The sequence below is a fragment of the Oxalobacteraceae bacterium OTU3CINTB1 genome (genome assembly GCA_024123955.1).
In the GTDB taxonomy this organism is placed as follows: domain Bacteria; phylum Pseudomonadota; class Gammaproteobacteria; order Burkholderiales; family Burkholderiaceae_D; genus Rugamonas.
Window position 1 is genome coordinate 4,434,020 of record CP099652.1, and the last position, 230,686, is coordinate 4,664,705.

The following is a 230,686-nucleotide window of genomic DNA, read 5'->3' on the forward strand; positions in this document are numbered from 1 at the left end:
GGCCTGCACCAGGTCCGCTTCGGCGATGCCAAGCGACCAATAACTCGCTTGCAGCCCCCGATTATTCAACAGCGCGATATGCACCGCTTCGTCGACAGCCAGTGGCTGCCCCAGTTTTTTGTCGATGACGGCGGCCAGCGCACGGGCGTCGTCGTCGTTGCGCGGCAGGCGGCCGGCGACGCTGGCGCTCAGGCCCGTACGTTGTTCGCTGACGCCGGCGGCGGCGCCGAAGCCGCCGTCGCCGGACAGCGACGCGCAGCCGCCGAGCAGCAGCGCCATGCTGGCGCCACCGGCGAGTTTATGCAGACAATTCATGTCCAACACCTCAGGTTAATGTAGAAATGGGATGCGTTGCGCAGCTCGTGGACGGAGCTGTCGCGGGGTCAGACGAAATTGCCTTGAGGGGGACGTTCGGGGTGGGCCAGATCGACCGCGCGGGGGAACTCGGAGTGGAACGGAATGGCGGAGGATACCGCCGGCAGCACCGGCACGGTGATCGTCTGCGCCATGAACGGCGCGCCGGCGACGCAGCAGGCCGCGCCGCCGCATTTGATGCCGCCGTGATTGTGGCCGGCATGACTCGACTGGTCCGGCTGGTCGGGCGATATTTGCCGCTCCTGATCATGCATGGCTGCCATCATCGCCGCGTGGTCGTGCGGACCGGAAGGCATCGCCGTGTGCCCTGCCGCCGACACTGCGGGAGCGGCGGGCGCGCACAGCATCATCGATGCGGACGCGTATCCCTGATAAGGGAGCGCCAGCATCATCAGCCATACGATCAGAGTGCGGAACAGGGTCATGCACCCATGGTATCACACGCCGCCCGGGATGCTAAGTGCGGCCGGGGGGCCGCTAAGCCCCCCTTAAGCCAGTCGCACCAGCGGGTTGGCGATGATATTGTCGATTTGCCGGATGGCCTCGTCGCAGGCGGCGGCGATGGCTTCGTCCTCGCTGTCGCGGACGAATTGCATCGTCGCGCCCTCGAACACTTCCACGCCGTTGGCGTTGGCACGTTCGATGTCGCAGCTGGCGCTCCATTTGTGGTCGCTGGTTGGCAGGGCCGTTGGAATGATTTCCCAGCCTTTGTAGTGAATTTTATCCATGACTGACTCCTTGATTTCGGACAGACTATCATGAAGAGATACCGCTTACGCGCACGCCTGCGCATCTTTCAGCGAAAAAACATTCGGCGAGGGTAGTCGTTATGATTTTTTATTATAATGAACGCATGAAGCCACTTATACAAGCCTCCCACGACAAAAACACGGGCACCGTCACCTATGTCGTGTACGAAAACGACGGCAGCGACTGCGCGATCATCGACTCGGTGCTCGATTTCGACCCCAAATCGGGCCGCACCTCCACCGCGTCCGCCGACCTGGTGGTCGACTTCGTGCGCGCGCACCGCCTCAACGTCGTCTGGATGCTGGAGACGCACGCCCACGCCGACCACCTGTCGGCCGCGCCGTACCTTGCGCGGCAGTTGGGCGGGCGCACCGGCATCGGCGCCGAAATCGCCGTCGTGCAGCAAGCCTTCGCGCGGGTTTTCCCCCAGCGGGCGGGCATCGAGCGCAGCTTCGACCACCTGTTCCAGCCCGACGAGATGTTCGCCATCGGCGCCTTGCAGGCGCGCGCGCTGCATGTGCCGGGCCACACGCCGGCCGACATGGCCTACCAGATCGGCGACGCCGTCTTCGTCGGCGACACCATGTTCATGCCGGACGTGGGCACGGCGCGCTGCGACTTCCCCGGCGGCTGCGCGGCCACGTTGTACCGCTCCGTGCGCAGGCTGCTCGACCTGCCGCCGCAAACGCGTTTGTTCATGTGCCACGACTATCCGCCGGCCGGCCGCGAGGCGCGCTGGGAGGTGACGGTGGCCGAGCAAAGCGAAAAGAACATCCACATCCGCGCGGGCGTGACCGAGGAACAGTTCGTGGAGATGCGCACCAGGCGCGATGCGACCCTGGACATGCCGATGCTGATCCTACCGGCGATCCAGGTCAATATCAGCGCCGGGCAGCTGCCCGAGGCCGAGGAGAACGGCGTGCGGTATCTGAAGATACCGCTCAACGCCTTTTGATGTCGGGATGCCGGCGCGGCTTTAATCGTCGCGCTTCGGCGTGCGCCCGATGTTCTCATCCATATTGGCCAGATACCACGTCAATCCCGTCATCACCGCCACGTGGCGCTTCAACTCCAGCGGATCGACCTTGTCCAGCGTGTCCGCCGGCGTGTGGTGGTAGCTGAAATAGCTGCTGGAATCGACCAGCGGCATGAACACCGGCACCCCGGCGCGTTCCAGCGGCCCCGTATCGGCGGCCCCGGTCACATCACGGCGGTCGAACATCGAAGCGCCGATCGGCTCCAGCGATTTTTGCAGCGGCGCGAAGTACTTCACCACCGAGGGCCGCACGCTGCCGATCACGCCGAACGGACGGCCACCGCCGCTGTCCGACTCGATCGCGGCGAAGTGCCGTTCCACCTTGTCCTTGTTGGCCTCGAAGTAGCCCTTGCCACCACGGGTGCCGTTTTCCTCGTTCATCCAGGCGATCACGCGGATCGTGCGGCGCGGCTTCAGGTTCAGCTTTTTCAGCGTGTCGATCACCGCCATCGCGGCGGCGACGCCGGTGCCGTCGTCATGGGCGCCGGTGGCCAGGTCCCACGAATCGAGGTGGCCAGAGACGATCACCACCTCGTCGGCCTTGTCGCTGCCCGGCAGGTCGGCGATGACGTTGTAGCTGTCGGCATCCGGCAGATTCTGCGGCGTCAACGTCAAGTGCATCTTGACTGGACCGCGCGCCGACAAGCGCGTTATCAGCATCGCGTCTTCGGCCGTGACGGCGGCCGCCGGAATGCGCGCGCCGTCCACCAGGCCGGTGACGCCGGTGTGCGGAATGCGGTAGTCGGCGCCGCCGACAGAACGCACCAGCGCGGCCGCCGCGCCCATCTCCGCCGCCACCTTGGGACCGTTGACGCGGAAGTTGGAGCCGCGCCCGTAGGCCTGACCGGCGTGTCCACGCTCGGCCATCTCCTGGTCGAAGGCGACGTCGAACAGCACGATGCTGCCCTTGACCTGCGCCGCGCGCGCCTTCAACTCGTCGAAATCGCGCACCACGATCACCGGCGCGGTCAGGCCGGCGGCGGGGGTGGCGCCCGATCCGCCCAGCGCCGTCAGCACCACCTTCTGCGTGACGCCGGCCGGACGCCCGGTGTAATCGACCAGCTCCGCCGTCTCCGCGCCGCGCACCCAATGCGGTACCTTGACCGGCTGCAGCGTCACCTTGGCGCCGATCTTGCGCATCGCCTCGGCCACCTGCTCGACGGCCGCCGCCGCGCCGGCGGAACCGGACAGGCGCGGGCCCACCAGATCGGTCAGGTCGGCCAGGCGCGCATAGGCCCAATCCTCCTTCATCGCGCTGTCGCGGATCTGAGCCAGGGTCGCGGGGTCGTTGGCGGGGGCGGCGATGGCGCCGGCGCTCAACATGCAGCCGGCAAGGATGGTCAGGGACAGTTTGAACGGAAAGGCGGATTTCATGCGGGTCCTGTATAAGAGTGAGTGAATTGCAAGAACGAATCAGACGATAACCGATCGTGGCGCGCTTGTCATCCATATTGATTTGTCATCGACGCTGCACTACCATGTACCCTCACACCTCCAGAAAGCGCCTATGCTCAAGGGTCGAATTTGCACGGTGCGCCACCTGGTCAGCACCGATCTGAACACCTTCATCGCGCTGGTCAACGACCTGCCCTCGCGCGGCGACCATTTCTCGCTGCATTTCAAATCGCCCGAGACGCTGCGCAAGGAGTTCATGCAGAACAGCTTCGTCACCGACGACAGCGAACTGTTTGTCATCGAGGACAGCCTGCATCACATCGTCGGCGTCATCACGCACTTCAAAAGCCGCACGCCGGTCACGCGGGAAATCGGCTACCGCCTGTTCGACGCCAAGCTGTCCGGGCGCGGTTATGTCACCGAGGCGTGCGGGCTGCTGATCGATTATCTGTTCAACGTCCACCAGTACCACCGGCTCGAGCTGCTCTCCACGCCGGAGAACGTGGCCTCGATCCGGGTCGCGCAAAAATGCGGCTTCACCGCCGAAGGCATGATGCGCCAGAGCTTCTTCATCAACGGCCGCTATCAAGACGTGCAGATATTCAGCCTGTTGCGGCCCGAGTGGGAAGCGCGGCGCCTTGAAGGTTAGCGTTTAAATGTTACAAGCCATTACCAAAACGCCCCCTTTGTAAGGATGTGTATAACAAATAGCGGTTTTTTCCCGGACGTTTATAGTGAGATCACTGGCTAACGAATCATTCCGATCCGGAGCCGCAGCAAGGGGAATCACCATGTTGAGTAAAAAATTTATGGCTGTAGCGTTGGTGGCCGCAGCGACAGTGTCATCGTCGGTCTACGCAAGCGACCGTGGGTTCAACACGGTGGCCGGTGCTGTGGTGGGAGCGGCCATCGGCAACAGCGCGGGCGGCCGTGACGGCGCCATCGTCGGCGGCCTGGTTGGCGCGGCGGTCGGCAACAGCATCAGCTCGGGCGACCGTCATCGCGGCTACCGCGATGATCGCGGCGGCCGTTACGTCGAAACGCGCGTGTATTCGCAGCCAGCGCCGGTCTACTACGAGCCGGCCCCGGTGTACTACGCGCCGCCACCGCGCTACTACGCGCCGCCGCCACGGGTGGTGTATGTGGAACCGGCCCGCCCGTACTACCGCGAATCGCGCCGAGACTACTACTACGGCGACCGCTACGACCGTGGCCACCGCCATGACCGCTACGACCGTTAATTCGTAGCCAATATAGAAAGCCTGTCGCCCGACAGGCTTTTTTTTGCCTTTGTTTTTCGTCTCCCTCCGCTAGCCAACCGTAACGGCTGGCGCCGAGGGGAAATCATGACGACAACAGACGCAATCATCGCTTTGGAACTGGGACACTACCGCTTGCGCGAGCAGATCGGCGGTTCCGCCTACGGCATCATCTGGCGCGCCAGTGGTCCTGGCCCCACCGGCGACGTGGCGATCAAGTTGATCAACCGGGAGCAGATGGCGCGCGCCCTGCCCGCCCAGCGCGACCGCTGGGTGGACTGCGCGAACAACGAGATCGCGTTCCTGCAGTCGCTGGAGCCCTGGGACGAGCGCCATATCGTGCGCTTACTCGATAGCGGCTGGCATGAAGGCTTGCCGGTGCTCGCGCTGGAGTTGATGACGACGGATCTGGGCCAGCACATGGCCGCCCTCAAGAGCGCCGAAGACACCGTGCCGCTGCCCATGGCGCTCGGCTGGATCGCCCAAATCAATCAGGCGCTGGCCAAGGTGCACCAATATGGCTGGCGTTATCTCGACCTGAAACCGGCCAACGTCCTGCTGGACCGGCATCTGCACACGGTCAAGCTGGCCGATTTCGGCACCAATCGCCATCTCGGCAGCCTGCAAGCCCACTCGTATGCCGGCACCGCCAACTGGCAGGCGCCGGAACAGTTTTTCCCTGCCGATGGCGGCGGCTATGCGACCGGTCCGCGCAGCGATTATTTTTCGCTGGGCGCGATGTTTTACTTCATGGTCACCGGCGGCCTACCGTTGCGCTTTTGCGCCGACTGCGGCCAGGCCTACCGCGAACACCACACCGCCGGCGCCGACCTGCTGCGCCAGATGCACGGCGGCGCGATTCCGGGCGCCCTGCTGCCAGAGGAGGAGGCGCGCTTCGCCCTCGCCATACCGGTTGAGGCACGCGATCCGGCGCTGGAGCTGTTACGCGCCCTGCTGAACATCGATCCGGCCAAACGGCCGCGCCATGCGATCCAGATCAGCCGCATGCTCAACGCGATCCAGGGCGTGAAGCCAGCGCGGGGCGCCTTCAATCCGGCGGATCCGATTCATGCCATGCGTCGTCCCAGCGCCAGCAACGGCTGGCGCCATATCCAGGGGGCATGATGGCGACTCCACTGCGTTTGCACAAGGCCCCGGCACGCGGGACGCCAGGCGCGAGATCGCCGCTGTTACGGCTGCCCGGTTGGCCCTCCGGCAGGATCCTCGCCGATGCCGCCGCATGGCTGGCACGCTTCGCCGCGCAAAACGTGGGCCTGGCCGCCACCCTCGCCCTGCTGGCCGCCCTTTTCGGCTTGCAGGCGCTGGCCCTTCTGCGCGCGCCCGCAAGCTGGCTGCCGGCTGCCATCGGCATCACATTGACACCCGGAGCGACCATCACGCTGGGCCAACGTGAACTGGCCGCGCCGCAGACCGACCGCAGCCACCTGTCGCTACGCCGCGATCCACAGGACGGCTGGATGCTGCGCAATATCAGCCCGTCCAAGCAGGTGATCCTGCTGCGCGACAGCGGCGAGCAGCGCATGGGCAGCGTGGCGCTGCGCGCGCGGCAAAGCTTCCAGATCGACGGTGCCGTCTTCAACGTCTCCGCTTCGGAGGCGGACACCATCGTCTTTACCCGCGACGGCCATGAATGGCGCTACGACGGCGCCGTGTTATACCGCGACGGCCACGCGCAATCCAGCTGCCCCGACGCGCGCCTGTCCGGGCAAGCGCTGTCGCTATGGAACCGCGCCATGCCGATGATGCTCACCATCGCCCGTCCGCTGTCCTTCGGTGGCAATCTGCATTGCGGCAATCGCCTTGGACTGGCGCAGACCACGCCCGGCGCAGCGCAACTGGCAAAGACCAACGGGCGGCTGGAGCTATCGGCCGGCAATCCCGATGGCGACCGCGCCTCGGTACTGGTGCGCAGCAACGGCGTGCAGACCGATTTGCGTCGCCAGGAGTTGTCGCTGGCCGGGGTCAACGCGATGATCGTCGGCCACACACGTTTTCAGCTTGCGCCAGCAGGCGACCAGCTCATATTGACGCCAAGCCGTCATGTCAGCCTGTTCAGCGTGCCGGATCTGAAACTGCCGGACAACGTCAATTGGCAGTGGCAACAGCGTTCGCTGTGGAATAGCGGCCATGCCAACGCCCTGTGGTTCGCCATCGCCGGCTGCCTGGCCTGCGTCGCCATCGGCGCGGTGTGCGCGGTGTCGCCGGCCAGCTTGTGGATGCGCCGCGCCGCGGCTGGCGCCAAGCTGCTGGGCGCGACGATCGTGCTGATTGCCGGCATCGTCGCCTTGATTTCGCAACGCGCGGGACTTTCGCCCAGCGCCACGTTATCGATGCTGCTCGGCGCCTGCGCGCTGCTGCTTTGGCTGGCCTTCCCCGGCCGTCTCACGCTGTTGACCGCCGCCGGCGTCGTGCTGCTGGCCACCGGCTTGCTGGCGCAGTTGGAACTCGGCCTGGGCGCGCCGCAAACCTCGTGGCTGCGCTACTACCAGAAAAGCGCCGCCATGCTGGCGATCGGCGCCGGCCTTGGCGGCATGCTGCGCCTGTGGGCGCAGTATCAGGCGGCGCGTGCCGCGCATCTGCAACAGCGCACCATCGAATGGATACTGGCGGTGTTCGCCATCGTCGCGCTGGCGGCGCTGGCCGCGCAGGTGTTGTGGGGCGACGAAACCGGCGTCTTCGACCTGCAACCGGTGGAACTGGCCAAGCTTGCCCTGACCGCGCTGACCGCGCACTGCCTGGCGCTGCGCTTCGGCTGGCATAGCGAGACGCGTCATCCCGCCGACCACCGCGCCCGCTGGCTGCAACTGATCGCGCCGGCCCTGCTCTTCATCGCGCTACTCGGCCTGTCGCTGGTGCAGATCGACGACTTCTCGCCGTTGATACTACTGCTGGTGTGGAGCACCGCCATGGCCTTCGCCTACGCGCTCGCGGCCGGCCATCGCCTGCTGACGATCGCGCTGATCGTTTTAGCGTTGATCGCCGTGGGGGCGGTAGTTTATCTGCGCCTGGCCGGAACGGACGATTTGATACGCTGGGGCTTCTACGCCGATCGCTTCCTGGTCTGGCTCAATCCCGCCGAGCATCCGCACACCGGCCAGCAGCTGCTGCTCGGCGCCCGCGCCATCGGCGAGGGCGGGTGGCTGGGGGCGGACCACTGGCTAGGCCTGCGCGCGCTCGGTCAATCGGCCGGCGGCGTGGTGCAGATCCCCGCCGTGCAGGACGACTTCGCGGCCACCTTTTTCATCAACCGCCACGGCCTGGCCGGCGCGCTGCTGCTCTGGGGCGTGCAGGCGGCCTTCCTGACCGGGATCGTGCTCACCGCGCTGCGCGCCCACCACGCCGGCGCCACGGCGCGCAACTTCCGCCAGGCCTGGTCCGGCCGCTTCCGCTATTTCGCATTGTGCGGCGGCGGCGCCTTCGTGCTCGGTCACTTCCTGCTGTCGTGGGGCACCAACCTGGCGATCTTCCCGATCATGGGGCAGCCGATGAGTTTTCTGTCCGCCGGCGGCAGCCATCTGCTGTTTTTCCTCTGCCCCCTGCTAGCGTTTAGTGCCATCAGCGCGCAATCTTTAGGAGACTGAATCATGCCGATCTATGTCCAACACGAAGTCCTGGGCCGTATTCCCGACGTTTTCAACGGCGAGGCGATCTGGCAGGCTCCCGGTCTGGCGCTGTTTTCGCGCCGTCCACTGCTGCGCGACCTGCTGGAACGCAGCCCGCGCGAGCACAAAGGCCGCGCCGCCACCCGCTGCTTCTCCCATGTGACGCTGATGCTGCCGCAGGAAGACGTCGACGACGACTACCACCTCACGCGCGGCGCCCGTGCCCGCGACCTGGCGCAGACCTTGACGGTATTGCATCAAAAGGACTTCGGCGATCTGCTGGGCGGCGACCAGGTGCGCTACGACGTCGTCGGCACCGAGGCGCTGTCGCCCGGCGAGATCGAGGTCAAGTTCGGCCATGCCGTGTATTTGCCGGCGGCCGACGAAAAAATCCTTTTCAACGTCAGCGTCTCGCGCGACAGTGCGATCTGGCATCCGGTCTGCCCGATCTATCCGAACCAGCGCCTGGCGCTGATCGGCGGCGAAGGCGGCGCGGCCAGCGTGACCGCCAGCGGCTGGCCGTTCGGCCCCGAAGGCGCGATCCTGATCATCAACGACGGTCCCGATGCCGCACCGGTGGTGCAGATGCGCCCCAAGGATGCCTTCGAATGCCGTTTCGATCCGCGCAGCGGCTACCACACCATCAAATCCCTGCGCGAGCCGCCGGGCGGCAGTCCGCGTCTAATGCTCAAGATCACCCGCGCCTCGGGCGCACCGGTTGGCATGCAGTCCGCCGCCACCGAGGACATCTGCATCAATCCTGCGCCCATGCAGGCGCCGGCGCCTGCCGGCCACGCCACCCCGGCCACGCCGGCCAGGCCTGCGGTATGGCAAAGCCGCGCCGATGGCGCTCCGCTGGAGCTGACCGCCGTACCGGTCAGCCACAAGCCGGTCAACAAGCCGGGAGAGAGCGACGCCACCTACGCGCCGGTCTCCCAGCAACGCGTCAGTCTGGTTGCGCTGGCCCTGCCCCGTCTGAGCCGCTACCGCGACACCGGCGCGCAGACGCTGGAACTGCCTTTCGACCGCACGCTGGCCTTGTCCGCCGACGCGGCGCAGGTGATCAGTTTCGTGGTCGATGCGGCCGACGAACTGTATGCCTGCACCGCCGAAGGTCGCCAGCGCATCAACGCGCCTTCCACGTTCTCTCCGGTCGACGGGCGCGCGATCCGGCTGCTGCCGGCGGCGCCGGAAATGGCCGACCGCTATCGCGCCCTGCTCTGTCTCGCGCAGCCAGTCGGCGCGGCGGTGGCCGGCGGCGCGCGCTTTACCTTCGGACGCAACTCGCCGATGCTGTCGGCCCTGCGTTTGCTCGATTCGCCCCGCTTCATCAAGCGCGCCGACGGCGTCAACGCCGCCAGCGCCGATCGCATCGGCCTGTCGCGCAACGCTTTCAGCTTTGAAGCGACGTCGGAGGGCTACAAGATCGGCAGACTGACCGCCACCCAGGGCCTGTACCATTTGAACGAGAAGATGGAGTTCGTCGCCAGCATCGGCGATACGGGCACGGACGCGCCGTACCTGCTGCCGGCCGGCCATCATCTCGTGGCAGGCCACTACGTGCTGCGCTTCGACGCCTGAGGGGGCCTGCGATGGAAACGGCAAAACTCTACGCGGTGTGCGCGTTCCCGGCGGGACTGGTGATCACACTGTTCCTCGCAGCCTACCTGACGCCCAATCAATGGTGGCGCCGCGCCAACGCGCGCGCGCTGCTGATCATGGTGGTCGGCGCCTGGGGTTTCGGTAGCCTGATCCTCTACGCGGCCCAAGGTACGCGGCCGGTTGCGGCGGGCACGCTGGACAACAGCGCGAACCAGGCATCGGCAATCGAGTCGTTGCCCGCGCCCCGGTCGCCGGAACTCATCGCCGGCCGCCCCTTCCAGGTGCACCGCGACCTGAACCTGCGCACGGCCGCAGGGGTGCACGCTGCGCGCCTGATCACCGTGCCGGTGGGCGCCACCGTCACGCCCACAGGCGCGCGCGAAGGCGACTGGTGGCAGGTCACCGCCAGCGCCAACGGCCATGAACAAACGGGCTGGGTCAGCAGCTTGTGGCTGCGCCGGGGCGGCGAATGACGCATCCGCGCAGCGAGCCCTCGTCGCAGTCCACGCACACTTCATCGCCCGCTTCCGCAGGCGCCGGTTTTTCAGCTAAGCTGTGGCCTTTCGGACTCCGCGCCGCGCCGCCCGCCACGATGACAAGAATCACGGACATGCTGGACTTCGGCCCCGGGCTCGATATCGCGGCCCGCAGCAGCGCCAGCATCAGCAAACTGCAAGTGCCGGAAAACCAGGACAATCTGCTGGTCGTCGACGCCACCGGACGCGCGGTCTTCCTGCGCGACCAAACGGGCCGGTCGGCCATCATCAAGGATTGGCCACAGGGGCATGTACGACTCGCCGTCATGGACGGCATGGGCGGCCACGGTCACGGACGCGAGGCCGCCGAGGCGGTCGCCGACGGCCTGCTGCGCGTGCCCGCATGCGGCACGCTGGAAGAACTGGGCGCCCACCTGGACCGCCTGCACGACGAACTCCAGCAACGCTTCCGCCAACCCGGCGATACCGACAGCTTCCGCCGTCCCGGCACCACGCTCACACTCGTGGAAATCGCGCCCGGCCAGGCGCCGATGCTGTATCACGTCGGCGATTCGCGGCTATACGAGATCACCGCGCAAGCCGTCCTGCCGCTGACGGTGGACCATGTGCCGGCCACCTGCTTCGCGATGCACGGGTTGCTGGGCGAGGAAGAATGGTGGCAGCAGGTGCACGGGGAGCACCGGCCGCAAATCTCCCAGGCCTACATCCTCGGCAACGCCTTCGCCAATCCGCAGGTTCTGGAGGACGGTCTGCTGCCGCTGGACGCGGCCAACCTGCCGCCGTTCCTGCGGCACCTGTCCGACCGCCGCGCGGTGACGGTCCGCGCCGACGCCACCTATTTACTGGCCAGCGACGGCTTCTGGTCATGCGGCCGCCCGCTGCCCTGGACAGCGCGCTGGCCGGCGCTGATGGTGCGGCCCGGCCACTCCGCCGGCGCGGCGCTCGACGCGTTGTTCAATGATTATGCCGACCATCCGCCGGCCAACCTCCACATCGACAACGTCACCGCCATCGTGATGCGATTTGCACAAGCCGCGCCGGCGCGGGAGACCCGCAATCTTGACGAAACGGCACTACCGGCAGCATCAATCCCACCGCAGTTTTGAGCCTTGACGAGGGGAAGTGTTGCGTCTTGATCGCCGCATGTGCCTTGGGGCAAAAATATGCCGATCAGATGCGCGTTTAATTGCCAAGGACAGCGTAAACCGCATAAACTGACAGGTATTCCATCGGTCGGTACGCCATGAAAAAATGCAGTAATGCCCAGCATCCGCATTGCACCTACTGGGTCATGTCTGGAGAACAAGCTTGCGAAGGCGGTCACGCCCAAGCCGAGCCGTCCAGCTATGACCTGCTGAGTGCTGCGCGCAGCGCCCGCGCCGGTGACCCGGCGCCGACGCCGGCTGCCGCGCCGGCGGGATATGCCCGTCCGCTGCAACGCGCCCAATCGGAACGCCCGCAGCTGCATATCAGCGGCTTCGACCCGCGCGCCGCCGGCGGCCGTCAAACGCTGAAGATGGAACTGCGCGGCATGCCCGACGCCTGCGCGCCGCAACTGACGCTGCAGCTGCAATCGGACCTGATCCCCAACGGCGCCGCGCGCCAGCAGTTCGTGCGCGCGACAAACGGCGAATGGCGTCCGGTGTTCGTCGAGTTTTCGTCGCGCGGCAAGGAGCACGGCCAATACCAGATCAGCATCGAGCTGCTTAGCCAGCACACCGGCATGGCTGCCCGCAAATGGGTGTGCACCTTCGTCATCCTGGTGCCGCGCCTCGACGCCACCCTGACGGAAATCCACCGCATCTTCCTGAGCACCCACAAGAACGTGCGCGTGATGGCGGACGACGCCTCGATCGCCCGCGTCAGCGCGCAAGGCGGCGACAGCCTCGATATCGACGTCACCGCCCGCAACGCCGGCATCGCGCATCTGGACCTGAACGCGCCGGCCGGCAAAGTGGACCTGGGCTTCACGACCATCGCCTGGGACGAGGATCTGATCGAGATCGACATCCCGGTCACCAATGCCGTCCATCCGCATGCCAGCCGCGCGGCCAGCTTTGTCAACGCTGCCCCGGAGAGCGGCGCGCAGCGTCAGATCCGCCTCTTCGCCATGGAAGAATGCGTGCTGGGACGCTTTGAACTGGTCGATCCGGAATCCGACGTGATGCTGACCCATTACACCGCCGACGGCCAGGACACCAACGGGCTGACGCGACGCCTCTCCGGCCGCCATGCGGTGATCCGCCGCTGTGGCCAGGGCTTCGAGATCGAAGACGTGTCCCGCTACGGCATCCTGCTCGACGGCGTCTGGCCGGGCAAGCACAAACCGACCACGCTGCGCCTCGGCATGCGCATTGAACTGAGCGCCAGCATCAAGGGCATCGTCGTGCTGTCGGTGTCGGCCATCATGCCGCACGGCGTGATCCTGCACCGCATCGACCAGGGCGCGAACGCCGAATGCTTCTACGTGCTGATGCCGGAAACCCATCCCGGTTATCCGGTCAAATCGTTTGCGGCCGCGCCGCACGCGGCCGCGCTGCCGCTGCTGCTGCATCGCGACGGCGGCTTCTGGCATCTCGACCAGTTGACCGGCAAGGAAACGGCGCTGGCGCCGGGCGTGTCGCTGGATAAGCTGAGCCGCATCCCGCGGCATAGCCGTTTCGCCAGCGATCCGTATCCGGAGCACTGGATCATCCGCACCGGCGCCGCCGACATGTACAACACCGTTGCCGCGCGCGACATGCATACCGCCTAACGTATTTTCAGCGTCGTCTTCAACTGATCGAGCAGCGCCGCGACCTTGGGCGACATCGGGCGCGCCAGCGGCCAGACGATGTGCAGCGGCAGCCCGTCGATCGCCCGCTCCGCCATCACCTCCACCACCGCGCCCGACGCCAGATGCTCGCGCACCAGCCACGTCGCCAGCTGCGCCACGCCCATATCCGCCAGCACCGCCGTCATCTGCGCCTCGCCGTCGCCGGCCATGATGCGGTGCTCCATGGTGCGGCGCTCGGTCTGCCCGCCGGTGGAGGCGAACAGCCATGGACTCGCGGTGCCGTCGGCGCGTCCGTAAACGACGCAGTCGTGCTGCGTGAGGTCGGCGATGGAGTGCGGCGTGCCGCGTAGCGCCAGATAGGCCGGGGTGGCGCAGAAAATCAGGCGTTCGTCGCCCAGATGGACGTGTCCCAGCGACGCCGGCCAGTGGGCTGGCCCGCCGATGCGCACCGCCAGATCCAGCCCCTCCTCCTGCACGTCGACAAATCGGTCGGTGAAGGTGACCTGCGGCCGCAGATTCGGATACTGCCCGCAAAAGCGCAGCAGCTCGGGCATGACGCGCATGCGGCCGAAGGTGGCCGGCAAGCCGAGTACCAGACGGCCGGCCGGCTCGGCGTCCTGCGCCAGCGCTGCTTCGGTCTCGCCCAGCTCCATCAGCACGCGCCGGCAGGTCTCGTGGTATTTGCGGCCGGCGTCGGTCAGGGTCAGGCTGCGGGTGCTGCGCTCGAACAGCTTGACGCCGAGCCGCGCCTCGAGCCGCGCGAGGCTTTTGCTGACCGCGGAGCTGCTCAGTTGCAGCCGGGCGGCGGCCAAGGTGAAGCTGCCGGCGTCGGCGGCCTGCACGAAATAAGCGATGTCCTTGAGGTGGTCTGAAGCGTGCATTTGGTCGGCTTGGCGGAATAAATTTCAGGAATTGATTGAAATCTTATCGTAAATACGAATTTGCTTCGCGATTATCATTCCTTATCGCTTAATTGAAGGAGTCCGCATGAAAAATACCGCATTGATCGTTGGCGCCAGCGGCGTCACGGGTAGCGCGCTGGCCGGGCGGCTGCTGGGTAATGGCTGGTCGGTCCTTGGCCTGTCACGCGGCCGCACGCCGCTGCTCGATGGCGTCGAACCGATACGCGCGGACCTGACCTCGCGCGATGAGGTGGCGCGGGCGCTGGCCGGGCGCGCCGTCACGCATGTGTTCTTCACCGCGTGGGCGCGCCAGGCCAACGAAAAAGAGAATATCCGCGTCAATGGCGCGATGGTGAGCAATGTGCTCGACGCCTTGCATGACGCGGCGACCTTGAAGCACGCGGCGCTGGTGACGGGTTTGAAGCATTACCTCGGTCCTTTCGAGGCGTATGCGACCGGCGCGGTTCCCGAGACGCCGTTCCGGGAGGAGCAAGGACGCAAGCCGGTCGACAATTTCTATTATGAGCAGGAGGACCGCTTGTTCGCGGCGGCGCAGCGCGGCGGCTATAGCTGGAGCGTACATCGGCCGCATACGGTGATCGGTTACGCGGTGGCCAATGCGATGAATATGGGTTTAACGCTGGCCGCCTATGCGACGCTGTGCAAGGAGTCCGGGACGCCGTTCGTGTTCCCTGGATCGGCGGCGCAGTGGAACGGGTTGACGGATATGACCGACGCGCGGCTGCTGGCGGCGCATCTGGAATGGGCGGCGACCAGCGCGGCGGGCGCCAACGAGGACTTCAACGTCGTCAACGGGGATGTGTTCAGGTGGAAGTGGCTGTGGCCGAAGCTGGCGGAATATTTTGGTATCGAGGCGGCGCCGTTCGACGGGGTTGTCCAGCCGCTCGAGGGCAGGATGGGCGATGCGCCGCGCGCGTGGGCGGAGATCGCGGCCAGGCACGGACTGGCGGAAGCGGATATCGGCAAGCTGGCGTCGTGGTGGCATACCGACGCGGATCTGGGCCGGCCGATGGAAGTCCTCGCGGACATGACCAAGAGCCGCAAGGCGGGTTTCTTGGCGTATCAAAGCACGCCGGATGCGTTCTTTGATTTGTTCGAGCGGCTCAAGGCGGAGCGTATCATTCCGGGCGGTTGACCAGGACGACGCTCCGCGCGGCTCTTGACTTACAGGTACTGCCCGCCCGCCGGCTTCTTGACCGGCAGCGGTATCCACTCCGTCTCGCCGGGCACCTTGTCGAAGCGTTGCGCCTCCCAATCTTCGCCCGCCTTCACAATGCGCTCCTTGCTCGACGAGACGAAATTCCACGACATGAAGCGCCGCCCATCCAGCGGCTCGCCGCCGATCACCACAAAGTGCGCTTCCGACGCCGCTTTCACCCGCTGCGTGCTGCCCGTATCGACCAGCGCCATATTGTTCTTCTCCAGCGGCGTGCCGTCGATCTCCAGATCGCCGTCAATCGGATAGATCGCCGCTTCCTCCGGCAGTCCGCTCAAGGCCAGCTCCTGCCCCGCCTTCAACATCACATCCAGATACAAGGTGCGGCTAAAGGTCTTGACCGGCGAGGTTTTGCCGAAGGCGGTGCCGATCAACACGCGCACCCGGGCGCCATCGACCGTCAGCTCCGGAATATCGGCGGAAGGCGTGTGGCAAAAACCCGGCTCGTCCTCCTCGTGCGCCACCGGCAGCGCGGCCCACAGCTGCAGGCCGTGCGTGCGGTGCGGCTTGCCGACCAAATCCTTCGGCGTGCGCTCGGAATGGACGATGCCGCGCCCCGCCGTCATCCAGTTGATCGCACCCGGTTCGATGCGCTGGAAGGTGCCGATGCTGTCGCGGTGATCCATCGCTCCCTCGAACAGATAGGTCACCGTCGCCAGCCCGATATGCGGATGCGGACGCACGTCGTGGTCGGCATCGAGCGGCACATCGACCGGACCGAAATGGTCGAAGAAAATAAACGGGCCGACGGCCTGCTTGATGGCGGACGGCAGATAGCGGCGCACGACGAAGCCGCCGCCCAGATCCTTTTCATGGCCCTTCAACAGATTCGAGATCGTCATCGGCTTATCCCAGAACGGTGGTGACTTCGGTGGTCACGGACGTCATCAGTTTGTGGATCGGGCATTTCTGCGCGGCGGCCAGCAGCTCGGCGCGTTGGGTCTCGCTCAGATTACCCGTCAGGTGCAAGGTGGCGGCCAGGCGGTAGACGCCCTGGCGCTCCTCGCTGGCGTCGCGCTCCATGCTCACTTCCACATGTTCGAGCGGGATGTTCTTGCGCTTGGCGAACCAGACCACCGTGAGCGCCTTGCAGGCGCTCAGCGCCGCGTCGTACAGGTCGTGCGGCGACGGACCGGCGTCGTTGCCGCCCTCTTCAACCGAACCGTCGGTCGATACGATGTGGTTGCGCACATGGATGATGTGGCGCATCTGCAGCGATTGATCGCGCAGTACTTTGATAGTCATTCCGTGTTCCTTGTGGGCGGTAATCAGAACCCACAATTTACACCGTTTAGTAGAGTTTTGCCTCCCCTGAATGGGGAAGCGTCACACCACTTTCTTGACGAATTCCGTCTTCAGGCTCATGGCGCCGAAGCCTTCGATCTTGCAGTCGATATCGTGGTCGCTGTCGACCAGGCGGATGTTCTTGACTTTGGTGCCGACTTTGACGGTGCCGCCGCCGCCCTTGAGCTTCAGGTCCTTGATGACGGTGACGGTATCGCCATCCTGCAGAATGTTCCCGACCGCGTCGCGGTAGACGCGCGCGCCTTCGTCGGCGGCATCGGCGGCGGTTGCGCTCCACTCGTGCGCGCATTCCGGGCACACCAGCTGGGCGCCATCTTCGTAGGTGAATTCGGAATTACATTTCGGGCATGGGGGCAAAGCGCTCATCGTGGGTCCTGGTGGTTGTACTGCAAAAGGCGGCAGTATACACCTACCTGCGCGCCTCGCCCCACCCCTAGACCAGTTTGCGGGCGACGCGGAAGCCGACAATATCGTTGGCCAGCACCGCAGAGAAACCATTGCGCACCGAGGAGCGCAGGTAGCGCGGGTTGTACAGCCATGAGCCGCCGCGCAGTATCCGCCGCACCGGATCGCCGCCCTCTTCCCACGCGCTGCCGTCGACCGGCGCGCCCACGTAGCTGTCGTGGACCACGTCCTGCGTCCATTCCCACACGTTGCCGTGCATGTCGAACAGGCCCCATGGATTGGGCGGGAAGGTGCCGGCCTTGCTGGTCCCCTGGCGGAAGGCGCCGCGCGCGCTGCCGTTATAGGTGTAGTTGCCGTCGTAGTTGGCCTGCTCGGGGGTGATGCTGTCGCCGAAGCTGAAGGCGGTCTTGGTGCCGGCCCGGCATGCGTACTCCCATTCCGATTCGCTGGGCAAGCGATAGGTCTGGCCGGTCTTTTCGGACAGCCAGCGCAAATACAGCTGCACGTCCATCCAGCTGACGCCGATCACCGGATGGTCGTCGTCCTGCGCGAAACCCGGCGCGCGCCAATCGGTGTCGGATTGCGATTCCCAACCGGTGGCGCGGACGAACTGGCGCCACTGCCCCACCGTCACCGGAAAGCGTCCCATCGCGATCGGCTGCTCAATGCCGACCCAGTGCTGCGGCGTCTCGCGGTCCAGCCAGTTTTTTTGCGCCCCCGCCTTGATCGCGACCGCGTGTTCGTGTTCGTGGGACCCCATCTGAAAACGCCCGGTGGGGATCAGCACCAGGTCGGGACCAACCCCGGTGCCGTCGATGAAGCGGTCGCGCAGCACGCCACTTGGATCTGCGACGGGACTGCCCGCTGTCGGCATCAACGCCGCAAGTTCGGCGGCATTGCGTTCGGCCAGCTGCTTGCGGTGACGCTCCTGTTCCGAGCGATACGCCGCTTCCGCCTTCAGCTGCGCGGCCTTGCGTTGCAGTTCCTCGCGCTCGTCGCGGGCCTTCTTGGCATCGGCGTCGCGGCGCGCCTGCAATTGCTCGCGCAAGGTTTGCTTGCGCGCCAGCGCGGCGGCTTCCGCTTCCGCGCGCTGCTTGGCCTCCAGCGCGCGGCGTTGCTGGTCGAGCCGCACCTTTTCCAGCGCGGCCGCCTTGGCCTCGGCCTCGCGGCGCGCGGCCATTTCCACCGCCTGCGCCTGACGCTTCTGTTCCGTCAGGCGGGCTTGTTCGGCCTGCGCCGCCAGCTCCTTTTTGCGCTGCCGCTCACGCTCCAGCTGTTCCTGTTGGTCCTTCTCCTGTTGCGCGGCCTTCTGCGCGGCCTGCGCGGCCAGTTCCTCGTCGGTCGGGCCGGTGGCCCGCAGCAGCTGCGCCAACAGCTCGTTGACCGACGCCGGGCGCCGTTCCTGCTGGTAGGCGAAGCCGGTTTGCAGCACCTGCCATTGGCGCTCGTTCAAGCCGTGCGGCGGCGATGGATGAAAGTCGGCCGGCCGCATATCGTCGAACGGCATGCGGCCTTCCAGCAGCTGGTAGATCATCACGGCCACCGCGTACACATCGAGCTTGGGCGCGGGCTGGCGCTGATGCGTGCCCGCTTCCGGCGCGCGATAACCCACCGTGCCGGCGTTCGGCGTCTGCAAACCGAGGCTGCTGCCGGCGCTGCGCGCGCGCGAGGCGATGCCGAAATCGAGCAGCTTGATTTCGTTGCGCTGGGTCAGGAAGACGTTGCCGGGTTTAATGTCGCGGTGAACCAGCTTGTGCTTCTCCCACGCGTATTGCAGCGCGTCGCCGACCGGCGACAACAGCTTGAAGACCGCCTCCAGCGGCAGCGGCCCTTGAGCGGCCAGGTAGCCATCCAGGTCCTGGCCTTCCAGGTACTCCATGATGATGAAGTAGCTGGAGGTGGCCGGGTCCTGCGCCCATTCGTAGACGCGGACGATGTTCTCGTGCGCCAGCTTGCGCGCCTGGGTGGCTTCCTCGATCAGCAGCTTGGCGTGGGTGGCGCTTTGGGTGAGCTGCGGCGGCAGGATCTTCAGCGCGACCATCTCGCTGTGGCCCAGCTCCGCGTGCGTGGCCAGGTCGGTGGCCTGCCACACCTGTCCCATGCCGCCCATGCCGATCAGGCGCTCGAGCCGGTAACGGCGGTTTTGCGGGCCGATTTCCTGGCCAGACATCAGACCCAGTTCCGTGCCCTGGCGCACCGGCATCGGCGCAGCCGTGACGCTGCCTCCCGGCGGCGCGTACTCCGCATCCAGGATGGCGTTCTTGCGACGGTCGAACTCTTGGAGGCTCAACAAACCGTCATCATGTAAGGCCCGCAGTTCGCGGATCTTGTCTCTTGCCGTTTGCATCATTGACTGAAGTGTAACCGTTCCTGCTGTTTGGCGTTTTAGGTCAGTGGGACGCCGCATTGGGCGCAGAACTTGTCGTGGGGGTGGTCTATCCGCGTCGGGTGGCCGTTGACGCAGTAGCCCACGCTTTTCGGCGTCGCCGGCAAAGGCACGCCTGCGCGCGCGACGCCGATGCCCAACTGGCTCTGGGTCGTCAGCGCGCTGGCGCTCGCGGCGTTCTGCACGTTGAGCAGGTCGAGCTGATGGCGGCGGTCCTTGTCCAGTTCCGCGTCGCGATGCGCGCGTTCCTCGAGCACCCGCTCGTGGGCCTGCTGCTGCGCTTCGGCCGGCGTCATGCCATGTTCGGCGGCCACCACGTGGGCCAACGCCTGTATCTGCTCGGCCGACATGCCGCCCTGGATCTGCATTTTCATGATCTGCGACAGCGCCTGCGCATTGGGCTCGGCGGCGGTGGCTACCTTGCCGCTGTCGCTCAAACCGCCGATGGTTTCGATGCGCTTGATCTCATGCGATTGCTGCGCCAGCAGCACGTCGTACTCGCCCTTCCAGCGCGCGAACTTCTCTTCGCGCTCGTGCTCCAGCTTTTTCAGTTCGCGCTGCCATTCGGCCTCCTGATCCTTTTGCTTGAGGATCTGGCGCTGCTCGTCGACCGCCAACTGGTCCAGCAAGGCCTGTTTGCTGTTGGCCTGGTTCTGCCGCGCGTGGATGCCGTCCGCCTCGATCGTGCGCAGCAGCTTTTCGTATTGCGCGATGGAGTCGGCCTGCGCGCCGGCGCGCTTCAATTCCTCGATCTTCTGGTTGATCTCGGCCACCTGCACGGCGTTGGCGGCGTCCTTGACGGCGTCGCCGCGCAGCAGCTCGCGCTGACGCGCCAGCGCAAGCTGGTCTTCCCATTCCTGCACCCGCTCGGCCTCGCGGCGACGGGCGGCGCCGGCCAGGGTCATGCCCTGGATGCGCGCCTCGTGGGCTTCCGACTCCACCTGCAGTTCGCGCGCCTTCTCGTCCTTTTCGCGCTGGCGCAACGCCGCCAGCTCGTTGCGGCGGTGCGACTCGTCCTCGATCAGCAGCGCCTGGGCGATCTGGTTCTCGATCGCCTGCTGGCGCAACTGGTGCGATAGCCGCTGCTGCGCCAACTGGCGCTGCTCGGCGGCGGTCTGCTGCAGCACTTCCAGCTCGGTGCGCATCTTGATTTGCGCCAGCTGGCGCACGTGTTCCCAGTCGGCCTGCTCGCCGGCGCGCTGCGACTTGCCCTTCGCCAGTTCGTGCTCAAGGTCGGCCAAAATGGTGCCGGCGCCCTTGTCCAGCGCCACCTTGCGGGTTTTCGATTCCATGACGCGGCTGTAAAGCTCCACCTCGCGCGCCCGCAGCGACTGTATCCGCTCGCTTTCCTTCAAGGTCAGTTCGGCCTTGTTGACGCTGGCGTCCTGGCGCAGCTCCGCGCGGCGGAAGTCGGAGCGCATCTTCTGCTCCTCGCGCCAGATGGCCTGCCATTCCTCCTCGTCGTAAATCTGGTCGAGCTGCTTGACATGTTCGAGCTGCACGTGGCGCTCGTCAGCCACCAGCCACAGGGTGCCGATGCGCTCGCGGTTATGGTCGAATTTATCGTGGCGCAGCGCCGCCGTCTCGACCCGCTCCACCGCCAGGCCGTAGGCGGCAAGCCGCAGTTTGAGGGCGGCCTGCAGCCGTTCGTCCAGTTGCAGGCGCAGATCGGCGTTTTGCGCCATGTCGCGCATCGAACGGCCGCCGACAAATTCGGCCGCCAGCTGGCGCACCGATGGCGACAGCAATTCGTGCAGGTGCAAGGTGCTGACGACGCCGGGCACGGTCATGAAGTGCTGTGCGAAGGCCGGCACGTTCTCGATGCGGATGGCGACGGTGAAGCGCGCCGATATCTTCAGGTGTTCGGCCGTTTGCAGGTCGCTGAACGAAAACTCGACCGGCAACGGCGCGCTGCGGGTGATGAGGATTTCGGCGTTCTGGTTGCGCAGCAGGTGATTGAGGCGGGTGAAGAAGCCTTCGATCTCGTATTCACCCTGCGGCACTTCGGTCGCCTTGTCGGCTTGCAGGATGTAGGCGCGCGAGGTCGCCGGCACGCGCAGCGTTTTGGTGAAGATGCCCGACAAGGCGCTGACGCCGAAATAGACCGCCAGCTCGTCGTCGCCGGGAATCCAGCGGTTGTCGCGCAGGACCGGCTCGTTGCGCGGCGCGCCCAGGGTCAAACCGCAATGCTTGCAGTAGCCCGACTGGTCATCGTTTTTGTGCTCGCAACGCGGGCATTTAACGCCGCCAAAACCAAACATTTGGAACATGTCAGACTCCTTCTTCGATTCATCTTCCGTGCCACCCTGTCATCCGCCGATTTTAGCAGGGCAAGCCGGTTTCATTCTTGCGCACGATTCAGCCCCAGCTTAAATCATGCCGATGCGGTCTATACAGGCCAAACTCGCGCCTTTTTGGCGCAAATCGGCCCTGAATCCGGGTAGCAGCGCGTCCTCCCAGGCCTTGGGCAGCAGCACCCGGTCGCCCGCGTTGACTTGACTAAGTATCAACTCCAGTTTCGGTTCGCGTCCCTCTACGCTGTCCACGCGGCCTGCGTGCCACGCGCTCGAGCAGCCGGTGGCGATGATGCGCCCGCGCGGCACGAATTCCCGGCCGCGCGCCAAGCGGTCGGCCATCACCAGCGCCAGTTGGTACGATCCGCCCTGGAAGCGCGGCTGGCCGAAACGCACCACGCTGCGCCAGCGGCCCAGCCCTTTGCCGTCGAAGTGGCGCGCGCCGGCCAGCGTCTGGCGGATGTCCTGCTGCGCGCCCAGGTCCAGTCCCGGTGCGGCGATGCTGTCTTCTTCGCTGTTGGCGGCGGCGGTATGCGTGGCGTTGGCCGATGCATCGACGGGCACCGGGTCCGCGTCGATCGGGAACACGCTGACCTCGACCCATGCCAGTTCATCGTTGACGCCCCCGCTGTGAAGCGGGAACCAGGTACGCACCGTCGACACGGCGGCCGACAGATCGGCGTGGCCGGTCAGGGCGCCCAGGTGGGTGACTTGCATGGTGCCGACGGATGCGGCGCCGCCATCGGCACGGCCGCCCAGTTGGCCGAGGTGCCAACTGTCGGACCAGCCATGGGCGACTGTTTGCACGCCCGCCGCAGGCTGGAACAGGCCGCGCACGGAGCGGTCGGCCAGCACGGCCGCCAATTCCCAGTCGCGCTCCCCGTCGCCAGGCGCGATATCCATGCTGAGGACCACCTGGTCGCGGCTATCGAAACGCACTTCGGTATGCCGCGCCAGGCGGACCACCTCCCGCATACGCTCGGCGACCGCCGGCGCGCCCGGGACGCTGCATTTAACCTCGGCGCGGTTGGCGCGGGGACGGCGGCTGGCGGTGATGGTGAGCACGCGGCCGTCCGCCAGGATGCTGCGGCATTCGGCGATGGTTGGCGCGACGGTGATGGACAGGATGTTCATAGCGATGGCTCCACCCGTTGCGCGTGCGGCGCGCGGCGCAGCGACAGGCCGGTTTCCAGGTTGGCGCAGATGCGGTCCGCTTCGTCCAGCAGTTGCGGCCATTGTTCGTCGCCCGCCAGTTGAAGGCGCGCCAGCAGCGACCAGGCTTCATCCAGCGCGTCGCGGGCGACCAGCGTGTGGCGGCTGCGGCGATTCTGGTCGTCTTCGGCCAGCGGCTGGTCCGGCGCGGCCCAGGCCAGGGCCGGCATGGTGGTGACGTTCAGGCTCGCCATCCCCAGGCGCAGCAGCAACGCCTGCTGCCGTTCGAAGACCGGCAGGCCTTCGGGCAGCTGCAGCAATCGCAGCTCGCGGCTCACGGCGGGCAATTCCAGGAACAGTCGTCGTAAGGCTTGCGCATCGTTCTGCGCGACAGGCAGCGACTGCCGCGGTGGCGCGGCGGCCGGCGCGGAAGGCAGGCCGGACGCCGGCTCTGCCAGCATATGGCGCTCGACGTGCGCCGAAGAATCGATAGCCGCAACCGACGCCTCGATGGCGGCAAGGCGCTCCGCTTCGGCCGCGCGTATGGCGCGGGCTTTGAGTATGTCGGCGAAATCGACTTGTTCACCCAGATCGGCCGGCACGCAGTCGTCGACGGTCACGCCGTAGCGTGTGTACATCAGCTGATTCAGCCCGGCGCGGAACGCATGCCATTCGTCGAGCGAGGTGCAAGGCGGCAGATCCAGCGCGCCCTGCGCCAACTCCGCCTGCAACGCCGCCTCCACCGAGGCGCCGAAGCCCGCCAGTTGCAAACGCCCCGATGTCTCGCTGTACAAATACAGGTCGAAGCGCTGCTGCGACACGCGCGGATTGGCCGCGTCGACCACAAAACGCAAACGCAGGCCCAACTCGGGCGCTGCGGCGAATGGCACCAGGTCCACCGTGTAGGGTCCGGGATGGAAACAGAACACCGATTCGCCGTGCTCGCACGCCACCTTGCCCGGCGCCGCGCGCCGCGCATGGCCGGCCGCATCGAAGACCACGACCGTGCTGTCGGCCGGCGCGGCGTCGCCGTCGTCGAGCCGCAGCGCGATCAGGCTCACGCCCAGTCCATCGGTATCGGTGGACTGTTTGCGGCGGCGCGAAAAAAAACCCATGATCGGTTAAGCGACCGGCTCGACGGCGAAACCGGCGCCGTACATCTGAAAATGCGGCGCCGGGGCGGTGTCGAACGGCCAGGCGCGTTCGCACTCGCCGTCGGCATCGAGCCGGCCTTGCAGCACGATGGCGCCGCCGCCGTCGATCACACGCAACTGCGGCTGTTCGCTCAATAGCCGCGCGGCGAAAGGCGCCTGGGCCGATAGCGACAGAATGACCTGCCAGCCGCCGTCTTGCGGGAGAAAGTGCAGCGTCCAGTAATTGTCGTCGGTGACCAGCGCCTCCAGCGCCGCGGCGCTGGAGGCCGCGCGCAGCATGCCGGTGCTGCCGCTCCACTGCGCGTCGTTGGCCGCAGGGGCGACCGCCGCGCGGCGTTCCAGCGACAGTTGACGGAAGCGGCGCAGCGTCAGCGGCGAGTTAGCCAGCGCTTGGCGCTCGTTCGGCGTCAGCGCCTGGCTGCCATCGAGCGCCGCCAGCAGCGTAGGGTCGGCCAGCATCAGCCGGTCGTCAGGTGCGGCGCGGGCCAGCAGCGCGCGTTCGCGCAGCCGCGCCTCCAGCGCCTTGGCGTCCTGCTTATCTTGTGCTGAATTCAATTCGTTCTCCTTCATTTCACCGCACCGGCGGCGTGCAGCTTGTCGATCGCTTCGTTGCGGCGCTTGCGCAGCGTCGGCATCGAAATCCGGTCCAGCGCGGCCAACTGCTGCAATGTCGGTAGTTCGCCGGTGGCCGGGTCCAGCCAGGCATCCGGATAGGTATCGTCGGCGGCGCCCAGCAGCTTGTGGTACACGGCCAGGCGTATCGGCAGCGACTCGTCGCACAGAACGCGCAGCATCCAGCTACCGGTTTGCTGCGCGGCGCGCGCCAATGCCATGTAGCGGGGGGGCAGGGAAAGCGCGCCGGCCGCCTCCTGCTCAGCCGCTTGCTCCGCCGCCGGAACGGCCGGTTCGGGGATCGGCGAGCCGCCATCGTCACCCACCGGACTGGCGTCCCCGCCCTCCTCTTCCGCCGCGTATCCGTCCGGCGCGGGAGCGGCCAGTATGCGATCGTCGTCGAACACCCCGCCCTGCGCCTCCAGCCGCTCCGATTCGCCGACTACGCGCCAGTAGTCTTCCAGCCATGCCGCCGCCTCGCCGGCCTCGCCCTGCCAGTCGTCGACACGGTCCATATTCGACGACAGTTCCTCATAATCGCCGATTTCGGCCAGCATCGCCGCGATTTTATCCGGACTGTTTTTCAGGCTGGCGAAACGCTTGGAGCGGGTATGCAGCGGACCGGGAGAGCCGCCGAAGCGCTCCAGCGATTCGCTCCAGCGGATGATCCACTCGGCCTTGCAGCCGCCGATGGACTTCATCTGCCGCACTTCGATAGGGCTGCCTTCCAGCGTGCGGCCCAGTATCGCGCCCACCTGCGCGTCATTTTCCTGCCAGGCGGCGAACACGGTGGCGATCTCGCGATAGGCCGTGTCCAGCATCCGGTACGTGTAGATCTTGTTGGGCGAGCAGTCGCGCCCAGTGGTGACAATGTAATTGTCGGCATCGACCTTGTCGCGCAGGCCGGCGTACATGTCGTTGACCTTTTTGCGCATCACGCCATCGGCCGCCGCGTCGAGCCAGAATGCGCCGCTGCGCGCGTGTTCGACGGCCACGGTGGCCACGAAGGCTTGCCAGAAGCCGGGATGCGCCTGCAGTTCATACAACAAACCGAGCGACAGCTCGTAGACGCTTTCGCCATAGCTATTGCCTTCCGCCTCGCCACGGGCCGACCGCGCGCCCGCGTGCAGGGCCGCCGCCACCGCCTCGGTATAGCTGTCGAGCAGCTCCGCGTGCGGACTTGGGTCGAGCATCCGGTGCATCTCAATTTGCCGGAACGCCTGCAGCGAGCAGTGTCCCAACAGCTTGCGCACTTGTTCCCAGCCGTGCTCCTGATACCGGGTTCCTGGCAACCGCATAAGGTCCTGTAAATTAATGGAAAAACAAAAATGGGCGCTATGGCTCACGCTTGTAAATGATGCCATAGTCGGAGCACTTTCATTATCCCGTTTACAAACCTATTTCCCCTTCTGTTCCCGCTTCTGCCCCGCCAGCGTGGACAGCACCGCCGCGACCACCGGCGCCGCGTGCGCGCCGCCGGTGACGTTGGAGTGACTGACGAAAGCCGCCATCGCCAGCCGGTGGGTCTGCGCGGGCAAGCTGCCCGGTTCCAGCCAGCCGGTGAACCAGACGGTGGCGGTGTCGTCGCCGGTGGGCGCGGTGCCGGTTTTACCGTACAAGCCTGGACGCACGCCGGCCAGCGCCGCGCCGCCGAAGGCGCCGGCGCCGGTGCCGACATCGACCACGCCCTTCATGCCGGCCTTGATGCGGTCCAGGCGGACGCCGACCGGCTTCATGGCCGGCACCGTGCTATCCGTGCCATCGAGCGACAGCAACATGCGCGGCGCCACCACCTTGCCCTGCCCGACCGCCGCCGACGCCAGTGCCATTTGCAGCGGAGTGACCTGCATGCGCAGGCCGATCGCCATCTGCCGCAGCTCGTGGCGGGTGTGGATGGTGTCGATGTGGGCCGGCGTGGCTTGCAGCGCATCCCAGCTACGCCAGTTGAAATCCGCCGGCAGCAACCCGCCATCCAGGCGCATGGCCTGCTCGAAGCCGAGGCGGTGCGCGGCCGCCACGATCGGCCGCACGCTATCGAGGGCGTCCGCGTCCAGCGCCTGCAAGTCGGGCGCACCGCCGTCGGCACGGCCGAACAGGCTACGGTCGCTCAATTCGCCGGACCAGGCGAACCAGGTATTGAGGCTGTAGGTGAGCGCCTGAGCCAGTCCCAGACGTCCCTCCTGCGCGCGCCGGTCCAGGCTTTGTTCGCGATAGTTGGTGATGTGCGCCGCCTTGGGATTGAGCGGATAGGTGGCGGCGTCGGTCTGGAAGCCGAAGCCCCGTTGCGATGCCAGGCGGTTGATGGCGGGCAGCGGCATGCCGCCCAACAGCGCATCGATCTGCGGATCGGTCCTGGCGGCCATTTCCAGTCCAAGCGCGCTGACGACCTTGAAGGTGGAACCGGGACTCTGATGGGCGCCGCCGTCGTGCTGCAAAGCAGGCAGGCGCAGGGGGCTGCGCGCGGGGCTGGTGCGGTCGAAATCGCGCACCTCGGCCCAGTTGCCGCTGTTAAGCTCTCCCGCGCCGGCACCGGCGGCTGCCAACACGTCACCGGTTTCGGTATCGAGGATCACAAGTCCCGCGTGACGGCCTTCCGGTGCGGCCTGGCCGCCGACGCAACCCTTGCCATCCCAGCGCCCCTGGCGCATGCCGACGCAATCGAGGATGCGCTGGCCCAGCGCCTGCAACGGCAGGTCGAGCGTGAGCCTGGCGGCCACCTGCGCGCCCGCCGACGGCAGCCGCGCCAGCATGCCGGCGACGCTGTTGGCGTGTTCCGGACCGACGCCCAGCAACGGCGCCAGCCCGGCATCGATGGCCGGCTGCGTTGGCGCACCGTCATTCCACAGCGGCGTGCCGTTGCGGTCCTCCAGCGTGACTGGCGCTGGCGCCGCGGCTTGGGAAGGACCGGCTGCGCGGTCGTTCAAAGCGAGCGCCTGCCAGCCAACCCGGCCGCCGGCGACGCGCAGGTGGCGGTATTTCTGGTCTTCCGGCGCGTTGAAATCGAGCGGCCGCAGCTCGAGCGACACGTTGCGGGCGCCGGCTTGCAGTGCCAGCGTCAGTTCCTGCACGTCGCCCTTGGCCGCGCACGCGCGGCCGGTGCAGGCGGCCGCCGTTTGCGCGCTGGCGCCGGAGACGCCGCCTTCAACCCGCCCCGCCACCATCATCCGCAGCACTTCGCCGCCGGTCGCGGGACGCGGCAGCGCCAGCGTCAGACGCAGCAGCGGCCTGCCGCCGGGCGTCTCGCCCGCCTGCGGCCAGCGGGCGACACGGGTCCACGGCTGCCAGCCCTGCGGCAGCGACGCGAACAGGCGCGAGGCGGCGACCGGCATCTGGCTCGTGACGGCCACCATCACGGGGGCGCCGCCGGCGCCCGACGGCCCGGCCACGCTGGCGTTCCAGTCCAGCGCCATGCCGGCAGGCGCCTTGACACGCCAGGCCAGCAGCCGGCGCTCGCTATTGTAGATGTCGATTTGCTGGCGGACGTAGGCGCCGTCGGCCTGGTGGTAGAGGCGCTTGAATAATTTGGTGGTGGCCGCATCGGCTTTGACTTGCTTCCAGTCCGACAGCTCCGCTGCGCGCGCGGGCGCGTTGGCGGCGAGCCATTGCGGCAGGTCGCGCGGCGCCAGTTCGATGGTGCCGGCGGCGTTCAGCCGCACGAGCCCATGCTCCTGCAGCGCCAGGAACAGCGCCTGGTCTTCCAGCGCGCCGGGCGCCGATGCGGGCACCTGATAGCGCCCTGCCGCCAGATACGCGCCGACCGCCTTGCCGCGTGCCGGGAACGCAGTCACCAGCGCGGAATCCGCGCCGGCGGCAGTATCAGCCGCCGGCCGGTACATCTGCACCAGCAGCTCGCCGGCCTGCGGACACATGACGTTGGCCCGCCGTTCGATGCGCAAGGCCGACGCCGCGCCCCACAGCAGCCAACCTTGCTGGCGCAGCGCGACCTGGCCGCTGGCGCCCTGTTCGACCTGGCCCAGACTGGCGTCGCTCAGCCAGCGCACGTCGGCCCGGCGGCTGTTCCATTTCAATTGCAGCGGTTCGCCGAGGGGATCGGTGAAGTCGGCGCGCGCGGTGCCCTCGATTTGCACTTCCGGCATCGCGTTCGCGCCCGCGCCGCTGTCGGACACCAGCAGCACGTTGCGCAGCGCGATGTGCACGTCGGCCTCCTGATTGCGCGCGACCCAGCGCTTGACGTCGTCGAAGCGGTAACCGATCCGCAGCGGCAGCAGCCGCCCGTCTTTCCCGGTGGGGTCGCGCAGCTGGCTGCACAAGTCCACCCGCACCGCCGGCGAGGCTTGCATGCCCGCAGCCACCAGCAACACGCCACCCGGGTGAAGGCTGGTGGCGATGCCCGGCTGCGACGGCACGGTGAAGGCGATTCCGGGCAGGACGGATTGATAGGCGTTGGCGGCGCGTACGTTGTTGGCCGCCTCCGGCGTGCTGGCGGTGGCGGCCGCCAAATGCCGCGCGTGGCCGGCAATCACCGCGCCGCCACCGGCGGCGATGCCGGCGGCGGCGACCACGATCCAGACGGCGCGGCGCGACCCCGGCTTGGGACCAGTGGGAGCCCTATCGGCATCGGAACGGATCAGCTTTAGCGCCGGGCGGCCCTGGTTGGCCGAGTCGCCACGGGCGCCGGCGCGCAGGTTGGCCCGCCGGCGGCGCGCGCGGTGGCGCTCGGCCCAAGCTTGCAGAAAAGTGCTGATGAATGGCGGCATATGCCCCTCGCGCTGGTGGACGGTCTCTCCCCAGCCTTAGCGGAGGGCCGGCGAAAACTGGCGGCCTCAACGGGCTCATCGCGCCTATTCGCAGTTCGCGCCGCGAAAAACGCGGCTCGTCGCAATCCCATGGCGCCTTGACGGCGCTTTGCATAAAGTGAGCACATCGAAACACACTTTTAACCACCGAAAGGAAGCAAAATGAACGTCCTGAAAAACTTCGAAGCCGTTTTCATCATCACCCTTGGCCTGGTCTTCGCCGCCGACTATGCGTTGCAACCTCCGGTGCAAGAGCCGGTGGCGGCACAGGAAATGCAAGTGGTCGTCGTCAGCGCCAAGCGCTTGACACCAGAGCAAAAACAGCAAATGCTCATCGACGAAAACAACACCAAGCTTGCCGCCGACGTCACCACGTCGACCAAGATTTGAACCCGCGCCACCCCTTCGCCTGTTCGCGCATTCCCACCGACGCGTAACAGGCGAAGCCGGCCAACTCCACGCCCCCCGCCGCCGCCCCCTCTCCACGTCCCTTCCTATCCGTACGCCAGCGTACAAATCGCCTCCGGATCTTTGTGTCATATGTAAAAAGTTGCATCATTCGGCGCCCCCGTCATCGACGCTTGATATAGTTCGTCCATGCGCCGCAATCGACGCACGCAATCGACGCAGCCCAGGAGAACATCATGATCAAACGCTCGCACACTATTTTTGCCGCCGCCATGCTCGCGCTGAGCGCAGCCGCTTTCGCTCCCGCCACCGCGTCCGCGCAGGTCGGCCTGAGCATCGTCATCGGGGACGCCCCGCCGCCACCGCGCTTCGAAAGCGTGCCGGTCGCCCGGCGCGGTTATGTGTGGGCGCCCGGTTACTGGAACTGGGACGGTCATCGCCACGTGTGGGCCGCCGGCCGCTGGGAAGCCGAACGCCGTGGCGCGCAATACCGCCGCGCCGAATGGATACGCGACAATGGCGGCTGGCGCCTCGACCAGGGCGGCTGGGTCACCGTGGACTCGCGTCCGGTGCAGGTCGATTACATCACCGTCGCACCGCCGCCGCCGCGCTATGAAGTCGTGCCTCCGCCGCGCGCCGGCTATGTCTGGACGCCAGGTTATTGGGACTGGCGCGGCAACCGCCATATCTGGGTGGGCGGTAATTGGGTCGGCGCCCGCCCCGGTTACGTCTACACCCAGCCACGCTGGATCGAACATGGCGGCCGCTGGGAACGACAGGACGGCCGCTGGGAGCGCGGTCCGAACGGCGACCGCGATCATGACGGCATCCCGAACCGCTACGACCGTCACGACAACCGCGACTACCGTGGCGACCATCGGGGCGACCACCGCAACGATTACCGCAACGGCGGCCGTGGCGACCGCGATCGCGATGGGGTGCCGAACCGGTATGACCGCGACCGCGATGGCGACGGGGTACCGAACCGCTTCGACCACCGTCCCGACAATCCGCGTCGCGACTGATCGACGTGCCGATGAGCGAAACCGGCTTTGAACAGCTGGCCACGGCCGCCTACAAGGGCGAGCGCGTGGCCGCTCGTCGTTTGGCGGCGCGGATGCGGTTGACGGAAGCCGACGCCCTGCGCCAGGTGTTGACCGGGGTCGCGGGCGTGGCGGGTTTGCCTCGTTTGCTGGACGAACGGGCGCAGGCGCGTCAGCGCGACGCATCGCTGCGCGCCGCCAGGACGCGGGAGAAGGCGCAGAAAGAGGCGCATCGCCTGGCGCGCATGCAGCCGGCGGGCGATGCCTGGCGCGGGTGGTTCGACGGTTCGGCGCATCCCAATCCGGGACAGATCGGTATCGGCGCGCTGCTATGCGGGCCTGCGGGGGAGCGGTTGGAGATCAGCCGCCGCGCAGGTCATGGCAATAGCGGCGAGGCGGAGTATCTGGCGCTGGCCGCGCTGCTGGAGGCGGCGCTGCGATTGGGCGCGACGGATTTGGTGGTGTACGGCGATAGCCGGGTGGTGGTCGACGACGTCAATCTCAGCGTCGAGGCGATTGCCGCCGGACGTGGCGCCAAGGGGCTGGAGGCGTACCGGATGCGGGTGATGGATTTATTGGGGCCACTGGGAGCTGTGAGCTTGCGGTGGGTGCCGCGTCACCGGAATGGGGACGCGGACCGGTTGTCGCAGTTGGCCGTAGCCGGCGCGCTGTGATCGGCCGATGTATGCGCCGGTGTGGCGCATGCATTGGCGGATTACGCTGCGCTAATCCGCCCTACGGGGTTTAGACGGCGTGCGGGGACCGTGGCCTTGATCGGCTGGTACGGCCTTGCCGAGTCGTTGACCTTGAATACGCTGACGATTTGCGCCAGCGCCGCCGCCTGCTGTTGCATCGATTCGGCGGCGGCCGCCGCTTCCTCGACCAGCGCGGCGTTCTGCTGCGTGACCGCGTCCATCGAACCGATCGCCTGATTGACTTCGTTGATGCCGGCGCTTTGCTCGGTGCTGGCGGCGGTGATCTCGGAGATGATGTCGCTGACGCGGTGCACGCTGCTGACGATTTCCTCCATCGTCACGCCGGCGTTGGCCACCAGGCGGCTACCCTGGTTGACCTTGTCGACCGAGTCGCCGATCAGCGCCTTGATCTCCTTGGCGGCTGACGCCGAACGCTGCGCCAGGTTGCGCACTTCCGACGCCACCACGGCGAAGCCGCGTCCCTGCTCGCCGGCGCGCGCCGCTTCGACAGCCGCGTTCAAGGCCAGGATATTGGTTTGGAAGGCGATGCCGTCGATGACCGAGATGATGTCGACGATGCGCTTGGACGACTCGTTGATCGAATCCATGGTGCCGACCACCTCGGCCACCACGGCGCCGCCCTTGACGGCGACCTGCGCGGCCGACGCGGCCAACTGGTTGGCCTGGCGGGCGTTGTCGGCGTTATGCTTGACGGTCGACGTCAGCTCCTCCATCGACGACGCGGTTTCCTCCAGCGCCCCGGCCTGCTGCTCGGTGCGGCGCGACAGGTCCTGGTTGCCGGCTGCGATCTCGCTCGACGAGGTGGTGATATGGTCGGTGCCGCTGCGCACCTCGGTGACGATGCCGAGCAGGCTGGCGTTCATTTCCTTCAGCGCGGCCAGCAACTGGCCGGTTTCGTCCTTGGCGCTGGCGTCGATATGGCCGGTCAGGTCGCCGCTGGCGACACGCCGCGCCGCCACCACCGCTTCGCGCAGCGGACGGGTGATACCGGTGGTCAGCAACCATGCGCACACCACGCCGAAGGTCAGCACCAGCGCGGCCAGCACGTACAGCAAATTGCGGCTGCTGGCGGCGACGGCGTCGATGTGGGCGGCGGTGGCGTCGATTTTCGCGCGCTGCATCTTCAACAGATCGGCGACCAGCGCCTGATAAGCGACGGTGCAGGGACGGAACACGGTCTCGAAGACCTTGTTGGATTCCTCAAGCTCGCCGGCCGCCTTCAACTTGGTCAGCTTCTCGCGCGAGGACAGGTAGATCTTGCGTTGCTCGCCGATGCGCGCGAACAGTTCCTTCTCGTCGGCGTCGACGATCAAGGCCTCGATCTTCTTCTGGTAATCGCTCGACTTGGCCGACGACGCTTTGGCTTCGTCCGCAAAATAGGGACCGAGCGTGGTGTCGGTGCTGCGCGCGATCGCGGTGGTGCGTCGGATAGCGCTATCAATATTGCTCGACCAATCGCCGATCATGCGCTCCTTGGCCAGCGGCACCTGCATCATGTCGGCGGTGGCCGAGGCCACGCCCTGCAGGCGCCAGACGCTGATGCCGGTGATCAGCATCGCGAACGCCAGGATAACGGTGAAGCCGAACGCCAGTCGTTTGCCGATGCTGATGTTTTCCAACATGTTCATTCTTGTCCCTTTTGATCAAAACTATCGTGCGAATTGGGTCAGCATCGGGCGTGCCCGCGTTGAGGAAGATCGATTACGCGGCCAGCGCGGTGTTTTCGATCAGGCCCATGTCGGCGCTCGACATCAGCTTGTCGATATCGACCAGGATCAGCATGCGCTCGTCCAAGGTGCCCAGGCCGACGATATGGTCGGTGTTGAGCGCCGAGCCGATTTCCGGCGCCGGCTTGATTTGTTCGGGCAGCAGCGTGGTCACGTCGGAGACGCGGTCCACCACCATGCCGACCACGCGGTGGCCGATGTTCAGGATGATGACGACGGTGAATTGATCATAGGTCGGGGTGCCGAGGTTGAACTTGATGCGCATGTCGACGATCGGCACGATGATGCCGCGCAGGTTGACGACGCCCTTGACGAATTCCGGCGCATTAGCGATGCGCGTGGGTGTCTCGTAGCTGCGGATTTCGCTGACTTTTTGTATATCGATGCCGTACTCTTCTTGACCAAGAGTAAAGGCCAGATACTCGCTGGCGGTGATGTTGGCGCGCAATTCGCTGACGTTGCTGGACATTTGGGTTCCTTCATTGCTAAAGTTATTGCCCCAATGTTACCTCAAGTCAAGATATATAGCAGCAATAAAATGCGGCAAGGCAACAAATAAGACAGTTGCTTTTTCAAAATTAGATTTCTTGTAAGTATGGTGACTACTTGGCAAGCAAACAATTTTTGTCCTGGACCCCGTTCGGCTGCACAACCATGGCGGCAGGCTGTATGATTAAAAAATCAATCGTCTGATACGTCACGGGAGAACGATGAATAGCTTGCTGAACAGCTGGCACCCGCGCCTGGTCGCTTTGGCCAGCGCCGCCCAGGGGGCCGATGGAGCGCACGACACCAACCACCTGCACCGCGTCTGGCGCAACGCCACCCTGCTGCTGGACGATTATCCCGAGGCCGATCCGCTGATCGTGCTGGCCGGCTGCTACCTGCACGATCTGGTCAACCTGCCCAAGAACGATCCCGAACGCCACCTGGCCTCGCGCAAGGCGGCGCTGCTGGCGAGCCGCCAGCTGGCGGAACTCGACTTCCCGCCGAATAAACTGGCAGCCGTCGCCCACACCATCGAGAGCCACAGTTTTTCGGCCGGCATCCGCCCCGAGACCATCGAAGCGAAGATCGTGCAGGACGCCGACCGCCTCGACGCCCTCGGCGCGGTCGGCCTGGCGCGGCTGTTTTATACGGCCGGCCGCATGGGCACCGCGCTGGCGCACGCCGACGACCCGATGGCGCTGCACCGCGAGCTCGATGAAAAAGCCTATGCGCTGGACCACATCGACACCAAGCTGGCCACCCTGCCCGGCAAGATGCAGACCGCCGCCGGCCGCCGCTTGGCGCAAACGCGCCTGAACGAGCTGACGGCCTTCCGCGACAACTTCATCGCCGAATGGGCCGCCAGTCCGGCGGCGCCCTGACCTTGCGTCCCCCCCCCCTCTTTCGTGACCATGCTTCATGACTTTGCGCTCCGACTTCGCGTCGTCCCATGCTTATGACCTACCCTGACTCGGCCACGCCCGCCGCGCCCACCGCCGCGACGCCGCCGGCGCCGGGCAATCTGAACTTCGTCCTCATTTGCGTTTTCATCGACATGCTGGGCATCGGCCTGATCGTGCCGGTGCTGCCGCTGCTGGTGGGCGAATTCACCGGCTCGCGCGACGACCAGTCCTACTGGTTCGGCATCCTGAGCGCCACCTTCGGCCTGATGCAGTTCATCTTCATGCCGATGCTGGGCGCCTTCAGCGACCGTGTCGGACGCCGTCCCGTGCTGCTGTATTCGATGGCCGGCATGTGCGTCAACTTCCTGGCCACGGCGTGGGCGCCCAACCTGGCCTGCCTGTTCATCGGCCGCGTCATCGGCGGCATGTCGTCGGCCAGCATGTCGGTGGCGTCGGCCTATGCCTCCGACATCTCGACGCCGGACAACCGCGCCAAAAGCTTCGGCAAGGTCGGCGCCGCGTTCGGCCTGGGCTTCATCTGCGGACCGATGCTGGGCGGCCTGCTGGGCAGCGTCGACCTGCACCTGCCGTTCTACGTCGCCGCCGCGCTGTCGGCGGCCAATTTCGCCTACGGTTACTTCGCCGTGCCCGAGTCGCTGCCGCCGTCGCGCCGCGCGCCGTTCAGCATCGCCAAAATCAATCCCTTCACCGCGCTGGTCAAGCTGGCGCGCCGCCGGGACATCCGCGGCCTGATCGTCACCTTCGCGCTGGTCACCTGCGCGCAGATGATGCTGCAGACCACCTGGGTGCTGTACACCACCTTCCGCTTCGGCTGGACGCCGGGCCAGAACGGCGCGGCGCTGTTCTGCGTCGGCGTCACCGCGGCCGTGGTGCAGGCCGGCCTGCTGGGGGTGTTGATCAAACGCCTGGGCGAAATCCGCCTGTCGTTGCTGGGACTGACCTCGGGCTGCGTGACCTATCTGCTGTACGGCCTGGCCACCCACGGCTGGATGATGTATGTGCTGATCCTGTGTAATGTGCTGGCGTTCGCCGTCGGCCCGGCGCTGCAGGCCATCATCTCCAAACAAACGCCGCACGACCAGCAGGGCGAGTTGATGGGATCCCTGCAGTCGATCAGCAGCATCGGCGTGATCTTCATGCCGCTGATCGGCGCCGCCATCCTCGGCAAAGTCAGCCACCTCGCGGCCGGCGACTGGCGCATCGGCACCACCTTCTTCGTCTGCGCGGCGATGCAGGCGGCGGCGATCGTGGTGGCGCGGCGCTACTTCGGCAGCCACCGCATGGAGAGCAAATCATGACGAGGCGTTTGCTCGCGGCCACGTTGGCCGTGCTGTTGCCTGCGCTGCTGCCGCCGCACGCGGCCGCCGGCTGCTCGCGCGATATCGCCGTTCCCGTTTCGGCCAGCGGCTCGGGCGTGATCGTCGAGGGGCCGGCGATCAAAGGCATCTTTCCCGATCTGCTGCGCGAGATGTCGCGCAAAAGCGGCTGCAAATTCGTCTTCACCGTGGTGCCGCGCGCGCGCCTGGTGGCGCTGTACCGGGTCGGCCAGGCCGACATCCTGCTGCCGGCGACGCGCACCCCGGAACGCGACAAGCTTGGCACCTTCGTCCCGATGATTAACAACCGCCCCATGCTCATCTCCATCGCCGGCGACCGCGCGCCCATCGCCAGCGGCCGCGAGCTGCTGGCGCGGCGCGAGCTGCGGGTGGCCGTGGTGCGCGGTTTCGACTACGGCGAGGAATACACCGCGCTGGTCACGGAATTGGGCAAGCAGGGACGTTTGTTCAGCGAGGTCGATACCACGGCGGTGGCGCGGCTGCTGCACGCGGGCGCGGTCGACCTGACCATCCTGGGGCCGACGCTGATCGCCGGCGCCATCCGCGGCGAACCGCGCGTGCAAGGCATGGAGCAGCGGCTGCGCGTGGAGGCGATCCCGGAACTGCCATGGAAACACAGCGGCGCCTACATCTCGCGCGCGTTGGACAAGGACGACCAGCGCACGCTGCACGAGGCGCTGGAGAAGATGGCCAAGTCCAGCCAGGTGATGGATACCTACCTGCGCTACTTCAGCGCGGAGCTATTGAACGGCAACGTGCGTCCGCGCTAGCGCGGGGCGCGTTGCCCGCGCTTACTTCTCCTCCACCACCGGCAGTTCGATCGCGCTGGCTTGCGCGCCGGCGTGGTACACCTTCAGTGTCGCCTTTTTGTAGTCGCCCGCCTTGGCGTGGAAGATGTTCGGCACATAGGTTTGCGGATTGCGGTCGTACAGCGGGAACCAGCTCGACTGGATCTGCACCATCACCCGGTGGCCCGGCAGGAAAACGTGGTTGGCGTTCGGCAGCGCGAAGCGGTACCTCTCGACGGCGTTGGCGGTGATCGGCGACGGGTTTTCCAGGCTATTGCGGTAGCGGCCACGGAAGATGTCCATCGCGATGCCCAGCTGGTAGCCACCCAGCTCCGGCTGCGACGGCACCTCGTCCGGATAGACGTCGATCAGCTTGACCACCCAGTCGGCGTCGGTGCCGGTGGTCGAGGCGAACAGGTTGACCATGGCCGCGCCGGCGATCCGCAGCGGCGCCTTGAGCGGTTCGGTGACGTAGCTGAGCACATCGGTGCGGTCGGAGAAGCCGCGCTGGTCGCTGACCAGCCATGGGCGCCAGACGTTGGCGTCGCCCATGCGCACCGGACGCGCGACGAACGGCACCGGCTTGGCCGGGTCGGACACGTATTCGTCGTAGGCGCCTGGCTTGTCGCCGCCCGCGCCCGACGGCGCATCGAAGCCCAGTTTGAAATCCGCCTTCAGATAGATCGGCTTGAGCGGCGCCGCGCAGCCTTCGGCGCAGGCCAGCGGCCATTGCTGCAAACGCTGCCAGCGATTGACGCCGGTCTGGTAGAACAGCACCGGCGGCGTGTCGGCGGCCGGCGCGCCGTCCTTCAGGTATTGGTCGAGGAAAGGCAGCATGACGTCGCGGCGGAATTCCAGTGCCGTGTCGCCGGTGAATTTGAGCGCGCCCAGGCTCGAACCCTCGTAATTGACGCCGCTGTGGCGCCACGGCCCGACCACCAGGAAGTTTTTGTTGTTTGCCTTGTCCTGCGGTTCGACCGCCGCGTAGGTGGCGTAGGCGCCGTAGATATCCTCCTGGTCCCAGTAGCCGACCACCGTCATCGTGGGCACCTTGAGCGCGCGCTTGGCGAGGATCTTGTCCAGCGCCTGGTGCTGCCAGTAGCTGTCGTAGGCCGGGTGCTCGAACAGCTTGCGCGTGTAGTTCAGTTTATCGAGGCCGAACTGTTTCGCGTAGTCGGCCGCCGAGCCGGCGCGCAGCACGCCTTCGTAGTCGTCGTAGACGCCGGTGGCCAGAGCCTTGCCGCTGCCCTTGGCGCTGGTCTGGCTGGCGATGTAACTCAGGTTGGGCATGCGGAAGGCGCCGTTGTGGAACCAGTCGTCGCCGCGCCAGCCGTCGACCATGGGGCTCATCGGCACGGCCACCTTCAGCGCGGGGTGTGGGTCGGTCAACGCCATCAGCACGGTGAAGCCCTCGTACGAGGAGCCGATCATGCCGACCTTGCCGTTGGTCTCCGGGATGTTTTTGACCAGCCATTCGATGGTGTCCCAGGCGTCGGTCGCGTGGTCGGTGCGGGTGTCGTTGAGCGGGCCTTTGAGGGGCCGGGTCATGACGTAGTCGCCTTCCGAGCCGTACTTGCCGCGCACGTCCTGGAACACGCGGATATAGCCGGCGTCCACCATCACCTCGTCGCCCTGGCCGACGGTGGCCGTGATGCTCGGGCTGATGTTGCGCTGGGCGCGGCCGCTGGCGTTGTACGGGGTGCGGGTCAGGACGATGGGCGCGTGCTGCGCGCCTTTGGGGATGACGATGACGGTGTGGAGTTTGACGCCGTCGCGCATCGGGATCATGACGTCGCGCTTGACGTAGTCGGCGTCGGGGATGACGGCTTCGAATTTGGCGGGAATATCGGGGGCCATCGGTGCCGTTTGCGCCACCGCGGCGGGAACGATCAGGGAGGACAACAACGCGGACAATACGGCAACGACGGGACGACGCATGGAGACTCCAAAAAGGGATTGCCTTGTGAGATGGGCAATACTACCTGATGGAATGCGGATTCCGCAATGAAACAGCCTTCAGTGCAGGAATTTGAACAGCACAGCGGTGACGCCAGTTTGTACAATGAGGATGGTGAACATCCATTGTATTAACTCTGACTTGAGCTGGGCGAGCTCGGCGCGAAATTCGGCGCGGAGCTCGGTGAGCCTCATGTCCAGATAACTCTTAGTAACGAGATGACTGTCTATTAGCTGAAACATCGCCGATGCCAGCGCCTTCGCTTGCTTGTCGGGGAAGCCGCCCTCAATTAACGTGTCCATAAACTCAACCGAATCGAAGTTGTTCGCCATGCTCTTCCCCTTTTTAGCTTAGACCAGCCCCGCTGCTGTTTGGTTCCCGGCCGGACCTTGACAGACCGCCGCCGAACTGCAACCATACGCGCATGATTTTTTCCACCACACCACACGCCCGCCTGACTTGGCGCCGCTCCTAGCGCGCGGCCACTGTCTACCCATAGTGATGTGATATTTTTATCAACGCCGCCCTCTTCTGGTGGCGTTTTTTATTCGTCGCGCCGGAGGGGGCAACGTAAAGGAACCCTCTGATGAGTCTGCCTGACCAGTCCCAAGTTATCGCCTCGGCGCCAGCCGCCACCGCCGCCAAGGGTCCCACCGTGATCCTGACCGGCGACCGCCCGACCGGCCCCCTGCACCTGGGCCACTTCGTCGGCAGCCTGCGCAACCGCGTCGCCTACCAGCACGACTACAAGCAGTTCATCATGCTGGCCGACGCCCAGGCGCTGACCGACAACATGGACGACACCAACAAGGTGCACCGCAACGTGGTGGAAGTGGCGCTGGACTACCTGGCGGTCGGCATCGACCCAACCAAATCGACGATCCTGATCCAGTCGCAGATCCCGGAACTGGCCGAACTGACCTTCTACTACCTGAACATGGTCACCGTGGCGCGCCTCGAGCGCAACCCGACCGTCAAGACCGAAATCGCTCTGCGCGGCTTCGAGCGCGACATCCCGGCCGGCTTCCTGACCTACCCGGCCTCGCAGGCGGCCGACATCTCGGCGTTCAAGGCCTCCATCGTGCCGGTCGGCGAAGACCAGATCCCGATGATCGAACAGACCAACGAAATCGTGCGCCGCTTTAACCGCATCGCCAACAAGGACATCCTGGTCGAGTGCAAGGCCCTGGTGCCGGAGATCGGCCGCCTGCCGGGCACCGACGGCAAGGCGAAGATGAGCAAATCGCTCGGCAACACGATCAACCTGGGCGCCACCGCCGCCGAGATCACCGCCGCCGTCAAAAAGGTATATACCGATCCGCTGCACCTGCGGGTCGAAGATCCGGGCCACCTGGAGGGCAACGTCGCCTTCATCTACCTGGACGCCTTCGATCCCGAAAAGGACAAGCTCGAGGAAATGAAAGCCCACTATGTGCGTGGCGGCCTGGGTGACTCGATCGTCAAGAAGCGCCTGGAAGTGGTGCTGCAGGAGATGCTGGCGCCGATCCGCGCGCGCCGCGAGGAACTGGCCAAGGACCACGGCTACATCATGCAGATGCTGAAGGAAGGCACGATGCGCGCGCGCGAAGTGGCCGCGCAGACCGCCGATGAAGTCAAGGCCGCCCTCGGCCTGCGCTACTTCTGATCCCGGTGACGCCGGACGGCGCGTCCTTCGCGCCTCCCATGCTGCCGATGCTGTTGCTTTGGCTGGCGTCGGTGTACGGCGTCGCCAGCGTGGTGTGCTTCATCGTCTATGCCGCCGATAAATCGGCCGCGGTCGAACGGCGCCGCCGCGTATCGGAGCGCACCTTGCTGCTAATGGGGCTGGCCTGCGGCTGGCCGGGCGGCCTGCTGGCGCAGCGCTGGCTGCGCCATAAAACCGCCAAGACCTCGTTCCAGATCGCCTTCTGGTGCAGCGTCGCCGTCAACGTGGCCGCCGCCTGGTGGCTCTGCACTCTCTACTGACGAACAAAAGGAGCCAAGCGATGTGGCAAGGCGTCTTATGCGGTTTGCTGGCCGGGGCGATGTGGGGCATGGTGTTCATCGTGCCGGCGTTCCTGACGTCCTTCACCGCGCTGGAAATGGCCTGCGGGCGCTACATCGCCTACGGCGTCATCGCCGCCGGGCTGATGCTGCCACGTCTGCCCGCGCTGCTGCGCCGCCTCGATCGCGGCGACATCGTCGCGATGATCAAGCACGCATTGGCCGGTAACATCGTCTACTACATGCTGCTCGCGCTGGGCGTGCAGCTGGCCGGCGTGTCGGCGACCTCGCTGATCATCGGCGTGCTGCCGATATCGGTCACCCTGATGGGACAAAAGGATCACGGCGCGGTGCCGCTCAAGCAGCTGATGCTGCCCTTGCTGCTGGTGGCGGCGGGCATCGCCTGCATCAACGTCGACGTCTTCACCCACGACCCCGGCCACGGCGCTCCGCTGGCCGACAAGCTGCTCGGCGTATTATGCGCGGTCGGCGCGCTGCTATGCTGGACCTGGTATTCGGTCGACAACGCGCGCTACCTGAAGCGCAATCCGCATTTCAGCAGCGGCGAGTGGTCGGCGCTGTATGGCGTATCGAGCGGCTTGATCGCGCTGGTCATCGCGCTGCCGATGCTGGCCGTGTTCCATGCCGACGTCACCGGCGCCGGCGCGGTGGCCAGTGGGCGCGACTGGACGCTGTTCTGGATCGTCAACGGACTGCTCGCGCTGGGGGCGTCGGTGATTGGCAACCACCTGTGGAATGTCGCCAGCCGAAAGGTGCCGCTGACGTTGTCGGGCCAGTTGATCCTGTTCGAGACGCTGTTCGCGCTGTTGTACGGGTTTATCTACAAGCAGCAGCCGCCGCGCGGCTTGGAGGTCGCGGCGATGGTGCTGCTGGCCGTCGGTGTCATGTGGTCGGTGCGCATCCACGCGCTGGACGACGCCAGCGGGGCCCACGCCGGCTAGCCTGGGTGGCTCAGGCCTTGGCGATGCGCTCGGCGACCAACGACGCCATCGCGCCATCCGAGCGCTCCCGCAATCCCTCCACCACGCCGCGCCGATCCGGCTCGCCGCGATTCTGGCTGACTTTCCATTTGCCGATCAAACTGTCGATGGCTATCTCGATACCGACGATGGCCTTCATGTTCGCGGCCAAAAAATCGGCCGGGGCATCGGACGGTTTCCACGGCGCCGGCATGCCGCCCTCCTGCGACGCGGTCAGGTCATCGAGCTGGCGCCGCAGCCACGCTGCATCATCCACTACGCGAGCCTCGCCGCGCGCCTGAACCACCGCGTAGTTCCAGGTCGGGACGACCTTGTGGGTGGTGCGTTTGGTCTCATACCAGGTCGGGCTGATGTAGCTGTCCGGCCCCTGGAACATGACCAGGCACCGGGCGCCCGCCTCCAGCTTGCGCCAAAGCGGATTGGCGCGGGCGACGTGGGCGCGCAGCACCCCGAGTCCATGCGCGCCCTCGCCGGCGTACAGCATGAAGGGAATCAGGTCGGCGGTGACGCCGTCGGCGTCGGCCAGGATGAGGGTGGCGAGCGGATAGGCGCGCATCAAGCCGTGGCGGACTTCAAGGCGGTCTTCGGCAAAGGCGGCGGGCAAATACATGGGCGTGGCTGCTGGGCGGATGGACAATGCCCGAGTGTAGCAGCGGCGGCGCGGTGCCGACAGATCCAGACCCGCACCGGGCGATGGAGCCATCGGCGACCGAATCAGTCCAGCAGGCCGTTCTCGCTCAACACGTCCTGGATCAGCTCCAGCCGCAGCACCGGGTTTTCCTGCAGCAGTAAGCGCTGCTTCTCCTCCAGATCGAGCCGCAGCAGCTCGCACCAGCGATTGGCGACCCAGCCGGCTTCGTCGAGCCGGTATGGCGGCGCCAGCGGCATCTTGGCGGTCGATATCTGTTTCTTTTGCAGCGAGCGGATCAGCGCGCCAAGCGCGTTGGCGACATCCTGCTGCTCAGTGGGCACGGGCACCACCATGTCCTCGGCGACGGTGTCGACTTCCGCCATCCACAAGCCGTGCTTGAGCTGCTCGGCCGACTTGACCTGGAAGCGCGTGGTGCCGATGCACGATATTTGCAGCAGTCCCGGCAACGGCGCGGTCCAGTCGACGATGCGCGCCATCGTGCCGGCGTCGGACAAGGTCTCCTGCTTGTCCGGCACCCGGATTTCGGTTCCCTCTACCAGCGAAACAACGCCGAACTCTTCGCCACGGGCGATGCAGCGCTTGATCATATCGAGATAGCGCACTTCGAACACTTGCAATGGCAAATGTCCATCCGGAAACAGGATTGTATTCAGCGGGAATAAGGGAATTGACGACATGCCATTATCATCTCACGAAACAGCCGGGGTCGGCAGGCATGACTTGCGGGAAGCGTGAAAGACCGGAGAAACCAGCGCTACTTTCATCACAAAAGCAACGCGCGCGCGGGTGGCGATGGTTGTTTTCGGGGCCGGCGATCGAGTGACAACGGCGAAACATGGCTGGTGACGACGGCTGAGTATTCGTGCGGCGCCGCAATGGCATCCCTTATGCCAGTCGGGCGTATCCGAAAACAAAAGCCGGTGTGGGTTTATCGGAGATAAACCTCAAACACCGACTTCCGACGAATTACTTAATCAGATACTGATTTTTGTCTTTGCCTTCGAGCCATTTCGGCGCGCGGCCGCGGCCGGTCCAGGTCTGGCCGGTGGCGTCGTCACGGTATTTGGTCGGCACCGGCGCGCGGGTTTTGATCGGCTTGACCTTGGTCACAGCGCCCAGATCGGCCACGGTCAGACCATACTCGCGCATGATCGCGGTGACTTGCTCTTTCGCCTTGGCGATTTCGTTTTTGCGAGCGGTTTCCGCCAGGTTTTCGAGCTCGGCGATCTTGGCTTTGTATTCTTGGTAAGTCGTCATCTTGTTCCTCTTATCGGCAGGTTAGTTACTAAAAAACCACATGTGAGAATGTGTGAGAATTTTATAAAACGCAATTTACCATAACTTTGACTTAATTCTCCAGACATATGCGTGAGAAATACCAATATAACGATAAAAATGAATAATTTCCACAACTGCGCAATCGAAACGCGACCGATATCACGCGTCCCGGCGGATAACCGGATCGACAGTCCAGTAATAAAGAATAGTGACGGCATGCCGCCGTCATTACCATTGCCCGAGTCCGGACAATGGTAATCCGGCGTGAATGCGGCCGAATACGGCAGTGGGAATAAACCGGCAAGGAATGGTGACCGAGCGCTTGCCCGATTAAATGTTCACGCCACGCTCATGCGCACAGCGGCCGTGATTCGATGCCTTCGGCCACCACCTTGCGTATCAGATTGGCGAGCCTGCACGCGGCCGGACCGGCCGCCTCCGGATTGGCGACGATCAGCGACAACGACAGCTTGCGGCGCTGCCCCACCCGCAGCGGCAGCGGTTTGAGCTGGCCTTGCGCCAGCTGCGCCTGGATTTTGTGGTCGGCCAGCCAGCCGAAGCCGATACCGTTGCAGATCATCTCCATGCGGGTTTGCGGATTGGTCACGCTCCAGCGCTGATCCGTGTTGAGCCAGCCGTGGTCGCGCGGATTCAAGGTGCCCGAATCGCGCACCACGATTTGCAGGTTGCGGGTCAGGTCGTCCATCTCCAGCTCGCGGCCGAGCATGTGCAGGGGGTGACAGGGATGGGCGACGGCGACAAACTCGATATCCATCAAGGCATCGCCGAGGAAGCCGACCGGAATGCGGCTGGCGATGGCGATGTCGACGCGCTTTTCCACCAGCGCGTCTTCGGAGCCGGACAGGACGGTTTCTTCCAGGTTGACGCGCGTGTGCCGGGCCCACGGCTCGAACTCGCGCAGCACCTGCACCAGCAGTTGGACCGGAAACAGGCTGTCGACGGCGATGCTGACCTGCGGCTCCCAGCCCTCGGCCAGGCTGGCGGCGAGTTGCTCGAGCTGAAAGGCGCCGCCGAGCAGCTCGCGCGCCTTGTTCAGCAGCGCCTTGCCATTGGGCGTGAGGCGGGCGCGGCGGCCGTCGATTTCCAGCAGTTCCACGCCCAGCTGCTCCTGCAACTTGGCCACCATGTAGCTGACCGACGACTGGCTGCGGTGCAAGGCCTCGGCCGCCTGCGCGTAGCCGCCGCATTCGACGATCGCTTGCAACACCTGCCATTGTTCCAGTGTGCTCTTGGGGATTTTCATCGGTGTTTCCGCGCCTGAAGTTCAGCGAAGAATCATACCACCGGCCCTGGCGCCCGGATCAGAAGCGCCGCTCCACCGTCACCCGGAACTGGGTCTCGCCGTCGGCCACCGACGCGCGGTTGAGCGTGCCGCGGGCGTCGGCATACACGCTTTCGGTCGTGTAGTCCTGCGCCAGCAAATTGGACACGGCAAAGCGCAGACTGTTTTGCGCGTCCAGCTTGACGAGGGCATAGACGTCGAGGTCGCGCCGCACCGAGTTGTAGGCGCTCTGCGTTTCGCTCAGGCGCGCCAGGCCGCCGTTGCGGAAGCTCAGGCTGCTGCCGGTGCTGAGCATGCCGTCCGGGCTCTTGTAGTCGACGCCGAGCGTGGCGCTCAGCGGCACCTGCTGGTCCAGGCGGTTGTCCGGACCGGGCACGCTGTCCACCTCCGACCAGTTTCGGCTGATACTGGCGCGCAGATCGATTCCCGGGGCGTTGTCCATCACCGCGCGCAACGGGAACTTGACCTCCAGCTCGATGCCGCGCGTTTCGGCGCGGCCGTCGTTGATCATGGTCGACACCCAGCGGTCGCCCTCCTGCACCAGGCCCTGGTGCATATAATCCTCGATGCGGCGGACCGACGCGCTCGCGCTCAGCATGCCGCCGTCGCCCCAATAGTGCTCGAACGAGGCGTCGATGCCCAGCGCCACTTCCGGCGTCAGGCGCGGATTGCCGCGGCGGTCCGGGTCCAGACGGCTGTTGTTGGCCGAGGTGAAGCGACGCGGCACCAGGTTGGCCGTCGTCGGCGCCTTGTAGGTGCGGGTCAGCGCCAGGCGCACCTGGTCCTTTTTGTTCGGCAGCTTGAACAGCGTCTGGAACAACGGACTGAGCACGCTCGAGCGCTGGGTGACGCGCTCGAGATTGGCGCCCTCGATCTCCGTCTGCAACCCTTCCCAGCGCACGCCGGTGTAAATCGACCATTGCGGCGTGACGTTCCATTCGTCTTGCCCGTAGAAAGCCAGCCGGGTGGCCCGGGCGGAAAAATCCTCGTCGTTGTTGTCGGGCGGCAGACTGCCCGCGATCGGCAGCTCGCGCTGGATGCGGGTATCGTCGCGGTCGACAACGCCTGCGTCCCAGCCCAGCGCCAGCGCGTGCTCGGTCGGCGCTTCGTCCGATCCCTCGGCCTGCGTGCCGAAGGTCAGCGGCGTCGAGTACTTGCCCTGCGTGCTGAATCCCGTTTCGCCGCTGTGCGACGCCACGGTGCGGTACAGGTTCGGCGATCCGTCGCGGTTGCCGCCCAGTTGCAGCGACATGCCGGTGTTGCGGTTCCTGGAGACGCCGACCTTCATGTCCAGCTTGGCGCCCTCGGCCATCTTGTGCACCCAGTTCAGATCGGTGCGGCCGTAGCCGTTGTGGCTGCTGAAGGTGTTGTCGATGCGGTCGTAGTTCGGACCTTCGTCGCCGGCCAGGTTCACCGTGGTGCGGCCGTGGCTGTTGCTGTCGAACTTGTTCAGATTGATGAAGGTCTGCGAGGTCAGCGTGTCGCCGCCGGCCAAGGTCCAATTGATGCGCGGCGACAAATTCATGCCGTCCGAGCGGCCCTGGTCCTGCCAGGTGGCGGAACGGTCCACGTTCGGCATGCCGGCGGCATCGGTGCCGGTCTCGATCGACGGCGTCAGGCGGTTGTACATATAGCGCCACGCATTGGCGCCAACCGAGTAGGACATGTTGTCGTCCTTGCCGGACATCTGGATGCTGGCGCTCGGCGAGCTGAATTTACTGCCCTTGGCGCCGCTGATTTTGAGCACGTGCTGATCGATCTTGACGTTCTTTTTCAGCACGATGTTGATGGTGCCGGCGATCGATTGCGTGCTGAACTCGGCGCTGGCCGCGCGCAGGACCTCGATGCGCTCGATCACGTCGGGCGCCAGGTTGTCGATGGAAAAGCCGGCCGGCGCGCGTTCGCCGTTGATCAGGATTTGGGTATACCCCGCGCCCAGGCCGCGCATGCGGATTTCCCCGCCCGAGCGCCCCGCCGCGCCGCCGATGGTGATCCCGGGCAGCCGCTTGAGGACGTCGTTGACCGAGGTGTCGCCGTATTTCTGGATCTCCTCGCTGCCGACGACGATCTTGCTAGCGGTATCATCGCGGCGCGCGTCGTAGCTGGCGGCGCTGCCTTTGATGCGCACCGTCTGCATCGGCACGGTAGTGGCTTGAATGGCCGCCGGCTTGCCGTCGGCCGCGACTGGCGCGTCGCTGCTTTCGGCGGCGGAGGACACGATGTCGGCATGGGCGCCGGCGGCGAGACACAAGGATAGGACGGCCGCAGCGGTCTGCGTCAAACGGAGTTGGCGGGCAGGCATCATAAAATGGCGATCGGGAGACTGAGGGGAGCGGGTATTATGCCTTGGTTTGGCTAAAAGTTTCCTTAACCCAAGATAACTTGTGAACGTTTAGCGAAATTTCATAAACATAAATAGTGAAAAAATGAATAGCTCCGAATTGGCAGGAATAGGCTGATCGCGCCGATGGTGGCGCTATAATGCTCGATTGCTATTTTTTGTATGGATCTCATCGTGTCCGACCGCCTTGCCGTTCTGCCGCAATACCTGCTTCCCAAGGGAGCGTTGACCAACTTCGCCGGCCGCGTGGCGGGGGCCAAGGGTGGCGCCATGACCACACGCCTGATCCGCTGGTTCGTCGGCAAATACGACGTCAATATGGGCGAAGCGCTCAACCCGGACATTGCCAGCTATGCCAGCTTCAACGAGTTTTTCACCCGCGCGCTGCGCCCGGACGCCCGCCCGCTTGCCGACGCCGACTTCATCTGTCCGGTCGACGGCCGCATCAGCCAGTTCGGCGCGATCGACGATGACCAGATCTTCCAGGCCAAAGGCCACAAATTCAGCACCACCGCGCTGGTCGGCGGCGACGCCGCGCTGGCCGCCAAGTTCCAGCACGGCAGCTTCGCCAACCTGTATCTGAGCCCGCGCGACTACCACCGCATCCACATGCCGTGCGACGGCAAGCTGACGCGCATGATCTACGTCCCGGGCGAGCTGTTCTCGGTGAATCCGACCACCGCGCGCGGCATTCCGGGCTTGTTCGCCCGCAACGAGCGCGTCGTGTGCGTGTTCGACACCGTCAACGGCCCGTTCGTCATGACCCTGGTCGGCGCCACCATCGTCGGCAGCATGGCCACGGTCTGGCACGGCGTCGTCAACCCACCGCGCGCGCCGCAGATTTGCGAGTGGAAGTACGACGATCAGAACATTTTGCTGAAAAAAGGCGATGAACTGGGCCGATTCCTGCTGGGATCGACCGTGGTCATGCTTTTCCCGAAGGACACAATGAGCTTCAATCCCGCGTGGCAGCCGGCCGGTCCGGTCAAGCTTGGCGAGATGATGGCCAATTTGAAGTAATTGGCGCTATCAGGGTAGCTGCCGGTCGAACGCCTCCTCCAGCATATCCAGAAACACCCGGGTCTTGGCCGGCATCAAGCGCCGGCCCGGGAACACCGCCCACCCCGTCACCTCGGGGAACGACCATTCCGGCAACACCCGCACCAACGTCCCCGCTTTCAAAAACGGCGCCGCGATCGCCTCGGTCGAGACGCCGATGCCCACCCCGTTGCTGACCATGCGCACGATCATCTCCGGCGAGTTGCCCAGCAACCTGACCGGCAGCTCGCGCTCCCAGCGCACCTTGGCGCGCAACAGCGTCCACCGGATCAGGCCGTTGGCCATCGGCGGCAAACTCAATAAATCGTGTTTGAATAAATCGTCCGGATGCTCGGGCAGCCCGCGCACGCTGGTGTAGCGCGGCGAGGCATACAGCGCCAGCGAACTGAAGGTGATGCGCCGCGCGGCCAGCGAGGCATCGTCCGGCAGATTGCCCATGCGGATCGCCAAGTCGAAATTCTCGGCCACCAGGTCCACCCGGCGCGGCGACAAGTCGAGCTCCAGCGAGATGGCCGGATAGCGGTGCATGAATTGCGCCAGCATTTCGCTGACGCCGACGTTGGCGAAATCCGCCGGCATCGATACCCGCAGCAAGCCGCTCGGCGCGCCTTGACGGTGCTGCGCCAGCGCACCGGCCGCCTCGGTCTCGTCGGCCACCTTGCGCGCGTGCTCCAGCAGGCTGGCGCCGAACTCGGTCAGCACCAGCTTGCGCGTGGTGCGCTGAAGCAGGCGCTCGCCCAGATGGGCCTCCAGCAGCGAAATCCGGCGTGACACCGTCGACTTCGGCAACTGCACCCGCTCGGCCGCCAGGCTGAAGCTGCCGCATTCGACGATGCGGGCGAATAACAACAGGTCGCCAGGATCTATTTCCACACTATGCTCCTCGATTGTTCCATCAATGGATTAATGTTATCCATTTTAACGGCTTCCGCATCGGTTTTGAAACGATTAAAGTAACTCCATCGCAGCAAACAAACCAACAACCACGCAACAACAACATTCAGGAGCAACACCATGAACATCTTGCAAATCAACTCCAGCGCCCGCAGCACCGGTTCCGAATCGACCCGCATGGCCGACAGCATCGTCGCCAAACTGCAAGCCGGCAATCCCGGCGCGACGGTGGTGCGTCGCGATCTGGCGGCCAACCCGCATCCGGTGCTGGACGAGCCGACCTTGCAAGCGCTGTTCACCCCGGCCGACCAACGCAGCGCCGAGCAAACCGCCCGCGTGGCCCTGGACGACGCCCTGATCGCCCAGGTGCAAGCGGCCGACGCCATCGTCATCGGTTCGCCGATGTACAACTTCGGCGTGACCGTGCAGCTGAAATCGTGGTTCGACGCGATCGCCCGTGCCGGCGTGACGTTCAAGTATGGTCCGACCGGCCCGGTCGGCCTGCTGACCGGCAAAAAAGTCTACGTCGCCGTGGCGCGTGGCGGCCTGCACAAGGATGGTCCGAACGATGTCCAGCTGGCGCACCTGAAGACTTTCCTGGGCTTTGTCGGCCTGACCGACGTCCAGTTCTTCTTCGCCGAAGGCATGGGCATGGGCCCGGACGCGGTCGCCAAGGCGCAAGCCCTGGCCGATGCCGACATCGATTCGGTACTGGTATAAATTCATCGATCGCGCCGGGTGGCGCGGTCCGTAAAGGAGAGAGTCAATGAGCAAGGTATTTAACAACGTTGCAAGCGATCGCGTACAACAAGAACGCACCGTGGAACGCCTCATCACCGGCCAAGCCGTGTCCGACGGCGCCGGCGTCAAGATCAACCGCGTCTTGACCCAGCCCCTGCAGCGCCGCCTCGACCCGTTCCTGATGCTGGACAACTTCGGCAGCGACCAGGCCAGCGACTACCTGGCCGGCTTCCCGAGCCACCCGCATCGCGGCTTCGAAACCGTCACCTACATGCTCGAAGGCCGGATGCGCCACAAGGACAGCAGCGGCAACGAAGGGCTGCTGACCAACGGCGGCGTGCAATGGATGACCGCCGGCCGTGGCGTGATCCACTCGGAAATGCCGGAGCAGGAAGAAGGCATGATGTCGGGATTCCAGCTGTGGCTGAACCTGCCCGCCAAGGACAAGATGCGCGATCCGTGGTATCGCGACTTCAACGGCAACGAAGTACCCGTCTTCACCACGGCAAATGGCGCGAAAGTGAAAGTGATTGCCGGTAGCAGCCATGGCGTCGATGGCGCCGTGCAGCGCGAAGTGACCGAGCCGATCTATATTGACGTCGATCTGCCGGCCGGCGCCTCGTTCAGCCAGGCGCTGCCGCAAGGCCACAACGCCTTCATCTTCGCGTATCGCGGTTCGGTGCGCGTGGGCGACAAGGATGTAGCGTCGGGCAAAATGGCAATCCTGGCCAACACGGTGGGCGCCGACGGCGTGAACATCCATGCGACCGACGCCAGCCGCTTTATTCTGGTGGCGGGCAAGCCGTTGAACGAGCCGATCGCGCAATACGGCCCGTTCGTGATGAACACGCAGGCCGAAGTCTTCGCCGCCGTCGAGGACTTCCGCGCCGGGAAACTGGGTGAGGAAGCCCACGTCTAAACCGTTACAACCGCCGCCGGGCATGCGTTGCCCGGGGCGGCCTCCTCCCGTCTGCGGCTGGGTTAAAATGCTGCCATGATGCCCACTATTCTTAAATGGTTACGCTATCTCAGCCACGTCCTCGGCTTCGAGACGGCCGATTCCTTCCCGCCCGGCCACCCGTACGAACGCACGCGCTGGAACGGCGCCTATTTCGACATCGCCTCCGACGTCAAACCCGACCAGATCGAGAGCCGTCTGTGCGACGCCATCAGCAACACGCCGCTGGTGTTCGGTTACATCACCAATCCCACGCCGCGCATGCAGCGCACCCTGCTGGCGATGCTGGAAGAGCGCATGCGCAACAACCGCGGCCGCGCCAGCGAACTGGCCGCGCTGCTGGTCAACGCTTACGACAGCCCGCACATCACCGAAATCATTCCCGGTCTGCGCGCGGCTATCGCCGGCACGCGTCAGGACGACATGGGCGAGCGCGCCCGCAGCGTCATGGCTTTCCTCGGCTCGACCCAATCGCCGTTCGACGTGATCGAGATGAACTAGGCGGCGACCGCTTCCGTGGCCGCCTTCGGCCTGGCGAAATTGCCCGGGACGTAGCGGTCGCGCAATTTCATGAACGGTGTCTCCACCAGCAGGAACAGCAGCCAGCCGACCAGGATGCTGGCCAGGCTCATGATGGCGATCGCCTGCCACGTGTCCGGCCCCCAGCCGTAACCGCGCAAGGGCACGCGCAGCAGCACGCACAGTTGCTTGTGCGTCAGGTAAATCGCGTACGACCAGAGCGCGATGCTGGCCGCGCCCGGCACGCGCCAACGCTGCAGCAGCGATCCGGGACTGAGCGCCGCGATCAACAACAAGGTGAAGCCCACGCCCAGCATGGGATAGCCAATCACCGTCATCATGTGGCCGTAGTGATCCTCCAGCAACATCGACCAGGTCAGCGCCAGCACGCCTGCCCCTGCGGCCAGCGCCCAGTTGCCGCGCGACGTGATGACCTTCCAGGCGCCGCCGTGGTAGTTTTTTACCAGCGCCAGCGCCACGCCGAACACCAGCTCATCGAAGCGGCACCAAGAGGCGTAATAGATATTGGTGTAGTAATAGAGGCCGCCGAGGCCAGCTTCCTCGTTCCATAAATAACCGCGCACCACCATGCCGGCCAGCAGGGTGCCTATCACCGCCACCCAAGCCCACAGCAAGGACTTGCGGCAAGCCGCTATCAACAACGCCACCGCCGGCAACAGCACGTAGAACTGCTCCTCGACGCACAGCGACCATGCGTGCGAAAAGGCCGTGCCCGGCGTCAGCTGGATATTTTGCGTGAAGGTGATGAACTTCCACAGCGGCGGCAGCACGCTCTCCCCGCGCCAATACGGCCACAAGGCATACAGCGCCAGCACAAAGTAGAAATTCGGCAGCGTGCGCAGGAAGCGGCGCGCGTAAAAACGCGGCAACGAAAACCGCTCCGGCCCGGTCTGCTGGCGCCGTATCCCCGACAGGATCTGGTTGCCGATCAAATAGCCGCTCAGCGCGAAGAACAGGTCGACGCCGGCCCAGCCGATCTCGCTCATCCAGCCGAAGGTCGGCCGGAAGCTGACGAAGATCATGTAGTGATTCATGAACACCAGAACGATCGCAAGCGCGCGCAAGGTATCGAGGCCGGCGTTGCGGCCGTGGTCGCGGGCAGTAAGCTGAAGATTCATGCCCCGCATCTTACAGCGCCGCGCCGTTTTCCCAAAGTCACGGCGAGATCACCATGACCAGCGTCTGATTGTCCAAGGTCAGCACGGCGGTGCAGTCCTCCGCGATCGCGTAATTCTGGCTGTGCGTCGAATAATAATTGGTCGCGCCCTGGCAAATGCAGTCGATCGCCGCGCTGATGCGGGTGCTGATGGTGTAAGCCGGCAGCACCAAATCGGGCGCGGTGACGAACTTGAGCACCACGTCCTGGCCGGTATTATTCAGGAAAACCGTCTTGGACGGCTTGACGGTCTTCAGCGTCGGTAATTCGGTAAAGTGAATGGTCGGCACTACAGCACCCTGAATAAACCGGTTGGCAAGCCGTCGTTGCTACGGGCCAGATCGACATGGATTTTCTTGCCGTCGTCGACAGGCAAGACGCTCGAAGAAAGTTGCCTGAGGTTATAGCCAGCGTAGCCGGCACCGCCATCTGCCGCCGTCCCCTCCGATGGCGAAAGCCAGCTCAACGACGCCAAGCCGCTGGCAACGATGGCTTCGCAACTGGCGGCGGACCCATAAATGCCGATCTGATAATGCGGCTCGCCCGGCCGCGCGGCGTTGAACGCTTGATTGACGCCTTCGAAGTAGCGGGTGATCGGACCGGCGATATCCTCGGCCGTGGGATGACAGTCGACCTCGAAGTAGATGGCCGAGCCCGACGGCTGCGTAATGGCCGATTGCGCCATCAGATACGCGGCGGCGCCGTCCGCCAAACCCTGCGCGCGGCTGAACGAATGCAAATGCGCGCCGATCGTTTCCCAAACCACACCGATTTGGATGCCAGCGTCGGTCAGCGCCCTGGCCTCGGCCAGCGACAAGTTCTTGCCGGCGTGGTGACTGTAATAGCGAATCGCAAAATCGATTCCTTGTTGCTTAATTGGTATCGCATGCTGGGTCAGCTCGAACGGGGCTTTGACGCCGGTTAAAACAACCATGGGACCTCCGTGGGGTGCAAGATGATGTCTGAATTCATAGACTTTGAGCCGGTTCGGCGATGTCGATGCGTACTTGGTAACCGTCGTCCGGCACCCGGATACGCAACGGATTTTGCTGCCCTTCGACCTCGTAATAATCGCTCAGCCGGTTGCGCAAACGCGCCAACTGGACCGCGGCGGCCAGATCCATTCCAAGACCGGACCCGGACGTTGAGCGCCCACCGGCCGGCATCGCCCCATCGCCGCCTTGATACTTTTGGTTACCAAGATCACGGACCAGATGGTCCAGAAGCGCGCAGCAGCGCTGCGACGCGGCAAAGGTGCGACTGACCGCGATGCGGCGCAGCTCGGCGCGCACCTCGTTCGGATGGGGAACGGCCGCGGCGCCGGCGTACCGACTGCGCGAAGACACAACAGTGAGAGCAGAATGTTTAATAGTTTCCCCAGCCTAATGTTAATATTCACTAAAGGTACAGATTTGAAGCAACTGTACTGATTAGCTATATAAATGGCCTTCTGGAAACCTTCGGATCGCTAACCCGTTGATTTAAAAGTTTTTATTTTTGGGCGAAGAAGGTTAGTGTGAACCGTAAAAGCTTCCGTTTTGGTCAGTGGCGCGTCGATCCGGCCACCAACACGCTCAGTTTTGGCGTGCTTAGCCGGCAGCTGGAACCACGCGCCATGGATGTTTTGTTACATTTCTGCAAGCACCCGCACGACGTCGTCTCGGCCGACGCGCTGCTGGACGCCTGCTGGGGCGACACCCCGGCGAGCGACAACGCGGTCCACAAAATCATTACGCAGCTGCGCCGCGCGCTCGACGACTCGGCCGCCGAGCCGCGCTACATTGAAACTATTCGTAAGCGTGGTTACCGCCTGCTGGCCGAGCTCAGCTACGACGACGACGTCAGCAACGGCAGCTGGACGCACGCCTCCCCGTTCCGAGGTCTGGAAGCTTTCGAGGAACAACACGCGGCCATTTTCTTCGGCCGCAAGCTCAGCGTCGATCAATTGGTGCAGGTGGTAGTGGCTCAGGTTCAGGCCGCTTGCTCGATGGTGCTGGTACTCGGACCGTCGGGCGCCGGCAAGACTTCCTTGGTCCAGGCCGGGTTGATTCCCGCGCTGAAGGCCGGTGCCGCACCGGCGGAGTCGGGGCTGGCAATCAGCGACCATGTGCAGCTCGATTGCGCCGACATGGGACAGTCGGGGCTGCTGGAAACGCTCGCCAGCGTGCTGCTCGACGCCGAAATCGACGACCGACTGCTGTTTGAAAACACCAGCGCCGCCACCCTCGCGCAATACATGGCGCAGGATTTGCCGGGGTTGATCGAACAGTTGCAAAAAAGGTTAGCAACGATCCGGCTGGCGGTGTTCATCGACCGTTTCGAGGCCATTTTCCGCCTGCCACACATTAGTGAGCAGGAGCGTGCCGTCTTCATCAACGTGCTGGATCAACTGGCGCGCTCCGGTTGCGTGCTGTTGGTTTTGGCCTGCCGCAACGATTTCTATCCGCATTTGACGGCCTACCCCGCCCTGATGAGCATGAAACTGCGCGGCGGCCACTTCGATCTGACGCCACCAGGCAGCGCCGACATCGCGCAAATCATCCGCCATCCTGCCCAGGTGGCGCAGTTGCGCTATACGGTTGACGGCCACGGCGAGAGCCTGGACGAACTGCTGATCAACGCCGCCAAGGCCGGGCCGGATACACTTCCGCTATTGCAATACTGTCTACAGGAGCTGTATCGCCAGCGCAGTGCCGATGGGGAGTTGAGTCACAAGGCTTACCACGACATGGGCGGTTTGGAAGGCGCTATCGGTGCGCGCGCCGAGCAAGTGATCTCAGAATTAGCCGAATCGCAGATCGCCGCCCTGCCCCAACTCTTGTCGCGGTTGGTGCTCGTGGCCGAGGACGAATCGACTGTCACATCCCGCCGTGTGCCGTGGTCGGCACTAAGCGGCGATGACGAAACCAAGCTGGTGCAAGCCTTGGTTGATGCGCACCTCTTCGTCAGCGACCTGCACGGCGGAGCTCCCGCCTTCGGTATCGCCCACGAGGCCCTGCTGCGCCGCTGGCCGCGCGTGGTCGCCTGGATCGACGAGCACCGTCAGGCGTTACAAACGCGTAGCCGTATCAGCGCGCAGGCCAAGCGCTGGCAGGATAGCGGCCGCACACGCGATATGTTGCTGCCATCGGGCACTCAAGCAAATCAAGCGCGCCAGTTATTAAAGACAACGGGGTTCAGCTTCACGCAACAAGAGCAGGATTTCGTCCGTGCCTCGCTAATGGGTGTGCGCCGTAGCGAACGGCTACGGCTGGGCATCATGATCACAATGACAACTCTAGCAGCGCTGGCAGGTAGCCTTGGCCTCGCCGCACGCTCGGCTCAGACACAAGCGGAGGCGCATCGGACCGAGGCCGAAGGGTTAATGGGCTACATGCTAGGGGAATTCGTCGAAAAATTGCGGCCACTGGGGAAACTGGATCTGCTCGACAGCGTAAGCACTCGCGCCTTGAAATACCTATCTAATCCGGCTCGCGGTGACGAGAATGAAACCGCCTTAGCACAACGTGCGAGGTCGCTGCAGCTAATATCCGAGGTCCGCATCGCCCGTGCCGACCCGGCGGGGGCCAGTGCTGCGCTGCTTGCTGGACGCAGTCTACTCGAACGGCAATTGAAAAATCAGCCTGCCAATCTAGCATTGCGCAAGAGTGCCGGTGAAAATGCTTTTTGGCTCGGTCAGATTCACCTCGACAAAAAAGAATGGCTACAGGCGGAAAGCTACTTTAAGGAGTATCGCGATCACAGCGACCAATTGGCAATGGCTGCGCCAGCCGATATTGATAGCTGGATCGAACAATCGTTCGCCCATAACAGCCTAGGTACCGTAGCCTTACGGCAAGGCGACGTCATCAATGCGGCTAGAGAGTTTGAGCTTTCGGTGCAATTGAAGAGCCGCGCCCATGGGCAAAAGCCGCAGGACAAACAAATCACTGCCGACTTAGCTGATAGTTTGTCTTGGCTAGCTAGTGCGAATATGCAACAGGGTCGCTTGGCTGATGCGGAGGCAATGTATGCCCGAGGCTTAAAGCTGCTACAAGAACTGCACCGAGCCTATCCCGACGACATAGTCTGGATTAATGAACTTGCGGCTGCTTGGTCTCATCAATCTGACCTGAAGCAAGCCAGAGGTCAATTGGTCGGCGCCTACGATGACGCCCGGCAGGCGCATGCGTTACGCATGAAAATTGTCGAAAAGGATCGAAGTAATCGTACATGGCAACGCAACTTGTACATTGCTGAATTGCGTATGTTCGATACAGATACCAAGCTTCGCAGTCCCGCATTAGCACTATCCCGGCTTGAACAATTACATGGCAATGTGGCCGAGCTCAGCAGTCTTGAGCCCAAACACTTAAACCTTCAGACGCTCATCGCAAAGATTCAATACCGCAAAGCCGTTGTATTTTTCCAGCAGCGGAAGGCAGATAATGCCTCAATTGTGTTGCAGCCGACGCTTAAAAAACTACTTGAGTTGCATACAGCATCCCCGTCGGACCGACTGATATTAATTACACTTACAGATGCGCTATTGCTCAACGCCGATCTTGCCCACTTGCGCGCGGATGGGGATGCTCTGAGTCACTGCGATACGGTAAGAACTCTGCTCCATCCACTGGTGGGCACCACTACCGACTTCCTTTTGCTAGCTCCGTGGGTCAAAGCCCACGCTTGCCTTAATCAGAGCGTGCGCGTGGAACGCACGATGAAGCAATTGGAAGCGATGCAATACCGCGACGCCGCGTACCTGCAATATTTGTCTACCCACCCACCAAAGAAAGCGACCTCATGAGCAAAATCCACGCATGCACTCAATTCATTAACGTGATGGTGAAAGTCAAGGCTGGCGCCGTATCAGGAACTTATGACGTACACACGGCCCCCGAAATGCCATGTGTGACGCAGAAAGACACCGTTATCAACTATCAAATCTATGATGATGACCATCAGGGAATCGTCTTTACAGGAATGATCATCCAAACCTTGGGGAATGACCAATTGAGCGCTGCAGTGGTTAGTCTCAGTGGCAAGCAATTGACTTTTACGGACGCCAATACATCAAAAGTCGATATCAGCTTTAAGCTGACTTTCAAAACTGCGAGTGGCGTCGAATTTATGCATGACCCCCAAGTCAAAAACGATCCGCAGGCTTAATTATTTTTCCTCGTAGGGCTGTGAGTACCGCAGCCTTACAGCTCTTGTAGTACATTAGACCTCGAATCAGTCGTTGAGCCTAGCCATGCCACCAGCACGCGCCTTACAATTCAAATCCACCGAATACAGCGGCCAACACCCCGGCACGCGCCTGATCGTCACCGGCGCCGTCCACGGCAACGAAATCTGCGGCACCAAGGCCATCCAGCGCGTGATGCAGGAACTCGACGCCGGCAAGCTCGTCATCCGCAACGGCGCCGTCACTTTCGTTCCGATCGCGAACCCACTGGCCTACGCAAAAGGCGAACGCTTCGGCGAACGCAACCTGAACCGCAATCTCTTCCCCAACGAAAACCCACAAGATTTCGAGGACCGCGTCGCCAACTGGCTGTGCCCCCTCCTCGCCCGCCACGACGTGCTGCTCGATCTCCACTCGTTCAAAGCCTCCGGCGAACCCTTCGTCATGGTCGGCCCGCGCAACAACGACGGTCCGCTTGAACCCTTCCGACACGAACAACAGGAACGCGCGATGGCGCGCCGCTTGGGCGTGCGCCGCTTCGTCGACGGCTGGCTGCGCACCTACGGCGCCGGCGTGCAACGCCGCCTGCGCGGCGACAGCCAACTGGAAACCGTCCTGCGCTACGGCATGGGCACCACCGAATACATGCGCAGCACCGGCGGCTACGCGCTCACGCTCGAGTGCGGCGAGCACACCGATCCGCAAGCACCCGAAGTCGCCTACCGCGCCATCATGAATACCCTGGCCTTCCTCGGCCTGATCGACGCTCCCTCCCCGCAGCCGATCGCCGACGAGGCAATGGAGGCGCTGAGCATGGTCGCCGTCTACGACAAGGTCAGCGCGGACGATACCTTTACCCGCGCCTGGTCGAGCTTCGATCCGGTCCGCAAGGACGAGCAGATCGGCACGCGCGCCGACGGCACGCCGGTGCTGGCCGAGTTCGACGGCCGCATCCTGTTCCCCGACAGCGCGGCCGGCGCCAACAGCGAGTGGTACTACCTCACCCGCGCCAACCCAATCTTCTGACCCCGACGCGCGGTAAATCTCAGGTGGTGGTGAGCTTGAGCCCGATGATGCCGCCGACGATCATGGCGATGCACGCCAGCCGCACCGCGCTGGCCGGCTCGTTGAGCGCGACGATGCCGTAGATGACGGTGCCGACCGTGCCGATGCCGGTCCAGATCGCGTAAGCCGTGCCCAGCGGAAGCGTGCGCAACGCCAGGCCCAGCATGCCTATGCTGCCCAGCATCGCGGTCAAGGTCCACAAGGTCGGCATCAGCTTGGTGAAGCCGTGCGTGTATTTGAGTCCGACCGCCCAGGTGACTTCCAGCAGGCCGGCGATGATGAGGATGATCCAGGTCATTGCAACTCCAGTTCGCGACAGGGTCGTCCCCGCCTGAAAGCGCCGATGCGGACGCCGCGCTCCTCGGTGGCGGGGTCGTCCCCGCCGGAGCTGTGAGCCGAAACTATACCAGTTGCAACAAAATGATGTCCATAGAAGCCTTGCCTCGGTGATAATCATCTCTTAACTAAAAAAAAGGAGCGACCATGCTTTTGCTGGCCCAGATCGTCACCGCCGTCGTGGCACTGATACACATCTATATCGTCCTGCTGGAGACGGCGCTGTTCGACACGCGCGGACGCAAGGTATTCGGCCTGAGCAAGGAAAAAGCCGACATCGTGCGGCCGGCCATGTCCAACCAGGGTTGCTACAACGGCTTTCTGGTCGCCGCGCTGGTGATCGGCTTCGTCCATCCGAATCCGGCGATTGCATCGGCCTTCACGGTCTTCGGCCTGTGCTGTGTGGCAGTGGCCGGCGTGTGGGGCGGCCTGACTGTCAAGCGCAGCATCCTGCTGATCCAGACGCTGCCGGCGGTGATCGCACTGGCGCTGCATTTCGCGGCCTGAGGCAGACCGGAACCTTCGGCAGAGAATCCCCCTCCAAATGCAGATTGTCATTTCGTTCACAACCATGAAACAATCGTCAGACACCTGGACCGGGAGACGATCATGCAACAGAACAGTTGTCCGCCGTTCGAACGGGAGCTGGCGTTCGGCCCCTTCCGCCTGATGCCATCCTGCCGCAGCCTGCTTAACGATGGCCGGCCGATACCGCTGAGCGGGCGCGCTTTCGATCTGTTGCTGGCCTTGGTGGAGCGGGCCGGGGAAGTCGTCAGCAAGGAAGAACTGATAGCGCGCGTCTGGCCCCGCACCGTCGTTGAGGAAAACAATCTGCGGGTGCATGTCGGCACGTTGCGCAAGGCGCTGGCGGGCGACCCGAGCGGCATTCGATACATTGAGAACGTCGTCGGCCGGGGTTACAGCTTCGTCGCGCCGGTGACCCGTCCGGCCCACGCCACGGTGCAGCATAACCTGAAGCTTCGACGCGACATTCTCGGAGGCGACCCAACCCTCGAACAATTGACAACGCTCTGCCACGAGCATCGGTGCGTCACCATCGTCGGTGCGGGCGGCATGGGCAAGACCACAGTCGCGCTGATGGTAGCTGAGGCGCTGATGCCGATCTTCGGCACGCGGATCTACTTTGCGGACACCGGCCCGGCCGCCGACGACCGAAAAATGCGCCGCCGCCGAGGCCACGGCGTGCGGCGGCGATGACATCCTTTCATCGCCGCCTATCCATGACGGCTTGAGCGAGGTCCGCGCAGTATTCAGGCCACCGCTGCTCGGGCAACAGGCTTGCGGGCGAGCTGATTCAGCCGGCGCACTTGCAAGGTCGCGCCGATGACGAACAGCACGAACATCACGCCGGTGATGACCTTGAGCTCCGGCGCCTCGGCGTTCGGAAGGATCGGCGCGCCCATCGGCACGCGGGTCAAGGTCTCGGTCGCGGCGGGGATCATGTGGAAGAAGAACGTCAACGACAGCAGCACCACTTGCAGCGCCGGCTTGGCCGCCAACTTCCACGCCACCGCCAGCACCAGCAAAGTGATCACGCCGAGCGCGTGCGGCTTGCCGAAGCCGCCATGCTGGAAGATGCCGAAGCCGGTCAGGCAGGTCAGTATGGTTGTGACGAGATAAGTCTTGCCGGCGCCGTTGCCCAGGTCGATGCGCTTGTCGCGGACGAAGCCGACGATGCCGGCGCCGACGGCGACCAGGCTGATGAGTGTGTGGATAACGCCAAGCGTCGTCAGGCCGAACATGGTTTACTCCTTGTCGCGGGGATCGGGGGTAGGACCATGTTAGGCGCGCCGCATCGGACGGCGCGAGTAAAACAATATAAATTGGTGTGAAGCGAAAGCTCAGCTCCCCAGCGGCGGCTTGACCACGGCGACCGCCATGCTCGGCAACGCGATGGTCTGCACCACCACCGGCGGTGTCTCGGTCTGCGGCCGCGCGCCGCTGCCGCGCAGCGCCAGCAGCCAACCGATGCCGTCGAACCAGAACGGCGCGCCCAGCGACGAGGCGAAGGCGGTGACGATCCAGCCCATCAGCGCGAACGCGAGCGCGCCCAGGAAGGCGGCCACGCCCTTGCCGGCGGCGGCGTCAAAGCGCGCCGACGGCCAGCCGATCGGCAGCTTTTCCACCATCTGCCATTCCTTTTTGGCGATGGCGGCCCGCTCCATCGGCGTAACGGTAGGCGCGTCGGCGGCCGGCGCAACGGGCGGCACGGGCGGCTTCACGCGGCCGCTGGCGACGCCGTCGGCGCCCTGCTGCGCCAGCTCGGCCGCCACCTGGTCGTCACCCCACAGGCGCTTGCTCAATTCGATGGCGTCGATGTTCATCGAGGCGGCGTAGAACAGGCCGACGCAAAACAGCACCAGCTGCGAGCGCCGCTTGTACCAGCCGGTGATGCGCTCCATCACCGTTTCGTACCAGATGCGCACGGCGTTTTCCAAAGCCGCCACATCGTCCGGGCCCTCGCCCATGATCGCCAGCAAGGTGCGGGTCAAGCCCTCGTTGCCGACCTGCGCCAGCAGCATCGCCGCCGTCTGCGTCTTGCCGTATTTGGACGTCAGGGTCGATACAAAGGCGCGTGCGAAGATGGTCGACGGAATGTACGACGGCATGCGCCCTTGCTGCGCCATGCCCTGGATCAGCGGATGCTCCATGACGGCGGCGGTCAGCGAACCGGCGCCCAGCTTGTCGAGCCCGAAGCCGGTGTCGATGCGCAGCAGCCGCTTGATCGATGGGATGATGCCGCGCAGGCGCGGCTTGCCGGCGGGCTCGTGCAGCATCGTCAACACGCCGTCGAGCAACACCTTGGCGCGCGTCTGGAACAGCGAGGCGATCGCCTCGCGCGTCGCGCTGCATAGCAGGCTCACGGCCAGGAAGGTGTACGACAAGCCGATGGCCACATCCAGATAATGACTTGACATACAGCCCCCGTTAGAATTCGATCAATGTTCCAGTAACATAATGGATTTTTCGGCCGCAAGCCAGCCGCGAGCACGAATTTCTTATATATCGTAAGATACCGATATTGAAATCGTAAAAATACGATACATATATCGTCATAAGCCGATTTCATTTTTGACCCAGGTGAACCTCAGATGGACATAGACGCGATACACAAAGCCCTCGCCAACCCGATGCGGCGCCAGATCCTGGCGTGGCTGAAGGACCCGGAGCAATATTTTCCGGAGCAGGCGCACCCGCACAAGTTCGGCGTGTGCGCGGGCCAGATCGACCATCGCGCCGCGCTGTCGCAATCGACCGTGTCGGCCCACTTGTCCATTCTGCTCAAGGCCGGCCTGATCACGTCCCACCGGGTCGGGCAATGGAACTACTTTAAACGCGATGAGGCCACGATCCAGGCCTTCATCGACCAAATGACACTATAGGAAATTCGACATGGCTAACCTCTTCGACCCGATCACCATCGGCGACCTCACGCTGAAAAACCGCATCATCATGGCGCCGCTGACGCGCGCCCGCGCCATCGGCGGCGCCCGCGTGCCGAACGCGCTGATGGCCAAGTACTACGAGCAGCGCGCCAGCGCCGGGCTGATCCTGAGCGAGGCCACCTCGGTCACGCCGCAGGGCGTGGGCTACGCCGACACGCCCGGCCTGTGGTCGGACGAGCAGGTCGAGGGCTGGAAGGAAGTGACGGCGGCTGTGCACAAGGCCGGCGGCGTAATCTTCGCGCAACTGTGGCACGTGGGCCGCATCTCCGATCCGGAGCTGCTGAACGGCGACGCGCCGGTGGCGCCAAGCGCGATCGCGGCCGAAGGCCACGTCAGCCTGCTGCGTCCGATGCGCGCCTACCCGGTGCCGCGCGCGCTTGAAACGGAAGAGTTGGCCGGCATCGTCGCCGCCTACAAGAAAGGCGCGGAAAACGCCAAAAAGGCCGGCTTCGATGGCGTGGAAATCCACGGCGCCAACGGCTACCTGCTCGATCAGTTCCTGCAGGACAAAACCAACCAGCGCACCGACAACTACGGCGGCTCGATCGAAAACCGCGCGCGCCTGATGCTGGAAGTGACCGATGCGTGCATCGAGGTGTGGGGCGCGGACCGCGTCGGCATGCACCTGGCGCCGCGCCGCGACGCGCACGACATGGGCGACTCCGATCCGGCCGCCACGTTCGGCTACGTCGCGCGCGAGCTGGGCAAGCGCAAGATCGCCTTCATCTGCGCGCGCGAAGCGGTGGGCGAGGACAGCCTGGGACCGTTGCTGAAGAAGGAGTTCGGCGGCGTCTACATCGCCAACGAAAGCCTGGACAAGCAGACCGCCCAGAAGTTGCTGGACGCCGGCACCGCCGACGCGGTCGCCTTCGGCAAGGCCTTCATCTCGAATCCGGATTTGCCGCGCCGCCTGCAAACCGAAGCGCCGCTGAACGAGTGGAAGCCGGAGACGTTCTACGGCCAGGACGGCGTCGGTTACACCGACTATCCAGCCTTGGCGTAACCCCGCCGGGGGTCAAGTCTGACATTCCGACAGGAGCTCAACAGCGCAGAGGTCCAGTCCGTGTACGAATGTCAGACTTGACCCCGTGGATTGGATCAGCGTGGCTGGGTGTAATTGACCGGCACGTACTGATACGCTTTGCCGTGCGCGCGCACGTGTCCCAGCCCGGGGAACGACAGGTGCGCGGCGCCAATCAAATAGCCCCCCTTGGCTGCGGCCGCGAACGCTTCCTTGCGCTCGGCGATGGCGATCGTGCTGTCGGTGTCGAACTGGATGCCCACGCCCGGATCGTCAAACTGCACACCCTGCACGTGCAGCAAGTCGCCCAACAGCACCAGCTTCTGCCCCTTGCTCTCGACCACATACGTGATGTGGCCGACCGTGTGCCCGCCATTGAAGTAGGATTTGATCCCTGGTACCAGCTCCGTATTGGCGACGATCGGCTGGAACTTGCCGGCCTTGACGTAGGGATTGATTGACAACATCGGTCCCTGGAAGCCGTCCTTGCCTTCCGGCGGCGCCTTGTCCAGATTAGCCTGGCTGAGATAGTAATCGGCGTCGAGCTTGCCCGCGCGCACGATGGCGTTCGGGAACACGCGCTGCTCGTTGCTGGCCAGACCGCCGACGTGGTCGCTGTGCATGTGCGTGATGTAGATCTCGTCAACCTGCTCCGGCTTGTAGCCGGACGCTTTCAGATTGCCCAGCAACTGCCCCAGCGTCGGACCGAACAGGCTGGCGGCGCCCGTGTCGATCAGGACCAACTTGCTGCCGGTGTTGATCAGGAAGCCGTTGACCGACGTTTGAATCGGGCTCTTCTCGAACACCTTGGCCAGCGCCGCGTCGGTCTTGGCCGGCGGCTGCTTGAGCAGTTTGTTGACCGGCAGGTCCAGGGTGCCGTCGTTCAGCACGGTCACTTCGAAATCGCCCAAGGTGGTGCGGTAGAAGCCCGGCGCCTGGAACTTGGCCATCGGCGCGCCGGCCTGGGCCGTTGCGGCAGCGAAAGCGCCGGCGATGGCCACGACGACGGCGGCACGTTGGGTCAATGTTGTCGAGATCATGGGAGCCCTTTTTTTTGAGAATTATCAGGATCGCTACAATACCTCAAATACACTAATTTTGCCTCGGCCCGTGGCTAATCTGCACCGCCCGCCCACCCCAACGCCGCGCGCGGCCATCCCCGAAGCGCTTGCCCCGTCGAGGTCGCCAATATAGAATGCGTGCGCGGTTTTTGACCAGGTCCATACCAGCCTGTCAAGAGTGACAAAAAGATAAAACGAAGACAGGGTGGAGTGGATGAGCGATTTTGAATTGAAACCGGCGGCGCTGCCGACCTTCTCGCAGCGGCTGTCGTTGCGCTTGCTTAAGCTGGTTGGCTGGCGCGTGCTGTTCCGCCCCCTGCCCGGGCCGCGCGGCATCATGGTGATCTATCCGCATACGTCGAACTGGGACTTTCCGATCGGGCTGCTGTGCAAATGGGCGCTGAATCTGCCGCTGCGCTTTCTGGCCAAGGACTCGCTGTTCAAGACACCGTTCGGCAAATGGCTGCGCGCGATCGGCGGCGAGCCGGTCGAACGCGGCACGCCGAGCGGCACCATCAAAACGCAGGCGGCGCGCATGAATGCGGCGGACTTTTACTGGATGGGCATCACGCCCGAGGGCACGCGCGCCTATCGCCCCAACTGGAAAAGCGGTTTTTATCACCTGGCGCTGGAGGCCAAGGTGCCGCTGGTGCTGGTGTATTTCGATTACGCGAGCAAGACATTGGGCATGGTCGACCATGTTTTCCTGACCGGCGACCAGGAAACCGACATGGCCGCCATCCGCGAGGGCTTCGAAGGCCACAAGGGGCTGTATCCGCAAAATGCGGCGCCGATCGTGCTGTCCGAGCGCCGCGCCGAGCCGCGCGAGTAGCTTTACACTGACGCCGCCAGCATCACGCCGGCGGCGGCGATCGCCGCGCCGCTGACCTTCACCGCCAGCGCGGGGCTGATGCGGCCCAGCGTCCGCCCGCCATAAACCAATATCGTGGTCGCCACCAACATGCCAAAGGCGCTGGTTGCGGCGGGCAGCTCGTGGCCGTGCGCGTTGCCATGCAAGACCGCGAACACGCCCACCATCGTGACGCCAACCGCCGACGGCAGGCGCGCCGCCACCGCGATCAACACACCCATCGTCGCCACCGTCAACGCGATGCCGGTTTCCAGGCCGGGTATCGTGACGCCGGCCACGCCGGTCAGCACGCCCGCCAGCACCATGCCGATGAAGGTCGCCGGCAGCCATTTGGCGTTGGACTGGCGCGCGCTCCAGATGCCGACGGCAAGCATCGCCAGCAAGTGATCGATCCCGGTGAAGGGGTGGGCGAAGCCTTCGAAGAAACCGTGGATATGCGCGCCGCCAGCTTGAGGGTGGGCGGCGGCGGCGGTGCTGGCCAGCGCCAGCGCAATGGCGAGTACTGATTTATTAGACATGCGATCTCCTGTTTAAGTATGCGTTTCGAAGATACACGTAGGGCGGATTAGCGCAGCGTAATCCGCCAATGCATGCGCCGTCGGCGGCTCAAAGATGGCGGATTACGGCGTTCCGCCTAATCCGCCCTACGTGTCCTTGTGGTTATGCTGTTTTCACGTTGCCTGGTTACGCGGCGTGTGGGGTCTGTCCCAACAATCCCTGTTCGCGGATGAAATCGATGACGGCTGTTACGCCGTCGCCGCTGCGCAGATTGGTGAAAATGAACGGACGCGCGCCGCGCTGCTGCTTGGCGTCCCGCGCCATCACATCCAGGTCCGCGCCCACGTGCGGCGCCAGATCGGTCTTGTTGATGATCAGCAGATCGGAGCGGGTGATGCCGGGACCACCCTTGCGTGGAATCTTCTCGCCGCCGGCAACGTCGATCACGTAAATCGTCAAATCCGACAGCTCCGGGCTGAAGGTGGCGGCCAGGTTGTCGCCGCCCGATTCGACCAGTATCAGGTCCAGGTTCGGAAAATCCGCCTGCATGCGGGCGATCGCCTCCAGATTGATCGAGGCATCCTCTCGGATGGCCGTGTGCGGACAGCCGCCGGTCTCCACGCCCATCAGCCGCTCGGCCGGCAGCGCGTCCGCACGCAGCAGGATCTCCATGTCCTCCTTGGTATAGATGTCGTTGGTGATGACGGCCATGTCGAACTGGTCGCGCATGCCTTTGCAAAGCATTTCGCACAAGGCGGTTTTGCCCGAGCCGACAGGGCCACCGATGCCCACGCGTAAAGGATTGGAAGTATTCATATGTTTTATATTGTTTATCTGGTTATGATCTATAAAGACGGCTGTACTGCACCTCGTGCCGCATCGACAGCAGCGACAATCCCGGCGCCCAATTGCACATATCGTCGTCGGAAACGGTTTGCGCGTAACGCGCCGCCGCCTCGATATCGTCTCGCAGCGAGAGCAACATGCGCTGGCCGGCCACCTGCCCCAGCGGCACGGATTTGACGCACACCAACACCTGGTTCTCGGCCCACGCGAACAGCATCGCCAGCAGCGCGGCGTCGTGGGGGATCTCCAGCGCCGCCACGGCGCAGGCGAAGGCGGTCGGCAACGCCACTTCCGGCTCGCCTTGCAGGTGCGCCAGCATCTCGGCGTCGACGATACCCAGTTCGGCGACCAGCTTGGTCAGCGAATACCCCATCTGGATGGTCTCGGCGCGGAATTCGGCGCTGTCGCGCGAAGCGATAAAACGCTCGCTCCACTCGGCGACCGCCGCCCAGTCGCGGCGCGACCAGGCTTGCATCAGCCGCCAGCCGACCGGCGCTTCCCACTGCGCCACCACCTCGTGCAGGTGACGCAGTATCCAGGCGCGCGCCTGCTCGGCGTTGGTGACCATGCCGTTTTCAAGCGCCGCCTCCAGCCCTTGCGAATAGCTGTACGCGCCGATCGGTAGGGCCGGACTGGCGAATTGCAGCAGATTCAATAATGCGGATGCCTGCATCAGAATGGACTCACCGTTGGTTCACCGTTGGACTCACTTCGGATCGCTGGGACGGTGGATCTTCTGGCGCAGCGGGATCGGCGCCAGCGGATGATGGCCGCCGTCGTCGTGATGCGCGTGACCGCCGCCGTAGGCGCCCGATTCCGGCTCGAAGGCGGCCTGCTCCTCCTCCACCTTGGCGCCCAGGCCGGCCAGCATCTCCTTCAACACCGCGTCGGCGCGAATACGCAGGAAACCATCGCCAACCTGCGCCTGCGTGTGGCGGTTACCGAGATGGAAGGCGCAGCGCAGCAAGGTGTGGGCGTCGGCGCAGGTGACCTTGTAGGTCGGCTCCGGCGCGGCCACCACCTTGACGACGCGCTTGTCCTCGCCGGTCAGCAGGTCGCCGTCGCGCAGCACCGTGCCGCGCACGGTGAAGACGGCGACATCCTCGCCGGTGTCCAGCGTGGCGCGCAGGCGGCATTTCTCGCGCAATTCGTAGGGCAGCACCAGCTGCGCGGCGATGTTGGCGGCCGCGTGGTCGGCCGCTGAAAGTTTGGTATGGAGGGTCAGCATAAGTGTCTAGAACAGGAAGTAACGCTGCGCCATCGGCAGCTCGGAGGCCGCTTCGCAGACCAGCAGCTCGCCGTCGGCGCGCACTTCGTAGGTTTCGGGATCGACTTCCATCTTCGGCGTGGCGCCGTTATGGATCATGTGGTGTTTGCGCAGCGCGCGCATGTCCTTGGCGACGATGAGGGTTTTATTCAGTTTAAGCTTGTCGCCGATGCCGTCGTCGAACGCCGCCTGCGAGACGAAGGTGAACGACTTTTTCAACCCGCCGCCGAAGGCGCCGAACATCATCCGGTAGTGCACCGGTTGTGGCGTCGGAATCGACGCGTTCGGGTCGCCCATCTGCGCGGCGGCGATCATGCCGCCCTTGAGTATCGTCGACGGCTTGACGCCGAAGAAGGCCGGCTTCCACAGCACCAGGTCGGCGATCTTGCCGACTTCCACCGAGCCCACTGCGTGCGCGATGCCGTGCGTGATGGCCGGGTTGATGGTGTACTTGGCGACGTAGCGCTTGACGCGGAAGTTATCGTTGCGCGAGGAATCCGGCGCCAGCGGTCCGCGCTGCACCTTCATCTTGTGCGCCGTCTGCCAGGTGCGCATGATGACTTCACCGACGCGGCCCATGGCCTGCGAGTCGGACGACATCATCGAGATGGCGCCGATGTCGTGCAGGATGTCCTCGGCGGCGATGGTTTCGCGGCGGATGCGCGACTCGGCGAAGGCCACGTCCTCGGCGATCGCCGCGTCCAGGTGGTGGCAGACCATCAGCATGTCCAAATGTTCGTCGAGCGTGTTAACGGTGAACGGGCGGGTTGGATTGGTCGACGACGGCAGCACATTGCCCTCGCCGACGGCGGCGATGATGTCCGGCGCGTGGCCGCCGCCCGCTCCTTCCGTGTGGAAGGTGTGGATGGTGCGGTCCTTGAACGCGGCGATCGTATCCGCCAGATAACCGCCCTCGTTGAGCGTGTCGCTGTGGATCGCCACCTGGATATCCATCTTGTCGGCCACGCTCAGGCAGTTGTCGATGGCGGCTGGCGTGCTGCCCCAGTCCTCGTGCAGTTTGAGGCCGATGGCGCCGGCCCGCACCTGCTCCTCCAGCGGCTCCGGCAGGCTGACGTTGCCCTTGCCGAGGAAGCCCAGGTTCATTGGAAAGGCGTCGGCCGCCCCCAGCATCGAATGCAGGTGCCACGGCCCCGGCGTGCAGGTGGTGGCGGAGGTGCCGGCCGACGGCCCGGTGCCGCCGCCGATCATCGTCGTCACGCCGCTCATCAAGGCTTCCTCGATCTGCTGCGGGCAGATAAAGTGGATGTGGGTGTCGACGCCGCCGGCGGTGACGATCTTGCCTTCGCCGGCGATGATCTCGGTGGCGCCGGCGATGATCATCGTCACGCCGGGCTGGATGTCCGGGTTGCCAGCCTTGCCGATGGCGGCGATCATGCCGTCCTTGATGCCGATATCGGCCTTGACGATGCCCCAGTGGTCGATGATGATCGCGTTGGTGATGACCGTGTCCATCACCAACGGGTCGGAACGCACGCGCTGCGACTGGCCCATGCCGTCGCGGATCACTTTGCCGCCGCCAAATTTGACTTCTTCGCCGTAGATGGCGTAATCGTGCTCGATTTCGATAAACAGTTCGGTGTCTGCCAGACGGACGCGGTCCCCTTTGGTGGGACCGAACATTTCCGAGTAGGCGCGGCGCGAGATTGTAGCCATGTTAGCCTTTTATTATTAGCTTTTCGGTGGATTGGTATCCAGCTTGCCCATCACTTTTCCATTGAAGCCGTAGACCTTCTGGTCCCCGCCCAGCTTCACCAGTTCGACGGTGCGCTGTTGTCCCGGCTCGAAGCGCACGGCGGTGCCGGCGGCGATGTTCAGGCGCCGTCCGTAAGCCTTCCAGCGCTCAAACTTGAGCTCCGTGTTCACCTCGAAGAAGTGGAAGTGCGAGCCGACCTGCACCGGACGGTCGCCCTGGTTGGTCACCACCACGCTCTCGGTTTCGCGGCCCTCATTGAGGCCGATCTCGCCCTCCGTGAGCAGATATTCACCGGGTATCATAGTGATCTCCTTGAAAAAGGTGTCGTGGGGTGGCTCGGGGTGGAACGTAAATGGGTATTCATGATGCGGTTCAGGGTATCGGGTTGTGCACGGTAACCAGCTTGCTGCCGTCGGGGAAAGTGGCTTCCACCTGGATGTCCGGGATCATCTCCGGTATCCCTTCCATGACCTGGTCGCGCGTCAGTATCCGGGTGCCGTCGGCCATCAGCTGGGCCACCGACTTGCCGTCGCGCGCGCCCTCCATGATGGCGCAGGTGATCAACGCGATCGCCTCCGGATAATTCAGTTTCAGGCCGCGCGCGAGACGGCGCTCGGCCACGATGCCGGCGGTGAAAATCAGCAGCTTGTCTTTTTCTCTTGGTGTCAGATCCATGTTCGGGGTTCCAGTATCAGGTTTGCCAGATGCGCGGCGTGACGGCCTCGCGTTCCAGCAGATGCGGGCGCACCCGGCGCCACGCGGTGAGCATGAGGCGGCGCGCGGTTTCGCTGTCGTCGCCCAGATGGCGCGCCACCAGCACGCCCTTGGTATGGGTGATGCCGAAGGCGTGGTCGCCGTCGGCGGCGATGTCGGCGCGGATGTTGGACAACAGCTCGGCCAGCACGGCGGCCGGCAGCGGTTTTCCGGCGGCGATCAAGGTCGCGCAGACGGTGTGACCATTCAGCGCCAGCGGACTGCCGAGACGACCGCCGACCATCGCGCCCTGCTCCCACCAGATCAATTTCCCGTCACGGCGGATGCTGCTGCGCTGCGTGACGGTACCGGTGTTGAATACCTCGCCGGAACCGCGACGGCCCATGCACAGGATTTCGCAGCCGATGAAGGTGGCGCCGGCGGCCAACTCCACGTGCTGTTCCAGCACCACGTTAGCGGTATCAAAAAAGATGGTTTCCTGTGGCAGCCATTCGAGCGCGGCGCCCTCGTTCAGGTGCAGGTGGACGGTCTGGCGGGAGACCTTGCCATTGGCCTTGTACCACTTGGCGGCGCCAGGCGTGGTGATGAAGGCGTGGGCGCGGTCGCCGACGCCGATATCGATCGCGAGCTGGTCGCCGCCAACCACGCCGCCCGGCGGGTGGACCACGATGGCGTGGCAGACCTTGGCGTCTTCGGGGTACAGCGCCTTCTGCACGCGCAGAGGCCCATAGTGGATGTTGTTGAATAGCCGGGTGGTACCGCCGTCGTCCGCGAATCCGAGCGTGAGGTTTGCCTGCCAGGCGGCGTGCGCGGCGCTGGCGGCAAGGTCGGAAGGTGCGGTGCAATCAGGCATGACTTAGAGGTTTTCTAAATAATGTCTGTCGTATGCAAGGTATGTGCCAGCAGAACACAACTAGCACGCCGTGGCAGGTGGACTTAACGCACCAACTTGGTTCAACCGCACCGAATTGGTGCACTTGTAAGCGGTAGAATAATCGCTTGGTATCGACGTTCCAACACCGGTGGGAATTTTTTGCGATGAGATGGATCTAACACTCATCTAGCCGAGGCGAGAAAATGAACAGCCAGCCCCTACCCGACAAACGTAGAAATGAACCGAAAGCCAGCGAAGTTGCGGGCGGTGGCGAGCCGCCCTATGATGGGGATATGGAAAAGCGCGTCGAAAATATCGAAGCAGACCTCACTACCATCAAACTTGATGTCGCGGTAATTGTAGCCAACGGCGCAACCAAAGCGGACTTGGCAGAGTTGAGGCACGTCACCAAGGCCGATATTGCAGAGTTGAGGCACGCCACCAAAGCCGATTTTGCAGAGTTAAGGAGCGCGACCAAGGCTGGTATTGCAGAGTTAGGCTACGCCACCAAGGCTGATATCGCAGAGTTAGGCTACGCCACCAAAGCTGATATCGCAGAGTTAAGGAGTGCGAGCAAAGCCGATATTGCAGAATTGCGCGCCGCCACCAAGGCTGATATTGCTGAAGCGAAGACTTCGATTATCCAGTGGGTGGTCAGCGCGATCTTCATCGCGCAGTTGCTGCCCTCCCTACTCAAGCTGTTCACCAACTAGCCAAAATCTAAATCACGTAGGGCGGATTAGCGCAGCGTAATCCGCCATCTACGAGCCGCCGACAACCCTAATCCAGACTCGGATAAGGGCTCTTGCCACCTTCCTTGATGAACAAATCGATACGCGCTTCCAGCACCGGCAGCGGCACCGAACCCAGTTGCAGCACCGTATCGTGGAAAGCGCGGATATCGAACTTCGATCCCAGCGCCGCCTCGGCCTTCTTGCGCGCATTGATGATGCTCATCTCACCCAGATAATAAGACAGCGCCTGGCCCGGCCACGAAATATACCGGTCCACCTCCGTCTCGATCTCGTGCTCCGACAGCGCCGTATTGGCCTTCAAATAATCTTGCGCCTGTTTGCGTGTCCAGCCCTTGCTATGGATGCCGGTATCGACCACCAGGCGCGAAGCCCTCCAAGCCTGGTAACTGAGCATGCCGAATACCTCATAAGGCGTTTCGTACATCCCCATCTCAACGCCCAACCGCTCGCTATACAGCGCCCAGCCCTCGCCATACGCCGAAATGTAAGCGTTGCGGAACGCCGGACGGCCCTTCTGCTCCATCGCCACCGGCATCTGGAAGGCGTGGCCCGGCGCCGATTCGTGCAAGGTCAGCGCCGGCATGCTGTACAAGGCGCGCGACGGCAGGTTGTAAGTGTTAACCAGATAAACACCAGGACCACCGCGCCCCGACGTGTAGAACGGCGCCTGGTCGTCCGGCACCGGAATCACGGCGAAGCGGCGGCGCGGCAGGTAGCCGAAGTACTGGCCCACCTTGGCGTCGAACTTCTTCGCCACCCATGCGGAGCGCATCAGCAGCTCCTCCGGCGTCTTGGCGTAGAAGCGCGAATCGGTGCGCAGGAACTGCAGGAAGGCGGGCAGGTCGCCCTCGAAGCCGGTCTGCTTGATCACGTCGAGCATCTCGGCGCGGATCTTGGCCATTTCGCTCACGCCGATCTGGTGGATCTCGTCGGCGCTCATCGTGGTGGTGGTGAATTCGACGATCTTCGACTGGTAATAGGCTTTACCGTCCGGCAGATTCTCCGCCGCCAGATCCTCGCGCGACTTCGGCACATACTCGTCGCGCATAAATTTGAGCAGATTGCGGTACGACGGCAGCACGTAAGTTTCGATGGCCTTCACGCCCTCCGCCCGCAGTTCTTCCTGCCGCGCCGCCGGGATGGTCGCCGGCATGGCCTTGAACGGCAGGTAGAACACCGTGTCCTGCGGCGTCTTGGCTTCGGTCACCGAGGTGATGGAGCCGTCGCGGCCGATCAGCGTGACCTTCGGCGGCGTGAAGCCGCGCGCCATCCCGGCCCGCATGTTCACAATCTGGTCGTTGAAGTAGCGCGGCACGTCCGACAGCTGCTTGATGTAGTCCTGGTATTCCTTTTCCTTGGTCAGCGTGTTGCGCGCGGCACCCGCCATGTTGGACCAGAAGGCCGTATCGGCGTTGAGCGGCTTTTCATACTCACGGAATTTCTGGGCGTCGATCAGGGCCGCGATCTGCGCCTTGTAGACCTGGTAGTTGATCAATTCCTCGGCCGACAGCTTGTCCTGCTTGATGCCGTCGAGCTTTTTCATCACGTCCTGCCAGTAGGCCAGGCGCTTTTGCTGGGTGGCCGGATCGATGCGGGGCAGTGTCGTCGTGCCGCCCTTTTCGTCGTCTTCGCCCTCCTCCATCTTCTGACCCAGGCGCCAGGTCCACTCTTGCGTGTAGATGTTTTTGAACTGGGCGTCGGCGTGACCGGCTTTGGCGGCGGGCGCCTGGGCGGTGGTGGCTGCGGCCGCGTTGAGAGATAAGACCATGCATGCGCCAGCAATGACGGCGCCGAACTTCTTTTCCATAGAGCTCCAGTGGGGGAAGGGTTGATTACATGTCCAGCAAATTACGTCGTTCGCGCAGCAGCGCGGTAAAAGCCTCGCCATTGAGCGGCGGACTGAAAAAATATCCCTGCATCTCGTCGCATCCGCGCTCGGTCAGGAAACGCACCTGCTCGCGCGTCTCCACACCCTCGGCGATCACGCGCATGTTCAGGTTGTGCGCCAGCGAGATCACCGACAGCGCAATCGCCGCGTCGTTGGCGCTGGTGGTGACGTCGTCGACGAACGATTTGTCGATCTTGAGCACGTCGATCGGGAAGCGCTTGAGGTAACTGAGGCTGGAATAGCCGGTGCCGAAGTCGTCGAGCGAGATGCTCACGCCAATGTCCTTGAGCTTGCGCAGCGCCGCCACCGCCTTGTTCGGATCGCCCATCACCGTGCCTTCGGTGATCTCCAGGCCCAGGCAGGCCGGCGCGATGCCGTATTTGCGCAAGGTGCTTTCCACGTACGGCACGGTGGCATCGTTGGCGAACTGCCCGGCGGCCAGGTTGACCGCCACCTTGATGTCGCCCAGCCCCTGGTCCTGCCACACCTTGATTTGCGCGCACACGCTTTCGAGCACCCACTCGCCGATCGAATTGACCAGGCCATACTCCTCGGCCAGCGGGATGAAGCGGTTCGGCGGCACCCGGCCCAGCACCGCGTTGTTCCAGCGCAGCAGCGCCTCGGCGCCGGCCATCACGCCGCTTTTGAGGCACATTTGCGGCTGGTAGTGGACCTCGAACTCGTTGCGGGCGATGGCGCCGCGCAGCTGGCTCTGGATCGCCAGCTTGTCGCGGATCTCGGCGTCCATGCGCTCGGTGAAGAAGGCGTAGTTGTCGCGGCCGATCTCCTTGGCGCGGAACAGCGCCGTGTCGGCGTTGCGCAGCAATTCATCGAAGCTGTCGCCGTCGGTCAGGCTGACGGCGATGCCGATGCTGGAGGTGACGGTGATCTGCTGGCCGTCGATCACCAGCTCCTTGCGCAGGCCGGCCAGGATCTTTTGCGCCATCGGCATCGTCGCGCTCAACTGGGCGTCGTCGGCGACGATGATCTGGAACTCGTCGCCGCCCTGGCGGGTGACGGTGTCGCCATCGCGCACGCAATCGGTCAGGAAGCGCGAGATCACCTGCAGCGCCTTGTCGCCCACGTCGTGGCCGTAGGAGTCGTTAATGCTCTTGAAGCGGTCCATGTCCAGGCACATGACGGCCACGCAGCCGCCCTCGCGGCGCGCCGTGCCCAAAGTCTGCTCGAAGCGCTGGCGCGCCAGCAGGCGGTTGGGCAGGCCGGTGAGCGCGTCGTGGTTGGACAGGAAGTCGATCAGGTGCTGCTCGGCCTTGCGCTCGGTGATATCCATGAACACGGCCACGTGGTTGACCACCTGGCCGGCGTCGTCGCGCACCACGGAGGCGCTCAGCAAGCCCGGATACACGTCGCCGTTCTTGCGGCGCGCCATGATCTCGCCCGACCACAGGCCGGTGTTCATGACCGACTGCAGCATCTGGTCGAAAGCGGCGGCGTCCTGCCCGCCGGCGTGCAGCATGACGACGTTCTTGCCGATCACCTCCTGCGCCTCGTAGCCGGAGATTTGCGTGAAGGCGGGATTGGTGGCGACGATGCGCGCCTCGCGGTCGGTGACGACGATGGCGTCCTGGGTGGCCTCGAACACCTGGCTCGCCAGCCGCAGGAACTCCTCGTTGGCGCGGCGCTGCTCGACCTCCTTGGCCAGTTCCTCGGTGCGCTCGGCCACGCGCTGCTCGAGCAGCGAGCGTTCGACCGCCAGCGCGTGCTGCGCGCGGCTCAGGCGCACATGGGCGTCGGTGCGGGCCAGGATTTCCTCGGCCTGGAACGGCTTGGCGATGAAATCGACCGCGCCGAGCGCGAAGCCGCGCACCTTGTCGTCGGTGTCGTGCTGCGCCGACAGGAAGATCACCGGCACGTTGCACAGCTGGGGCGACTCCTTCAGGCGGCGGCACACCTCGAAACCGTCGATGCCGGGCATGCGGATGTCGAGCAGGATCAGCTCCGGAGGGCGCGACTGGGCGGTCCACAACGCCAGCTCGCCGTTGGGGGCCTGGCGCACGTAATAACCGGCCTCCGTCAGCAGGTCGCTGAGCAGCTTGAGCGAGGCCGGCGTGTCCTCCACGATCAGCACTTCGCCCTTGGTGTGTTGTTCCGATAAATCCCGGTGCATGTAAAACTCTCTCGCCTTGTTCCGCCGCCGCTGTCCGCCAAAAGGATACCGGCGATATCGTCATGTCACGACATCGCCCGAATACTTGCCTTAATACTCCCCACTAATACATGTACTATCAATATTACTAATATATACACTAACTACTATGATATACCTGTCCGGCCTATGCCTCCAGTTCGCTACCCGCCTGATCGAGCAAAGCGCATAGCTGCGGGTACTGGTGCAGCCGCACCATGTGCTCGATGCGCTCGACCACGCCGGCCAGTTGCGCCGGCAAGGGCCGCAGCAGCAGCGCCACGCGCGCCAGGTTGAGCTCCTGCAGCGCCACCTTGAGCTGGCGGCGCAGCGCGGGCTCGAGCCGCGCCAGATCGGCGCCCGACAGCGGCGCGTTGGCATCGGCGCCGTCGTCGGCGACCACCACGCGGCGCCCGCGCTGCGGCGCATCCAAGGCCGGCGTGTCCTCGTCGGCCTGCGCCTCGGCCACCGGCACCTTGATCGTGAACTGGAAGGTGGCGCCGTCGCCGCGCACCGACTGCACCGACAGCACGCCGCCCATCAGCTGGACGAACTCGCGCGAGATGGCCAGTCCCAGGCCGGTGCCCTCCTTCGCGCCCGGGCCGTCGGCCTGGACGAAGGGCTCGAAGATGCGGGTCTGGTCGATCGGCGAGATGCCCGGGCCGTCGTCGATCACCGCGAACGCCAGCTCGCACTCGCAGGCGCCATCGACCTTGCGCATGGCGCCGCGCACCCGCAAGGTGACCTTGCCCTGGCCGGTGAACTTGACCGCGTTCGACATCAGATTGAGCAGCACCTGGCGCAGCTTGGTGCCGTCCACCCGCGCCCCGGCCGGCACGCCGGCGCTGTCGAGTTCCAGCTCGACGCCGGTCTGGCCGGCGCGCATGCTGACCATGTCCATCACTTCCTGCAGAATCTCGTCGATGCTCATGATCTCCGTCTGCAGCACCGCGCGCCCGGCCTCGATCTTGGACAGCTCCAGGATATCGTTGATCAGGGTAAGCAGGTGCTCGCCGGAGCGGTGGATGATCGCCAGGTTGCGCTTTTCCTCCGGCAGCATGTTCTTCGAATCGGCCATCAGGCGCGAAAAGCCGATCACGGAATTGAGCGGCGTGCGCAGCTCGTGGCTCATATTGGCCAGGAAGATGCTCTTGGCCTGGTTGGCCGCCTGCGCCTGGCGCACCGCCACCGACAGCGCGTTGGTGCGCTCGGCAACCAGCTCCTCCAGGTGGATGCGGTGCCGGCGCAGCTCCTGCTCCGCCACTTTGTGACCGGTGATGTCGTAGTTGACGCCCACCACCCGCGCCGGATGGCCGTCGGCGTCGCGGAAAATCATCGCCTCGCCCTTCATGTAATGCAGCGAGCCGTCCGGCCAGACCACGCGGAACTCGACGTCGAAGTCGCCGCGCCCGCTCAGCGCCCGGTCCAGCAGCGCGCGCACCGGAATGGCGTCGTCCGGGTGCATGCGCGCGATCCAGTCGTCCATCGAGCCGGCCGCGCCGGCCGCGGTGGCGTGGTCCATGCCGTACAGGCGGTGCATCTGCTCGTCCCACACCAATGCGTCGCTGACGATGTTCCAGTCCCAGATGCCGATGGCCGCCGCGCTGCTGGCGATCTGCAGCCGCTCCTCGCTGGCGTGCATGGCCACGTAGCGGCTGTCCATCAGGCGCACCATGTCGCGGATCGAGGAATTGAGGGTTTTCAGCTCGCCGAAAAACCAGTCGCGCGGCGGCAAGGCACCCGGGTTCTGGCCCGCCTTGACATTGGCGGCGTAGCGTTCGATGGTGGTGATGGGTTTGAAAATCAGCTGCGACAGCAGCAGATAGAGGCTGAAGACGAGGGTCACGTCGAGCACGAAGATCATGCCGATGATGGTGTAGAGCCGCTGGCGCAGCTGCTCGAGCAGCAGCACCGGCGACGCATACACGGTGATGGCGCCGATGTTGCGGCCGGCGGCGACGATGGCGCGCCGCTCCGACAGCAGCTCCGGGTTGTCCGGCTCGCGCGCCACCTCGACCAGGTGTCCGGCGCTGTCGCGGGTGAGGATGAAGGGACGGCTGCCGGCGGCCGGCACCACCGCGCTGGCGTACAGGTCGCGGTTGCTCAAGCCGCTGCGCATGATGGTGGTGATCTGGGTCTCGTCGAAGTTCCAGGCCGGCAGCGCCACGGCCGACGCCAGCTCGTCGGCGCTGTTGGACAGCGTCTGGCGCAGCTGCTCCCAACGATGGGCCCGCTCGACCTGGTAGAAATACAGCGCGAAGGTGGTCAATACCAAGGTCACCACGGCGGTCAGCGTGACGCTGACAAACATGGCGATGGAGATTCTGCCGGCACGGCGGGCAAGTCGGTACAGCATCGGCAACCAGTCGATAGTTAGTCTGTGGGGCTCCGATGGCAAGGCCAAGAACCCAGGAGTTAAATCATAGTTTCAAAACGACCGGAAGTCCATGCGTATTATTACCCACAGGCATTAAATGTATAAATAATATTCATAATGGTTATTTGCATAACACTTTTATCGGCCTTTGCCGGCCGCCAGCAGATGGTCTGACGCCATCGCGGTGCTGAGGAACAGTTTGCCGTTCAGGTCGCGCAGCAGTTCGCTGTGGCGCAGGCGGTCCATCACCGGCCCCTTCACCTCGGCCAGGTGCATGCCGATGCCGCGCCGCTTGAGGCTTTGATTGAGCTCCGACAGCGCGAACAGCGCGGTGGTGTCGATCGAACTGACCGCCGTCATCACCAGCACCAGGTGGCGCGCGCTCGTGTGGGTGGCCAGCTCGCACTCGATACGCTCGGACACCGCCTCCACATTGCCGAAGAATAGATTGGCGTCGATGCGCAGCACCAGCAGTTCCGGCCGCGTTTCGGCGGGATAGCGTTCGATATTGCGGAAATGCTCGCTGCCGGCGATGCGTCCCAACACCGCGATATGCGGCCGGCTGGCGCGCCAGATCAGGGTACCCATCGACAGCGCCACGCCGACGATCACGCCCGCCTCCACGCCCATGGTCAGCACGCCCAGGCAGGTCGCGCCCCAGGCCAGCGCGTCGCTGCGGTCGTACTGCCAGGCGGTACGCAGGATGCCCAGTTCCAGCATGCCCAGCACGGCGACGATGATGGTGGCGGCCAGCGTGGGAAGCGGCAGCAGCGCCAGCCAGCCGGTGGGCGCCAGCAGCGCGCAGGCCAGCAGCGCGGCCGTGATCAGGCTCGCCAGCGGCGTGTTGGCGCCGGCGGTGAAGTTGACGGCGGAACGCGACAGGCTGCCCGTCACCGGAAAGCCGCCCGACAGCGCGCTGGCGACATTGGCCGCGCCCAGGCCGACCAGTTCATGGTTGCTGACCAGTTTCTCGTTGCGCTTGAGCGCCAGCGACTGCGCCGCCGACATCGACATCAGAAACACGATGAAGCCGATCAGCAGGCCCGGTTGCAGCAGTTGCGGCCAATGGGCGCTGGAAGTGGCCAGGTTCAGGCGCGGCAGGCCTGGCGGGACGGAACCGGTGGTGCGCACGCCCATCTCGGCCAGGCCGGTGGTCGCCATCAGCGCGATGCCGCCCAGGACCACCAGCATCGGCGCCAGCTTGGCGCCGATATCGGCGACGGCCGGCGGCAGGCCGCAGCGGCGCAGCAGGCCGGCCAAATAAAACTTCGACAGGAGTAGCAACAGCAACGAGCCGACGCCCAGCACCGCGCTCGAAGTGTGCAGGTGGGGCAGCGGCGCGCCAAGCAGGGTATGGACTTGATCGAAGGCGATGACGATCGCCGAGCCGACGGTGAAGCCGCTCATCACGGGACGGGAAAAGAAATTGGCCAAAAAGCCCATGCGCAGCAGGCCGCACAACAGCAGCACGGCGCCGGAGACCATCGCCAGCTGGGCGGCCAGCACGGTGGCCAGCGTGGAGCCGGCCGGCGCCAGCGGCCCGATGGCGGCCGCCGTCATCAGCGACACGATGGCCATGGGCCCGACCGATTGCGTCATGCTGCTGCCGAACAGCGCGTAGACCACCGGTGGCAGGATGCTGGCGTAGATGCCGACCACCGGCGGCACGCCGGCGACCAGCGCGTAGGCCATCCCCTGCGGGATCATCATCATGGCGACCACCAGGCCGGCGCTGATATCGCCAGGCAGCAGCGCGCGCCGGTAGTGCTTCAACCAATGCAGCATTGTCGTTCCGGGAAACTGAAAACCGCCAGCGTACGCGATCGGCCACGGCCGGTCCAGCGTCAAACTCGCTTTTTACATTACGTAATGCGAAAAGCGCATAAGGGCATGTGTGCCTACGTACCCGGCATCGAGGCCCGCACCGCCTCCAAAACCTCCAGCGACATGGCCTCGTCATCGACCGCCCTGGCCAGCACGATCGCCCCGACCATTGCGGCATAGGTGGCCAAGGCCTGCTTGCGCCTGGCCGCCGCGTCCTCGCCCGGTACCAATTCCTCCAGCACCGCGATCTGCCCTTTGGCTCCCTCGGTCAGCGCCTGCCGCACCTTCGGCCCCAGACGCGCGATATCCGGTCCCAGGGAGGTGATCGAACATCCCAGTTCCGGCCCGTCGCGATGGCGCACCGACAAATAGCTCTCGCCGATGCCCGCCATCGCCGTCTCCGGCGCATTGGGGGCCGCGGCCGCCCTCTGGCGCCAGCGCTCCACCGACTGCTTGAACGCATGCGCGGTGGCCTCGGCCAGCAAATCCTCTTTGGAGGCGAAGTGGCCGTAAAACCCGCCGTGCGTCAGACCGGCGCTTTTCATCAAATCGACCACGCCGATGCCGTCGTAGCCCTTCTGGCGGAACAGCCGCGCCGCCGTCTCGACGATGCGGTCGCGGTTGAGCGCCACCTGCTCCCTGCTGACTTTCATATCCGACTCCATCGCAAACTAACCGCGACCATCATACATGATGATCGTCATGTATGGGATGACCCGGAGATCGTGTTGAAGCAGCCCTCGACTCGCCGCAGACGTCAGCTAAGGCGATATCCAGTGAGCTTTGTTCATTACACTTCCGGTCGAACCCAATTCGACCGACCATGCCTCCATCCCTTTGAGTATCGGATGTTCCCACCAAAGCCGTCTCACGCAAGGGGCATTGCATGACGCGGATGAGTACACGACAAAGGGCGCAACGGAGGTTTCGACCACATCCGGGCTGCCTAGCTTTTGAATCAACGCGCTTTCCGAAGCACCATTTTCAAGCGCAGCAAATCCACTCTCAATCTGATTTACGCGGACGGCACATGCGGAAAAAGCACCCAAAATAGCCGCGCCAAATATCACGACGAATATCCAACCACGCCTCATTCCCGCCTCCATGCTCGAGCGATTGCGACTGGTCGACAACGACAAGCCGATAGGACGTCAATCATCCGGCCGATTCGATATGATTGCGCCCGGCGCGTTTGGCCCGCTGCAGCGCGGCGTCGAGGCGATCGAGAACCGTGTCGACACCCTCCTCCGCCCCGGCTTGCGCGATTGCCAGGCTGACATTGACGCTATCGCATCCCGGCAAGTCCGCCTCGGCGATCGCCAGACGCAGTTTTTCCGCCAGCAGCATCACGTCGGAGGCCGTCGTATGCGTGGCGATGATTAAAAACTCCTGGCCACGCATCCGCGCCAGCATGTCGGAGGTGCGCAGGCGGCGCATCACCGTCTCCGCCGCCATCCGCAAAGCCGTATCGCCCAGCGGATGGCCGTACGCATCGTTCGTCGATCGGAAGCTGCTTACCTCGAACGACATCGCCGCCAGCGGCAGTCCGTAACGGCGCGCGCGCCGCAGTTCGTTGTCCAGCATCGTCTCGCCGGCGCGGCGGTTGGCGGCGCCTGTCAAATTGTCGACGGTGCTCAGTTGCGAGAGCTGGCCGGAAAGCTCGTCGTTCCGGTCCTTTAATTCGCTCATGCCCAGACCGAGGCTGACAAATTGCGCCAGGCTGGCGAACGCGGCGAACTGCTCGCGCGAGAAGGCGATGTGACGGTCGAACATGAGGCAGATCGCGCCCATGACCGATTCCGTCTCCGGATTGCCCGCCTCGGCGCGCAGCGGCAGCGCCAGCACCATGCGCACATAACGGTCATGCAAACGCATGGCCAATTCCGGATCGCCGGTCTTCTCCGGCGCGTCCAGCAGCACCATGCGCCCGGAGGATGCGGCCATCAACGGCGGAAACACATCACGCAGCGCCGATTGCAGCAGATGGTCGGTGCGCCCCAGCAGCCCGGCCAGATTGAGATCGTCGGGCGACGCCTGCGCGACCAGCCGCAGATCGCCGTGCTGCTTCATATGCAGTAGCGACGCGTGGTACACGCCCGGAAAACCGCACAACGCATGACACACCTTGGCCGCCATCCTGTCGATATCGTCGATGGCGCCGATGGCGTGCTGCACGCCGCGCTGCAGGCCCACCAGATCGCGCAGCTCGCGCTCCCTGTCGAACAGGCGCTGCTGCGTTGCGGCGCCGGGATCGTCCGATACCGACAACGCCCGGCGGATGGCGTGCCGCAGATCGTCATCGAGCACAGGGCAAATCAGATAGTCGAAGGAGCCGAACGCCATCAGCTCCGGCAGCCACGCGCACTGCTCATAGCCGCACAACACCAACAGCGGCGCGCCGGCCCGGTCGATGATCAGGTGGCCGATCGCGGCCAACCCGCCGGGGCGCGCGTAGCCGTTCAAATCCAGCACCAGCAAGTCGGTGGCCTGACGCGCCTCGGCGGCCATATCGTCGATGCTGTCGACGACCACAAGCCGGGAGAACATCTCCCCGCAGATCGCCTGGAAATGCGCGCGCCGGTCGCGGCTGGCACTGAAATACGCGCCAACGCTACCGGACCGGCCTCGAATGTCGGTCATTTTTGTTGCCCCTGGGTATTTCTATTTTTATGCGGAACCGCTTGCTTCCAGTGTGCCACAAAAACGGGCGCTTGCACGGCCGTCCATCTGCGCGCATGTGTGAAAAAGCGCACCGTCATTCTGGGCCCGTGCGCCAATACTGTTCCTTCGATGCACAAGGGAGGAATCATGGCAAACAACGAAAACCGGGCCGATTCGGGCACCGCTAATCAACAGCGCGAAATCCAGCAGCAACAGGACCAGGCCGACCAGCAGAAAAAATCGGCGGGCAGCCAGTCGGGCGAACGCCAGGGACCGGTGCAAACCACCGAACATGAGTATCCGGGCACGATGCCCTCGCAGCACCTGGAAAAGCCGGGGCTGGAGGCGCAGATGCAGCTCAAGCCCGAGTTTCTGGCACCCGACTACGCCGGCAGCGGCAAGCTGGCAGGCATGGTGGCCCTGATCACCGGCGGCGATTCCGGCATCGGCCGCGCGGTCGCGGTGCTGTATGCGCGCGAAGGCGCGGACGTCGCCATCGTCTATCTGGACGAAGACCAGGACGCGAACGACACCAAACGCTATGTCGAAGCGGAAGGCCAGAGCTGCCTGCTGCTGCGCGGCGACGTGCGCGACGCCGCCTTCTGCCGCGATGCGGCCCAGCAGACGCACGATCGCTTCGGCCGGCTCGATATCCTGGTCAATAACGCCGCCTTCCAGGAGCACGCCGAAAAGCTGACCGACCTGACCGAAGAACGCTTCGACATGACGATGAAGACCAACGTCTACGGCTACTTCCATATGGCCAAGGCGGCGCTGCCCTTCCTCAAGCGCGGTGCCTCCATCATCAACACCGGATCGGTGGTCGGACTGCAAGGCTCCAAGCACCTGCTGGACTACTCGACCACCAAGGGCGCGATCCACGCGTTCACGATGTCGCTCGCTTCCAACCTGCTGGACCAGGGCATCCGCGTGAACGCGGTGGCGCCGGGACCGGTGTGGACACCGCTCAACCCAGCCGACCAGTCGCCCGAGAAGATCGCCGAATTCGGCCAGGCCACCGACATGCGCCGCGCCGCGCAGCCGCAGGAGCTGTCGCCGGCCTACGTGTTCCTGGCCGCGCCGTCGTGCTCCAGCTATATCAGCGGCATCGTGTTGCCGGTGACCGGCTCCGTGGGGTCCTGAGCCATGGCCGCCCGCGCGTTGTGGAAAGGCGCCATCAGCTTCGGGCTGGTGCACATTCCGGTCGAGTTGTATTCAGCGGTGCAGACGCACGAGCTGGATTTGACGATGCTCGACCGCCGCGACTTTTCGCCGGTGGGCTATAAGCGCTATAACAAAAAAACCGGCAAGGACGTGACCTGGGACGATATCGTCAAAGGCTACGAGTACGAGGAGGACGAATACGTCGTCCTGTCCGACGAGGACCTCAAGCGGGCCAACGTCGAAGCCACGGGCACGATCGACATCCAGGCTTTCGTCGACGCGGCCGATGTGCCGCTGACGTATTACGAGCAGCCCTATTACCTGGCGCCGTCCAAGGGCGGCGCCAAGGTCTACGCGCTGCTGCGCGAAACGCTGCGCAAGGCAGGCAAGATCGGCATCGCGACGGTGGTGATCCGCACCAAGCAGCATCTGTGCGCGCTGGTGTGCATCGACGACAAAATCGTGCTCAATACCCTGCGGTATGAGGCGGAGATCCGCGACGCCGAGGAACTGAAGCTGCCGCCAGCGACCGCCAAGGCGGCCGGCATTAGCGACAAGGAGCTGCAGATGGCGCTGTCACTGGTCGAAGGCATGAGCGAGGAATGGAAGCCGGAGCAGTACCGCGACACGTACAAGGACGACGTGCTGGCGTTAGTCAAGAAGAAGGTCAAGGCCGGCCAGACCAAGACCATCACCGCCGCCGAGGCGGAAGACAAGCCGGCCAAGGCGTCGAACGTGGTCGATCTGGTGGCGCTGCTGCAGGACAGCCTTGGCAAGCGGCCGGGCAAAGGCGCGGCCGCCAAACCTGCGGCACGCAAAACCGCTGCCAAAGCAGACAGCGACGAGGAGGAGGAAGAGGAAGAAGCGCCAGCGCCTCGCCGCAAAACCACCACGGCCAAAAAGGCGCCCACAGCGGCGGCAAGAGCCAAGAGCACCGCCAAGTCAGCCACCTCGCGCAAGGCGGCATGACCGGGGCCATGCAACATCACCAAATCACGGAGACACGTAGGGTGGATTAGGCGGAACGCCGTAATCCGCCAACGCGTGCGTCGTCGAAACGCATGCATTGGCGGATTACGCTTCGCTAATCCGCCCTACGTGGCCCCCATGTAATCTCAGTTTCCCGAGCCAGGTTTGAACTCCAACATCTTCATAGCCGGCGCCAGCCCCTTGGCGGCTTTGGCGTATCCATCCCATGGCGAGTTACCAACATCGAGCCGGGTATGCACCGTGCCCACGGTCCAATGATCGCCGCCGGTCAGCTGATCCAACTCATCCCACGCCACCGGCACCGAAATCCCCAACCCCGGCCGCGCCCTTGCCGACCAGGCGCACGCCGTCGTCGCGCCCCGCCCGTTACGCAAATAATCGATAAAGATCTTCCCGACACGATTACTAGGTCCGCTCTTGAGCACAAAGCGCTCCGGAATATTCTGCGCCATATGCGCCACGATCGCCTGTGAAAACGCCTTGACGTCATCCCAGCCATACCCCGGCTTGATCGGCACCACCACGTGCAGCCCTTTGCCGCCGCTAGTCTTCAAAAACGCCGGCAACCCGAGATGATCGAGGAAGGCCCGCATCAGCTGCGCCGCTTCCTGCACCTGCTTCCAGGTGACGTCCTTGCCGGGATCGAGATCGAACACCATCCGGTTCGGCTTCTCGTAACTGGTGGCGCTGGCGTTCTGCGTGTGCAGTTCCACCACGTTCCACTGCGCCGAGGACAACAAGCCCTGCTCCGTCGATACCTCCAGCATCGGCGGATGATCCGGGTCGAGCTCCTGCTTGAGGCTCTTCACACCGGGCAGTTTGTTGGTCTCCACGTGCTTCTGGAAAAACAGCTCGCCACCGACGCCGGCGGGCGCCCGCACCAGCGACACCGGCCGGCCCTTCAAATGTGGCAGCATCAAGGCGCCCACCAGCGCGTAGTAACGCACCAGCGTGATTTTGGTGGCGCCGCTTTGTTTGTCGATCACTCGGTCCGGGTTGGTCACTTTCAGTGAAGCCGGTAGCTTGCCCTGCACGGCGGTCGAGGTTTCCATGTCGGTGTTCTCCTTCTCCTTCACGTGGGATGGCAGCTCGCGCGTGATGGCGCTGGCCTTCTTATCCTTGCGCAGCCCTTTGAATACGGAATGTCGGATCGAACCTGAGCGCGTCCACTCGCCGAAGGCCACTTCCGCCACCAACGTCGGTTTCAGCCAGTGCGCCCGCTTGTCGATGTCCTTGTTCGGCACGAACGGGCTCTTATCGGCCGTCAGCGCATCCATTTTGGATTTCAGGTCCTTCAGCGAGGCGCCATTGAAACCGCTGCCGACGTTGCCAGCGTATTGCAGCTTGCCGTCCTTGTCGTAGGTCCCCAGCAGCAGCGAACCGAAGCCGCTGCGCGAACCTTGCGGATCGGTGTAGCCGCCGATGACGAATTCCTGCCGCTGCCCACATTTGAGCTTGATCCAGCTGCCGCCGCGCCGCGACGTGTACGCCGAATCGCGCCGCTTGCCGATGATGCCCTCCAGCCCCATGCTGCAGGCGGCGGCGATCATGTCCTGTGGCGTGGCGTTCAGCGCGGCGCTATAGCGCACTGTGTCCGTCGCCTTCTTCGCCATTACCTTTTCCAGGATGGCGCGGCGCTCCTCCAGCGGCCTCTCCCGCAGATCGCGGCCGTCGTGGAACGGAATATCGAAGATGAAGTAGACCATTTCGCCGGAATGGTTCTCGTCGAAGGCGTTTTGCAGCAGGCCGAAGTCGGGACGCCCTTCTTCATCGTGGACGACGATCTCGCCGTCGTACCAGCCCGATGGCAGCTTCATTTTCGCGATGGCGTCGTGCAGCGGACGCATTTTGTGCGTCCAGTCGTTGCCGTTGCGGGTGATCAGGCGGATGTCCGTGCCGTCCACCCGGGTGAGGATTCGGTAGCCGTCGAACTTGATCTCGAACAGCCAGTCCTCCGGTGACGACGGCGGCGCATCGACCAGCGTCGCCAATTGGGGAGTCAAGGTCTCGGGAAGATCGGCTTTGGGAGCGGCAGCCTTGGGTGCAGCCTTCGGTGCGGTCTTCGGTGCGGTCTTCGATGCGGCCTTCGGCGCGGTGTTGGCGGCGCCCTTGGCCACCTTTGCCGGGACCGTCGCGGCGCTGCCCGGCAAAGGCAAGGCTTTCACGCTGTCGGGCATCTCGTCGATCACGCTGAACTCCTCGGCCGGGCGCGCATACTCGTCCTTCTCTTTAATCAGCAGCCAGGGCTCCTGCTTTTCGCCCTTGCCCTTCATCCGCACCAGCACCCACTTGCCGTGCATCTTATGGCCGGTCAGTTCGAACTTCAGATTGCCGGCGGCGAGCGCCTTGCGCGGATCGTCCAGCGGCTTCCAGTATCCCTTGTCCCAGATGATCACCTTCCCCGCCCCGTACTGCTTGGGCGGTATCGTACCCTCGAAATCGTTGTACGAGATCGGGTGGTCTTCCACGTGAACGGCCATGCGCTTGTCGTGGGTGTCGTAGCTTGGCCCCTTGGGCACGGCCCAACTCATCATGACGCCATCGAGCTCCAGCCGGAAGTCGTAATGCAGCCGGCTGGCCCAATGCTTTTGAATGACGAACGTCAGCGTCTCGCCGCCCTCCTGGCCGCCTTCGGCCGGCTCGGGGGTGATCGCGAAGTTACGCTTGGCTTTATAGGTTTTCAGGGATTCGCTCATGACGCCAGCGTAGCGCCAGGCGGTCGCACCTTCTGTGCGTTCGCGAACATGTAAGCGATTGTAAAGCCCGTCAACGGGTGCTATTCGGGCCGCGTTTTCTGCTCAGTGACACGGGAATTGTCCCGGCCCTAAATCAAAACCTGAATGAGGATTTCACATCATGAACAAACTTATCGCTACCCTGATCGCCGGCCTGTTTGCAACCGCAGCTTTTGCACAAACTCCTGCCACCACACCAGCCACTCCAGCAGCTGCCAAGGCAGAAGCTAAGGAAACCAAAGCCGCCGTCAAAGCCGAAGCGAAAGAAACCAAAGCTGAAATCAAGGCCGACGCAAAGACCGCCAAGGTAGAAGCCGACGCGAAGAAAGACGTCGCCGTCGCCCACGCCGAAGCCAAAGCCGACAAGGCCGACGCCCACGCCAAGGCTAGCAAAACCAAAGCCAAGGCCCACGCCAAGGCCGCAAAAACCGAAGCCACCGATGGCGTAGCCGCTCCAGCCGTCGTGAAGTAAACTTCGTTCTGTAAGACGAAAAAAAAGCGGACCCGATTTGATTCGGGTCCGCTTTTTCCATGGGCGCTCGGATTATTGCTGAGCGACCGCCGGCGCCGCCGGCGCACTGGCGGTACCGCCAGCGCTATCCCAGCCACCACCCAGTGCGCGGATCAGCGCCACGGTGGTCACCGCGCGCGTGCCGCGCAGCTGCACGGCGGTGCGTTCCACCGCCGCCAGGTTGCGCTGCGCGTCCAGCAGATCGAGGTAGCTAGACCGGCCGGCCGTGTACAGCTTCTGCGCCAGGTCGGCGGAACGGCGTGCCGACACCAGCGCCGCTTCCATCTGCGCGGTCTGACCGGCCAGGATACGCAGGCCGGCCAGGTTGTCTTCCACCTCGGCGAAGGCCACCAGCACGCTCTGACGATACGTACCGACCGACTCTTCCAGCGCCGCTTCGCTGCGCAGGATGTTGTTCTTATTACGGCCACCGTCGATGATCGGCATCGACATCAGCGCGCCAAGCACCCACGAACGGCTGCTCCATTTGAACACTTCGGCCACGGTGTCGGCCGACGAGCCGCCACCGCTCGCGCTCAACGTCAGCGCCGGGAACATAGCCGAACGGGCCACGCCGATGCGGGCGTTGGACGCCTCCATCGTGCGCTGCGCGGCGGCGATGTCCGGACGGCGCTCCAGCAGCGACGACGGCATGCCGGCCGGGATCACCGGCAGCAGCGCCGTGTCCAGCAGCGGCGTCACGCCGGCCGTGTAGCTGGCAGCCGGTTTGCCCAGCAAGACCGCCAGGGCATGCTCGGTCGTCACGCGCTGACGCTGCAGGCCGATGAACTCGGAGCGCGTCGTCGCCAGTTCGGTCTTGGCGCGCGCCAGATCGAATTCGCCGATGTCGCCCAGGTCGAAACGACGCTGGTTGACCTTGACGTCCTCTTCACGCGTTTGCACCGTGCGGTTCAGCGTTTCCAGTTCGGCGTCGGTGGCGCGCAGACGGAAGTACGTCTGCGCCACATCCGCTTGCACCGACAGCAGCACCGAGCGGTAGGTCGCCTCGATCGAGGCGGCGTCGCTGCGGGCGGCGCTGACGTTCGACGATACGCGGCCGAACAGATCGACCTCGTAGCTGGCGGTCAGGTTGGCGCTAAACAGCTTACCCGGCGGGACCTCGGTGCCGGTCGGCAGACCGAGCGAGGTCGCCGACTGACGCTGACGCTGGGCGCCGGCGTTGACGCCGACTTGCGGAATACGATCCGCTTCGGCCACGCCGGCGATGGCGCGGGCCTGCTTGACGCGGGCCGCCGCCACCGACAGGTTGGCGTTGGCGCGGGTGGCCTCGGCGATCAGCTCATTGAGGGCTGGGTCGTTGAAGGCCAGCCACCATTCGCCGCGCGGCTGCGCCTCGGCGGCTTGCGCCTGTTTCCAGGTGCTGCCGTCTGCAGCGGTTTTCACCGGCGTCGCCAGATCGGCGGCCGTTGGTGTTTGCGATTCTTTGAAGGCGGTCGGCACTTCCACCGCCGGCTGTTTGAATTCCGGCGCGGCGCATGCCGTCATCAGCAACGCTGCCAGTACCGGCGCCACACCTTTGGCGATCATTTGCAGCTTGTTCATATTAGTGGGTCCCTTCCAGTTTAGCCACCGCGCCGTCGCCGGCGACGGCAGGTTTTTTCTCCAGGCGGATCGCCAGGTTACGCAGCAGGACGTAGAACACGGGCGTCAGGAACAGGCCGAAGAAGGTCACGCCCAGCATGCCGGCAAACACCGCCACACCCATCGCATGACGCATTTCCGAACCCGCGCCGCTCGAGAACACCAGTGGCAGCACGCCCATGATGAATGCGATCGACGTCATCAGAATCGGACGCAGACGCAGGCGGCAAGCTTCCAGCGCCGCTTCGACCACGCTACGGCCCTGGTGTTCCAGTTCACGGGCGAATTCCACAATCAGGATCGCGTTCTTGGACGCCAATCCAACCAGCACGAACAGCGCGATCTGCGTGAAGACGTTGTTGTCGCCAGCCGTCAGCTTGACGCCGATCAGCGCGCACAGGATTGACATCGGCACGATCAGGATCACGGCCAGCGGCAGGGTCCAGCTTTCGTATTGGGCGGCCAGCACCAGGAACACCAGCAGTACGCACAGCGGGAACACATAAATCATCGTGTTACCGGACAGGATGTCCTGGTACACCAGTTCCGTCCACTCGTAGCCGATACCCTTCGGCAGAACCTCTTCGACGATCTTTGTCATTTCAGCCTGCGCTTCGCCCGACGACACGCCGGGAGCCGGTGCACCGTTGATTTCAGCGGCGACGAAGGCGTTGTAGCGTTGTACGCGATCCGGGCCATAGGTGTCCTTGACGCGCATCAGCGACGACAGCGGAATCATCTCGCCCTTATCGTTACGCACCTTCAGCTGGGCGATATCCTGTGGGTGCGAACGGAACTGCTGGTCGGCCTGGACGCGCACCTGGTAGGTACGGCCGAACTGATTGAAGTCGTTCACATACAGCGAGCCCAGATTGATCTGCAAGGTCTGGTAGATGGTCTGCAGCGGGATGCCCAACTGCTTGGCCTTGACGCGATCGACGTCTGCGAACAACTGCGGCACGTTGATCTGGTAGCCCGAGAAGACGCCGGCCAGTTTCGGATTGGTGGCGGCCTTCGCCTGCACCGCCTGAACGGCTTTGTACAGCGCGTCGTAACCCTGGTTCTCGCGGTCCTGCAGCATCAGCTTGAAGCCGCCGGTGGTACCGAGGCCGTTGACCGGCGGCGGTGGCAGCACCATCACGAACGCGCCTTCGATCGAACCCATACGCTTGTTCATTTCGGCGGCGATGCCTTCGGCCGACTGCTCCTTGCCGTGACGCTTGTCGAAGGCGCTCAGGCCGACGAAAACGATACCGGCGTTCGGCGCGTTGGTGAAGCCGTTGATCGACAGGCCAGGGAAAGCGATCGAGTTGTCGATGCCCGGGATGTCCTTGGCAATGTCCGACATCTTGCGGATCACGGCGTCGGTACGGTCCAGCGAGGCGGCGTCCGGCAACTGGGCGAAGCCGATCAGGTACTGCTTGTCCTGCGCCGGAACGAAGCCCGGTGGCACCAGCTTGAACATGAAGCCTGCCGCGACGGCCAGCACCGCGTAGACAACCAGCGAACCGCCCTTGCGCTTCAATACACCGGTCACGCCCTTTTCATAACGATCGGAAGCGCGGTTGAAGAAGCGGTTGAACCAGCCGAAGAAGCGGCCGAAGACCTTGTCCATGCCACGGGTCAGCGCGTCTTTCGGCGCATCGTGCGGTTTGAGCAGCGCCGCGGCCAGGGCCGGAGCCAGGGTCAGCGAGCTAAATGCCGAGATCACGGTCGAAATGGCGATGGTCAGCGCGAACTGCTTGTAGAACTGGCCGGACAGGCCCGAAACGAACGCGATCGGCACGAACACGGCGCACAGCACCAGGGCGATGGCGATAATCGGACCGCTCACCTCTTTCATCGCCTGGATGGTCGCTTCGCGCGGCGCCAGACCTTCGTGAATATTCCGTTCGACGTTTTCCACCACCACGATCGCGTCATCGACCACGATACCGATGGCCAGCACAAGGCCGAACAGCGACAAGGTGTTGATCGAGAACCCAAAGGCCAGCATCACGGCGAAGGTACCGACCACCGAGACGGGAACGGCCAGCAGCGGGATCACCGATGCGCGCCAGGTTTGCAGGAAGATGATCACCACCAGCGCCACCAGGATGATCGCTTCGACCAAAGTGTGGATCACGGAGCGGATCGACTCCCGCACGAATTGGGTCGGGTCGTATACGATGTCGTACGCGACGCCTTCCGGGAAATCTTTCGACAGGCGTTCCATCGTCGAGCGTACGTCGGCCGACAGCTGCAAGGCGTTGGCGTTGGGTGCTTCGAAAATAGGAATCGCGGCGGCCGATTTGTTGTTCAGCAGCGAGCGCAAAGCGTACGAGTTCGAGCCCATTTCCAGGCGCGCCACGTCGCGCAGGTGCGTCACGGCGCCGTCGCTATTGGTCTTGACGACGATGTCGCCAAACTCTTCTTCGCTTTGCAGGCGGCCGTGGGTATTGACGGTCAACTGGAAGTCGGCGCCCTTGCTCGGGCCCTGGCCGATCACACCGGCTGCCACTTGCACGTTCTGCTCGCGGATCGAATCGACGATGTCGCCGGCGGTCAGGTTGCGCTGGGCGACCTTTTGCGGATCGAGCCAGACGCGCATCGAATAGTCGCCGGCGCCGAACAACTGCACCTCGCCCATGCCGGGCAGGCGCGCCAGTTGGTCCTTGACGTTCAACACCGCGTAGTTACGCAGATACAGGTCGTCGTAACGGCCGTTCGGCGAGGACAGGTGGACCACCATCGTCAGGTTGGGCGACGACTTGACGGTCGTCACGCCGATCTGGCGCACCTCTTCCGGCAAACGCGGAAGCGCGCGCTGGACGCGGTTTTGCACCTGCGTTTCGGCCTGCTCGACGTTGGTGCCGATCTTGAAGGTGACGGTCAGCGCCAGCGCGCCGTCCGAGGTGTTTTGCGAGGACATGTAGAGCATGTTCTCGACGCCGTTGATCTGCTCCTCAAGCGGCGCGGCCACGGTTTCGGCGATGATCTTCGGATTCGCGCCCGGATACTGCGCGCGCACCACCACCGATGGCGGCACCACGTCCGGGTACTCCGAGATCGGCAGCTTGAAGATCGATATCAAGCCGGCGACGAAGATAATGATCGACAGTACGGCCGCGAAAATCGGCTTGTCGACAAAAAATCGGGAGATATTCATATTCTTATTCCTTGGAGGTGCCGGCCTTGGTGTTGGCGACGGCTACTTTTTCATCTTTTTTGGCGTCCGGCTTCGACTCCGGCTTGGCCACGTTGGCGGCCAGCGGATCGGAATCCATCGGCACCACGGTCGGCGTGATCGGCGCGCCGGGACGCACGCGCTGCAAACCGTTGACGACGATTTTCTCGCCCGGCTTCAGGCCTTCACGCACGACGCGCAGGCCATCGACCTGTGGGCCCAGCGTGACGGCGCGGTACTCGGCCTTGTTGCCGGCGCCGACCACGAACACGAACTTGCGGCTTTGATCGGTGCTGACGGCGCGCTCGTTGATCAGCAGCGTGGGCTTGGCGCCGGTGGTGCCGGCCAGCTGAACGCGGGCGAACAGGCCGGGAACCAGCGAGCCGTCCTTGTTGGCCAGGGTAGCGCGCATGCGCACCGAACCGCTGCGCGGATCGAGCTGGTTGTCGACGAATTCGAGCTTGCCTTCGTGCGGGAAGCCGGTTTCGTTGGCCAGGCCGATCTTGACGATGGCCGGTTGGCCCTTGTGGGCGGCGGCGCCGACGCGGAGGTAGGTATCTTCGTCGCCGTCGAAGGAGGCGTAGATGTTTTCCAGCGAGACCACGGAGGTCAGCACGGCCGACGCGTCGACCAGGTTACCGAGCGTGATTTCCGCTTTCGACACGCGGCCGTCGATCGGCGAGACCACGCGGGTGTAGGCCAGATTGAGCTTGGCCGCGTCGTACTGCGCCTGCGAGGCGCGGGCATCGGCGTCCAGCTGCTTCTGGTTCGACGCGCGTTCGTCGTATTCGCGCTGGGCGATGGCCTTATCGGCCAGCAGTTTTTCAGCGCGGTTCAATTCCAGCTTGGCCAGTTCCGCCTTGGCGCGCGCCGAACCGGCGGCCGCTTCGGCGCGATTGGCTTCGGCCTGGTATGGACGCGCATCGATAACGAACAACACGTCGCCTTTCTTGACCTGGCTGCCCGGCTTGAAGTTGATCGCGGTGATGAAGCCGCCGACGCGCGGGCGGATCTGCACCTGCTCGACGGCCTCCAGGCGACCCGAGAACTCCTGGGTCTCGGTGATGGTTTTCTCGACCACGGTGGCCGCCGAAATCGGTGGCCCGCCGCCGCCGGCCGCAGGCGCTTCGCTCTTGCCCTTGGCGTCGTCGCAACCCGTGAGGCCGAAAGCGGCCAGTCCCGCCAACGCCATAGCGGCGGCCAGCGGCCGGGCTACAGCGGTGAATTGTTTAATGTTTTTCATTTTTTATCCCTTTGTGCATGAAAATAATTAATAGAAATGGCGGCACCGGCTGCCTCAACGGAAATCGAGAAAACACGGTACTAGCGCCCCGCCGGCAAGCCAGTGGGGACGTGATTACAGATACTGCAAATGGTTAGGGTGGTGTACCCTGATGATCTATGAAGCTGGCGGCGTCTCCGACCGTTCCAGGTTAGTGACAAAGCTGGCGATTTCGCCCAGCGCGGCGCATTTGCACGCGCAGTCGTTGCGGGCGCCCGGATCTTGCAGGGGCTGCGGCGCCATTCTGATAACGGTGGTTTTGACCCCGCACGAAATCAGCTTGGCGCCATATTGTTCCGCCTCGTCGCGCAGCGGATCGTCCTCGGACGACAGGATCAGCGCGGGCGGCAGGTTTTTCAAACGGCTCGATTGCAGCGGCGACGCGTACGGGTGCGTGCGGTCGGCGGCGTTGGGCAGGTAGCCGCGGTAGGCCGCCGCGCAGGCGTCGGCCACGTCCAGCAGCTCCGGCGCCTGCTGCATCTCGCGCATCGAGCAGGTGGTCAGGCCCGGGTCCAGCATCGGCATGATCAGGATCTGGCCGGTCAGCGCCGGGCCGCCACGGTCGCGCGACATCAGCGCGCACACCGCCGCCAGATTGGCGCCGGCCTCGATGCCGGCCACCATCAGCTGCTTACCGGTCCAGCCGATTTTGCCCTTGTTCTTTTTGGCCCAGGTCAGCACCGCGTGGGCATCTTCCACCGCCGCCGGGAACGGGCGCACGCTCGCCAGCGTGTAGCCGGAGGCCAGCACCGCCATGCCCGGGTGGTCGTCGGCCAGGTGGCGCAGGAAGCTGTCCGCGTCTTCCAGGTCGCCGCCAACAAAGCCGCCGGCGTGGAAGAACACCGTCAGCGTATCGCGCTTGGCGCCGGCGTCGCCGCTGGTGTACAGGCGTGCCGGCAGCGGGCCTTCGGCGCCGCGCACCTCCAGGCTGCGGATCTTCAGGCGATCCGACAGCTCCGGCAGCGCTTTATCCTGTGGCTTGATGGTCACTGCCGCACCGTGCCAGTCGCGTCGGCCGACATCAGCGAGGTGTCGGCGCAAGCCAGCACCTCGCCGCTGGCCACTTCGGTCAGGGCACGAACGCCGCTCACTTCAGACTTCGCAGTCTGCGAGTAGGCATCGGTATAGACGACGCCCGCCAGCGCGAACGATGTCAGCGCGATCGCAACCGTTGCAAAAATTCCGTCCCGATATTTCATCATGATCCCCTTCCCGCGTGGTGTAACAACTTGCCTCTGCCCCGGAACAGCCCATGCTTTCCTTGGTGCAGTACAGCAATCTTAAACTTGTTCTACAATCCGATAAATAGCCTAAAGTCGAATTGATTGTTCAGCATTATGAACAATGGAGGTCATAAATGAATAAACTGCAAGCGATGGAAGTGTTCGTGAACGTGGTCGACTCCGGCGGCTTCACGCGCGCCGCCGACCAAATGCAACTGCCCAAGGCCACGGTCTCGACGCTGATCCAGTCGCTGGAGGCGTCGCTGGCGGTCAAGCTGTTGCACCGGACCACGCGGCACGTCAGCGTCACGGCCGACGGCGCCGCCTACTACGAGCGCTGCCTGCGCATCTTATCGGACGTGCGCGACGCCGAGGAATCGCTGTCGCGCACCCGCCTCAGTCCCAGCGGCCGGCTGCGGGTCGATGTGCCCACCGGGCTGGCCGGCAGCGTGCTGGTGCCGGCGCTGCCGGACTTCTTCACCCGCTATCCGGACATCCAGATGGAGATGGGCTGCAGCGACCGCGCCGTCGACCTGGTCGAAGAAGGCGTCGACTGCGCGGTGCGCGCCGGCCAATTGGTCGATTCGAGCCTGATCGCGCGACGCGTCGGCATCCTGCATTTCGTCACCTGCGCGGCGCCATCGTATCTGGAGCGCTACGGCCGCCCTTCCCACCCGGACGAATTGACGCGCCACCTGTGCGTTAACTATTTTTCATCGAAGACCGGTAAAATCATCGACTGGGACTTTTCGCGCGGCACCGAGCGGGTGCAGGTCGCCCTGCCCGGCCACATCGCCCTGAACGACACCAATGCCTACACGGCTGCGGGACTGGCCGGGCTGGGCATCGTGCAAATGCCGAATTTTTTGCTCGATCCCTTGGTCGCCGACGGCAGCTTCGAACAGGTGCTGCCGGAATGGAGCTCGGACTCGATACCGGTGCACGTGGTGTACCCACAAAACCGGCATCTGTCGGCCAAGGTGCGGGTGTTCGTCGAATGGGTCGCCGAACTGTTATCCAATCATCCAGGCATGCGCTTGCCGAAGGCACCACCACCGGCGGCGCGCGCCACGTCTTACGAGGTAGCCATATGACCGACGCTTTGACCGTCACTACGACCGACATCCACCGCATCGTTTTCCTCGACCGCGACAGCGTTATCGCCAACGTGCGCAAGCCGTCCTTTGCGCACGAGTGGAGTGAGTACCCGGCCACCAAGGCCGCCGACGCGGTGCAGCGCCTGCGCGATGCGCGCGCCACGGTCGCCATCACCAACAAGGTACCGTTGCGCGCCGACGACCTGGCGCAACTGCCGGATCTGAAGATGATCGCGGTGGCCGCCACCGGCACCGACATCGTCGATCTGCAGGCCTGCCGCGAGCGCGGCATCGTCGTCTCCAACATCCGCAACTACGCGGTGCACACGCTGCCCGAACACACCTTCGCGCTGATCCTGGCGCTGCGCCGCCAGCTGGTGGCCTACCGCGAGGACATCGAAGCGGGCCTGTGGCAAAAGTCCGAGCGATTCTGCCTGTTCGGCCATCCGATCTCCGACCTGGCCGGCAGCCGCCTTGGCCTTGCCGGCTATGGCGCGCTGGGGAAATCGGTGGCGCAGATCGCGCGTGCGTTCGGCATGGAGGTCGTGGTGTTCAACCGCTCGCCGGTGACCGATGAAGGCATCAAGCAGGTGTCGTGGGACGAGCTGCTGGAGACGTCGGATGTCCTTAGCCTGCACCTGCCGCTTAACGACAAGACCCGCAACATCATCTGCGCGAAAGAGCTGATACGCATGAAAAGCTCGGCGCTGCTGATCAACACCGCGCGCGGCGGCCTGGTGGACGAAGTGGCGCTGGCCGACGCGCTGCGCGCCGGCGTGATCGCCGGCGCCGGATTCGACGTGCTGACAAAGGAACCGCCACCGGAGGACAATGTGCTGCTCAACCTGCGGCTGCCGAACTTCATCCTCACGCCGCATTCGGCGTGGGCCAGCTCGCAAGCGATGCAGGTGCTGGCCGATCAGCTGATCGACAACATCGAGGCCTGGCAGGCCGGTACGCCAAATAATGTCATGGGCTAATGCCGACCATAACGAACGGAGAGTCCATGGCTCGCTCGACCAAACTGAGTTTGATAGCTGTTACCCTCATCTCGACAATCACGCTGGCCCTCCTGTCAGTATTTCGCGCTGATCTTGTTCGCCATCGCAGCTGTTTCGCATCGCCGGTCTGCTCTACGCAAGCTGAGGAATGCTCACATTAAAACCTAAGGATGCCACCTCTGATGAATCAGGCTTTTACCATTTCCGTGCCCCACCTTCACACTGAGCGGCTTACGCCTCGGGAATATCGTGTTGAAGAGTTACCTGCGTGAGCGTACTTGAAGCGGAGTTCGGCCATCAGCGGCCGGACAAGCAATATTAGAAAGCTTGAAATGCAAAGAAAATTGACTCACCAGCCAGGCTCTGCCAGCGTCTAGTCGTCCAAGCCCTTCCCACTCAAAATATCGGGAATGGCCTTCATCACCCGCGCGGTGCGTGTCTTCGACTGCTTGGCCGACGAAAAATGCAAAAGGTAAGCGCGCCGGCGGCCCGGCGTCAACGCCTCGAAAGCGGTTTTCAACTCCAGCATCTTATCGAGCTTGGCCTGGAATTCCTCGGGCACCGAAAACTCCTCGGTCTTTTTAAACTCGACCTTAACGCCGGAGGCTTCCACCTTCGCCGCCTGCGCGATATATGCCTTCAACACAGCTTTCAGCTTGCGGATTTCCTCGACGTTCTCGAAGCGCGCCTGCCGCGCCGCCTGCACATTGTCGGTCTGCTTGATCAGGATACCCTTGGCGTCCTTCAGCAACGCTCCCTTGAAAAACAGCAGCGCGCAATACCCCTTGAACGAGTGGATCAACACCACGTTCCGCCCTTCCAGCGTGTAGCACGGCGCGCCCCACTTCAAATCCTCGGCAAGCCCGCTATCGAGACAAATCGCCCGCAGCTCGCGCACCTCGTCCACCCAGTTCTTGAGCCGCTCAAAATAGGCATCGACTTTCGGATTCAGCGTGTGCTCTGTCATGGCTCGCCTCTTAATAGGTCCCGGGAAGAAGGATGTTGCGGTCGACATGCTGCAGATCGCGCAGTCCGCAGAAGGCCATCGTCAGATCGGCCTCGTTGCGGATGATCTCCAGGCATTTGCTCACGCCCTGCTCGCCCATCGCACCCAAGCCATACAGGAACGGGCGTCCAATATAAACGCCTTTCGCGCCCAGCGCCACCGCCTTGATCACGTCCTGGCCGGAGCGGATGCCGCCGTCCATATGCACCTCGATCTGCTTGCCGACCGCCTCGACGATGGCCGGCAGCGCGCCGATCGACGATTGCGCGCCGTCGAGCTGGCGGCCGCCGTGGTTGGAAACGATCAGCGCGTCGGCGCCACTTTCAACGGCCAGGCGCGCGTCCTCCGCGTCCATGATGCCCTTGATGATCAACTTGCCGCCCCAGCGCTGCTTGATCCACTCGACGTCCTTCCACGACAGGCTCAAATCGAACTGCTGGCTGGTCCACGACGACAGCGACGACATGTCCGAGACCGACGTCGCGTGGCCGACGATATTGCCGAAGCTGCGGCGCTTGGTGCCCAGCATGCCGAAGCACCAGCGCGGCTTGGTGGCGAGGTTGATCATGTTGGCGACGGTCAGTTTGGGCGGCGCCGACAGGCCGTTGCGCAGATCCTTGTGACGCTGGCCGAGCACCTGCAAATCCAAGGTCAACACCAGCGCCGAGCAGCGCGCGGCCTTGGCGCGATCAATCAGGCGGTTGATGAATTCGCGGTCCTTCATCACATACAACTGAAACCAGAAAGGCTTGCTGGTGTTGGCCGCGATGTCCTCGATCGAGCAGATGCTCATCGTCGACAAGGTGAACGGCACGCCGAATTTTTCGGCCGCCTTGGCGGCGAGGATTTCACCGTCGGCGTGCTGCATGCCCGTCAAACCGGTCGGCGCCAGGGCCACCGGCATGGCCACGCTCTGGCCGACCATGGTGCTGGCCAGTGTGCGGTTTTCCAGATTGACAGCGACTCGCTGGCGGAATTTAATTTTCGCGAAGTCTTCGTTGTTGGCGCGGTAGGTCGATTCGGTCCAGGAGCCGGCATCGGCGTAATCGTAGAACATGCGTGGAACGCGCTTCTTGGCCAGAACGCGCAGGTCTTCGATACTGGTGATGATGGTCATGCACACTCCTTGGACGGTGATCGACAAATCATCGGGCATTTTGGTGAAAATGCCAATAGCAATGTGGGCCAGCAATAGCGGCCCATGCAGGATAATCAAGGAGATGATTTTGGCGCGGCCGATAAGCGTGCGCCACAAAGCAAAAAGGCCTGAAGATTTCTCTTCAGGCCCTTCTACTTACGAATTTGGTGCGGCTGGCAGGAATCGAACCCACGACCCCTTGGTTCATAGCCAAGTACTCTATCCAGCTGAGCTACAGCCGCGAAAGACAACATTATAGCAGGGCAATCTCAAATCTAAAAGCTCCGGGAACAGAAATGTTCACACATTATTTCATAGCGCAGAGCCCGTGTAGAAATGGTGGACCTGACCCCGGAGTCGAAAAGAAAAAAGGCCTGAAGATCTCTCTTCAGGCCCTTCGTCTTACGAATTTTTGGTGCGGCTGGCAGGAATCGAACCCACGACCCCTTGGTTCGTAGCCAAGTACTCTATCCAGCTGAGCTACAGCCGCGAAAGACAAGATTATAGCAGCGTTTTTCTGATTGGAGAAGCGTTCCTTTTAGGAAATTCCCCTTTTGCCTCATACCAACTATTTATCTTTCCCCGGAACCGGGTCGCAATTATGATGAAGGACGATTTTTCATTCATGGAGACGACAATGAAACGCTTATTGCAGACGATAGTGATGATGACGGCCATCGCCGTGGGCAGCGCAGGGGCCGCCGACACCGAACGCGCCAACGCCAAGGACGCCGTGGCGATGGTGAAGAAAGTTATCGCCGATATGAAGAAGCTGGGCAAGGATAAAGTGATCCAGGAGATACAGGCGCAAAGCCCGCAATACCGCGACCGCGATCTCTACGTTTCGGTCGGCACCCTGGATGGCATGAGCCTGGCGAATGGCAATAACGCCAAGATGGCCGGCAAGAACATCATCGATTTGAAAGACCTGGACGGCAAACTGATCACGCGCGAGCGCATCGAGATCGCTAAAACCAAAGGTTCGGGATGGCAGGACTATAAGTGGCCCGATCCGGTGACCAAGGCCGTGCAGAAAAAATCGATGTACGTCGAACGCTATGAAGATATGACCGTCGCCTGCGGCATCTATAAGGACTGATCGCGATAATCGTCGCTGCAAAGCAAAAGGGCCTGAAGATTTCTCTTCAGGCCCTTTACTTACGAATTTTTGGTGCGGCTGGCAGGAATCGAACCCACGACCCCTTGGTTCGTAGCCAAGTACTCTATCCAGCTGAGCTACAGCCGCGTAGGCAACATTATAAAGCATTAATTTCGTTTTGCAAAGTTCGATTTTTTCTATCGTTTAGTTGGCTTGGGATGAACATCACCAAATCAACTTCTTTGCGCACAGCCATTTCATACCCCGTTGCACCTCTTCCAACCGGCATGCCGTTCGAAAGAAGCAGCATTATAGGGACACTTTCCCGACTTGTCTAGCCCACGCCGAATTCGGCCGCCGCCTTGGCCGACCACAACGCTTCGTTGTAGGAAGGATACGGTATGCCATAGCAATCGACCTGCCCGTCCTCCCCGATAAACTTCACCCACCAGCCCGCATCGTCGGAAATGATGCCGATATCGCCAGCCTTGCAGTGACTGGCAAGATGCTCGTTTTGCTCGAGTACAACAATATTTACTTTGCGGTGACGGACGACGGTAACCATGGCACACCTCCCTGTTTGCGGCCTCGGCCGCTCTGTACATAGTGCAGCAGTGTATCCCAAGCACCCCGCTCGACGCACTGCAACATAGACAAAAAATCCACCTTTTTCAGCTTATTCACCGCTGTGATCTCGATCATCATCAATAAAAATTTGCATTTGATGGCGCATTGCAGCATCATTGACTTGTCTCCTCTATTCTCCTCCAAGGAAATAGATTTAGCCCGCTCCTGTAGCGGGCTTTTTTTTTACCGTGTACGATTCGATCAGCTTTGCCTTTTCATAAGAACAGATGACAGATCATAAACAGGCCGTCCACAGCATGAATCGAACCGACACGTCTCCCTCCCCCGACTGGTCCCGCACCGCCCTGGGCGCACGCGACGGCTGGCCGCCCTGCCTGCGCTTGACGGTCGATATCCTGCTCAATTCGCCGCTGCCGATGGTGCTGATGTGGGGCCGCGAGCAAGTCATGGTCTACAACGACGCCTACGCCTCGCTGATCGGGCTGGCCAGCCTGCGCGCGCCCGGCGCCAACGTGCCGTCGATGCAGCCGGCCGCGTGGAGCTGGAACAGCGCCGCCATCCGCCAGGCCTGGGACGGCCACAGCGCCAGCTACCTGGGCAACAACCTGCCGGTGTGGCGCAACGGCGGCGTCGCCCAGCTGCCGCTGGACCTGTACTACACCCCGATCCGCGACGACAGCGACAACGTGGCCGGCATCCTGTGCGCGCTGTCGCCGTCGCAGGCGATCCAGGCGGCGCCCGCCGTTGCCGACAGCCGCCCCCTGCGCCTGCTGGTGGTCGAGGACAACGCCGACGCCCGCTACCTGGTGTGCGAGACCTTGCGCGCGCTCGGCCACGAGGTGCACCCGGCCGCCTCCGGCGAGGAGGCGCTGCCGGAATTGTCGCGCCAACCGTTCGACATCCTGTTCACCGACGTCAGCCTGCCCGGCATGTCCGGCGTCGACCTGGCGCGCCGCGCGCTGCAAGAGCGGCCCGGACTCGAGCTGATGTTCGCATCCGGCTACGGCGACGAACTGACGCGCCACCTGGAGTTTCCGGCAAGATCGTTGCAAAAACCATACGACATCGAACAACTGCAGAGCGCACTCGACCAAATCGCCCGGCGCCTGCGCGGAACGGCGCCGTGATAGCGCTACAACGACCAACAGGCCGCAGGCGATAGCGTCAACCGTGCGGTGCCGGCGTTAGCAAAGCGTTACAATGAAGACACCGTAAACCGTCAAGCGTTAGCCTGGCGACCCTGCGGCCGCCACCCTGGCGGCACAGGTCCCGCGGCAGCCTGAAGCGACACATGATTCTTCCCAACGAGCCCAACGACGTCCTACCCTCCGCCCCCCTGGCGGATGACGCCATGCTCACCACCGCGCAAAGCGCCCATGAGGAGTTGCTGAGCGCGCGCGAGGCGCTGCGCCAGAGCCAGCTCGAATTGCGCGCGCTGGCCAATTCCATGCCGCAGCTGGCATGGATCGCCGAGCAGGACGGCACCATGATCTGGTACAACCAGCGCTGGTACGATTACACCGGCACCACGCCCGAGCAGATGGCCGCCGGCGCCTGGCGCGACGTCTACGCCCCCGAGTGCCTCGACGCGATGGTCGACCTGTGGGAGCAATGCCGCGCCAGCGGCGCGCCGTTCGAGCTGGAAGTGCCGATCCGCAGCGCCGACGGCGAGTTCCGCTGGTTCCTTACGCGCGCCAACCCGGTTCGCGGCGGCAATGGCCTGATTCTGCGCTGGTTCGGCACCTGCACCGACGTCGACCAGGTCAAGCGGGCGCAGGAGGCCCTGCGCGATGAAACCGCCGTGCTCGAACTGGTCAACCGCACCGGCACCGCGCTGGCCTCCACCCGCGACTTGCATCCATTGCTGCAGGAACTGACCGACGCCGCCACCAGCATCAGCGGCGCGCGCTTCGGCGCCTTCTTCCACCAGGGCATCGACGGCGACGGCGCGGCGGCGCTGCTGCACACGCTGTCGAGCGGCGCGCCGGCCGGCTTCGCCGGCTTCGCCGAGCCGCGCGCGGCCGCCCTGCTCGGCCCGAACATGGGCGGCAAGGGCCCGGTGCGCGTCGACGACCTGCAAGCCGAGGCGCGCCAGGCGGTGCCCGGCCAGCCGCCGGTGCGCAGCTATCTTGCCGTGCCGGTGGCGCTGAGCTCGGGCGCGGTGATCGGCTGGCTGTGCTTCGGCCACCCGGAACCGGACATGTTTTCCGAGCGCACCGAGCGCATCATCGGCGGCGTCGCCGCCCAGGCCGCCATCGCGATCGACAATGCCCGCCTCTACCAGGCCACCCAGCAGGCGGCCGAGGAGCGCAAGGTGCTGCTCGACAGCGAACGCCAGGCGCGCGCCGAGGCCGAACGCACCAGCCAGATGAAGGATGAATTCCTCGCCACGCTGTCGCACGAGCTGCGCACGCCGCTGACGGCCATCCTGGGCTGGGCCCAGGTGCTGCGGCGGGGCAGCCGCGACCAGGCGGACCTGCACCGCGGCCTGCAGACCATCGAGCGCAATGCCCGCGCGCAGGCGCAGCTGATCGAGGATTTGCTCGACATGAGCAGCATCGCCTCCGGCAAGGTACAGCTGGAAATGCTGTCGCTGTCGCCGTCGGCCATTGCCGCCGCCGCCATCGAGACGGTGCGCCCGGCCGCCCAGGCCAAGCACATCCACCTGCACACCGAGTTCGAGGCGCTGGCCGGCATGGTCGCCGGCGACGCCAACCGTTTGCAGCAAATCATCTGGAACCTGCTGACCAACGCCATCAAGTTCACCCCGCACGGCGGCACGGTGACGGTCGGCGTGCGCCGCGAAGGCGACCAGGTCGCCATTTTCGTGCGCGACACCGGCATCGGCATCGCCCCGGGCTTCATCGCCCATGTGTTCGAGCGCTTCCGCCAGGCCGACGCCACCACCACCCGCCAGCATGGCGGACTGGGACTGGGTTTATCGATCGTCAAGCATCTGGTCGAGCAGCACGGCGGCACCGTCAGCGCCGAGAGCGGCGGCGAAGGCCTGGGCGCCTGTTTCACGGTGCGCCTGCCGCGCCGCACCGGCAAAAACGAGGCGTCGGGCGCCGACGGCGTGCGTTCTGCTGCAACGCATGATTTATCCGGCTTGCAAGTGTTGGTTGTTGACGACGAAGACGACGCCCGGGAGTTGATCAAACGCATACTTAATGACTGCAATGCCGACGTGCTGACCGCCGCCACCGCCACCGAAGCGCTCAGTTTGCTTCAGCACGCGCGGCCCGATTTGATGGTCAGCGACCTCGGCATGCCGGAGGTCGACGGCTACGGCCTGCTCGACCGCATCCGCGCGCTAGGCCCGGCGCACGGCGGCAATCTGCCGGCCATTGCGCTGACCGCGTTCGCGCGTTCGGAGGACCGGGTGCGCGCCCTGTCGAGCGGTTTCATGGCCCACATCTCCAAGCCCGTCGAGCCGAGCGAGCTCATCTCGAAAGTGGCCGCCATGGGCGCCGCGCACCGCCACGCGTGATATCCTCTGGTCAAGACAGGAGCGCAGCCGATGGCAAGCAATACACGAAAGTAAGCATTATTTCCACACGGTACATATTCCCTCCTACTTTGAGACGCGGCACTGTCCTACAAGCAATCCGCAGAAGGCTTGTTACACTACAAAAATTCGCCGGATAGGGTTACAATTATTTCCGTACAGCAATAAGTTACAGATGTGTGCGCCGCAGCACGGCGGTTTGCTATATTATCGATTTATTATGGGCGTTTTCCCGGCCATCCCGGCCGTTTTAAGAGACAGACAGAGACAAATATGCCGAGCCGAGACGAAATTCTGCACGCCAAGATCCTGGTGGTGGATGACAGTGCCGACAACGTCGACCTGATGCTGGAGATCCTGCGCGAAGCCGGTTATACCAATGTCGCGTCGACGATGCTGCCAGAACAGGTGTGCCCGATGCACCGACAGCAATGCTACGACTTGATTTTGCTCGATCTGCAAATGCCGGGGCTCAATGGTTTCCAGGTCATGAAGGGCTTGAAGGAAATCGAACAAGGCGGCTACCTGCCGGTGCTGGCCCTGACCGCCCAGCCGAGTTTCAAGATCGCCGCGCTGGAAGCGGGCGCGCGCGACTTCATCAGCAAACCGTTCGACCTGCTCGAGGTGCACAAGCGCATCCACAACATGCTCGAAGTGCGCCTGCTGTACAAGGAACTGGCGCAATATAGCCGCCAGCAGCAGGAACTGGCGCTGCACGATCCGCTGACCGGGCTGCCGAACCGCCGCCTGCTCGAGGACCGCATCGCCACCGTGCTGCAGCACGCCACGCGCCAGCAGAACAAGGCCGCCGTCATGTATCTGGACCTGGACGGCTTCAAGGCCATCAACGACACCCACGGCCACGCCACCGGCGACGACATCCTGAAAATGGTGGCGCAGCGCCTGGTCGGTTGCGCCCGCAAGGAAGACACCGTGGCCCGCGTCGGCGGCGACGAATTCGTCATCGTCATGGGCAACATCGCCCACCTGGGCGACACCCAGGAGCCTGCCAGCAAGCTGATCGAGGCGGTCTCCGAGCCCTACCTCATCAACGGCCTGACCCTGCAGCTGTCGACCAGCATCGGCATCGGCATCTTCCCGGACGACGCCGACGCGGTCGCCTCGGTGATCGCGATGGCCGACGCCGCGCTGTACGAGGCCAAGCGCTCCGGCAAGAACCGCAGCTGCACCGCGCAAACCTTGCGCAACCAGCCGACACGGCAACACGTCAGATCGCCGGCGCCGGCCTGAAAGCCACGCGGTAAAAAAAAGGGCGGGTGATATACCCGCCCTTCTTCTATTGCACGGGACAAACCCGTGCTGATTCTGCGCGGTTAATGCGCGGTGGCTTTTTGCTTGCCGGCCTTGCCGCCCTCGTCAACCTCGCCGGCGTGCTGATGGTCGGCTTTGGCGTTGACCATATCCGGCGGCACTTCGATGCGTGTGATGCCCGAATCGACCGACACCGGATCGCTGGCCGGGAACGTCATCTCGATGCCGCCATCGAGCAGCGTTTCCTTGGCCTGTTCTTCCGGCGTTTCCTGTTCGTGGTCGGCCAGGGTGGCGATGGCTTGCGCCCACTTGACGAACTCCAGCTTGGACAGGTCGCGCACGCTGTGCACGTCGAAGGCCTGGGCCAGCGCTTTGGCGTCCTTCGGGCTGATGCCGCGCAGGGCGCTCACCGGCGCTTCGGCCAAGGCCCGGAAACTCAGCCCTACATATTCCTTGTCGACGATGGTATCGATATTCATGATGTTTTCCTTTAGTGGGGGTTACAACTCCACTGTGACAGCCGCGCCACGGCGGGTCTGTGCGCAATCAAACATTGGCGTGGTGGCGCCACGGGACCGCTTCGATTGCCGGTTGAGGTTTTGACATTCATATAGGCAATTGCTATGATCCGCAGGTGCTTCTCTGGCTGCGTTCACGCCGCGAAGATTTCGCAGTATCAGCATGAGCAGAGACCCCGTGCCTAAAATAGAAAAACCAAAGATCCTGGTCGTCAATGACGACGCGAACAGCCTGTTCGCGCTGACCAGTTTGCTTGCCCAATGGGCCGAGCAGGAATCCTATGAGGTGCTGGCGGCGCGTTCCGGACAGGAAGCGCTACGCCAGGTGCTGATGCACGACTTCGCCGTCATTCTGCTGGACGTCAACATGCCCGGCATGGACGGCTTCGAGACGGCCGAGGCGATCCACCAGCGCGCGCGCTCGGCCGACATCCCGATCATCTTCATCACCGCCTTCCTCGCGGACGAGCTCGATCGTTTGAAGGCTTACCAGCGCGGCGCCGTCGATTTCCTGTTCACGCCGGTGATTCCGCAGATCCTGTACGCCAAGATCGCCGTGTTCGTCGCGCTGGCGGTCAAGAACGAGGAATTGAAAAAGCAGGCGCGCCAGTTGAGCCAGCGCACCACCGAACTGACCGCCACCAATAAGCGGCTGACGCGCGAGATCGAGGACCGCCAGGTGGCGGAGCGGCAAAACCATGCCAAGGACGAGTTCCTGGCGATGCTGGGCCACGAGCTGCGCAACCCGCTCAGCGCCATCAGCAGCGCCGCCTCACTGATCGGCCTGCCTGGCGTGTCCACCGACGGCGTGCAGCGCGCCAAGAAAATCATCCAGCGCCAGAGCCAGCACCTGGGCCGCATCGTCGACGACCTGCTCGACCTGTCGCGCGCCATGTCCGGCAAGATCCTGCTCAACCGCGCGCCGCTGGACCTGTCGGCGCTGGTCGCGCACACGCTCGAAACCTTCCGCGCCACCGGCCGCAGCGGCGACTACCAGCTGATCCAGGACCTCGATCCCGGCTGGATCGAGGGCGACCCGACCCGCCTCGAGCAAATCGCCAGCAACCTGATCGACAATGCCCTGAAATACACCCCGCCAGGCGGCCGCATCGAGGTGCGCACCTGGACCGAAAACGACGACGTCGTGCTGAGCGTGCGCGACACCGGCGTCGGCATCTCGGCCGACCTGCTGCCGCACGTGTTCGACGTGTTCGTCCAGGGCTCCAGCACGCTGGACCGGGCGCAAGGCGGCCTGGGCATCGGCCTGTCGCTGGTGCGCCGCCTGACCGAACTGCACGGCGGCAGCATCGAGGCCGAAAGCAAGGGTCCGGGCGGCGGCAGCACCTTCACGCTCAGGATGCCGCGCATCGAGCACCAGCTCGAGCCCGCGCCGCCCCCTGCACCCGCCGCGCAAGACCGCGAACAGGGCAAGCCGAGCGTGCTGCTGATCGAAGACAACGAGGACGGCCGCGAAATGATGGCCATGATGCTCAGCTGCTATGGCTACGAGGTACAGTACGCCGAGGACGGCCTGCGCGGGCTGGAGGTGGCGGCGCGCTTCCGGCCGGACCTGGCGCTGGTCGACATCGGCCTGCCCGGCATCGACGGTTACGAGGTGGCGCGGCGGCTGCGCGCCGACCCGTCCACGCGCGATATCAAGCTGATCGCGCTGACCGGCTACGGCCTGGCCGAGGACCTGCGGCGGGTGCTCGACGCCGGTTTCGACCGCCATCTGGTCAAGCCGGTCGACATCGATCACCTGATGGAAGTGATCGGCAGCTGCACCGAGCTGCCGGTCAAATAAGCCATCGATAATCGGTGAAAAAGCGCCGTCGCCGGCCGCGCCGCGTGCGCCATGCTTTGCGAAGCTCGGGTATTATCCGAACACGATAAGTCTGCCGGAAAAAAAGCGGTTACCCACCGCAACTCCGGTCCGCTAACATCACTTCAGAGAAAACCATGTCCTTACCGGCTCCACAAGAACATCAGGACGCGCTGCGCAGCGCGGATTTGAGCGAACTGCTCGGCCACGTTCATACGTGTTGGGATAACGAAAGGCGTTCGCTGTCGCGCCAGCTGCACGACAGCCTGGGCTCGTCGCTGACCGCGCTGACCATGCATCTGGGGTTACTGATGCAAAAGATGCCGCAGGAGCCGGCGCTGCAGGACCGCGCCGCGCACATGAAGCAGCTGCTGATGCAGATCGTCGAAACCAACCGCCAGATGCAGCTCAAATTGTGGAACGACAAGCTGGAGTTCCTCGGCGTGCGCGTGGCCCTGGGCGAGCTGGTCGAGCAATTTGGTGAACAGCAGAAGATTGTCGCCCGCTGCAGCCTGCCGGATGACGAACTCGATTGTCCGCGCAGCCATGGCATCGTGCTGCTGCACACTTTGGAAGAAGCGCTGCGCAACATCGCCACCCACGCCAAGGCCACCGAGATCGACGTGATTGTCGACGACAACGAGGACGAGGTGATGCTGACCGTCAAGGACAACGGCGTGGGCCTGGGTGGTCCGACGGCGGCGGCGCCGGGCCAGGCGGCCGGCAAGTACGGCCTGCGCATGGCGCGCGAGCGCGCCGCCTACCTGGGTGGCACCTTGACCCTGGCGGCAGGCGCCAACGGCGGCGTCGTGCTGACGATGATCTTGCCGAAGCCGGTCAACGCGACGTAACGCGACACGTGGCCACCGCGCGGCGGCCACCGGCGTTTAAACCATCTAAACCACGTAGGGCGGATTAGCGAAGCGTAATCCGCCAATGCATGTGTTGCCAGCGGCTCATAGATGGCGGATTACGGCGTTCCGCCTAATCCGCCCTACGTGTCTACGAATCTCCGAGGTCACGCAAACACCTCAACCCCGGCTCAATGCAACTTGACCAGCGGCGTGCTGCGCTTGATCAGGAAGCGTGCCAGCGCCAGCACCCCGGTCCGTATCGTCCCCAGCACCGCCTGGTGGTGCATCAAATGCAAACTGGTGTACATCAAGCGTGCCACAAAGCCGTCGACAAACCAGCTCAAGCCCTTCAGCGATCCCATCAAGCTCCCCACCGAATTGGTCTGCCCGAACGACACCAGCGAGCCATAATCGCGGTAAACATACGGCGTCGAGCGCGGCGGCTTGCCCTTCTGCTGACGCACGAAAGTGGTCAGCAGATAATCCGCCTGCTGGTGCGCGGCCTGCGCGCGCGGCGGCACCAGCTTGCCGTCCGGACCGGCGCACGCGGCGCAATCGCCCAGCGCATAAATATAGTCGAAACCCTTCACGGCCAGATCCGGACCGACATCGATCTGTCCCGATTTCACCGTCGGCAACCCCAGCTCCTTGAGGAAATCCGGCGCCTTGATGCCGGCCGCCCACACCACGATCTGCGCCGGATAGGAAACTTCCCCGGCGCTGACCTGCGTGGCCGAAATCGCCGTCACCCGCGTATTGGTGACCACGGTGACCGCGCGCTGATGCAGCAGTTCCAGCGCGGCCGTCGACACCTTCTCCGGCAGCGGCGCCAGAATGCGCGGCGCCCCCTCGATCAGGGTGATGCGCACGTCGCGCTCGGCCTGCAACTGGCGGAAACCGTAGGCCGCGTAGACGCCGCTGGCCTCGCGCAATTCCGCCGCCAGTTCGACGCCGGTGGCGCCGCCGCCGATGATGACGACATCGACGCCGGAATCCGGCTGCGCGCTCTTTTTCAGCGACGCAAGGGTCAACAGCTTGAGCAGGGTGAGGCGGAAGCGCTCGGCGTCTTCCGTCGCATTCAGGGAGATGGTATGTTCGGCCGCACCGGGCACGCCGAAATAATTGGAGGTGCTGCCAACCGCCAGCACCAGCGAGTCGAAGCGGATCTGCCGCGCGGGCAGGATCAGCTCGTTCGTCGGCTCGAGGCCGCGGATGGCGCCGACCGTCAGCAGCCGCTGCGCGGCGTCGAGCGCCACCATCGGACCATAGGCAAATGTAAAGCCATTGTCGTGCGCCAGCATCTGGTACGACAAGCCTTCCTGATGCACATCGAGCGTTCCGGCCGCCACCTCGTGCAGCGACGGCTTCCAGATATGGTAGAGCCGGCTATCGACCAGCATCACCGCTTCCGGGCCCAGTTTGCGGCCCAGTTTGCAGGCGAGCTCAAGCCCGCCCGCGCCGCCGCCTACAATGACTATTTTGCTATGCAAATGTTTCTCCCGTGGCGGCGGCCTGCACCGCATTGTCCTGTGAGCCGTCGCGATTAACGGTCGCGACCGTTGCCGTTGCCGTGACCATTGCCGTGGCCCTTGCCATGGCCCTTGCCGCGGTCGTCGTCTCGGTGATCGTCACGACGGTCGTCGCGCCGGTCGTCCCGGCGGTCGTCATGGCGGCTGCGATACGCCGGCGCATATTGGTTGTTATACCAGCTATCTTGAACAAAATACACTGGTTGGCCGCAGGCATTGTACGCGCCGCAGTGCTTGGACCACTTCTTGGCGTGTCCAGGCGGCACGCGCAGATAGATCGGCGCGCGCTCTACGTAATGGGTCGGACGCTGGATAATCAGCGGCTCCCGATAAATCACTTGCGGCTGCGGATAATCACCGATGTCGATGCGGCCGTAAAAGCCAGGCTGGCCGATGTTGACCGAGACGTTGGTGGTGCCGGCGAAGGCGCTCGCGGACAAAGCCAGCAAGCTGGCCGCAATGAGTTTGGCGTTCATGATGTGCCCCATATTGTTATTTATTGCCGAGCGAAGTTGCTCAGGGAACATAATAACAAGCGTGGAGCATTACTTCCGTTCGCCAACGTACATACGTTTTTGCAAGTTTGGCTTCGAAGCAAGCCGGCTCGGCGGCCGCTCAGCGCAACTCGGCGTCGAGTTGGCGGATCGCCGTCTGCGCCTGCGTGATTACGCGGTCGGCGATGCGCTGGCGCATGCCGGGCACGCGCGCGGCGGCCTCCGCCTCCAGCAACAGCGGCGTGAGCAATTGCAGCGCGGAGTCGTGGAAGCCCTGCGCGACCAGGGTCAGCTGGTCGTTGAACGATTGCTCGGCCGCCTGCAACTGCTTGCGCAATTCCTGCTCGAACGCGGCGCGCTTGTCGCGGATTTCCGTGCGCTTGCGCTTGCCGCCATCGGTGAACCATTTAAAGGCCCCCGCCAGCAGCACCGCGCCGCCGACGAACGGGGCCGCCGGCGCCACCACCGGCAACACCACCGCGGCGCCAATCAGGTAGGCGGCCGTGCCGGTGCCGGCAGCTACCACCGCCCCGCTCATCAAGGTGACGTTGGCCGCCGTGTCGACCTTGTTGACCAGGCGCGTGCCGATGCGCAGGCGCGGCATCAGCTTGGCCAGGGTCGAGTGGTGCTGCCGCTGGAACACCGACGACTGGTTGAGCCGCATCGCCGACTGGAACAGGCGCAAGTCCTCCTGCAGCAAGTGCAGCGACTGCTCCTTGCGGCGCACGATGCGGTCCAGGCGCCGCTCCATCTCCTGCCCGAACTGCTGGCGGCCGATGCTGGCCCAGACCTCCTCCTCTTTCCACTGATCGGTATTGAGGCGGTCGCCAATGGCCAGCTCGATGGCGTTGCCGGCGTCATGGACGGCGTCGTCGATCTCCTCGGCCAGCAGCCGGCGCTCATGGGCGATGCGCTGGTCGACCAGGGTCAGACGTTGCAGCACCTGGCTTTTCAGATCGTTGGCCGCGCTCACCAGGGTGGCGGCCGTGGCCTCGCCCATCGACAGCAGGCGGGCCTGGTCCAGATAAGCGCTGATGTCGCTGGTGATCGACGCGGTGGTGCTGACCACCAGCTGCCGCAACTGATCGTGGTCGATATCGCCCGACTGGAAATTGCGCGCGTGCTCGACCAGCTCCGGCTGGCCGGCGTTGCGGCCGAACTCGGCGACGGTGTCGGCCAGCGAGCGCCCGCGCACCAGACGCCGCGCCTGCTCGCCGAGGTTGGCGAGGATGCCGCGCTGCTCGGTCACCGGCAATTTATTCAAGTCGTCGGGCGACAGCCGCACCGCCAGCGCCTTGGCCAGCCGTTGCGCCAGCAGGCGGGCGTCGCCGCCGTGCAGGGCCAGCAGCGGAATCGTCATGGCCAGCGCGTTCTCACGGGCGGCCTGGTCGATGCCGGCGCAGCTGCGCGCCAGCGCGTTGAAGGCCCAGTCGACGTCGATGCCCGACTCGATGGCGTTGAGCACCAGCGCGGTGAACACGGCCGACGATTTGCCGTCGCCGGCGATGTCGGTGACGGCGGCGAACTGCGCCAGGGTGAGGCTGCCCTCGTTGCCGGCGATGGCGCCGACCGCGCGCGCGTACGCCGAACTGAAGCTTTGGTCCGACGACAGATGCTCGTCCAGCGAGCGGACGCTCACAACGTGGGCGGTCGGTGGAGTACCGTGGTGACTATTCACACTTGCTCCGATTCATAAAATTACCTGGCCACGATTTTAACTGAAGCGCAGCCGCGACGCGTGCCGGTTACGGCGTCCCGGTCGCAAGGAAAAGGGTTTCCTTGATCTCCTCCATCACCACATAGCTCTTCGATTGCGCCGCGCCGGGCAAGCTGAGCAGCATATCGCCGAGCAGCTTGCGGTATTCCGCCATCTCATGGATGCGCGCCTTGATCAGGTAGTCGAAATCGCCCGACACCAGGTGGCACTCCTGCACCTCCGGGATGCGCAGCACCTCGCGCCGGAACTGTTCGAACACCGGGCCGGACTTCTGGTTCAGGGTGATCTCGACGAACACCAGCAGCTTGGCGCCCAGCGCCGGCGGATCGATGCGCGCGTGGTAGCCGGTGATGACGCCGTCGCGCTCCATGCGCTTGACCCGTTCGATGGCCGGCGTGATCGACAGCCCGACCTGCTCGCTCAAGTCCTTCATCGAGATGCGGCCGTCGCTTTGCAGGATGTGCAGGATCTTGCGGTCGAGCTTATCCAGGGCGCGGACCGATTCCTTTTGAATTCGCATGATAATCCACTAAATAATTGATTTTATACAGTAACAAATACTGGTAATACAAGCATACCATAGTGGAATATATGGTGAAATATAAATAATAGGGGTTCACATGCGCGTTGTCATTCTTGGTAGCGGTGTTATCGGCGTCACGAGCGCCTATTATTTGGCGCAGGCCGGCCACGACGTGACCGTGCTCGACCGTCAACCGGGCCCCGCGCTGGAAACCAGTTTCGCCAACGCCGGCCAGATCTCGCCCGGCTACGCCTCGCCATGGGCCGCGCCCGGCATCCCCCTCAAAGCCATGAAATGGATGTTGCAGCGCCACGCGCCGCTGTCGATCACGCCCGACGGCACCTTGTTCCAGCTGCAATGGATGTGGCAGATGCTGCAGAACTGCACCACCGAACGCTATGCCGTCAACAAGGAACGCATGGTGCGCCTGGCCGAATACAGCCGCGACTGCTTCAAAACCCTGCGCGCGGCCACTGGCATCGAGTACGAAGGCCGCCAGCAAGGCACGACGCAGCTGTTCCGCACCCAGAAGCAGCTCGACGACGCCGCCAAGGACATCGCCGTGCTCGAGGAAACCGGCGTCGCCTACGAACTGCTGGGCCGCGAACAGCTGGCCGGCGCCGAGCCGGGCCTGGACCAGAACAAGCTCGTCGGCGGCCTGCGCCTGCCCAACGACGAGACCGGCGACTGCCAGATGTTCACCACCGCGCTGACGGCAATGGCCGAAAAGCTTGGCGTCAAGTTCCGCTACGGCGTCGATATCACCGGCCTGATCGCGTCCGGCGACGACATCAAGGGCGTGCGCTGCGGCGCCGAAGTGGTGACCGCCGACTCGTACGTGGTCGCGCTCGGCTCCTATTCGACCAGCCTGCTCAAGAATCTGGTCAGCATCCCGGTCTATCCGCTCAAGGGCTATTCGATCACGGTGCCGATCGTGAACGCCGCCGCCGCGCCGGTGTCGACCATTCTCGACGAGACTTACAAGATCGCCGTGACCCGCTTCGACGACCGCATCCGCGTCGGTGGCATGGCCGAAATCGCCGGCTTCGACACGCGCCTCAACCCGCGCCGCCGCGAGACGCTGGAAATGGTGGTCAACGACCTGTTCCCTGGCGCCGGCGATACGACCAAGGCCAGCTTCTGGACCGGCTTGCGGCCGATGACGCCGGACGGCACGCCCATCGTCGGCCGCACCGCGCTGCGCAACCTGTTCATCAACACCGGCCACGGGACCTTGGGATGGACCATGTCGTGCGGTTCCGCGCAACTGCTGTCCGATATCATTTCGGCACGCCGGCCGGCGATCCTGGCCGACGATTTGGCGGTGGCGCGTTATAGCGGCGCCGTGGCGCTGCGTCAGCCGCAGTTGGCCAGCGCTTAACGCCGGCGTCTCCCGCCTTTGCATGCGCTCTTCGCGGCGCATGCATGGCCGATTACGCGCTGCGCGCTAATCAGCCCTACGTGTCTCCCAGATTTTCAGCGTACCTGTTCATGGCCGTATCCGTGGTCGATACGACCACGGATTCATTTGCCACTGTCGCATCCCCGCCTCTATCGCAGCCGTAACCCGCAACATCGTCATCATGGCGTTGAGAATGGGGCGTAGCGTGCGTATAATTTTAATCATGAATAAACTTGAAGCATTCGGCCATATTGCGGCCTTGGCCATCCGTGGCGAACTGGTGTTCCCCACCAGCGTAAACGCGGCGCTCCGCGTTCAATTGGCATTGGACGATCCGGAATGCCCGGTCGATAAGGCGATCGGCCTGGTACTGGCCGAGCCGCTGCTGGCCGCCCGCACCGTCGCCATCGCCAACTCGGCCATGTTCAACCGCTCCGGCGCGCCGGTGATTACCAACGTGCGCGGCGCCATCATGCGCATCGGTTACCAGAACCTGTTCGCGCTGGCCGCCGCGATGGTGGTGCGCCAGTTCGGCAGCAAGATCACCGACCCGAAACTGCGCGCCAAGGCCGAGGCGCTGTGGGACCACACCATCGCCGTCTCCGCGCTGGCGCGCCTGATCGCGCGCCACGTCACCGGCGTCAACGAGGACACCGCGCTGTTCGCCGGCATCGTCCACGAGGTGGGCGGCTTCTACCTGCTGTCGCGCGCCGACGAGTTCCCCGGCCTGCTCGAGGAAGACCCGGAGAACTGGCACTCGGCCAGCGAGGAAATCATCACGCGCGAAGTGATGCGCAAGCTGTGCATCCCGGAACCGGTGGCCGACGCCATCGAAGGCCTGCGCGACAGCTTCATGTCGATCCCGCCGGACTCGCTGCTCGACACGCTGCTGCTGGCCAACCACCTGACGCCGGTGCGTTCGCCGCTGCAGGAGCCGCAGCGCGAGCTGCCGCCGCACTCAGACTCGGCGATCGACCTGTTCATCGACGAGGACAAGCTGGCGCTGATGCTGAAGGAAGCGGCCAACGACGCCGCCGAAATGAACGCCGCGCTGCTGGTCTGAGCGCCACCGGGCCGGCGTGGCGCAGTCGCGCGCCCGGCCCTCCCCATGGAGATGATGCATGCAGACTGCCCCCCTGTCCTACGGGTCGGACCAATCCGGCCTGGTCTGCGGCTATGTGTTCGGCCGCGAGGCCGACGGCACGGGCCGGCCGCTGGACACCGAAGAAGCGCGCGTCTGGCTCAAAAACCGCGCCCACCATCCGACCGAATTCATCTGGCTGCACTACAACCTGGCCAACACCGCCAGCGAGAAATGGCTGCACGAGCACACCGCGCTGCCCGAGGAATTCTATGAAAGCCTGCATGAAGGCCCGCGCTCGACCCGCATCGAACTGGCCGACAACATCCTGATCGCCGTCGTCAACGACGTGCTGCACGACTTCACGTTCGAACCGTCCGACATCTCGACCTTGTGGCTGAGCGTCGACAAGCAGGTCGTCATCAGCGCGCGGCGCAAGCCGCTCAAGGCGGTCGACGTGCTGCGCAACGCGGTGCGCGGCGGCGAGCCGATCCGCTCGTCGGTCGAACTGCTGATCCACCTGCTGCGCGACCAGGCCGACGCCCTGATCAAGATCGTGCGCGACGCCATCGCCACCGTCGACGGCATCGAGGACAACCTGCTGGCGGGCAAGCTCAACACCAAGCGCGCCAGCCTGGGCCACCTGCGGCGCGTGCTGGTGCGCCTGCAGCGCCTGCTGGCGCCGGAGCCGGCCGCGCTGTTCCGGCTGCTGCAAAGGCCGCCGTCGTGGGTGGCCGAGATCGACGCCCAGGAGCTGCGCCAGTCGACCGAGGAATTCTCGATGGTGCTGGCCGACATGGCCTCGCTGCAGGAACGCATCAAGCTGATCCAGGAAGAGATCGCCGCGCTGGTCAACGAGGGCAACAACCACAGCCTGTTCGTGCTGACGGTGGTCACGGTGCTCGCGCTGCCGATCAACATCATCGCCGGCCTGTTCGGCATGAACGTCGGCGGCATCCCGCTGGCCGACGCCCCGCACGGCTTTTGGGTGGTGGTGGCGATCGTCGCCACCTTCACCGTCATCGCCGGCTTCCTGGCGTTCCGCCGCCAGCGCGAGATGGGCTAAGGAGGCTCGTCTCGTCGCGGGCGACGGTGGTGGCCGATGTGCCGCCCTACACGGTGGTCGGCGGCAATCCGGCGCGGGTAATCAAGGAACGCTTCCCGGCCGGCGTGGCGGCGGCGCTGCAAGTCATCGCGTGGTGGGACTGGCCGGTCGCGCACATCACCGAGCACCTGGCGCTCATCGCCGGCGGCGACGTGGCGGCACTGGAGCGGGTGCGGCCGCGCCCCTGAGCACATACAGGCGGCGCGCGCCGAAGGCCGTGAACACCAGGCCCAGCACCAGCGCGATGAGGTTGTCGCGGCGATGGGCGGCGCGCACGTCGTCGAAGGTTGTGACGTCCTTGCCGCCGACGGCGACACCGAAGGTGGTATAGAAAAAGCCGGGCAGGAAACCGGGACGCGTGGTCTGGCGCGGATCGAATTTGATGGTGACCGGATACAGCATGGTGGCGTCGCGCACGGCGGCGCGCATGCGGCCGTCGCGGTCGCCCTTTTCCAGCAGCGCGAACTGGCGCGCGTCGCCGGCCACCGTGTAGTACAGCGCGCCCATGCTGGTGTAGCTCCACGTCACGCGGCCGGTCACGGCCTCGAGCCGGTGCGACGCCGGAAAGCGCCACTCCAGCGCGCCGAAAACCAGCATCAGGCCGATCCCGAGCAGCAGAAAAAAATAGCCGCCTCGGCGGTCCTGGTACCACTTTCTCATGATGCTTCGTGATTGTTGCGATGAGCGCCATCATACATGCCCCCTCCCGCGCCGATGAATTAATAAACATTTTCGTTTACTTAATGGCTGAGAGCGCTTACAGTATCGGTACTGCAAACCGACCGACACCCCATGAAATCACCGCTACTGATTAGCGCCGCCTGCCTGCTGGCCCTGCTCTCCACCATCGGCGCCGCGCTGCCCTACCCGATCCTGCCGCCGCTGTTCGCCGCCGGCGTCACAAACGATCTAAACAGTTTCCTCGGCTTGCCGCCCAAGCTGCTGTTCGGCCTGGCGCTGATGATCAACCCGCTCGGCCTGCTGATCGGTTCCGCCCTGCTCGGGCCGATGTCCGACCGCTACGGCCGCCGCCCGGTGCTGCTGGTCACCTTGTACGGCGCCGCCCTCGGCCACGCCATCACCGCCCTGGCGCTGCTGTTCGAATCGTATCCGCTGTTCATCGCCGCCCGCTTCTTTACCGGTCTGCTCGAAGGCAACGGCTCGGTCGCGCGCGCCATGCTGGCCGACCGCCTCGAAGGCGACCTGCGCCGCAAAGCGCTGTCGTGGCTTAACGGCGCCTTCTACATGGGCTGGCTGGCCGGTCCGCTGCTGGCCGGCTTCACCCTGGTGTGGGGCATCACGGTGCCGTTCTGGATCGCCGTCGCGCTGCTGCTGATGACGGCCGTTCTGGTGGCCATCGCGCTGCCGTCCGAAGCGCCGTCGGACGCCACCACATCATGGTGGCAGGTGGCGCGTGACCGCCACGCGCTCAATCTGCTGCGCGAACCGGACCTGCGCAACCTGTTCATCGTGACGCTGGCGTACACCAGCGGCGTGACGGCCTTCTACGAGTTCTATCCGCTGTGGCTGGTGGAAGTGCCCGGCTACGGCTCCCAAGGCATCGCCTGGACCACGGCCGCCATGTGCGCCGTCATGACCGCCACCACCATCTTCGCCGGCCGCCCGTTCAAAGGCGAGCCGCTGCTGCGGGCGCGCCGCTTCGCCTTCGTCACGGCCGGCTTGATCGCCCTGCTTGCCGCCAGCAACGCCAAGCTCGGCATCGCGGCCATCATCCTGTTCGGCATCCCGCACTCGTTCTACAACGGTATCGTGCCCACCTGGTGCGCGGAACGCTTCGGCGCCCACGGACAAGGCGCGGTGATGGGATTGATCTCGACCACGTTCTGCCTGGCCAACATCCTGATGGCGCTGATCGGCGCGGTGCTGACCCTGATCGACACGCGACTGATCCTGCTGCTGGGCGCGGCGCTGACCACGTGGTCCGCATGGCGCATGGGCGGCTGGCACGCCAGCATGCGCGGCAAGGACAACGACAACCTCGAAGAGGCGCTGCCATGAACACCGCCGAACAAACCCTCTTCCTGATCAAGACGCGCGGTCCGCAAACCGCGCAGCAGCTGGCGGCCTTGCTGGACCTGACGTCGATGGGCGCGCGCAGGCAGCTCGAGGCGTGGCAGGAAAAAGGCATGCTGACGTACGAGGAAGTGGCCGACAAGCGCGGCCGCCCATCGCGCCGCTGGCTGCTGACCGAAGCCGGCCACGCGCGCTTTCCCGACCGGCACGCCGACCTGACGGTGCAGCTGATCGACCAGGTGCGCGGCCTGTTCGGCGACGCCGGCCTCGACAAGCTGATCGCCGCGCGCGAGGCCGTCAGCGAGCAGCAGTACCGTGTGCATCTGCGCAACGCCAACGCGTTGCCCGAGCGCGTGGCCGCGCTGGTACAGGCGCGCAGCAGCGAAGGCTATATGGCCGAAGTCGAAACGCGCGGCGACGGCAGCCTGCTGCTGGTCGAGAACCACTGTCCGATCTGCGCGGCCGCGCGCCAGTGCCAGCAGTTCTGCCGTTCGGAGCTGGACCTGTTCCAGCGCGTGCTCGGTCCCGATTGCTCGGTCGGCCGCGTCGAACACATGCTCAACGGCGCGCGCCGCTGCGTGTACGTGATCAAGCCGATCTGACGCAAGCAAAATCTAAAAACACGTAGGGCGGATTAGCGCAGCGTAATCCGCCAATGCATGCGCCGTCGGCGGCGCATAGATGGCGGATTACGGCGTTCCGCCTAATCCGCCCTACGTGTTTTAGAAGATTTCAGATTCAAAAGAAAGCCTTGTGGCATAAGGCAGGAAATGATCTCCTAAGAAAATTAAGTGGAATAGGAAATGTAGAAGTCAAGCACGGCTGCCGGGGTACGCTCGGCCGTTTGATCGCAGTCAAGCCGCAATATGCTGGTCAGAAGACAATCAGTGCATGCCACGCGCCATTGCGTTGGCAACCACAATGATTGCTTCGTCGAAGGTATTGCGCACCATGCTCTATTTCACTGACAGCCCTGCCCCGCTTGCCCGCGTCCTCAGCGAGAAATTGATCGCCATCAGCCGCGCCGGCAAGAGCCTCTTGATGTTCGGCGCCGACTGCCTGGCGCTGCCGCTGTGCCTGCAACTGGCACTGCTGGCCGGCGCCGGCGCCTATGCCAGCGCGTCGCCGGCGCTCACGCTGCTGCTGACGGCGATGTCGATCGCCGCGCTGGCCATGAGCGACCTGTATTCGGCGGTGGTGCGCTATCTGGACCAGCGCATGCTGACCATCGCCGGGATCGGCCTGGGCGGCGCGGTGCTGGCGGTGTCGGCGTTGACCATGGACCGCGACGACCAGCCGCTGCCGTCCGGCGCGCTGTTCAATTACTGGTTGATCGCAATGTCGTACCTGGTCGCCTCGCGCGTGGCGGTGCGCGCCTTCCTGCGGCGCCATACCCGCGCGCCGGCGCAGGCGCGCGAACCGGTGGCCATCTATGGCGCCGGCGACACCGGTGCCCGGCTGGCGCAGGCGATGCGCGGCGACAGCCGTTACTGCCCGGTATGTTTTATCGACGAGAAGTGCGGCGGTGAACAGCGCACCGTCGGCGGCCTGCGCGTGTTCCCGCCCGAGCGGCTGGGCGAAGTCATCGCCGCCTCGTCGATCCGGCTGATCGTCGTCGCGCTGCCGGCCACCTCCGGCGAGCGGCTCGGCGCGGTGCTGCGCATGCTGCGCACCTCCGGCGTCAGCATCAAGTTCCTGCACGGCCTGCTCGACCTGGCCGATCACGCGCTGCGCCGGCAGCCGTTGCCGCGCGGTCCCGTGCCGGACTTTCCGCTCGAACAATTGCTGGGCCGCCCGCCGGTGCAGCCCGACAGCGCGTTGTTCAGCCGCTGCGTGCGCGGCAAGAGCGTGCTGGTGACCGGCGCCGGCGGCTCCATCGGCAGCGAGTTGTGCCGCCAGGTCGCCGGCCTCGGACCGCGCCGCCTGCACCTGCTCGACCATTCCGAATACGCGCTGTATACGATACGCCAGGAGCTGCAGGCCAACTGGCCGCAACTGGCGGTGCGCGCCCATCTGGGCTCGGTGTGCAACGAACAGCTGCTCGAACGCGTGATGCAGGAGGACAGCATCGACACCATCTACCACGCCGCCGCCTACAAGCACGTGACGATGGTCGAAACCAACCTGGTCGAAGGCTTGCGCAACAATGTCGTCGGCGCGCGCGCGGTCGCCAACATCGCCGCCAAGTACCTGGTCGAGACCTGCGTGCTGGTGTCGAGCGACAAGGCGGTGCGCCCCAGCACCATCATGGGCGCGAGCAAGCGCCTGTCCGAGCTGGTGTTCCAGGCCGCCGCGCAGGCGGCGTCGCGCGGCGACAACGCCACCACCTTCAGCATGGTCCGCTTCGGCAACGTGCTGGGCTCGTCCGGCTCGGTGGTGCCGCTGTTCCGCCGCCAGTTGCAGCAAGGCGGGCCGCTGACCATCACCGACGCCGCCATGGAACGCTATTTCATGCTGATCCCCGAGGCGGCGCAGCTGGTGATCCAGGCCGGCGCGATGGCCGAGGGCGGCGAGGTGTTCGTGCTCGACATGGGCCAGCCGATCCGCATCGTCGACCTGGCCCGCAGCATGATCGCGCTGGCCGGCCTGACCGAGAAGACCGCCCTGCATCCGCAGGGCGACATCGAGATCAGCTACGTCGGCCTGTTCCCCGGCGAAAAGCTGCAGGAGGAACTGCTGACCGCCGACGGCGCCGAGCCGAGCCGTCATCCGCGCATCCTGCGCATGAAGGAGCAGGCGCTGCCGCCGGCAGTGCTGGACCAGTACATCGAGCTGCTGCTGATCACCTGCGACACCAACGACCGCTGGCTGATCGAGGCCATGCTCAAAACCATCATGGACGAGTTCACGCCGCAAACCGGCGCCCGGGCCGGCGACGGCGAAGCGGCGCTGCGCGCGATCGCGCAGCTGAGCATGGCGCCGCCGGCGCCGGTGCAGGCCCAGGCGTCCTGACGGCGCGCCGGGCGCAGGAACCCTGCGCCGGCCGCGCTTCCCCCTCAATTAAAAGGAGCACTCCCATGCGCCAGTTCACCCCCGCCGTCGTCGGCCGAAAAATGCGCTTCGCGCTGGTCGGCTGCGGCCGCATCGCGCAAAACCATTTTGCCGCGCTGGCCCAGCACGCCGAGCGCTGCCAGCTGGTCGCCGTCTGCGACGTCGATCCGGCCGCGCTGTCGCGCGCCGCCGCCCAGACCGGCGCCACGCCGTATGCCCGCCTGGACCAGATGCTGGCCAGGAGCGAGGTCGACGCCGTCATCATCACCACGCCGTCCGGCCTGCATCCCGAACAGGCGGTGCACATCGCCGCCGCCGGGCGCCACGTGGTCACCGAAAAACCGATGGCCACGCGCTGGGAGGACGCCAAGCGCATGGTCTGCGCCTGCGACGCGGCCGGCGTGCGCATGTTCGTCGTCAAGCAAAACCGCCGCAACGCCACCTTGCAACTGCTCAAAAGCGCGGTCGAAAAAAAACGCTTCGGCCGCATCTACATGGTCAACCTGAACGTGTTCTGGACCCGGCCGCAAAGCTACTACAACAGCGCCGCCTGGCGCGGCACCTGGGAGTTCGACGGCGGCGCCTTCATGAACCAGGCCAGCCACTACGTCGACCTGCTCGACTGGATCGTCGGCCCGGTCGAAAGCCTGCAAGCGTACACCGCCACGCTGGCGCGCGACATCGAGGTCGAGGACACCGGCGTCATCAGCCTGCGCTGGCGCAACGGCGCGCTCGGCTCGATGAACGTGACGATGCTGGCCTACCCGCACAACCTCGAAGGCAGCATCACCATCCTCGGCGAGAAAGGCACGGCGCGCATCGGCGGCGTGGCCGTCAACGAGGTGCAGCAGTGGGACTTCGCCGAGCCGGACGAGGACGACGCCCGCGTGCGCGAGGCCAGCTACGCCACCACGTCGGTGTACGGCTTCGGCCATCCGCTGTACTACGACAACGTGATCAAGGTGTTGCGCGGCGAGGCCGAGCCGGAGACCGACGGCCGCGAGGGCCTGAAGTCGCTCGAGGTCCTGATTGCCGCCTACCGCTCGGCGCGCGACGGCCGCCGCGTCGCGCTGCCGCTGGATTATTGAGCCGGAGTACCGCTATGAACACGCCCACGGAGAACCACATGGATTTGACGGTACACCCCAGCGCCATCGTCGATGAGGGCGCCGTCATCGGCGCCGGCACGCGCGTCTGGCATTTCAGCCACGTCTGCGGCGGGGCCCGCATCGGCGCCGGCTGCTCGCTGGGCCAGAACGTCTACATCGGCAACGACGTGGTGATCGGCGACAACGTCAAGATCCAGAACAACGTCTCCGTGTACGACGCCGTCACCATCGAGGACGACGTCTTCTGCGGCCCCAGCATGGTCTTCACCAACGTCTACAACCCGCGTTCGGCGGTCGCCCGCAAGAGCGAGTACCGCGCCACCCTGGTGCGGCGCGGCGCCACCATCGGCGCCAACGCCACCGTGGTGTGCGGCGTGACGATCGGCGCGCACGCCTTCCTCGCCGCCGGCGCGGTCGCCAACCGCGACGTGCCCGATTTCGCGCTGATGGCGGGCGTGCCGGCGCGCCGGATCGGCTGGATCAGCCGGTATGGCGAGCGGCTCGACCTGCCGCTGGCCGGCGACGGCAGCGCCGCCTGTCCGCACAGCGGCGATTTGTATGTGCTGCGGGACGGCGTCTGCGCGCTGATAGCGGCCGCCTGACCCCTGGCGCCCATCCATTCCCCCATCCTGGCAACGGAGTCCCCCATGGAATTCATCGATCTGAAAACGCAATATCAACTGCTGCGCGAAGACATCAACGACGCCATCCAGCGCGTGCTTGACCACGGCCAGTACATCATGGGGCCGGAGGTGGCGCAACTGGAACAGAAACTGGCCGCGTTCAGCGGCGCGCGCCACTGCATCACCGTGTCCTCGGGCACGGAGGCGCTGGTGATCTCGCTCATGGCGCTGGGCATCCAGCCCGGCGACGAAGTCATCACCACGCCGTTCTCCTTCATCGCCACCGCCGAGGCCATCGTGCTGCTGGGCGCGCGGCCGGTGTTCGTCGACGTCGAGCGCGCCAGCGGCAACCTCGATCCGGCGCTGGTCGCCGCCCGCATCGGCCCGCGCACCCGCGCCATCATGCCGGTGTCGCTGTACGGCCAGCCGGCCGACATGGACGCCATCAACGACATCGCCAGCCGGCACGGCCTGGCCGTCATCGAGGACGCGGCGCAAAGCTTCGGCGCCAGCTATCGCGGCCTGCGCAGCTGCAACCTGTCGGCCATCGGCTGCACCAGCTTCTTCCCCAGCAAGCCGCTGGGATGCTACGGCGACGGCGGCGCCATCTTCACCAGCGACGACGAGCTGGCGCGGGCGATGCGCGAAATCCGCGTGCACGGCCAGTCGCAGCGCTACCGCCACACCCGCATCGGCGTCGGCGGCCGCATGGACACCCTGCAGTGCGCCATCGTGCTGGCCAAGCTGGGCGTGTTCGACGACGAGCTGGCGCGGCGCCGGCGCGTTGCCGCCGTCTACGACCGGCTGTTCGCCGGCCGCATCGAAACGGCGGCGCCGGCGCCGGACCGCGACAGCGCCTACGCCCAGTACACGGTGGTGGTGGAACGGCGCGCCGCGGTGCAGAGCGCGCTGGAGCTGGCCGGCATCCCCAGCGCCGTCCACTATCCGCTGCCGATCCACCTGCAGCCGGCCTACGCGCGCTTCGACGACGCCGCCTGCCCGGTGGCCGAACTGCTGGCCGACCACGTGCTCAGCCTGCCCATGGGCCCCTACCTGGCCAGCGCCGACGCCGAAAAAGTGGCGGCCGTGGTGCTGGCCGCCACCGGCAACTAGGACCGCGCCATGTCCATGCCCATGCCCAAGCTGCCCGCGCTGCCGACGTTCTGGAAACACCTGCTCACCGTGACGGGCGGCTCGGTGGCCGCGCAGGCGCTGCCGATCCTGGCCGCGCCGCTGATCACGCGCCTGTGCACGCCGGCGGAGATGGGAGCGTTCAGCGTCTGGTTCGGGGTGGTCGCCATCGCCGCGGTGATCGCCACCTTGCGCATGGAGAACGCGATGATCTTCGACCAGCGCCGCCAGCGCCAGCACCTGTGCTTCAGCGTGGTGGCCTGGTCGGCGACCTGGCTGGCGCTGCTGATAACGGTGGCCGCCGCCTTGGTCAAGATGTCCTGCCTGACCAGCATGTCCTGGCTGGGCGCGCTGACCCTGGGCCTGGCGGCCTGGCTGACGGCGACGATGCAAACCACGCTCGCCTACGCCGCCTCGCACAACGCCTTCGCCCCGGCCGCCAAGGCCAGGATCGTCGCGGCGGGCGGCATCGCGCTGGCGCAGCTGGGCATCCTGAGCCTGGGGGCCGGCACCGACGCGCTGAAGGCCGGTCACCTGATCGGACTGGCGCTGGGCCTGCTGGCCGCGCGCATCCTGCTCAAGCCGCCGCTGGCACGGCGCGCGGCCCGCGCGCCATCGGCGGACGCGTGGCGCCAGCGCCCGAACTGGCGCACCTGGCGCACCTGGCGCGACGGCCTGCGTGCCAGGGCGCCGGCGCTGTGGCAGCGGCTCTCGCGCCGCAGCCTGTCGGTGCTGTTCCCATCGAAAACGCAGCGCGCCTTCCTGCGCACCCACCGCGCGCTGTGGAACTTTACCTTGCCGGCCAATCTGCTCAACACCGGCGTCGGCCAGCTGCCGCTGCTGATCATCGGCGCCCGCCACGGCGTGATGGCCGCCGGGCTGTTCGCGCTGACGCAGCGGGTGCTGGCCGCGCCGATCTCGCTGCTGGCGGCGTCGGTGCACGAAGTGTTCAAACGCGAATCGGTGCGCCAGTACCAGGACACCGGCAATTGCCGTCCGGCCTATGTGCACGCGCTGCGCGTGTTGCTGCTGCTGGGCTGCGTGCCGTCGCTGATCCTGCTGGTGGCCTCGCCGGCGCTGTTCGCCTTCGCCTTTGGCGAGGCCTGGCGCGGCGCCGGCGAGCTGGCCCAGATCCTGGCGCCGCTGTACTTCCTCAATTTCCTGGCCAGTCCGCTGAGCTATGTGTTCTTCGTCGCCGGGCGCCAGAAGATCGAACTGGTGTGGCAGATCGCGCTGTTCATCATGACCGTCGCGGTGTTCGCCGCCCCGCTCACGCTCAAGCAAAACGTGCTGGCCTACGCCGTCGGCTACTCGCTGCTGTACCTGCTGTACCTGCGCATGTCCTACCGCTACAGCGTCAACCGCAACCCGGCCGGAGGCCTGCATGCTGCCCGCTGAGCGCCCCGGCGCCCCCACCGGCCTGCCCGGCCCGGCCTGCGCCGAGCTGGCCTTCTTCCTGCTGTTCCCCGGCTTTTTCGCCTATCAGACCTTGCTGGGGCTGGGCGTGATCCGCGCCTTCCTGGGCGGCTACTTCGCCATCGTCGCGCTGCTGATGTTTCCGCTGCTGCTGCTGTCCTACCTGCGCCGCCTGCACGCGCACGCTTACCGCCTGCACGGCGTCGACGCCGCCCTGTTCGGCTTCCTGGCCTATTTCGCGGCCGTGATGGCCTGCAACGCGGCCAGCGCCGACGCTGGCATCCTCGGCTCCCACGTGCTGGGCATCGTCTATATACTCAGCCTGTTCATCATCTTCAAGACGCTGGACTTCCAGGGCCGGCGCTTCCGGCTGACCCATTTGGCTAGCCTGGCCGCGATGTCGGTTGTGGTGTTCAGCTTCTCGGTCGACGGCGCGTTCTACCTAGCCGTGCTGGGCGCCGCCCGCGACCCCGACAGCGTCGCCACCTACCAGGGTTTCTCGCGCTCCTACCTGGTGCCGCTGGCCGTCATGCTGGCCTGCACCCGCCAGCGCGGCGTGCGCTGGGCGCTCTACGCGCTCGGGCTGCCGACCTTGTACATCAACACCGCCCGCAGCGAGTTCGGCGCGCTGCTGTTCCTGATCCCGCTGATCGAGTTCCATGCCTCGCGCCACCGCATGGCCATGGTGGCGGTCTTCCTGCTGCTGTTCCTGCTGCTCAAATTCAATCTGGACGCCATCATCGCCGCCGTGCCCGACAACCGCACGCTGGAGCTGCTCGACCTGTCGCATTCGTCGTCGGTCAGCGCGCGCCACCACTTGACCGAGCAGGCGCTGCGCAGCATCGACCTGCACCCCGTGCTGGGCGACTATGCCAGCTACCAGCCGGGCAACTACGCGCACAACATCCTGTCGGCCTGGGTCGACCTGGGCCTGTTCGGCTTCCTCGGGCTGCTGGCCTTGCTGACGTTTCCGCTGGCCCAGATGGCCGTGCACGGCTACCTGTTGGGCGGACGCGCCAGCCGCGACCAGCGTTTCGTCCTGGCGTGGTGCCTGCTCGGGGTCACCTTGCTGTTGCTGTGCATGTCGCACTATTTCAGCGACATGCTGATCGGCGCCGCGCTCGGCGCCTACGCCCGCTACCGCTCCGGAGGCCGTGATGCTTGAGATCGACCTGCCGCACGGGGCAACCAAGCTGATTCAATTCCATGAACATCTCTGACCACATCGCGCGCCTGCGGGAAATGTCGCGCCTGGCCGCCGACATCGTCCGGCTGCCGCGCGCGCGGCTGCGCTTCGACACCGCCCTCAACCCCGAACTGGTGCGGCGCACCCACCGCCTGTTTACCCAGCCGCATCCGCGCTACCGGCTGGTGCGCAACAAATCGCTCGGCGTCGCGCTGATCGACCTGCGCGCCTACGACAGCGGCGAGGCCTATCTGCACGCGCTGCGGCGGCGCGACTACGCCGGCTACCACAGCCGGCGCGCCCGCGAGCGCGGCTACACGGTCGCCGAGATCGACCGCAACGATTACATCGACGACATCCACAGCATCAACACCTCGGCCGACGAGCGCCAGGGCCGGCCGATGGACCCGGCCTACGCCACCAGGACCACGTGCTACGACCCGGCGGACGGCCTGTGCCACTACGGCGTGCTCGACAAGGATGGCCGGTTGGTGGCCTACGGCGATGTCGGCATCTATGGCGACTTCGCCGCCACCGACCGCCTGCTCGGCTACAAGAACAACGACGGCGTCATGTACCTGCTGCTGGCCGACATCGCCTGCCGCCTGATCGACGATGGCCGCCTCAATTACCTGATGTACGACACCTACCTGGGCGCGTTGCCGGGGTTGCGCAACTTTAAGAAAAAACTGGGCTTCCAGCCTTACCGTATTCGTTACTCCATTTGCTGAGGACACCATGATGAACAAGCTCGCCAACCAATGCAAACTGATGCTCGACGTGGTCCGGCTGCCGGTCGCCAAGCTGTGCTTCGACACCAGCTTCCATCCGGACGACGTGCGGGAAACCCACCGCCGTTTCACCAGTCCCCACCCGAAATACAAGGTGTTCGGCTACAAGCAGCTGGGCGTGGCCCTGATCGACCTGCGCCGCCTGGCCGGAACGGCCGCCTGCGCCGACGGCATCACCGGTGTCAGCGGCGCGGCCACCTATGTCAGCAAGGCGCGCCGGCGCGGCTACTCGCTCGCCGAGATCGACCGCAACGACCATGTCGACGCCATCCACGACATCAACACCAGCCTCGACAGCCGGCAAGGCAGGCCGATGGACGCCAGCTACCGCGACAAGAAGGTCCATTACGAGACGCAAAGCCATTATCGCTACTTCGGCGTGTTCAACAAGGAGGGCAAGCTGATGGCCTACTGCAACATTGGACGCTACGGCAACTTCACCGCCTTCTCGCAACTGATCGGCTACCGCAACAACGACGGCGTCATGCACTTGCTGGTGACCGACATCGTCAGCCTGCTGCTGCGGGAGCTGCAGGCCGGCCACGGTCCGGAGTTTTTGATGTACGACACCTTCTTCGGCGCCCAGCCCGGCCTGCGGCAATTCAAGACCATGCTCGGCTTCACCCCCTACCGCGTCCGCTACAGCCTGCGCTGACATCATGCGTACCGTAATCAATCGCCTCTACAGCGACTACCTGATGCCGTCGCGCCTGCCGCACTACGACGCGCTGCTGCAACACGCGCGCCAGGAGGGCTACCGGCAGACGTCGGTGCGCGCCTGGCTGGCGGCGCTGCGCGGCGGGCGCGCCGGCGGCGGCCGGGTGCTGGTGCACCGCCACGACATCGACACCGACCTGCCGACCGCGCGCCGCATGTTCGAGCTGGAACAAAAACACGGCGTGCGCGCCAGCTACTATTTCCGCCTGTCGACCCTGGACTTCGGCCTGATGCGCGAGATCGAACGCTATGGCAGCGAGGCCAGCTACCACTACGAGGAGATCGCCACCTACGCCAAGCGGGCCCACCTGAAAGACCCGGCCCGGGTGCGCGCCCGCATGGACGAGATCCGCGCCCAGTTCGAGCGCAACTTCCGCCGCATCGAGGAACAGCTGGGCAGCAAGCTGCACACGGTCGCCAGCCACGGCGACTTCGCCAACCGGCGCCTGGGCATGATCAACCACGAACTGCTGGACGACGCCGCGCTGCGCGCGCGCTGCGGCATCGCCTGCGAAAGCTACGACCGCGAACTGCTGTCGAGCTTTGACCTGTACATCAGCGACCGGCCCTACCCGCAGTATTTCCATCCGATGCCGCCGCGCGCGGCGTTCGGCGCCTACCGCCGCATCTGCCTGCTGACCCATCCGGCCCAATGGCGCACCAACTGGGCCGCCAGCAGCGGCCACAACCTGCGGCGGCTGGTCGAGGCCTGGCGCTGGTGACGACCGGCCGCGACCCGATCATCCATAGCGCAACCAGGCAACAACGAGGGCAACACCGATGAACATACTGCTGATTAACCACTACGCCGGTTCGGTGCGGCACGGCATGGAGTACCGGCCCTACTACCTGGGGCGCGAATGGGTGCGCGCCGGCCACCGGGTGCGCATCGTCGCCTCGTCGAATTCGCACCTGCGCGCGCTGGCGCCCGAGCTGAACGGACGCCGCGTGCTCGACGAGACCATCGACGGCATCGACTACCGCTGGCACGCGACGCCGGCCTACCGCGGCAACGGCCTGGGGCGCGCCGCCAACATGGCCGCCTTCGTCGCCGCGCTGTACCGGGGCGCGCCGCGCCTGGCGCGCAACTTCCAGCCCGACCTGGTGATCGCCTCGAGCACCTATCCGGCCGACATCTGGCCGGCGCGCCGCATCGCCGCGCTGGCCGGCGCGCGCCTGGCGTTCGAGGTGCACGACCTGTGGCCGCTGTCGCCGATGGAACTGGGCGGCATGCCGGCCTGGCACCCGTTCGTCGTGCTGATGCAGGCGGCCGAGGACTACGCCTACCGCCACGCCGACACCGTCATCTCGATCCTGCCCAAGGCCGGCGCCCACATGGCCGCGCGCGGCATGGCGCCGCACAAGCTGCACGTGGTGCCCAACGGCGTCGACCTCGACGAATGGGACCTGCCGCCGCTGCCGCTGCCGGCGCCGGCGGCGGCCCTGCTGGCCGAACTGCGCCGGCAGGGCCGCACGGTGGTCGGCTACGCCGGCAGCCACGGCCTGGCCAACGCGCTCGACACCCTGCTCGACGCCGCCGCGCTGCTGCAGGACCGGCCGCTGGCGTTCGTGCTGGCCGGGGCCGGCCCCTACAAGCAGGCGCTGCAGCGCAAGGCCGCCGCCGCCGGGCTGCGCGACGTCCACTTCCTCGAGCCGCTGGCCAAGCGCCACATGCCGGCGCTGCTGCGCGGCTTCGACCTCGCCTACCTCGGCTGGCGGCGCCAGCCGCTGTACCGCTTCGGCATCTCCCCCAACAAGCTGGGCGACTACATGATGGCGGCCCGGCCCATCCTCCACGCGGTCGAGGCGGCCAACGATCCGGTGGCCGAGGCCGGATGCGGCCTGAGCCTGGCGCCGGACGATCCGGCCGCGCTGGCCGCCGCCATCGCCCGCCTGGCCACCATGCCGGCGGCGCGCCGCTACGAACTGGGCCAGCGCGGCGCCGGCTACGCCCGCGCCCACCTCAATTACGCGCTGCTGGCCGACCGCTTCCTGGCCGCCTGCGCCGCGCCGCCGCCCTGACACGCCCACCAAGGAGACATCATGCCCTCATCACGCCAGCCGCTGGACGCGGCGCCCCGCCCGGCGGCCACCGCCACCGACTTCCTGCCGTTCGCGCTGCCCGACCTGGGCGACGAGGAGGCCGCCGCCGTGCTCGAATGCCTGCGCTCGGGCTGGATCACCACCGGCGCCGTCAGCCGCCGCTTCGAGCAGGCCTTCGCCGCGTTCCTCGGCGGCGGCGTCACCGGCGTGGCCGTCAACTCGGCCACCGCCGGCCTGCACCTGGCGCTCGAGGCGCTCGGCATCGGCCCCGGCGACGAGGTGATCGTGCCGACCATGACCTTCACCGCCACCGCCGAAGTGGTGCGCTACCTCGGCGCCGACCCGGTGCTGGTCGACGTCGACGAACATACCCTGTGCATCTGCCCGGACGCCATCGCCGCCGCCATCACGCCGCGCACGCGCGCCATCGTGCCGGTCCACTACGCCGGCCTGGCCTGCGACATGGACGCCATCCTGGCGCTGGCCCGGCGCCACAATCTGCGCGTGGTCGAGGACGCGGCGCACGCCTTCCCCACGCTGTACAAGGGCCGCGCCGTCGGCACCCTGGACAGCGACGCCACCGTGTTCAGCTTCTACGCCAACAAGACCATCACCACCGGCGAAGGCGGCATGGTGGTCTGCCGCGATCCGGCGCTGCTGCGGCGCGTGCGGGTCATGCGCCTGCACGGCATCAGCGAGGACGCCTTCGACCGCTACACCTCGCGCCGCCCGGCCTGGTTCTATCAGGTCGTCGCGCCCGGCTACAAATACAATATGACCGACATCGCGGCGGCCATCGGCTGCGAACAGCTGCGCAAGATCGGCCGCTTCCTGGCGCGGCGCCAGGCGCTGGCGGCGCGCTATGCCGAGGGCCTGCGCGCACTGCCGCTGCGCCTGCCGCCGGACGCCGATGGGGGTGGCCAGCACGCCTGGCATTTGTATCCGGTGCGGCTGGCGGCGGGCGCGCCGCTGGCGCGCGACCGGCTGATCGAACTGCTCGCCGAGCGCGGCATCGGCACCAGCGTGCACTACATCCCCCTGCACCGCCAGCCCTACTGGCGCGAGCGCTACGCGCTGCGGCCCGAAGATTTCCCGCGCGCAGAGGCCGGCTACGAGTGCCTGCTGACCTTGCCCTTGTACACCCGCATGACGGACGCCGACCAGGCGCGCGTCATCGCCACCCTGACGGAGCTGCTATGTTAACCAAACGCTGGTTCGATATCGTCGCCGCGCTGGCAGGCCTGTTGCTGCTGGCGCCGCTGATGCTGGTGCTGGCGGCGTGGATCAAGGCCGACTCGGCCGGGCCGGTGCTGTACCGCCAGCGCCGGGTCGGGCGCAACGGCGTGGCGTTCCGCATCGACAAGTTCCGCACGATGCACGCCTCGGCCGAGGACATCGGCCTGCTGTCGCTGGCCGACGACGCCCGCGCCACCCGCGCCGGCCGGCTGCTGCGCCGCCACAAGCTCGACGAATTGCCGCAACTGTTCAACGTGCTGCGCGGCGAGATGAGCCTGGTGGGGCCGCGTCCCGAGGTGCCGCGTTATGTGGAACACTATCCGCCGGCGGTGCGCGACATCGTGCTGTCGGTGCCGCCCGGCATCACCGACTGGGCCGCGATCCACTTCCGCGACGAGGGCGAGATCCTGCGCCGGGCGGCCGACCCGGAACGGACCTACGTGACGCAGGTGCTGCCGGTCAAGCTCGATTATTACGTGCGCTATGTGCAGCAGCGCAGCCTGTTCACCGACCTGCGCATCCTGTTCCAAACGCTTGGCGCGCTGCTGTCGGGGCGGCCGGCCCCGGCGGCGGCGCCCGGGACCGCGCAGGCCGCCGCGCGGGGAAGCGGCTGGCCGCGCCTGCGCCTGCTCAAGGAAAGCCGGCTGGGACCGCACGAGTGGCAGTCGCCGCTGATCTCGCTGCTGCGCGGCCTGGCGGCGCTGCAGGTGGCGGCCGCGCATCTGCGCGCCGAAGTCTTCCCCGGCCTGAGCACGCTGCAAGACCCGTCGCTGTGGTACCTCGGGCTGTCGTTCTTTTCCGGCTTCGCCCATCAGGCGGTGGTGGTGTTCTTCGTGCTCAGCGGCTGGCTGGTGGGCGGCAGCCTGCTCGACCGCATCGGCAAGCCGCGCGCGCTGCGCGATTACGCGATCGACCGGGTCACGCGGCTGTGGATCGTGTTGCTGCCGGCCTTCGTGCTGATGCTGCTGCTCGGCCTGGGCAGCGGCGAGCTGGACGCACAACAACCCAGGCTGGCCGACGCCAGCCCGTGGTCGCTGGCCACCTTGCTGGGTAATCTGGCCGGCGTGCAGACAATGGCGGTGCCCGTTTTCGGCGGCAACTTCCCCTTGTGGAGCCTGGCCTACGAAACCTGGTACTACGCGCTGTTCCCGCTGCTGGTGCTCGCGCTACGGCCCGGCACCACGCAGTGGCGGCTGGCCGCCGCCTTCGCGGCGGTGGCGCTGGCGTTCTGCCTCGGCTCCGTCATCGCGTTGTACTTCCTGGTGTGGTTGATGGGGGCCGGGGCCTCGCGCGTGCGGCTCGACCTCGGCCGGCTCCAGCGCCATGCGGGCTGGCTGCTGTTCGGCGCGCTGGCCGTGGCGCTGCGCCTGCAGGGGCAGGACGGCGACCTGGACGCGCAATCGCTGGGATGGGACCTGCTGTACAGCGGGCTGTTCCTGTTGTGCCTGTGCGGCGCGGGACGCCGCGATCCGGCCGCGATGCGGCCGCTGGTGGCGGCCGGCGCCTTCCTGGCCGGTTTCTCGTTCACCTTGTATGTGCTGCATGTGCCGCTGCTGCGGATGCTGTGGGCCTACCGCGGCGGGGCGTTGCTGTCGAGCGACGATCCGGCCAGCATCATGGTATATGCCGCCATGCTGGCCATCATCGTCTCGCTGTCCTACCTGATCCACCTGCCGTTCGAGGCGCAGACGTCCAGGCTGCGACGGTTCATCAAGCAATGCCTGCCGGGACGGGCCGGCGGCAAACTGGGGGCGCCGGCGGCGGGCGAAGCCGGCTAGTGGCCGGCCCGCCGGCGGCGGCATGGTCTGCCGCCGCTTGCCTCCCCTTACCGCGGTTTACTTATATGCGCCGATGCTGACCGGCTGCATCGGCGTGCCCGCGATGTCGACCGCCGGCGCGTAGGTGGTGGTGCCGGCGCCCTTGGCGGGCGAGGTGCTGCGCAGGTGCAGGTCCGGCGTTCCCGTACGGGTGTACGAGACGAACTGCGGATCGGCGCTGACCGTGCCGCTGGCCACCAGGCCGTTACGCAAACTGAAGTTGTAGTTGGCGTTCTGGTACACCAGGTTGTTGCGGTAGGTGTTGCGGGTACCGGTCTTGCCCTGTTCAGAGATGCCGTAGCGGTTGTCGTAGACGATGTTGTTGACCACGTGCGTGTTATCGGCCCCGGCGCCGCCGTGGTAGAAGTCGCCACCGCCGACGATGATGCCGATGCCGGAGTTGGCCACGGTGTTGTTGGCGATGACGACGTCGGTGGCGTCGTGCCACAGGTGGATCGCGCCTTGGGCGACGCGGTACACGACGTTGCCGACCACGCTGCCCGAGGTGCTCACGTAGATGCCGTGCACATGGCTGCAGCCGGCCGGGCCGATGTCGTAGACAAAGTTATTGATGACATCGCCCTTGACGCCGTTGTAGTAGGAGTCCACGCCGATGGCCGAGCCGCCGGTGCCGTCACACGCGATGTTCTGGGCGACGTGGTGCACCCGGTTGTTGCGGATGACATCGTAGGAGCCGCCGTTGTAGATGCCGCTGCGCCACTTGGTGCCGCTCTGGTAGGCGCTGCCGTCCACCTCGAAGCCGTTGATCTCGACGTAGTTGCCGCGGTTGTCCCAGGCCACGCTGCTGCTCGAGTTCGCCGGCGGAACGATCTTCGCGCCCCACTTGGTGGTTGAGACGTAGTAGATGCGCCCGTTCGCGGTGCCGTTGGCGTTGGTCCTGAAGCCGCCCGCGTAGTTGCCTGGCGCCACGTGCACGGTGGTGCTCGGCGCGGCCAGCGCGGCGGCGCGCGCGATCGTCTTCAGCGGCGAGCCCTGCGTGCCGGAATTGCTGTCCGAGCCGCCGGTGGACACGTACAGGTGGTTGGCGGTGGCAGGCGTCGCGGTAGGCGTCGGCGTTGGCGTCGGGGTCGGGGTCGGCGTCGGGGTCGGCGTCGGGGTCGGCGTGGGCGTCGGCGTGGTGCCGGCGTACTCGTAGGCGCCCAGATCGTCGGCGGCGCCGGACGGTCGGCCCCTGCCGTCGAAGTCGATCGGTGGCGCGTCGACCGCCAGGCCCTTGTCGATCGCAGGCGAGGTGGCGCGCAAATGATAGTCGCCGCCACCGGTGCGCACGTAGTTGACGAACTGCGGCGCGGCCGCGATGGTCGCCACCGCCACGCCCTTCAGGAGCAGGTAGCCTTGGGATGACTGCTGGAACATCAGGTTGTTCGCATAGGTATTGTGGGAGCCGATGTTGCCCTGTTCGACCACGCCATAGACGGTGTCGTAGACGATGTTGTTCGTCACGCGCGAATTGTCCCCCGCCGCCGTCGCGTGGTAATAATCGCCGCTGCCCACCACCACGCCGGTGTCGGAGGCGAAGATGGTGTTGTTGACGACATCGACGCCCGAGGCGTCGTGCCACAGGCGCACCGCCGCGTTCGAGATGCCGTGGATGATATTATTCTTGACATCCGTGCCCGCGCTGTTGACGTAGACACCGTACATCGTGCGGCAGCCGTCGGCGCCGATATCGTGCACCATATTGTCGCGGACGTCATGCGCGCTGCCCTTGAAATAGCTGTCGGCGCCGATGCCGCCGCCCGTGGCGCAGGCGCCGCGCCCGATGTGGTGCACGCGGTTGCCGTGCACGCCGCCGAACGAGCCGCCGGTGTAGATGCCGGTGGTCCAGACGGTGCCGGCGCGCGCCGCGCTGCCGTCGACCTCGAAGCCGACGATGTCGACGTAGTCGCCGCGGTTGTCCCACGCCGCCGCCGTGCTGGAGGTGGCCGGCGGCACGATCTTCGCCCCCCACTTGCGGTCCGACACATACTTGATGCGCGCGGTGGCCGTGCCGCTGGTGCTGGTGACGAAGCCGCCGGCATAGGTGCCGGGTGCGACGTGCACGATGGTACCGGGCGTGGCCGCCTGCGCCGCCCGGCCGATGGTCAGGAATGGCGCCGCCTGGGTGCCGGGGTTGCTGTCTGAACCTGTGGTTGAAACATAGAGCTCGCTGGCGGCGGCCGCGCCGTTGTAGGTGACGCTGGCGGCCAGCACGGGCGCTTGCGCCGCCGTGGCCGCATGCCGTCCCTGGTCGCCGCCGCTGCCGCCGCCGCAAGCGGCCAGCAGCATTGCGCAGGCGCCCAGACCGATGGTCGTGGCGCTCCCTTGGGACAGGTAGTTGACAGAATTGTTCATCAGACTTTCCTCGTTCATGAAGTGAATGAGGAAGGTTTGATCTGAATCAAATTCTATAGTTCAATGCTTTTAGAAAAAAATTCTGGCAAGACATTATTGCAACAAAAAAGCGCGCGCGTGCCGTCACGCGTCGTTGAACACCACCCCGTGCGGCGCGATGCCGGCCTGGTTGAGCCGCTTGACCGCCGCGTTGAGTTGCACTTCGGTGGTCACGCCGGCGCGCGTGACCAGGAACACGGCGCCGGCGTGGGCCCCGACGACCAGCGCGTCGGCCGCCTCCATCACCGGCGGTGCCGTCATCAGCACCACATCGTAGCGGGCGCCGAGCGACTCGAGCAGGCTGGCTAGGTGGCGGTGCTGCAACAGCTCCGTCTGCTGCGGCAGCACGCTGCCGCAAGGAATGAAATCAAGATGGTCGGCAACCCCGTGGCGCACCGCCATGTGCGGCTGCAGCGCGCCGGCAAGGCACTCGGCCAGCCCGCCGGAGCGCTCGATGCCGAAGTACTCGTGCAGGCGGCCGTCGCGCAGGTCGGCGTCGATCAGCAAGGTGCGCTTGCCGCCCGAGGCCATCAGCAGCGCCAGGTTGACCGACACGAACGAGGCGCCCACCCGCCGCGTCGGCCCCAGGCAGCTGACGACGTTGTTGCGGCTGTGCGGCAAGACGAACTGCAGCGTGGCGCGGAACGCCCGCAGGCTTTCGGCCGCCGCGTCGTCCGGCGCGGCTTGCGCCAGCAGCAGCGGCGCCCGCTTGCGTGCCTGCCGCCGCAGCCGGTCCTGGCTGCGGCTGTGCGGGATGGTCGCATGCACGGTGCGCGCGCCCAGCATCGCCTCGATGCGCTCGGGGTCGTCGATGCCGCCGCCCAGCGCCTTGCTGGCGAAGGCCAGCAAGGCGCCCAGGAACAAGCCGGTGACCATGCCCAGCGCCACGATCAGCGAACGGTTCGGCTTGAGCGGACGCTCCGGCGCCACCGGCATATCGACCATGCGCACATTGCCCACCCGCCCCACCGCCACCAGGCGCAACTGCTGCGCCGTGTTCAGCAGCTCGGTGTACAGGTCGGTGCTGACCTTGACGTCGCGCGCCAGGCGCGCCTGCTCCTGCTCGACCAGCGGCAGGCGCCTGATGCGCGTCTCGAGCGCGTCGATCTCGCGCAGCGTCTCGCGGCTCTGCTGGTTGAGCGCCTGCAGCAGCGGATGCTCGTCGGTGTAGCGCCCCAGCAGCTCGGCGCGTTTTTGCGTCAAGGTGCTGCGGCGCGTCTGCGCCGCCGCCAGGGTGTCGAGCGCGATGCGCACCTCCTGCTCGAGGTTGACGGTGGCGTGGCTGCTGCGGTAGCCGTTGTAGCTGGCCTCGGCGGCTTCGAGCTGGTGGCGCAGCACCGGCAGCTGGCGGTCGAGGAAGGCCAGCGTCTTTTGCGCCTCCTCGGTGCGGCGCGCCAGGTTTTGCCGCATGTATTCGGTGCCGATCTCGGTCAGGGTGGCGTACACCTGCTGCGGGTTGGCGCCGTGCAGCTTGACCGCGATCACGCCCGACTGCTTGCCCTGTTCGGCGATCTGCAGCGCGCCCTGCACCTGCTCGAGCGCGGCCAGGCGCGAGCTGCGGCGCAGCGTGAAGCGGGCGCCGGGGTTGGCGCGCAGCCGCGTCACCAACAGGTCGATCGGGCCGTCGGGGCCGGCGGCGTGCGCGGCCTGCCCCGTCTCGCCCTCCAGCACCGGGCGCCCCTTGCTGTCGGCGAGCCGGTAACGCCCGCCGCCGAGTGCGGTGATGGCGAAGTCCTGGTTGTACATGGCGTCGGGCACGTCGAAGCTGGCGACCTCGATTTTCTCGCCGCCCCACACATAGCCGCCGCGGCCCAGCAGGCCGGGCGCGGACAGCGCGCTGCCGCGGCGCGCCGCGAGCCATTCGCCGCCCAGCGGGAAATAGCGCGGCCGCGCGTCGATGTACAGGCGCAAGGTGTCGACCGCCCGCGCCACCACCAGCCGCGAGTGCAGCAGTTCCATCTCGGCGATCGCCGCCTTCTTGGTTTCGAACAGCGACGACACGTCGTTGAGGATGTTCTTCGACGCGTTCGGGGTGTCCTCCTCCACGTGCAGCAGCATGTTGGCCTCGTACACCGGGCGCGCGGCCAGCGCGTACGCCAGCGCCGCCAGGGTGCACAGCGCGGCCACGCCGATGATCAGCCAGCGGCGCGCGACCAGCGTCTGGAAGTACGCGCGCCACGGCAGCGCGCCCGGATCCGGCTCGGGCAGCGGATCGACCCGCTCGATCAGTTGGGTCGGCGCGGCGATGCCGCGCAGCGCGCGCAGTTGCGGCGGGGTGTCGTAAGCGTCGTTCATGGTGGGCCTATGGTCTGGTGGTGGCGCCGACGGCGGACGACAGCTCGCCGGGGAACAGCTGGCTGATCGCGCGGTGCCAGTTGGCCAGCGGCGACGCGGCCACGTACACGACGTCCTTGGGGCGCAGCGCGAAGCGTTCGGCCAGCGCCAGCGCCCGCGACGGCCGGGCGTCGAGCCGGTACACGCGCGGCCCCTGCGCCGTCTGCCGCACCACGTACACCTGGCCGGCGTCGCCGCTCTGCGGATTGATGCCGCCGACTTCGCCGAGCGCCTCGTTCAGGGTCAGCCGGCCGTCGTGCATGGTCAGCGAACGCGGTTGCAACACCTCGCCGGCGACGAACACCTTGCTCTCGTCGCGCGGCGGCACCCGCACGATATCGCCGTTGGCCAGCATCACGGCGGCGGCGTGGCGGCCGTCGCGCAGCGCCCGGATCAGGTCGACCTGGTGGCGCCGCCCCGCGCGCTCGACGGTGATGCGGCTCTGGTCGGCGTTGGGCGTCAGGCCGCCGGCCCGGTTGACCGCCTCGAGCAGGGTCATCGGAATGTCGTTGACGGTTTGCAGGCCCGGCGTGCGCACTTCGCCGTCGATGTAGACGCGCTGACTGCGGTAGGCCTGCACGCTGAGCGTGACGCGCGGATCGCGGAAGTAGCGTGCCAGCCGCTTGGTCAGCAAGGCGCCGGCCTGCTCGCGCGTGAGCCCGGCGAAGTCCATGCTGCCGGCGAACGGGAACTGCAGCTTGCCGTGCTGGTCGATGACAAAACTGGCGGCCGGCGGCCCCAGCCCGGCGCCGTCGACGCCCTGGTCGCGCGCCACCGCGCCGGTCAGCTCCGGATGGTCCCACAGGGTGATTGCCAGCACGTCGCCGACGCCCAGGATATAGGTATACAAGCCCGGCTCGGTGACGGCCAGGCTGCCCAGGTCCTGGCCGGCCGCCGGCGCGCTGGCGTTACTCTTCTGCTCGGCGTCCAGCCATTGCTCGGTGATGGGAATGACCTCGGCGTCTTCCGGCGCGGGCGCGCTGTGCATGCCGGTGGCGCAGCCGCCCAGCATGCACAGCGCGAAGGCGAAGAAGAAGGCGAGCCTGGGCGCGCGCGGCGGCCGCGCCGGCAAATATGCGTGGCGGACAGTGAAAATAGACGGTGTGACGTTGTGCATGACGGGCCTCCGGAAGCTCGACCAGAGTAGATCGCGTCCCGCCGTGCGGCCTTGTTTCACATCAAACGCGCGACTGTGCGGCAAACCCGCGCCGGGCGCGCGCCCCGCACGGAGCGCGAATTTACCAGCGACAAAGATGTGTTCGGGAATTTAGCTTTGGGTAACCGCCTACGCGGCGACCTCGCTGAGCCGCACGGGCGGCGGCGCGGCGTCCGCCGAGCGCTCCAGCAACGCCGCGAGTTGCTCCGGCGGCAGCGGCTCGCTGAACAGATAGCCCTGCATCTCGTCGCAGCCGTTGGCGCGCAGGAAGCCGCGCTGCTGCTCGGTTTCCACGCCCTCGGCGATCACGCGCAGCTTGAGCCGGTGCGCCAGGCCGATGATGGAGCTGGCGATGGCCTGGTCGCCGGCGCTGTGGGCCAGGTCGCGCACGAAGGACTTGTCGATCTTGAGGGTGCTGATCGGGAACGACTTGAGCGCCGACAGGCTGGAATAACCGGTGCCGAAGTCGTCGATCGACAGCGCCACGCCCATCGTCCGCAACTGCGCCATCTTGCCGAGCGCGCGCGCCAGGTCGCGCATGATCACGCCCTCGGTCACCTCCAGCTCCAGCCAGCGCGGCGCCATGCCGCTGTCGGCCAGCGCCAGCGCCACCCGCTCGACCAGCCGGCCCTCCTCAAACTGGCGCGGCGAAACGTTGACCGAGATGCACAGCGGCGCCAGGCCGGCGTCCTGCCAGGCGCGGTTTTGGTGGCAAGCCTCGCGCAGCACCCACTCGCCCAGCGCCACGATCATGCCGCTCTCCTCGGCCAGCGGAATGAAGCGGTCCGGCCCGATCACGCCGTGCTCCGGATGCACCCAGCGCACCAGCGCCTCGGCGCCGAAAATGCGGCCGCTGCGCAAGTCCACCTTCGGCTGGTACACCAGCCGGAACTGCCGGTGCTCCAGCGCCTGGCGCATGCCCTCGAGCAGCACCAGCTTTTGCTCGATCTCGGCGTTCATTTCGCGCGCATAGAACTGGCAGTTGTTCTTGCCCAGCTCCTTGGCGCGGTACATCGCCGCGTCGGCGTGCATCAGCAGCGTTTCGGCGTCGGCGCCGTCGTGGGGATGGACCGCCACGCCGATGCTGCAGCTGACCTGCACCTGCTGTCCACCCACGCCGATCGGTTGCAGCACGGCCTCGCGCACGCGCTCGAGCACCGCCTCCGCCCCGGCTTGGCCGTCGTCGCGGGCGGCCTGCCGCAGCATCAGCACGAATTCGTCGCCGCCGAAGCGGCCCACGGTGTCGCCCGGACGCAGGCAGGCGGCCATGCGCCCGGCCACCACCTTGAGCAGCGCGTCGCCGGCGTTGTGACCCAGGCCGTCGTTGACCAGCTTGAAGCCGTCGAGATCGATGAACGCCACCAGCAAGGTGTCGGCGCCACCATGTCCACGCGCCTCCGCGATGGTCAGCTCCAGCCGCTCGGTAATCAGGATGCGGTTCGGCAGGCCGGTCAGCGTGTCGTGATGGGCCAGGTGCTGCATGCGCTCCTCGGCCAGCTTGCGCTCGGTGATGTCGCGCACGATCGCCACCACGCCGCCTTCGACCGGCACCACCTGCTGGTGCAGCCAGCGCGCGCTCAGCTCTGGGATGGTGTTTTCCCATTCCTGCTCGTGCACGCCGCCGGCCTGCGTCACGCGCACCAGGTCGGCGAACATGCCGTTCTCGCGCGCCGCCGGCACCAGCCGCAGCAAGGTGGTGCGGCACAGGCGCTCGCGGCTGACGCCGGTGAACTGTTCGGCGCGCAAGTTGGCGTCGACGATCTTGAAGTCGACGATCGCGCCGGTGCCGTCGCGCACCTCGCGCATGACGAAGAAGGCGTCCAGGCTGGCCGCCGACGCCGCCGCATAGGTTTCCTGCGCGCGCCGCACGCGGGCGCGGTGGCGCGCGCCCTGCCACGACCACAGCCACAGCAGGCCGGTGGCGATCGCCAGCGCCAGGCTGGCCGCGCCGGCCCGCCACAGGATCTCGCGCCGCTTGCGCTCGAACTCGGCCATCTGTTCCTTCTCGTCCAGACCGGCGACGACCTTGAGCGCCGCGCCATGCAGTTCGCTCACTCCGCTGAAGCGGCTCACGCCGTCCTCCGGCTGGGGCCGGGCCACCGACTGCGGGCCGGCCGGCGCCGCCTGCGCGGCCAGGCGCTGGCCGAACGACACCTTGTCGCCGATGCGCAAGGCGCGCACCACGCCGTCCGTGCCGATCAGCCCCAGCATGCCGCGCTCGCCCATGCGGCTGCGCTCATAGCCGCTGGTGAAATACGCCGGATCGGTTTCGACCATGACGATGCCGGCGAAGTTGCCTTTCTCGTCATCGAGCCGGCGCGTGAAATGCAGATGCCAGTCGGTGTTGGCGGCATCGCGCGCGGGTTCGCCGACGAAGGTCGTGCCGCTGTCGCGCTGCTGGTGGAAGTTGAAGTAGCGCTGGTCGGCCACCGAGGCCGGCGCCGCGCGCGGACTGATGGCGACCGTCATGCCGTCGCGGTCGACGATGCTGACGGTGAACACCAGGCCCGACGGCAGCAAGCCCTCGCGGCCCAGTTCCGGCAGCGCGCCCAGGGTACCGCGCCGCTCGACCGCGTACTTGAGCACGCGCAGCGTTTGATCGATGCCATCCAGGCCGCGCGCCACCTGCGCCTCGTAGGTGCCCAGCACCTCGCGCAGCGAATCGGCGGCGGCAGCGCGCGCGCGCCCGCGTTCGACATCGATCTCGTTGAGCGACAGCAGCCAGATCGCCACCAGCAGCAGCAGCGCGAACAGCGGCAGCGAGATGTACGTATCGAGCCCGCGCCGCAGCCAGCGCGCGCGCAGGCTGTCGCCCGCCCTGGATGCCGTCATGGCCGCACCTCCAGCACCTTGACGCTGGCGTCGAGGGCGGCGCGGTCGATGTAGCCGATCATGGCCGGATTGTCGGCCACCAGGCGGCGCACGGCGGCGCTATTGTGCAACTCGCGCGGCGGCTGGCCACGTCCAGTGAACACCATCTTGCTCCAGTAAGCCTTCATCAGCGCCGGCGAGCGGTCCGCCACGCGCCGGTAGAAGGCGTCGCGCAGGGCGCTGCCGGGTGGCAGGTCGAGCGCCACCGCCGCTGCGCCGTTGGGAAAGCGGTCGGTTTGCGCCATGAAGATGGCCGCCACCTGCCCGGAACGCAGCGAAGACAGCGGATTTTTGGCCGACACCACGATCACCGTATCATGCTGGCCACCCTCGGCGGCGAACGCCGGCCGGCCGCCCGGCAGCAGGGCCGACAGCATCAATAAAAGCAGGGTCAAGCAACGAGCGGTCATGCGATATTCCTGTCTGTGTTCCCGATGGTGCCTAGCGCGGTCGCCGGTACGCCGTGTTCGGGCGCGAGGGCGCCGGCGACCACAGACGGGCGTCTGTTCTTCAGAATGGGAAAGATGGCAATGTCGCTACACGGCTTGAGCCGCGCGCGAAAAACTGCCATAAAGAAACTTTAGATGAAGTGGAGCAATATACCAAGAATTCTATCGAAAAACCACATTAATTTTTAGTAGAATTGCATTAATAATATGCTTTAGACCACGGATGCCAGCATCTGCATCAGCTTATCGACACTGAACGGCTTGAGCAGCAATTGCGCGCCCTCCAGCGGAAAGCGCGGATGCTGGCCGCTGGCAAAGATGATACGCAGGTCGGGCCGCAACGCGCGGGCGCGCGCCGCCAGCACCTCGCCGGACAGGTCCGGCAGCGAGATATCGGTGATCATCACATCCACCGCTTCCCCTTGCAGCAACACCAGCGCGGCGGCCGCGTCGCCGGCCGGCAGCACCGTATGGCCCAGCAGTTCCAGCAGTTCGGTGGTGGTCTCGCGCAGTTCCTGCTCGTCCTCCACCAGCACGATGCGCAAGCCGGCCGCGCCGGCGGCGTTGTCGGCCGCCACCATGGCAGCCGCCGGCGGCTGCGCCGCCAGCTGCACCTGATGCTGGCGGTTGGCCAGCACATGGCGCACCTTGCGCGCCAGCGCCTCGCGCGTATAAGGCTTGCCCAGCAAATCGACGCCGGCGTCGAGCCGGCCGCCATGCACGATGGCGTTTTCCGTGTAGCCGGACGTGAACAGCACCGCGATGCCCGGCAGCCGCTCGCGCGCCTTGCGCGCCAGTTCGGGACTGCGCAGCGCGCCCGGCATCACCACGTCGGTGAACAGCAGGTCGATTTGCAGGCCGCTGTCGATGATGCTCAGCGCACTGGCCGCGTCGTTCGCCTTGAGCACGCGGTAACCGAGCTCGCTGAGCATTTCGACCACGGTGGCGCGCACGCCGTCGTCATCCTCGGCCACCAGGATGGTTTCCTGGCCGCCCACCACCGCGCGCATTTCCGGCGGCGCCGGCGCATCCTCGACCTCGGTCGAACGGGGCAGGTACAGCTTGACGGTGGTGCCGCTTCCCGGTTCGCTGTAGATCTTCACGTGGCCGCCGGACTGGCGCGCGAAGCCGTACACCATCGACAATCCCAGACCGCTGCCCTTGCCTTCCGGCTTGGTCGAGAAGAACGGATCGAACGCCTGCGCCAGCACCTCGGGACTCATGCCGCTGCCGGTGTCGCTGATGGCGATCATCACGTACTGGCCCGCCGCCAGCTCCGGATGGGTGGCGGCGTATTGGTCGTCGAGCATGGCGTTGCCCACCTCGATGGTCAGCCTGCCCACGCCGTCCATGGCGTCGCGCGCGTTGATGCACAGGTTGAGCACCGCGTTCTCCACCTGCGCGGTGTCGACCAGCGTGTTCCACAAGCCGCCGGAGATGACCGTCTCAACCTCGATCTCCTCGCCCAGCGAACGGCGCAGCATGTCCTCCATGCCGGCGATGAAGCGGCCGATCTTGACCACCCTTGGATCGAGTGCCTGGCGCCGGCCGAACGCCAGCAGATAGCTGGCCAGCTTGGCGCCGCGCGTGACGCCCGCCAGCGCGTGCTCGAGACGCTTTTCGGCGCGCGCGTTGCCCTTGACGTCGCCGCTGAGCAGTTGCAGGTTGCCGGAGATGACCTGCAGCAGATTGTTGAAGTCATGCGCCACGCCGCCGGTCAGCTTGCCGATCGCCTCCATCTTCTGCGACTGCTGCAGCGCCGCCGCCGTGCGGCGCATTTCGTCGGCCGCCGCCCGTTCGGCCGTCATGTCGCGGCCCACGGCGTGCACGAAACGCTCGTCCGGCACGGCGGTCCACGACAGGATCGCGTGGCCGCCGCCCTTGCGCAAGGTGCGGTTCTCGAACTTGAAGGTATGCCGGCCCTCGGCCAGCGAGGCCATCTCCGCCATCGACGCGGCCATGTCGTCCGGGTGGATCAGCTTATACAGCGATGTGCCGATCACCTCCGCCTCCTCCCAACCCAGCAGGCGGGTGAAGGCGGGATTGACGGCGCTGACCCAGCCGTCCAGCGACACCACCATCATCACGTCGGTCGAATAGCGCCACATGCGGTCGCGCTCCGCGGTGCGCTCGGCCACCTGCTGCTGCAGCTTGTAGGCGGTCGATTTCTGGTCTTCGATATCGGTGCTGGTGCCGACCCAGCGCTGCACCACGCCGTGGTCGTCGACGATCGGCAAGGCGCGCACAAGGTGCCAGCGGTAGATGCCGTCGGCGCGGCGGATGCGGTACTCGGTCTCGAAGGTCTGGCCGGTGGCCACCGCCACGATCCACGCCTGGCTGGCGGCCGGCAGGTCCTCCGGGTGCACGATCTCGGCCCAGCGGTTGTCATCCAGCTCGCCGGGCCGGGTGCCGGAATAGCGGTAAACCTGATCGTTGAACCAGTCCAGGCCACCGTCGCCGTTGGCCTGCCAGACCTGGCTCGGAATGGTTTGCGCCAAGGTGCGGAAGGTGTTTTCGCTGGCGCGCAACAGGTTCTCGGCCATCACGCGGTCGGTCACGTCGGCGCCCTGCACGAAGATGCCCCACACGGCGCCCGCGGTGTCGCGCAGCGGCTGATAGACGAAATCGAGGAAGCGCTCGCGCGGCGGGCGGTCGCCGGTGGCGGCCAGGAAGAACGGCACGGCCGTGCCGGACCAGGTCTCGCCGGAGGCATACAGTTTATCGAGCAGGCCGACGAAGCCCTGGCTGTTGGCCTCCGGCAGCGCCTCGCGCAGCGGCAGGCCGATCAGCTCGCGCTGGCCGACCAGCGCCAGGTAGGCCGGGTTGGCCGACAGGAAAACATGGTCGGGACCGGACAGCATCGCCATGAAGCCGGGCGCCTGCTCGAACATGATGCGCATGCGCTCGGCCTCGTCGAGCAAGCGCCGCTCGGCCTTGACCTTGGCGGTGGTCTCGATCACCAGCACCATCACGCCGACCGGCGTGCCGGCCTCGTCGAGCACCGGCGAATAGTCCAGGTCCAGCCAGATCTGTTCCGGCCCGCCGTTGCGGTTGACCGTCAGCTGCTGGTCCTTGTAGACCAGCGTCTGTCCCGCCAGTCCGACCTTGATCACGTGGTCGTTGAAGTCGGCGATCTCCGGCCACGCCTCGCGCACGTTCGATCCCAGCGACATCGGATGGCGCCCGGCGGCGAACACCGAATAGCCGTCGTTGTAGATCATCACCCCCTCCTCGCGCATCAGCAGCACGATCGGCAACGTCGAGCGCAGCACCAGCGCCACCGTCGTTTGCAGCGACTGAGGCCAGGCGTCGATCGGGCCGAGCGCGGTCTTGCTCCAATCGTGGGAAGCAATGATCTGCGCAAGTTGGCCGCCGCCTTGGAGGAAGGGATAAGTCACTATGTTCCGGAAAATAAATGTTGTCCGGAGATTATAGTTTGTCCTGAACACAAAAAGGCCACGCACGCATCAATACTGCGTTGCCAAAGAAATAAAATCCGGATATAGTGCGAGCTAGCGTGCGAATAAGAATCATTATCATCATCAGAGAGTCGTATGGATATCCCTCAAGAGTTGCGCAAGCTTGGCCTGAAGGCCACCCTCCCCCGTCTGCGCATCCTGCAACTGTTCCAGGAATCGAAAAGCAAGCATTTGAACGCGGACGACGTCTACCGCCTGCTGCACGACGAAAACATCGACATGGGACTGGCCACCGTGTACCGGGTACTGATGCAGTTCGCCGACGCCGGCATCCTGATCCGCCGCCACTTCGAGTCGGTGGCCTCGGTATTCGAGCTCAACGAGGGCGGCCACCACGACCACCTGATCTGCACCAACTGCGGCAAGATGGAGGAATTCCTCGACGCCGAGATCGAGGCGCGCCAGGAGGCGGTGGCCAGGGAGCGCAACTTCGTACTGCACGAGCACGCGCTGTCGCTGTACGGCTTTTGCGGCGACTGCGCCGACAACATCAATCCGCTCGCGGCAAGGAAGCTGCGGCGTTCCTGAGGCAGGCGAGCAGCTGGCTGGCGTCGAACGGCTTGCTCAAAAAGCAGGCGGCGCCGCCCTGCAGCGCGCGTTTGCGCAGCGCCGCCTCGGGAAAGGCCGTCATCAGGATCAGCGGCAAGGTGCTGCCTTCCCGGCGCAACGCCTCCAGCAGCTCGATGCCGCTCATGCCGGGCATCTGCAGATCGGTGATCACGCAATGAAACTGGCCGAGCGCGTCCGCGCCCTCGGCCAGCAACGCCTGGGCCGAATCGAAGGCCTGCGCCGCGTAGCCGTAGGAGCGCAGCAGGCTGCTCAAGCCGACGCGCACGGCGGCGTCGTCGTCGACGATGGCAATGTTACAAAAATGTGGTTCCGGATCAGACACTGGGTGCTCCCATGTTCGAACGGCGTCTCGCGGCCGTCCTGCGCATGGTGGAACAATACAGCCTCGCCGACATCCGGGAAATCATACGAGGGTATAGGTCCCCGCGGCCGTATCGGTTAAAGTCTGGCTTCCCCGCCGGGGTCAAGTCTGTCATTCGGACACGACCTTATGTTGAAAAACAGCGATACGCCTGGGTCCGTGTCCGAATGACAGACTTGACCCCGAACGTTCTGGCTAGGCGAGGCCGAGCGCCTCGGCCATGCGCACCAGGTCGGCGAAGGTCTTGGCCTGCATCTTGCGCATGGCGTTGCCGCGATGGATCTTGACAGTGATCTCGCTGGTGCCCACTTCGCCGGCGATCTGCTTGTTCATCAGGCCGCGCGCGGCCAGCGCCATGATTTCGCGCTCGCGCGGCGTCAGGCTTTCATAGCGCGCGGTGAGTCCCTGCAGCGCACCGTCGCGCAGGCGCCGCGCCTGGTCGGCCCGCAAGGCGGCGTCGATCGCGTCGAGCAGCTCCTGGTCGCGGAACGGCTTGGCCAGGAAGTCGATGGCGCCGGCCTTCATCGCCCGCACCGACATCGGGATGTCGCCGTGCCCGGTCATGAAGATGATTGGCAGCGCCACGCCGTCGCGCTGCAGGTCGGCCTGGAAATCGAGGCCGCTGACGCCCTGCAGCCGCACATCGAGCAGCAGGCAGCTGGTGACGTCGGCGCGCGGTTCGGCCATGAACTCGGCCACCGACGCGAAGGCGGCGATCCGCATGCCCACCGACCGCAAAAGGCTGGAAAGGGCTTCCCGCAGCGGCGCCTCGTCGTCGACGATGTAGACCAGCGTTTCGGCGTAGTCAATGGAATCAATCTGGTTCATAGGCTGGCACGGAGAAGGTGATGATGGCGCCGTTCAGCGGCGTGTGCGGGGCGGGCTGGCCTACCCAGATGCGGCCGCCGTGGGTCTCGATAATGGAACGGCAAATCGGCAATCCCATGCCCATGCCGTCCTCCTTGGTGCTGTAGAACGCCTCGAACAGGCGCGGCGCGGCGTCGGCCGCGATGCCGGGGCCGGAGTCGCTCACGCTCAGTAGCGGCGCGCCGTCGGCGGTCAGGCCGGTGTGCAGCATCAGCACCGCTTGTCCAGGCGCGCAGGTGGCCATGGCCTGGCTGGCGTTCATCAGCAGATTGATGATCACCTGCTGCAGCTGCACGCGGTCGCCGCACACCGGCGGCAGTTGCGGCGCCAGGTCCAGCGTCAGCGCCACGCGGTGGGTATCGAGTTCGCGCCGCACCAGGTCCACGCTTTCCTCGGCGACGGCGTTCAGGTCCAGCACCGCGTGCTGCGGATCGCTGCGGCGCGCCAGCGCGCGGATGCGCCTGATCACGCCGGTGGCGCGTGCGCTCGCTTCCAGGATGCTGGCGACTGTGGCGCGCGCCTCGGCCAGGTCGGGCTGCGGACGGTTCATCCAGCGCAAACAGGCCTCGCCGTTGGTGGAAATCGCCGCCAGCGGTTGATTGACCTCGTGCGCGATGGAGGCCGCCAGTTCGCCCAGCATCGTCACGCGGGTGGCGTGCGCCAGCTGCACCTGGGCGCTGTGCAGCGCCTGTTCGGCCAGCACCGCCGCCGTGACGTCGGTCACCGCGCCCAGGTATTCGCAGGCGCCCTGCTTGTCGTAGCGCGGCTCGGCCAGCACGTGCACATATTTCAGCTGGCCGTCCGGCAGCAGCAGGCGGTGGCGCAGATCGACCACGCCCTCCGCGCCGAGCGCCCGCTCCATCGCCGCGCGCACCAGCGGACGGTCGTCCGGCGCGCAGCGCTCCAGCACCCGCTCCATCGTCGGCGTCACGTCCAGCGGGTAGCCGAAGATGCGCGCCGCCTCGTCGGACCAGTACATTGCACCGTCTGGAGCCTTGAAACTGAAGCTGCCGGTTTTGCTGATGCGCTGAGTGCCGGCCAAAAACGCCTCGCTGCGGCGCAGCGCGTGCTCGCGCGCCAGCAACGCGTTGGTGGCGCTTTGTCCGCGCAGCGCCAGGAAGGCGGTGATGCTGATGGCGAGCAGGCCGACCATCATGCGCCCGGCGGCGGCGCCGGAGAACACCACCGTGTGCGTCAGCAGGTAGGAGGCGACCGTCAACGCCAGGCAGATGCCGGTCACCAGCAGCACGCCGCGCCGCTGCCACACGCTTGCCGACAACAAGACCACCACCACGTACATCACGGCCACCGCCATGTCCAGCGGCGTGAAGGTATCGACCGCGAAGATCAACAACGTCAAGCAAACCAACAACCCGGACAACCAGGGAGTGCGCGGTACCCGAAACATGCTGTCCTTATGAATTATGAATTATGAATTATGAATTATGAATTATGAATTATGAATTATGAAACAGGCAATCCCTCCCATTATAGGGGGGATCGCGCGGCTTGCGGCCTATACTCCGGATAGGTTTTTGCGCATTCCAGGTCCCTGCCCTGCCTTTTGAAAGGTTACAAACGGTACGCCAGATGGCACATTGGCATCCGTGACAAATGCCGAAGATCGGGAACGGGAATGAGAAAAACAACACGGAGATGGGTCGCCGCCGGCATCGCGGCGCTGGCCGCCGGCGCACTGGCGGCGGCGTGGGTGGTGCAACCGGCGCTGGCGCCCGTCGCGCCGCCCGCCCCCGGCGGTTTCGACGCCGCCAGCGTGACGCGCGGCGCGCGCATCGTCGCCGTCGGCGATTGCATGGTGTGCCACACCGCCGCCGGCGGCCGGCCCTACGCCGGCGGCCTGCCGCTGCGCACGCCCTTCGGCACCATCTACACCACCAACATCACGCCCGATGCCGCCACCGGCATCGGCAACTGGTCGCTGTCCGCGTTCACCCGCGCGCTGCGCCACGGCGTCTCCCGCGACGGCCATCTGCTGTATCCGGCCTTCCCCTATATTCACTACACGCGGCTGACGGACGCCGACATCGGCGACGCCTACGCCTATCTGATGACGCGCGCGCCGGTGCAAGCGACATCGCCCGACAACCAGCTGATTTTCCCACTGGGCTTCCGGCCATTGCTGGCGGGCTGGAACCTGCTCTACCTGCGCAGCGGTCCGAAACCGGACGATCCGGCCCGTGGCGCAGAATGGAATCGGGGCCGCTATCTGGTGGACGGCGCCGGCCACTGCGCCTCCTGTCACAGCGCGCTGGACCCGATCGGCGGCGAGCGTAGTCCCGCCTTCGGTGGCGGCAATATCGATGGTTGGGACGCGCCGGCGCTGACGACGCTGCTGCGCGCGCCCAAGCCGTGGACCGCCGAACAACTGGCGGCGTACCTGCGCCATGGCTGGTCGCCGGAGCATGGCGCCGCCGCCGGGCCGATGGCGCCCGTCGCCCACAGCCTGTCGCTGGTGCCGCCGGAAGACACCAAGGCGATGGCGGCCTACCTGATGTCCCTGCAGACGGCGACGGCGCCCGCGGCCCCGCCCCCCGCGCCGCCGGCCACCGGTGCGGACGCCGCCCGCATCCGCCAGGGCGGCACGCTGTTTGCCGGCGCCTGCGCCGGCTGCCACGGCGACGCCGCCCCGATGATGGCGGCCGGTGGCCGGCCGCCGCTCAACCTGAGCACCGCCGTCGCCGGCGACCGCCCCGACAACCTGATACAGATCGTATTGAACGGCGTGCCATGGACGCCAGCGCGTTCGGCCACCTTCATGCCGGCGTTCGCCGCCTCGCTCAACGACGCGCAGATCGCCAGCATCGCCGCCTACGTCCGCGCCGACATCGGCAAGCGCGCGCCGTGGCCGAAGCTTGAGCGCCGCGTCACCGAGATTCGCAAGGAGAACCAGCCATGAGCACACTCACCGTCAACGGCGTCACCCACACGCTCGACATCGATCCCTCCACGCCGCTGCTGTACGCGCTGCGCAACCAGCTGGAGCTGAACGGCGCCAAATTCGGCTGCGGCCTTGGCCAGTGCGGCGCCTGCACGGTGCTGCTGGACGACCAGCCGGTGTTCGGCTGCCTGACGCCGCTGGCCGCCTGCGAAGGGCGCCGCGTGCGCACCATCGAAAGCCTGGGCAGCGCCGCCCATCCCGGCCCGCTGCAGGCTTCCTTCATCCGGCACCAGGCGGCGCAATGCGGCTACTGCATCGCCGGCATGGTGATGCGCGCGCAGGCGCTGCTCGAACAGAATCCGCAGCCCAGCGCGGCCCAGATCCGCGCCCACATGGAGCCCAACCTTTGCCGCTGCGGCACGCATATGCGCATCCTGGCGGCCATCGGCGAAGTGGCGGCCGCGCGCCGCGTCGCGCCCCTGGCGCACAAGGCGGCGGGGAGCAAGCCATGACGGACCGCGTCACCGACACCGGAACCATCGACCTGCGCCGCCGCGCCACACTGGGCGCCGGCGCCCTGGTGCTGGGATTTTCCCTGCTGCCGCGTCTCGCGCGCGCCGAATTCAACGCGATGGGCGTGCCGCCGGTGGCCAACAAGGCGCTGGCGGGCAGCCTGAAAACCAATCCGATGCTCGACGCCTGGATCAGGATCGCCGCCGATGGCAAGGTCACGGTCTTCACCGGCAAGGTGGAACTGGGCACCGGCGTGCGCACGGCGTTGCTGCAGATCGCCGCCGAACAGCTGGACGTGGCGCCGGCCGCCATCGACTTCATCACCGGCGACACCGGTCGCACGCCCAACGAGGGCTACACCGCCGGCAGCCACACCATCGCCGACAGCGGCACCGCCCTGCTGCACGCCGCCGCCCAGGTGCGCGCGCTGCTGGTGCAAGGCGCCGCAGCGCAATGGAAGCTCGCACCGGACAACCTCTTAACCCGGGCCGGCACGATCATCGCGCCGGACGGGCGCAACATGCACTATGGCCTGGCGCTGCGGGGCATCGATCTGCACCGCGCGGCGCAGGCCAAATCGGTGCTGAAGGACGCCGGTGCCTACACCGTGATCGGCAGTTCGCTGCCGCGCGTGGACATACCGGCCAAGCTGACCGGCGGCGCCAGCTATGTGCAGGACATGCGCCCGCCCCGCATGGTGCATGCCCGCGTGGTGCGTCCGCCGGCCTACGGCGCGCGCCTGCTGTCGGCCGACGTCAAGGCCGTCGAGCGGATGGCCGGTGTGCTGAAGGTACTCGTCGACGGCAACTACCTGGCGGTCGTCGCGGCCGACGAATGGCAGGCGATCCTGGCGATGCGCGCCTTATCGGCCGGCGCCAGGTGGGCCAAGGGTCCGGCCCTGCCGGCCGCCGCCGGCATCCACGCCACCTTGCGCGCCCTGCCCGCCCAGGACATCGTGGTCGAGGACAAGCGTGCCCCCGGTGGAGCGGTTGCCGTCACCACCATCAGGAACCGCTACACCAAACAATATGTGTTGCATGGCTCGATCGGCCCATCGTGCTCGGTTGCGGTGCTCGATGGCGCGCAGCTGACGGTGTGGACGCACACCCAGGGCGTCTATCCGCTGCGCGCGGCCATCGCCGAGATGCTGTCCATGCCGCTCGACGCGGTGCGCTGCATCCATACCGAGAGCGCCGGCTGCTATGGCCAGAACGGCGCCGACGACGTGGCGGCCGATGCCGCGCTGATCGCCCGCGCCATGCCCGGGCGGCCGGTGCGGGTGCAGTTGATGCGCGACCAGGAAAACCAGTGGGAGCCGTACGCGCCGGCCATGAGCACGGAGCTGAGCGCATCGCTCGACGCCGGCGGCAAGGTCTGCGACTGGCACTACGAACTGTGGAGCGGCTCGCACAACGAACGCCCCGGCAACGCCGGCAAGCTGATACCGGCGCAACTGCTGGCCAAGCCGTTCACGCCCAGCCCCTCGCTGCCGATGCCGATGCCCGAGGGCGGTGGCGACCGCAACGCCGCACCGCTGTACGCGTTCGCCAATTCGAAGGTGATCAACCATTTTCTGCCGGTGACGCCGCTGCGCACGTCGGCAATGCGCTCGCTGGGCGCCCACATCAACCTGTTCGCCATCGAGGGCATGATGGACGAACTGGCGGCGGCGGCCCGCACCGATCCGGTCGAATTCCGCCTGCGCCATATGGACGACGCGCGCGCGCGCGACGTGATTCGCGCCGCCGCGTCGAAATTCGGTTGGCGATGGGATAAGCAGCATCGCGAGCGCGGACGACGCCGCGACCACGGCTTCGGCTTCGCCTTCGGCCAGTACAAGAATCTGATGGCGTATGTCGCGCTGGCGGTCGAAATCCGGGTCGAGCGCAGCACCGGCGACGTCCAGATTGTGCGGGTGGCGGCGGCCGTCGATTGCGGCCAGGGTGTGAACCCGGACGGCATCCGCAACCAGATCGAGGGAGGCATCCTGCAGTCGGCCAGCTGGACGTTGTACGAGCGCCTGCAATTCGGGCCGGACGGCATCGCCAGCGTCGACTGGGCCAGCTATCCGATCATGCGCTATTCGAATGTACCGGCCAAGGTCGACGTGGTGCTGATCGACCGGCCGGGCATGCCCTTCCTCGGCGTGGCCGAAGCGGCGCAAGGACCGATGGCGGGAGCGCTGGGCAATGCGCTGGCCGACGCCACCGGCAAGCGCTGGCGCGACCTGCCGCTGGCCGGCCCCCAACTGATGTCGTGAATTAGGGAGCGCACGGCCGGATTCGGTCCAGGATTGGCAGGATACGCTCCATTTGATCGGTTCATGCATGGCGCAAGACGGCCTACAATCGCTGCATCGCTCAACAACCGAATCCGCCCATCATGAATACCAAACTGCTGCCGGCGTCGTTCTTCGCGCTGACCCTGGGACTGGCCGAAACCGGCAACGCCTGGCGCCTGGCCCACCATCTGTGGTCGCTGCCCCTGCTCGCCGGCGAAGTGCTGCAGGCGCTGGCCGCGCTGTCCTTCATCGTGTTTATCGCGCTGTACGCGCACAAATGGCTGGCGCATCGCGCCGCCGCGCTGGCCGAGACGCGCGACCCGGTGCAATCGGCCTTCCTCGCGCTGATCCCGGAATCGGTGATCCTGATCTCGCTGGCCCTGGAACCGTACTGGCTGGCCGCCGCCAAGCCGCTGTTCTGGACCGGTTCCGCCGTCAACCTGCTGTACGGCGCCTGGCGCCTGGGCGCGCATTGGAGCGTCAAGCGCGATGCGTCGCAGATCGTCCCGCCGCTGTTCCTGCCCTACACCGCCAGTGTGCTGGTGAACGCCCTGGCCGCAGGCATGTTCGGTTACAGCGATTACGGCTGGATGCTGTTCGGGATCGGCGCCATATCCTGGCTGGTGCTCGACTCCAGCATCACGCACCAGCTGATGACGGGCGGCCTGGCGGAAAAGACCCGCAATTTCATGGGTATTTACAGCGCACCGCCGGTCGTGGCGCTGGTCGCCTACCAGGTGCTCGCCGGCGCCGACGCCAATGCCGCCATCACCTGCGCCTTGGCCGGATACGCGCTGTTCGTCTTCGCCGGCCTGGCGCTCGCCTCGCGCTGGTTGGCGCAACAGGACTTCGCTCCCGGCTATTGGGCCTATACCTTCGGCCTCGCCACCCTCGGCCAGGGCTTGATGCTGATGGCGCAGCGCGGTCATGGCGGCGTACTGGAGGTGATAGCCGGGGCGGTGTTCGCCGCCACCCTGCTGCTGGTCGCCTGCGTGACGGCGGGTTCGCTGCGCCTGCTGGCGAAGGGGAGCTACTTCCCGGCAGCGCCTGTGGCCGCGTCGGTAACCCCGTCAAGGGCGGCATCGTGAGAACGCTCGCGCTGATCATCTTCCCCGGCGTGCAGTCGCTCGACGTATCGGGGCCGATGGACGTCTTCGCCGAGGCCAACGCCTTCGTCGCGCCGGAAGACGGCTACCGCCTGGTCACCGTCGGCACCGCCCCGGAGCCGATCCGCGCCTCAAACGGCCAGAAACTCGGCGCCGATTACACGCTGGGCGACGCCGGCCTCGATATCTCCGACTGGGACACGGTGCTGGTGGCAGGCGGCCCGCAGCTGGCGCATGCGCCGGATCACGCGCCGGATCACGCGCCGCTGTCGGAGTGGCTGCGCGCGGCGGCGGAAACGGTGCCGCGCTATGGGTCTATTTGCACCGGCGCCTTTCTGTTGGGCCGCGCCGGCCTGCTGGACGGGAAACACGCCACCACGCACTGGAGCGACGCCGCGCGATTGGCCGCGTTGTTCCCATTGGCCCGGATCGAGCATGATCGCATCCACGTGCGCGATGGCCGGCTGGTCACCTCGGCCGGCGTCACCGCCGGCATCGACTTGGCGCTGGCACTGGTGGCCGAGGACCATGGCCAGGCGGTGGCCCTGGCGGTCGCCAAGCGCCTGCTGGTGCTGGCGCAACGCCAGGGAGGACAGTCGCAATTCAGCCCTTATCTATCCGCCGCCACCGCGCCGGATACATTGGCGACGGTAATCCAGCACTACGTGATGAACCATCTGGCCGAGTCGCTATCGGTCGAACAACTGGCCGACATCGCCGGCATGAGCGCCCGCAATTTCGCCCGCCAGTTCGTCAAGGAGATGGGTGTCACGCCGGCCGAATTCGTCCAGCGCGCCCGGGTGGACGCGGCCCGCAACCTGCTGGAGGGCAGCGCGCTGGCGCCCAAGGCGATCGCCTACCGCTGCGGTTTCGGCAGCGCGGCGCGCATGCGGTTGGTGTTCACCCAGCGCTTCGGCGTCACGCCCAACCAATACCGCGACAGCTTCCGTGTCGTGGCATCCCCTGCTTAATCCGCGCCCCGAAGCAGGCCGTCAAGCGTCATCAGATCGACCGGCTTCGTTAAGTGATTGTCGAAACCCGCTTCGGCCGCGCGCCGGCGGTCGCCGTCCTGGCCGTATCCGGTGACAGCGATCAGCCGCAAACGACGCTGGCCGGCCTGCTGGCGCAAGCGCTGTGCAAGCTCATAGCCGTCCATCCCGGGCAAGCCGATATCGAGCAGGCAAACGTCGGGACGCAAGTTTCCTTCACTGGCCAGCGCCTCCGGCGCGCCAAACATCACGTGCACCTCGTGACCCATCAGCTCCAGTGCCTCGCCGACCGCCTGCGCGGCGTCCTCGTTGTCATCGACGACCATCACCCTTAGTCCGGAGCTGGGCTGTCGCGAAGACGCTTGGTGCGCAACCGGCGGCGCCGCTTGTGGCGCCTCGAAGACCTGCTCCAGCGCCGGCATGCGGATGGTAAAAGTGCTGCCGAGTCCCACGCCATCGCTGCGCGCGCTAATGCTGCCGCCGTGTAGCGCCATCATGCTTTTAGCGATCGTCAGGCCCAGGCCAAGACCGCCGCGCGAGCGGCTCAAAGCCTGCCGCTCCTGCACGAACAGGTCGAACACGGAGGCCAGCATGTCGGGCGCGATGCCGATGCCGTTGTCGCGCACCTCCACCACCGCGTAGCCGCCGTCGCGCCAGGCGTGCACGCTCAGGCGGCCCTGCGGTTCGGTGTACTTGGCTGCGTTGGTCAGCAGGTTGGCCAGCACCTGCGCGCAACGTCCGGGATCGGCCATCACCGCCAGTCCGGAAGCCGGCACTTGTACCTCCAGCACATGGCGCTTTTCCTCGATCAGCGGGCTGGCCGTTTCGATCGCGCGCGCCACCACTTCGGTCATTTCCACCGACTGCCGCCGCAACTGGATCTTGCCCTCGGCGACGCGCGAGACATCGAGCAAATCGTCGACCAGCGCGACCAGGTGCCTGGTCTGGCGTTCGATGACGGTGCGTTCCTTGAGGGCGTAGTCGCCGCCGCGCAAGCGCATCAGCTGCAGCGCGGTGACGATGGGCGCCAGCGGATTGCGCAATTCGTGGCCCAGCATCGCCAGGAATTCGTCCTTGGCGCGGTTGGCCGCGTCGGCGGCGCGCTTGGCGTTGGCCAGCTCCGTCACTTCAAAGGCCACCATGGCCACGCCCTCGGTGCGGCCGTCATCGTCGATCAGCGGCTGATAGACGAAATCGAAGCAGCAGTCGGTCAATTCCTCGCCATGGCCGCGCCGGAACCGCACCGCCACCGAGCGCCCCACGTAAGGCTCGCCGCCGGCCAGAACGCCGTCCAGCAATTCGAAGATGCCCTGCCCCTCCAGCTCCGGGAAGGCGTTTCGAATGGACAGACCGACCAGCGCGCGCGGCCCGACCATCTCCTGGTAGCAGGCATTGGCCTGTTCGAACACGTGTTCCGGCCCGCGCAGGATGGCGATCGCCACCGGTGCCTGGCTGAAGATGCTCTGCGTGCGGCGCGCCACGGCCACGTCCACCATGCGCGCTTGCCGGCGCAGGCGCAGCACCTCGATGCGCGCGACGAGATCGTGGCTGGAGAAGGGTTTGATCAGATAGTCGTCGGCGCCCGCCTGCAGTCCTTCCAGCCGCGCCTCCTCGCCGGCGCGCGCCGACAGCAGCATGATCGGAATCTCGCGCGTGGCCGGATCGCCGCGCAGCGCCGCCAGCAAACCGAAACCGTCGAGCTCCGGCATCATGACATCGGAGAGGACGATGTCGGGCATCCGGCGCCGCACCGCGTCCAGCGCTTCCCGGCCGTTGTTGCACACCTCGACATCCCAAACACCGCGCAGCAAGCGCCGCAGGTAGTCGCGCATGTCGGCGTTGTCGTCGACGATCAGCAAACGCCCATGGCGCGCACCCGGCACGTGATCGGCGTCCGGGAGCGGAGCAGACGGCTGTACCCACCCCTCCGCCTCGGCCACATAGGATTGCACCGCCGTGGGCCGCCATTCCTCCAGGCGCTGCTCGCGCACGTGCGCCGGGTCCAGATGGGCGCTGCCCAGCGGGATCTCGACGGCGAACACCGTCCCCCGTCCCGGTTCGCTGTCGACGCCGATCGCGCCGCCGTGCAGCGCCACCAGGTCGCGCACCAGCGCCAGGCCGATGCCCGAGCCTTCGTAAGTGCGCGAACGCGCGCCTTCCACGCGGTGGAAACGCTCGAACAGGTGCGGCAACTGGTCCGCCGGAATGCCGGTGCCGCTGTCGCCCACCGTCAGTCGCGCGTTGGTTCCCGCTTGGTGAAGGGAGATAGCGATCTGCCCTTCGAACGTGAACTTGAAGGCGTTCGAGAGCAGGTTCAGAACGATCTTTTCCCACAGGCCCGGATCGACATACACCGGCGCCGCCAGCGGCGGACAGTCGACCACCAGCCGCATGCCGGCGCCCTCGATCGCCGAGCGGAAGCTGCTGGCCAGATCGGCGGTCAGGGCCGGCAGATCGGTGGGCGCGAAGCTGGCCTGCGCGCGGCCGGCCTGCACGCGCGAGAATTCGAGCAGCGTGTTGACCAGCTTTTGCAGCCGCAGGCCGTTGCGCCGCATCAGCTCCATGCGTGCGCGCTGCGCCGGCGGCAAAGGCGCGGCGGCGTCGCGCAACGCGTCTTCCATGGGTCCGAGCAGCAGCGTGAGCGGCGTGCGGAACTCGTGGCTGACATTGCTGAAGAACTGGGTCTTGGCGCGATCGAGCTCCGTCAGCATCTCGGCGTGCAGGCGTTCCTCCTCGGCGGCGCGCGCCTGCTGGATCGCGTTGCCGGTCTGGATCGCGATCAACTCCAGAAAGCGGCGGTAGTCGGCGTCTAGCCGGCGCGCGGCGCTCACGCCCAGCACCAGCGCGCCGATGGTTTGCTGCGTGCCGGCGCCCATCAGCGGAAGCACCAGCGCCTCGCGTATCGGCTGGTTTGCTAGGCCGGACGGGAATGCGGATTCCGCCTCGCGCTCCGCCGATCGCCGCAGCGCCACCACACGGGTGGCGGCATCGGCGATGACTTCGTCGATCGGAAACAGCTGGCGCGGAAGGTCGGGATGCGTGGCCTGCGCCAGCGCGGCGGCGCCGACGGCCGCCCCTTCCGGGTTGTCGTCCGCCAGGTACAGCATCGCGAACGGCAGGTCGTCCGGATTCGCGGCGATACTGGCCATCGCCGCCGCGCAGGCTCCATCCACGGTTTTTTCCTGCAGCATGCGGGTGCTCATGTCCGACAGCGTGCGCAGGCGGCGGGCGTTCAAATGCTTGGTCGTGACGTCGAGGTTGGGGCAGAACAGTCCCGCCACGTTGCCCGATTCATCGCGCACCGGGCTATAGGAGAACGAAAAGAACGTCTCCTCCAAAAAATCGCCACGGCTCATGAACAGGCGCACGTCGTCGGCCAGGGTGGCCTCGCCGTGCTCGAACACGCGGTCGGCCAGCGGGCCGCAGATATCCCAGATCTCCGCCCACACTTCCGCCGCCGGACGCCCTAGCGCCCAGGGATGCTTGGCCATGCTGAGCACACCGATATAAGCGTCGTTGTACAGGAAGGTGGCCTGTTCGCCCCACCCTATCCACATCGGCTGGCGGGAGCTGAGCATCAGGCTGACGACCGTCTTGAGGCTGTGCGGCCAATCCTCGATCGCCCCCAACGGCGTGCGCGCCCAATCGTACGCCAAAATCTGCGCACCCAATTCTCCCGGCGCGGTCAGGAAGCGCGCGGCCGGCAGCTGGGACAATGCCGGTAGATTCATAAAAGCCTCGTGCGATTACAGAATAACAATACTTATGAGCGTATCATTAATCTTGCAACAGCGGAGTCTGATTGAAACCGCGCCAGTCCCGGCCTGCCTGGCCGTCAGCGCTGCACGTACAAGCGCGCGCCGAACACCGGCCCCGCCGTGTGGCCGGGCTCCGGATCGAATCGGACCACGATGCTGTTCTTTCCGCTGGTCAATTTCTCCGGCAGCACATAATCGCGGTCGATGAACTCACCCGGATGGCTGCCATCGAGCTTGACGCGGGCCACCCGCTCGCCGTCGATACTGATGTGGAAATCGCGGTTGCGCTCCTCGCCCCAATAACTGGCCTGCAGCACCAGCTGTCCCGGTCCGCATTTCATGCGGAAGCTGAAATAGCCGCCGGTGCGGGCATCGCGGCCCATGCGGCCGCGGTACGACACCGGATACGAGATGTCCGATTGCAGGTCGTGGTCGCGCTCCGGCTGCATCTCCCCCAGGTGCATGACGTCGATCGAGCGGTCGGCCAGGTCCTTGAGGCGCGCCTCCTCCTTGCGGAACGCCACTTCGGAGGCAGCCCATTCCTGCTCGTTGTAGGCGTTGAAGTACACCGCCGCGCGCCGGTCGTACTGGGCGAAGAACGGCGTGAACTTCATGTCGCCGGGCCGGCCGCTGCCCACCGTCCGGTACACGGCCTTCACCTTGTCGGCCTCCTTGAACGAGGCCAGGATGTTGGCGCCGACCAGCGCCGGCGCCAGGCCGTCGAACGGTTTGTCGGCCGCGCCCAGGTCGGCGGCCAGCACCATCGGCCCGCGCAACAACGCGACCACCTTGTCGTTGCCGGCGGCCGCTTCCAGCCGCAGCTCCAGCGGCAGCGAGAGACGCACGGTGTCGCCGGCGCGCCAGCGGCGCCGCACGAACAGGTAACCCTTGTCCTTGCTGGCCGCGTGCGGCTTGCCGTTGACTAGCAAGGTATGGCCCGAAGCCCACGCCGGAATGCGCAGGGCCAGCGTGTAATAGCGCTGGCCGGCCAGGCGCTTGACCTTGATGTCGATATCGCTCTCGAACGGATAACGCGTCGTCATCTCCAGGGTGGCCGCCGCGTGCCGCCACTTCACCAGCGACGGAATGTACAGGTTGACGAACAGCGTGTCGCGGTTCTCCCAATAGATCGAGTCGCCGTGCTTGGAGTGGCTCTCGATGCCGGACAACACGCAGCACCAGAAATCGTTCTCCTCGCTGGAGTACTCGCGCGCCACGCCCGACATCAGCGGCGTCATATAGGTGAACATGCCGGTGCGCGGATTCTGGTGCGCCATGATGTGGTTCAGGTGCGTGCGCTCGTAGTAGTCGAAATAGGCGGCGTCCGGCGACCAGCTGTACAAGTGGCGCGTCATCTTCAGCATGTTGTAGCTGCAGCAGGCTTCGCAGGTCTGTTCGGTGATGTGGGCGGCGATGGTGTCCGGGCCCGAAAAATATTCGCGGTCGCCGTTGCCGCCGATGACGTAGCTGTGGTGATCCGTGACCGTCTTCCAGAAAAACTTGACGGTGTCGGCGTCGCTTTGTTGGCCTTTGAGCTCATACAGGCGCGCCAGGCCGATCAACTTGGGAATCTGCGTGTTCGAGTGCAGGTTGGCCAGTTCGTCGCGGCCTTCGGCCAGCGGCGCCAGCGCCTTGTGGTGGTACAGCCGCCGCGCCACCTTCAGCCAGCGTTCGTCGTTGGTGCGCGCATAAAGTTCGGCGAAGCTTTCGTTGATGCCGCCATGTTCGCACGCCAGCACCTGCTGCAACTGTTCGTCGTTCAAGGCGTCGAAGACCTTGGCCATGTAGCCGGCCAGTCCCGTCGCCACTTGCAGCGCCCGCGCGTTGCCGGCGTAGGTCTGGGCGTCGAACAGGCCGGCGAACACCTTGTGCCAGTTATACAGCGGCACCCAGCAGCCATTCAGGTCGAATCCGGCCGAGCGGATCTCGCCGCGCATGATCTCGGGGAAGATCTCCTTGCCGTCGACGACCTTGCCGTCTTTGCGCTTGCGCATGAAGCCACCGATGTAGCCGTCGCCCTGCGCCCGCTGCACGCGCGCCAGCTCGGCGACGATGTAATCGATGCGCGGCTTGAGCGCCGGCAGACCGCTCTGCGCGTGCATCAGCGACAGCGCGGACAGGTAGTGGCCAAGCCCCTCGCCGGCGATGGTGTCCGACTCCCAGCCGCCATAGATCTTGCCCTTGACCGGCAAGCCGGCGAACAGGTGGTAGTTGTGCAGGAAGCGGTCGGCGTTCAGGCGTAGCAGGTAGGACTGGTTGGCCTGCAGCGCCTCGGCGTAAAAGGAAGGCAGCAGACGCACGTCGGACATGGGCACCGCCGTGGCGGAGGATGGCGTGGCCGGCGCATCGGCTGCGCCGGCTGCGGTGGCTGTGGCGCCGGTCGCCGCCGCGCCGACGGCGTTCGCCTTGGCGCTCCATCCGGATATCAGCCCCAGACTGGCGGCGCCTTGCAGGATCAATCGACGGTGACGGAACGGTGACGAGGCGCGCATGGTTATCCTGAATAGACGATGTTATCCAATAATATACGCCGCCCGGCCTTTTGCGTCTTGCGCCGGCAAATCACAAAGAACGACGAAATCCGCACAACCGTTCGGAGCTCGCGCGCCGATTACTTGTACACGTCCGACGTTAACCCGTACTTTTGCATCTTGTAATACAGCGTCTGCTTGGGCACCGCCAGCGCCACACTGACCTCGCTGACGCTGCCGCCGGCCTTGCGCAGCTCCTGCTCGATGACGGCGCGCTCGAAGCACCCCACCTGCTCGGCCAGCGGCGACGGCGCCAGGCTGCGCGCCGACAGCAGGCCGTCGGCGCCGCTCGACAATCCCAGCACAAAGCGCTCGGCGATGTTGCGCAGCTCCCGCACATTGCCCGGCCAGTCGTGCGCCATCAGCGACTGCATCAGCGGCCCGGGCACGGGCGGCGCGGCGCGTTTGTAGCGGGCCGCCGCGCCGAGCAGGAAGTGCTCGAACAGCAGCGGAATATCTTCGCGACGCTCGCGCAGCGGCGGCAGGTTGAGCACAATCAGGTTCAGGCGATAGTATAAATCGCTGCGGAATTTCTGCTGGTCCGACAGCTCCTTCAAATCATCCTTGGCGGCGGCGATCACGCGCACGTCCACCGGCACCTGGCTGTTGGAACCGAGCCGCTCGACGTACCGTTCCTGAAGCACGCGCAGCATCTTTACCTGAAGCGACATCGGCAGGCTCTCGATCTCGTCGAGGAACAGCGAGCCGCCGTCCGCGTATTCGATCTTGCCGACCTGGCGCTTGCCGGCGCCGGTGAAGGCGCCCGGCTCGTGGCCGAACACCTCGCTCTCGAAGATATTCTCCGGGATGGCGCCGCAATTGAGCGCGACGAAATTGCGCTTGTGGCGGCGGCTGTACTGGTGCAGGCAGCGCGCCACCATCTCCTTGCCGGTCCCGGTCTCGCCGTAGATCAGCACATCGGCCGGTTCGTCGGCCAGGTCCAGGATCAGGCGGCGCAGGTCGCGCATCGGCGCCGAATCGCCCAGCAAGGTGGCCTCGATGCCGACGCCGTGCTCGATGCGGTGGCGCAGCGCCGCCACCTCCAGGGTCAGGCGGCGCGTCTCCAGCGCGCGCTGCACCACCTCGGACAGCTGCTCCGACGAATACGGCTTGGCGATGAAGTCGTAGGCGCCGTCGCGCATGGCGTTCACCGCCATCGTGATATCGCCATGCCCGGTCACCAGCACCACCGGCAATTGGGGGTCGATGGCCTTTGCCGCCGCCATCAGATCGAGCCCGCTCATGCCGGGCAGCCGTACATCGCTGACGATCACGCCGGCGAATCCCGGGGTGACCTTCGCCAGCGCCTGTTCAGCCGCGTGGAAGGCCTCGACCTGGAATCCGGCCAGGTCGAGCGCCTGCGCGCTGCCTGCGCGCACGGTGGCGTCGTCCTCGACCAACAATACTTTCATCGCTTCATACATCCGTAGTCTCCTGCTCCGCAAGCGGCAATTCAATAATAAACCGCGCTCCACCCGAGGCGCTGGCCTCGACCCGCAGCAGCCCGCCGAATTCGCGCACGATCTGCTCGGAGATGGCCAGCCCCAGTCCGAGGCCCTGCCCTTGCGGCTTGGTGGTGAAAAATGGTTCGAATAAATGGGCGCGGATGTTTTCCGGGATGCCCGGGCCGGTGTCGGCCACGCCGATCATCACGCGTTCGTCGGTGCGCTCGACACCGACGGTCAGCTCGCGCGTCTCGCTGTCGGTCATCGCATCGAGCGCGTTGTTGAACAAATTGACCAGCACCTGCTCCAGGCGGTTGCTGTCGCACAGCGCGTGCACGTCATGGCTGCGCATCGACATGCGGAAGTTCACGCGCTCGCGCTCCACCCGCCGCTCCACCAGGAACAGCGCGGCGGTGATCGCCGCCGCCACCGGCACCGGCCGCAGGCTGGCGTCGGCCTTGCGCGCGAACTGGCGCAGTTGGCCGGTGATCAGTCCCATGCGCCCGACCAGTTGCGAAATGGTCGCCAGGTTGGTCTTGGCCTCGTCCAGGCGATCGCGCTCGATCAGCACCTTGGCGTTGTCGGCCATCGTGCGCAGGGCCGTCAGCGGCTGGTTCAGTTCATGCGTGATCCCGGCCGACATCTGCCCCAGCACCGCCATCTTCGCCGCCTGAACCAGTTCGCTCTGGGCCTGGCGCAGCTTTTGTTCGGCCTTGCGGCGCACGATATTCTCCTCGCTCAGGTTGTGCGTCATCTGCTGAAGGCTGGAGGTGCGCTCGGCCACCATCGTCTCCAGATTGTCGTAGGCGCGCTGCAGGTCCTCGCGCGCGCGCAGCCGCTGCCGGCCAAGGCGGCGGCGCTGGCGCGCGTACAGCACCAGCATCACCAGCAAGGCCTGCACCAGCAAGGCGAACAAGAACACGTTGCGCGCGCTGGCCCTGGCCGGCGCCAGATCGGACAGGTACACAAACTGCCATTTGCGCGGCGCCAGCGAGCGGGCCTGGCTCACCATGCGCGAACCTGGTCCGGGATCGGGCTCCCCTCCCTGCGCCGCCGCGGGCACATCGACGATGCTGGCGCCGCCGTCGATGCGGCGCTCCTCGCGCAAACCCAGTGGCGTCAGCGCGTGCGAAAAATACTGGCGCGACGCCTCCAGTTCCTGCCGCACCTCCGGCGCCAGCGGCGCCAGCGTGCGGTATTTCCATTCCGGCGCGGAGGTCAGGAAAACCACGCCGTGGGCGTCTGCCAGCAGTACCTTGTCGGCGCCCTGCACCCAGCCCTTCTCCAGCTTCTCGATATTGACCTTGACCGTGGCGACGCCCAGCATGCGGCCGTTGTGATAAATCCCGTGGGCGAAAAAGTAGCCAGGCTCGCCGCGCGTGGTGCCGACGCCGTAAAAACCACCGGGCTCGCGGCGCAGCGCGTCGCGCACGTACGGCCGGAACGAGACGTCGTCGCCGACAAAGCTGTCGCGCTCGCGCCAGTTGCTCGCCGCCTGGGTCACGCCCTGCAGATTGACGATATAGATGGTGGTGGATTTGGAGAGGCGGTTGACCTTCTCCAGGTATTGGTTGACCTCCCCGCGCAGCGCGTCGTCGCCGGGATGCTGCAACAGGGCGATGACGTCCTTGTTCAACTCCAGGGTGCCGGGCAGGAAATCGTACTTGGCCAGCAGGTTCTCGAGACTGAGGGCATAGCCGTCGAGCCGCTGCGCCCCGGACAGGCGCAGCCGCTCGATCGCCACGTTCTCCGCCCAGCGCCAGCAAAAAATCGCCAGCGCCAGACAGGCGGCCAGCAGCAACACCCACAGCGTGAGTCGCCCCCAAAGCCGCCGGCCAGGCCGCGATGGTGGAACCGTCTGCGATGATGCTGCCGCCATAATCCCCTCGTATTTACTCAACCAGCGATCACGCCGCATTCAAACCACGGCTATTAAAACACATGCCGCACGCCGAGGTTGAATCCAGTGGTGCCGGCGCCGGTGTCGGTGGCCGTGCCGACCTTGAAACTGGCGCCGTTGCGGTTGTTGATATGACCATAGGCGGTGTACAGGTCCGTGCGGCGCGACAGCGGATACAGATAACCGATCGCCCCCTGCTTGGCATCTTGCCGCAGCGCCGAATCGTCGTGATGGTCGATGTAGGACATCAGCAGCGTACCAACCGGCAGCGCTACCGTGAAGCCGAGCAGCGTATCCTTGCTTTCGTTTTCGAGCAAATCCTTGTTGCGCGCGTGCGCCGCGTGGACCGTGACCCTGGAGAACTGGTAGCGCGCCGTCAGCATGGTATTGCGGCCGCGGGCGGTGGACAGCGCGTTGTCGCGCTGCTGGTGCGCCAGCACCAGCGTCAGCGGACCGTTTTCGTAGGTGCCGCTGCCGGCGATGCTGCGGTTTTTGCTGGTGTCGCCGGCCACTTCGCCGAAGCCGTACAGGACATCCGCCGAGAAGCCGGCCACCTTCGGCGTGATGTACTCCACCGAGTTGTCCACCCGCGAGTTATTGGCGAAGATGTTTTGCGAGTTACCCGCGAAGCCGGTCTGGAACGGGTCGGCGATGTTGTTCAGCGTTTTGTAGAACGGCGAGTACTGGCGGCCGACGCTGAACGCGCCCACCGGGGTGGTCAGGCACAGGTAGGCCTGGCGGCCGAACAGCAGCCCGCCCTGGGCGGGTATGCCGGTATCGAGGTTGTTGCCGTTTTCCAGACCGAAGGCCAGCGACATGCCGCCGCCCAGGTCTTCCTTGCCCTTGATGCCCAGGCGCGAGCCCGAGCCGATGCCGCTACCGATCTTGCTGGTATTGCCGGCGGCGGCGCCCCGCTCGACCAGCAGGCCGGCGTCGGCGACGCCGTAGACGGTGACCGACGATTGCGCCAGCGCGGCGGACGACAACAAACCCAGCGCCAGGGCGCCCATGATATTTTTCTGCATCGTTACATCTCCCGAGATTACTTTTGTAGTGCTACTTTTTTGGGTACTAAACTGGTGCGACTCAGGACTCAGGACTCAGGCGGCGCGAATGTTAGCGACGCTGTCCTTCTCCGTGACCGGCGCTTGCTCTTCATCGAGCGCGCCTTCCCACTTGGCGACGACGGCGGTGGCGACGGCGTTGCCGACCGCGTTGGTGGCGGAGCGGCCCATGTCCAGGAACTGGTCGATGCCCATCAACAGCAGCAGGCCCGCTTCCGGGATGTTGAATTGATTGAGCGTGGCGGCGATGACCACCAGCGAGGCGCGCGGCACGCCGGCGATGCCCTTGGACGTCACCATCAACAGCAGCAGCATGGTGATCTGGGTACCGAGCGACAGTTCGATGCCGTAGGCCTGCGTGATGAACAGCACGGCGAAGGTGCAGTACATCATCGAGCCATCGAGGTTGAACGAATACCCCATCGGCATGACGAAGCTGGAGATCTTGCGCTGCACGCCGAATTGATCCAGCGCCACCAGCAGTTTTGGATAGGCCGCCTCCGAGCTGGCGGTCGAAAACGCCAGCAGGAACGGTTCGCGGATCAGCACCATCAGGCGGAACACGCGCTTGCCGATGAAGGCGAAGCCGCCCAGGATCAGCAGCGCCCACAGGCACACCAGGCCCAGATAGAAGCCGCCCATGAACTTGGCGAAGGTCGCCAGGATGCCCAGGCCGTTGGTGGTGACCACCGACGCCATCGCGGCGAAGACGGCCAGCGGCGCCATCTTCATGATGCTGCCGGTGATGCGCAGCATGACCTGCGCCAGCTGGTCGACGCCGGCGGTCAGCTTGGCCGCCGATTGTCCCAGCGCGCCCAGGGCGCTGCCGAAGAAGATCGCAAACACCAGCACTTGCAGGATCTCGTTGTTGGCCATCGCCTCGATCGGCGACTTCGGCACCATGTGGCTGACGAATTCCTTGAGCGTGAAGGCCGAGGTTTTCAGGCCGGTGGTGGCGTCGATCGGTGGCAGCGGCAGGCCCAGATGGGTCCCGAGCTGCATCAGGTTGGACAGCACCATGCCCAGGGTCAGCGACACCAGCGAGGCGATCACGAACCAGCCCATGGCCTTCATGCCGATACGGCCGGCGGCCTTGCCGTCGCCCAGGTGCGCGATGCCGACCGCCAGGGTCGAGAACACCAGCAGCGAAATGATCATTTTGATCAGACGCAGGAACACGTCCGTCACGATCGAGATATGGCCGGCGATGTCGGCGGCGGCCTTTTTATCGGGGAAAGCCTGGTGGCACGCGTAGCCGACGGCTACGCCCAACACCATGGCGATCAGGATGTACAGCGTTAGTGGGCGCTTTTTTTTCACTTTTATCATCTCCGTATTTTTTTCCCCCGGCGGCGCCGCGGGGTACGGGTAGATAGCAATGGGTATGCCAGCGCCGAAAAGCCAAAAATGGCCTTTCAAGCCATTGATTTCAATGACAATTCTTTACGGAAATGATGATTGCAACGTCATACCGGCATGAAAAGCTGGAGCGGTCCAGGGCTGCCTGTATGGAAAGTTGGACGACCCTGCCGGCATCAGGGTTCGCGCTCGGCGTACTCGATGCGGTTCCTGCCGTTTTCCTTGGCGCGGTACAGCGCCTTGTCGGCCAGTTTGATCAGCGATTCGGGCGTGCAGCCGGGCAGCGGTCCGGCCACCACGCCGAAGCTGCAGGCAATGTCGATGGAAACGCCGTCCTCCACCACCGGATCGGCGCAGACTTCCTGGTGCAGCTCGCGGATGCGCTGCTCGCCGCCGCCGGCGTACAGCCCTGGCAGCAGCAGGATGAACTCCTCGCCGCCATAGCGGCCGACGGTGTCGGAACCGCGCAGGCGGTCCGACAGGCGCCGCACGAACTCCTTGAGCACCGCGTCGCCGGCCAGATGGCCGTAGGTGTCGTTGATGCGCTTGAAGTGGTCCAGGTCCAGCATCACCACCATGAAGCTGCCGCCGCTGCGCGCGGTGGCGGCGATTTGCTGGCCGATCATCTCCATGATCGCGACACGGTTCCAGGCCTTGGTCAGCCCGTCCTTGAGGGAGCGCATGCGGTGCTCCTCGCGCGAGGCCTCCAGCTCCATGGTCCGTTCGCGCACCAGCTGCTCCATCGCCGCGCTGCGGCGCAGGACGCCGCGCAGGCGCCAGCGGTACAGCAGCCACGCCAGCACCACCGCGAGCAGCGCGCAGCCGGCGTAGAACCAGCCGCTTTGCCACCACGGCGGCATGATCGTCACCGGCAGCTCGACCGGCCCGGCCGCCGCCTGCAGCATCGGGTTCTCCGCGCTCACCTGCAGCACGTAGCTGCCCGGCGCCAGCGCCGGATAGCGCAAGGCCGAGGAGTCGGTGACGGTCCAGCCGTTTTCCAGTCCCTTGAGGCGGTAGCGGTAGCGCAGCGCCTCGTGGTTGCGGAACGACAGCACCGCCAGCCTGACCTCGAGCGCGCCGCCGCTCCAGGCGATCATCTGCGCGTTGCTGACGCCCAGCGGATTGCCGTCGTAGTCGACCGACTCGATCCGCAGCGCCAGCTCCTTGGGTGCGAACAGCTCCTGAGGGTGCACGATATGCGAGGCGCCGCCGCTGGTGCCGATCCACATCGAACCGTCGGTGTCCTCGAAGATCGCGTACTGATTGCTGTCGTTCCAAACCAGCCCGCTCTGCTGATCGAGCACGCGCCAGGCCTTGCCGTTCCAGACGGCCACGCCGTCATCGCTGCCGATCCACAGCCAGTGGCGGCGGTCGACATGCATCGACATCACCGCGCGCGCCGCCATCGGCGTGTCGGCCAGCGGCAGGCGCTGCAGCGCCAGGGTCCCAGCCTCGTCGTCGGCGGGTCCGTACCAGACCATGGGCGCGTGGTCTTCCGCCAGCCACAGGTTGCCGGCGTCGCAGTTCAACATGCTGAAGGTCGACGGCATTCCGGGCATGCTCCAGCGTCCGCCGGCCAGCCGCAGCAGCGTGCCGTTGGCGAGGAACCACAAGGTGCCGTCGGCGGTCTGGCAGGCGGCGGTCATATTGATATCCTCCTTCGGCACGCCCAGCAAAGAGCGCGGCTCCGCGACCAGCTGCGGGGCCGGTGAACGTTCCGGATCCCGGATCACATACAAGCCGTTGTTGGTGGCGATCCACAACTGGCCGGCGGCATCCAGGAACAGGCGCAAAATCAGCGGCAGCTTCGCCACGTGGACGCTGCGGCCGGTGTCATGATCTCGACGCACCAGCGCACCGGAGAAGGCGCCGCTCCACACGTTGCCGGCGCGGTCCGACGTCACCGCGCCGATTTGATGATCGGCGCCCTCGTAGCCGCCGGTGGGCTGGGCGAAACGCGGCTCGCCCGGGCGCTGGAACGCCAGGCCGCGCCCCGTGCCGAGAAAAAGCACACCGTCGGCGCTCCGGTGGAACGACCACATATCGTCACTGGGCAAACCCTGCCCGGTGGTCCAGTTGACGATGGAGCGGTAGCCCTGCCAGTGTGCCAGGCCGCGGCCCGCGAGGCCGAGCCACAACTCGCCATCGCGATCGGTGAAGATGGCGGAGATGCCGCCGTCGGCCTTGAGCCCCTCCCTGGCGCCGTATTCGCGCCATTGCCCGTCCAGGCCCCGCAGCAGGCCGTTGTCGTTGTTCGACACCAGCGTGCCGTCGCTGTCCTGCGTCATCGGAAAATACTGCCTCACGGTCGTCTGCGCCACGCCCGGCGGGGTGTGGGACTGCGCCCGCGCGGCGCCCGGCGCGATCGACACCAGGTAGTCCTGGCTGCGCACCCACACCACGCCGTCCTTGCCGACCAGGATGCCGCGCCAAAAGGCCCCCGGCACGCCTTCCCGCAGCCCATAGACGGTCAGTCCGCCGGCGCCATAGCGGCACACCTGCTCGCCGCATCCGGTCCAGACGGCGCCGTCGGCACCGACGGCGACGCCGCCGATGCGTGCCAGCTCGGGATGCGCGGCGCGCTGCGCCGCGCTGAAATAATATCGGGATTGCCACGCGCCGGCGGCGGCGCCGGGCCGTAACTCGAGAAGATCGCGCTGGCCCACGACCAGCACCACGTCTTCGCCATTGCGCGCAAAGCCGCGCCCTGCCCAGACAACGATAGGCGCGCCAGCTGGATCCTTGACGGCGACGCAGCGGGAACCCCGCCACTCGCACAAGCCCGCGTCGGTGCCGACCCACACGCGGCCGGCGCTATCGGTGCCCAGCGCGGTGATGAACGCCGCCGGCAAGCCATCGGGCTTGCCGTAGCGTCGAAAACGGGCGCCGTCGAAACGGAACAAACCGTTCTCGGTGCCGACCCACAGATAGCCGGCGGCGTCCTGCGTGATGCTGGTGACGGCCTGGTTGGCCAGCCCGTCGGCCTGGCCGAACTGGCGCAGCGGCACTTGCTCGGCGGCGGCGCACGCGCACAGCGCCCAGCAGGCCAGCCACGCGAGCGCCTTCGACAAGCTTGAAAAAACCGCCGCGCTGCCCGAATACCGCATCACCACCCCGACCAAGTCTGGAAGACACCCCAAGCATGCCACCCCCGAGCTCATCCGTCCAGCACGGGGATCGGCCACGCCCGGCGTCACGTATAATCGAGCCGCGCCGACGCCGATGTGACTTGCATCGTCTTCTCCACCCCTGAACAACCTGACCCTGCGACCTACACCCTGATGCGATCCGTGCTTCATCCCGCGCGCGCCGTGGCGCTGGCCTTCCTGATGGCGATCGCCTTCGGCACGGCGCTCCTGATGCTGCCTTTCTCCCACGCGGGGGGCCAGGGCGCGCCATGGATGGCGGCGTTGTTCACCTCAGTATCCGCCGTCTGCGTGACCGGCCTGACGGTGGTCGACACGGGCACCTACTGGTCCGGCTTCGGCCAGGGCGTCATCATGGCGCTGTTCCAGTTCGGCGGCTTCGGCATGATGACCGCCGCCACCCTGCTTGGACTGTTGGTCAACAACTCGCCCCGTCTGCGCACCAAGTTAATGAGCCAGATGGAGACCCGCACCCTCGGCCTGGGCGACGTCACCAGCGTGGCGCGCCTGGTGTTGGTCGTCACGTTTGCGTCGGAGCTGCTGATCGCCACCCTGCTCACCCTGCGCATGCATTTCGCCCACGACCTGCCGTGGGCGCAGGCCGCATGGAGCGGCACCTTCCACGCCGTCGCGGCGTTCAGCAACGCCGGCTTCTCGATTCACGCCGACAGCGTCACGCGCTACGCCGGCGACGCGCTGATCCTGGCGCCGCTGATGATCGCCATCGTCGCCGGCGGCATCGGCTTCCCGGTGCTGCACGACCTGCGCCTCAAACTGCGCGACCCGCGCCACTGGTCGATGCACACCAAGCTCACACTGCTCGGCACCGGCGCGCTGCTGGCCCTGGGCTTTCTGGGCGTGCTGCTGTTCGAATGGCACAACCAGCGCACGCTGGGCGCCATGGACCTGGGCGGCAAGCTGCTGTCGGCGTCGTTCATGTCGGTGGCCGCGCGCACGGCCGGTTTCAACACCGTCGACATCGGCGCGCTGACGCCGGAATCGTGGGCGCTGCACTACTTCCTGATGTTCGTCGGCGGCGGCAGCGCCAGCACCGCCGGCGGCGTCAAGGTCGGCACCATCGTCATCCTGGCGCTGCTGGTGATCGCCGAGGTGCGCGGCTTTCGCGACACCGAGGCCTTCGGCCGCCGCCTCGGCGCGTCGGCGCAGCGCCAGGCCATCACGGTCGTGGTCCTGGGCTGCGGCATGGTTGCCCTGGGCACGCTGGTGCTGCTGCACGTCTCCGACTTCCCGACCGACCAGATTATTTTCGAGGTGGTCTCGGCCTTCGGCACGGCCGGACTGTCGACCGGCATCACCCCCGGCCTGCCGCCGAGCGGCCAACTGACCGTGGCCCTGCTGATGTTCCTGGGCCGGGTCGGCACCGTCACCCTGGCGGCGTCGCTGGTACTGGGCGAACGGCGCCTGCCCTATCGTTATCCCGAGGAGCATCCAATTGTTGGGTAAAATTTTCACAGAACAGATTTCATTCCCGAACAGCGACAACATCGTCGTCGTCGGCCTTGGCCGCTTCGGCGGCGCCGTCGCCGAAGCGCTCATGCGCATGGGCCACGACGTCATGGGCATCGACCGCGACACGGAACTGGTGCAGCTGTGGGCCGATAAACTGACCCACGCGGTGCAGGCCGATTCCACCAACGAGGACGTGATGCGCCAGCTGGGCGTGGCCGAGTTCTCGCACGCGATCGTCGGCATCGGCACCGACCTCGCGGCCAGCCTGATGTCGCTGATGGTACTGACGGAGTTGGGCATCAAGGACATCTGGGTCAAGGCGCTGACGCCGGAGCACGGCCAGATCGCCAGGCGCGTGGGCGCCCACCACATCGTCTATCCGGAGGCCGACATGGGCGCCCGCGTGGCGCACCTGATCACCGGCCGCATGATGGACTACATCGAGTTCGACGACGGCTTCGCCATCGCCAAGATACGCGCGCCGGACATGACGCACAACATGACGTTGGCGCAGTCGCACGTTCGGGAGAAATTCGGCGTCACCGTGGTCGGCGTCAAGCGCCCCGGCGAGGACTTCCAGCACGCCCTGCCGGAGACCCGCGTGCTGCCCGCAGACATCCTGATCGTCTCCGGCGCCACCCGTAAGATCGAGCAGTTCGCCAGTAGCGGCCGCAAGCGCTAAAGTGGACAGACAGGCATTTCTTGTAACTGAAAGGTTTAAATAACGAAAAAGCTATCGATTTCATACAAATAATTGATTTTGATAATAGTGACACAGCCGTTAAGGTTTGCTTTCACACATCAAAAGGGAGATACCCATGAAATCGACTCAGCTCGCCTGCCGCCTGGCCGCGATGGCACTGACGGCAGCGGCCGGCATCGGCAGCGCCGCCGCCCAAACCGCCCCTGCCCCCGCCACCGTCATGACCCGCGACAACGGCGCACCCATCGGCGACAACCAGAATTCCCAGACGGCCGGCCCCAACGGACCGGTCCTGCTGCAGGACGTCCAGCTGATCCAGAAACTGCAGCGCTTCGACCGCGAGCGCCAGCCGGAACGCGTGGTGCACGCGCGCGGCACCGGCGCCCACGGCGTCTTCGTCGCCAGCAAGGACATCTCCAACCTGACGCGCGCGGCCGTCTTCACGCCGGGCATGGAAACGCCGGTGTTCGTGCGCTTCTCCAGCGTCATCCACGGCAACCACTCGCCGGAAACCCTGCGCGACCCGCGCGGCTTCGCCACCAAGTTCTACAGCAAGGAAGGCAACTGGGACCTGGTCGGCAACAACCTGCCGGTATTCTTCATCCGCGACGCCATCAAGTTCCCGGACATGGTGCACTCGCTCAAACCGTCGCCGGACACCAACGTGCAGGACCCGAACCGCTTCTTCGACTTTTTCTCGCACCAGCCGGAATCGACCCACATGCTGACCCGCGTGTACTCCGACCAGGGCACGCCGGCCAGCTACCGCGAAATGGACGGCAACAGCGTGCACGCCTATAAATTCGTCAACGCCAAGGGTCAGGTCAACTACGTCAAGTTCCACTGGAAGTCGCTGCAGGGCGAGAAAACGCTGACCGCCAAGGAGGCGTCGGAAATCCAGGGCCGCGATTTCAACCACATGACGGGCGACCTGATCGCCGCCATCAAGGAAGGCCGCTTCCCGAAATGGGATCTGTACGTGCAGGTCATGACCCCGGAGCAGTTGGCCAAGCTGGACTTTAACGGACTTGACGCCACCAAGATCTGGCCGACCAGCGTGCCGGAGACCAAAGTCGGCACCATGACCCTGAACCGCAATCCGGACAATGTCTTCCTGGAGACCGAGCAATCGGCGATGGCGCCGTCGAACCTGGTGCCGGGCATTGAAGCGTCGGAAGACCGTATGCTGCAGGGCCGTTTGTTCTCGTATGCCGACACGCAGCTGCACCGCCTCGGCGCCAACGGCCTGCAACTGCCGATCAACCGTCCGGTGGCGGCCGCCGCCAACTACAACCAGGACGGCGCGGCCAACAGCGGCGCGCGTAAAGGAGAAGTCAACTACCAGCCTAGCGCGCACGCGCCGCTGGCCGACAACGCCGAATACAAGTCCAGCCAACTGCCGTTGAGCGGCACGACGCAGCAGGCGCGCATCGCCAAGACGCGCAACTTCGCGCAGGCGGGCGATTTCTACCGCTCGCTGAACGCGCAGCAGCAGGCCAATCTGGTCAGCAATCTGGCCGGGGACCTGGGTCAGGTCAAGGATGACAACGTGAAGTACACGATGCTGTCGCACTTCCAGAAGGCCGACGCCAACTACGGCCGCGCGCTGGCCATGGCGGTAAAAGCAGATCCGGCCAAGGTGCAGCAATTGGCCGCGAAGCTGGTGGATTAATCAAAGCGGGCCGCCAAGTGGTATTGGCGGCCCATCACATCACTGCGCCGCTTCGAACGCGCCCAAATCGGGCGCCGAACCCTTGAACGGCAACCCCACATCAACACCCTTGCCGATCAAATCGCTGGTCGCGCGCAAATGATAGCTGCGCAGCACCGGCAAACTGCCGTCGGCCTGGCGCGGCGCGTCCCAGCCGCTGGCCGAGACATCCTCGAAATCTCCGTCGCCGACCTGCACCGACGTCGTCCACGAATTATTCGCCATATCCAAGCCGGCCGTATTCGACGTCGCCGTCCCCTTGTACGCCAGGTTATTGCGCAAATTCCCGACATTCACCGCCGAACCATCCGGCGCGATCCCCAGCATGTTGTAATTCACGCCGTTGCTGAACGCCGTGTTATTAAAGAAATCGATCGCAAGCGGATGGTGGTTGGCATAGAAACCCGCGGCCTTGTTGGCGAACGCCACCGAGAACCGCACCGTGTGCTTGACCCCGTTGGCCACATACGCGCCGCCATAACCACCCGCCTTGATGCCATTGCCGTTGCCCGCCGCCAGCGGGGTCGTGGTCCCCGGCAGGTAACCATGCTGCCAGGCCCACGAATTTTCAATCGTCACCGGCGAAAATGCATTGATCAGATCGAAGCCGTCATCCGTGTTCATCCACGCGCGGCAACCCCGGAACACATTGCCCGGCTGATTGGCCTTGATGTGCGCGCCAAAGCCGTCGGCGCTCTGCCCCGCCCCGTTTGAGGTGTACGGATCGTAGTTGTGGTGCGAGTCGCTGTTCAGCACCAGATTGTTCGAACCATTCTGGATAAACAACCCCGGCCCCATGTTGTGGTGCAAATTGAGCAGTTCGAAGACGTTGTGGCTGCCGCTATTCCACACGCCCCACGACTCGTGGTTCAAGCGGTTGCCCGGTTGCTGCGGCGCGCCGGTCACCTCCAAGCCCTTGAGGTGGACCCAGCTGGCCGTCACATTGAAACCTTTGACGCGGCAATCGTCCTTCATCGCCGAAAAATCGAACACCGGCGTCTCGCCCGGATACGCCCAGTAGCGAATCGGCTGGCTGGCGGTGCCGCTCTTGTTGAGCGTGATGGCGTTGACGATGGCCGTGCGGCTGGCGCAGGCCTCGACACCGGCCGTGTAGGCATACTTGCCTCCACGGAAGTAGACGGTGTCGCCGGCCTGGGCCTGGGTTTGCGCATGCGCGATCGAGGCCCACGGCGCCGCTTGCGTGCCGGCGGCGTTGTCGCTGCCACCGGGGGCGACGTAATAGTTGGTAGCGAACGCCGGCGCGGCGGCGAACGAGAGTAGCAGGAGCGCGCTGAGTGAGGTTTTCATCGCTCCTATTGTAGTGAGCACCGGAGTACTATTGCCACACCGAACGGAAAAATCATCAAAGTGATCGGCTCTGGCGCGCGAACGCGGCCTTCGTCATCGGTACGCGCGACTCGAGCAACGCGCCCAGCAAATGCTGGGCATGACGCAGCAGCGCCGGATGGGCGGCGTCGGCCGGATGCAGGCCCAGTCGCACCAGCCCGGCCGCCCCCATGCAGGCAGCCTGCGCCACCGCCAAACGCGGCGACAGCTGGCGTCCGCTGCGGTTGCGCGCCGCGTACACCAGGCTGGGCGACCAGATGCGGCGCCGCGGCGACAGCAGGTGGAAATGGGTCCAGGTGGTGGTGTAGGAAAAAGGCGCGTCGCGCAGCGCCAGCCATGCCCCGCTGCCCAGCAGCCAGGCCGGCGGCACGAAACCGTCAACCGGCCAACCCCGGCGATCGAACCACTCCAGACCCAGCGCCAGCAACAGCCGGCTCTGCGCGGCGCTCAATGCCGAAAATTCGCCTTCGTTGCGGGTGTAAACGCCGCGCAGCCAGCGCTTGCGCCAGCCCGACGCCGGCGGCCCGCTGTCCAGATGCCGATAGCCATGCAGCGCCAGTTCATGGCCGCGCGCGAGCAACGCCGTCAACATCGCGTCATAACCGGGGTCGGGACGATCGTGGCCGTGGTAGCACGGCACCACAAGCAAGGTCAGCGGAATATCGGCGACCTCGTGTATAGCAGCCAGCAAGCGCTGGCAGGCCGGCCAGGTGGCGGGCGCCACGTCGTGGATCGAGACGCACAGCGCCTTGCGCTCAGTCGGCAAGGCAGCCCTCGGGGTCGGGTTCGGTCCGCCGCCGCGACGCCAGCAAGCCGGTGTAGCGCTCCATCAGCTGCGGCATGATGCGGTTCCAGTCGAAATGCGCGCACGCCTTGTGACGGGCGTTGGCGCCCAGCCGCGCCAGATCGGTGCCGAACAGCGCCTCGATGCCCTCGCCCATGCTGGCCGCGCTGTCGGGCCGCACCACCAGGCCCGTGCCGGGATCGATCAGCTCCGCCACGCCGCCGCCCGTGCCCAGCACCGGCAGGCCGCAGGCCATCGCCTCCAGCGCGATCAGGCCGAAGGTTTCGCCGTCGCCCGGATGGGTCAGCAGGTCGCAGCCGCCCAAGAGCCGCGCCAGCCGGCCAGGGTCGCGCTCGAACGGCAGTATCGTGCTGTTGGGTGACGCCGGCAACGCGCTGCCGCCGCCGATCAGCAGCAAATGGTAGGGACGGCCCAGCCGCCGCACCGCCTCGATCAGGATGCCCAGCTTTTTCTGCGGCGTGAAGCGGCCGGCGTAGACCAGCAACCGGGTCGCGTCGGGCAACCCAAGACGCTGGCGCAGGCCGGCATCGCGCCGCGCGGGACTGAATATGTCGGTATCCACGCCCAGCGGCTGGTGCACGGCATCCGTCACACCCAGCTGGTTCAGCCGCTGCACCATCAGCTTGCTGGGCGCGAGCACGAGGTCGAACTGGTTATAGACGTGCCGCAAATACTTGCCGGCGATAGTGGCGGCACGCGGGCCGAACCGCTGCCCGACCAGCGCGTGCAAATCCGAGTGGTAGAAGCCGATCAGCGGAACTTGTAAACGTCGGCGCACATGCAGCGCGGCCAGCGCGCACGGTCCGGCGTCGCCGACCTCCAGCAGATCTGGCCGGCAGCGCTGGACGATGCGCGCCGGCGCGCGCAGCGAACGCGGCAGACGGTAGCCGTTAATTCCTGGAAGCGCGATACCCGGCAAGGCGATGACCGACGGTGCGAGGCTGCAATCCTTCACGCTTGAACTCAGTATCGTATGGCGCACGTGGCTGTTCCGCGCCAGCCAGTTGGATTTGGCATTGAGATAGCTGCTGATGCCGCCGCCCTCGGCGGCGTAGTACATGGTGATGTCCAGAACATGCATAATGTGGCTTCGGGTGAGTACGCCCCCACGTTAGCATTGCAACCTGCTCAGAGTTTGATCTAGATCAATCGGACAACCACCCACCCCGCTCCACTCCAGCCAGCCGCCGTCATACACGCTGATACGTGGCCAGCCCATCAACCATGCATAGAAAAACGCCATCGACGCGCGCCAACCCGTGCCGCAATAAAACCCCAGCTGCAAATCCTCGACAATGCCCTGCTCCCGCCATTGCAGCGCGATCTCGGCGGCCGGCTTCATGCGGCCGTCGTCAAGATGATAAGCGCTCATGCTGTTGACGTCGCCATCGGCCCCGGCCCGGCCCCATCGCGCACCGGGAATGTCGCCACGCGCCGCGATGTAGCTGTAGCCCGACACCTTGCCAAGAAACTCCGCCTCGCTGCGGATGCTGACCAGCGCGCCATCGTGCGTGGACAGCAACGCGCGGGCCTCGCTGGTACCGATCAGATATTCAGGATGCGCTGGGAACGCCACGCCGAAATCCGCGACCGAACGATCCGCCGCCTTCGCCACCGCTCCTTGCGCGCAGGCGTAACCTCCCGCCTGCCAAAAAGCGAAGCCGCCATCGAGCAGGCGCACATCCTCGACCCCCGCATACAGCAGCAAATGCGCCAGCCGGGCGGCGGCGAGATTGTTGCGGCCGTAGAGGATGACGGTGGTATCGTGGCGCACGCCGTGCGATAGCAGCACGCTGAGCAGCGCCGCGTCGTCGACCTTGTTCCACAGCGGTTCGCATTCGAACTCGCCGGTGTCGAGGTACGAGGCGCCGGGGATGTGGGCGTGTTCGAACATCGCGGCGCCGCCGCAGCCAACCTCCAGCAGACGCCAATTGAGCGATGGCCGGGCTTCGACGCGCGCGCCGTCGATCAGCATCGCCAGCCAGGCGGGCGCTACCAGCTGACGCCACCGCGCCAGGTCCGGACGAAACTGCGCGGCGACCTTGTTTTCCTGCATATCCTGGCGTTCCAATACATACCGTTGTGGGGATCAGGGCGGTATTTTACGCTGTCGGTGACGCATGCATGGCGGATTACGCTTCGCTAATCCGCCCTACGTGTCTCGACGGGGGATTTGAGGGCGTATGTACTTTTCTCGCGCCCAAACGAAAACACCGCCTTGTCGGCGGTGTTTTTCATCCTGCGCGTGACTACGGTGTTAGCGCGCGCGTCCACGGAAGACGAGGTTGGCGATCGCCAGCAGCACCACCGCGCCGAGGAACGAGACGCCGAGCGAACCGAGGCTGAAGTCGCCATCGTTGATCGTGCCCGTGCCCAGCAACGGCGCGATCACCAGGCCGCCGAGGAAGGCGCCGACGATACCGACGATCACGTTCAGGAAAATGCCCTGCTGCGCGTCCGTGTTCATGACCTTGCTAGCGATCCAGCCCAGCAAACCACCAATAACAATCCATCCGATAAAGTTCATTTTTCTTCTCCCTGACTATTTTAAATGAGCGTTTCACACTTAGTGCTTGCGCGCTTGTTTTTTACCGCCGCCCGCACCTTTGCCGGTATCGGCTTTGGTGTGGCTTGCGGCATCCTTGCCGGCTTTGGCTTTTGCCGGACTGCCAGAACTGTTACCAGACTGTTCGGCGGATTGTTTGTTGCCACCGCCCGACTGCTTTTCCTTGGTCATTTTCATCTCCCAAATCAACGGTTGTGACGTCTTCCATCGGCATCGCCACTTGCCGCGTCGACAAACGATCCGACCAGTGCATTCTACGACCGGCTCAGCCGGACCTTGTCAGCACACCGCTGCTGTTGACGTAGGACTACGGCGCATCGTGGCTGCGGTCCGGCTCGGGGGCGCTGTTGCGCGTGGCCGCGCTGATCTGCGCCAGCGGCACCTTGGGGCTGCGGTCGGCGTTCAGCAAGCCGTTGGTCTCCTGGAAGGTGTCGGCGAACTGGGTGTAGCAAAAACCGGAGAACATCACCGTCTCGTTGACCACCTTGAGCAAGGTGCGATACCGGTTCAGATACGTCTCGGCGTCGCCGACGCGCGAATAGCCCCAGGTGTGGTGCGCCGGCGCGTTCGGATCGAAGGCGATGCCGCCGAACTCGGTCAGCACGATCGGCTGGCCCCGGTGCGGGAAACCGTCCAGGGTCAGGATGCGCCCGCCCGGGCGGCGCTGGTCGAACAAGGTGCGCACCGGATCGGTGACGGCGTAGCGCTGCTGCAGCTTTTCCGGATCGGCGTCGTAGTCGTGAATGCCGAGGATGTCGGTGGCCGACGCCTCCCAGCCGTCGTTGCCGATCACCGGCCGCGTGGCGTCGAGCATGCGCGTCATGTGGTACAGCGCCTCGACCGCGTTGCGGTGCGCCTGGGTCGACGTCAGGTTCGGCACACCCCACGATTCGTTGAACGGCACCCACACGATCACGCACGGATGGCTGTAATCGCGTTCGATCGCCTCGGTCCATTCCTTGATCAGCCGCGTCATCGCGCGCGGGCTGAAGGCGTAGGCCGACGGCATCTCCTCCCACACCAGCAGCCCGAGCTTGTCGGCCCAGTATAGGTAGCGCGGGTCCTCGATCTTCTGGTGCTTGCGCACGCCGTTGAAGCCCATCTCCTTGGCCAGCTCGACGTCGCGGCGCAGCGCGTCGTCGGACGGCGCCGTCATCAGGGTGTCGGGCCAGTAGCCCTGGTCGAGCACCAGCCGCAGCGGATACGGCCGGCCGTTGAGCATGAAGCGGTCGCGGTTGATCGCCACCGAGCGCAGCGCCGTGTACGAGCACACCGTGTCGAGCACCTCGTCGCCGCAATACAGGGTCAGCTCCGCGTCCAGCAGGGTCGGCCGCTCGGGGCTCCACAGCAGGTCGTTGCGCGAATCGTCGATGCCCGGGTCCGACAGCACGATCTTGCGGTTGGCCGCCCGTCCCACCAGCAGGTAGCGGTCGGCAGCCAGCAGCACGCCGTTGTGCAGCAGCCGCACCGACACCGCCAGGTTGGTGCGGATGTCGCCGCCGGCCACCACCTCGCAGCCCATCTCGAAGCCGTCGAACACCGGCGTCCAGCGCAGCGAGCCGATGTAGGTCGCCGGCAGCGCCTCGATCCACACCGTCTGCCAGATGCCGGTGGTGCGCGGATACCAGATCGAGTGCGGCTCGGGCTGCCAGTCCTGCTTGCCGCGCGGCTTGGCCAGGTCGCCCGGATCGTCCTCGACATGCACGACGATAGTTTGTGTGGGCCCCTCCGCCAGCGCGTCGGTGATGTCGGCGTGGAACGGCGTATGCCCGCCCTCGTGCTCGGCCACCAGCACGCCGTTGACCCAGACGCGCGCGTGATAATCGACCGCGCCGAAATGCAGGATCGTGTGGGCCCCGCGCTGCTCGAGATCGAAGGTGCGCCGGTACCAGCACGCCATGTGGAACGATTCGTCGCCGATGCCGCTGGCCTTGGACTCCGGCGCGAACGGCACATTGATGCGCGCGCTCCAGTCGATCGGATCCCCCACGTGGCTGAAGCGCTGCTCGTGGTCGAAGGCGAACTCCCATTCGCCGTTCAGTGACTGCCACGCGTCGCGGACCAGTTGCGGTCGCGGATATTCAAACTGGCTCATGCGCATCCTTTTCATCGGTGCCGCGCCGGTTGCGCGGCCAAAAAATAATGCTAGCAATGTTCGCTCCGCAATGCATTTCAATTCCAATTGAAAACGAAAAACAGGCGTAAAAAAAACCAAAAAGTGCGGCTGATTTACAACTGCTTTTCCCAGCGGAATTGAAATGAAAAAACATCCAATCATTGCTACGATTGGTGACAGATTATTTCTGCCGCAACCGCAGCTCAACTGCACAGAAATCATCGCGTCACGAATCGATAATACCAGCCTCGACTTTGCATAAAGCCTTTACGTTCAACCTCCCCCGCGATCCGTGGAAGCGAACGCTAGCGCTGTTTGCCGGCCAGGCTAGCCAACTATTCACGACCCGCAAGGGCACAGGGAGAACTTCATGAAAACTATCATTGTCTTTTGTCATCTGCGCTGGGACTTCGTCTATCAGCGCCCACAACAACTCCTGTCGCGCCTGGCACAACATTACAAAATCGCCTTCGTCGAAGAGCCGGTTTTCCATGATGGCGAGAGCTTCCTGCAGAGCTCGTCACCCGCACCCAACGTCACCGTCTACCGCCCGCACACACCGGTGCAGGCGCCCGGCTTCCACGACGACCAGATTCCGTTGCTGCAACCGCTGCTGGCCGAACTCATCCGTGGCGACGACGCCCCCATCGTCTGGTTCTACACGCCGATGGCGCTGCCGCTGCTGCCGCCGCTGCACGCCGGCCTGGTGGTCTACGATTGCATGGATGAACTCTCCGCGTTCAAGAATCCGCCCAAGCAGCTGCTGCAGCGCGAGACGGCGCTGCTCAAGATCGCCGACCTGGTCTTCACGGGCGGCCCCAGCCTGTACGAAGCCAAGCGCGGGCGCCACGACAACGCCCACTGCTTCCCCAGCAGCGTCGACGCCGCGCACTTCCAGCAGGCGCTCGACCGGGGCAACGCCCATCCGCTGCACGCCGGCATCCCGGGTCCGCGCCTGGGCTACTACGGCGTCATCGACGAGCGCTTCGACGCCCCGCTGCTTGCCGCGCTGGCCGACGCCCATCCGGAATGGCAACTGGTGATGGTCGGACCGGTCGTCAAGATCGATCCGGCCTCGCTGCCGCAACGCCCGAACATCCACTACCTGGGCCAGCAGTCGTACGACGCGCTGCCGCAGTTCCTGGCCGGCTGGGACGTGTGCCTGCTGCCGTTCGCGCTCAACGAATCGACCCGCTACATCAGCCCGACCAAGGTGCTGGAATACATGGCGGCCGAACTGCCGGCCGTCAGCACCGCCATCAAGGATGTGGAAGACCCGTATAGCGACATCGTCTGGGTGGCGCACAGCCACGCGGAATTCATCGAGTCCTGCGAGGCGGCGCTGGCGATGACGCCGGTGTTGCGCGCGGCGCTGAACGAGAAGATGCGCGCCGTGGTCGACAAGACCTCGTGGGAAGCGACCGCCGACGCCATGCGCGCGCTGCTGGCCAACACGCCGCCCTCCAGCAAAGGCGTCAAGCTGAGCCAGCAGGACGGCACCCGCGTCGCCGCTTCCGCCGACGTGACCTCCGGCAGCGCCGTCGTCAATCCGATGCGCCAGACGTCCGTTGCGCAGCGCACCGGCTGCCTGATCGTCGGCGCCGGACCGACCGGCCTGTCGGCCGCCTACCACCTGGGCGCCGACACCGTGCTGCTGGAGCGTAACGCCACCGTCGGCGGCTGGTGCCGCTCGATCCAGGACCAGGGCTTCACCTTCGATTACGCCGGCCACATCATGTTCTCCAACGACCCGTACGTGCTCAAGCTGTACGACATCTTGCTTGGCGACAACCAGCACTGGCAGATGCGCGAAGCCTGGGTCTACAGCAAGCAGGTGTTCACCCGCTATCCGTTCCAGGGCGCGCTGTACGGACTGCCGCCGGCCGTCATCAAGGAATGCATCGTCGGCGCCATCGAATCGCGCTACGGCCTGGCCGACAAGGCGGAGAGCTGCCCCACCGCCGGGACGGATGTCGAAGATTGCTGCGCCGACGGCACCGCCGATGTCGCCAACAGCAGCGCCAGCGCCATGTCGACCGCCGCCAAGGGGGAGGACTTCGAGCACTTCATCTACCGCGTGTGGGGCGCCGGCATTGCGCGCCACTTCGCCATCCCGTACAACAAGAAATTGTGGACGGTGCCGCTGAAGGAAATGGAAACCTCGTGGCTGGGCGGACGGGTGCCGCTGCCGGATCTGAACCAGATCATCGAAGGCGCGCTGGAGCCGGTCGCCAAGCCGATGGGGCCGAACGCCCGCTTCGGCTATCCGAAGCGCGGCGGCTTCCAGGCGCTGGTGTCGGGCTTCCTGCCGCACATTCGCGGCAAGATCGAGCTCAACGCGGACGCGGTCTGCATCCTGCCGGACGAGCACACGGTGGTGCTGGCCGACGGCCGCCGCCTGCAGTACGAGCAGTTGATCAGCACCATGCCGCTGCCGGAACTGGTGCGGCTGATCGGCAACGCGGCGCCGCCGGAAGTGCGGCGCGCGGCGGAGGGATTGAAACATATCTCGATCCGCTGCGTGAACATCGGCATCGCGCGCACCGACGTCACCGACAAGCACTGGATCTATTACCCGGAGGACAGCATCTTCCACCGCATCTTCGTGCAGGGTAACGCCAGCCCGGAATGCAATGCGCCCGGCGGTTTTGGTTTCACTTGCGAGATTTCGTATTCGCCGTGGAAGCCGTTGCCATTGGATGGCGAAGCGTTGATCGAGCGCTGCATCCAGGACTGCATCAAAGTCGGCATGATGCGCGAGGATGACCGCGTGATCACGGCCAACCAGGTCGACATGCCGTATGCGTATGTGGTGTACGACCACGCGCGGGCGGAGAACGTGGCGACGGTGCGCGCGTGGATGGAGCAGCACGATATCGTGCTGGCGGGGCGCTACAGCGAGTGGGAATATTACAACTCGGATCACGCCTTCCTGGCCGGCAAAAAGGCGGCGGAGCGCGTGCAGGCGAACCGTAGCGGTAACGCCAAGACAGCCGAGTCGTAACAAGGCTGTCGGTGACGCATGCATGGCGGATTACGCTACGCTAATCCGCCATGTCAAAGCCGGCAGCGTCGCCCCATGCAAACCAGCAATGTAAGCTCTGTCTTACACAAACACAGGGGCAACGCCCCTTGGGCGAGCGCCCTGCGGCAGGGATAATCTACCGACTATATAGACGAGCTTGACGCCGTCTCACTTTTTCGGAAGAACACCATGTCCCTACTCGCTCAAACATTGCCAGACACCATCGCCAGCGCCCGCGACAATAGCGCCGAATACGACTCCAGCGCAGCCCCGAGCGCCGTCTACCGCGCCCTGTCGCCAGGCGTTCCTGTCGGCAACGACCGAGCGATGGCCCGCACGTTCCTGGAGCAACAGCTGCAACAGGCCCGCCTGCTGAGCTCAGACCTGCCCGACAACACCGCCGGCATGGAAACCTGGATCACCGAACGCTCCGAAGCCATCGGCGCAGAATACAACGCCTACCTCAAGCAGCGCCGCGACGGCGCCCCGCGCCGCTACTTCACCACCAAGGCCCACGCGCTGTATTTCCTCAAGCACGTCGCCCCGACCAAGCTGGTCGACGGCGCCTGGCTGTACGGCGTGCTGGAGCGCTGGGACGATCCCGATTTCCGCCCCCTGATCCAGACCTACCTGGAAGAACTGGGCGACGGCGTGCCGGACAAAAACCACGTGGTTCTCTACAAAAAACTGCTGGCCAGCCACGGCTGCGACCAATGGCAGGATGTCGACGAAACCCACTTCGTCCAGGGTGCGATCCAGCTCGCGCTGGCCTACGACGCCGAACATTTCCTGCCGGAGATCATCGGCTACAACCTCGGCTACGAGCAACTGCCGCTGCACCTGCTGATCACCGCCTACGAGCTGAACGAGCTCGGCATCGATCCGTATTACTTCACCTTGCACATCACCGTCGACAACGGCGGTACGGGTCACGCCTTCAAGGCGGTGCAGGCGCTGCAACAATTGCTGCCGCGTTGCGGCGACGCCGCCGCCTTCCTGCGCCGCGTGCAAGACGGCTACCGCCTCAACGATCTGGGCGCCAGCACCAACTCGGTCATCGCCGAGTTCGATCTGGAGGCTGAACTGGTACACATCATGGCGACCAAAAGCGTGGTCGGCAAGAACATGCACTCCGACTACTGCCGCGTCGGCGGCCGTGGCATCAACGATTGGCTGTCAGATCCGCAACAGATTCCAGCCATGCTGGGCGAACTGGAAAAAGCCGGCTGGATACAGCGCGGCCAACCCGCGGACAACAGCCGCTTCTGGCGCCTGATCCAGAGCGAGCGCGCCGAGATGTTCGGCGTGTTCAGCGCCTACGAGCAACAGATCCTGAGCGACTGGATCGCCACCGTGCCTGGCGAGCCGACCGCGCCTGCCGCCCGCACGCCGAGCTTCCGCGCCCGCCAGCGCGCGCTCGATACGCTGGGCCTGCATCACAGCCCGCGCAGCGGCCCGATGCGTGGCGTCATTCGCCATCACGCTACCGACGCCAGCGCCAACGACGACGACGAGGCTATCGGCGAACTGCGTCAACTGGAATTGCAAGTAGCGTCGATGGGCAACAAGCAGGCGGCGATGCGATTGCTGCAGTCGCTGATGACGCCGGCGCGCCACCACAGCGCCGTCGGCCTGATGGCCACGCGCCTGTTCCGCCAGTTGATCGACTGATCCGCTATTTCCCGCCGGTCAGCAGGGCGCGCAAGGCTTCGGCCTCGGCGCGCGCCTGTTGCGCCAGCGCAGCATAACCGGGCTCGGGAGCGACGCTGCGCGCGGAGAACTCGGCGGCCAACTGCTCGGCCAGACTCTCCTTCTCCTGCACCGCCCGCAAGGCTTTCGACAAGGCCGCCTCGATGGCCTCCTCCTGTTCCCGAAGCAAGCTCAGCAAAGTGTAACTGTGACCGGTATGACAGCGGAAACGGCACGACTTCGCGTTATTCAGCGAAAACAGGCTGCCGCCGCATTCCGGACAGGTATAGGGCGACGGCGTGGCGATGCGCTTGAGCTGCTTCATCTCGCCGCCGCCGGACGCGAAGCGATTTTCCACCGTCAGCCATTCGGGCGCTTGAGCCGGGCCGTCCGCCACGCGCTCCGGCAGCCCCGCGGCCCACTCGACCAGCGCGCCGGCGATCCCGGCCAGCGGCAGGCACCGGTCCACTTCAACCTGCTCGAGGGCGTTGCGCGGCATGTCCGACGCGCTGGCATCGGCGGGGTCCTGCACAATGGCGGTCCCGCCGCAGGTCTTGATTGCCGCCAGGCCGGCCACGCCATCATCCAGGAAACCGGTCAGTATCACGCCGGCGGCGCCCCCGGCGTAAGCGATGGCGGCAGACCGGAACAGCGGGTCGATCGCCGGCCGCGAATGGTTTTCCCGGGGGCCGTGCACCAGCACGGCGCGCAGCGCATCGCCGTCGCGCTCGACCATCAAATGCCGGCCGGGCGGCGCCACCAGCACCATGCCCGGCGCCAGCGTCTCGCCGTGCGCGGCGTGCCGCACCGGCAAGGCGCAACTGCGCGAGAGAATGGCCGGCAGCACGCTGGGATGGTCGCCGATATGCATCACAATCAATACAGGCGCGGGAAAGTCTCCCGGCAGTCCGGCCAGAACTTCCGTCAATGCCGCCACGCCCCCGGCGGAGGCGCCTATCACAACCACTCCGTTCATCGTTTCCCTTCCGACGCGCCACGCGTCGTCGATTTTATCAAGTACCCGTGTTTTTCTCCAACAGCTGCGCGACCTTGCGCGACAGCTCCGCCATGTCCACCGGCTTGCCCACATGGGCAGAGAAGCCGGCGTCTAACGCGCGCTCGACATCCTGCCGGCGCGCCATGCCGGTGATGGCCAGCGCCGGCACGTCCTGGTAGTCCGGATGGGAGCGCAAGGCCCGGATGAAGGCCGTACCGTCCATCTCCGGCATGTCGAGATCGGACATGACCAGATCGAAACGCTGCGCCGGCAGCAGCTTGAGCGCCGCCACCGGCGAAGCGCAAGCCGTCACCACCGCACCCTCGAGCTCGAGCAGCATGGTGAACACCTCCAGGCCGTCGGCGCTGTCGTCGACCACCAACAGGCGCGCACCCTCGAGCACGCGTGTCGGCGGCGCCGCGTCGGCCGCGCGCGGTCCGGCGCCCAGCGCGCGCGGCAAGACCACCGTGAACGTGGCCCCCTGCCCCACGCCGGCCGACTCGGCCGTGACCCGGCCGCCGTGCAGTTTGACGATCTCGTGCACCAGCGCCAGGCCGATGCCCAGGCCGACGCCGCCGCGCATGGGGTTGGCGCTGCCCTGCTTGAAGATGTCGAAAATGGTCGGCAGTACGTCGGCGCGAATGCCCTGGCCGGTGTCGCGCACGCACAGGCGCACCTCGCGCTCGTCATGGTCGAGCGTGACGGTCACGGTGCCGCCGGGCGGGGTGAACTTGATGGCGTTGCTGATCAGGTTCCACACCACCTGTTCCAGCCGCACCTCGTCGGCGTGCACCGGCAACACCTGCTCCGGCATCCGCACCACGACCTGGGGCGCGTTGGGCGTGCCGCCCGTCACCTCGACGATGTTGCCCACCAGCGCGCGGAAATCGAGCTCGCGCCGGTCCAGCTCCATCTTGCCGGTCGACACGCGCGACAGGTCGAGCAGATCGTTGATGATCTTGGCCTGGCTGATGGTCGACGAGCGGATCGCGCTGACGGCCTTGTGCGCGGCCGGCTCGGCGCGCACCACGGGCAGGCGCAGCAGCACATCGGCGTGCATGTGGATCAGGTTGAGCGGATGCTTGAGCTCATGCGACATGATGGCCAGGAACTGGTCCTTTTGTTCATTGTCACGCTGCGCCTGGGTGCTGCGGCTGCGTTCGCGTGTAAGCTGCTCGGCGCGGCTCTTCTCGGCCTCCTGGCGTCCCGTCAGGTCGCGGCCGATCTTGGCGTAGCCGGTCAGCTCGCCGCCGCTCCCGCGCAGCGGCGTCAGCACGCCACTGCAGTAGAAGCGGCTGCCATCCTTGCGCAGGTGCCAGCGCTCGTCCTCGGCGCGGCCGTCGTCGCGCGCGCGGCGCTGCTCGTCGGCCGGCGCCCCCGCCGCACGGTCCTCGGGCACGAAGATGAGTTCGTAAGGCCGGCCGATGATCTCGGCCTCGGCATAGCCGAAGATGCGCTCGGCGCCGCTGTTGAAGCTGGTGATTGTGCTGTCGAGGTCGACGGTAAGAATGATGTAATCCTGGGTGCTGGCCGCGACCAGGCGCATGCGTTCCTCGCTGGCGCGGACGCGCTCCTCGGCTCTGCGGCGCTTGGTGATGTCGATGAACGTCAGCACCGCGCCGTCGATCTGGTCGAGGCCGGTACGGTACGGCAGCAGGCGGGCGATGAACCAGCGCCCGTCGTCGCTGGCGACCTCGCGCTCGACCGGCCGCAGCGACTCGAATGTGGCCGCCGCGTCCTGCGACAGCTCCGGATAGGTCAGCTTGTGTGTGATGTCGTGCAAAGGCCGGCCGACGTCGCTGGCGATCAGGTTGAACAACTCGCAGGCATGCGGCGTGTAGCGCTTGATGCGCATGCCGCGGTCGACAAAGATGGTGGCCAGGTCGGTCGAGGCGATCAGGTTCTGCAAGTCGTCGTTGACCTTGCCCGTCTCCTCGACTTTGCTCTTGAGCTCGAAATTGACGGTGATCAGTTCCTCGTTGACCGATTGCAATTCCTCCTTGCTGGTCTCGAGCTCCTCGGTGGCCGAGCGCAATTCCTCGTTAATCGCCTGCAGTTCCTCATTGGCCGCCTTCAACTCCTCGTTCGACGTCTCCGAGTTTTCGATGGTGTCCTGCAATTGCTGCCGGGTGCGCTGCAACTCCTGTTCCAGGCTCGACAACACGGTGTCTTGCGCCGGCTCGTGCGGGAGGCCGGCGGCCTGCTCGTCGGTGGTCTGCTCGACCTTGTGGAACAACACCAGGATGAAATCGGTGGCGGTGTTGGCGTCGTAGAACGGCCGCGCCACGATGTTCACATAAAACACCCGCTCGCCACGCTCGAAGCGCACGCTGCGCGTCTCGACGCTCTTGCCGCTTTGCGCCGCCTGGAACAGCGCGGCGCGCAGCTCCAGCCGCAGCTCCGGCTCGGCCAGCGCCACCAGGTTGCGCGACGGCTCGCCGGCGACATGGCGCAGGAATTGCGCCGTGCCCTCCGACATGTGGACAATGTTGGACTGCTGGTCGACCAGCACGCTCGGCGGCGCGTACTCGGCCAGCACGCGCTGGTGCACGCTGGCGAACGACGGCTTGTCGCCGTGCTGGCGCTCCGGGTACGGCACCGCCATCGCGGTCGCCATCGGCGCCATCATCGGGATGGCCGAGCGCGGCAGGCGCGACGTCGGCCGGGCGCGGTAGATGCGGTTTTTCTTATCGACCGGCACGAAGAAATCGGCCACCATGTCGGCCGACTCGGAGCCGCCGAGGAACAGGTAGCCGCCCGGGTTGAGCGCGAAATGGAACATCTCGAGCACCTGGGCGTGGGTGTCGCGGTTCAGGTAGATCAGCAGGTTGCGGCAGCTGATCAGGTCGATCTTGGAGAACGGCGGATCGCGCAGCAGGTTCTGGCTGGCGAACAGGATCTTGTCGCGCACCGACTGCTTGATGCGGTAGCGGCCGTCCTCCTTGTTGAAATGCTCGGCCAGCCGCGCGGCCGACACGTCGCGTGCGATGGCCGCGTTGTACAGGCCGGCGCGGGCGAAGGCGATCGCGCGCTCGTCGATGTCCGAGCCGAACAGCTGGAACTCCGCGCCGGTGGCGGTCCGGGCCGCGTGTTCGGTCAGCAGCATGCCCAGCGAATAGGTCTCCTCGCCGGTCGAGCAGCCCACGCTCCAGACGCGCAGCGCCTGGCCGTCCGGGACGTCGGCGAACAGCTTGGGCACGATGTCGCGCTCGATGCTCTCGAACGCCTCGGTGTCGCGGAAGAACTGGGTCACGCCGATGAGCATGTCGCGCAGCAGCGCCTCGCTTTCGGCGCGGTCCTCGCGCAGCAGGTCGCGGTACTGCGCCAGCGACGGCTTTTCGCGCACCTGCAGGCGCCGCTCGATGCGGCGCAGCACGGTGGCGCGCTTGTACTTGGAGAAGTCGTGTCCGGTGCGCGCGCGCAGGATGGTGGTGATGTCGCGCAGCACCTCCTCATCCTCGGCCGGCAGCGCGCTGTCGTTCGACTCGACGAACGGCTTGCCCTTGGGCAGCGGCAAGCTGATGCGGCGCGCATTGTCCCACACGGACGCCAGCTTGCCGGGCATCTCGGCCACCGGCAACACGAAATCGACCACGCCCGAATCGATCGCCGCGCGCGGCATGCCGGCGAATTCGGCCTCGTCGGGATTTTGCACCACCACCACGCCGCCATGGTCCTTGAGCGCCACCAGGCCGGCCGCGCCGTCGCTGCCGGTGCCCGACAGCACCACGCCGAACGCGCGCGACTCGTGCGCCGCCGCCAGCGTGCGGAAGAAGGTGTCGACCGCAATCGGCCAGCCGGCGCCGGCGGCGCGCTCGCGCACTCGCAGGTAGCCGTCGACCATCTCCAGCTGCCGGTTCGGCGGAATCACATAGACGGTGTTCGCTTCAATATGGGTCGGCCCGGTGACCTCGACCACCGGCAGCGGCGCCCACTTTTGCAACAGCGCGGCGGCGTCGCTCTCGTGGGTGGGCGACAGATGCATGACCACGACATACGACATCGCCACGTCGGGCGTTACGTGCTGAAAGAATTCTTGCAAGGCCGACAGCCCCCCCGCCGACGCGCCGATGCCGACGATAGGAAAATCCTGGATGCTGGGGAGGGCTTGATTCATTGGGGCCTGACGGAGGTGTGGAACGGAGTGGGGGCGCGGCCGCGTCGCGGCGATTTTTTTGTCCAGGACAAGCTACTCAGGACCCGCGCTCGCGCGCGCCACGGCGGCGCTCGGGCGTGGCCAGCACCCGTTTGATGATCGCCTGGTCGACCGCCTGTTCCATCAGGTAGATCTTGGCGCTGGGATAGCCGAGCGCGTCCTTATAGGACAAGCCCAGCTCGATAATACTGGCCAGCGCCTCGTTCTTGCGGCGGCACTCGGTGGAATGATCACTCATACGTATCCGAAGGGATTGAATCAACGAAAGGCCATGGTAAACCAGTTTTTACAATGATGCCAACTAAGAAACGAAACGGACTCGGATCGAACTCATCAATACGGCGCCGGCGCGGCGGCGTTTCGAGCGGACCGAAGTAAGCATTGGCTTACATCGGCACAGGACGAACCGCCCTACCGGCGCGCCGCGCTCCCTGCGACACTGCCTTACGCACTTTTCATGACAACGAACATCGACCGCGAGACACTCATGCAACACACACCAAAAACCCCACCCGCCCCCGGCGCCCTGATGATCATCGGCGGAGGCGAGGACCGCACCGACAACAAGGACGTGCTGGCCCGCTTCGTCGAGCTGTCCGGCGGTGCCGAGCGCCCGCTGGTGGTGCTCACCGCCGCCAGCAAAATCCCCGAGAACGTCTGGGAAATGTACCGCGGCGCATTACACGACCTGGGCGCGCGCAACGTGCGCCACGTGCCCATCGGCGACCGCGTCGACGCCGACGCCGCCGCCAACGCCGACATCGTCGCCGGCGCCGGCGGCATCTTCATGACCGGCGGCGATCAAAAACGGCTGGTCGCCCACATCGGCGGCACCGCCGTCGAGCAGGCCATGCGCGACGCCCACGCGCTGCGCGGCGCCTGCATCGCCGGCACCAGCGCCGGCGCCTCGGCCATGTGCACCCACATGCTGGCCGAGGGCAAGGCCGAGCTGGCGCCGGAAAAAGGCGCGGTGCGCCTTGGCGCCGGCCTCGGCTTCGTCCATCGCGTCGTGATCGACCAGCATTTCTCGCAGCGCCAGCGCATCCACCGGCTGCTCAGCGTGGTCGCGCAAACCCCGTTCCTGCTCGGCGCCGGCATCGACGAGGACACCGCGCTGATCGTGCACGGCCGCGCCGGCTTTGAAATCATGGGCGAAGGCACGGTCACCGTGCTCGACTGCCGCACCGCCAAGACCAACATCGCCGACCTGCGCGCCGGCGCCGTGCCGACCCTGGTGGGCGTGGGCCTGCACCTGCTGCCGTCCGGGACGGCCTTCGCGGCCCCGCCCGACCCGGCGGCCCCGCACACCGCCGCCCCGCGCGGCAAATTGCCCGACGGCGCCGTGCCGGCTCCGCGCGCGCTGGCCGACTTCCTCGACTTCCTCACCGACCGGAACGACGAATCATGAACATCCTCGAACAACGCGTGCTGCGCGGCCCCAACCTGTATTCGACGCCCCCCTGCATCCTGACCGTGCTGGATTTACAACACCTGCGCGGCCTTCAAACCAACGAGATCCCCGGCTTCAACCAGCGCCTGCTCGAGATCCTGCCGTCGCTGCAAGAAGACCGCTGCTCTGCCGGACAATACGGCGGCTTCGCCCGGGCGCTCCACGAAGGCACCAATCTGGCCCACGTGGTCGAACACGTCGCGCTCGCGCTGCAATGCCTGGCCGGCACGCCGGTCAGCACCGGCCGTACCCACCAGGCCGGCCAGGCCGACGGACACTACCGTGTGGTGTGCGAATACGAACTCGAGCAGATCGGCATCAACGCGGTCGAGTTGGCCATCACGCTGGTGCGCGCCCTGGCAGAGGCGGACCGGCAGCACGCCGGCGGCGCGCCAGCGGCGGCGATGCTCGAACCGGGCGGTCCGCTGGAAGACGGCCTGGCCGCGCTGCGCGAGACCGCGCGGCGCCAGGCCAACGGCACCAGCACCGGCGCCATCCTCAAGGCCGCCGCACGGCAGGGCATTCCGTTCCGCCGGCTCACGCCGGAGGCCAATCTGTTCGTGCTCGGCTGGGGTGCCCAGCAAAAGCGCTTGCAGGCCAGCATCACCGGCGATACCGGGCACATCGCCGTCGGCCTTGCCTCGGACAAGGCGCTGACCAAGGCGCTGCTGCGCGAGACCGGCGTGCCGGTGCCCGAAGGCACGACGGTGCGCTCGCTTGAGCAGGCACAGCGCGCGGCCCTGGCGCTCGGCGGCCCGGTCACCATCAAGCCGCTCGACGGCAACCACGGGCGCGGCGTCACCACCCGTTGCGGCACGCCCGACGAGGTGGCGCTGGCGTTCGAACGCGCGCGCGAGCACGGCCGCACCATCATCGTCGAACGCTATATCCAGGGTGACGATTACCGCGTGCTGGTGGCCGGCGAGCGCGTGGTGGCGGCCGCGCTGCGGCGCCCGGCCGCCGTCACCGGCGACGGCGTATCGACCGTGCGCGAACTGGTGGAACGGGAAAACACCAATCCGGCGCGCGGCGACGGCCACAGCAACATCCTGACCCGCATCCCGCTCGACGGCCACGCCGAGACCACCCTGGCCGAACAAGGTTTGCGGCTCGACAGCGTGGCGGCGGTCGGACGCCGCGTGCTGTTGCGCGGCAACGCCAACCTGTCGAGCGGCGGCACCGCCGAGGACGTGACGGACCGGCTGCCGCCGCAAACGCTGGCCATGTGCGTGCGGGCGGTGCGCAAGATCGGCCTTGACGTCGCCGGCATCGACCTGGTGTGCGAGGACATCGGCGTGCCGCTTGACGGCAGGAACGGCGCGGTGATCGAAATCAACGCCGCGCCCGGCCTGCGCATGCATGAATACCCAAGCGCCGGCACGCCGCGCGACGCCGGCGCGGCCATCGTCGAATCGATGTTCGGCGCCGGCGACGGCCGCATTCCGGTCATCGCCGTCACCGGCACCAACGGCAAGACCACCACCACGTTGATGATCGAGCACACCTTGCGCCAGGCCGGCATCGGCACCGGCTGCACCACCAGCGAAGGCGTGTTCATCAACGGCGAAGCGATCACCCGGGGCGACTGCAGCGGCTACTGGTCGGCGCGCTCGGTGCTGGCCGCGCCCGAGGTCGAATTCGCGGTGCTGGAGACGGCGCGCGGCGGCATTCTCAAGCGCGGCCTGGCGTTCGACCGCTGCGACGTCGCGGTGCTGCTCAACATCAGCGACGACCACCTGGGCCTGGACGGCGTCGAGACGGTCGACGAGCTGGCGCGGGTCAAGGCGGTGGTGGCGCGCGCAGCCTCGTGCGCGGTGGTGCTCAACGCCGAGGACGAACGCTGCGTGGCCGTCGGCGCCGGCCTCGATCCCGACGTCGAGGTGATCTATTTCAGCTGCCAGGCCGAGCACCCGGTGCTGGTCGCGCACCTCGCGCGCGGCGGGCGCGCCGCCTGGCTCGAGCGCGGCGCCGTCATGCTGGCCGACGGCAAGGCGCGCCAACGGCTGCTCGATGCCAAGGCCATCCCGGCCGCGCTGGACGGGCGCGCGCGCCACAACCTCGCCAACGCGCTGGCGGCCGCCGCCGCGCTGATGGCCAGCGACCTGGTGCCGGCCATGATCTGCGCCGGCCTGCGCTCGTTCGTCTCGGACGCGCGGCGCAATCCGATGCGCGCCAACGTCTACGAGGTTGGCGGCGTGCAGGTGATCGTCGACTACGCGCACAACCCGGCCGCCTTCGCCGCGCTGGCCGCCACCGCCCGGGCCATGACGTCGGACCGCACGGTGGCGGTGGTGACCGCGCCGGGCGACCGCCGCGACGAGGATTTCCGGCGCATCGGCGAGACCTGCCAGGCCGGCTTCGACCAGGCCATCTTCTACGAATGGGAAAGCGAACACCGCGGGCGCGAGGCCGGCCAGAGGGCCGCGCTGATGCACGCGGCCGCCAGCGCCGCCCGGGGTGGACCGCACGGCTTGCTGGTCGAGCTGGCGCCGGCCGCCGCGTTGCGCGCCGGACTGGCGCGCTGCCGGCCGGGCGACGTCTTGCTCTACGCCTGCGGCGCCTCGGTGGCGGAGCTGGTCGACGCGCTGCGCCCGGTCGCCCCCGTCAGCGCCGAGCGCATCGGCGAAATGCTGGCGTAAGACGGCTGGATCAATCCGGGGTCAGGTCCACCATTTCTACACGAGCCGATCAGTACCGCCCGCCCGGTCGGCGTGGGCGGTCTGCAAAATCTTGATCAGGTCGCTGAGCCGGTAAGGCTTGGGGATCAGGTCGAAGGCATCGAGTTCGGGACTCTGGTCCTGCAGGCTGGACCGTGTGTAACCGGACGCCAGTATCACCTTCACATTTGGAAATTCGCGGCGCGCGATTTTCGCCAGCTCGATGCCGCCCATGCCCGGCATCACGACGTCGGTGAACAGGATAGCGATGTCGCCGCTGGCGCGCAAGGTCGCCAGCGCCTCGACGCCGTTGTTGGCCGACAGTACGTCGTAGCCGAGATGGCTGAACAGCGCCACCGCCGTTTCCAGCACGTCGGGCTGGTCGTCGACCAGCAGCACCTTTTCCGATTTGCTGTGTCCGTTATCGGCGTGGGCGCCATCGGCGTCGACGATGGCCGGGAAATACAGCGCCACCGTCGTGCCCTCGCCCACCACCGACGTGATTGCCAGGTCGCCCTGGCATTGCTGCGCCAGTCCGTACACCTGGCTCAACCCCAGCCCCGTGCCCTTGCCGACGGGCTTGGTCGTGAAGAACGGCTCGATGGCGCGCGCCACCGTCTCCGGCGGCATGCCGGTGCCCGAGTCCGTCACGGCCACCCTGACGTAGCTGCCCGCCGGCAACTGTCCAACATCGCCGTCGGCCAGTCGCACCGTGTCAACGGCAACCGTCACGTCGCCGTGGTCCGGCATGGCGTCGCGCGCATTGACCACCAGATTGAGCAATGCCGCCTCGAACTGGGTCGGATCGATCAGCACGCCGGGCAGGTCTGGCGCCAACTGCATGCGCAGCCGCATGCGGCTGGGCACCGCGCGGTGCAGCACCGCGTCGAACGAGCGGATCACGCGGCCGATATCGTGCGCCTCGCGCCGCAGCGGCTGCTGCCGCGCGAACGCCAGCAACTGCTGGGTCAGCGCCGCCCCCCGCTGGGCCGCCCGCTCCATCGCGTCCATCGCGCGGCGCTGCGCGGTGCGGTCGACCACCGTGCGCAGGATGTCGAGCCCGTTCATGACGACGTTGAGCAAATTGTTGAAGTCGTGGGCGATACCGCCGGTGAGCTTGCCGATCGCCTCCAGTTTCTGCGATTGCAACAGCGATTCGCGCGTGCGTTCGAGTTGCTCGGCGGCCTGCCGGCGCTCGGTGATGTCGCGCGTCACCTTGGCAAAGCCGAGCAGCTTGCCGCCGGCATCGTGGATGGGATCGATCACCACGTTGGCCCAGAAGCGGGTACCGTCCTTGCGCACGCGCCAGCCTTCGCGCTCGAACCGGCCCTCCTTGAGCGCCGTGCTCAGCGCCACCGCCGGCGCCCTGGCGGCCTGGTCCTCGGGCGTATAGAACATCGCGAAACTCTCGCCGACCACTTCGTCCGCCTCATAGCCCTTGATGCGCCGCGCGCCTTCGTTCCAGTTGGTCACCACGCCCTCGGGCGACAACATATAGATCGCGTAATCGGTCACGCCCTGCACCAGCAGCCGGAAGCGCTCCTCGCTGGCATGCAGTTCGTCCTGGGCGGCGCGCTGGGCCGTGATGTCGCGCGTGATCTTGGTAAAGCCGAGCAATTCGCCGGCATCGTCCCAGATCGGATCGAGCACCACGCTGGCCAGGAAGCGGGTGCCGTCCTTGCGAACGCGCCAGCCCTCGTCCTCGAACTTGCCGGTGGTCCTGGCCTGTTCCAGCGCCAGCGCCGGCCGCCCGCGCGCCTGTTCCTCGGCGGTGTAAAAGACCGAAAAATGGCGGCCGACGATCTCGTCCTCGCGATAGCCCTTGAAGCGCTGGGCGCCGGCGTTCCAGGTGATCACCACGCCCTCGGGCGACAGCGTGTAGATCGCGTAATCGGTGACGCTGACGATGAAATGGCGAAAGCGCTCGGCTTCGAGCGCCTGGGTGGTCGACGGCTTTTCTTGCTGCATGAGGATTCCTCGTGACACGAAACAGTCGTGTACTCTCACCCGAATTCTAAAGGAGCTGTCGGGAAACGTTGCTGAGCAAGCTGTCAATCGTCCGTCCAGGACAAGGAGTCACTTGCAAACATAAATTTACCGCATCTGTCCCCGCAGCGTGGCTGCATGCGGGTTCGACGTTGTTATTCGACACAAGCACCCATGGCACCACCTTGCACCAGTATAATTTTCAAAGGTGATCTAAAAGGAAACAACAATGCTTGGCAAAATGAGAGCCGCGAAGTGGATGCGCGCAGCCGCCGCCCTTACGCTGGCCATGGCGATGGCAAAGTCCGCCGCCGCGCAGGCCCGCATCGACGACGGCGCCGAGAAGACCGACATCGCGGAGATGTTCACGCTGACCGCGCTGGCCGCCTTCTCCGATTCCGCAGCCAGCGCCACCCTGCAGGACCAGTTGTACGCCGCCTCGCCGACCAGCGTGAAAGCCGGGTTCCTGTACAAATTCCTCGGCTACGTCGACTTTCCCGCCGGCCCGCTCGATCCCGGCACGCCGTACGTGGTGGGCGTGGTCGGCGCCGACGGCATCGCCGCCGAACTGACGCGGCTGACCGCCGGGCGCCTGGTCAACAACCACGCCGTCGTGGTGCGCAAAATGCAGGGCCACGACCCGTCGGGTGGCCTGCACCTGCTGTTCATCGGCGCGGACGAAGGCGCCGACGAGGCGGCGCTGGTCAAGGCCGCGCAGCCGGCCGGCGTGCTGACGGTCACCGAATCGGCCACCGGCATCGAATCGGGCAGCGTCATCAATTTCAAGCTGGTCGACGAGCGCGTGCGCTTCGAGGTCTCGCTGGCGGCGGCCGACAAGGGCCGGCTCAAGCTGAGCTCGCGCCTGTTGTCGGTGGCGTACGCGGTGCAGAAAGGCGGCGGCTGATGGCGTGGTTGGGCGTGAGCTTGTCCACCGTGCGCGCTAGGCTGATCGCCATGGCCCTGGCCACCACCGCCGCCGCCCTGCTGCTGTGCACCTGCGCCATGCTGTTTTACGACCTGGGCACGTTCCAGCGCTCCTGGATCGACGACATGCGCACCCAGGCCGAAATGATCGCGCTGGCCAGCGCCCCGGCGATCAACTTCAACGATGCCCCTGCCGCGCGCAAGAACCTCGACATGTTGCGGATGCGGCCGGAGATCCTGGCCGGCGCCATCTACAACAGCGGCGGCGCGATGTTCGCCTCCTACACCCAGGCCGCGCTGAAGACGCCGGTATTCCTGGAAAAACCGGGACCGCTGGGCCACCAGATCGTCAACGGCAGCCTGACCTTGAACCACCCGATTGTCGAACATGGCGAGCGCATCGGCACGGTGTACCTGGAAGCGCGTTACCGCATCGGCGAGCGCATCGCCTCGTATGGCTCGATCCTGGTGGCCGTCATGCTGTGCAGCCTGTTGCTGGCGGCGCTGGTCGCCTCGCGCCTGCAGCGCAGCATCACCGCGCCGCTGGAAGGGGTCACGTCGGCCGCGCGCGCTGTCATCCAGCGGCGCGACTTCAGCCTGCGCGTGCCGGGCTCGGCGCCGGGCGAGATCGGCACCCTGGTCGATGCCTTCAACGCCATGCTGGCCGAGGTGGAAAAAAGCGCCAGCGGCCTGATCGCCACCAACCGCACCCTGGAGCGGGAGATGGCGGTGCGCCAGGAGGCCGAGCGCGCGCTGCGCATCGCCGACCGCCGCAAGGACGAGTTCCTCGCCACCTTGGCGCACGAGCTGCGCAACCCGCTGGCGCCGATCAGGACCGGGCTCGACATCATGCGCATCAACCCGGCCGACCTCGGCGCCGGCCAGCGCGCGCGCGACATCATGGAGCGCCAGCTGCGCCAGATGGTGCGGCTGGTCGACGACCTGCTGGACGTGTCGCGCATCAACACCGGCAAACTCACCATCAAACGCGACCTGCTCGACCTGCAGCAAATCATCCACGACGCCTTCGAAATCGTGCGCCCGCTGGTCGAGCAGCAGGGGCACGTGCTGACGGCCGCGCCGCTGGCGCATCCGCTGCTGATCGAGGGCGACGCCACGCGGTTGACGCAGATCCTGTCGAACCTGCTCAACAACGCCGCCAAGTACACCGCGCGCGGCGGGCGCATCGCGGTCGATGTGGAGCTGGAGCAGCGGCGCGTGCGGGTCCACGTGCGCGACAACGGCATCGGCATCGCGCCGGAGATGCGCGAAGCCGTGTTCCAGATGTTCGTGCAGGCCGACGCCTCGCTCGAGCGCACCACGGCGGGCCTCGGCGTGGGCCTGTCGCTGGCGCGGCGGCTCGCCGAGCTGCACGGCGGCGAGCTGAGCCTGCACAGCCTGGGCCTGGGCTACGGCAGCGAATTCGTGCTGACCCTGCCGTTGCCCAAGGACGCCGAAGTGCCCGCAAGTTCGGCCGCCAACCCGGCCGCTACCGGCGCGAAGGCCGGCACGGCGACCGCTCGCGGCGATAGCCGGCGCATCCTGCTGGCCGACGACAACATCGACTTCGTCAACAGCATGGGCGCGTTGCTGGAGTCGCGCGGGCACGTGGTGTCGGTCGCCTACGACGGCCAGAGCGCGCTTGCCAATGCCGCCGCGTTCATGCCGGAATTCGCCTTCCTCGACATCGGCCTGCCGTCGCTCAACGGCTACGACCTGGCGCGCGCGCTGCGCGCCCTGCCTGCCTTGCGGCACACCACGCTGGTGGCGGTCACCGGCTGGGGCCAGCAAAAGGACAGGGATTTGGCGACGGAAGCGGGCTTCGACGCCCACTTGGTCAAGCCGGTGAGCTTCGAACAGATCGAAGCGATGCTCGCCGCCACACCGGGGAGCAGCAAAACACCGGGGGTCAGTGCCGACATTCGGACAAACTGAAATAACAGGGAACTTTTCAGCGTACAAAACGTTCCCAAATGTCCGAATGTCGGACCTGACCCCGGGGTTATTCACAGCCGGCGCCGAAGCTGAGAGCGTTCGCTACTCGCTGCCGGAATCGTCGGCTTTGCCGTTGTCCTCTTTGATCTTCACGCCGCGCCGGGCCAGGCCCTCGCGCAGCAGGAACTCGATTTCCGCGTTCACGCTGCGCAGGTCGCGCGCGGCCAGGCGTTGCAACTCCTCCCACAACGCGGGATCGATACGCAGCGGATAAGCTTTTTTACCGGGACTCGCCATGCTGGGCCGCTAGTTATAGAGGGTGCCGGTGTTGATGATCGGCTGGGTTTCCTTGTCGGAGCACAGCACCACGAGCAGATTGCTGACCATCGCCGCCTTGCGCTCGTCGTCCAGCTCGACGATGCCGCGCTCCGACAAGCCCTTCAGCGCGGATTCGACCATGCTGACGGCGCCGTGCACGATCTTGGAGCGGGCACTGATGATCGCCTCGGCCTGCTGGCGGCGCAGCATCACCTGGGCGATCTCGGGGGCATAGGCCAGATGGGTGAGCTTGGCGTCTACCACCTGCACGCCGGCCTCTTCGAAGCGCGCTTGCAGCTCGCACTTGAGGGCGTCGACGACCACGTCCATGCCGCCGCGCAGCGTGGTTTCGCCTGCGGACAAATCCTCGGCCTCGTCATACGCATACTGGGAGGCGAGATGGCGCAGCGCCGCCTCGGCCTGGATCGAGACGTAGCGCTCGAAATCGTCCACTTCAAACACGGCCTGGGCGGTGTCGCGCACGCGCCAGACGATGGCCGCGCTGATCTCCACCGGGTTGCCGCGCTTGTCGTTGACCTTGAGCGTGGGCGCGTTGAAATTGCGCGCGCGCAGCGACAGGCGGCGCTTGACGTACAAGGGGAACGCCCAGCGCAAGCCTTCGCTGCGGTCGGTGCCGATGTACTTGCCGAACAGGGTCAGGATGGCGCTCTCGTTGGGCTGCAGCATGTACAGGCCCAGCATGAAGAACAGTCCCGCCAGCACAAGCGCGATCGCGCCGAAAAGCGCGGAGATACCGGCGCCGTCCCCGATCGCCGTCTTGAACAGGAACGCGCCGCCCAACAGTAAAACGATGCCGGCGCAAGCGGCCAGGTAACCATTCGTCGATGAGAACGACGTTTCGCGGCGAGTGTTTGCACCATTCATGCTCGATTGCTCCTCAGGTAGATGACATCAAAGTGATATCACTTTAGGATCACCTTGCCTTATTGTCAAGCCATTTCGGCAAGGACGATGCGGCAAAGGTACAAACGAAAAAAAGCTCCGGCAAGCATGCCGGAGCTCTTGGCAAACTAGAAGACCAGCTTACTTGCGATCGTTCTTGTGGCTTTGACGGCCGGCCTCGGCATGCTGCTCCGGCGTGCCGCCGCGCGTGCCGCCCGAACCACCCGAGCCGCCCTTGCCGCCGCCTTCGTTGCCGCCACCGGAACCCGACCCCGAGCTCGAAGCGCTTTGCTTGTTGCCGTCGTTTTTGTGGCTCATGCTGCCGGCGCGACGCGCCTCTTCCGACGTGAATTCGTGCGCCGTGCCGGCGGCGTGTGCCGCGCGGCCGCCTTCGGACGCGATCTCGCGTTGCTGCTCAGGATCCATCGACGCGAAACCACGTGCGCTGGTGCCGTCGGACTGCTTGTTGCCCTTGTTGCCGCCTTGGTTGCCGCCATTACCTTGGTTCGAATTAGCCATGATTATTCTCCTGATTGATGGTTGATGAAACTAAGGAATCGGTCTGCCGTTTTGCAGAAGCAAACTCGAGAAAGGTCATCTTAAGCGTGACGAACAACCGCACCTATCGGCGCATGCGACATCATCAAGTAGGAATGCGCTGGCGTTTTTTGACCGACGGTTTTTGATTGCATTCGACCTGAATTACTCAACAATTTCGTGCGCTGCCGCTGCATATTTGTGGTGGGAAAATTTTGCCAGCGCAGTCTTACATCAGCGGGGGCGGCGCGCCGATGTCACGCCTCGCGCCGACGACATAGCATGACTGTTCGATGCATGAGTTCGGTATCGGGCTCGGCATCGCGCTCAACACCCGTTCGCCAACCAACAGGAGAAAAGTATGTTTGCTCACAATAAGCGGTTGCAGTACACGGTGCGCGTCAGCGAAACCAATCCCGGCCTGGCCAATCTGATGCTCGAACAATTCGGCGGACCCCAAGGCGAGCTGGCCGCCGCCATGCGCTACTTCACGCAGGCGGTCGCCGAGGACGATCCAGGCCGCAAGGACATGCTGTTCGATATCGCCACCGAGGAACTGAGCCACCTCGAAGTCATCGGCAACATCGTCTGCATGCTCAACAAGGGCGCCAAAGGCCGCCTGGCCGAGGGCGTCGAGGAGGAAGGCGAACTGTATCGCTCGATCACCGGTGCCGGCAACGACAGCCACCTCACGCAGGTGCTGTACGGCGCCGGCGCGCCGCTGGTCAATTCGGGTGGCGTGCCGTGGACGGCCGCCTACATCGACACCATCGGCGAGCCGACGGCCGACCTGCGCTCGAACATCGCGGCCGAGGCGCGCGCCAAGATCGTCTACGAACGCCTGATCAACCTGACCACCGATCCCGGCGTCAAGGAGGCGCTCGGTTTCCTGATGACGCGCGAGATCGCCCATCAGAAGTCATTCGAGAAGGCGCTGTACGCGATCGAGCCGAACTTCCCGCCGGGTAAACGTCCGGGCCGTGCCGAGTTCACCAGCGTCTACTTCAATATGTCGCAGGGCGGGCCGGAAATGCAGGGCCCCTGGAACAGCGGACCGAAATGGCGCGTCGTCAGCGATCCCGCGCAGCAGATGGCGGTCGACGGCGGCGATGGCGGCGCGCGCGTCGGCCTGACGTCGATGGAGGAAACGGTGCTGAGCCAGATGGCCGCGCGCACCATGTCCAATCCGGCCGTCGAACCGGTGACCGGGGCCGAGCTGGGTGCCGGCATGGCGCCGGGGATGGCGGCCGGGGCGCCGGACGACGATGACGGGCTCGACGCGGCCATCGACCCGGCCGGCCTTCCGCCCGGCGCCGATGGCCGCGGCGGCGACGGCCAGCGTCCGTTGAGCTGAGCCGGAGTGGCCGGATGCCCGGGGGGCTAAACAAAATCGTGCGAGCGCCGTCTTACATCTGCACGCGTTGCGCACCGACAGACGCGGCTTTGCAGCCGCCATAAGATGGCCGCACCATCAGGAGAAAACCAGAGAAATGAACCCCATGCTCAGATCCGGCCACCGCCCCACCTGGCGCCTCGCCATGGGCGCCTTCATCGGCGTCCTCGGCACACTGCTGCTCACGCGCGACCTGGCGCTGGCGATCGCGTCGCTGCCAGCTCCCGCGCAACTGGCGCTGACAGCCGGCCTGTGGGCCGCCGCCGCCACGGCTGTGGGCACGCTGCCCGTGCTGCTGGCGCAGAAATTTTCGCAGCGCACCTATGACGCCGCGCTCGGCCTCGGCGGCGGCATCATGCTGGCGGCGACATCTTTCTCGCTGGTGCTGCCGGCGATTAACGCCAGCAAGAGCGCCGGGGCCAGCTCGGCCGTCGCCAGCATGACGGTCGGCGGCGGCATCCTGCTCGGCATGCTGTTGGTGATGCTGCTCGGTTACCTGGTGCGTTCGGAGCACGTGCTGGACGACGGCGCGGCCCGCACCGACACCACCGCCATGACGCGCGCCTGGCTGTTCGTCGGCGCGGTGGCGATCCACAACTTGCCCGAAGGCCTGGCAATCGGCGTCGGCTACGGCGGCGTCGACGCGGCCAAGGCCCACACCCTGGCGATGGGCATCGCCATCCAGGACATCCCGGAAGGGCTGGTGGTGGCCATCGCCCTGCGATCGGTCGGCTACGGCCGCGTATTTTCCGCCGTGCTGGGCGCCGTGTCGGGGCTGGTCGAACCGCTGGCCGCGGTCAGCGGCGCGCTGCTGATCGAGGCCAGCGCCCGCTTCCTGCCGTGGGGCCTGGCCAGCGCGGCCGGCGCCATGCTGTATGTAATCTGCCACGACGTCGTGCCCGAGGCGCACCGCCATGGCCATTGCAAGACCGCCTCTTGCGCGCTGGTGATCGGCTTCATCGTGATGATGGTGCTCGACACCGCGCTTTCCTGAAACCCCACACTATGGAGTGACATGATGACGAATTCCGCAAACGAAAATCTGGTCGACTGGCTGCGCGACGCGCACGGGATGGAACAGCAGGCCGAGTCCATGCTCGAGGCCCAGGCCTCGCGGCTGGAACATTATCCCGCGCTGCGCGAGCGCATCGTCCAGCACATCGAGGAAACCCGCTGGCAGCGCGAGCAGCTTGAGGCCTGCCTGTCCCGGCTGGGCAGCAGCCCCTCGATCATCAAGGACATGGGCGGCAAGATGATGGCGTTCGGCCAGGCCGTCGGCGGCATGTTCGCCAGCGACGAAGTGGTCAAGGGCGCCATGGCCGGCTACATCTTCGAGAACCTGGAGATCGCCAGCTACACGGCGCTGATCGCCGCCGCCGGCGTGGCCGGCGACACCCAGACGCAGGCCGTGTGCGAAGCGATCCTCAAGCAGGAGCAGGCAATGGCCGCCTGGCTGCTGCAAAACCTGCCCTCGACCACCACCGCTTTCCTGGTGCGCGACGCCACGCCGGGTGTCGAAGCCAAGGTCTGAACCAAAAACCGCGTAGGGCGGATTAGCGGAGCGTAATCCGCCATGAGCCGTCGACGGCTCATGGCGGATTACGGCGTTCCGCCTAATCCGCCCTACAAAATCGGGTCAGGCCGCGCCGCCCAGTTGCGACTCGATCGCGGCGGCGCCCTCAGGGTCGATGGCGCGCACGCCCTCGATCAAGGTCGAGACAGCGGTTCCGCAGGCGAACACCAGCACATCACCTGCGCCGCATTGGCGGTAAGCGGCGCGCAACGCCTCGGCCGCCCCTCCAAAGGTTTGCATAGTTACCGGCCGGGCGGCCGCCGAGCGCACGCCTTCGCCGATGACGGCGGCCGCCTCGCCCGCTGGCCGGCCACGCGCCAGCGACTCGTAGACGAATAGCACGTCGAACGCTTCGGCGCAGGTCTCGCCGATGCGGCGCAGGTCGGCGTCGCGCCGGTCGCCCGGCGACGTCACCACGCCGAACACGCGCGCGCCCGGCGTGCGTGCCGCCATGCCGCGCGCCATCGCGCCCAGCGCCGCGTAGGCGGCCGGGTTATGCGCGTAATCGAGCACGATGTGGAAGTCGCGCACCGCGAAGATATTCGAGCGCAAGGGATTGGTCGCGGCGTCGGAAACGAAACTGGCCAGCGCCGCGGCGATATGCGCGGCGCTGAAACCGGCCGCGTATAACGCCGCGGTCGCCGCCAGGCTGTTGGCGATGTTATAGCGGGCCATGCCGCCGACGGTGGCCGGAATCGCGGCCGCGCCGATGACCGGCTGAACCGCGCCGCCGGCGCCCTCGGCCAGCACGATCGTCTCGTCCTGCAGCCACACGCCGCAGCCGCCGTCGGCCAGATGCGCGAGCAAGGTGGCGTTGGCCGGGTCCATCGAAAAGAAAATGGTGGCGGCGTCCGGCGCCAGGCGCGCGCGCGCGGCCACGCAATGCGGATCGTCGGCGTTGAGCACAGCCGTTCGCGCGCCCGCGATCACCGTCGACTTGACGCGCGCGAGATCCTCGATGGTCTCCACGCCATCGAGGCCGAGGTGGTCGTCCGAGACGTTGAGCATGACGCCCACCGAGCAGGCGTCGAACGCCAGGCCGCGCTTGAGCAGGCCGCCGCGCGCGGTCTCGAGCACGGCGAAATCGACGTCGGGGGAACCAAGCACGGTGCGGTGCGACCAGTAACCGGTGCAGTCGCCGTGGCCGACCATCCGCTCGCCGATGAAGATACCTTGCGTGGTGGTGTGGCCGGTGCGCAGCCCCGCCAGCCGGACCGCGTGCGCGATCATCAACGTGGTGGTGGTCTTGCCGTTGGTGCCGGTGACCGCGATCAGCGGGATGCGGCCCTGGTCCGGCTGCGCCAGCATCCGGCGCGCTCGCGTGGCGGCGTCGGCGACGTCGGCCGACGCGTGGCCGCCGCTGATCGCGGTCACCAGCGGCCCCACCCCGCTCTCGACGACGCTGACGCGCGCCTCGGCCAGTCCCAGCTTGGCGGCCGCGCCGGCGCACAGATGGCGCACCTCGGCCGACGCGTGCAGGGCGCCGTCCGGGCCCACCGACACGATGGCGAGCGGGCCGTCTTCAAAGCTGTCGATGACGACATCGCCACCGGCCGCGTGCACCAGCGCGAACGCCGCCGTCAGCTCGGCCTCGCTGGTGCAGCGCCATTGGCGGTCGTCGCCGGTGACCTGGCGGCTCTTGACCACCGCCTGCCAGTCGTAACGGCGGCCGACGCGCAGCGCGTCCTCGAGCCGGTTGACGGTGGTGCCGGCCGGCACATCGATATTAGCCTCGACCATCAACGCCCGCGTCAGCAGGCGGTCGCGCACGACGGTATTGGTCAGCAGCGGCGTGTCGGCCACCGGCGCGTCGACGAAGCGCCACTGCCGGCTGCCCTGGCCGAATTGGACGAGGTCGGCGTGCTCGCTGGCGCGCAGCACGGGAATCCCAAGCGCGCGCGCCTGGCGCGCCAGTTCGCCGACGCGCGGCGGCAGCGCCAGACCGGCCGCCAGCGCGCGCAGCGCGGCCAGCGCCCCGGCGACATCGCAGGTCTCGCCGCGCATGGCGGCGCCGACGATATCGAGCGAAATCGCCAGCGCCCGCTGCGCCACGTGCTCGAGCGCGTACTGGATCACCACGCGGCGCCGCGCCGAACCGGGCGACAGCGCTTCCGCGTGGGCGAAATCGAGCGCGTGGCCGCACGAGCGCTGCAACTGCAACGTGACCTGCGCCACCAGCTGGCCGAAATCGGCGCTCGCCGACGTGGGCGCAGGCGACGCCAATTGCCGCGCCACGGCAGCGGCGACGTCCGCCGGCGGCACATCGGTGGCATCGAACGCGATGGTCGCGGCGATGCACGGAAAGCGGCTATACAGGTTGGCGCCCCGCAGCAAGCGCTGCCGTAAAACCTTCATCATAAAACCTTCATCACAATATCTTCATCACCATATCTTCACTAAGCAGCACCCTTTCGGGCCAGCAGCATGACGGCGGCGATGCGGTCGACGCCGGCATAGGCCGGGGTATCGAGTTCCTCGCCAAACACGTCGGGATCGATTTCCTCGTACTTCCACGACAGCCGCGCCGCTTCGAGCATGAGGCCGGCCTGCCGCAGGAACGGGTCCTCGCCGTTGTCGATCGCCACGCCGGTGTACAGCAGCAGGGTGCCGCCCGGCGCCAGCCGCGCGATCGCCGCTTCGACGATGCGCAGCGACAAACCGGCGCCCAGTTCGCCGCCACCGTGGCGGTAGGCGCGCTGTTCGGCGTCGAGCAGGTACGGCGGATTGGAGATGATCAGGTCGAACTCGCCGTCCAGGGCCGACAGCATGTCGCTGTGCACGCAGGCGACGTTGGCGGCGCCGGCCAGCCGGCTGTTGACCTCGGCCAGCGCCAGCGCGCGCGGATTGATGTCGACGGCATAGATCTGCGCCTCCGGAAAGCGCTTGGCCAGCATGATGGCGCCCGGCCCGGCGCCGCAGCCGATGTCGGCCGCGCGCCGCACGCCGGCGCCGGAACCGTCGCCGAGTTGGTCGAGCACCTGGCCGGCCGCGCGCACGAAGCGGTAGGTGTCCGGTCCCAGGAACACCGACTCGGCGTCGCCGGTCGGATAGGCGGAGTGAAAGTAGAGATGCTCGCCGATGGTCGAGGCGCGCACGGTACTGCGGAGCGTGCCGGCATCGTCGCGCAGCACGCCCGCTTTTTGCATCTGCGACAGGACCATCGGTTCGATCTGATCCGCGGTGAAGGGCTTGCTCCAGCCGAAGATATCGCGCAGGCACGGCGCAGTCTGCCCGACCGGGCGATTCAATACGCGGCCGTGAGTGGCCGGCGTGACGGTGGTGAAGCGGTAACCACGTTTGCGCAGCAGCGCGGCCAGCGCCAACATCTCGTCACCGGCTAGCGTCGCAGACAACGTCATTCGGCACCGGCGGCGGTGTCGGTCTGGGCACCGGCGCGGCCTTGGGCCGAGGACAGGCGGAATTTGCTGCGGCGGTCGCCCATCAGGTCCTGCAAAGTGCGCACGCTAAGGCCGGTGGCCTCGTGGATGCGCACCAGCAGCGCGCCGCTGACCGGCATGCGGTGGTGACGGATTTTACTGATCACGGGGGCCTGAATTTCCAGCAAGCGTGACAGCGCTGCGTCATTGCGCAGCTGCATTTTCGCCAGGATGGTGTCGAGCATTGCGTTCGGATCGTAGGGTTTGGGCTGAGACATGAAAACTCCTTGCTAGAAATGCTTTATTATTAACATTTTACTAGGCAAAACTAGAATTTTTCAATCGCGCGCGGCGGTAATTCGTCGCGCATGTGTGAGGCACCACACGATAGACGCATTTCCGTTACCGCTTTTGTCCGCGCCCGTGCCCGCGTCAGCTATTTCGCTTGCGCTCGAGTTCCGTGAGCATGCGCAATATCTCGTCGAAACTGACCGGTTTGGTCAAATGGTGGTCGAACCCGGCCGCGTCCGTTTTGAGGCGGTCGGCGTCCGTGCCCCAGCCCGTCAGTGCGATCAAGGTGACCCCGTCCAAGGCCGGCGTCGCCCGCAACTCGCGCGCGACATCGTAGCCGCTCATACCCGGCAGGCCGATGTCGAGGAACACCACCTGCGGCAACAGCGACAGCGCGGCGGCCAGCGCCTGCGGGCCGTCGTGCGCCACCCCCACCGTATGGCCCTTGAACTCCAGCAACGCGGTCAGGGTCTCGGCGGCATCGACGTTGTCGTCGACCACCAGCACCCGCAGGCTGCTGGCCGACGCCTCGTCGATGCGCCGCACAGCCGGCGCCGGCTGTGCCTCCGGCGCCGTTAAGGCCATCGTCTCGGCCGCCAGCGACGGCGTCACCGGCAGGCGCAAGGTAAACGCGCTGCCCTGTCCGGCCCCGCCGCTGTGCGCGAAGACCTCGCCGCCGTGCAGCTCGACCAGCCGGCGCACCAGGTTCAGGCCGATGCCGAGCCCGCCTTGCGCCTGGCCCTCGCTGCCGGGCACCTGGGTGAACATGTCGAACACGGTCGGCAAGGCCTCGGCCGGGATGCCGACGCCGTTGTCGCGCACCGTCACCGTCAACTCCCCGGCCTCGACCACCGCCATCAACTCGATGGTGCCGCCGTCGGGCGTGTACTTGGCGGCGTTGTTGAGCAGGTTGCCGATCACCTGCGCCACGCGGTGCGCGTCCAGCCACACCGGCGGCGCGTTCGACGGCGCCGACACCAGCAGGCGGTGGGCCTTGGCGTCCATCAGCGGCATGCTGATCTCGACCGCGCCGCGCACCACCTGGTCCAGGTCCACCAGGCTGTGCACCAGCACCTCCTTGCCGCGCGCGATGCGCGCCAGGTCCAGCAAGTCGTCCACCAGATGCACCAGGTGGCCGACCTGGCGCTCCATCATCGCCCGCACGCGTTCGAACTCGTCGCGCGCCAGGTCGTGCGCGCGCATCATTTCCAGGCCGCTGCGGATCGGCGCCAGCGGGTTGCGCAGCTCGTGCGCCAGGGTCACCAGGAATTCGCGCTGCGCCTGGTTGGCTTGCGACAGCTCGGCCGTCATCGCGCGCAGTTCGTGCTCGCCGCTTTTCTGGTCCGAGACATCGAGCGTGACGCCGTCGAAATGGGCCACGCCGCCCTCCTTCCCCTCCGTGCGCTGGCACCAGGCGATCATGCGTATCCAGCGCGCCGTCGCCTGTGCCGCCGTGGAGGAGACGGTCAGCGCGACGCGGAACTCGTCGTCGTAGGCCACGCCCTCGATCATCGCGCTGTGGAAGTCGCCTTCGACGCGGGCCCGGTCCTCGTGGTGCACGCGCAGGTAGAACTGCGCCATCGTCACCGGCCCCTCGGTCGGCAGGCCGAATTGCTTGCGCAGCTGGGCGTTGGGCTGCATCAGCGACAGCGGCGCGTCCGCGTACCAGACGCCGATGCCGCTGGCGCGCGTGACGTTGGCGAAACGATCCTGCAGCAGGCGCCGCTCGTGGACGTCGACCAGCGTGCCGATGTGGCCGAGCAGTTTGCCGTCCTGGTCGAAACGCGGCGCGCCGGCGTCGATCATCCAGCGGAAGGCGCCGTGGCGATTGCGCAGGCGGTAATCGACGGAAAACGGCGCGGCCTTGCCGAAGGCGGCGCTGTAGGCTTCCTCCACCCGGGCGGCGTCATCGGCGTGGATCAGTTCCAGCCAGCCGCGCCCCAGGTCCTCTTGCAGCGAGCGCCCGGTGTAGTCGGACCAGCGCTGGCTCAGGAAATCGCGATGCCCATGCGCGTCGGTGGTCCAGATCATCGCCGGCGAGGCGTTCACCAGCGAACGGAAATACTCCTCGCGCTGGCGCAGCGCGATGGTGGCCTGGCGCCGCTCGCGCGCCAGCTCGATGTGGTTGCGGATGCGCGCCAGCAGCTCGTTGGCCGCGAACGGCTTGACCAGGTAATCGTCGGCGCCCGCCTCCAGCCCCTCGATCTTGGCCTCCTGGCCGGCGCGCGCGGACAGCAGGATGATCGGCAGGCCGGCCACCGCCGGGTGCTCGCGGATGCGCCGCATCAGGCCGAAGCCGTCGAGGCGCGGCATCATCACATCGCTCAGCAGCAGGTCGGGCGGATCGCGCAGGATGGCCTCCATCGCCGCCTCGCCGTCGGCGCAGGTCTGGACGATGTACTCGCGCTCGAGCAGCGTGCGCACGTAGCCGCGCATGTCCTGGTTGTCGTCGGCGACCAGGATGCGCGCACGCGCCGCCGCGATGGGCGCCGGCGCCAACGCCAACGCGGGCGTGGCATCGCCGGCCGGGGGGGCGGCCGGTTCGTCGGGCAGCCAGCGCAGCGCCTCCTCGACGAAGGCGGCGCCCATGCGGGCGTCGTCGTCGCGGTCCGGCAGCGCCACCACGTACTGCGGCGGCAGGTGCGCGGCGCCGAACGGAATGTCGACGTGGAAGGCGGTGCCGACGCCGACTTCGCTCTCGACGCCGATGTCGCCGCCGTGCAGGCGCACCAGCTCCTGGATCAGCGCCAGGCCGATGCCGGTGCCCTCGTAGCTGCGGCCCTGCACCCCCTCGACGCGGTGGAAGCGCTCGAACACCCTGGGCAGCTCGGCCGCCGGAATGCCGCTGCCGGTGTCGCGCACCGTCAGGCGCGCGGCGCGGCCATCGGCGGCGGGCGCCAGGGTCACCGTCACCGCGCCCGACAGCGTGAACTTGAAGGCGTTCGACAGCAGGTTGAAGACGATCTTTTCCCACATGTCCAGATCGACGTAGACCGGCGCGGCCAGCGCCGGCGTGTCGACGTGGTAGGCCAGGCCGGCCTTGTCCATCGCGGCGGTGAACACGCTGGCCAGGTTGGCCGTCAGCCGCGCCAGGTCGGCCGGGGCGTAGCGGGCCTGCACCCGGCCGGCCTCGATGCGCGAAAAGTCCAGCAGCGAGTTGACCAGCTTGAGCAGGCGCAGCGCGTTGCGGTTGGTGAGGTCGATGCGCTCGCGCTGGCGCGGCGCCAGCGGTTCGCCGGCGTCGGCCAGCGCGTCCTCCAGCGGTCCCAGGATCAAGGTCAGCGGGGTGCGGAATTCGTGCGAGACGTTGGAAAAGAACGCCGTCTTGGCCTTGTCGATTTCGGCCAGCGCGGCGGCGCGGCGCTGCTCCTGCTCGTATGCCAGCACATTGCCGATGGCGGTGTTGAAGGCGGCGCGCAGCAGTTCATAAAAATTGCGGTAGTCGTCGTCGAGCGCGCGCCGGGCGCTCACGCCGGCCACCAGCATGCCGTAAGGCTGGTCGCTGCCGGCCACGAACAGCGGTAGCAGCATGGCGCCGGCCGGCGCTTCCGGATACGGCGCGCACTCGAAGGCGCCGAAGCGGCGCGCCAGGTCGTCGACGTGGCGGCCGTCGGCCAGCGCCAGCGCGGCGGCGAAATCCCAGCCATCGCCCGAGTCCGCGGCCACCACGGCCGGCGCCAGCGCGCTGCCGGCGGGCAGGCCGGTGCGCCCGCGCAGGCGCAGGCTGGCGGCGCCCTCCTCCGGCCGGGCTTCCACCAGTTCATACAGCAGCATGAACGGCACGTCCAGCGCCAGCGTGTCGCTGTCTGGTTCCATCAGCCCCGCCAGCTCGGCGATGGTGCGCGAGCGGGCGATGCGGCCGGTCAGGTCGCGCAGGTTCTGCGTGCGGCGGGCGTTGAGCACCTGCGCCGTCGATTCGGTGATCGGATGGAAAATGCCGCCGACATTGCCCGATTCGACCCGGATCGGCGAGAACGAGAACGTCATGAACGCTTCTTCAAGGTAGCCGTAGCGGTCCAGGAACATGCGCTGGTCGCGGATGTAGACGCCCTCGCCGGCGTGGGCGCGGTCGAAGGCGTCGCCGACCACCGGCAGCGCCGTGGCCCAGCAGATCTTGAACGGCGCGCCCATCGCCTCCGGATGCTTGGCGCCGCAGATCGGACGGTAGGCGTCATTGTAGATCTGGATATCGTCCGGGCCCCAGGCCACCAGGATCGGGAAGGTCGACGACAGGCACAGGCTGACCGAGGTGCGCAGGCTTTGCGGCCAGCCCGAGAGCGGCCCGAGCGCGGTCGCGGACCAGTCCATCGAGCGGATCAGTTGCCCCATTTCGCCGCCGCCGGACAGCCAGCTCAAATCGTCCGCCGACTCCGTCGCACCGGTCCCCGCCGTCACCTGCTGCACCATCTATCCCCCGAATGACTTGCCGCTGGCGGGCCACTGCCGCCGCACACCCGGCAGTATAACCGGACGGCGGCGCCCAGGCCTTTCGCCATTCGTTTCCGCCAACTTTCCGCCGATTCGCCCCCGTTTTACGTGTTCGTTTGCGTTTTATCAATTGCTTCTTCGGAAAAAGCACCAGTATTGAGTTGTATCAACGCGCTACGTGACAGGATGAGCATGGATGAGCATGAATTGCGGTCGCGCATGGCGATCGACGCGGCCGGCATGGCCATTTGGGACGCCACCGTCGTCAATGGACGGGCGGTCGAAGGCACGATTCTGTGGTCGGCGCGCGGCGCCGCCATGATCGGCCTGCCCGCGCAGGAGACCGAGCAGCCGTTCCCGCGCTTCCTGGCGATGGTGCACGAGGACGACCGCGAGGCGCTGCTCGATACCATGCAAAGCACGATCGACGCGCGCGGCGACTACCAGGTCGGCTACCGGCTGCATTCGGCCGATGGCGCGCTGCGCTGGCTGCGCGCCCAGGCAAAGATATTATGCGACGACCAGGGCGCGCCGGTGCGCACGCTTGGGCTGATCTGGGACGTGAGCGCCGCGGTCGAGCAGGAACGCGTCGCCCGGGACCGCGAACGCATGGCCGAGGTGACCCTCGATTGCATCGGCGATGGCGTCATCACCACCGATCAATACGGCACCACCCGCTATCTCAATGGCGCGGCCGAGCGGCTGACCGGCTGGACGCGCGCGCGCGCCGCCGGCCGCGACGTCAGCGAGGTGCTGCCGCTCGTCGACGAGGCCGGCGGCCTGCCCATCGAGCACGCCGTCTACAAATGCCTGCTCAAACGCGAGGCGGTCGGCCTGTCCGCGCACGCGATGATGGTCACGCGCGATGGCCGCCGCATCGCCGTCGAGGACACCGCCGCGCCGATCCGCCAGACCAACGGCGACATGCTGGGGGCGGTGCTGGTGTTCCGCGACGTCACCCACCAGCGCGCCCTGTCGAGCCAGCTGTCCTGGCACGCCAGCCACGACGTGCTGACCGGCCTGTGCAACCGGCGCGAGTTCGAGCGGCACGTCGCCCACGCGCTGCACGTGTCCAAACACGACGACCACACGCACGCGCTGCTGTACATCGACCTGGACCGGTTCAAGCTGGTCAACGACACGGCCGGCCACGCCGCCGGCGATGCGCTGCTGCAGATCCTGGCCAACCTGCTGCAGGAGAAGATGCGCGACAGCGACGTGCTGGCGCGCCTTGGCGGCGACGAGCTCGCCGTGCTGCTCGGCTATTGCAAGTTCGACCAGGCGCGCCTGATCGCCGAGGAGATCCGCCAGCTGGTCAAGGATTTCCGCTTCGTCTGGGACGAGCACAGCTTCGAGATCGGCGCCAGCATCGGCATGGTCGAGATCAGCGCCGACAGCAAGTCCGTCAGCGATTTGCTGGTCGCGGCCGACGAGGCCTGCTACATGGCCAAGGACCAGGGCCGCAACCGCATCCACGTCTATTCCGAGAGCGACGCGGCGCTGGCGCGGCGGCACACCGAGATGATGTGGGTGCCGCGCCTGAACGACGCCTTGCAGCACGACCGCTTCACGCTGTACTCGATGCCGATCGCCGGCCTGCAGAGCAACCACCAACCCCACGAGGAAATCCTGTTGCGGCTCAAGGATGACGCCGGCGAGGTGATCCGGCCCGACCGCTTCATCCCGGCCGCCGAGCGCTACCATATGATGCCGATGCTGGACCGCTGGGTCATCCGCGCGGTGTGCCGGCATATCGCCGCAGCGCAGGCGGCCGGGACGCCGGGCAACGGCACGCGGCCGCTGTACGCGGTCAACCTGTCCGGGCCGTCGATGAACGACGACAAGCTGCACCAATTCATCATCGACCAGTTCGTCGACCACGGCGTCGACCCGGCGCAGCTCTGCTTCGAGATCACCGAGACGGCGGCGATCCGCAACCTGCCCAAGGCGCAGGAGCTGATGGCGCGGCTCAAGCTGCTCGGGTGCCGGTTTTCGCTCGACGATTTCGGCAGCGGCGTGTCGTCGTTCGGCTATCTGAAATCGCTGCCGGTCGACTTTCTCAAGATCGACGGCTCCTTCATCCGCGGCATCGCCGACAACCCGGTGCACCGGGCGATGGTCGAGGCGATCCACAAGGTCGGCCAGGTGATCGGCATCCAGACGATCGCCGAGTACGTCGAGGACACGGTCACCCTGGATGTGATCGGCAGCATCGGCATCGACTTCGCGCAGGGCTACGCGGTCGGCCGCGAAAGCGCCCTGCACGGCTAGACGGGCGGCCCGTCACCCGGTCACGCTGGCCGCCCGCTCGAGCTCCTCGGCGCTGGCCGGCTTGGTCAGGTGCAGGTCGAACCCGGCCGCGGCGGCCCGTTCGACATCCTCCTTCTGCCCGTACCCGGTCAGCGCCACCAGCTTCAACGGCGCGCCGCCCTGCGCGCGCCGCAGCGCCGCCGCCAGCGCGTAGCCGTCCATGTCCGGCAGGCCTATGTCGAGGATGGCCACCGCCGGCGCGTACTGGCGGAACTGCGCCAGCGCCGCCTCCGCGCTGTGCAGCACGCGCACCTCGTGGCCCAGCTGTTCGAGCAGCGCCGCGCCGGACGTGGCGGCGTCGACGTTGTCGTCCACCAGCAGCACGCGCACCCCGGCGCTGGCGCCGCGCGGCGCGTCCTGCGGCGCATCGGCCGCCGCCTCGCTCAGCGGCAGCACCACCTCGAAGCGGCTGCCCCGGCCCGTACCGTCGCTGTCGGCCGTGACGGCGCCCCCGTGCAGCTCGACCAGCTTGCGCACGATCGCCAGCCCCAGTCCCAGCCCGCCGGTGCGGCGCTCCAAGGTCTGCGGCGCCTGCATGAACGGTTCGAACACCCGCGCCAGCAGGTCGCGGCCCATGCCGATGCCGTTGTCGCTGACCACCAGGCGCGCCTGGCCGCCGTCGGCCGCCAGCGAGACGCGCGTGTCGTCGCTGCCGAAGCGCACCGCGTTCGACAGCAGGTTGTTGAGCACCTGGGTCAGGCGGCTGTCGTCGCCGCGCACCCACAGCGCCGGCGGCGCCGACAGCGTCACCGGTTGCGGCGAAGCGGCCACCGCGTGCCGCACCACGTCGGCGAAATTGACCTGTCTGGCGTCGATGCGCAGCTTGCCCGAGGTGATGCGCGAGACGTCGAGCAAGTCGTCGACCAGCCGCCGCAGGTGGTTGGTCTGGCGCCGCATCACGGCGCGTTCGCGCCGCGCGCCCGGCTCGTCGCGCATGTCCATCAGGTCGAGCGAGGTGACGATGGGGCTGAGCGGGTTGCGCAATTCGTGGCCCAGCACGGCGAGGAACTCGTCCTTGGCGCGGCCCGCCTCGCGCGCCCGCGTCAGCGCCGCCTCCTGGTTTTCCATCGCCCGCTGCAGCGAATCGAGCAGCAGCGCCCGCTCGCGCTCCTGCGCGGCGCGCTGGCGCTCGGCCTCCTCCAGCGCCGCGCCGATCAACTGGAATTCGGCGATGCGCGACGGCACCACGGTGACCGGGGCGCCGGTGCCCAGCGCCGCCGCTCCCGTTTGCAGCCCTTTGATGGTGGTGACGATGCGCGCCGACAGCAGCGAGGCGATGCCGATGCAGACGCCCAGCGAGATCAGGATGCCGGCGCCGTAGACGGCCAGGCGCTGGTAGGCGGCCGTGCGCAACTGCTCGGCCGGCTGCCCCACCACCACCGTCCAGCCGTAATGCGACAAGGTGGTGTAGGCCGAGACCACCTCGTCGCCCTCGAGCGTGGTGGCGGTGCCGACGTTTTCGGACTTGGCGCTGCCGATCAGTTGCATCAGCGAGGCGCTGGGCGCGCCGGCCACCGCGCCTTCGTGGTTGCGCGAGCGCGCCACGATCTTGCCGGCGGCGTCGATAATGGAGATGACCGAGCCCTCCGGCATGCTCTGGCGCTGGATCATCTGCACGATGCGGTCGGGCCGGATCACGGCGGTGAGCGTGTACAGCGCGCCATCGTCGTCGATCACCGGAATGCGCACCGGGAACGCCGCGCGGCCCCGTGACCCTCGCAGGATGTGGCCCACCACCGGCTGGCGCGTGGCCAGCACCCGTTTCAGGCTTTCGGTATCGACCACCCTGGGCGGCGCCGCGCCCCGCCTCGCCGCAGTATTGAACAGCACGTTGCCCTTGTCGTCCGTCAGAATCAAAGCTTGCCATTCGGCCTGGGCCTCCGCCAGCCCGAACGCGACATCATAGAAACCGTCGATGTCGCCGGCCATCAAGGTGGGTGCGCGCGCGGCGCTGGCGAGCATGGCGACCGAGGCGTCGAGTTCGGCGTCGGCCGCGCTCGACAGCGCGCGCGCCAGGTCGAGCATCGATCTTTCCTGTTCCCGCAGTTGATACTGGCTGGCCGCGTGGATGCTCCACACGCCCAGCAAGGCCATGGGCAGCAGTCCGATCGCGGTCAGGATGATAAGCAGGTGCCGAAGCGACAATGTTCGCTTGGTGAGAAAAGACATAGAAAGCGTGATGGATGGATCGAACTTGCCAATCTACATCAAAGCAAACTAAACGGGGGCGTGGCGCGTGAAAAAAACAAATGATGGATTACTGCCACGTAATCCATCATAAGCCATCATGAGCCCTCATGAGCCACCAAGAGGCGCCCTAGTCCCGGAACGCGTCCATGATCGCGGTCGGCTTGCCGCTGTTGTCGAAGGCGCCCATCGGATATCCTTTCCAGTTGTAAGCCTGCGGCTCCCAGTAGAATGCGCCGACGCCCTTGCCGTGGTCGACCTGGCGCACCTTGGCGATCAGGTCGGCAATGATGGCCTTGCCCTCCGGATGGTTCCATGGCGCGCCGACCTCGGCCAGCATGACCGGCTTGCCGTAGCGGGCAGCCAGGTCGTTCATGTTGTGCAGGCAGGCCGCCGTCGCCGCCCGCCAGTCGACACCCTTGACGGTGGTCGGATAGGCGGACGCGCCGATTACGTCGAACTTGCCGCCGTTGGCCAGCAGGCCGTCGACATTCCAGCGGAACTGGCGGTTGTCGTGGCAGTTATCGATATGCACGATCACCTGCGCATCCGGGAACACTTGCTTCGTAGCATCGTAGCCGCTGGCGACAAAGCGCGCGTAGTTCTTCATATGCGTACCGGCGGCGCCTTCCGGCCACAGCATCCCGTGCGTGGTTTCGTTGCCAACTTGCACCCATTCCGGCGTGATGCCGGCATCGCGCAGCGCCGCCAGCGTGCTGCGGGTATGCTCGCCGACGGCCTTGGCCAACTGCGCGACGCTGTAGTCCTTCCAGGCGGCCGGCTTGAATTGCTTGCCCGGATCCGCCCAGTTGTCGCTGTAGTGGAAGTCGATCATCAGCCGCATGCCGGCGGCCTTGGCGCGCCCGGCCTTGGCCAGCACGTCGGCCAGGCCGTTGTAGCCGTCGGCGGGATCGACCCAGACGCGCAGGCGCACCGCGTCCATGCCCTGCTCCTTGAGCGTGGCAAACAAATCCTGACGCTTGCCGTCGCGGTTGAGGAAGGGACGACCGGCCGCCTCCATTTCGGTGATCCAGCTGATATCGGCGCCTTTGGCGAAGCCGCCGGCGGCCGCGTGGGCGGCATTATGCTGCATTGCGGCCAGCAGCAGGCCCGCCGCCAGCGCTGCGGCGCGTCGTGTGATGGCGGCCATCAATCGTGGAACGCGTCGACGACCTTGCGTTTGCCCAGCATGAAGGCGTCCGCCACGTGGCGCAGCGGCGCCACGTCGACATCCGAACGGCCGGTTTTGACCAGCTCGGCGAAGCGGCGGTACAGCGACGGATATTCGGCTTCCTTCTCGAGCGGCTGTTCCGCGCCGGCTATCCACAGGCGCGCGCCGCCATCGCTGAGCTTGACCTCGCCCTGCGCGGTGCCGACCACGATGTCCCAGCTCTGCTTGCCGGTCTGGCGCCAGTCGAACTCGGCGTCGACGGGCACCCCGGCGGCGTTCTTGAAGTGCAGTGCGGCGGCGATCGGCGCGTCGCGGTTTTCCGGAAATTCCAGGGTGGCGCCGGTCAGGAACACCAGCGACGGCAGGATCTCGGTAACGATCGACAAGGCGTTGATGCCCGGATCGAACACGCCCAGGCCGCCAGCCTGCCAGATCCAATCCTGGTTCGGATGCCAGTGGCGCACATCCTCCTTCCAGGTCACCTGCATATGAATAGGCGGGTGCTCGGCCAAGTAAGCCTTGGCCGGCTGCACCGCCGGCGCGTAGCGCGAGTGCCAGCTGGTAAACAGCGACACGCCTTTGGCGGCAGCCAGCGCCTCGAGGTCGGCCACTTCCGACAGGGTGGCGCCGGGCGGCTTTTCCAGGAACACGTGCTTGCCGGCAGTTAACGCCACGTGGGCGGCGGCGTAGCGGTATTGCGGCGGCATGCACAGCGAGACCGCTTCGATCTCCGGCATGGCGGCCAGCATGTCCTCGATCGACTTGAAACCCGGAATGCCTTTAATGGTGTTGTTACGGCTGGCCGAGGCGACCAGCGCGAAATCGGTGTTGCCCGCGATGGCCGGCACGTGCTGGTCATGGACGATTTTGCCCACGCCGACGATGGCAAGTTTGATGGGTGTGAGTGACATACGTAAGCATCTTTCTTAAAAGTGGGCTGCGTGCCGGACGCTATCCTAAAACGCGCCCGGTCACGCAACCAATCATTTTTATCGTTGTAAATATACTCAAATGACATGACACCTGCCCAGCCAATTTGCTGCGCCGCAACAGAAAGTGACGCGTCCGTACAACTGACGTGTAAATAAGTGAAAGTAAGTGTAAAAACGATAAGTATGTGATTGAAATTGCAAATGAAAAGATGCTACTATGGGCCTCAGTTACACCCCACCCCGATCTACCCTACTGCCCCTACCTTCGCCGAGGATTAATATGAAATTAAAATCTGTTGTTGCAACCGCCGTGCTCGCCGCCGCTTCGTTTAGTGCGTCGGCAACCGCCTATGACCTGGGCATCCTCGATCCAACCGGTTTCGATACCCTGATCGGCTCGTCGATCAAGTTCGGCGCCAACACCGCCATCAACGACACCTGGAGCTTCACGTTGCTGGCGCCATCGAGCACTTCGTTCGCGGCAGTCCAGACGTTCGCCGTCACCGAAGGCGCGATCAGCAATTTCGCAGCTGTGCTGAACAGCACCAGCTTCGGCCTGACCGGCGGCGCCGGTTCGCAGACCCTGAGCTGGAACGGCCCACTGAGCGCCGGCACCTACAGCGTCAGCATCACCGGCACCAGCGGTCTGGCTGGTGCGCGCTACGGCGCCACCGTGTCGGCCATCCCAATGCCTGTGCCTGAGCCAGAAACCTACGCCATGATGCTCGGCGGCCTGGCCCTGATGGGTGCGGTCGCTCGTCGTAAAGCGAAGAAGTAATCAGCGAGGAGGGCCAACGCCCTCCAGCAGCATACCGGCGCGCCGGCAGACCATCCCCTCGATGGCCTGCCGGCGCGTTTTTTTGCGTCTCCGATTTTTTCAGGCGGCCTCGCCTGTTATTGCCCAGCATATGCTGCTTAGCGAACATATGGCACGGCCCTATCACCTTACAATTAAGCAATAACTGAAACTTGTAAGGATACCCCCATGAAGAAGCTCCTGACCGCCTTTGGCGCGATCCACGCGCTGATCGCGTTCCTGTTCGCGGCCGCCGCGCTGTTTCTGATCGCCATCAGCGCGCGCATCGGCTGGGACGCCGCCACCGGCGAGATCGGCCTTGCCGCCGCCCAGCAGGTAATCGAGGCGATCGGCATCCTGGCCGCCGCCGTGGTGGCGCTGCAAATCGCCGAGACCATCATTGAAGAGGAAGTGGTGCGCGACGCCGACATCAGCGCGCCGACCCGGGTGCGGCGCTTCCTGTCGCGCTTTTTCGTCGTGGTAGTGGTGGCGTTGGCGATCGAGGGCCTGGTGGCGACCTTCCACGCCGTGCACGACGACCTGGCCGGCCTGGTGTACGTGGCGGCGCTGGTCGGCAGCGTTGGCGTGCTGCTGGCGGCGTGGGGCGTGTTCGTGCACCTGAACCGCTCGGCCGAGGAACTGGAGCCCGAAGCGATGGAAAAAGCCCAGTCGGAAGACCACAAGGTGCAGGCCTGAAACAGGCTTGCAGCCCGCATTTTTACCAGTACTACGATCTGGTGATATCTGCCATATCGAAAAAGATATAGGACATTGTTATTTATTCATTGGCAAGATAACGGGATTGGCTCTACCATATTCCTCCCGCTTGTTGGAAAGGAAAGATTATGGCAGCGCCAATTTCATCTGCTCGCACTATGGAGACGACCTCGTCTCCCGTTGTCAGCTACCGTGCGACGATGTCGCTGCTTGCAAGTTTGTTTTTTACGTGGGGTTTCATCACGGTAATTAACAATACGCTGCTGCCGCATCTCCGCAGCGTATTTGACCTGAACTACACGCAAACGACGCTGATCGAATCGGTCTGGTTCATCGCTTATTTCGTCGCCTCGATCCCGTCCGCCCGCCTGATCGAGCGCATCGGCTACAAGAAATCGATGGTGGTCGGTCTCGGCATCATGGCCGCCGGTTCGCTGATGATGATCCCGGCGGCGCGCCTGCCGTCGTATCCGGTCACGCTGTTCGCGCTGTTCGTGATCGCCTGCGGCATCGCCCTGCTGCAAGTGGCCGCCAATCCCTACGTCGCCGTCGTCGGTTCGCCGCAGACCGCCTCGTCGCGCCTGAACCTGGTGCAGGCGTTCAACTCGCTCGGCACCACGTTCGCGCCGCTGTTTGGCGGCTACCTGATCCTGGGCCGCTCCAGCTCGGGCACGCTCGAAGCCGGCCAGGTGCTGACCCAGGCCGAGCGCCTGGCCGACGCCCAGGCGGTGCAACTGCCGTACCTGATCGTCGCCGGCGTGTTGATCGTGCTGGCCGTCATCATCGCCCGCTTCCCGCTGCCGGAAATGAAATCGTCCAGCACCAGCCGCGCGACCAAGGAACAACGCGGCAAGCACTCGCTGTGGCGCCACCGCAACCTGGTGTTCGGCATCCCGGCAATCTTCATTTACCTGATCGCCGAAATCGGCGTGGCCAACCTGTTCATCAACTTCGTCTCGCAGCCTGAAATCGGCAACGTCAACCACCAGACCGCGTCGACCTACCTGTTCATCCTGTGGGGCGGCATGATGATCGGCCGCTTCGTCGGCGCCGCGCTGATGCGCACCGTCTCGGCCGAAACCGTGCTGGCCGGCGCCAGCATCGGCGCCGCCATCGTGATGCTGATCGCCACCTTCACCACCGGCCACGTCGCGATGTGGGCGCTGATATCGGTCGGCCTGTTCCACTCGGTGATGTTCCCGACCATCTTCACGCTCGGCATCAAGGGCCTGGGCCCGATGACCGAGGAAGGCGCCGGCTTGCTGATCATGGCCATCGCCGGCGGCGCTCTGGTGGTGGTGCAAGGCTGGCTGGCCGACATCTACGGCCTGCAGATGTCCTTCCTGCTGACCGCGCTGTGCGAAATGTATGTGCTGTTCTACGCGCTGTGGGGCTCCAAGGCCACCAACGCCTTCCCGGACGAGACAGCCAGCCCGACCTAAGCTGGACGCGGTCGCCGCCTTCCCGCGCGGCGATCAAGACCAAGGCCGATGCCGACGTTTAACCACGTTCGCATCGGCTTTTTTTCGCCCGCACCCCATCGCGTCCGGCGCGGCTACGCGGCCGCCAGTGGTGGCCATCAGTGCGAGATCTGCGACCCGCCCTCCGGTATTGCATGCGGGCGCATGCGGACGACCGGCCCTTCGCGGGAGAATGCCGAAAACGCCAAGCGGCGCGATGGGGTCAGGCGCGATGGGGTCAAGGCGCGATGGGGTCAAGGCGCGATGGGGTCAGGTCCGACATTCGGACATTGGGGAACTTCATTGAATCAAAAAAGTTCCTCGATCTTACGAAATGTCCGAATGTCGGACCTGACCCCGGGGTGCGCAGGCGAAAAAAAGCCGGCTTCCTTGAAAGCCGGCTTTTTCGTAGGAACAAACGGATTAGAGACGGCCGCGCAAGGAGCCTGCTTCGGCGTTTATAGAACCCTTGGCGCCCTTCACGCGCACCAGCACGCTGGCGATGCCGGCTTCGGTCGTCGCCACGCTCGGGCCGACGATCTCGTAGCCTTCAGCGGCGGCGAAGGTCACCGACTTGCCGCTGTCCGGCACCACGGTGCCGTTGGCGTCGAGCAACTTGGCGCGGATGAACACCAGGTCGCCGTCGGTCGACCTCACCGCCAGGTCATCCACCGCGATGCCAAGCTTGACCGGCTCGGCCGGCGTCTGCACGACATGCTCGGCCACCTTGCGGCCCTTCAGGTAAGCCACCGCCTTGAGCGTACCGGCCTGGAACTGGCCGGCGTCGAACTCCAGCGGCGGATGCGCCAGGTTCGGATGCGTCTTCGACGGACCGCTCTTGACCTTGCCCAGGCTCTTGCCGTTCAAGAACAGCTCAACCTCGTCGGTGTTGCTGAACACGCGCACCTGCGGCAGCGAATCCTTGGTCCAGTAGCTGGCGATGAACACCATTGGCCCACCGCCCCATTTCGCCGATGTCTCCGACGCGCTGCGCTGCGAGCGGAAAAACTCCGCCGAGAACTTCGGCAGACGGTCGATGCTCATGACGCCGGACGATTCCAGGTCCGGCGCGTAGCCGCGGCCATAGTCGAACATCACCCAGTAGCCGTCGGCCACGGCGCCGGTCTTAAAGTTGTCGTCGTGCGACTCGGCCAGGTTCTTCGCCTGCTGCAGCAAACGGGTTTCGCCATCGGTCAGCAATTGACGGCTGCTGCGGTCGGCCTCTTTCAGGTCGCCCCACGCCGTTTGATTAAAGCCGGCGTTCATCGCATAGTATTCCCAGTCGCCGTATTCGGAGACGATCAGCGCCTTGTTCGGCAACGGCTTTTTGTCCTCCAGCCGGTGCTGGCGCGCTTGCAGATACACGTCGTAGGTCTGCGGCACCCAACCGGCGGAATAGGCCTGGTCGCCCGGATACTCCTGGTGCACGGTCTTATGCAGCTTGTCGATCAGTTGATCGGGCATCTGCGTTTCGTTCAGCGAGCATTCCCACGCCAATACGCTGGGGTGGTTACGGTCGCGCCGCACCATGTCGCTACAGGTTTTCAGCACCTGCGTGGCGAACGCCGGATCGGGATTGAAGTACTGCCAGCCCGGAATACCCGGCAGCACCATCAGGCCCAGTTCATCGGCGGCGGCCATGAAGGCCGGCGAATGCGGGTAGTGCGACAGGCGCACGTAATCGAAGCCGGCGCGCTTGATCAGCAGCGCGTCGCGGTAGTCGGCCTGCGGCGACAAGGCGTAACCGACGTACGGGAATTCCTGGTGGCGGTTCACGCCGCGCAGGAAAGTCTGTTCGCCGTTGATCAGCAACTTGCCCTTTTCAAGCGCGATGCGGCGGATGCCGGCGCGGGTGGTGACCACGTCCTGCTGCCCTTTGCTCGAGACGGTGGTTTGGATCGCGTACAGGTTCGGCGACTTCGGCGACCACAATTGCGGGCGGTCGACCTTCAGGTCGCGGGTGACGTGGCGGCATTCGCCGGCGGCCAGCTCGATCTTCCCGGTCCCGTCGGCGACGCGGGCGTTCTTGAACAACAGGCGCTGGCCCAGTTGCGCGGTGCGCGCTTCGGCGGCGGTGTTGCACACTTCGGCCTTCACGCGCACGATGGCGGACTTTTTATCGGCCTGCGGATAGGTGACGAACACGCCGCCGCCCGCCTCGGTATTGGACAGCATTTCGTCGCTGATATGCACCGCCGGCTTGATGCTCAAGGTGACGTCGCGGTAGATGCCGCCGTACTGGATGTAGTCCAGATCCTTCAGCGGTTTCGGGCCGGTGACGGCGTTGTCTTCGTTATTGATGCGCACCACCAGCTCGTTGGCGCCGCCGGCCTTCAGGTGCGGCGTGACGTCGTACGAGAATGGCAGATAGCCGCCCAGGTGCGTGCCGAGGTGCTTGCCGTTGAACCAGACGTCGGCGACGTTCATCGCGCCTTCGAAGCGCAGCACCGCTTGCTCGCCGGGAGCTACCTTGGCGTCGAAGCTTTTCTTGTAATACGCGCTGCCCTGCCAGGAGTTGACCGGGATTTTCGCTTCGAGGCGGGCGGTGTGCGGCAGGTCGACCTTGGTCCAGGCGCCCGGCGCGACCTTGTCGACGGTGTCGGCGCTCTTGGCGTCGTCGCGGTAGAAGTCCCATGACTGATTGAGGCTGGTGGTGGCGGCGCTGGCCGCCGAACTCACCGCCAGTGCCAGCAAACCGATGGTCGGGAAGCCCCGCGCCTGCTTGTGTAGACTCGAAATAAAACTGGTCATAGTGCGTGGAACTCCCCAAAAATACCGGATAAAAAAGAATGGAACAGGCGACCGCCGACGCATGGCGGCGTCCGGCAGCTATCACGGCGCAGTATATCCAGTATTGTTTTGACACGCAGCCGAAAGCCGGTACGTATACAAATTATTCATGGGTAGAGATAACTTTGATATGCGCCGGTAGCGTAACCGGCCTGCCCATTGTCAGGAGTCAGGCTATCGATGGCGGCGGCGACGCGTTGGACGTGACGTTATTCCAGGACTTTGCGGTCTCCCAGGGCGAAGGTTAGTCCGCCACGGGACTTTCGATTACCAGCCCATTTTTGTCCGTATCACCGCCGTCAGCAGCGCCGCGTTGGCCTGGTGTTGCGGAATGCGCGGATGGCCGTTAAAGCCGGTGTAAGGCAATACCACCGTATCGATACGGGTGTCCTTGTTCTCGTCCCGCATTTGATCGACGGCCGTGCGCACGTAGCCCGGCCACTTGGAGCCGGCCTTCACGGCGTCCATGCTGCCCAGCGCGCAGATGATGTAGGCCTTGGGGTACTTCGACCGTATCGTCTGGACGAACTTCCGGTACGCCGCCACGCGCTGGGCGTCGTTGGGCACCGGCGACAGGCGCTTCTCGCGGTCGATCAGCCAGCTGTCGTTCTGGAACAGGTTAATGACAACGACGTCCGGCGTCCACCGCTTGAAGTCCCACACGCTATCGTTGTTGCCGACCGCGTTCAACTGGTCGTAGAACTCCGGCATCGTGAACGGGAACCAGCTGATCATCACGCCGATGCCGCTTTGCGAGATCAGGTGCAGTTCGGCGTCCAGCGCGCGCGCCGTGATCGAGGCGTAGGACATGAAGCTGTTCTTGTCCTTGACCAGATGGTCGGGACCGTCGGCGGGCGACTCGTTGCCCATGCCGCTGGAGATGGAATCGCCGAAGAACTCGACGCGCCGCTGTTTGCGCGGCGGCGGCGCCAGCAATGCGCCGCCATCGGCCAGTTCAAGTCCCTGGAACACGGTGGCGCCCTCCTCGCCCTCCGAGCGCTTGGTGATCAGAAAGCTGTGACGGCCCGGCGCCAGCTTGTCGGCGACCGGATAGGTCTTGCTCCCCTTCTCCGCCTGCACCAGCACCGGCCGCGTCAGGTCGCCGTCGATGTAGACGTCGAAAAAGTTCTTGCCGAATTGATCGTCGAGCTTGATGGCCAAAGTGGTGCCGGTGAAGTTGCCCTCGATGCGGGTGCCCGGCCAGGAAATCACCGGCGCGGCGGCCGCACGTTGGTCGACCCGTCCCGTGTATTGCAGATTGGCGTTATCGGCGCCGACCGTGACGGCCGCCCAGGCTTGCCCGGCCAGCAGCAACGCGGCGATGAAGGCGGCGCCGTTGCGGGCGCCGCCTGTAAATCTTGCTAACATCATATTGAGTCCCCTTTCCGCTATTGTGGGCGGGGACACCGGCTTCGGCAATTGCGATATTCACCAATGCCGCAACAGAAAAAACCAAAGCCCGCTGAAGGGCAACGCGCTCTGGCGGCCTATTCGAAATCCGTCGCGTGCAGGATCAGCACGGGAAATCCAGGATAGGCGCGCATCTTTCGCTGGCACGCCAGTTTGATGAGCCTGCGGTGTGCCTCGAACGTCGCGAGCGCGCCGCCGCCAGTTTGCGGGAACGCCCTGGTCAACGCGCTGGCCGAAATCATCGCGAACTTGCGCGCCGTCGTAGCGACCTGCACATAAAAGGTGACCCGCTGCCCATCCATCGACAGCGACACGTCCTGGAGCTCGATGCCGGCCGTCGGCCGGCTCGGTGCGCAGGCGCGGTATTCCGCGTCGGTCCTGCGCACGGCGCGCCGGCGCTCCTTGCGGATCAAGGCCAAATGTTTGGTTTGAAACACTTCCTCATGCAGGAAATGGTCCTCGTCCCACACGCAAAACACCGACAGGGCTTCGGGCCGGTCGCGGTGGAAGTCCGCGACGCCCACCACGATCATTTCCGGGCCGCCGAGTTTGGGTTTGACGAGATCACCGGACGACAACATGTTCATAGATCACTCCACGATCAACAATTGAATCACTCCCAACCTGTTCAGCCAGGGTTTCTGACTAGGCCGCCCCGGACCGCAGCTGGTCGAGGATCTCCATGGCCGCCTTCTCGGCCTCCTGCTCGGCCATCGCTTCGCTGGTCAGCGCGACGTCGGCGGCGACGCGCTTTTTGGGAACGATATTATTCATGTGCATGGGATTGTCGGACGGCGCGAACACCGCGACGTACGCGCCCCAGTCGTCGCAACCCTCCAGCGCTTCGGCCGTGTAGTCGATCTCGTATCCGTCCACGGTTTTTATCGGCATGGCATTCTCCAATGTTTTTACGGCAGCATAACCTTGTCCGGCGTCATCGGCGTGCTGCGCACGCGCCGCCCGGTGGCGTGGTAGATGGCGTTGCAGACGGCCGCCGCCACCCCCACCTGGCCGATCTCGCCGACGCCCTTGGCGCCGATCCTGCTGACGATGCGGTCGTCCTCCTGGACGAAGATGACATCGATATCGTGGATGTCGGCGTTGACCGACACGTGGTACTCGCTCAGGTTGTGGTTCATGAAGCGGCCTTCGTGATGGTCGCAGAAGGTCTCCTCGTGCAGCGCCTGGCCGATGCCCCATACTACGCCGCCGACGATCTGGCTGCGCGCCGTCTTGGCGTTGATGATGCGTCCGGCCGCGACCGCGCTGACCACCCGCGTCACCCGCACCGTGCCGAACTCCGGATCGACCCGCACCTCGACAAACACCGCCGAGTGGGTGGCGCGCTGGTACTTCATCTGCTTGAGCATATTGGGCAGCATCATGTATTTCTCTTCGATGCGCGCCTCGCCGCTGGCGGCCATGATGTCCGTCAGCGAAACGGCGACCTCCGGCCGCGCGGTCAGGCGCACGCCGCCGTTGGCGAATTCCACGTCCGCCAGGCGCGCCGTGGCCAGCGGCGAGTCGTCCATCCTCCGGGCCATGTTGAACAGCCGCTCCTTGAGCTTGTCGCACACGCCGTCCACCGCCGAACCGACCGTGGCCACGTGCGACGAGCCGCCTTCGATCGGCGCCACCGGCAAGGTCGAGTCGCCCAGCTGGAAGCGCACCCGCTCCAGCGGCAGGCCCATGGCGTCGGCGGCGATGATGCTCATCGCCGTGTAGGTGCCGGTGCCGATGTCGGTGGCGGCGCTGCTGACCACCAGGTTGCCGTCCGCGTGCAGCACGGCGCTGGCGCGGGCGAACATTTGCATCGCGTCCCACATGCCGGTGGCCATGCCCCAGCCGATCAATTCGCGCCCTTCGCGCATCGTGCCCGGCTCCAGCGGGCGCTTGTCCCAGCCGAAGCGCGCCGCGCCCTGCTCGTAGCAGGCGCGCAACTCCTTGGTGGAATACGGCAGGCCGTGGCTGGGATCGACCTCGGCGTAGTTCTTCAGGCGCAGCGCCAGCGGGTCCATTTTGAGCGCATAGGACAGCTCGTCCATCGCCACCTCCAGCGCGTGCACGCCGTGCGCCGCGCCCGGCGCGCGCATGTCCATCGGACTGGCGTGGTCGAGATCGACCAGCTTGTAGCCGAGCCGGATATGCTCGCAGGCGTACAGCTCGCCCGACCAGTTGACCACCACCTCGACGTAGT

The 230,686-nt window shown here is 65.6% G+C and carries 188 protein-coding genes, 3 tRNA genes and 3 pseudogenes (2 of these 194 cut by a window edge); 86 read left to right on the forward strand and 108 right to left on the reverse strand.

Annotated elements, in window-relative coordinates:
• From NHH73_19115 to NHH73_19125, 3 genes are all read right to left on the reverse strand, one after another.
• A protein-coding gene (locus NHH73_19115) for a TolC family protein (protein ID USX24719.1) crosses the window boundary here: on the reverse strand, positions 1-315 show its beginning. It extends 1,077 nt beyond the left edge of the window; 315 of the gene's 1,392 nt are visible here — the first part of the coding sequence; it begins with the start codon at positions 313-315; its stop codon lies beyond the left edge, outside the window.
• A 68-nt stretch (positions 316-383) separates the two neighbouring features.
• Positions 384-800: a hypothetical protein gene (locus tag NHH73_19120; GenBank protein USX24720.1), complete on the reverse strand. Its 417-nt coding sequence runs from the start codon at positions 798-800 to the stop codon at positions 384-386.
• A gap of 63 nt (positions 801-863) precedes the next feature.
• Positions 864-1,103 carry a hypothetical protein gene (locus NHH73_19125; protein ID USX24721.1) on the reverse strand — a complete coding sequence of 80 codons (240 nt, stop codon included), beginning with the start codon at positions 1,101-1,103 and terminating at the stop codon, positions 864-866.
• Between the two features lie 125 nt (positions 1,104-1,228).
• Between NHH73_19125 and NHH73_19130 the strand changes: the two genes are divergently transcribed.
• Positions 1,229-2,080 carry an MBL fold metallo-hydrolase gene (locus tag NHH73_19130; GenBank protein USX24722.1) on the forward strand — a complete coding sequence of 284 codons (852 nt, stop codon included), beginning with the start codon at positions 1,229-1,231 and terminating at the stop codon, positions 2,078-2,080.
• Between the two features lie 21 nt (positions 2,081-2,101).
• Here NHH73_19130 and NHH73_19135 read toward each other — a convergent pair whose 3' ends face one another.
• Positions 2,102-3,535, reverse strand: coding sequence for a M20/M25/M40 family metallo-hydrolase (locus NHH73_19135; GenBank protein ID USX24723.1), 1,434 nt, complete (start codon positions 3,533-3,535; stop codon positions 2,102-2,104).
• 133 nt (positions 3,536-3,668) lie between these two features.
• Between NHH73_19135 and NHH73_19140 the strand changes: the two genes are divergently transcribed.
• From NHH73_19140 to NHH73_19175, 8 genes are all read left to right on the forward strand, one after another.
• Positions 3,669-4,205, forward strand: coding sequence for a GNAT family N-acetyltransferase (locus NHH73_19140; protein USX24724.1), 537 nt, complete (start codon positions 3,669-3,671; stop codon positions 4,203-4,205).
• A 160-nt stretch (positions 4,206-4,365) separates the two neighbouring features.
• Positions 4,366-4,797 (forward strand): glycine zipper 2TM domain-containing protein, encoded by a 432-nt coding sequence (locus NHH73_19145; GenBank protein ID USX24725.1) that lies wholly within the window; start codon positions 4,366-4,368, stop codon positions 4,795-4,797.
• Between the two features lie 105 nt (positions 4,798-4,902).
• A complete protein-coding gene (locus NHH73_19150; protein USX24726.1) occupies positions 4,903-5,940 on the forward strand; it encodes a serine/threonine protein kinase in 1,038 nt (345 codons plus the stop codon).
• A complete protein-coding gene (locus NHH73_19155) occupies positions 5,940-8,417 on the forward strand; it encodes an FtsW/RodA/SpoVE family cell cycle protein (protein USX24727.1) in 2,478 nt (825 codons plus the stop codon). The genes NHH73_19150 and NHH73_19155 overlap by 1 nt, the downstream gene beginning before the upstream one ends.
• A 3-nt stretch (positions 8,418-8,420) precedes the next feature.
• Positions 8,421-10,019 carry a hypothetical protein gene (locus tag NHH73_19160; GenBank protein USX24728.1) on the forward strand — a complete coding sequence of 533 codons (1,599 nt, stop codon included), beginning with the start codon at positions 8,421-8,423 and terminating at the stop codon, positions 10,017-10,019.
• A gap of 11 nt (positions 10,020-10,030) precedes the next feature.
• Positions 10,031-10,513, forward strand: a complete 483-nt coding sequence (locus NHH73_19165; GenBank protein ID USX24729.1) for an SH3 domain-containing protein — start codon at positions 10,031-10,033, stop codon at positions 10,511-10,513.
• A gap of 119 nt (positions 10,514-10,632) precedes the next feature.
• Complete coding sequence (locus tag NHH73_19170; protein USX24730.1) at positions 10,633-11,643, forward strand: protein phosphatase 2C domain-containing protein; 1,011 nt, start codon at positions 10,633-10,635, stop codon at positions 11,641-11,643.
• 185 nt (positions 11,644-11,828) lie between these two features.
• Positions 11,829-13,292, forward strand: coding sequence for an FHA domain-containing protein (locus NHH73_19175; GenBank protein USX24731.1), 1,464 nt, complete (start codon positions 11,829-11,831; stop codon positions 13,290-13,292).
• Here the strand turns inward: NHH73_19175 and NHH73_19180 are convergent.
• Entirely contained in the window at positions 13,289-14,194 is a 906-nt protein-coding gene (locus NHH73_19180; GenBank protein USX24732.1) for a LysR family transcriptional regulator, read from the reverse strand. The two genes, NHH73_19175 and NHH73_19180, sit on opposite strands and share 4 nt — an antisense overlap.
• A gap of 106 nt (positions 14,195-14,300) precedes the next feature.
• Between NHH73_19180 and NHH73_19185 the strand changes: the two genes are divergently transcribed.
• On the forward strand, positions 14,301-15,371 hold the full coding sequence (locus NHH73_19185; protein ID USX24733.1) for an SDR family oxidoreductase: 1,071 nt from the start codon (positions 14,301-14,303) through the stop codon (positions 15,369-15,371).
• A gap of 29 nt (positions 15,372-15,400) precedes the next feature.
• On the opposite strand, the gene NHH73_19190 is transcribed toward NHH73_19185, so the two are convergent.
• The 10 genes from NHH73_19190 to NHH73_19235 all read right to left on the reverse strand — a co-directional run bounded on the left by NHH73_19190 (position 15,401) and on the right by NHH73_19235 (position 29,478).
• Positions 15,401-16,294: a pirin family protein gene (locus NHH73_19190; GenBank protein USX24734.1), complete on the reverse strand. Its 894-nt coding sequence runs from the start codon at positions 16,292-16,294 to the stop codon at positions 15,401-15,403.
• A gap of 4 nt (positions 16,295-16,298) precedes the next feature.
• On the reverse strand, positions 16,299-16,697 hold the full coding sequence (locus tag NHH73_19195; GenBank protein ID USX24735.1) for an OsmC family protein: 399 nt from the start codon (positions 16,695-16,697) through the stop codon (positions 16,299-16,301).
• Between the two features lie 81 nt (positions 16,698-16,778).
• Positions 16,779-17,123: a zinc ribbon domain-containing protein YjdM gene (locus NHH73_19200; protein USX24736.1), complete on the reverse strand. Its 345-nt coding sequence runs from the start codon at positions 17,121-17,123 to the stop codon at positions 16,779-16,781.
• A 67-nt stretch (positions 17,124-17,190) separates the two neighbouring features.
• Positions 17,191-19,512, reverse strand: coding sequence for an SUMF1/EgtB/PvdO family nonheme iron enzyme (locus NHH73_19205; GenBank protein USX24737.1), 2,322 nt, complete (start codon positions 19,510-19,512; stop codon positions 17,191-17,193).
• 35 nt (positions 19,513-19,547) lie between these two features.
• A complete protein-coding gene (locus tag NHH73_19210) occupies positions 19,548-21,818 on the reverse strand; it encodes a hypothetical protein (GenBank protein ID USX24738.1) in 2,271 nt (756 codons plus the stop codon).
• A 99-nt stretch (positions 21,819-21,917) separates the two neighbouring features.
• Positions 21,918-22,976, reverse strand: a complete 1,059-nt coding sequence (locus tag NHH73_19215; protein ID USX24739.1) for a hypothetical protein — start codon at positions 22,974-22,976, stop codon at positions 21,918-21,920.
• Complete coding sequence (locus NHH73_19220) at positions 22,973-24,109, reverse strand: hypothetical protein (protein USX24740.1); 1,137 nt, start codon at positions 24,107-24,109, stop codon at positions 22,973-22,975. The genes NHH73_19215 and NHH73_19220 overlap by 4 nt, the downstream gene beginning before the upstream one ends.
• 6 nt (positions 24,110-24,115) lie before the next feature.
• Positions 24,116-24,718 carry a hypothetical protein gene (locus tag NHH73_19225; protein USX24741.1) on the reverse strand — a complete coding sequence of 201 codons (603 nt, stop codon included), beginning with the start codon at positions 24,716-24,718 and terminating at the stop codon, positions 24,116-24,118.
• Positions 24,715-26,058 (reverse strand): hypothetical protein, encoded by a 1,344-nt coding sequence (locus NHH73_19230; protein ID USX24742.1) that lies wholly within the window; start codon positions 26,056-26,058, stop codon positions 24,715-24,717. The genes NHH73_19225 and NHH73_19230 overlap by 4 nt, the downstream gene beginning before the upstream one ends.
• 99 nt (positions 26,059-26,157) lie before the next feature.
• Positions 26,158-29,478: a penicillin-binding transpeptidase domain-containing protein gene (locus NHH73_19235; protein ID USX24743.1), complete on the reverse strand. Its 3,321-nt coding sequence runs from the start codon at positions 29,476-29,478 to the stop codon at positions 26,158-26,160.
• Between the two features lie 201 nt (positions 29,479-29,679).
• On the opposite strand from NHH73_19235, the gene NHH73_19240 reads away from it, so the two are divergent.
• The 4 genes and pseudogenes from NHH73_19240 to NHH73_19255 all read left to right on the forward strand — a co-directional run bounded on the left by NHH73_19240 (position 29,680) and on the right by NHH73_19255 (position 31,642).
• Positions 29,680-29,907 carry a hypothetical protein gene (locus NHH73_19240; GenBank protein ID USX24744.1) on the forward strand — a complete coding sequence of 76 codons (228 nt, stop codon included), beginning with the start codon at positions 29,680-29,682 and terminating at the stop codon, positions 29,905-29,907.
• A 290-nt stretch (positions 29,908-30,197) separates the two neighbouring features.
• Positions 30,198-30,355: pseudogene (locus NHH73_19245) on the forward strand (hypothetical protein).
• 163 nt (positions 30,356-30,518) lie between these two features.
• Positions 30,519-30,950: pseudogene (locus tag NHH73_19250) on the forward strand (hypothetical protein).
• A gap of 11 nt (positions 30,951-30,961) precedes the next feature.
• Positions 30,962-31,642, forward strand: a complete 681-nt coding sequence (locus NHH73_19255; protein ID USX24745.1) for a reverse transcriptase-like protein — start codon at positions 30,962-30,964, stop codon at positions 31,640-31,642.
• A 41-nt stretch (positions 31,643-31,683) separates the two neighbouring features.
• Here the strand turns inward: NHH73_19255 and NHH73_19260 are convergent, their stop codons facing one another.
• Positions 31,684-33,312, reverse strand: coding sequence for a methyl-accepting chemotaxis protein (locus NHH73_19260; GenBank protein USX24746.1), 1,629 nt, complete (start codon positions 33,310-33,312; stop codon positions 31,684-31,686).
• 73 nt (positions 33,313-33,385) lie between these two features.
• Positions 33,386-33,880, reverse strand: coding sequence for a chemotaxis protein CheW (locus NHH73_19265; protein USX24747.1), 495 nt, complete (start codon positions 33,878-33,880; stop codon positions 33,386-33,388).
• Between the two features lie 241 nt (positions 33,881-34,121).
• On the opposite strand from NHH73_19265, the gene NHH73_19270 reads away from it, so the two are divergent.
• The 3 genes from NHH73_19270 to NHH73_19280 all read left to right on the forward strand — a co-directional run bounded on the left by NHH73_19270 (position 34,122) and on the right by NHH73_19280 (position 36,930).
• Positions 34,122-34,781, forward strand: coding sequence for an HD domain-containing protein (locus NHH73_19270; GenBank protein USX24748.1), 660 nt, complete (start codon positions 34,122-34,124; stop codon positions 34,779-34,781).
• A 74-nt stretch (positions 34,782-34,855) separates the two neighbouring features.
• Positions 34,856-36,121: a TCR/Tet family MFS transporter gene (locus NHH73_19275; GenBank protein USX29659.1), complete on the forward strand. Its 1,266-nt coding sequence runs from the start codon at positions 34,856-34,858 to the stop codon at positions 36,119-36,121.
• Positions 36,118-36,930 carry a transporter substrate-binding domain-containing protein gene (locus NHH73_19280; GenBank protein ID USX24749.1) on the forward strand — a complete coding sequence of 271 codons (813 nt, stop codon included), beginning with the start codon at positions 36,118-36,120 and terminating at the stop codon, positions 36,928-36,930. The genes NHH73_19275 and NHH73_19280 overlap by 4 nt, the downstream gene beginning before the upstream one ends.
• Positions 36,931-36,951: 21 nt before the next feature.
• Here the strand turns inward: NHH73_19280 and NHH73_19285 are convergent, their stop codons facing one another.
• The gene (locus NHH73_19285) at positions 36,952-38,886 is read right to left on the reverse strand and encodes a CocE/NonD family hydrolase (GenBank protein USX24750.1); all 1,935 of its coding nucleotides are present in this window, start codon (positions 38,884-38,886) and stop codon (positions 36,952-36,954) included.
• A 78-nt stretch (positions 38,887-38,964) separates the two neighbouring features.
• Positions 38,965-39,237 carry a CCDC90 family protein gene (locus NHH73_19290; GenBank protein USX24751.1) on the reverse strand — a complete coding sequence of 91 codons (273 nt, stop codon included), beginning with the start codon at positions 39,235-39,237 and terminating at the stop codon, positions 38,965-38,967.
• Positions 39,238-39,491: 254 nt separating this feature from the next.
• Between NHH73_19290 and trpS the strand changes: the two genes are divergently transcribed.
• The 3 genes from trpS to NHH73_19305 are packed head-to-tail and all read left to right on the forward strand — an operon-like array spanning position 39,492 to position 41,850.
• Positions 39,492-40,550 carry a tryptophan--tRNA ligase gene (trpS, locus tag NHH73_19295; GenBank protein ID USX24752.1) on the forward strand — a complete coding sequence of 353 codons (1,059 nt, stop codon included), beginning with the start codon at positions 39,492-39,494 and terminating at the stop codon, positions 40,548-40,550.
• Positions 40,551-40,588: 38 nt separating this feature from the next.
• On the forward strand, positions 40,589-40,870 hold the full coding sequence (locus NHH73_19300; GenBank protein USX24753.1) for a DUF1294 domain-containing protein: 282 nt from the start codon (positions 40,589-40,591) through the stop codon (positions 40,868-40,870).
• 20 nt (positions 40,871-40,890) lie between these two features.
• On the forward strand, positions 40,891-41,850 hold the full coding sequence (locus NHH73_19305) for a DMT family transporter (GenBank protein ID USX24754.1): 960 nt from the start codon (positions 40,891-40,893) through the stop codon (positions 41,848-41,850).
• A 10-nt stretch (positions 41,851-41,860) separates the two neighbouring features.
• Here the strand turns inward: NHH73_19305 and NHH73_19310 are convergent, their stop codons facing one another.
• The 5 genes from NHH73_19310 to NHH73_19330 all read right to left on the reverse strand — a co-directional run bounded on the left by NHH73_19310 (position 41,861) and on the right by NHH73_19330 (position 47,403).
• The gene (locus NHH73_19310; protein USX24755.1) at positions 41,861-42,499 is read right to left on the reverse strand and encodes an FMN-binding negative transcriptional regulator; all 639 of its coding nucleotides are present in this window, start codon (positions 42,497-42,499) and stop codon (positions 41,861-41,863) included.
• A gap of 104 nt (positions 42,500-42,603) precedes the next feature.
• On the reverse strand, positions 42,604-43,218 hold the full coding sequence (locus NHH73_19315; GenBank protein ID USX24756.1) for an LON peptidase substrate-binding domain-containing protein: 615 nt from the start codon (positions 43,216-43,218) through the stop codon (positions 42,604-42,606).
• A 289-nt stretch (positions 43,219-43,507) separates the two neighbouring features.
• Entirely contained in the window at positions 43,508-43,798 is a 291-nt protein-coding gene (locus NHH73_19320) for an H-NS histone family protein (GenBank protein USX24757.1), read from the reverse strand.
• Between the two features lie 370 nt (positions 43,799-44,168).
• On the reverse strand, positions 44,169-45,083 hold the full coding sequence (locus tag NHH73_19325) for a LysR family transcriptional regulator (GenBank protein ID USX24758.1): 915 nt from the start codon (positions 45,081-45,083) through the stop codon (positions 44,169-44,171).
• Between the two features lie 58 nt (positions 45,084-45,141).
• On the reverse strand, positions 45,142-47,403 hold the full coding sequence (locus tag NHH73_19330) for a TonB-dependent receptor (protein ID USX24759.1): 2,262 nt from the start codon (positions 47,401-47,403) through the stop codon (positions 45,142-45,144).
• A 234-nt stretch (positions 47,404-47,637) separates the two neighbouring features.
• Between NHH73_19330 and asd the strand changes: the two genes are divergently transcribed.
• On the forward strand, positions 47,638-48,483 hold the full coding sequence (asd, locus tag NHH73_19335; protein ID USX24760.1) for an archaetidylserine decarboxylase: 846 nt from the start codon (positions 47,638-47,640) through the stop codon (positions 48,481-48,483).
• 9 nt (positions 48,484-48,492) lie between these two features.
• Here the strand turns inward: asd and NHH73_19340 are convergent, their stop codons facing one another.
• Entirely contained in the window at positions 48,493-49,395 is a 903-nt protein-coding gene (locus NHH73_19340; protein USX24761.1) for a LysR family transcriptional regulator, read from the reverse strand.
• 141 nt (positions 49,396-49,536) lie between these two features.
• Between NHH73_19340 and NHH73_19345 the strand changes: the two genes are divergently transcribed.
• The 3 genes from NHH73_19345 to NHH73_19355 all read left to right on the forward strand — a co-directional run bounded on the left by NHH73_19345 (position 49,537) and on the right by NHH73_19355 (position 51,616).
• The gene (locus NHH73_19345) at positions 49,537-50,136 is read left to right on the forward strand and encodes an NAD(P)H-dependent oxidoreductase (GenBank protein USX24762.1); all 600 of its coding nucleotides are present in this window, start codon (positions 49,537-49,539) and stop codon (positions 50,134-50,136) included.
• Positions 50,137-50,182: 46 nt separating this feature from the next.
• Positions 50,183-51,076: a pirin family protein gene (locus tag NHH73_19350; protein ID USX24763.1), complete on the forward strand. Its 894-nt coding sequence runs from the start codon at positions 50,183-50,185 to the stop codon at positions 51,074-51,076.
• A gap of 75 nt (positions 51,077-51,151) precedes the next feature.
• Positions 51,152-51,616, forward strand: coding sequence for a hypothetical protein (locus NHH73_19355; GenBank protein USX24764.1), 465 nt, complete (start codon positions 51,152-51,154; stop codon positions 51,614-51,616).
• Here NHH73_19355 and NHH73_19360 read toward each other — a convergent pair.
• From NHH73_19360 to NHH73_19375, 4 genes are read right to left on the reverse strand one after another with little or no spacing between them, the layout of a single operon-like run.
• Positions 51,613-52,773 (reverse strand): acyltransferase, encoded by a 1,161-nt coding sequence (locus NHH73_19360; GenBank protein ID USX24765.1) that lies wholly within the window; start codon positions 52,771-52,773, stop codon positions 51,613-51,615. The genes NHH73_19355 and NHH73_19360 overlap by 4 nt on opposite strands.
• Before the next feature lie 37 nt (positions 52,774-52,810).
• The gene (locus tag NHH73_19365; protein ID USX24766.1) at positions 52,811-53,101 is read right to left on the reverse strand and encodes a hypothetical protein; all 291 of its coding nucleotides are present in this window, start codon (positions 53,099-53,101) and stop codon (positions 52,811-52,813) included.
• The gene (locus tag NHH73_19370) at positions 53,101-53,745 is read right to left on the reverse strand and encodes a DUF1906 domain-containing protein (protein USX24767.1); all 645 of its coding nucleotides are present in this window, start codon (positions 53,743-53,745) and stop codon (positions 53,101-53,103) included. The genes NHH73_19365 and NHH73_19370 overlap by 1 nt, the downstream gene beginning before the upstream one ends.
• A 34-nt stretch (positions 53,746-53,779) precedes the next feature.
• On the reverse strand, positions 53,780-54,103 hold the full coding sequence (locus NHH73_19375; protein ID USX24768.1) for a hypothetical protein: 324 nt from the start codon (positions 54,101-54,103) through the stop codon (positions 53,780-53,782).
• 224 nt (positions 54,104-54,327) lie between these two features.
• Between NHH73_19375 and NHH73_19380 the strand changes: the two genes are divergently transcribed.
• The 3 genes from NHH73_19380 (at position 54,328) to NHH73_19390 (ending at position 59,007) form a co-directional block, all read left to right on the forward strand.
• Positions 54,328-57,600, forward strand: coding sequence for a winged helix-turn-helix domain-containing protein (locus NHH73_19380; GenBank protein ID USX24769.1), 3,273 nt, complete (start codon positions 54,328-54,330; stop codon positions 57,598-57,600).
• Positions 57,597-57,962, forward strand: a complete 366-nt coding sequence (locus NHH73_19385) for a DP-EP family protein (protein USX24770.1) — start codon at positions 57,597-57,599, stop codon at positions 57,960-57,962. The genes NHH73_19380 and NHH73_19385 overlap by 4 nt, the downstream gene beginning before the upstream one ends.
• A gap of 85 nt (positions 57,963-58,047) precedes the next feature.
• Positions 58,048-59,007, forward strand: coding sequence for a succinylglutamate desuccinylase/aspartoacylase family protein (locus NHH73_19390; GenBank protein USX24771.1), 960 nt, complete (start codon positions 58,048-58,050; stop codon positions 59,005-59,007).
• Between the two features lie 19 nt (positions 59,008-59,026).
• Here the strand turns inward: NHH73_19390 and sugE are convergent, their stop codons facing one another.
• Entirely contained in the window at positions 59,027-59,344 is a 318-nt protein-coding gene (sugE, locus tag NHH73_19395; GenBank protein ID USX24772.1) for a quaternary ammonium compound efflux SMR transporter SugE, read from the reverse strand.
• A 185-nt stretch (positions 59,345-59,529) separates the two neighbouring features.
• On the opposite strand from sugE, the gene NHH73_19400 reads away from it, so the two are divergent.
• Both NHH73_19400 and NHH73_19405 read left to right on the forward strand, forming a co-directional pair.
• The gene (locus tag NHH73_19400) at positions 59,530-59,889 is read left to right on the forward strand and encodes a DUF1304 domain-containing protein (protein ID USX24773.1); all 360 of its coding nucleotides are present in this window, start codon (positions 59,530-59,532) and stop codon (positions 59,887-59,889) included.
• 102 nt (positions 59,890-59,991) lie between these two features.
• A complete protein-coding gene (locus NHH73_19405; GenBank protein ID USX24774.1) occupies positions 59,992-60,600 on the forward strand; it encodes a transcriptional regulator in 609 nt (202 codons plus the stop codon).
• A gap of 53 nt (positions 60,601-60,653) precedes the next feature.
• Here the strand turns inward: NHH73_19405 and NHH73_19410 are convergent, their stop codons facing one another.
• Positions 60,654-61,145: a hypothetical protein gene (locus NHH73_19410; GenBank protein ID USX24775.1), complete on the reverse strand. Its 492-nt coding sequence runs from the start codon at positions 61,143-61,145 to the stop codon at positions 60,654-60,656.
• Between the two features lie 99 nt (positions 61,146-61,244).
• Complete coding sequence (locus tag NHH73_19415) at positions 61,245-62,321, reverse strand: hypothetical protein (protein ID USX24776.1); 1,077 nt, start codon at positions 62,319-62,321, stop codon at positions 61,245-61,247.
• A gap of 174 nt (positions 62,322-62,495) precedes the next feature.
• Between NHH73_19415 and NHH73_19420 the strand changes: the two genes are divergently transcribed.
• Together NHH73_19420 and NHH73_19425 are read left to right on the forward strand one after the other, a co-directional pair.
• Positions 62,496-62,786 (forward strand): ArsR family transcriptional regulator, encoded by a 291-nt coding sequence (locus NHH73_19420; GenBank protein ID USX24777.1) that lies wholly within the window; start codon positions 62,496-62,498, stop codon positions 62,784-62,786.
• Positions 62,787-62,796: 10 nt separating this feature from the next.
• Positions 62,797-63,852 carry an alkene reductase gene (locus tag NHH73_19425; GenBank protein ID USX24778.1) on the forward strand — a complete coding sequence of 352 codons (1,056 nt, stop codon included), beginning with the start codon at positions 62,797-62,799 and terminating at the stop codon, positions 63,850-63,852.
• Between the two features lie 95 nt (positions 63,853-63,947).
• Here the strand turns inward: NHH73_19425 and NHH73_19430 are convergent, their stop codons facing one another.
• On the reverse strand, positions 63,948-64,910 hold the full coding sequence (locus NHH73_19430; protein USX24779.1) for an MBL fold metallo-hydrolase: 963 nt from the start codon (positions 64,908-64,910) through the stop codon (positions 63,948-63,950).
• A 235-nt stretch (positions 64,911-65,145) separates the two neighbouring features.
• Between NHH73_19430 and NHH73_19435 the strand changes: the two genes are divergently transcribed.
• Positions 65,146-65,763: a 1-acyl-sn-glycerol-3-phosphate acyltransferase gene (locus tag NHH73_19435; GenBank protein USX24780.1), complete on the forward strand. Its 618-nt coding sequence runs from the start codon at positions 65,146-65,148 to the stop codon at positions 65,761-65,763.
• A 2-nt stretch (positions 65,764-65,765) separates the two neighbouring features.
• On the opposite strand, the gene NHH73_19440 is transcribed toward NHH73_19435, so the two are convergent.
• The 8 genes from NHH73_19440 to NHH73_19475 all read right to left on the reverse strand — a co-directional run bounded on the left by NHH73_19440 (position 65,766) and on the right by NHH73_19475 (position 71,694).
• The gene (locus NHH73_19440; protein USX24781.1) at positions 65,766-66,320 is read right to left on the reverse strand and encodes a HupE/UreJ family protein; all 555 of its coding nucleotides are present in this window, start codon (positions 66,318-66,320) and stop codon (positions 65,766-65,768) included.
• A 166-nt stretch (positions 66,321-66,486) separates the two neighbouring features.
• Complete coding sequence (gene ureG, locus NHH73_19445; protein USX24782.1) at positions 66,487-67,116, reverse strand: urease accessory protein UreG; 630 nt, start codon at positions 67,114-67,116, stop codon at positions 66,487-66,489.
• A gap of 22 nt (positions 67,117-67,138) precedes the next feature.
• On the reverse strand, positions 67,139-67,819 hold the full coding sequence (locus NHH73_19450) for an urease accessory protein UreF (GenBank protein ID USX24783.1): 681 nt from the start codon (positions 67,817-67,819) through the stop codon (positions 67,139-67,141).
• A 33-nt stretch (positions 67,820-67,852) separates the two neighbouring features.
• Positions 67,853-68,374, reverse strand: a complete 522-nt coding sequence (ureE, locus tag NHH73_19455; GenBank protein ID USX24784.1) for an urease accessory protein UreE — start codon at positions 68,372-68,374, stop codon at positions 67,853-67,855.
• A gap of 6 nt (positions 68,375-68,380) precedes the next feature.
• Positions 68,381-70,087, reverse strand: a complete 1,707-nt coding sequence (gene ureC / locus NHH73_19460; protein ID USX24785.1) for an urease subunit alpha — start codon at positions 70,085-70,087, stop codon at positions 68,381-68,383.
• 15 nt (positions 70,088-70,102) lie between these two features.
• The gene (locus tag NHH73_19465; protein USX24786.1) at positions 70,103-70,429 is read right to left on the reverse strand and encodes an urease subunit beta; all 327 of its coding nucleotides are present in this window, start codon (positions 70,427-70,429) and stop codon (positions 70,103-70,105) included.
• A 70-nt stretch (positions 70,430-70,499) separates the two neighbouring features.
• Positions 70,500-70,802, reverse strand: a complete 303-nt coding sequence (locus NHH73_19470; GenBank protein USX24787.1) for an urease subunit gamma — start codon at positions 70,800-70,802, stop codon at positions 70,500-70,502.
• Positions 70,803-70,818: 16 nt separating this feature from the next.
• Entirely contained in the window at positions 70,819-71,694 is an 876-nt protein-coding gene (locus NHH73_19475) for an urease accessory protein UreD (GenBank protein ID USX24788.1), read from the reverse strand.
• Positions 71,695-71,918: 224 nt separating this feature from the next.
• Between NHH73_19475 and NHH73_19480 the strand changes: the two genes are divergently transcribed.
• Positions 71,919-72,428 (forward strand): hypothetical protein, encoded by a 510-nt coding sequence (locus NHH73_19480; protein USX24789.1) that lies wholly within the window; start codon positions 71,919-71,921, stop codon positions 72,426-72,428.
• Positions 72,429-72,495: 67 nt separating this feature from the next.
• On the opposite strand, the gene NHH73_19485 is transcribed toward NHH73_19480, so the two are convergent.
• From NHH73_19485 to NHH73_19510, 6 genes are all read right to left on the reverse strand, one after another.
• On the reverse strand, positions 72,496-74,238 hold the full coding sequence (locus tag NHH73_19485; protein ID USX24790.1) for a DUF885 family protein: 1,743 nt from the start codon (positions 74,236-74,238) through the stop codon (positions 72,496-72,498).
• 64 nt (positions 74,239-74,302) lie between these two features.
• Positions 74,303-76,486, reverse strand: coding sequence for an EAL domain-containing protein (locus NHH73_19490; GenBank protein ID USX24791.1), 2,184 nt, complete (start codon positions 76,484-76,486; stop codon positions 74,303-74,305).
• A gap of 166 nt (positions 76,487-76,652) precedes the next feature.
• Positions 76,653-78,815, reverse strand: coding sequence for an ATP-binding protein (locus NHH73_19495; GenBank protein USX24792.1), 2,163 nt, complete (start codon positions 78,813-78,815; stop codon positions 76,653-76,655).
• A gap of 204 nt (positions 78,816-79,019) precedes the next feature.
• Positions 79,020-80,666 (reverse strand): sulfate permease, encoded by a 1,647-nt coding sequence (sulP, locus tag NHH73_19500; protein USX24793.1) that lies wholly within the window; start codon positions 80,664-80,666, stop codon positions 79,020-79,022.
• Positions 80,667-80,779: 113 nt separating this feature from the next.
• On the reverse strand, positions 80,780-81,358 hold the full coding sequence (locus NHH73_19505; GenBank protein ID USX24794.1) for a TetR/AcrR family transcriptional regulator: 579 nt from the start codon (positions 81,356-81,358) through the stop codon (positions 80,780-80,782).
• A 502-nt stretch (positions 81,359-81,860) separates the two neighbouring features.
• Entirely contained in the window at positions 81,861-83,345 is a 1,485-nt protein-coding gene (locus tag NHH73_19510) for a GGDEF domain-containing protein (GenBank protein USX24795.1), read from the reverse strand.
• Positions 83,346-83,513: 168 nt separating this feature from the next.
• Between NHH73_19510 and NHH73_19515 the strand changes: the two genes are divergently transcribed.
• Both NHH73_19515 and NHH73_19520 read left to right on the forward strand, forming a co-directional pair.
• On the forward strand, positions 83,514-84,509 hold the full coding sequence (locus NHH73_19515) for an SDR family oxidoreductase (protein ID USX24796.1): 996 nt from the start codon (positions 83,514-83,516) through the stop codon (positions 84,507-84,509).
• A gap of 3 nt (positions 84,510-84,512) precedes the next feature.
• Positions 84,513-85,499 (forward strand): Ku protein, encoded by a 987-nt coding sequence (locus tag NHH73_19520; GenBank protein ID USX24797.1) that lies wholly within the window; start codon positions 84,513-84,515, stop codon positions 85,497-85,499.
• 146 nt (positions 85,500-85,645) lie between these two features.
• On the opposite strand, the gene ligD is transcribed toward NHH73_19520, so the two are convergent.
• Positions 85,646-88,216 (reverse strand): DNA ligase D, encoded by a 2,571-nt coding sequence (gene ligD, locus NHH73_19525; protein USX24798.1) that lies wholly within the window; start codon positions 88,214-88,216, stop codon positions 85,646-85,648.
• A gap of 160 nt (positions 88,217-88,376) precedes the next feature.
• On the opposite strand from ligD, the gene NHH73_19530 reads away from it, so the two are divergent.
• The gene (locus tag NHH73_19530; protein ID USX24799.1) at positions 88,377-88,727 is read left to right on the forward strand and encodes a hypothetical protein; all 351 of its coding nucleotides are present in this window, start codon (positions 88,377-88,379) and stop codon (positions 88,725-88,727) included.
• 72 nt (positions 88,728-88,799) lie between these two features.
• Here NHH73_19530 and NHH73_19535 read toward each other — a convergent pair whose 3' ends face one another.
• From NHH73_19535 to NHH73_19555, 5 genes are all read right to left on the reverse strand, one after another.
• Positions 88,800-90,329 (reverse strand): efflux transporter outer membrane subunit, encoded by a 1,530-nt coding sequence (locus NHH73_19535; GenBank protein ID USX24800.1) that lies wholly within the window; start codon positions 90,327-90,329, stop codon positions 88,800-88,802.
• 1 nt (position 90,330) lies between these two features.
• A complete protein-coding gene (locus tag NHH73_19540; protein ID USX24801.1) occupies positions 90,331-93,516 on the reverse strand; it encodes an efflux RND transporter permease subunit in 3,186 nt (1,061 codons plus the stop codon).
• A 4-nt stretch (positions 93,517-93,520) separates the two neighbouring features.
• Positions 93,521-94,777: an efflux RND transporter periplasmic adaptor subunit gene (locus NHH73_19545; GenBank protein ID USX24802.1), complete on the reverse strand. Its 1,257-nt coding sequence runs from the start codon at positions 94,775-94,777 to the stop codon at positions 93,521-93,523.
• A 156-nt stretch (positions 94,778-94,933) separates the two neighbouring features.
• A complete protein-coding gene (locus tag NHH73_19550; protein ID USX24803.1) occupies positions 94,934-95,806 on the reverse strand; it encodes an alpha/beta hydrolase in 873 nt (290 codons plus the stop codon).
• Entirely contained in the window at positions 95,803-96,018 is a 216-nt protein-coding gene (locus NHH73_19555; protein USX24804.1) for a hypothetical protein, read from the reverse strand. The genes NHH73_19550 and NHH73_19555 overlap by 4 nt, the downstream gene beginning before the upstream one ends.
• Before the next feature lie 155 nt (positions 96,019-96,173).
• Here NHH73_19555 and NHH73_19560 point away from each other — a divergent pair, with 155 nt between their 5' ends.
• Together NHH73_19560 and NHH73_19565 are read left to right on the forward strand one after the other, a co-directional pair.
• A complete protein-coding gene (locus tag NHH73_19560; GenBank protein USX24805.1) occupies positions 96,174-97,133 on the forward strand; it encodes a LysR family transcriptional regulator in 960 nt (319 codons plus the stop codon).
• Positions 97,130-98,116 (forward strand): D-2-hydroxyacid dehydrogenase, encoded by a 987-nt coding sequence (locus tag NHH73_19565; protein ID USX24806.1) that lies wholly within the window; start codon positions 97,130-97,132, stop codon positions 98,114-98,116. The genes NHH73_19560 and NHH73_19565 overlap by 4 nt, the downstream gene beginning before the upstream one ends.
• 394 nt (positions 98,117-98,510) lie before the next feature.
• Here the strand turns inward: NHH73_19565 and NHH73_19570 are convergent, their stop codons facing one another.
• From NHH73_19570 to NHH73_19585, 4 genes are all read right to left on the reverse strand, one after another.
• Positions 98,511-99,104, reverse strand: a complete 594-nt coding sequence (locus NHH73_19570) for a YdeI/OmpD-associated family protein (GenBank protein USX24807.1) — start codon at positions 99,102-99,104, stop codon at positions 98,511-98,513.
• Positions 99,105-99,114: 10 nt separating this feature from the next.
• Positions 99,115-100,260 carry an alpha-hydroxy-acid oxidizing protein gene (locus NHH73_19575; protein USX24808.1) on the reverse strand — a complete coding sequence of 382 codons (1,146 nt, stop codon included), beginning with the start codon at positions 100,258-100,260 and terminating at the stop codon, positions 99,115-99,117.
• A gap of 186 nt (positions 100,261-100,446) precedes the next feature.
• A tRNA-His gene (locus NHH73_19580) sits at positions 100,447-100,523 on the reverse strand.
• A 171-nt stretch (positions 100,524-100,694) separates the two neighbouring features.
• Positions 100,695-100,771: transfer RNA gene (locus NHH73_19585), tRNA-Arg, on the reverse strand.
• Between the two features lie 147 nt (positions 100,772-100,918).
• On the opposite strand from NHH73_19585, the gene NHH73_19590 reads away from it, so the two are divergent.
• The gene (locus tag NHH73_19590) at positions 100,919-101,380 is read left to right on the forward strand and encodes a cache domain-containing protein (GenBank protein ID USX24809.1); all 462 of its coding nucleotides are present in this window, start codon (positions 100,919-100,921) and stop codon (positions 101,378-101,380) included.
• Positions 101,381-101,450: 70 nt separating this feature from the next.
• Here the strand turns inward: NHH73_19590 and NHH73_19595 are convergent.
• The 3 genes from NHH73_19595 to NHH73_19605 form a co-directional block, all read right to left on the reverse strand.
• A tRNA-Arg gene (locus NHH73_19595) sits at positions 101,451-101,527 on the reverse strand.
• A gap of 187 nt (positions 101,528-101,714) precedes the next feature.
• Entirely contained in the window at positions 101,715-101,945 is a 231-nt protein-coding gene (locus NHH73_19600) for a hypothetical protein (GenBank protein ID USX24810.1), read from the reverse strand.
• A complete protein-coding gene (locus NHH73_19605) occupies positions 101,915-102,124 on the reverse strand; it encodes a hypothetical protein (GenBank protein USX24811.1) in 210 nt (69 codons plus the stop codon). The genes NHH73_19600 and NHH73_19605 overlap by 31 nt, the downstream gene beginning before the upstream one ends.
• A gap of 110 nt (positions 102,125-102,234) precedes the next feature.
• Here NHH73_19605 and NHH73_19610 point away from each other — a divergent pair, with 110 nt between their 5' ends.
• From NHH73_19610 to NHH73_19620, 3 genes are all read left to right on the forward strand, one after another.
• Positions 102,235-103,095 (forward strand): response regulator, encoded by an 861-nt coding sequence (locus NHH73_19610; protein USX24812.1) that lies wholly within the window; start codon positions 102,235-102,237, stop codon positions 103,093-103,095.
• 164 nt (positions 103,096-103,259) lie between these two features.
• Positions 103,260-105,458, forward strand: coding sequence for an ATP-binding protein (locus NHH73_19615; GenBank protein ID USX24813.1), 2,199 nt, complete (start codon positions 103,260-103,262; stop codon positions 105,456-105,458).
• 291 nt (positions 105,459-105,749) lie between these two features.
• Positions 105,750-106,727 carry a diguanylate cyclase gene (locus NHH73_19620; protein ID USX24814.1) on the forward strand — a complete coding sequence of 326 codons (978 nt, stop codon included), beginning with the start codon at positions 105,750-105,752 and terminating at the stop codon, positions 106,725-106,727.
• Positions 106,728-106,810: 83 nt separating this feature from the next.
• On the opposite strand, the gene NHH73_19625 is transcribed toward NHH73_19620, so the two are convergent.
• A complete protein-coding gene (locus NHH73_19625; GenBank protein USX24815.1) occupies positions 106,811-107,227 on the reverse strand; it encodes a hypothetical protein in 417 nt (138 codons plus the stop codon).
• Between the two features lie 202 nt (positions 107,228-107,429).
• Here NHH73_19625 and NHH73_19630 point away from each other — a divergent pair, with 202 nt between their 5' ends.
• Both NHH73_19630 and NHH73_19635 read left to right on the forward strand, forming a co-directional pair.
• Positions 107,430-109,070, forward strand: a complete 1,641-nt coding sequence (locus tag NHH73_19630) for a response regulator (GenBank protein USX24816.1) — start codon at positions 107,430-107,432, stop codon at positions 109,068-109,070.
• A 155-nt stretch (positions 109,071-109,225) separates the two neighbouring features.
• Positions 109,226-109,939, forward strand: a complete 714-nt coding sequence (locus NHH73_19635) for a histidine kinase (GenBank protein USX24817.1) — start codon at positions 109,226-109,228, stop codon at positions 109,937-109,939.
• Between the two features lie 191 nt (positions 109,940-110,130).
• On the opposite strand, the gene NHH73_19640 is transcribed toward NHH73_19635, so the two are convergent.
• The 4 genes from NHH73_19640 to NHH73_19655 form a co-directional block, all read right to left on the reverse strand.
• Positions 110,131-111,432: an FAD-dependent oxidoreductase gene (locus NHH73_19640; protein USX24818.1), complete on the reverse strand. Its 1,302-nt coding sequence runs from the start codon at positions 111,430-111,432 to the stop codon at positions 110,131-110,133.
• Between the two features lie 53 nt (positions 111,433-111,485).
• Positions 111,486-111,947, reverse strand: coding sequence for a hypothetical protein (locus NHH73_19645; GenBank protein USX24819.1), 462 nt, complete (start codon positions 111,945-111,947; stop codon positions 111,486-111,488).
• Between the two features lie 139 nt (positions 111,948-112,086).
• Positions 112,087-113,643: a hypothetical protein gene (locus NHH73_19650; protein ID USX24820.1), complete on the reverse strand. Its 1,557-nt coding sequence runs from the start codon at positions 113,641-113,643 to the stop codon at positions 112,087-112,089.
• Positions 113,644-113,710: 67 nt separating this feature from the next.
• A complete protein-coding gene (locus NHH73_19655; protein ID USX24821.1) occupies positions 113,711-114,202 on the reverse strand; it encodes an Lrp/AsnC ligand binding domain-containing protein in 492 nt (163 codons plus the stop codon).
• Between the two features lie 100 nt (positions 114,203-114,302).
• Here NHH73_19655 and NHH73_19660 point away from each other — a divergent pair, with 100 nt between their 5' ends.
• From NHH73_19660 to NHH73_19675, 4 genes are all read left to right on the forward strand, one after another.
• A complete protein-coding gene (locus NHH73_19660) occupies positions 114,303-115,586 on the forward strand; it encodes a D-amino acid dehydrogenase (GenBank protein ID USX24822.1) in 1,284 nt (427 codons plus the stop codon).
• Positions 115,587-115,830: 244 nt separating this feature from the next.
• Entirely contained in the window at positions 115,831-116,670 is an 840-nt protein-coding gene (locus NHH73_19665; protein USX24823.1) for an HDOD domain-containing protein, read from the forward strand.
• A gap of 58 nt (positions 116,671-116,728) precedes the next feature.
• Positions 116,729-117,754 (forward strand): transporter, encoded by a 1,026-nt coding sequence (locus NHH73_19670; protein ID USX24824.1) that lies wholly within the window; start codon positions 116,729-116,731, stop codon positions 117,752-117,754.
• Positions 117,755-117,783: 29 nt separating this feature from the next.
• Positions 117,784-117,981: a hypothetical protein gene (locus NHH73_19675; GenBank protein USX24825.1), complete on the forward strand. Its 198-nt coding sequence runs from the start codon at positions 117,784-117,786 to the stop codon at positions 117,979-117,981.
• On the opposite strand, the gene NHH73_19680 is transcribed toward NHH73_19675, so the two are convergent.
• Positions 117,929-118,453, reverse strand: a complete 525-nt coding sequence (locus NHH73_19680) for a hypothetical protein (GenBank protein ID USX24826.1) — start codon at positions 118,451-118,453, stop codon at positions 117,929-117,931. The genes NHH73_19675 and NHH73_19680 overlap by 53 nt on opposite strands.
• A gap of 132 nt (positions 118,454-118,585) precedes the next feature.
• Here NHH73_19680 and NHH73_19685 point away from each other — a divergent pair, with 132 nt between their 5' ends.
• The 15 genes and pseudogenes from NHH73_19685 to NHH73_19755 all read left to right on the forward strand — a co-directional run bounded on the left by NHH73_19685 (position 118,586) and on the right by NHH73_19755 (position 134,848).
• Entirely contained in the window at positions 118,586-119,812 is a 1,227-nt protein-coding gene (locus NHH73_19685) for an MFS transporter (GenBank protein USX24827.1), read from the forward strand.
• On the forward strand, positions 119,809-120,429 hold the full coding sequence (locus NHH73_19690) for a transcriptional regulator (protein ID USX24828.1): 621 nt from the start codon (positions 119,809-119,811) through the stop codon (positions 120,427-120,429). Before NHH73_19685 ends, NHH73_19690 begins: the two co-directional genes overlap by 4 nt.
• A 349-nt stretch (positions 120,430-120,778) precedes the next feature.
• On the forward strand, positions 120,779-122,779 hold the full coding sequence (locus tag NHH73_19695; protein ID USX24829.1) for a polysaccharide biosynthesis protein: 2,001 nt from the start codon (positions 120,779-120,781) through the stop codon (positions 122,777-122,779).
• 65 nt (positions 122,780-122,844) lie between these two features.
• The gene (locus NHH73_19700; GenBank protein USX24830.1) at positions 122,845-123,906 is read left to right on the forward strand and encodes a Gfo/Idh/MocA family oxidoreductase; all 1,062 of its coding nucleotides are present in this window, start codon (positions 122,845-122,847) and stop codon (positions 123,904-123,906) included.
• A gap of 38 nt (positions 123,907-123,944) precedes the next feature.
• On the forward strand, positions 123,945-124,529 hold the full coding sequence (locus NHH73_19705; GenBank protein USX29660.1) for an N-acetyltransferase: 585 nt from the start codon (positions 123,945-123,947) through the stop codon (positions 124,527-124,529).
• A 45-nt stretch (positions 124,530-124,574) separates the two neighbouring features.
• The gene (locus tag NHH73_19710) at positions 124,575-125,663 is read left to right on the forward strand and encodes a DegT/DnrJ/EryC1/StrS family aminotransferase (protein ID USX24831.1); all 1,089 of its coding nucleotides are present in this window, start codon (positions 124,575-124,577) and stop codon (positions 125,661-125,663) included.
• A gap of 9 nt (positions 125,664-125,672) precedes the next feature.
• Positions 125,673-127,079 (forward strand): oligosaccharide flippase family protein, encoded by a 1,407-nt coding sequence (locus NHH73_19715; protein USX24832.1) that lies wholly within the window; start codon positions 125,673-125,675, stop codon positions 127,077-127,079.
• On the forward strand, positions 127,066-128,262 hold the full coding sequence (locus NHH73_19720) for a hypothetical protein (GenBank protein USX24833.1): 1,197 nt from the start codon (positions 127,066-127,068) through the stop codon (positions 128,260-128,262). Before NHH73_19715 ends, NHH73_19720 begins: the two co-directional genes overlap by 14 nt.
• Positions 128,263-128,303: 41 nt before the next feature.
• Positions 128,304-129,014, forward strand: coding sequence for a hypothetical protein (locus tag NHH73_19725; GenBank protein ID USX24834.1), 711 nt, complete (start codon positions 128,304-128,306; stop codon positions 129,012-129,014).
• A 7-nt stretch (positions 129,015-129,021) separates the two neighbouring features.
• Entirely contained in the window at positions 129,022-129,729 is a 708-nt protein-coding gene (locus NHH73_19730; GenBank protein USX24835.1) for a hypothetical protein, read from the forward strand.
• Between the two features lie 4 nt (positions 129,730-129,733).
• Positions 129,734-130,513, forward strand: coding sequence for a hypothetical protein (locus NHH73_19735; protein USX24836.1), 780 nt, complete (start codon positions 129,734-129,736; stop codon positions 130,511-130,513).
• A gap of 58 nt (positions 130,514-130,571) precedes the next feature.
• A complete protein-coding gene (locus tag NHH73_19740) occupies positions 130,572-131,813 on the forward strand; it encodes a glycosyltransferase family 4 protein (protein ID USX24837.1) in 1,242 nt (413 codons plus the stop codon).
• A 21-nt stretch (positions 131,814-131,834) separates the two neighbouring features.
• Entirely contained in the window at positions 131,835-133,037 is a 1,203-nt protein-coding gene (locus tag NHH73_19745) for a DegT/DnrJ/EryC1/StrS family aminotransferase (GenBank protein USX24838.1), read from the forward strand.
• Positions 133,031-133,615 (forward strand): annotated as a pseudogene (locus NHH73_19750) (sugar transferase). The gene NHH73_19745 and the pseudogene NHH73_19750 overlap by 7 nt, the downstream one beginning before the upstream one ends.
• Before the next feature lie 162 nt (positions 133,616-133,777).
• Complete coding sequence (locus NHH73_19755) at positions 133,778-134,848, forward strand: acyltransferase family protein (GenBank protein USX29661.1); 1,071 nt, start codon at positions 133,778-133,780, stop codon at positions 134,846-134,848.
• A gap of 57 nt (positions 134,849-134,905) precedes the next feature.
• Here the strand turns inward: NHH73_19755 and NHH73_19760 are convergent, their stop codons facing one another.
• The 6 genes from NHH73_19760 to NHH73_19785 all read right to left on the reverse strand — a co-directional run bounded on the left by NHH73_19760 (position 134,906) and on the right by NHH73_19785 (position 147,489).
• Positions 134,906-137,242, reverse strand: coding sequence for a DUF1565 domain-containing protein (locus tag NHH73_19760; GenBank protein USX24839.1), 2,337 nt, complete (start codon positions 137,240-137,242; stop codon positions 134,906-134,908).
• A gap of 123 nt (positions 137,243-137,365) precedes the next feature.
• Positions 137,366-139,576, reverse strand: a complete 2,211-nt coding sequence (locus NHH73_19765) for a Wzz/FepE/Etk N-terminal domain-containing protein (GenBank protein ID USX24840.1) — start codon at positions 139,574-139,576, stop codon at positions 137,366-137,368.
• Positions 139,577-139,583: 7 nt separating this feature from the next.
• On the reverse strand, positions 139,584-140,732 hold the full coding sequence (locus tag NHH73_19770; GenBank protein USX24841.1) for a polysaccharide biosynthesis/export family protein: 1,149 nt from the start codon (positions 140,730-140,732) through the stop codon (positions 139,584-139,586).
• A 168-nt stretch (positions 140,733-140,900) separates the two neighbouring features.
• A complete protein-coding gene (locus tag NHH73_19775; protein ID USX24842.1) occupies positions 140,901-143,603 on the reverse strand; it encodes an EAL domain-containing protein in 2,703 nt (900 codons plus the stop codon).
• On the reverse strand, positions 143,600-144,052 hold the full coding sequence (locus tag NHH73_19780) for a phosphate ABC transporter substrate-binding protein (protein ID USX24843.1): 453 nt from the start codon (positions 144,050-144,052) through the stop codon (positions 143,600-143,602). The genes NHH73_19775 and NHH73_19780 overlap by 4 nt, the downstream gene beginning before the upstream one ends.
• Before the next feature lie 251 nt (positions 144,053-144,303).
• Positions 144,304-147,489, reverse strand: coding sequence for a PAS domain-containing protein (locus NHH73_19785; GenBank protein ID USX24844.1), 3,186 nt, complete (start codon positions 147,487-147,489; stop codon positions 144,304-144,306).
• A 156-nt stretch (positions 147,490-147,645) separates the two neighbouring features.
• Between NHH73_19785 and fur the strand changes: the two genes are divergently transcribed.
• The gene (gene fur, locus NHH73_19790; protein USX24845.1) at positions 147,646-148,098 is read left to right on the forward strand and encodes a ferric iron uptake transcriptional regulator; all 453 of its coding nucleotides are present in this window, start codon (positions 147,646-147,648) and stop codon (positions 148,096-148,098) included.
• Here the strand turns inward: fur and NHH73_19795 are convergent.
• From NHH73_19795 to NHH73_19805, 3 genes are all read right to left on the reverse strand, one after another.
• Positions 148,061-148,462: a response regulator gene (locus tag NHH73_19795; protein ID USX24846.1), complete on the reverse strand. Its 402-nt coding sequence runs from the start codon at positions 148,460-148,462 to the stop codon at positions 148,061-148,063. The genes fur and NHH73_19795 overlap by 38 nt on opposite strands.
• Positions 148,463-148,696: 234 nt before the next feature.
• Positions 148,697-149,329 carry a response regulator gene (locus tag NHH73_19800; protein ID USX24847.1) on the reverse strand — a complete coding sequence of 211 codons (633 nt, stop codon included), beginning with the start codon at positions 149,327-149,329 and terminating at the stop codon, positions 148,697-148,699.
• Positions 149,316-150,728 carry an ATP-binding protein gene (locus NHH73_19805; protein ID USX24848.1) on the reverse strand — a complete coding sequence of 471 codons (1,413 nt, stop codon included), beginning with the start codon at positions 150,726-150,728 and terminating at the stop codon, positions 149,316-149,318. Before NHH73_19805 ends, NHH73_19800 begins: the two co-directional genes overlap by 14 nt.
• Before the next feature lie 276 nt (positions 150,729-151,004).
• Between NHH73_19805 and NHH73_19810 the strand changes: the two genes are divergently transcribed.
• From NHH73_19810 to NHH73_19830, 5 genes are all read left to right on the forward strand, one after another.
• A complete protein-coding gene (locus tag NHH73_19810) occupies positions 151,005-152,285 on the forward strand; it encodes a c-type cytochrome (GenBank protein ID USX24849.1) in 1,281 nt (426 codons plus the stop codon).
• Positions 152,282-152,779, forward strand: coding sequence for a (2Fe-2S)-binding protein (locus tag NHH73_19815; protein USX24850.1), 498 nt, complete (start codon positions 152,282-152,284; stop codon positions 152,777-152,779). The genes NHH73_19810 and NHH73_19815 overlap by 4 nt, the downstream gene beginning before the upstream one ends.
• Positions 152,776-155,040, forward strand: coding sequence for a molybdopterin-dependent oxidoreductase (locus NHH73_19820; protein ID USX24851.1), 2,265 nt, complete (start codon positions 152,776-152,778; stop codon positions 155,038-155,040). Before NHH73_19815 ends, NHH73_19820 begins: the two co-directional genes overlap by 4 nt.
• 122 nt (positions 155,041-155,162) lie before the next feature.
• Positions 155,163-156,149: a hypothetical protein gene (locus NHH73_19825; protein ID USX24852.1), complete on the forward strand. Its 987-nt coding sequence runs from the start codon at positions 155,163-155,165 to the stop codon at positions 156,147-156,149.
• Positions 156,146-157,138, forward strand: coding sequence for a GlxA family transcriptional regulator (locus NHH73_19830; protein USX24853.1), 993 nt, complete (start codon positions 156,146-156,148; stop codon positions 157,136-157,138). The genes NHH73_19825 and NHH73_19830 overlap by 4 nt, the downstream gene beginning before the upstream one ends.
• On the opposite strand, the gene NHH73_19835 is transcribed toward NHH73_19830, so the two are convergent.
• The 7 genes from NHH73_19835 to NHH73_19865 all read right to left on the reverse strand — a co-directional run bounded on the left by NHH73_19835 (position 157,135) and on the right by NHH73_19865 (position 172,284).
• On the reverse strand, positions 157,135-160,887 hold the full coding sequence (locus NHH73_19835) for an ATP-binding protein (protein ID USX24854.1): 3,753 nt from the start codon (positions 160,885-160,887) through the stop codon (positions 157,135-157,137). The genes NHH73_19830 and NHH73_19835 overlap by 4 nt on opposite strands.
• A 104-nt stretch (positions 160,888-160,991) precedes the next feature.
• Positions 160,992-163,406 carry a glycoside hydrolase family 127 protein gene (locus NHH73_19840; GenBank protein ID USX24855.1) on the reverse strand — a complete coding sequence of 805 codons (2,415 nt, stop codon included), beginning with the start codon at positions 163,404-163,406 and terminating at the stop codon, positions 160,992-160,994.
• Between the two features lie 119 nt (positions 163,407-163,525).
• Complete coding sequence (locus NHH73_19845; protein ID USX24856.1) at positions 163,526-164,869, reverse strand: sigma-54 dependent transcriptional regulator; 1,344 nt, start codon at positions 164,867-164,869, stop codon at positions 163,526-163,528.
• The gene (locus tag NHH73_19850; GenBank protein ID USX24857.1) at positions 164,862-166,769 is read right to left on the reverse strand and encodes an ATP-binding protein; all 1,908 of its coding nucleotides are present in this window, start codon (positions 166,767-166,769) and stop codon (positions 164,862-164,864) included. The genes NHH73_19845 and NHH73_19850 overlap by 8 nt, the downstream gene beginning before the upstream one ends.
• A 53-nt stretch (positions 166,770-166,822) precedes the next feature.
• Positions 166,823-167,815, reverse strand: a complete 993-nt coding sequence (locus tag NHH73_19855; GenBank protein USX24858.1) for a porin — start codon at positions 167,813-167,815, stop codon at positions 166,823-166,825.
• Between the two features lie 75 nt (positions 167,816-167,890).
• Positions 167,891-169,174 carry a dicarboxylate/amino acid:cation symporter gene (locus NHH73_19860; GenBank protein USX24859.1) on the reverse strand — a complete coding sequence of 428 codons (1,284 nt, stop codon included), beginning with the start codon at positions 169,172-169,174 and terminating at the stop codon, positions 167,891-167,893.
• Positions 169,175-169,389: 215 nt separating this feature from the next.
• Positions 169,390-172,284, reverse strand: coding sequence for a diguanylate cyclase (locus NHH73_19865; GenBank protein USX24860.1), 2,895 nt, complete (start codon positions 172,282-172,284; stop codon positions 169,390-169,392).
• Positions 172,285-172,494: 210 nt separating this feature from the next.
• Between NHH73_19865 and NHH73_19870 the strand changes: the two genes are divergently transcribed.
• The 3 genes from NHH73_19870 (at position 172,495) to NHH73_19880 (ending at position 176,204) form a co-directional block, all read left to right on the forward strand.
• Positions 172,495-173,823, forward strand: a complete 1,329-nt coding sequence (locus NHH73_19870; GenBank protein USX24861.1) for a TrkH family potassium uptake protein — start codon at positions 172,495-172,497, stop codon at positions 173,821-173,823.
• Entirely contained in the window at positions 173,813-174,511 is a 699-nt protein-coding gene (locus NHH73_19875) for a TrkA family potassium uptake protein (protein ID USX24862.1), read from the forward strand. The genes NHH73_19870 and NHH73_19875 overlap by 11 nt, the downstream gene beginning before the upstream one ends.
• Before the next feature lie 241 nt (positions 174,512-174,752).
• On the forward strand, positions 174,753-176,204 hold the full coding sequence (locus NHH73_19880) for a catalase (GenBank protein ID USX29662.1): 1,452 nt from the start codon (positions 174,753-174,755) through the stop codon (positions 176,202-176,204).
• Between the two features lie 39 nt (positions 176,205-176,243).
• Here NHH73_19880 and NHH73_19885 read toward each other — a convergent pair whose 3' ends face one another.
• From NHH73_19885 to NHH73_19915, 7 genes are all read right to left on the reverse strand, one after another.
• Positions 176,244-177,551 carry a right-handed parallel beta-helix repeat-containing protein gene (locus NHH73_19885; GenBank protein USX24863.1) on the reverse strand — a complete coding sequence of 436 codons (1,308 nt, stop codon included), beginning with the start codon at positions 177,549-177,551 and terminating at the stop codon, positions 176,244-176,246.
• A 55-nt stretch (positions 177,552-177,606) separates the two neighbouring features.
• Positions 177,607-178,356 (reverse strand): polysaccharide deacetylase family protein, encoded by a 750-nt coding sequence (locus NHH73_19890; protein USX24864.1) that lies wholly within the window; start codon positions 178,354-178,356, stop codon positions 177,607-177,609.
• Complete coding sequence (locus NHH73_19895) at positions 178,346-179,476, reverse strand: glycosyltransferase (GenBank protein ID USX24865.1); 1,131 nt, start codon at positions 179,474-179,476, stop codon at positions 178,346-178,348. Before NHH73_19895 ends, NHH73_19890 begins: the two co-directional genes overlap by 11 nt.
• Positions 179,477-179,506: 30 nt before the next feature.
• Complete coding sequence (locus NHH73_19900; protein ID USX24866.1) at positions 179,507-180,451, reverse strand: rhodanese-like domain-containing protein; 945 nt, start codon at positions 180,449-180,451, stop codon at positions 179,507-179,509.
• A 201-nt stretch (positions 180,452-180,652) separates the two neighbouring features.
• Positions 180,653-180,922 carry a GlsB/YeaQ/YmgE family stress response membrane protein gene (locus NHH73_19905; GenBank protein USX24867.1) on the reverse strand — a complete coding sequence of 90 codons (270 nt, stop codon included), beginning with the start codon at positions 180,920-180,922 and terminating at the stop codon, positions 180,653-180,655.
• Positions 180,923-180,961: 39 nt separating this feature from the next.
• The gene (locus tag NHH73_19910; protein USX24868.1) at positions 180,962-181,132 is read right to left on the reverse strand and encodes a hypothetical protein; all 171 of its coding nucleotides are present in this window, start codon (positions 181,130-181,132) and stop codon (positions 180,962-180,964) included.
• A 136-nt stretch (positions 181,133-181,268) separates the two neighbouring features.
• Positions 181,269-183,056, reverse strand: coding sequence for a glycoside hydrolase family 2 (locus tag NHH73_19915; protein ID USX24869.1), 1,788 nt, complete (start codon positions 183,054-183,056; stop codon positions 181,269-181,271).
• A 391-nt stretch (positions 183,057-183,447) separates the two neighbouring features.
• Between NHH73_19915 and NHH73_19920 the strand changes: the two genes are divergently transcribed.
• On the forward strand, positions 183,448-186,081 hold the full coding sequence (locus NHH73_19920) for an NAD(P)-binding protein (GenBank protein ID USX24870.1): 2,634 nt from the start codon (positions 183,448-183,450) through the stop codon (positions 186,079-186,081).
• 210 nt (positions 186,082-186,291) lie between these two features.
• The gene (locus NHH73_19925) at positions 186,292-187,773 is read left to right on the forward strand and encodes an iron-containing redox enzyme family protein (protein ID USX24871.1); all 1,482 of its coding nucleotides are present in this window, start codon (positions 186,292-186,294) and stop codon (positions 187,771-187,773) included.
• 4 nt (positions 187,774-187,777) lie between these two features.
• Here the strand turns inward: NHH73_19925 and NHH73_19930 are convergent, their stop codons facing one another.
• The 3 genes from NHH73_19930 to NHH73_19940 form a co-directional block, all read right to left on the reverse strand.
• The gene (locus NHH73_19930; protein ID USX24872.1) at positions 187,778-188,767 is read right to left on the reverse strand and encodes a chemotaxis protein CheB; all 990 of its coding nucleotides are present in this window, start codon (positions 188,765-188,767) and stop codon (positions 187,778-187,780) included.
• A 37-nt stretch (positions 188,768-188,804) separates the two neighbouring features.
• Positions 188,805-192,905: a PAS domain S-box protein gene (locus tag NHH73_19935; GenBank protein USX24873.1), complete on the reverse strand. Its 4,101-nt coding sequence runs from the start codon at positions 192,903-192,905 to the stop codon at positions 188,805-188,807.
• A 76-nt stretch (positions 192,906-192,981) separates the two neighbouring features.
• Positions 192,982-193,182, reverse strand: coding sequence for a hypothetical protein (locus NHH73_19940; GenBank protein ID USX24874.1), 201 nt, complete (start codon positions 193,180-193,182; stop codon positions 192,982-192,984).
• A 249-nt stretch (positions 193,183-193,431) separates the two neighbouring features.
• Here NHH73_19940 and NHH73_19945 point away from each other — a divergent pair, with 249 nt between their 5' ends.
• Together NHH73_19945 and cphA are read left to right on the forward strand one after the other, a co-directional pair.
• Positions 193,432-194,352 (forward strand): cyanophycinase, encoded by a 921-nt coding sequence (locus NHH73_19945; protein USX24875.1) that lies wholly within the window; start codon positions 193,432-193,434, stop codon positions 194,350-194,352.
• Complete coding sequence (gene cphA, locus NHH73_19950) at positions 194,349-197,033, forward strand: cyanophycin synthetase (protein ID USX24876.1); 2,685 nt, start codon at positions 194,349-194,351, stop codon at positions 197,031-197,033. Before NHH73_19945 ends, cphA begins: the two co-directional genes overlap by 4 nt.
• A gap of 36 nt (positions 197,034-197,069) precedes the next feature.
• Here the strand turns inward: cphA and NHH73_19955 are convergent, their stop codons facing one another.
• Positions 197,070-199,019 (reverse strand): PAS domain S-box protein, encoded by a 1,950-nt coding sequence (locus NHH73_19955; GenBank protein USX24877.1) that lies wholly within the window; start codon positions 199,017-199,019, stop codon positions 197,070-197,072.
• Between the two features lie 247 nt (positions 199,020-199,266).
• Between NHH73_19955 and NHH73_19960 the strand changes: the two genes are divergently transcribed.
• Together NHH73_19960 and NHH73_19965 are read left to right on the forward strand one after the other, a co-directional pair.
• Positions 199,267-199,941 (forward strand): YfiR family protein, encoded by a 675-nt coding sequence (locus NHH73_19960; GenBank protein ID USX24878.1) that lies wholly within the window; start codon positions 199,267-199,269, stop codon positions 199,939-199,941.
• 14 nt (positions 199,942-199,955) lie between these two features.
• The gene (locus NHH73_19965) at positions 199,956-201,896 is read left to right on the forward strand and encodes an ATP-binding protein (GenBank protein USX24879.1); all 1,941 of its coding nucleotides are present in this window, start codon (positions 199,956-199,958) and stop codon (positions 201,894-201,896) included.
• 102 nt (positions 201,897-201,998) lie between these two features.
• Here NHH73_19965 and NHH73_19970 read toward each other — a convergent pair whose 3' ends face one another.
• The 3 genes from NHH73_19970 to NHH73_19980 form a co-directional block, all read right to left on the reverse strand.
• Complete coding sequence (locus NHH73_19970) at positions 201,999-202,193, reverse strand: hypothetical protein (protein USX24880.1); 195 nt, start codon at positions 202,191-202,193, stop codon at positions 201,999-202,001.
• Positions 202,194-202,202: 9 nt separating this feature from the next.
• Positions 202,203-203,099, reverse strand: coding sequence for an SPFH domain-containing protein (locus NHH73_19975; GenBank protein ID USX24881.1), 897 nt, complete (start codon positions 203,097-203,099; stop codon positions 202,203-202,205).
• Positions 203,100-203,258: 159 nt separating this feature from the next.
• Positions 203,259-203,636, reverse strand: a complete 378-nt coding sequence (locus tag NHH73_19980) for a KGG domain-containing protein (protein ID USX24882.1) — start codon at positions 203,634-203,636, stop codon at positions 203,259-203,261.
• Between the two features lie 379 nt (positions 203,637-204,015).
• Here NHH73_19980 and NHH73_19985 point away from each other — a divergent pair, with 379 nt between their 5' ends.
• The 3 genes from NHH73_19985 to NHH73_19995 all read left to right on the forward strand — a co-directional run bounded on the left by NHH73_19985 (position 204,016) and on the right by NHH73_19995 (position 206,578).
• Positions 204,016-205,008 carry a manganese catalase family protein gene (locus NHH73_19985; protein USX24883.1) on the forward strand — a complete coding sequence of 331 codons (993 nt, stop codon included), beginning with the start codon at positions 204,016-204,018 and terminating at the stop codon, positions 205,006-205,008.
• A gap of 136 nt (positions 205,009-205,144) precedes the next feature.
• Positions 205,145-206,041: a ZIP family metal transporter gene (locus NHH73_19990; GenBank protein USX24884.1), complete on the forward strand. Its 897-nt coding sequence runs from the start codon at positions 205,145-205,147 to the stop codon at positions 206,039-206,041.
• A gap of 24 nt (positions 206,042-206,065) precedes the next feature.
• A complete protein-coding gene (locus NHH73_19995) occupies positions 206,066-206,578 on the forward strand; it encodes a DUF892 family protein (GenBank protein USX24885.1) in 513 nt (170 codons plus the stop codon).
• Positions 206,579-206,683: 105 nt separating this feature from the next.
• Here NHH73_19995 and NHH73_20000 read toward each other — a convergent pair whose 3' ends face one another.
• The 4 genes from NHH73_20000 to NHH73_20015 all read right to left on the reverse strand — a co-directional run bounded on the left by NHH73_20000 (position 206,684) and on the right by NHH73_20015 (position 214,695).
• A complete protein-coding gene (locus NHH73_20000) occupies positions 206,684-208,978 on the reverse strand; it encodes a Mur ligase family protein (GenBank protein ID USX24886.1) in 2,295 nt (764 codons plus the stop codon).
• Positions 208,979-209,016: 38 nt separating this feature from the next.
• Positions 209,017-209,979: a class I SAM-dependent methyltransferase gene (locus NHH73_20005; GenBank protein ID USX24887.1), complete on the reverse strand. Its 963-nt coding sequence runs from the start codon at positions 209,977-209,979 to the stop codon at positions 209,017-209,019.
• Complete coding sequence (locus NHH73_20010) at positions 209,976-210,275, reverse strand: hypothetical protein (GenBank protein USX24888.1); 300 nt, start codon at positions 210,273-210,275, stop codon at positions 209,976-209,978. The genes NHH73_20005 and NHH73_20010 overlap by 4 nt, the downstream gene beginning before the upstream one ends.
• A gap of 154 nt (positions 210,276-210,429) precedes the next feature.
• Positions 210,430-214,695, reverse strand: a complete 4,266-nt coding sequence (locus NHH73_20015) for an ATP-binding protein (protein ID USX24889.1) — start codon at positions 214,693-214,695, stop codon at positions 210,430-210,432.
• Between the two features lie 213 nt (positions 214,696-214,908).
• Between NHH73_20015 and NHH73_20020 the strand changes: the two genes are divergently transcribed.
• Positions 214,909-216,987 carry an EAL domain-containing protein gene (locus NHH73_20020; GenBank protein USX24890.1) on the forward strand — a complete coding sequence of 693 codons (2,079 nt, stop codon included), beginning with the start codon at positions 214,909-214,911 and terminating at the stop codon, positions 216,985-216,987.
• A gap of 12 nt (positions 216,988-216,999) precedes the next feature.
• Here the strand turns inward: NHH73_20020 and NHH73_20025 are convergent, their stop codons facing one another.
• From NHH73_20025 to NHH73_20035, 3 genes are all read right to left on the reverse strand, one after another.
• Positions 217,000-219,195 carry an ATP-binding protein gene (locus NHH73_20025; GenBank protein USX24891.1) on the reverse strand — a complete coding sequence of 732 codons (2,196 nt, stop codon included), beginning with the start codon at positions 219,193-219,195 and terminating at the stop codon, positions 217,000-217,002.
• 148 nt (positions 219,196-219,343) lie between these two features.
• Positions 219,344-220,363, reverse strand: a complete 1,020-nt coding sequence (locus tag NHH73_20030) for an arabinogalactan endo-1,4-beta-galactosidase (GenBank protein ID USX24892.1) — start codon at positions 220,361-220,363, stop codon at positions 219,344-219,346.
• Positions 220,363-221,295, reverse strand: a complete 933-nt coding sequence (locus NHH73_20035; GenBank protein USX24893.1) for a Gfo/Idh/MocA family oxidoreductase — start codon at positions 221,293-221,295, stop codon at positions 220,363-220,365. The genes NHH73_20030 and NHH73_20035 overlap by 1 nt, the downstream gene beginning before the upstream one ends.
• Before the next feature lie 301 nt (positions 221,296-221,596).
• Here NHH73_20035 and NHH73_20040 point away from each other — a divergent pair, with 301 nt between their 5' ends.
• The 3 genes from NHH73_20040 to NHH73_20050 all read left to right on the forward strand — a co-directional run bounded on the left by NHH73_20040 (position 221,597) and on the right by NHH73_20050 (position 224,271).
• Positions 221,597-222,094: an FxDxF family PEP-CTERM protein gene (locus NHH73_20040; GenBank protein USX24894.1), complete on the forward strand. Its 498-nt coding sequence runs from the start codon at positions 221,597-221,599 to the stop codon at positions 222,092-222,094.
• A gap of 207 nt (positions 222,095-222,301) precedes the next feature.
• Positions 222,302-222,808 carry a hypothetical protein gene (locus tag NHH73_20045; protein ID USX24895.1) on the forward strand — a complete coding sequence of 169 codons (507 nt, stop codon included), beginning with the start codon at positions 222,302-222,304 and terminating at the stop codon, positions 222,806-222,808.
• 149 nt (positions 222,809-222,957) lie between these two features.
• On the forward strand, positions 222,958-224,271 hold the full coding sequence (locus NHH73_20050; protein USX24896.1) for a sugar MFS transporter: 1,314 nt from the start codon (positions 222,958-222,960) through the stop codon (positions 224,269-224,271).
• Positions 224,272-224,712: 441 nt separating this feature from the next.
• Here NHH73_20050 and NHH73_20055 read toward each other — a convergent pair whose 3' ends face one another.
• Positions 224,713-227,040: a DUF4982 domain-containing protein gene (locus NHH73_20055; protein USX24897.1), complete on the reverse strand. Its 2,328-nt coding sequence runs from the start codon at positions 227,038-227,040 to the stop codon at positions 224,713-224,715.
• A gap of 38 nt (positions 227,041-227,078) precedes the next feature.
• Here NHH73_20055 and NHH73_20060 point away from each other — a divergent pair, with 38 nt between their 5' ends.
• Positions 227,079-227,327 carry a hypothetical protein gene (locus tag NHH73_20060; GenBank protein ID USX24898.1) on the forward strand — a complete coding sequence of 83 codons (249 nt, stop codon included), beginning with the start codon at positions 227,079-227,081 and terminating at the stop codon, positions 227,325-227,327.
• 19 nt (positions 227,328-227,346) lie between these two features.
• Here the strand turns inward: NHH73_20060 and NHH73_20065 are convergent, their stop codons facing one another.
• From NHH73_20065 to NHH73_20080, 4 genes are all read right to left on the reverse strand, one after another.
• Positions 227,347-228,450: a GDSL-type esterase/lipase family protein gene (locus NHH73_20065; GenBank protein USX24899.1), complete on the reverse strand. Its 1,104-nt coding sequence runs from the start codon at positions 228,448-228,450 to the stop codon at positions 227,347-227,349.
• A 116-nt stretch (positions 228,451-228,566) separates the two neighbouring features.
• The gene (locus tag NHH73_20070; protein USX24900.1) at positions 228,567-229,076 is read right to left on the reverse strand and encodes a DUF1488 family protein; all 510 of its coding nucleotides are present in this window, start codon (positions 229,074-229,076) and stop codon (positions 228,567-228,569) included.
• Between the two features lie 58 nt (positions 229,077-229,134).
• On the reverse strand, positions 229,135-229,380 hold the full coding sequence (locus NHH73_20075; protein ID USX24901.1) for a hypothetical protein: 246 nt from the start codon (positions 229,378-229,380) through the stop codon (positions 229,135-229,137).
• 17 nt (positions 229,381-229,397) lie between these two features.
• Positions 229,398-230,686, reverse strand: partial view of a xanthine dehydrogenase family protein molybdopterin-binding subunit gene (locus NHH73_20080; protein ID USX29663.1) — the 3' portion only. The gene runs 937 nt beyond the window's last position; 1,289 of the gene's 2,226 nt are visible here — the last part of the coding sequence; the start codon falls outside the window, past its right edge; it ends in the stop codon at positions 229,398-229,400.

Excerpts from the sequence above, each read along its gene's own strand:
- NHH73_19915 (USX24869.1), bottom strand. The coding sequence starts at position 183,056 with ATGAGCCAGTTTGAATATCCGCGACCGCAACTGGTCCGCGACGCGTGG.
- NHH73_20000 (USX24886.1), bottom strand. The coding sequence starts at position 208,978 with ATGATGAAGGTTTTACGGCAGCGCTTGCTGCGGGGCGCCAACCTGTAT.
- NHH73_19700 (USX24830.1), top strand. The coding sequence starts at position 122,845 with ATGCGCCAGTTCACCCCCGCCGTCGTCGGCCGAAAAATGCGCTTCGCG.
- NHH73_19970 (USX24880.1), bottom strand. The coding sequence starts at position 202,193 with ATGGCGAGTCCCGGTAAAAAAGCTTATCCGCTGCGTATCGATCCCGCG.
- NHH73_19305 (USX24754.1), top strand. The coding sequence starts at position 40,891 with ATGTGGCAAGGCGTCTTATGCGGTTTGCTGGCCGGGGCGATGTGGGGC.
- NHH73_19290 (USX24751.1), bottom strand. The coding sequence starts at position 39,237 with ATGGCGAACAACTTCGATTCGGTTGAGTTTATGGACACGTTAATTGAG.
- ureG (USX24782.1), bottom strand. The coding sequence starts at position 67,116 with ATGAATACTTCCAATCCTTTACGCGTGGGCATCGGTGGCCCTGTCGGC.
- NHH73_20045 (USX24895.1), top strand. The coding sequence starts at position 222,302 with ATGAAGAAGCTCCTGACCGCCTTTGGCGCGATCCACGCGCTGATCGCG.
- NHH73_19990 (USX24884.1), top strand. The coding sequence starts at position 205,145 with ATGAACCCCATGCTCAGATCCGGCCACCGCCCCACCTGGCGCCTCGCC.
- NHH73_20015 (USX24889.1), bottom strand. The coding sequence starts at position 214,695 with ATGGTGCAGCAGGTGACGGCGGGGACCGGTGCGACGGAGTCGGCGGAC.
- NHH73_19230 (USX24742.1), bottom strand. The coding sequence starts at position 26,058 with ATGCGGTTGCCAGGAACCCGGTATCAGGAGCACGGCTGGGAACAAGTG.
- NHH73_19715 (USX24832.1), top strand. The coding sequence starts at position 125,673 with ATGTCCATGCCCATGCCCAAGCTGCCCGCGCTGCCGACGTTCTGGAAA.
- NHH73_19520 (USX24797.1), top strand. The coding sequence starts at position 84,513 with ATGGCCGCCCGCGCGTTGTGGAAAGGCGCCATCAGCTTCGGGCTGGTG.
- NHH73_19940 (USX24874.1), bottom strand. The coding sequence starts at position 193,182 with ATGAGTGATCATTCCACCGAGTGCCGCCGCAAGAACGAGGCGCTGGCC.
- NHH73_19320 (USX24757.1), bottom strand. The coding sequence starts at position 43,798 with ATGACGACTTACCAAGAATACAAAGCCAAGATCGCCGAGCTCGAAAAC.
- NHH73_19310 (USX24755.1), bottom strand. The coding sequence starts at position 42,499 with ATGTATTTGCCCGCCGCCTTTGCCGAAGACCGCCTTGAAGTCCGCCAC.
- NHH73_19710 (USX24831.1), top strand. The coding sequence starts at position 124,575 with ATGGAATTCATCGATCTGAAAACGCAATATCAACTGCTGCGCGAAGAC.
- NHH73_19415 (USX24776.1), bottom strand. The coding sequence starts at position 62,321 with ATGTCAAGTCATTATCTGGATGTGGCCATCGGCTTGTCGTACACCTTC.
- NHH73_19385 (USX24770.1), top strand. The coding sequence starts at position 57,597 with ATGAGCAAAATCCACGCATGCACTCAATTCATTAACGTGATGGTGAAA.
- NHH73_19820 (USX24851.1), top strand. The coding sequence starts at position 152,776 with ATGACGGACCGCGTCACCGACACCGGAACCATCGACCTGCGCCGCCGC.
- NHH73_19995 (USX24885.1), top strand. The coding sequence starts at position 206,066 with ATGACGAATTCCGCAAACGAAAATCTGGTCGACTGGCTGCGCGACGCG.
- NHH73_20035 (USX24893.1), bottom strand. The coding sequence starts at position 221,295 with ATGTCACTCACACCCATCAAACTTGCCATCGTCGGCGTGGGCAAAATC.
- NHH73_19355 (USX24764.1), top strand. The coding sequence starts at position 51,152 with ATGATGCCCACTATTCTTAAATGGTTACGCTATCTCAGCCACGTCCTC.
- NHH73_19610 (USX24812.1), top strand. The coding sequence starts at position 102,235 with ATGACAGATCATAAACAGGCCGTCCACAGCATGAATCGAACCGACACG.
- NHH73_19930 (USX24872.1), bottom strand. The coding sequence starts at position 188,767 with ATGAACGGAGTGGTTGTGATAGGCGCCTCCGCCGGGGGCGTGGCGGCA.
- NHH73_19855 (USX24858.1), bottom strand. The coding sequence starts at position 167,815 with ATGCAGAAAAATATCATGGGCGCCCTGGCGCTGGGTTTGTTGTCGTCC.
- NHH73_19125 (USX24721.1), bottom strand. The coding sequence starts at position 1,103 with ATGGATAAAATTCACTACAAAGGCTGGGAAATCATTCCAACGGCCCTG.
- NHH73_19560 (USX24805.1), top strand. The coding sequence starts at position 96,174 with ATGAATAAACTGCAAGCGATGGAAGTGTTCGTGAACGTGGTCGACTCC.
- NHH73_20050 (USX24896.1), top strand. The coding sequence starts at position 222,958 with ATGGCAGCGCCAATTTCATCTGCTCGCACTATGGAGACGACCTCGTCT.
- NHH73_19975 (USX24881.1), bottom strand. The coding sequence starts at position 203,099 with ATGAATGGTGCAAACACTCGCCGCGAAACGTCGTTCTCATCGACGAAT.
- NHH73_19735 (USX24836.1), top strand. The coding sequence starts at position 129,734 with ATGCGTACCGTAATCAATCGCCTCTACAGCGACTACCTGATGCCGTCG.
- NHH73_19615 (USX24813.1), top strand. The coding sequence starts at position 103,260 with ATGATTCTTCCCAACGAGCCCAACGACGTCCTACCCTCCGCCCCCCTG.
- NHH73_20060 (USX24898.1), top strand. The coding sequence starts at position 227,079 with ATGGAACAGGCGACCGCCGACGCATGGCGGCGTCCGGCAGCTATCACG.
- NHH73_19475 (USX24788.1), bottom strand. The coding sequence starts at position 71,694 with ATGCCTGATTGCACCGCACCTTCCGACCTTGCCGCCAGCGCCGCGCAC.
- NHH73_19955 (USX24877.1), bottom strand. The coding sequence starts at position 199,019 with ATGCAGCAAGAAAAGCCGTCGACCACCCAGGCGCTCGAAGCCGAGCGC.
- NHH73_19725 (USX24834.1), top strand. The coding sequence starts at position 128,304 with ATGAACATCTCTGACCACATCGCGCGCCTGCGGGAAATGTCGCGCCTG.
- NHH73_19495 (USX24792.1), bottom strand. The coding sequence starts at position 78,815 with ATGTTTGTCAGCGTCACGCTGACCGCCGTGGTGACCTTGGTATTGACC.
- NHH73_19645 (USX24819.1), bottom strand. The coding sequence starts at position 111,947 with ATGAACGCCAAACTCATTGCGGCCAGCTTGCTGGCTTTGTCCGCGAGC.
- NHH73_19280 (USX24749.1), top strand. The coding sequence starts at position 36,118 with ATGACGAGGCGTTTGCTCGCGGCCACGTTGGCCGTGCTGTTGCCTGCG.
- trpS (USX24752.1), top strand. The coding sequence starts at position 39,492 with ATGAGTCTGCCTGACCAGTCCCAAGTTATCGCCTCGGCGCCAGCCGCC.
- NHH73_19545 (USX24802.1), bottom strand. The coding sequence starts at position 94,777 with ATGAAAAACATTAAACAATTCACCGCTGTAGCCCGGCCGCTGGCCGCC.
- NHH73_19590 (USX24809.1), top strand. The coding sequence starts at position 100,919 with ATGAAACGCTTATTGCAGACGATAGTGATGATGACGGCCATCGCCGTG.
- NHH73_19660 (USX24822.1), top strand. The coding sequence starts at position 114,303 with ATGCGCGTTGTCATTCTTGGTAGCGGTGTTATCGGCGTCACGAGCGCC.
- NHH73_19435 (USX24780.1), top strand. The coding sequence starts at position 65,146 with ATGAGCGATTTTGAATTGAAACCGGCGGCGCTGCCGACCTTCTCGCAG.
- NHH73_19235 (USX24743.1), bottom strand. The coding sequence starts at position 29,478 with ATGCCGCCATTCATCAGCACTTTTCTGCAAGCTTGGGCCGAGCGCCAC.
- NHH73_19815 (USX24850.1), top strand. The coding sequence starts at position 152,282 with ATGAGCACACTCACCGTCAACGGCGTCACCCACACGCTCGACATCGAT.
- fur (USX24845.1), top strand. The coding sequence starts at position 147,646 with ATGGATATCCCTCAAGAGTTGCGCAAGCTTGGCCTGAAGGCCACCCTC.
- NHH73_19910 (USX24868.1), bottom strand. The coding sequence starts at position 181,132 with ATGACCAAGGAAAAGCAGTCGGGCGGTGGCAACAAACAATCCGCCGAA.
- NHH73_19825 (USX24852.1), top strand. The coding sequence starts at position 155,163 with ATGAATACCAAACTGCTGCCGGCGTCGTTCTTCGCGCTGACCCTGGGA.
- NHH73_19625 (USX24815.1), bottom strand. The coding sequence starts at position 107,227 with ATGAATATCGATACCATCGTCGACAAGGAATATGTAGGGCTGAGTTTC.
- NHH73_19325 (USX24758.1), bottom strand. The coding sequence starts at position 45,083 with ATGAAAATCCCCAAGAGCACACTGGAACAATGGCAGGTGTTGCAAGCG.
- NHH73_20020 (USX24890.1), top strand. The coding sequence starts at position 214,909 with ATGGATGAGCATGAATTGCGGTCGCGCATGGCGATCGACGCGGCCGGC.
- NHH73_19900 (USX24866.1), bottom strand. The coding sequence starts at position 180,451 with ATGCAGGAAAACAAGGTCGCCGCGCAGTTTCGTCCGGACCTGGCGCGG.
- NHH73_19465 (USX24786.1), bottom strand. The coding sequence starts at position 70,429 with ATGATACCCGGTGAATATCTGCTCACGGAGGGCGAGATCGGCCTCAAT.
- NHH73_19775 (USX24842.1), bottom strand. The coding sequence starts at position 143,603 with ATGACGGCATCCAGGGCGGGCGACAGCCTGCGCGCGCGCTGGCTGCGG.
- NHH73_19570 (USX24807.1), bottom strand. The coding sequence starts at position 99,104 with ATGACAGAGCACACGCTGAATCCGAAAGTCGATGCCTATTTTGAGCGG.
- NHH73_20030 (USX24892.1), bottom strand. The coding sequence starts at position 220,363 with ATGGCCGCCATCACACGACGCGCCGCAGCGCTGGCGGCGGGCCTGCTG.
- NHH73_19345 (USX24762.1), top strand. The coding sequence starts at position 49,537 with ATGAACATCTTGCAAATCAACTCCAGCGCCCGCAGCACCGGTTCCGAA.
- NHH73_20055 (USX24897.1), bottom strand. The coding sequence starts at position 227,040 with ATGACCAGTTTTATTTCGAGTCTACACAAGCAGGCGCGGGGCTTCCCG.
- NHH73_20005 (USX24887.1), bottom strand. The coding sequence starts at position 209,979 with ATGACGTTGTCTGCGACGCTAGCCGGTGACGAGATGTTGGCGCTGGCC.
- NHH73_19420 (USX24777.1), top strand. The coding sequence starts at position 62,496 with ATGGACATAGACGCGATACACAAAGCCCTCGCCAACCCGATGCGGCGC.
- NHH73_19485 (USX24790.1), bottom strand. The coding sequence starts at position 74,238 with ATGGTCTTATCTCTCAACGCGGCCGCAGCCACCACCGCCCAGGCGCCC.
- NHH73_19425 (USX24778.1), top strand. The coding sequence starts at position 62,797 with ATGGCTAACCTCTTCGACCCGATCACCATCGGCGACCTCACGCTGAAA.
- NHH73_19285 (USX24750.1), bottom strand. The coding sequence starts at position 38,886 with ATGCGTCGTCCCGTCGTTGCCGTATTGTCCGCGTTGTTGTCCTCCCTG.
- NHH73_19730 (USX24835.1), top strand. The coding sequence starts at position 129,022 with ATGATGAACAAGCTCGCCAACCAATGCAAACTGATGCTCGACGTGGTC.
- NHH73_19680 (USX24826.1), bottom strand. The coding sequence starts at position 118,453 with ATGAGAAAGTGGTACCAGGACCGCCGAGGCGGCTATTTTTTTCTGCTG.
- NHH73_19225 (USX24741.1), bottom strand. The coding sequence starts at position 24,718 with ATGAAGGAGAACGAATTGAATTCAGCACAAGATAAGCAGGACGCCAAG.
- NHH73_19270 (USX24748.1), top strand. The coding sequence starts at position 34,122 with ATGAATAGCTTGCTGAACAGCTGGCACCCGCGCCTGGTCGCTTTGGCC.
- NHH73_19670 (USX24824.1), top strand. The coding sequence starts at position 116,729 with ATGCAGACTGCCCCCCTGTCCTACGGGTCGGACCAATCCGGCCTGGTC.
- NHH73_19920 (USX24870.1), top strand. The coding sequence starts at position 183,448 with ATGAAAACTATCATTGTCTTTTGTCATCTGCGCTGGGACTTCGTCTAT.
- NHH73_19945 (USX24875.1), top strand. The coding sequence starts at position 193,432 with ATGCAACACACACCAAAAACCCCACCCGCCCCCGGCGCCCTGATGATC.
- NHH73_19905 (USX24867.1), bottom strand. The coding sequence starts at position 180,922 with ATGAACTTTATCGGATGGATTGTTATTGGTGGTTTGCTGGGCTGGATC.
- NHH73_19150 (USX24726.1), top strand. The coding sequence starts at position 4,903 with ATGACGACAACAGACGCAATCATCGCTTTGGAACTGGGACACTACCGC.
- NHH73_19410 (USX24775.1), bottom strand. The coding sequence starts at position 61,145 with ATGTTCGGCCTGACGACGCTTGGCGTTATCCACACACTCATCAGCCTG.
- NHH73_19350 (USX24763.1), top strand. The coding sequence starts at position 50,183 with ATGAGCAAGGTATTTAACAACGTTGCAAGCGATCGCGTACAACAAGAA.
- NHH73_19705 (USX29660.1), top strand. The coding sequence starts at position 123,945 with ATGGATTTGACGGTACACCCCAGCGCCATCGTCGATGAGGGCGCCGTC.
- NHH73_19740 (USX24837.1), top strand. The coding sequence starts at position 130,572 with ATGAACATACTGCTGATTAACCACTACGCCGGTTCGGTGCGGCACGGC.
- NHH73_19565 (USX24806.1), top strand. The coding sequence starts at position 97,130 with ATGACCGACGCTTTGACCGTCACTACGACCGACATCCACCGCATCGTT.
- NHH73_19275 (USX29659.1), top strand. The coding sequence starts at position 34,856 with ATGACCTACCCTGACTCGGCCACGCCCGCCGCGCCCACCGCCGCGACG.
- NHH73_19935 (USX24873.1), bottom strand. The coding sequence starts at position 192,905 with ATGAATCAAGCCCTCCCCAGCATCCAGGATTTTCCTATCGTCGGCATC.
- NHH73_19140 (USX24724.1), top strand. The coding sequence starts at position 3,669 with ATGCTCAAGGGTCGAATTTGCACGGTGCGCCACCTGGTCAGCACCGAT.
- NHH73_19515 (USX24796.1), top strand. The coding sequence starts at position 83,514 with ATGGCAAACAACGAAAACCGGGCCGATTCGGGCACCGCTAATCAACAG.
- NHH73_19895 (USX24865.1), bottom strand. The coding sequence starts at position 179,476 with ATGCATGTTCTGGACATCACCATGTACTACGCCGCCGAGGGCGGCGGC.
- NHH73_19220 (USX24740.1), bottom strand. The coding sequence starts at position 24,109 with ATGGGTTTTTTTTCGCGCCGCCGCAAACAGTCCACCGATACCGATGGA.
- NHH73_19540 (USX24801.1), bottom strand. The coding sequence starts at position 93,516 with ATGAATATCTCCCGATTTTTTGTCGACAAGCCGATTTTCGCGGCCGTA.
- NHH73_19745 (USX24838.1), top strand. The coding sequence starts at position 131,835 with ATGCCCTCATCACGCCAGCCGCTGGACGCGGCGCCCCGCCCGGCGGCC.
- ureE (USX24784.1), bottom strand. The coding sequence starts at position 68,374 with ATGCTGACCCTCCATACCAAACTTTCAGCGGCCGACCACGCGGCCGCC.
- NHH73_19440 (USX24781.1), bottom strand. The coding sequence starts at position 66,320 with ATGTCTAATAAATCAGTACTCGCCATTGCGCTGGCGCTGGCCAGCACC.
- NHH73_19870 (USX24861.1), top strand. The coding sequence starts at position 172,495 with ATGCGATCCGTGCTTCATCCCGCGCGCGCCGTGGCGCTGGCCTTCCTG.
- NHH73_19810 (USX24849.1), top strand. The coding sequence starts at position 151,005 with ATGAGAAAAACAACACGGAGATGGGTCGCCGCCGGCATCGCGGCGCTG.
- NHH73_19575 (USX24808.1), bottom strand. The coding sequence starts at position 100,260 with ATGACCATCATCACCAGTATCGAAGACCTGCGCGTTCTGGCCAAGAAG.
- NHH73_19690 (USX24828.1), top strand. The coding sequence starts at position 119,809 with ATGAACACCGCCGAACAAACCCTCTTCCTGATCAAGACGCGCGGTCCG.
- NHH73_19370 (USX24767.1), bottom strand. The coding sequence starts at position 53,745 with ATGGTTGTTTTAACCGGCGTCAAAGCCCCGTTCGAGCTGACCCAGCAT.
- NHH73_20010 (USX24888.1), bottom strand. The coding sequence starts at position 210,275 with ATGTCTCAGCCCAAACCCTACGATCCGAACGCAATGCTCGACACCATC.
- NHH73_19655 (USX24821.1), bottom strand. The coding sequence starts at position 114,202 with ATGCGAATTCAAAAGGAATCGGTCCGCGCCCTGGATAAGCTCGACCGC.
- NHH73_19145 (USX24725.1), top strand. The coding sequence starts at position 4,366 with ATGGCTGTAGCGTTGGTGGCCGCAGCGACAGTGTCATCGTCGGTCTAC.
- NHH73_19400 (USX24773.1), top strand. The coding sequence starts at position 59,530 with ATGCTTTTGCTGGCCCAGATCGTCACCGCCGTCGTGGCACTGATACAC.
- NHH73_19135 (USX24723.1), bottom strand. The coding sequence starts at position 3,535 with ATGAAATCCGCCTTTCCGTTCAAACTGTCCCTGACCATCCTTGCCGGC.
- NHH73_19155 (USX24727.1), top strand. The coding sequence starts at position 5,940 with ATGGCGACTCCACTGCGTTTGCACAAGGCCCCGGCACGCGGGACGCCA.
- NHH73_19720 (USX24833.1), top strand. The coding sequence starts at position 127,066 with ATGCTGCCCGCTGAGCGCCCCGGCGCCCCCACCGGCCTGCCCGGCCCG.
- NHH73_20025 (USX24891.1), bottom strand. The coding sequence starts at position 219,195 with ATGTCTTTTCTCACCAAGCGAACATTGTCGCTTCGGCACCTGCTTATC.
- NHH73_19555 (USX24804.1), bottom strand. The coding sequence starts at position 96,018 with ATGATGAAATATCGGGACGGAATTTTTGCAACGGTTGCGATCGCGCTG.
- NHH73_19170 (USX24730.1), top strand. The coding sequence starts at position 10,633 with ATGACAAGAATCACGGACATGCTGGACTTCGGCCCCGGGCTCGATATC.
- NHH73_19200 (USX24736.1), bottom strand. The coding sequence starts at position 17,123 with ATGAGCGCTTTGCCCCCATGCCCGAAATGTAATTCCGAATTCACCTAC.
- NHH73_19630 (USX24816.1), top strand. The coding sequence starts at position 107,430 with ATGAGCAGAGACCCCGTGCCTAAAATAGAAAAACCAAAGATCCTGGTC.
- NHH73_19490 (USX24791.1), bottom strand. The coding sequence starts at position 76,486 with ATGCACCGGGATTTATCGGAACAACACACCAAGGGCGAAGTGCTGATC.
- NHH73_19925 (USX24871.1), top strand. The coding sequence starts at position 186,292 with ATGTCCCTACTCGCTCAAACATTGCCAGACACCATCGCCAGCGCCCGC.
- NHH73_19470 (USX24787.1), bottom strand. The coding sequence starts at position 70,802 with ATGGATCTGACACCAAGAGAAAAAGACAAGCTGCTGATTTTCACCGCC.
- NHH73_19835 (USX24854.1), bottom strand. The coding sequence starts at position 160,887 with ATGAATCTACCGGCATTGTCCCAGCTGCCGGCCGCGCGCTTCCTGACC.
- NHH73_19390 (USX24771.1), top strand. The coding sequence starts at position 58,048 with ATGCCACCAGCACGCGCCTTACAATTCAAATCCACCGAATACAGCGGC.
- NHH73_19120 (USX24720.1), bottom strand. The coding sequence starts at position 800 with ATGACCCTGTTCCGCACTCTGATCGTATGGCTGATGATGCTGGCGCTC.
- NHH73_19840 (USX24855.1), bottom strand. The coding sequence starts at position 163,406 with ATGCGCGCCTCGTCACCGTTCCGTCACCGTCGATTGATCCTGCAAGGC.
- sugE (USX24772.1), bottom strand. The coding sequence starts at position 59,344 with ATGACCTGGATCATCCTCATCATCGCCGGCCTGCTGGAAGTCACCTGG.
- NHH73_20040 (USX24894.1), top strand. The coding sequence starts at position 221,597 with ATGAAATTAAAATCTGTTGTTGCAACCGCCGTGCTCGCCGCCGCTTCG.
- NHH73_20070 (USX24900.1), bottom strand. The coding sequence starts at position 229,076 with ATGAACATGTTGTCGTCCGGTGATCTCGTCAAACCCAAACTCGGCGGC.
- NHH73_19480 (USX24789.1), top strand. The coding sequence starts at position 71,919 with ATGAACAGCCAGCCCCTACCCGACAAACGTAGAAATGAACCGAAAGCC.
- ureC (USX24785.1), bottom strand. The coding sequence starts at position 70,087 with ATGGCTACAATCTCGCGCCGCGCCTACTCGGAAATGTTCGGTCCCACC.
- NHH73_19685 (USX24827.1), top strand. The coding sequence starts at position 118,586 with ATGAAATCACCGCTACTGATTAGCGCCGCCTGCCTGCTGGCCCTGCTC.
- NHH73_19535 (USX24800.1), bottom strand. The coding sequence starts at position 90,329 with ATGAACAAGCTGCAAATGATCGCCAAAGGTGTGGCGCCGGTACTGGCA.
- sulP (USX24793.1), bottom strand. The coding sequence starts at position 80,666 with ATGCTGCATTGGTTGAAGCACTACCGGCGCGCGCTGCTGCCTGGCGAT.
- NHH73_20075 (USX24901.1), bottom strand. The coding sequence starts at position 229,380 with ATGCCGATAAAAACCGTGGACGGATACGAGATCGACTACACGGCCGAA.
- NHH73_20065 (USX24899.1), bottom strand. The coding sequence starts at position 228,450 with ATGATGTTAGCAAGATTTACAGGCGGCGCCCGCAACGGCGCCGCCTTC.
- NHH73_19780 (USX24843.1), bottom strand. The coding sequence starts at position 144,052 with ATGACCGCTCGTTGCTTGACCCTGCTTTTATTGATGCTGTCGGCCCTG.
- NHH73_19880 (USX29662.1), top strand. The coding sequence starts at position 174,753 with ATGACCCGCGACAACGGCGCACCCATCGGCGACAACCAGAATTCCCAG.
- NHH73_19165 (USX24729.1), top strand. The coding sequence starts at position 10,031 with ATGGAAACGGCAAAACTCTACGCGGTGTGCGCGTTCCCGGCGGGACTG.
- NHH73_19770 (USX24841.1), bottom strand. The coding sequence starts at position 140,732 with ATGCACAACGTCACACCGTCTATTTTCACTGTCCGCCACGCATATTTG.
- cphA (USX24876.1), top strand. The coding sequence starts at position 194,349 with ATGAACATCCTCGAACAACGCGTGCTGCGCGGCCCCAACCTGTATTCG.
- NHH73_19600 (USX24810.1), bottom strand. The coding sequence starts at position 101,945 with ATGGTTACCGTCGTCCGTCACCGCAAAGTAAATATTGTTGTACTCGAG.
- NHH73_19255 (USX24745.1), top strand. The coding sequence starts at position 30,962 with ATGAGCGAAACCGGCTTTGAACAGCTGGCCACGGCCGCCTACAAGGGC.
- NHH73_19765 (USX24840.1), bottom strand. The coding sequence starts at position 139,576 with ATGAACGACGCTTACGACACCCCGCCGCAACTGCGCGCGCTGCGCGGC.
- NHH73_19190 (USX24734.1), bottom strand. The coding sequence starts at position 16,294 with ATGACGATCTCGAATCTGTTGAAGGGCCATGAAAAGGATCTGGGCGGC.
- NHH73_19850 (USX24857.1), bottom strand. The coding sequence starts at position 166,769 with ATGGCGGCAGCATCATCGCAGACGGTTCCACCATCGCGGCCTGGCCGG.
- NHH73_19695 (USX24829.1), top strand. The coding sequence starts at position 120,779 with ATGCTCTATTTCACTGACAGCCCTGCCCCGCTTGCCCGCGTCCTCAGC.
- NHH73_19605 (USX24811.1), bottom strand. The coding sequence starts at position 102,124 with ATGATGCTGCAATGCGCCATCAAATGCAAATTTTTATTGATGATGATC.
- NHH73_19760 (USX24839.1), bottom strand. The coding sequence starts at position 137,242 with ATGAACAATTCTGTCAACTACCTGTCCCAAGGGAGCGCCACGACCATC.
- NHH73_19205 (USX24737.1), bottom strand. The coding sequence starts at position 19,512 with ATGATGCAAACGGCAAGAGACAAGATCCGCGAACTGCGGGCCTTACAT.
- NHH73_19180 (USX24732.1), bottom strand. The coding sequence starts at position 14,194 with ATGCACGCTTCAGACCACCTCAAGGACATCGCTTATTTCGTGCAGGCC.
- NHH73_19315 (USX24756.1), bottom strand. The coding sequence starts at position 43,218 with ATGTCGTCAATTCCCTTATTCCCGCTGAATACAATCCTGTTTCCGGAT.
- NHH73_19215 (USX24739.1), bottom strand. The coding sequence starts at position 22,976 with ATGAACATCCTGTCCATCACCGTCGCGCCAACCATCGCCGAATGCCGC.
- NHH73_19885 (USX24863.1), bottom strand. The coding sequence starts at position 177,551 with ATGAAAACCTCACTCAGCGCGCTCCTGCTACTCTCGTTCGCCGCCGCG.
- NHH73_19260 (USX24746.1), bottom strand. The coding sequence starts at position 33,312 with ATGAACATGTTGGAAAACATCAGCATCGGCAAACGACTGGCGTTCGGC.
- NHH73_19530 (USX24799.1), top strand. The coding sequence starts at position 88,377 with ATGAACAAACTTATCGCTACCCTGATCGCCGGCCTGTTTGCAACCGCA.
- NHH73_19620 (USX24814.1), top strand. The coding sequence starts at position 105,750 with ATGCCGAGCCGAGACGAAATTCTGCACGCCAAGATCCTGGTGGTGGAT.
- NHH73_19195 (USX24735.1), bottom strand. The coding sequence starts at position 16,697 with ATGACTATCAAAGTACTGCGCGATCAATCGCTGCAGATGCGCCACATC.
- NHH73_19800 (USX24847.1), bottom strand. The coding sequence starts at position 149,329 with ATGAACCAGATTGATTCCATTGACTACGCCGAAACGCTGGTCTACATC.
- NHH73_19665 (USX24823.1), top strand. The coding sequence starts at position 115,831 with ATGAATAAACTTGAAGCATTCGGCCATATTGCGGCCTTGGCCATCCGT.
- NHH73_19265 (USX24747.1), bottom strand. The coding sequence starts at position 33,880 with ATGTCCAGCAACGTCAGCGAATTGCGCGCCAACATCACCGCCAGCGAG.
- NHH73_19980 (USX24882.1), bottom strand. The coding sequence starts at position 203,636 with ATGGCTAATTCGAACCAAGGTAATGGCGGCAACCAAGGCGGCAACAAG.
- NHH73_19185 (USX24733.1), top strand. The coding sequence starts at position 14,301 with ATGAAAAATACCGCATTGATCGTTGGCGCCAGCGGCGTCACGGGTAGC.
- NHH73_19505 (USX24794.1), bottom strand. The coding sequence starts at position 81,358 with ATGAAAGTCAGCAGGGAGCAGGTGGCGCTCAACCGCGACCGCATCGTC.
- ligD (USX24798.1), bottom strand. The coding sequence starts at position 88,216 with ATGAGCGAATCCCTGAAAACCTATAAAGCCAAGCGTAACTTCGCGATC.
- NHH73_19240 (USX24744.1), top strand. The coding sequence starts at position 29,680 with ATGAACGTCCTGAAAAACTTCGAAGCCGTTTTCATCATCACCCTTGGC.
- NHH73_19960 (USX24878.1), top strand. The coding sequence starts at position 199,267 with ATGCTTGGCAAAATGAGAGCCGCGAAGTGGATGCGCGCAGCCGCCGCC.
- NHH73_19430 (USX24779.1), bottom strand. The coding sequence starts at position 64,910 with ATGATCTCGACAACATTGACCCAACGTGCCGCCGTCGTCGTGGCCATC.
- NHH73_19405 (USX24774.1), top strand. The coding sequence starts at position 59,992 with ATGCAACAGAACAGTTGTCCGCCGTTCGAACGGGAGCTGGCGTTCGGC.
- NHH73_19300 (USX24753.1), top strand. The coding sequence starts at position 40,589 with ATGCTGCCGATGCTGTTGCTTTGGCTGGCGTCGGTGTACGGCGTCGCC.
- NHH73_19130 (USX24722.1), top strand. The coding sequence starts at position 1,229 with ATGAAGCCACTTATACAAGCCTCCCACGACAAAAACACGGGCACCGTC.
- NHH73_19175 (USX24731.1), top strand. The coding sequence starts at position 11,829 with ATGTCTGGAGAACAAGCTTGCGAAGGCGGTCACGCCCAAGCCGAGCCG.
- NHH73_19360 (USX24765.1), bottom strand. The coding sequence starts at position 52,773 with ATGAATCTTCAGCTTACTGCCCGCGACCACGGCCGCAACGCCGGCCTC.
- NHH73_19985 (USX24883.1), top strand. The coding sequence starts at position 204,016 with ATGTTTGCTCACAATAAGCGGTTGCAGTACACGGTGCGCGTCAGCGAA.
- NHH73_19160 (USX24728.1), top strand. The coding sequence starts at position 8,421 with ATGCCGATCTATGTCCAACACGAAGTCCTGGGCCGTATTCCCGACGTT.
- NHH73_19510 (USX24795.1), bottom strand. The coding sequence starts at position 83,345 with ATGACCGACATTCGAGGCCGGTCCGGTAGCGTTGGCGCGTATTTCAGT.
- NHH73_19450 (USX24783.1), bottom strand. The coding sequence starts at position 67,819 with ATGCAGGCATCCGCATTATTGAATCTGCTGCAATTCGCCAGTCCGGCC.
- NHH73_19845 (USX24856.1), bottom strand. The coding sequence starts at position 164,869 with ATGTATGAAGCGATGAAAGTATTGTTGGTCGAGGACGACGCCACCGTG.
- NHH73_19635 (USX24817.1), top strand. The coding sequence starts at position 109,226 with ATGTCCTTACCGGCTCCACAAGAACATCAGGACGCGCTGCGCAGCGCG.
- NHH73_19210 (USX24738.1), bottom strand. The coding sequence starts at position 21,818 with ATGTTCCAAATGTTTGGTTTTGGCGGCGTTAAATGCCCGCGTTGCGAG.